This is a genomic window from Pseudomonas sp. P179 (assembly GCF_000478485.2).
GTDB lineage: Bacteria > Pseudomonadota > Gammaproteobacteria > Pseudomonadales > Pseudomonadaceae > Pseudomonas > Pseudomonas aeruginosa.
Genome location: NZ_KI517355.1, coordinates 1 through 226184, shown reverse-complemented (window position 1 = coordinate 226184; position 226184 = coordinate 1). Strand labels below are relative to the sequence as shown.

Annotated in this window: 194 protein-coding genes and 3 pseudogenes (1 of these 197 running past the window's edge); 97 read left to right on the top strand and 100 right to left on the bottom strand. The window is 67.9% G+C overall.

The features are described from left to right. The 4 genes in view from HMPREF1224_RS41315 to HMPREF1224_RS41300 are tightly spaced (at most 22 nt apart) and all read right to left on the bottom strand, a layout consistent with a single transcriptional unit that may run on beyond the window. Positions 1–16, bottom strand: the start of a protein-coding gene (locus HMPREF1224_RS41315; protein WP_003113282.1) for a cysteine synthase family protein. 902 nt of this gene lie to the left of the window's left edge; the window shows 16 of its 918 coding nt (coding positions 1–16); its start codon is at positions 14–16; its stop codon lies off the left edge, out of view. Positions 17–34: 18 nt separating this feature from the next. Next, positions 35–1453: a molybdopterin-synthase adenylyltransferase MoeB gene (moeB, locus tag HMPREF1224_RS41310; protein ID WP_003106152.1), complete on the bottom strand. Its 1419-nt coding sequence runs from the start codon at positions 1451–1453 to the stop codon at positions 35–37. Positions 1454–1475: 22 nt separating this feature from the next. Continuing rightward, positions 1476–1934: a M67 family metallopeptidase gene (locus HMPREF1224_RS41305; RefSeq protein ID WP_003106151.1), complete on the bottom strand. Its 459-nt coding sequence runs from the start codon at positions 1932–1934 to the stop codon at positions 1476–1478. A 1-nt stretch (position 1935) separates the two neighbouring features. Further along, positions 1936–2826, bottom strand: a complete 891-nt coding sequence (locus HMPREF1224_RS41300; RefSeq protein WP_003120268.1) for a DMT family transporter — start codon at positions 2824–2826, stop codon at positions 1936–1938. Between the two features lie 132 nt (positions 2827–2958). Here HMPREF1224_RS41300 and mdrR2 point away from each other — a divergent pair, with 132 nt between their 5' ends. Beyond that, positions 2959–4392: an efflux pump transcriptional regulator MdrR2 gene (gene mdrR2, locus HMPREF1224_RS41295; RefSeq protein WP_003106149.1), complete on the top strand. Its 1434-nt coding sequence runs from the start codon at positions 2959–2961 to the stop codon at positions 4390–4392. Positions 4393–4612: 220 nt separating this feature from the next. On the opposite strand, the gene HMPREF1224_RS41290 is transcribed toward mdrR2, so the two are convergent. The 3 genes from HMPREF1224_RS41290 to HMPREF1224_RS41280 are packed head-to-tail and all read right to left on the bottom strand — an operon-like array spanning position 4613 to position 7768. Continuing rightward, positions 4613–5368: an SDR family oxidoreductase gene (locus HMPREF1224_RS41290; protein WP_003113283.1), complete on the bottom strand. Its 756-nt coding sequence runs from the start codon at positions 5366–5368 to the stop codon at positions 4613–4615. After that, positions 5353–6282 carry an alpha/beta hydrolase gene (locus HMPREF1224_RS41285; RefSeq protein WP_003142502.1) on the bottom strand — a complete coding sequence of 310 codons (930 nt, stop codon included), beginning with the start codon at positions 6280–6282 and terminating at the stop codon, positions 5353–5355. The genes HMPREF1224_RS41290 and HMPREF1224_RS41285 overlap by 16 nt, the downstream gene beginning before the upstream one ends. Before the next feature lie 10 nt (positions 6283–6292). Next, entirely contained in the window at positions 6293–7768 is a 1476-nt protein-coding gene (locus HMPREF1224_RS41280; RefSeq protein ID WP_010794131.1) for a flavin-containing monooxygenase, read from the bottom strand. A 146-nt stretch (positions 7769–7914) separates the two neighbouring features. On the opposite strand from HMPREF1224_RS41280, the gene HMPREF1224_RS41275 reads away from it, so the two are divergent. Together HMPREF1224_RS41275 and HMPREF1224_RS41270 are read left to right on the top strand one after the other, a co-directional pair. Further along, positions 7915–8949 (top strand): AraC family transcriptional regulator, encoded by a 1035-nt coding sequence (locus HMPREF1224_RS41275; protein ID WP_010794130.1) that lies wholly within the window; start codon positions 7915–7917, stop codon positions 8947–8949. Positions 8950–9097: 148 nt separating this feature from the next. After that, on the top strand, positions 9098–9943 hold the full coding sequence (locus HMPREF1224_RS41270; RefSeq protein ID WP_010794129.1) for a CmcJ/NvfI family oxidoreductase: 846 nt from the start codon (positions 9098–9100) through the stop codon (positions 9941–9943). Position 9944: 1 nt separating this feature from the next. Here HMPREF1224_RS41270 and HMPREF1224_RS41265 read toward each other — a convergent pair whose 3' ends face one another. From HMPREF1224_RS41265 to kynR, 13 genes are all read right to left on the bottom strand, one after another. Beyond that, positions 9945–10901 carry a FecR family protein gene (locus HMPREF1224_RS41265; protein ID WP_003114844.1) on the bottom strand — a complete coding sequence of 319 codons (957 nt, stop codon included), beginning with the start codon at positions 10899–10901 and terminating at the stop codon, positions 9945–9947. Then, entirely contained in the window at positions 10898–11407 is a 510-nt protein-coding gene (locus HMPREF1224_RS41260) for a sigma-70 family RNA polymerase sigma factor (RefSeq protein ID WP_003107976.1), read from the bottom strand. The genes HMPREF1224_RS41265 and HMPREF1224_RS41260 overlap by 4 nt, the downstream gene beginning before the upstream one ends. 102 nt (positions 11408–11509) lie before the next feature. Continuing rightward, positions 11510–12703 (bottom strand): MFS transporter, encoded by a 1194-nt coding sequence (locus HMPREF1224_RS41255; protein WP_010794128.1) that lies wholly within the window; start codon positions 12701–12703, stop codon positions 11510–11512. After that, a complete protein-coding gene (locus HMPREF1224_RS41250; protein ID WP_010794127.1) occupies positions 12690–13970 on the bottom strand; it encodes an MFS transporter in 1281 nt (426 codons plus the stop codon). Before HMPREF1224_RS41250 ends, HMPREF1224_RS41255 begins: the two co-directional genes overlap by 14 nt. Continuing rightward, on the bottom strand, positions 13967–15046 hold the full coding sequence (locus HMPREF1224_RS41245) for an LLM class flavin-dependent oxidoreductase (RefSeq protein ID WP_003120261.1): 1080 nt from the start codon (positions 15044–15046) through the stop codon (positions 13967–13969). The genes HMPREF1224_RS41250 and HMPREF1224_RS41245 overlap by 4 nt, the downstream gene beginning before the upstream one ends. Before the next feature lie 12 nt (positions 15047–15058). Next, positions 15059–17710: a TonB-dependent receptor gene (locus HMPREF1224_RS41240; protein WP_010794126.1), complete on the bottom strand. Its 2652-nt coding sequence runs from the start codon at positions 17708–17710 to the stop codon at positions 15059–15061. A gap of 91 nt (positions 17711–17801) precedes the next feature. Further along, a complete protein-coding gene (locus HMPREF1224_RS41235; protein WP_010794125.1) occupies positions 17802–18650 on the bottom strand; it encodes a class I SAM-dependent methyltransferase in 849 nt (282 codons plus the stop codon). Further along, the gene (locus HMPREF1224_RS41230) at positions 18634–19290 is read right to left on the bottom strand and encodes a hypothetical protein (RefSeq protein WP_003118518.1); all 657 of its coding nucleotides are present in this window, start codon (positions 19288–19290) and stop codon (positions 18634–18636) included. The genes HMPREF1224_RS41235 and HMPREF1224_RS41230 overlap by 17 nt, the downstream gene beginning before the upstream one ends. Further along, a complete protein-coding gene (locus HMPREF1224_RS41225; protein WP_010794124.1) occupies positions 19287–20189 on the bottom strand; it encodes an alpha/beta fold hydrolase in 903 nt (300 codons plus the stop codon). Before HMPREF1224_RS41225 ends, HMPREF1224_RS41230 begins: the two co-directional genes overlap by 4 nt. Positions 20190–20199: 10 nt before the next feature. Continuing rightward, positions 20200–20709 carry an aromatic-ring-hydroxylating dioxygenase subunit beta gene (locus HMPREF1224_RS41220; RefSeq protein WP_003088783.1) on the bottom strand — a complete coding sequence of 170 codons (510 nt, stop codon included), beginning with the start codon at positions 20707–20709 and terminating at the stop codon, positions 20200–20202. A gap of 27 nt (positions 20710–20736) precedes the next feature. After that, entirely contained in the window at positions 20737–22569 is a 1833-nt protein-coding gene (asnB, locus tag HMPREF1224_RS41215) for an asparagine synthase (glutamine-hydrolyzing) (RefSeq protein WP_010794123.1), read from the bottom strand. 87 nt (positions 22570–22656) lie between these two features. Beyond that, a complete protein-coding gene (locus HMPREF1224_RS41210) occupies positions 22657–23931 on the bottom strand; it encodes an aromatic ring-hydroxylating oxygenase subunit alpha (RefSeq protein ID WP_003142518.1) in 1275 nt (424 codons plus the stop codon). A gap of 201 nt (positions 23932–24132) precedes the next feature. Next, positions 24133–24609 carry a kynurenine pathway transcriptional regulator KynR gene (gene kynR / locus HMPREF1224_RS41205; RefSeq protein WP_003088777.1) on the bottom strand — a complete coding sequence of 159 codons (477 nt, stop codon included), beginning with the start codon at positions 24607–24609 and terminating at the stop codon, positions 24133–24135. A 132-nt stretch (positions 24610–24741) separates the two neighbouring features. On the opposite strand from kynR, the gene kynB reads away from it, so the two are divergent. The 5 genes from kynB (at position 24742) to HMPREF1224_RS41180 (ending at position 32303) form a co-directional block, all read left to right on the top strand. Further along, on the top strand, positions 24742–25383 hold the full coding sequence (kynB, locus tag HMPREF1224_RS41200; protein WP_010794122.1) for a kynurenine formamidase KynB: 642 nt from the start codon (positions 24742–24744) through the stop codon (positions 25381–25383). Positions 25384–25386: 3 nt separating this feature from the next. Next, entirely contained in the window at positions 25387–26637 is a 1251-nt protein-coding gene (gene kynU, locus HMPREF1224_RS41195) for a kynureninase (protein ID WP_003114854.1), read from the top strand. A gap of 155 nt (positions 26638–26792) precedes the next feature. Beyond that, positions 26793–28199, top strand: a complete 1407-nt coding sequence (locus HMPREF1224_RS41190; RefSeq protein ID WP_003114855.1) for an amino acid permease — start codon at positions 26793–26795, stop codon at positions 28197–28199. Between the two features lie 285 nt (positions 28200–28484). Continuing rightward, on the top strand, positions 28485–30359 hold the full coding sequence (locus HMPREF1224_RS41185) for a (7S,10S)-hydroperoxide diol synthase (RefSeq protein WP_010794121.1): 1875 nt from the start codon (positions 28485–28487) through the stop codon (positions 30357–30359). A gap of 39 nt (positions 30360–30398) precedes the next feature. Then, a complete protein-coding gene (locus HMPREF1224_RS41180) occupies positions 30399–32303 on the top strand; it encodes a 10S-dioxygenase (protein WP_010794120.1) in 1905 nt (634 codons plus the stop codon). Positions 32304–32339: 36 nt separating this feature from the next. Here HMPREF1224_RS41180 and HMPREF1224_RS41175 read toward each other — a convergent pair whose 3' ends face one another. Then, a complete protein-coding gene (locus HMPREF1224_RS41175) occupies positions 32340–33242 on the bottom strand; it encodes a LysR family transcriptional regulator (RefSeq protein WP_003139628.1) in 903 nt (300 codons plus the stop codon). A gap of 513 nt (positions 33243–33755) precedes the next feature. Between HMPREF1224_RS41175 and HMPREF1224_RS41170 the strand changes: the two genes are divergently transcribed. Continuing rightward, positions 33756–33965: a hypothetical protein gene (locus HMPREF1224_RS41170; protein ID WP_003088759.1), complete on the top strand. Its 210-nt coding sequence runs from the start codon at positions 33756–33758 to the stop codon at positions 33963–33965. 176 nt (positions 33966–34141) lie between these two features. Further along, on the top strand, positions 34142–35803 hold the full coding sequence (locus HMPREF1224_RS41165) for a hypothetical protein (RefSeq protein WP_003142545.1): 1662 nt from the start codon (positions 34142–34144) through the stop codon (positions 35801–35803). A gap of 28 nt (positions 35804–35831) precedes the next feature. Here the strand turns inward: HMPREF1224_RS41165 and HMPREF1224_RS45715 are convergent. From HMPREF1224_RS45715 to fusA, 3 genes and pseudogenes are all read right to left on the bottom strand, one after another. Beyond that, a pseudogene (locus tag HMPREF1224_RS45715) lies at positions 35832–36035 on the bottom strand (nitrilase-related carbon-nitrogen hydrolase); the annotation flags it as partial. Between the two features lie 160 nt (positions 36036–36195). Next, positions 36196–38790 (bottom strand): bifunctional diguanylate cyclase/phosphodiesterase, encoded by a 2595-nt coding sequence (locus HMPREF1224_RS41160; RefSeq protein WP_010794119.1) that lies wholly within the window; start codon positions 38788–38790, stop codon positions 36196–36198. A 171-nt stretch (positions 38791–38961) separates the two neighbouring features. Further along, the gene (gene fusA, locus HMPREF1224_RS41155) at positions 38962–41070 is read right to left on the bottom strand and encodes an elongation factor G (RefSeq protein WP_010794118.1); all 2109 of its coding nucleotides are present in this window, start codon (positions 41068–41070) and stop codon (positions 38962–38964) included. Between the two features lie 275 nt (positions 41071–41345). On the opposite strand from fusA, the gene HMPREF1224_RS41150 reads away from it, so the two are divergent. The 7 genes from HMPREF1224_RS41150 to HMPREF1224_RS41120 all read left to right on the top strand — a co-directional run bounded on the left by HMPREF1224_RS41150 (position 41346) and on the right by HMPREF1224_RS41120 (position 51449). Next, the gene (locus tag HMPREF1224_RS41150) at positions 41346–43988 is read left to right on the top strand and encodes a TonB-dependent receptor (RefSeq protein ID WP_010794117.1); all 2643 of its coding nucleotides are present in this window, start codon (positions 41346–41348) and stop codon (positions 43986–43988) included. A 179-nt stretch (positions 43989–44167) separates the two neighbouring features. Beyond that, complete coding sequence (locus HMPREF1224_RS41145) at positions 44168–45892, top strand: carbamoyltransferase family protein (RefSeq protein ID WP_010794116.1); 1725 nt, start codon at positions 44168–44170, stop codon at positions 45890–45892. Positions 45893–45935: 43 nt separating this feature from the next. Continuing rightward, complete coding sequence (locus tag HMPREF1224_RS41140; RefSeq protein ID WP_003114866.1) at positions 45936–47099, top strand: MFS transporter; 1164 nt, start codon at positions 45936–45938, stop codon at positions 47097–47099. A gap of 1 nt (position 47100) precedes the next feature. Continuing rightward, on the top strand, positions 47101–47769 hold the full coding sequence (locus HMPREF1224_RS41135) for an HAD family hydrolase (protein WP_010794115.1): 669 nt from the start codon (positions 47101–47103) through the stop codon (positions 47767–47769). Continuing rightward, positions 47766–48404, top strand: coding sequence for a YdcF family protein (locus HMPREF1224_RS41130; RefSeq protein ID WP_003088740.1), 639 nt, complete (start codon positions 47766–47768; stop codon positions 48402–48404). The genes HMPREF1224_RS41135 and HMPREF1224_RS41130 overlap by 4 nt, the downstream gene beginning before the upstream one ends. A gap of 148 nt (positions 48405–48552) precedes the next feature. Then, on the top strand, positions 48553–50397 hold the full coding sequence (locus HMPREF1224_RS41125; RefSeq protein ID WP_003160171.1) for a copper resistance system multicopper oxidase: 1845 nt from the start codon (positions 48553–48555) through the stop codon (positions 50395–50397). After that, a complete protein-coding gene (locus HMPREF1224_RS41120) occupies positions 50394–51449 on the top strand; it encodes a copper resistance protein B (protein ID WP_010794114.1) in 1056 nt (351 codons plus the stop codon). The genes HMPREF1224_RS41125 and HMPREF1224_RS41120 overlap by 4 nt, the downstream gene beginning before the upstream one ends. 19 nt (positions 51450–51468) lie before the next feature. Here HMPREF1224_RS41120 and HMPREF1224_RS41115 read toward each other — a convergent pair whose 3' ends face one another. The 8 genes from HMPREF1224_RS41115 to HMPREF1224_RS41080 form a co-directional block, all read right to left on the bottom strand. Beyond that, positions 51469–52692 carry a DUF2235 domain-containing protein gene (locus tag HMPREF1224_RS41115; RefSeq protein WP_003088736.1) on the bottom strand — a complete coding sequence of 408 codons (1224 nt, stop codon included), beginning with the start codon at positions 52690–52692 and terminating at the stop codon, positions 51469–51471. A 202-nt stretch (positions 52693–52894) separates the two neighbouring features. Then, positions 52895–54076, bottom strand: coding sequence for an aminotransferase class V-fold PLP-dependent enzyme (locus tag HMPREF1224_RS41110; RefSeq protein WP_010794113.1), 1182 nt, complete (start codon positions 54074–54076; stop codon positions 52895–52897). Between the two features lie 145 nt (positions 54077–54221). Then, a complete protein-coding gene (locus HMPREF1224_RS41105) occupies positions 54222–55832 on the bottom strand; it encodes an ABC transporter ATP-binding protein (RefSeq protein WP_003142557.1) in 1611 nt (536 codons plus the stop codon). 1 nt (position 55833) lies between these two features. Next, entirely contained in the window at positions 55834–56850 is a 1017-nt protein-coding gene (locus tag HMPREF1224_RS41100) for an ABC transporter permease (RefSeq protein WP_003103639.1), read from the bottom strand. A 1-nt stretch (position 56851) separates the two neighbouring features. Further along, on the bottom strand, positions 56852–57925 hold the full coding sequence (locus HMPREF1224_RS41095) for a microcin C ABC transporter permease YejB (protein WP_003103638.1): 1074 nt from the start codon (positions 57923–57925) through the stop codon (positions 56852–56854). Position 57926: 1 nt separating this feature from the next. Beyond that, positions 57927–59735, bottom strand: coding sequence for an extracellular solute-binding protein (locus tag HMPREF1224_RS41090; protein WP_003103635.1), 1809 nt, complete (start codon positions 59733–59735; stop codon positions 57927–57929). A 3-nt stretch (positions 59736–59738) separates the two neighbouring features. Further along, on the bottom strand, positions 59739–62696 hold the full coding sequence (locus tag HMPREF1224_RS41085) for a TonB-dependent receptor (protein WP_010794112.1): 2958 nt from the start codon (positions 62694–62696) through the stop codon (positions 59739–59741). 262 nt (positions 62697–62958) lie between these two features. Then, the gene (locus tag HMPREF1224_RS41080; RefSeq protein ID WP_010794111.1) at positions 62959–63861 is read right to left on the bottom strand and encodes a LysR family transcriptional regulator; all 903 of its coding nucleotides are present in this window, start codon (positions 63859–63861) and stop codon (positions 62959–62961) included. Between the two features lie 140 nt (positions 63862–64001). Here HMPREF1224_RS41080 and HMPREF1224_RS41075 point away from each other — a divergent pair, with 140 nt between their 5' ends. After that, complete coding sequence (locus HMPREF1224_RS41075) at positions 64002–65387, top strand: MFS transporter (RefSeq protein WP_044262507.1); 1386 nt, start codon at positions 64002–64004, stop codon at positions 65385–65387. Positions 65388–65393: 6 nt separating this feature from the next. Here HMPREF1224_RS41075 and cynR read toward each other — a convergent pair whose 3' ends face one another. Further along, the gene (gene cynR, locus HMPREF1224_RS41070; RefSeq protein WP_003088709.1) at positions 65394–66281 is read right to left on the bottom strand and encodes a transcriptional regulator CynR; all 888 of its coding nucleotides are present in this window, start codon (positions 66279–66281) and stop codon (positions 65394–65396) included. Between the two features lie 114 nt (positions 66282–66395). Between cynR and cynT the strand changes: the two genes are divergently transcribed. Further along, positions 66396–67058 (top strand): carbonic anhydrase CynT, encoded by a 663-nt coding sequence (gene cynT, locus HMPREF1224_RS41065; RefSeq protein WP_004359580.1) that lies wholly within the window; start codon positions 66396–66398, stop codon positions 67056–67058. Between the two features lie 39 nt (positions 67059–67097). After that, positions 67098–67568: a cyanase gene (gene cynS / locus HMPREF1224_RS41060; RefSeq protein ID WP_003088707.1), complete on the top strand. Its 471-nt coding sequence runs from the start codon at positions 67098–67100 to the stop codon at positions 67566–67568. Between the two features lie 37 nt (positions 67569–67605). Here the strand turns inward: cynS and HMPREF1224_RS41055 are convergent, their stop codons facing one another. Together HMPREF1224_RS41055 and HMPREF1224_RS41050 are read right to left on the bottom strand one after the other, a co-directional pair. Further along, positions 67606–68559 (bottom strand): FecR family protein, encoded by a 954-nt coding sequence (locus HMPREF1224_RS41055; RefSeq protein WP_003107078.1) that lies wholly within the window; start codon positions 68557–68559, stop codon positions 67606–67608. Next, entirely contained in the window at positions 68556–69062 is a 507-nt protein-coding gene (locus HMPREF1224_RS41050) for a sigma-70 family RNA polymerase sigma factor (RefSeq protein WP_003088700.1), read from the bottom strand. The genes HMPREF1224_RS41055 and HMPREF1224_RS41050 overlap by 4 nt, the downstream gene beginning before the upstream one ends. A gap of 327 nt (positions 69063–69389) precedes the next feature. Between HMPREF1224_RS41050 and HMPREF1224_RS41045 the strand changes: the two genes are divergently transcribed. Then, positions 69390–71390, top strand: a complete 2001-nt coding sequence (locus tag HMPREF1224_RS41045; RefSeq protein ID WP_010794109.1) for an alkaline phosphatase D family protein — start codon at positions 69390–69392, stop codon at positions 71388–71390. 57 nt (positions 71391–71447) lie between these two features. Here the strand turns inward: HMPREF1224_RS41045 and HMPREF1224_RS41040 are convergent, their stop codons facing one another. Next, positions 71448–71744, bottom strand: a complete 297-nt coding sequence (locus HMPREF1224_RS41040; protein WP_003088696.1) for an antibiotic biosynthesis monooxygenase family protein — start codon at positions 71742–71744, stop codon at positions 71448–71450. A gap of 587 nt (positions 71745–72331) precedes the next feature. On the opposite strand from HMPREF1224_RS41040, the gene cmrA reads away from it, so the two are divergent. The 4 genes from cmrA to HMPREF1224_RS41020 all read left to right on the top strand — a co-directional run bounded on the left by cmrA (position 72332) and on the right by HMPREF1224_RS41020 (position 77072). Beyond that, entirely contained in the window at positions 72332–73264 is a 933-nt protein-coding gene (cmrA, locus tag HMPREF1224_RS41035; protein ID WP_003118542.1) for an AraC family transcriptional regulator CmrA, read from the top strand. A gap of 87 nt (positions 73265–73351) precedes the next feature. After that, entirely contained in the window at positions 73352–74704 is a 1353-nt protein-coding gene (locus tag HMPREF1224_RS41030; protein WP_010794108.1) for a hypothetical protein, read from the top strand. A gap of 58 nt (positions 74705–74762) precedes the next feature. Next, on the top strand, positions 74763–75023 hold the full coding sequence (gene yidD, locus HMPREF1224_RS41025; protein WP_003106504.1) for a membrane protein insertion efficiency factor YidD: 261 nt from the start codon (positions 74763–74765) through the stop codon (positions 75021–75023). Between the two features lie 174 nt (positions 75024–75197). Then, positions 75198–77072 carry a DUF3857 domain-containing transglutaminase family protein gene (locus tag HMPREF1224_RS41020; protein ID WP_003114879.1) on the top strand — a complete coding sequence of 625 codons (1875 nt, stop codon included), beginning with the start codon at positions 75198–75200 and terminating at the stop codon, positions 77070–77072. Positions 77073–77230: 158 nt separating this feature from the next. Here HMPREF1224_RS41020 and HMPREF1224_RS41015 read toward each other — a convergent pair whose 3' ends face one another. From HMPREF1224_RS41015 to HMPREF1224_RS41000, 4 genes are all read right to left on the bottom strand, one after another. Further along, positions 77231–78133 (bottom strand): RluA family pseudouridine synthase, encoded by a 903-nt coding sequence (locus tag HMPREF1224_RS41015; RefSeq protein ID WP_003106501.1) that lies wholly within the window; start codon positions 78131–78133, stop codon positions 77231–77233. Positions 78134–78253: 120 nt separating this feature from the next. Continuing rightward, entirely contained in the window at positions 78254–79483 is a 1230-nt protein-coding gene (gene sstT / locus HMPREF1224_RS41010; RefSeq protein WP_003106499.1) for a serine/threonine transporter SstT, read from the bottom strand. Positions 79484–79970: 487 nt separating this feature from the next. Beyond that, a complete protein-coding gene (locus HMPREF1224_RS41005; protein WP_010794107.1) occupies positions 79971–81341 on the bottom strand; it encodes an APC family permease in 1371 nt (456 codons plus the stop codon). Positions 81342–81497: 156 nt separating this feature from the next. Further along, positions 81498–82874 (bottom strand): glutamine synthetase family protein, encoded by a 1377-nt coding sequence (locus HMPREF1224_RS41000; RefSeq protein ID WP_003118546.1) that lies wholly within the window; start codon positions 82872–82874, stop codon positions 81498–81500. Positions 82875–83427: 553 nt separating this feature from the next. On the opposite strand from HMPREF1224_RS41000, the gene HMPREF1224_RS40995 reads away from it, so the two are divergent. The 3 genes from HMPREF1224_RS40995 to HMPREF1224_RS40985 all read left to right on the top strand — a co-directional run bounded on the left by HMPREF1224_RS40995 (position 83428) and on the right by HMPREF1224_RS40985 (position 86335). Next, positions 83428–84138, top strand: coding sequence for an AzlC family ABC transporter permease (locus HMPREF1224_RS40995; RefSeq protein WP_003162262.1), 711 nt, complete (start codon positions 83428–83430; stop codon positions 84136–84138). Next, the gene (locus tag HMPREF1224_RS40990) at positions 84123–84434 is read left to right on the top strand and encodes an AzlD domain-containing protein (RefSeq protein WP_003121706.1); all 312 of its coding nucleotides are present in this window, start codon (positions 84123–84125) and stop codon (positions 84432–84434) included. The genes HMPREF1224_RS40995 and HMPREF1224_RS40990 overlap by 16 nt, the downstream gene beginning before the upstream one ends. A gap of 242 nt (positions 84435–84676) precedes the next feature. Then, the gene (locus HMPREF1224_RS40985) at positions 84677–86335 is read left to right on the top strand and encodes a thiamine pyrophosphate-binding protein (protein ID WP_010794106.1); all 1659 of its coding nucleotides are present in this window, start codon (positions 84677–84679) and stop codon (positions 86333–86335) included. A gap of 7 nt (positions 86336–86342) precedes the next feature. Here HMPREF1224_RS40985 and HMPREF1224_RS40980 read toward each other — a convergent pair whose 3' ends face one another. The 3 genes from HMPREF1224_RS40980 to HMPREF1224_RS40970 form a co-directional block, all read right to left on the bottom strand. Beyond that, on the bottom strand, positions 86343–87017 hold the full coding sequence (locus tag HMPREF1224_RS40980; RefSeq protein ID WP_003100350.1) for a class I SAM-dependent methyltransferase: 675 nt from the start codon (positions 87015–87017) through the stop codon (positions 86343–86345). Continuing rightward, positions 87017–87925 carry a siderophore-interacting protein gene (locus tag HMPREF1224_RS40975; RefSeq protein WP_003100352.1) on the bottom strand — a complete coding sequence of 303 codons (909 nt, stop codon included), beginning with the start codon at positions 87923–87925 and terminating at the stop codon, positions 87017–87019. Before HMPREF1224_RS40975 ends, HMPREF1224_RS40980 begins: the two co-directional genes overlap by 1 nt. A 134-nt stretch (positions 87926–88059) precedes the next feature. Further along, positions 88060–89484: an aminotransferase-like domain-containing protein gene (locus HMPREF1224_RS40970; RefSeq protein ID WP_003100354.1), complete on the bottom strand. Its 1425-nt coding sequence runs from the start codon at positions 89482–89484 to the stop codon at positions 88060–88062. Positions 89485–89663: 179 nt separating this feature from the next. Here HMPREF1224_RS40970 and HMPREF1224_RS40965 point away from each other — a divergent pair, with 179 nt between their 5' ends. After that, positions 89664–89918, top strand: a complete 255-nt coding sequence (locus tag HMPREF1224_RS40965; protein ID WP_003100355.1) for a DUF1127 domain-containing protein — start codon at positions 89664–89666, stop codon at positions 89916–89918. Next, positions 89915–90172 carry a hypothetical protein gene (locus tag HMPREF1224_RS40960; protein ID WP_003100357.1) on the top strand — a complete coding sequence of 86 codons (258 nt, stop codon included), beginning with the start codon at positions 89915–89917 and terminating at the stop codon, positions 90170–90172. Before HMPREF1224_RS40965 ends, HMPREF1224_RS40960 begins: the two co-directional genes overlap by 4 nt. Before the next feature lie 74 nt (positions 90173–90246). Here the strand turns inward: HMPREF1224_RS40960 and HMPREF1224_RS40955 are convergent, their stop codons facing one another. Next, positions 90247–90546 carry a winged helix-turn-helix domain-containing protein gene (locus tag HMPREF1224_RS40955; RefSeq protein ID WP_003118549.1) on the bottom strand — a complete coding sequence of 100 codons (300 nt, stop codon included), beginning with the start codon at positions 90544–90546 and terminating at the stop codon, positions 90247–90249. 23 nt (positions 90547–90569) lie between these two features. Then, a complete protein-coding gene (locus HMPREF1224_RS40950; protein ID WP_003100361.1) occupies positions 90570–91043 on the bottom strand; it encodes an Lrp/AsnC family transcriptional regulator in 474 nt (157 codons plus the stop codon). 132 nt (positions 91044–91175) lie between these two features. Here HMPREF1224_RS40950 and HMPREF1224_RS40945 point away from each other — a divergent pair, with 132 nt between their 5' ends. Further along, complete coding sequence (locus HMPREF1224_RS40945) at positions 91176–91568, top strand: hypothetical protein (RefSeq protein ID WP_003088646.1); 393 nt, start codon at positions 91176–91178, stop codon at positions 91566–91568. Between the two features lie 153 nt (positions 91569–91721). Then, positions 91722–92723 (top strand): bile acid:sodium symporter family protein, encoded by a 1002-nt coding sequence (locus HMPREF1224_RS40940; protein WP_010794105.1) that lies wholly within the window; start codon positions 91722–91724, stop codon positions 92721–92723. Positions 92724–92777: 54 nt separating this feature from the next. Here the strand turns inward: HMPREF1224_RS40940 and gorA are convergent, their stop codons facing one another. After that, positions 92778–94133 (bottom strand): glutathione-disulfide reductase, encoded by a 1356-nt coding sequence (gene gorA / locus HMPREF1224_RS40935; RefSeq protein WP_003100366.1) that lies wholly within the window; start codon positions 94131–94133, stop codon positions 92778–92780. A 144-nt stretch (positions 94134–94277) separates the two neighbouring features. On the opposite strand from gorA, the gene HMPREF1224_RS40930 reads away from it, so the two are divergent. Next, complete coding sequence (locus tag HMPREF1224_RS40930) at positions 94278–94700, top strand: VOC family protein (RefSeq protein ID WP_003100368.1); 423 nt, start codon at positions 94278–94280, stop codon at positions 94698–94700. A 180-nt stretch (positions 94701–94880) separates the two neighbouring features. Here HMPREF1224_RS40930 and galU read toward each other — a convergent pair whose 3' ends face one another. Next, complete coding sequence (galU, locus tag HMPREF1224_RS40925) at positions 94881–95720, bottom strand: UTP--glucose-1-phosphate uridylyltransferase GalU (RefSeq protein WP_003088639.1); 840 nt, start codon at positions 95718–95720, stop codon at positions 94881–94883. A 47-nt stretch (positions 95721–95767) separates the two neighbouring features. Further along, positions 95768–97129 (bottom strand): UDP-glucose 6-dehydrogenase, encoded by a 1362-nt coding sequence (locus tag HMPREF1224_RS40920; RefSeq protein WP_010794104.1) that lies wholly within the window; start codon positions 97127–97129, stop codon positions 95768–95770. A 153-nt stretch (positions 97130–97282) separates the two neighbouring features. Between HMPREF1224_RS40920 and HMPREF1224_RS40915 the strand changes: the two genes are divergently transcribed. Continuing rightward, entirely contained in the window at positions 97283–97507 is a 225-nt protein-coding gene (locus HMPREF1224_RS40915) for a DUF3203 family protein (RefSeq protein WP_003100372.1), read from the top strand. A gap of 5 nt (positions 97508–97512) precedes the next feature. Here HMPREF1224_RS40915 and amrR read toward each other — a convergent pair whose 3' ends face one another. Next, a complete protein-coding gene (gene amrR / locus HMPREF1224_RS40910) occupies positions 97513–98145 on the bottom strand; it encodes an efflux pump transcriptional repressor MexZ (protein WP_010794103.1) in 633 nt (210 codons plus the stop codon). A gap of 163 nt (positions 98146–98308) precedes the next feature. Between amrR and mexX the strand changes: the two genes are divergently transcribed. The 3 genes from mexX to HMPREF1224_RS40895 are packed head-to-tail and all read left to right on the top strand — an operon-like array spanning position 98309 to position 102870. Further along, positions 98309–99499, top strand: coding sequence for a multidrug efflux RND transporter periplasmic adaptor subunit MexX (gene mexX, locus HMPREF1224_RS40905; protein ID WP_003118551.1), 1191 nt, complete (start codon positions 98309–98311; stop codon positions 99497–99499). 15 nt (positions 99500–99514) lie between these two features. Then, a complete protein-coding gene (gene mexY / locus HMPREF1224_RS40900) occupies positions 99515–102652 on the top strand; it encodes a multidrug efflux RND transporter permease subunit MexY (protein ID WP_003144329.1) in 3138 nt (1045 codons plus the stop codon). Next, positions 102652–102870: a hypothetical protein gene (locus tag HMPREF1224_RS40895; protein WP_003113507.1), complete on the top strand. Its 219-nt coding sequence runs from the start codon at positions 102652–102654 to the stop codon at positions 102868–102870. The genes mexY and HMPREF1224_RS40895 overlap by 1 nt, the downstream gene beginning before the upstream one ends. Before the next feature lie 22 nt (positions 102871–102892). Here the strand turns inward: HMPREF1224_RS40895 and HMPREF1224_RS40890 are convergent, their stop codons facing one another. Beyond that, positions 102893–103822, bottom strand: a complete 930-nt coding sequence (locus HMPREF1224_RS40890) for an SdiA-regulated domain-containing protein (RefSeq protein WP_003088602.1) — start codon at positions 103820–103822, stop codon at positions 102893–102895. A 192-nt stretch (positions 103823–104014) separates the two neighbouring features. Between HMPREF1224_RS40890 and liuR the strand changes: the two genes are divergently transcribed. The 6 genes from liuR to liuE all read left to right on the top strand — a co-directional run bounded on the left by liuR (position 104015) and on the right by liuE (position 111059). After that, positions 104015–104419 (top strand): liu genes transcriptional regulator LiuR, encoded by a 405-nt coding sequence (gene liuR / locus HMPREF1224_RS40885; RefSeq protein ID WP_010794102.1) that lies wholly within the window; start codon positions 104015–104017, stop codon positions 104417–104419. 48 nt (positions 104420–104467) lie between these two features. Further along, positions 104468–105631, top strand: coding sequence for an isovaleryl-CoA dehydrogenase (liuA, locus tag HMPREF1224_RS40880; RefSeq protein ID WP_010794101.1), 1164 nt, complete (start codon positions 104468–104470; stop codon positions 105629–105631). 122 nt (positions 105632–105753) lie between these two features. Beyond that, the gene (gene liuB, locus HMPREF1224_RS40875) at positions 105754–107361 is read left to right on the top strand and encodes a methylcrotonyl-CoA carboxylase subunit beta (protein WP_010794100.1); all 1608 of its coding nucleotides are present in this window, start codon (positions 105754–105756) and stop codon (positions 107359–107361) included. Between the two features lie 13 nt (positions 107362–107374). Beyond that, positions 107375–108172, top strand: coding sequence for a gamma-carboxygeranoyl-CoA hydratase (locus HMPREF1224_RS40870; protein WP_003088598.1), 798 nt, complete (start codon positions 107375–107377; stop codon positions 108170–108172). Beyond that, complete coding sequence (liuD, locus tag HMPREF1224_RS40865) at positions 108169–110136, top strand: methylcrotonyl-CoA carboxylase subunit alpha (protein WP_010794099.1); 1968 nt, start codon at positions 108169–108171, stop codon at positions 110134–110136. Before HMPREF1224_RS40870 ends, liuD begins: the two co-directional genes overlap by 4 nt. A gap of 20 nt (positions 110137–110156) precedes the next feature. After that, the gene (gene liuE, locus HMPREF1224_RS40860) at positions 110157–111059 is read left to right on the top strand and encodes a bifunctional 3-hydroxy-3-isohexenylglutaryl-CoA lyase/hydroxymethylglutaryl-CoA lyase (RefSeq protein ID WP_010794098.1); all 903 of its coding nucleotides are present in this window, start codon (positions 110157–110159) and stop codon (positions 111057–111059) included. 67 nt (positions 111060–111126) lie between these two features. On the opposite strand, the gene HMPREF1224_RS40855 is transcribed toward liuE, so the two are convergent. Then, positions 111127–111930 (bottom strand): IclR family transcriptional regulator, encoded by an 804-nt coding sequence (locus HMPREF1224_RS40855; protein WP_003100395.1) that lies wholly within the window; start codon positions 111928–111930, stop codon positions 111127–111129. Positions 111931–112090: 160 nt separating this feature from the next. On the opposite strand from HMPREF1224_RS40855, the gene hmgA reads away from it, so the two are divergent. The 7 genes from hmgA (at position 112091) to bdhA (ending at position 120735) form a co-directional block, all read left to right on the top strand. Continuing rightward, positions 112091–113389, top strand: a complete 1299-nt coding sequence (hmgA, locus tag HMPREF1224_RS40850) for a homogentisate 1,2-dioxygenase (protein ID WP_010794097.1) — start codon at positions 112091–112093, stop codon at positions 113387–113389. Between the two features lie 4 nt (positions 113390–113393). After that, positions 113394–114692, top strand: a complete 1299-nt coding sequence (fahA, locus tag HMPREF1224_RS40845) for a fumarylacetoacetase (RefSeq protein ID WP_003100400.1) — start codon at positions 113394–113396, stop codon at positions 114690–114692. Further along, positions 114689–115327 carry a maleylacetoacetate isomerase gene (gene maiA / locus HMPREF1224_RS40840; RefSeq protein WP_010794096.1) on the top strand — a complete coding sequence of 213 codons (639 nt, stop codon included), beginning with the start codon at positions 114689–114691 and terminating at the stop codon, positions 115325–115327. The genes fahA and maiA overlap by 4 nt, the downstream gene beginning before the upstream one ends. Before the next feature lie 84 nt (positions 115328–115411). Continuing rightward, positions 115412–116764, top strand: coding sequence for an MFS transporter (locus tag HMPREF1224_RS40835; RefSeq protein ID WP_003113504.1), 1353 nt, complete (start codon positions 115412–115414; stop codon positions 116762–116764). A gap of 68 nt (positions 116765–116832) precedes the next feature. After that, positions 116833–118278 (top strand): sigma-54-dependent transcriptional regulator HbcR, encoded by a 1446-nt coding sequence (gene hbcR, locus HMPREF1224_RS40830; RefSeq protein WP_003100411.1) that lies wholly within the window; start codon positions 116833–116835, stop codon positions 118276–118278. Between the two features lie 261 nt (positions 118279–118539). Further along, positions 118540–119931, top strand: a complete 1392-nt coding sequence (locus tag HMPREF1224_RS40825) for a GntP family permease (protein WP_003088575.1) — start codon at positions 118540–118542, stop codon at positions 119929–119931. Between the two features lie 33 nt (positions 119932–119964). After that, positions 119965–120735 (top strand): 3-hydroxybutyrate dehydrogenase, encoded by a 771-nt coding sequence (bdhA, locus tag HMPREF1224_RS40820; RefSeq protein WP_003100413.1) that lies wholly within the window; start codon positions 119965–119967, stop codon positions 120733–120735. A gap of 200 nt (positions 120736–120935) precedes the next feature. On the opposite strand, the gene HMPREF1224_RS40815 is transcribed toward bdhA, so the two are convergent. From HMPREF1224_RS40815 to HMPREF1224_RS40800, 4 genes are all read right to left on the bottom strand, one after another. Beyond that, entirely contained in the window at positions 120936–122360 is a 1425-nt protein-coding gene (locus HMPREF1224_RS40815) for a short-chain fatty acid transporter (protein WP_003088572.1), read from the bottom strand. Positions 122361–122572: 212 nt separating this feature from the next. Continuing rightward, positions 122573–123754, bottom strand: coding sequence for an acetyl-CoA C-acetyltransferase (locus tag HMPREF1224_RS40810; protein WP_003121716.1), 1182 nt, complete (start codon positions 123752–123754; stop codon positions 122573–122575). 149 nt (positions 123755–123903) lie between these two features. Beyond that, positions 123904–124560, bottom strand: coding sequence for a CoA transferase subunit B (locus tag HMPREF1224_RS40805; RefSeq protein ID WP_003088567.1), 657 nt, complete (start codon positions 124558–124560; stop codon positions 123904–123906). Positions 124561–124594: 34 nt separating this feature from the next. Beyond that, complete coding sequence (locus tag HMPREF1224_RS40800) at positions 124595–125293, bottom strand: CoA transferase subunit A (protein ID WP_003088566.1); 699 nt, start codon at positions 125291–125293, stop codon at positions 124595–124597. A gap of 131 nt (positions 125294–125424) precedes the next feature. On the opposite strand from HMPREF1224_RS40800, the gene HMPREF1224_RS40795 reads away from it, so the two are divergent. From HMPREF1224_RS40795 to HMPREF1224_RS40770, 6 genes are all read left to right on the top strand, one after another. After that, on the top strand, positions 125425–126345 hold the full coding sequence (locus HMPREF1224_RS40795; RefSeq protein ID WP_010794095.1) for a LysR family transcriptional regulator: 921 nt from the start codon (positions 125425–125427) through the stop codon (positions 126343–126345). A 67-nt stretch (positions 126346–126412) separates the two neighbouring features. Next, positions 126413–128368, top strand: a complete 1956-nt coding sequence (locus tag HMPREF1224_RS40790; protein ID WP_003160139.1) for an acetoacetate--CoA ligase — start codon at positions 126413–126415, stop codon at positions 128366–128368. Between the two features lie 57 nt (positions 128369–128425). Continuing rightward, a complete protein-coding gene (locus HMPREF1224_RS40785) occupies positions 128426–128704 on the top strand; it encodes a peptidylprolyl isomerase (protein WP_003088559.1) in 279 nt (92 codons plus the stop codon). A gap of 18 nt (positions 128705–128722) precedes the next feature. Then, positions 128723–129079, top strand: coding sequence for an MmcQ/YjbR family DNA-binding protein (locus HMPREF1224_RS40780; protein WP_003100422.1), 357 nt, complete (start codon positions 128723–128725; stop codon positions 129077–129079). Beyond that, positions 129076–129639 (top strand): putative glycolipid-binding domain-containing protein, encoded by a 564-nt coding sequence (locus HMPREF1224_RS40775; RefSeq protein ID WP_003088555.1) that lies wholly within the window; start codon positions 129076–129078, stop codon positions 129637–129639. The genes HMPREF1224_RS40780 and HMPREF1224_RS40775 overlap by 4 nt, the downstream gene beginning before the upstream one ends. A 124-nt stretch (positions 129640–129763) precedes the next feature. Beyond that, positions 129764–130972, top strand: coding sequence for an MFS transporter (locus HMPREF1224_RS40770; RefSeq protein WP_003113497.1), 1209 nt, complete (start codon positions 129764–129766; stop codon positions 130970–130972). A gap of 32 nt (positions 130973–131004) precedes the next feature. Here the strand turns inward: HMPREF1224_RS40770 and HMPREF1224_RS40765 are convergent, their stop codons facing one another. The 10 genes from HMPREF1224_RS40765 to pedF form a co-directional block, all read right to left on the bottom strand. Next, entirely contained in the window at positions 131005–132699 is a 1695-nt protein-coding gene (locus HMPREF1224_RS40765; RefSeq protein ID WP_010794094.1) for a hybrid sensor histidine kinase/response regulator, read from the bottom strand. After that, on the bottom strand, positions 132683–133846 hold the full coding sequence (ercA, locus tag HMPREF1224_RS40760; RefSeq protein ID WP_003088548.1) for an alcohol dehydrogenase-like regulatory protein ErcA: 1164 nt from the start codon (positions 133844–133846) through the stop codon (positions 132683–132685). The genes HMPREF1224_RS40765 and ercA overlap by 17 nt, the downstream gene beginning before the upstream one ends. 85 nt (positions 133847–133931) lie before the next feature. Then, positions 133932–135758, bottom strand: a complete 1827-nt coding sequence (locus HMPREF1224_RS40755; RefSeq protein WP_003121719.1) for an alpha/beta hydrolase family protein — start codon at positions 135756–135758, stop codon at positions 133932–133934. A gap of 4 nt (positions 135759–135762) precedes the next feature. Next, the gene (gene pqqE / locus HMPREF1224_RS40750; protein ID WP_003119136.1) at positions 135763–136908 is read right to left on the bottom strand and encodes a pyrroloquinoline quinone biosynthesis protein PqqE; all 1146 of its coding nucleotides are present in this window, start codon (positions 136906–136908) and stop codon (positions 135763–135765) included. Continuing rightward, positions 136880–137158 carry a pyrroloquinoline quinone biosynthesis peptide chaperone PqqD gene (pqqD, locus tag HMPREF1224_RS40745; protein WP_003088542.1) on the bottom strand — a complete coding sequence of 93 codons (279 nt, stop codon included), beginning with the start codon at positions 137156–137158 and terminating at the stop codon, positions 136880–136882. The genes pqqE and pqqD overlap by 29 nt, the downstream gene beginning before the upstream one ends. Then, the gene (gene pqqC, locus HMPREF1224_RS40740) at positions 137155–137907 is read right to left on the bottom strand and encodes a pyrroloquinoline-quinone synthase PqqC (protein ID WP_003111679.1); all 753 of its coding nucleotides are present in this window, start codon (positions 137905–137907) and stop codon (positions 137155–137157) included. The genes pqqD and pqqC overlap by 4 nt, the downstream gene beginning before the upstream one ends. A gap of 9 nt (positions 137908–137916) precedes the next feature. Beyond that, positions 137917–138831, bottom strand: a complete 915-nt coding sequence (gene pqqB, locus HMPREF1224_RS40735; RefSeq protein ID WP_010794093.1) for a pyrroloquinoline quinone biosynthesis protein PqqB — start codon at positions 138829–138831, stop codon at positions 137917–137919. Between the two features lie 52 nt (positions 138832–138883). Continuing rightward, positions 138884–138955 carry a pyrroloquinoline quinone precursor peptide PqqA gene (pqqA, locus tag HMPREF1224_RS0112495; RefSeq protein ID WP_003106462.1) on the bottom strand — a complete coding sequence of 24 codons (72 nt, stop codon included), beginning with the start codon at positions 138953–138955 and terminating at the stop codon, positions 138884–138886. A gap of 357 nt (positions 138956–139312) precedes the next feature. Beyond that, entirely contained in the window at positions 139313–140833 is a 1521-nt protein-coding gene (locus tag HMPREF1224_RS40730; RefSeq protein ID WP_003117412.1) for an acetaldehyde dehydrogenase ExaC, read from the bottom strand. A gap of 86 nt (positions 140834–140919) precedes the next feature. Then, positions 140920–141357 (bottom strand): cytochrome c-550 PedF, encoded by a 438-nt coding sequence (gene pedF, locus HMPREF1224_RS40725; RefSeq protein ID WP_003107652.1) that lies wholly within the window; start codon positions 141355–141357, stop codon positions 140920–140922. Between the two features lie 312 nt (positions 141358–141669). Between pedF and exaA the strand changes: the two genes are divergently transcribed. Next, the gene (exaA, locus tag HMPREF1224_RS40720; RefSeq protein ID WP_003088524.1) at positions 141670–143541 is read left to right on the top strand and encodes a quinoprotein ethanol dehydrogenase; all 1872 of its coding nucleotides are present in this window, start codon (positions 141670–141672) and stop codon (positions 143539–143541) included. Between the two features lie 53 nt (positions 143542–143594). After that, positions 143595–144242, top strand: a complete 648-nt coding sequence (locus HMPREF1224_RS40715; protein WP_003088520.1) for a pentapeptide repeat-containing protein — start codon at positions 143595–143597, stop codon at positions 144240–144242. A 25-nt stretch (positions 144243–144267) separates the two neighbouring features. On the opposite strand, the gene HMPREF1224_RS40710 is transcribed toward HMPREF1224_RS40715, so the two are convergent. From HMPREF1224_RS40710 to HMPREF1224_RS45710, 3 genes are read right to left on the bottom strand one after another with little or no spacing between them, the layout of a single operon-like run. Further along, positions 144268–144945: a response regulator transcription factor gene (locus HMPREF1224_RS40710; protein WP_003124732.1), complete on the bottom strand. Its 678-nt coding sequence runs from the start codon at positions 144943–144945 to the stop codon at positions 144268–144270. Between the two features lie 12 nt (positions 144946–144957). Next, complete coding sequence (locus HMPREF1224_RS40705; RefSeq protein ID WP_003107757.1) at positions 144958–145608, bottom strand: sensor histidine kinase; 651 nt, start codon at positions 145606–145608, stop codon at positions 144958–144960. Positions 145609–145616: 8 nt separating this feature from the next. Then, entirely contained in the window at positions 145617–145757 is a 141-nt protein-coding gene (locus HMPREF1224_RS45710; protein WP_003088510.1) for a hypothetical protein, read from the bottom strand. A gap of 515 nt (positions 145758–146272) precedes the next feature. Here HMPREF1224_RS45710 and agmR point away from each other — a divergent pair. Next, complete coding sequence (gene agmR / locus HMPREF1224_RS40700; protein ID WP_003107754.1) at positions 146273–146938, top strand: response regulator AgmR; 666 nt, start codon at positions 146273–146275, stop codon at positions 146936–146938. 9 nt (positions 146939–146947) lie between these two features. Continuing rightward, complete coding sequence (locus tag HMPREF1224_RS40695; RefSeq protein ID WP_004343294.1) at positions 146948–147811, top strand: DMT family transporter; 864 nt, start codon at positions 146948–146950, stop codon at positions 147809–147811. A 1-nt stretch (position 147812) separates the two neighbouring features. On the opposite strand, the gene nahK is transcribed toward HMPREF1224_RS40695, so the two are convergent. From nahK to HMPREF1224_RS40670, 5 genes are all read right to left on the bottom strand, one after another. Continuing rightward, positions 147813–150458 carry a hybrid sensor histidine kinase/response regulator NahK/ErcS' gene (nahK, locus tag HMPREF1224_RS40690; protein ID WP_074198740.1) on the bottom strand — a complete coding sequence of 882 codons (2646 nt, stop codon included), beginning with the start codon at positions 150456–150458 and terminating at the stop codon, positions 147813–147815. Further along, the gene (gene nosP, locus HMPREF1224_RS40685; protein WP_010794091.1) at positions 150388–151551 is read right to left on the bottom strand and encodes a nitric oxide-sensing protein NosP; all 1164 of its coding nucleotides are present in this window, start codon (positions 151549–151551) and stop codon (positions 150388–150390) included. The genes nahK and nosP overlap by 71 nt, the downstream gene beginning before the upstream one ends. A 102-nt stretch (positions 151552–151653) precedes the next feature. Next, on the bottom strand, positions 151654–152853 hold the full coding sequence (locus tag HMPREF1224_RS40680; RefSeq protein ID WP_003107001.1) for a porin: 1200 nt from the start codon (positions 152851–152853) through the stop codon (positions 151654–151656). 266 nt (positions 152854–153119) lie between these two features. Continuing rightward, positions 153120–155447, bottom strand: coding sequence for a pyrroloquinoline quinone biosynthesis protein PqqF (pqqF, locus tag HMPREF1224_RS40675; protein ID WP_049875576.1), 2328 nt, complete (start codon positions 155445–155447; stop codon positions 153120–153122). Between the two features lie 76 nt (positions 155448–155523). Then, on the bottom strand, positions 155524–157227 hold the full coding sequence (locus tag HMPREF1224_RS40670) for a phosphoethanolamine transferase (protein ID WP_010794089.1): 1704 nt from the start codon (positions 157225–157227) through the stop codon (positions 155524–155526). 526 nt (positions 157228–157753) lie between these two features. Here HMPREF1224_RS40670 and brnQ point away from each other — a divergent pair. Both brnQ and HMPREF1224_RS40660 read left to right on the top strand, forming a co-directional pair. Continuing rightward, a complete protein-coding gene (gene brnQ / locus HMPREF1224_RS40665; RefSeq protein ID WP_003113469.1) occupies positions 157754–159067 on the top strand; it encodes a branched-chain amino acid transport system II carrier protein in 1314 nt (437 codons plus the stop codon). A 235-nt stretch (positions 159068–159302) separates the two neighbouring features. Then, positions 159303–159542 (top strand): hypothetical protein, encoded by a 240-nt coding sequence (locus HMPREF1224_RS40660; protein ID WP_003088496.1) that lies wholly within the window; start codon positions 159303–159305, stop codon positions 159540–159542. A 66-nt stretch (positions 159543–159608) separates the two neighbouring features. Here HMPREF1224_RS40660 and HMPREF1224_RS40655 read toward each other — a convergent pair whose 3' ends face one another. Next, positions 159609–159956 (bottom strand): I78 family peptidase inhibitor, encoded by a 348-nt coding sequence (locus HMPREF1224_RS40655; RefSeq protein ID WP_003113470.1) that lies wholly within the window; start codon positions 159954–159956, stop codon positions 159609–159611. Between the two features lie 91 nt (positions 159957–160047). Beyond that, entirely contained in the window at positions 160048–160281 is a 234-nt protein-coding gene (locus HMPREF1224_RS40650; protein ID WP_003111311.1) for a hypothetical protein, read from the bottom strand. A 184-nt stretch (positions 160282–160465) separates the two neighbouring features. Here HMPREF1224_RS40650 and HMPREF1224_RS40645 point away from each other — a divergent pair, with 184 nt between their 5' ends. Next, a complete protein-coding gene (locus tag HMPREF1224_RS40645) occupies positions 160466–160966 on the top strand; it encodes a hypothetical protein (protein WP_003119148.1) in 501 nt (166 codons plus the stop codon). Positions 160967–160986: 20 nt separating this feature from the next. Here the strand turns inward: HMPREF1224_RS40645 and HMPREF1224_RS40640 are convergent, their stop codons facing one another. Both HMPREF1224_RS40640 and HMPREF1224_RS40635 read right to left on the bottom strand, forming a co-directional pair. Then, on the bottom strand, positions 160987–161358 hold the full coding sequence (locus tag HMPREF1224_RS40640) for a 5-carboxymethyl-2-hydroxymuconate Delta-isomerase (RefSeq protein WP_003088488.1): 372 nt from the start codon (positions 161356–161358) through the stop codon (positions 160987–160989). A gap of 282 nt (positions 161359–161640) precedes the next feature. Further along, the gene (locus HMPREF1224_RS40635) at positions 161641–161976 is read right to left on the bottom strand and encodes a hypothetical protein (RefSeq protein WP_003121973.1); all 336 of its coding nucleotides are present in this window, start codon (positions 161974–161976) and stop codon (positions 161641–161643) included. Between the two features lie 304 nt (positions 161977–162280). Between HMPREF1224_RS40635 and HMPREF1224_RS40630 the strand changes: the two genes are divergently transcribed. Beyond that, complete coding sequence (locus tag HMPREF1224_RS40630; protein ID WP_003111315.1) at positions 162281–163870, top strand: ABC-F family ATPase; 1590 nt, start codon at positions 162281–162283, stop codon at positions 163868–163870. An 85-nt stretch (positions 163871–163955) separates the two neighbouring features. On the opposite strand, the gene HMPREF1224_RS40625 is transcribed toward HMPREF1224_RS40630, so the two are convergent. Together HMPREF1224_RS40625 and azoR2 are read right to left on the bottom strand one after the other, a co-directional pair. Next, the gene (locus tag HMPREF1224_RS40625) at positions 163956–164222 is read right to left on the bottom strand and encodes a hypothetical protein (protein WP_003088334.1); all 267 of its coding nucleotides are present in this window, start codon (positions 164220–164222) and stop codon (positions 163956–163958) included. 106 nt (positions 164223–164328) lie between these two features. Further along, the gene (gene azoR2, locus HMPREF1224_RS40620; protein ID WP_003088332.1) at positions 164329–164937 is read right to left on the bottom strand and encodes an FMN-dependent NADH-azoreductase AzoR2; all 609 of its coding nucleotides are present in this window, start codon (positions 164935–164937) and stop codon (positions 164329–164331) included. 148 nt (positions 164938–165085) lie between these two features. On the opposite strand from azoR2, the gene HMPREF1224_RS40615 reads away from it, so the two are divergent. Continuing rightward, positions 165086–166021, top strand: a complete 936-nt coding sequence (locus HMPREF1224_RS40615; protein ID WP_003119152.1) for a LysR substrate-binding domain-containing protein — start codon at positions 165086–165088, stop codon at positions 166019–166021. Positions 166022–166031: 10 nt separating this feature from the next. Here the strand turns inward: HMPREF1224_RS40615 and HMPREF1224_RS40610 are convergent, their stop codons facing one another. Together HMPREF1224_RS40610 and HMPREF1224_RS40605 are read right to left on the bottom strand one after the other, a co-directional pair. Next, complete coding sequence (locus HMPREF1224_RS40610) at positions 166032–166754, bottom strand: DUF1294 domain-containing protein (protein ID WP_010794088.1); 723 nt, start codon at positions 166752–166754, stop codon at positions 166032–166034. A gap of 70 nt (positions 166755–166824) precedes the next feature. Further along, positions 166825–167658 (bottom strand): undecaprenyl-diphosphate phosphatase, encoded by an 834-nt coding sequence (locus HMPREF1224_RS40605; protein ID WP_003113476.1) that lies wholly within the window; start codon positions 167656–167658, stop codon positions 166825–166827. A 283-nt stretch (positions 167659–167941) separates the two neighbouring features. On the opposite strand from HMPREF1224_RS40605, the gene pnuC reads away from it, so the two are divergent. The 8 genes from pnuC to HMPREF1224_RS40565 all read left to right on the top strand — a co-directional run bounded on the left by pnuC (position 167942) and on the right by HMPREF1224_RS40565 (position 174311). Next, positions 167942–168517 (top strand): nicotinamide riboside transporter PnuC, encoded by a 576-nt coding sequence (gene pnuC, locus HMPREF1224_RS40600; RefSeq protein ID WP_003088324.1) that lies wholly within the window; start codon positions 167942–167944, stop codon positions 168515–168517. Further along, positions 168514–169041 carry an AAA family ATPase gene (locus HMPREF1224_RS40595; RefSeq protein ID WP_003450281.1) on the top strand — a complete coding sequence of 176 codons (528 nt, stop codon included), beginning with the start codon at positions 168514–168516 and terminating at the stop codon, positions 169039–169041. The genes pnuC and HMPREF1224_RS40595 overlap by 4 nt, the downstream gene beginning before the upstream one ends. A gap of 302 nt (positions 169042–169343) precedes the next feature. Continuing rightward, on the top strand, positions 169344–169832 hold the full coding sequence (locus HMPREF1224_RS40590; RefSeq protein ID WP_003113478.1) for a hypothetical protein: 489 nt from the start codon (positions 169344–169346) through the stop codon (positions 169830–169832). Next, positions 169829–170398: a hypothetical protein gene (locus HMPREF1224_RS40585; protein ID WP_003111321.1), complete on the top strand. Its 570-nt coding sequence runs from the start codon at positions 169829–169831 to the stop codon at positions 170396–170398. The genes HMPREF1224_RS40590 and HMPREF1224_RS40585 overlap by 4 nt, the downstream gene beginning before the upstream one ends. 56 nt (positions 170399–170454) lie before the next feature. Continuing rightward, positions 170455–171477, top strand: coding sequence for a hypothetical protein (locus tag HMPREF1224_RS40580; protein WP_003121980.1), 1023 nt, complete (start codon positions 170455–170457; stop codon positions 171475–171477). Positions 171478–171538: 61 nt separating this feature from the next. Then, positions 171539–172219 (top strand): C39 family peptidase, encoded by a 681-nt coding sequence (locus HMPREF1224_RS40575; RefSeq protein ID WP_003117395.1) that lies wholly within the window; start codon positions 171539–171541, stop codon positions 172217–172219. Between the two features lie 13 nt (positions 172220–172232). Then, on the top strand, positions 172233–172985 hold the full coding sequence (locus HMPREF1224_RS40570; RefSeq protein WP_003121981.1) for a hypothetical protein: 753 nt from the start codon (positions 172233–172235) through the stop codon (positions 172983–172985). Between the two features lie 60 nt (positions 172986–173045). Continuing rightward, complete coding sequence (locus HMPREF1224_RS40565; protein WP_003088309.1) at positions 173046–174311, top strand: transporter; 1266 nt, start codon at positions 173046–173048, stop codon at positions 174309–174311. Between the two features lie 116 nt (positions 174312–174427). On the opposite strand, the gene rbsK is transcribed toward HMPREF1224_RS40565, so the two are convergent. The 7 genes from rbsK to HMPREF1224_RS40530 all read right to left on the bottom strand — a co-directional run bounded on the left by rbsK (position 174428) and on the right by HMPREF1224_RS40530 (position 183130). Beyond that, positions 174428–175354, bottom strand: coding sequence for a ribokinase (gene rbsK / locus HMPREF1224_RS40560; protein WP_010794087.1), 927 nt, complete (start codon positions 175352–175354; stop codon positions 174428–174430). Positions 175355–175407: 53 nt separating this feature from the next. Next, positions 175408–176421: a LacI family DNA-binding transcriptional regulator gene (locus tag HMPREF1224_RS40555; RefSeq protein WP_003119158.1), complete on the bottom strand. Its 1014-nt coding sequence runs from the start codon at positions 176419–176421 to the stop codon at positions 175408–175410. A gap of 3 nt (positions 176422–176424) precedes the next feature. Continuing rightward, positions 176425–177423 (bottom strand): ABC transporter permease, encoded by a 999-nt coding sequence (locus tag HMPREF1224_RS40550; RefSeq protein WP_003088303.1) that lies wholly within the window; start codon positions 177421–177423, stop codon positions 176425–176427. 23 nt (positions 177424–177446) lie between these two features. Beyond that, positions 177447–178979 carry a sugar ABC transporter ATP-binding protein gene (locus HMPREF1224_RS40545; protein WP_010794086.1) on the bottom strand — a complete coding sequence of 511 codons (1533 nt, stop codon included), beginning with the start codon at positions 178977–178979 and terminating at the stop codon, positions 177447–177449. 21 nt (positions 178980–179000) lie between these two features. After that, the gene (locus HMPREF1224_RS40540; protein ID WP_009315593.1) at positions 179001–179960 is read right to left on the bottom strand and encodes a sugar ABC transporter substrate-binding protein; all 960 of its coding nucleotides are present in this window, start codon (positions 179958–179960) and stop codon (positions 179001–179003) included. A gap of 218 nt (positions 179961–180178) precedes the next feature. Then, entirely contained in the window at positions 180179–181507 is a 1329-nt protein-coding gene (locus tag HMPREF1224_RS40535; RefSeq protein ID WP_003113486.1) for a sigma-54 dependent transcriptional regulator, read from the bottom strand. A 135-nt stretch (positions 181508–181642) separates the two neighbouring features. Beyond that, positions 181643–183130 (bottom strand): RimK family protein, encoded by a 1488-nt coding sequence (locus HMPREF1224_RS40530; RefSeq protein ID WP_003088294.1) that lies wholly within the window; start codon positions 183128–183130, stop codon positions 181643–181645. Positions 183131–183320: 190 nt separating this feature from the next. Here HMPREF1224_RS40530 and HMPREF1224_RS40525 point away from each other — a divergent pair, with 190 nt between their 5' ends. The 5 genes from HMPREF1224_RS40525 to HMPREF1224_RS45440 all read left to right on the top strand — a co-directional run bounded on the left by HMPREF1224_RS40525 (position 183321) and on the right by HMPREF1224_RS45440 (position 188860). Beyond that, positions 183321–184418 carry a GNAT family N-acetyltransferase/peptidase C39 family protein gene (locus tag HMPREF1224_RS40525; protein WP_003139794.1) on the top strand — a complete coding sequence of 366 codons (1098 nt, stop codon included), beginning with the start codon at positions 183321–183323 and terminating at the stop codon, positions 184416–184418. A gap of 157 nt (positions 184419–184575) precedes the next feature. After that, entirely contained in the window at positions 184576–184710 is a 135-nt protein-coding gene (locus tag HMPREF1224_RS46025) for a hypothetical protein (RefSeq protein ID WP_003088290.1), read from the top strand. Positions 184711–185020: 310 nt separating this feature from the next. After that, positions 185021–186916 carry a di-heme-cytochrome C peroxidase gene (locus HMPREF1224_RS40520; protein WP_010794085.1) on the top strand — a complete coding sequence of 632 codons (1896 nt, stop codon included), beginning with the start codon at positions 185021–185023 and terminating at the stop codon, positions 186914–186916. A gap of 178 nt (positions 186917–187094) precedes the next feature. After that, positions 187095–188234, top strand: a complete 1140-nt coding sequence (locus tag HMPREF1224_RS40515) for a catalase family protein (protein WP_003117388.1) — start codon at positions 187095–187097, stop codon at positions 188232–188234. Between the two features lie 251 nt (positions 188235–188485). After that, the gene (locus tag HMPREF1224_RS45440) at positions 188486–188860 is read left to right on the top strand and encodes a hypothetical protein (RefSeq protein ID WP_123822986.1); all 375 of its coding nucleotides are present in this window, start codon (positions 188486–188488) and stop codon (positions 188858–188860) included. 1515 nt (positions 188861–190375) lie between these two features. Here the strand turns inward: HMPREF1224_RS45440 and HMPREF1224_RS40510 are convergent. From HMPREF1224_RS40510 to HMPREF1224_RS46255, 6 genes and pseudogenes are all read right to left on the bottom strand, one after another. Continuing rightward, entirely contained in the window at positions 190376–190756 is a 381-nt protein-coding gene (locus tag HMPREF1224_RS40510) for a DUF4354 family protein (RefSeq protein ID WP_003102356.1), read from the bottom strand. Between the two features lie 493 nt (positions 190757–191249). Next, on the bottom strand, positions 191250–193454 hold the full coding sequence (locus HMPREF1224_RS40505; RefSeq protein ID WP_003102357.1) for a xanthine dehydrogenase family protein molybdopterin-binding subunit: 2205 nt from the start codon (positions 193452–193454) through the stop codon (positions 191250–191252). Then, a complete protein-coding gene (locus HMPREF1224_RS40500; protein ID WP_010794084.1) occupies positions 193451–194440 on the bottom strand; it encodes an FAD binding domain-containing protein in 990 nt (329 codons plus the stop codon). The genes HMPREF1224_RS40505 and HMPREF1224_RS40500 overlap by 4 nt, the downstream gene beginning before the upstream one ends. Then, positions 194437–194949, bottom strand: coding sequence for a (2Fe-2S)-binding protein (locus HMPREF1224_RS40495; protein ID WP_010794083.1), 513 nt, complete (start codon positions 194947–194949; stop codon positions 194437–194439). The genes HMPREF1224_RS40500 and HMPREF1224_RS40495 overlap by 4 nt, the downstream gene beginning before the upstream one ends. Before the next feature lie 169 nt (positions 194950–195118). Continuing rightward, positions 195119–195634: a methyl-accepting chemotaxis protein gene (locus tag HMPREF1224_RS46260; RefSeq protein ID WP_370691844.1), complete on the bottom strand. Its 516-nt coding sequence runs from the start codon at positions 195632–195634 to the stop codon at positions 195119–195121. A 12-nt stretch (positions 195635–195646) separates the two neighbouring features. Further along, positions 195647–196414 (bottom strand): annotated as a pseudogene (locus HMPREF1224_RS46255) (PAS domain-containing protein); the annotation flags it as partial. Positions 196415–196785: 371 nt separating this feature from the next. Between HMPREF1224_RS46255 and HMPREF1224_RS40485 the strand changes: the two are divergent. Together HMPREF1224_RS40485 and HMPREF1224_RS40480 are read left to right on the top strand one after the other, a co-directional pair. Beyond that, the gene (locus HMPREF1224_RS40485) at positions 196786–197082 is read left to right on the top strand and encodes a DUF7660 family protein (protein ID WP_010794081.1); all 297 of its coding nucleotides are present in this window, start codon (positions 196786–196788) and stop codon (positions 197080–197082) included. A 46-nt stretch (positions 197083–197128) separates the two neighbouring features. Beyond that, positions 197129–197698 (top strand): GNAT family N-acetyltransferase, encoded by a 570-nt coding sequence (locus HMPREF1224_RS40480; RefSeq protein WP_073647836.1) that lies wholly within the window; start codon positions 197129–197131, stop codon positions 197696–197698. 61 nt (positions 197699–197759) lie between these two features. On the opposite strand, the gene metE is transcribed toward HMPREF1224_RS40480, so the two are convergent. From metE to HMPREF1224_RS40450, 6 genes are all read right to left on the bottom strand, one after another. Then, the gene (gene metE / locus HMPREF1224_RS40475; RefSeq protein ID WP_003119172.1) at positions 197760–200060 is read right to left on the bottom strand and encodes a 5-methyltetrahydropteroyltriglutamate--homocysteine S-methyltransferase; all 2301 of its coding nucleotides are present in this window, start codon (positions 200058–200060) and stop codon (positions 197760–197762) included. Between the two features lie 132 nt (positions 200061–200192). Continuing rightward, positions 200193–202463, bottom strand: coding sequence for an OsmC domain/YcaO domain-containing protein (locus HMPREF1224_RS40470; protein ID WP_031627920.1), 2271 nt, complete (start codon positions 202461–202463; stop codon positions 200193–200195). 80 nt (positions 202464–202543) lie between these two features. Next, positions 202544–202870, bottom strand: a complete 327-nt coding sequence (locus HMPREF1224_RS40465; protein ID WP_003088238.1) for a DUF2149 domain-containing protein — start codon at positions 202868–202870, stop codon at positions 202544–202546. After that, positions 202870–203346, bottom strand: coding sequence for a MotA/TolQ/ExbB proton channel family protein (locus HMPREF1224_RS40460; protein ID WP_010794079.1), 477 nt, complete (start codon positions 203344–203346; stop codon positions 202870–202872). Before HMPREF1224_RS40460 ends, HMPREF1224_RS40465 begins: the two co-directional genes overlap by 1 nt. Further along, positions 203343–207188: a cobaltochelatase subunit CobN gene (gene cobN / locus HMPREF1224_RS40455; RefSeq protein ID WP_010794078.1), complete on the bottom strand. Its 3846-nt coding sequence runs from the start codon at positions 207186–207188 to the stop codon at positions 203343–203345. The genes HMPREF1224_RS40460 and cobN overlap by 4 nt, the downstream gene beginning before the upstream one ends. Beyond that, on the bottom strand, positions 207188–209149 hold the full coding sequence (locus HMPREF1224_RS40450; RefSeq protein WP_010794077.1) for a TonB-dependent receptor domain-containing protein: 1962 nt from the start codon (positions 209147–209149) through the stop codon (positions 207188–207190). The genes cobN and HMPREF1224_RS40450 overlap by 1 nt, the downstream gene beginning before the upstream one ends. A gap of 167 nt (positions 209150–209316) precedes the next feature. Here HMPREF1224_RS40450 and HMPREF1224_RS40445 point away from each other — a divergent pair, with 167 nt between their 5' ends. The 17 genes and pseudogenes from HMPREF1224_RS40445 to HMPREF1224_RS40365 all read left to right on the top strand — a co-directional run. After that, positions 209317–210126 carry a class I SAM-dependent methyltransferase gene (locus HMPREF1224_RS40445; RefSeq protein ID WP_003088221.1) on the top strand — a complete coding sequence of 270 codons (810 nt, stop codon included), beginning with the start codon at positions 209317–209319 and terminating at the stop codon, positions 210124–210126. Positions 210127–210283: 157 nt separating this feature from the next. Further along, positions 210284–212311 carry a ribonucleoside triphosphate reductase gene (locus tag HMPREF1224_RS40440; protein WP_003111559.1) on the top strand — a complete coding sequence of 676 codons (2028 nt, stop codon included), beginning with the start codon at positions 210284–210286 and terminating at the stop codon, positions 212309–212311. Between the two features lie 43 nt (positions 212312–212354). Continuing rightward, positions 212355–212501 (top strand): anaerobic ribonucleoside-triphosphate reductase, encoded by a 147-nt coding sequence (gene nrdD, locus HMPREF1224_RS40435; protein WP_003088212.1) that lies wholly within the window; start codon positions 212355–212357, stop codon positions 212499–212501. Further along, positions 212498–213196: an anaerobic ribonucleoside-triphosphate reductase activating protein gene (locus HMPREF1224_RS40430; protein ID WP_010794076.1), complete on the top strand. Its 699-nt coding sequence runs from the start codon at positions 212498–212500 to the stop codon at positions 213194–213196. The genes nrdD and HMPREF1224_RS40430 overlap by 4 nt, the downstream gene beginning before the upstream one ends. Positions 213197–213389: 193 nt before the next feature. After that, positions 213390–214790 (top strand): NAD(P)/FAD-dependent oxidoreductase, encoded by a 1401-nt coding sequence (locus tag HMPREF1224_RS40425; protein ID WP_010794075.1) that lies wholly within the window; start codon positions 213390–213392, stop codon positions 214788–214790. Between the two features lie 12 nt (positions 214791–214802). Then, on the top strand, positions 214803–215150 hold the full coding sequence (locus tag HMPREF1224_RS40420; RefSeq protein WP_003088200.1) for a cupin domain-containing protein: 348 nt from the start codon (positions 214803–214805) through the stop codon (positions 215148–215150). A gap of 44 nt (positions 215151–215194) precedes the next feature. Continuing rightward, positions 215195–216427, top strand: coding sequence for an aromatic amino acid transport family protein (locus HMPREF1224_RS40415; protein ID WP_003105845.1), 1233 nt, complete (start codon positions 215195–215197; stop codon positions 216425–216427). Positions 216428–216490: 63 nt separating this feature from the next. Next, positions 216491–218038 carry a PucR family transcriptional regulator gene (locus HMPREF1224_RS40410; protein ID WP_010794072.1) on the top strand — a complete coding sequence of 516 codons (1548 nt, stop codon included), beginning with the start codon at positions 216491–216493 and terminating at the stop codon, positions 218036–218038. Between the two features lie 158 nt (positions 218039–218196). After that, positions 218197–218397: pseudogene (locus HMPREF1224_RS40405) on the top strand (DUF2599 domain-containing protein); the annotation flags it as partial. Positions 218398–218503: 106 nt separating this feature from the next. Then, complete coding sequence (locus HMPREF1224_RS40400; RefSeq protein WP_009315577.1) at positions 218504–219184, top strand: hypothetical protein; 681 nt, start codon at positions 218504–218506, stop codon at positions 219182–219184. A 91-nt stretch (positions 219185–219275) separates the two neighbouring features. Continuing rightward, the gene (locus HMPREF1224_RS40395; RefSeq protein ID WP_003088185.1) at positions 219276–219782 is read left to right on the top strand and encodes a sigma-70 family RNA polymerase sigma factor; all 507 of its coding nucleotides are present in this window, start codon (positions 219276–219278) and stop codon (positions 219780–219782) included. After that, positions 219779–220729 carry a FecR domain-containing protein gene (locus HMPREF1224_RS40390; protein WP_010794071.1) on the top strand — a complete coding sequence of 317 codons (951 nt, stop codon included), beginning with the start codon at positions 219779–219781 and terminating at the stop codon, positions 220727–220729. Before HMPREF1224_RS40395 ends, HMPREF1224_RS40390 begins: the two co-directional genes overlap by 4 nt. A gap of 208 nt (positions 220730–220937) precedes the next feature. Beyond that, positions 220938–223349, top strand: a complete 2412-nt coding sequence (locus tag HMPREF1224_RS40385; RefSeq protein ID WP_010794070.1) for a TonB-dependent receptor — start codon at positions 220938–220940, stop codon at positions 223347–223349. A gap of 40 nt (positions 223350–223389) precedes the next feature. Continuing rightward, complete coding sequence (locus HMPREF1224_RS40380) at positions 223390–224541, top strand: PepSY-associated TM helix domain-containing protein (protein ID WP_003132702.1); 1152 nt, start codon at positions 223390–223392, stop codon at positions 224539–224541. Then, positions 224538–224726, top strand: coding sequence for a hypothetical protein (locus HMPREF1224_RS40375; RefSeq protein WP_003088166.1), 189 nt, complete (start codon positions 224538–224540; stop codon positions 224724–224726). Before HMPREF1224_RS40380 ends, HMPREF1224_RS40375 begins: the two co-directional genes overlap by 4 nt. 1 nt (position 224727) lies before the next feature. Further along, positions 224728–225939, top strand: a complete 1212-nt coding sequence (locus HMPREF1224_RS40370) for an MFS transporter (protein WP_010794069.1) — start codon at positions 224728–224730, stop codon at positions 225937–225939. Beyond that, on the top strand, positions 225936–226184 hold a 249-nt coding region (locus HMPREF1224_RS40365), incomplete at its 3' end, for a hypothetical protein (protein WP_010794074.1). The genes HMPREF1224_RS40370 and HMPREF1224_RS40365, both read left to right, overlap by 4 nt.

Sequence of the window (226184 nt, the reverse complement as noted above, 5' to 3'; positions counted from 1 at the left end):
GCGAATCGTAGATCATGCTTTCCCTGCCTATGGTTCAGTACATCGGCATGTGCTGCTCTATCTCTTTCGCCCATCGCTTCATGCCGCCATCGAGCACTTGGACGTTGGAGAACCCTGCCCCCATGAGCTGTATGGCCGCGCGTTCGGCACGAGTGCCGGCGTAGCACACGAGGATGTAGCGCTTACTGAAGTCGAGATTGGCGAAATGGCTGGCGAGTTCGTTCAAGGGAACGTGGACGATCCCCGGCAACTGGCACACTTCGAGCTCGCCCGCGTCGCGTACATCCAGAAGGGCATAGTTTTCGCTGTTGGATTTCATCAACTGCAACAGGCAGCCGGGATCGATATAGCGATCGTCGTCGAGTCGTTGCGACGGTGCCGCGCTTGCCTGGCAGAGCAATCCCTCCCTCCAGTGGCGGGGATTCTCTGCAGCGGTTTTGCCGCAGGCCGGACAATCGTCGCGCCGATTGAACTTCACTTCATTGAAGTGCATGAGCAGCGCGTCGAATCGAAGAAGTCTGCCTGATAGGGACTTGCCCAGGCCGACGAGGGCCTTCACCGCCTCGGTTGCCTGCAGCAGGCCAATCACTCCAGGCAGCACACCAATAACTCCCCCTGCGTTACAGCTTGGAGCCATCTCAGGCGGGGGATTGTTCGGGAAGAGACATTGGTAGCAGGGGCCTCCCTCCAGATTGAAGACGCTGACCTGACCTTCGAACCGATAGATCGCGCCAAAGACGAGTGGTTTTCCGAGCTTGGCGCAAACCGCGTTGACCAAGTAACGTGTGGCGAAGTTGTCGGTGCCATCCAATACCAGGTCATAGCTCTGAATCAGTGACTGCGCATTGTCCGCGTCGATGGCGTAACGGTGGGTTACGACTTCAATGTAGGGGTTCAGGTCCTGCATCCGGCGCTGGGCGGACTCAACCTTCGGCATACCGAGCGTGCTATAGCCATGGACGACCTGGCGCTGGAGATTGCTCGACTCCACCACGTCAAAGTCAACCAGCCCGATGGTGCCCACTCCTGCTGCGGCCAGATAAAGGCAAGCGGGCGAACCCAGGCCGCCCGTTCCGATTATCAGCACCCTGGCCTGCTTCAGGCGCTGCTGGCCTTCCCTGCCAACGCCTGGCAACGTGATGTGGCGAACGTAGCGTTGAACTTCTTCGTCGCTCAACGCTTCAACGCCAGAACCGCCAGATGTCGCGAGCATGACTTCGACTTCATCTCCATCGGAAAGCTCGCCATCCAGATTGACTAGCGAACCTTTGTGGGTCAGCAGGAAGTGTTCTTTCAATTGACCGTTTTCGTAATACAGGTGCCCGAGTAATGAAGGATGCTTCCTGGCAAGGCCTGCCAGCAGCTCGCCAACCGTCAAGCCCGCTCCCTCCAGGCGCCCGCCTTCCAGTTGGGCGGCCCGTACCAGTACTTCCGGAAAAATTACCGTCTTCACTTTTCAGCTCCTTGCCAGATGTCTACTCGTCCTGGCTCGATGGCCCGAACTCTCGTGTGCATTCAAAGCGTCCGTTGCGCCAGGCAAACAGTTTTGCGCCGCGAACGTTGCCGGCGGCCACATCAACAACCAGGTAGTCGACCGGCAGCATTGGCTCCCCGGCATACAATGCCTTGTCGATATCCTCCCGGCTGAAGTAGGCACCGACGTCCGGGTGGGAGTGGTAGATGACGGATACCGGGCTGCACGTCTTGAAGCTGCTGTTGAGGAATACGGTATCCGTCACGGAAAACGTGTACCCGTTGGCGGCCGTGCGTGGGTACCTCCGGGGGTCAGCCATGTGCAGTTCATCCTGGATGTTCGTACCCTCTTTCACTTTTGCATCGGCGAGAACGAATCCGCAGCATTCCCTTGGATAGGTCCTGCAGGCGTGTCTGTAGATCACGCTCAATGCATGCTCGGTCAACACGTTCGTATTCATGTCACCTCCTGCCGAGCAGCTTCTCGATGGGAAGCTTGGTGATGGCAAATCCAGCCAATAGGAGCACGGTGAAGCCAATCAACTCGCGAGAGATGGCAACCCCTTCGTACCAGGCGCCGATGATCACGGCGAACACCGGGAAAATGATGAAGACGAACGACAGCACAACGGGACTCAAACGCTTGAGCAGGAAGAAGTACACGATGAATCCCCCGACTGATGCCACCAGACCGAGATAGATCAGGGCAGCCCAAGATCGGCTTGTGACGGCAGACAGGTTCGGGTGTTCCATCACGAGTCCGGCCATGAACAGCCCCAAGCCGGCGATGCCAATGGGCAGCGTATTGAAGGTGATCACGCCGATGTCAGCACCTTGCCTTTTGGTGATGACGTAGCTGAGTGCGTGCATGATCGCCGCGAGCAGGATGGCAAGTACGCCTAACAACTCCGTGTAGTCCAGATGCAGCCCTTGAGACCTGATGATCATGAACAGGCTGCCGAAGCCAATCGCAATACCAAGGATCTGCGACAGGTAGATGCGCTCGCGCAGGAAGATCGCGGAGAAGATCAGGATGAACACGGGCATGCTGCTGAACAGCAGCGCGGTAAGACCTGAAGCGACGTATTGCTCGCCATAGTTCAGCAGGTAGTAGGGCACGCTGAAGTAGCCGAGCGTCACGAAGACGAAGAAGGCCAGGAGTCGCCGCGGGAAAAAGATCGTCTCGTGGCGCAGCCGCGCAAAGAGCAGGAAAAGCGGAAATGCGATCAGAAAGCGCAATCCGGCGGCAGTTAGCGGCGGCACGCTCTCCACGGCGATCTTGATGCCGAGCCAGGTAGTCCCCCAGCTGATACACACCACTAGAAATAGAACAGCGGTCACCAGGCTGGCCACACGTACCTGCCGCCTGTTGATAGTCAGAGCTTGAATTGACATAAGTTGCACGTCTTTCCCCCATGTTATTCTTTGATTGACGCCCTTTATTGCTTATCAAACCTCTTTATTTGAGGTTAATTCGGAGAAAATATGCCGGTCAAAGCAAATATTGACACCGATTCAATTTTCAGATTCTTCCTACCAGAAGGGCCCGGCCTGAAGTACAAACGGCTGGCCCAGGGCATCGAAGAATCTATTCGCAATGGGGTTCTCCGGCAGGGAGTCAAGCTGCCGCCACATCGCATCCTCGCGGACAAGCTCGGTGTGACCGCGGGCACGGTGAGCCGGGCCTATGGTGAGCTGGAGCGCATGGGGCTGGTTGAGGCTCGGGTCGGCGACGGTACGTTCGTCCGCAACCGCGGTCGAGAACGTGCTCGGGAGGCGGGCTTTCGCAATTTCGTAGACAGCACCGAGATGTGCAACGACATGAGCCGGAATATGCATATTCCGGGCAATGAGACCGAACTGCTTTCCCGCAGCCTTCAGCAATTGAGTGCGGCCCCTGAGCTCCTGCAGGAGTTAATGCTCTACACACCCGACACAGGACTGCTCCGACACCGGCAAGCGGGAGCAACATGGCTGTCTCACGGTGAGTTTCAAGCGGAGCACCAGCAGATTCTGTGCGTCAATGGCAGCCAACACGGTCTGCTCGTCGTGCTTATGGCCATGCTGCGCGCCGGCGACACCCTGGTAACGGAGCAGCTCTCCTATCCTGGGCTGATCAGTGCCGCGCAACTGTTGGGCATCAAGGTGCTCGGCTTGGAAATGGATGAAGAGGGGCTACTGCCCGACGCCCTCGAAGAGGCCTGCCGCACGAACAGGATCACCGCCCTGTACTGCACACCCACCATCCAGAACCCGACCACTGCAGTGATGTCAGGCGCCAGGCGGAAGGAAATCGCGAAGATCTGCCGCGAGCACGGCTTGATCGTCATCGAGGACGAAACCCATGCTGTATTGATGGCCGAACGCCCCACCCCTCTCTGCCATCTGCTGCCTGAGCGGGGCATCCTCATCGGTGGCATGAGCAAGGCGGTCGCTGCAGGATTGCGGGTTGGATACGTTCATGCTCCTGCATCCATGGTAAGTCGCATGGCAGCAGCGCTTCGCAATTCGTGCTGGATGGCGACACCACTGGTTCTCGAGATTGCGAGCCGATGGGTCGAGGACGGTACTGCAAGCGCACTGCTCGAATACCAGAGAGGGGAAATCGCGCGTCGCCAAGCGCTGGTTGTGGACCTGCTGCAGGGCCTGACCTATCGCAGCCATCTATGCTGTCCGCATTTCTGGGTAGAAGTGCCAGCCCCCTGGCGCGCCATCGAAATAGAGCAAGGCATGCGCGGACAGCAGCATCTTGTCACCACCGCAGAGGCCTTTAGTACGGGCCGCGGTACGCTTCCCCAGGCCATTCGAATCAGCGTCAGCAATTCCCCAGGAGGGGGGAATACGTTATCTGACGGCTTCGCAGTCCTGGCAGCGCTCCTACGCGAAGGCCCCCAAGAGATGCTGACGATGCGTGCTTGATACGGGAGGCAACGGTCCCACCCGAGGAGGACTCTTGGGCTCAACGGTAGCGATAAGCACCGGCGCCTGGCTAAGGCATACCTATGGTCCGAGATCTACCATGGATTTCACTCGCCTGGGACGGCGAAACAAGAAGTCGAGGCAGCCACGAAAAGCAGCTAGACCATCCAGCGTGAAACCCACCCAAGCTTTAATCCGTTCTATCCATCCTGCGCAGAGCCTAACCCCGCGACAACCACGCCATCACCGCTCGGTTCACCCACGGCGGAGACAACTGCCCAGCCCAGTACAGCGCCGTGAACAACCCGCCCACCGGCCGGTGTACCCGCCGGCTGTGCGCGTGCCGCCAGGCCGCCTCGGCGATATCCTCGGCGTCCAGTCTCAGCCCCAGGCGACGCAACACCGGCGGCTGGTAGGCCTGCCCGGCGACCATCGGCGTGCGAACGAACGGCGGCATCAGGTCGGCCACACGAATACCGTGGCGGCGCCATTCCAGCTCCAGCGCCTCGGTAAGCCCGCGCACGGCGAACTTCGAGGCCGAGTAGACGGCCATCTCCGGTACGCCATACAGCCCCGATGCCGAGCCCATGTTGAGCACCTGCGCCTGCGGCGTCGCGCGCAGGAACGGAAAGGCCGCGTGACAGCAGTTGAGGACGCCATGCAGGTTGATCGCCAGCAACCGCGCGTGGTCCTCCAGGGCGACCTCTTCGAAGCGGCCGAAACGCAGGACGCCGGCGCAGTTGAACAGCAGGCGCAGGCGGCCATCGGCACAGAACTGCGCAAGCGCCTCGCCGACCGCGTCGGGCTCGCTGACGTCCACGGCGCGGTGCCAGGCGCCCGGCAGTTGCGCGGCCAAGCCGCGCAACGCCTCGGCATCGATGTCCAGCAAACCGACCCGCCAGCCCCGGCGGTGGAACAGCCGCGCGCTGGCGGCGCCGATTCCGGAAGCGGCACCACTGATCAGGATGTTCTGCACCTGTCGCCCTCCGCGCTGCATTCGACGACGAACGCGGCCGCCTCGTCCAACGCCCGGTCGGCGCTGGCCAACACGCCGGCATGAGCCTGGAACACGTGCCAGCAACCGGCGTAGCGCTGCAATCGCACCGCGACGCCCTGCTCACCGGCCCGTTGCGCCAGGCGCAGGCTGTCGTCGCGCAGCAGTTCGTCCTCGCCGACCTGTACCAGCAGCGGCGGCAGCCCCGCCAGGTCGGCATGCAGCGGCGACAAGGCGGCCGAGCCTGGCTCCGCGTCGGCCGGCAGCAGCAGGCGCACCGCGCTTTCCAGCCAGGCCCGCGACAGCAGCGGGTCGCCGGCCGCCGGCGTGTGCAGGCGCTGGCAGCCGAGGTCGGTCCAGGGCGAGAACAGCAGCAACCCGGCCGGCAACGGCAAGCCGCGCGCCTTCAGCTCCAGGGCCAGGGACAGCGCCAGGTGGCCGCCCGCGGAGTCGCCGGCGAGCAGCAGCCGGCGCGGCGAATGGCCGGCCTCCAGCAATGCCAGGTAGACCGCCAGGGCGTCGTCGCGGGCGGCGGGGAACGGATGTTCCGGGGCGCGCCGGTAGTCCACCGCGCAGACCTCGGCGGCGCAACGCCGGGCCAGGTGCGTGGTGATCGCCCGGTGGGTCGCCGGCGAGCCGATCAGGTAGGCGCCGCCGTGCAGGTAGAGCACCCGGCGCCGCGCCTCCACCCCGCGCGGCCGCAACCACTCGCAGGGCACGCCGGCGAGGCTGCGGCGCTCACGGACGACGCCGCCGGCGCCCAGCGTCGCCAGGCTCAGCCCGCGCAACACGCCGCGTTGCAGCGCCACTGGCATGGGCGGACGGACCAGCCCGCGGAACAACAGGCGCAGGCAGCCGCGCAGGAGACCGGCGCGCAGGCGTTGCGGCGGCGACATCAGGGGCGCTTCAGCGGGCCAGGTCATAGTCGGCAAGCTCCGGCCGGCGCGTACGCCAGCGATAGACGAAGGTGTAGCCCGGCCAGTTGTTGGTGTTCTTGCCGGCGGCAGTCTTGTACCAGCTGTCGCAGCCACGCTCCCAGACGGTATGGCGCAACCCCTGTTGCACCTCCAGGTTGAAGCGCCGCTGGACCTCGGGCTTCACGTCGAGGTAGCGCAAGCCCTGCTCCTGGAGCTGGCGCAGGCAGCCGAGCACGTAGGGGAACTGGCTTTCCAGCATGTAGACGATGGAGTTGTGGCCGAGGTTGGTGTTCGGCCCGTAAAGGATGAACAGGTTGGGGAAGCCGCTGACGCTGATGCCCTTGTAGGCTTCCGCGCCATCCGCCCAGGCCTGCCGCAGGTCGCGTCCGTCGAGGCCGAGGATGCGCATCGGGGTGAGGAACTCGGTGGCGGCGAAGCCGGTACCGAAGATGATCGCGTCGACCTCGTGCCGGCGGCCGTCACGGCCGACCACGGCGTCTTCGGTGACTTCGCGAATGCCCGTGTCGACCAGTTCGACATTGCTCCTGGCCAGCGCCGGGTAATAGTCGTTGCTGATCAGGATGCGCTTGCAACCCAGCGGGTAGTCGGGAACCAGCCGCGCGCGCAGTTGCGGATCGGCGATCTGCCGGTGCAGGTGACGATGGAAGCTCAGCCGCATCACCTTCATCAGCGCCGGGAAGGTCGCGAAGGCGAGCATCCGCGATTCGTGGTGCAGGTACTTGAGCCCCCGATCCAGGCGTTGCAGCCACGGCCAGCGCGCCTTCAGGCGGCGTTCCCAGTCGGCGTAGGTGCGGTCCGGCTTGGCGATCACGTAAGGCGCGCTGCGCTGGAACAGCGACAGGCGTTGCACCTGCGGGGCGATCCGCGGGACGAACTGGATGGCGCTGGCTCCGGTGCCGATCACCGCGACCCGCTTGCCGGCCAGCTCGACCTCGGCGTCCCAGTTCGCCGAGTGGAACGCCGGACCCTGGAAGCGCTCCAGGCCGGGCAGGCGCGGCAGCAGCGGCCGGCTCAACTGGCCGGTGGCGCAGACCAGGGCCCGTGCGCGCAGCGTCTGGCCATCGGCGCAGCGCACCTGCCATTCGCCGCTGCCGGCGTCGAAACGGGCCTCCTCCACCTCGCAGTGGAAACGGATCTTCTCGCGCAGACGGTACTTGTCCGCGCAATGCCGCAGGTAGTCGAGGATTTCCGCCTGCGGGGCGAACTTGCGCGACCAGTCGGCCTTCGGCTCGAAGGAAAACGAATAGAGATGCGAGGGGACGTCGCAGGCGGCGCCCGGGTAGCGGTTTTCCCGCCAGCAACCGCCGACATCGGCGGCCTTTTCCAGGACCAGATAATCGTCGATGCCTGCCTGTCGCAGGCGGATCGCCAAGCCGAGACCGGCGAAGCCGGCGCCGACCACCAGCACCCGCAAGGGGGCTTCAGGGCGGGACTCGTTGTGCATTGTTGTGCTCCCGTTTGTTGCTTGCCACGCCGTCCGGCGCGATTCCGCCCAGCGGCGGATGGCAGCATCCTAGTTCGCCGGGGCGACTGGCGTTATGGCCGGGCCGGACATAAAGTTGTGATTTTCGGTCAACCTCGGACGCCACCATGCCCACTCCGCCCTGGTCTCCCCGCCGCAGCGCCATCAGCGCGCACCTGCTGATCCAGTTCGGCATCGACCGCGGCCTCGGCCTGGAGCAGTGCCTGGCAGGTAGCGGCCTGGATATCCGCCTGCTCGGCGATCCCTCCGGGGAAATCGACGCGGCCCAGGAACTGAGCGTAGTGCGCAACCTGGTCCGGCACCTGGGCGACGCCTGCGCGCCGGGCCTGGCGGCAGGCCTGCGCTATCACCTCAACGCCTACGGCATCTGGGGCTTCGCCCTGCTCAGCAGCCCGACCTTCCTCAGCGCCGCGCAACTGGGCCTGCGCTACCTCGACCTGACCTTCGCCTTCCATGGCATCCGCCTGGAGGTACACGACGATGAAGCGCACCTGGTGCTCGACGACGCCGGCATTCCCGAGGACCTGCGGATTTTCCTCCTCGAACGCGACGCCGGTGGCGTGCTGCGCATCCAGCGCGACCTCACCGGGCAGCGCCTGCCGATCCTCCGCGCCGGCTTCCGCCGCCCACCGCCCGCCGATCCCGCGCCCTACGTGCGCGAGCTGGGCCTGTGCCCGGCGTTCGGCCAGGCGGACAACCGGGTGGTCTTCGAACGGCGCTTCCTCGACCTCCCGCTGCCCGGCGCCAATCCAGAGGTGGCGCGCGCCTGCGAGGAGCAGTGCCGCGCCCTGCTCGCCCGCCGCCAGGTGCGCGGCGGTCTGGCCGGACGCATCCGCGACCGCTTGCTGAGGACGCCCGGCCACTTGCCGGACATGCAGACCCTGGCCATGGAACTGCACCTCACCGTGCGTACCCTGCGTCGCCGCCTGGACGACGAGGGCAGCAGCTACCGCCTGTTGCTCGACGAGGTGCGCCTGGCCCTCGCCGAAGAGCTGCTGGCCACCGGCGCGATTCGCCTGGAGGAGATCGCCGAGCGCCTCGGCTACGGCGAGGTGTCCAACTTCATCCATGCCTTCAGGCGCTGGAAAGGCATGACGCCGCGCCAGTATCGCCAGCGGCGACGACTCGACGCGATGTCCTGAGCCGCTCCGGGCTTATTCCACGAAGGCAGGACGCCAGCGCTCGATGTTCGTTTCGCCGCCGCCTGCCAGCGGCTAGATTGGCCGTTCACGCGCGGCATCCGGCGGCGCGGCAGCGGAGGCATCTCCGCTGGCAACGGGAGAACGACACATGGGTTGCCAGCAACACGCATGGCCGGCGCACGCGCCGGAGCAGGTCGAGGCCGAGGTCAACTATATCCGCGACAACGGCCAACGGCCGGTCGCCTACACCTATCCGGCCCCCGCCGGGACGCCGCAGCGCAGCGCGCTGTTGCAGCCGACCCGGGTGGCGATCCGCAATGCGCGTCTGCTGGCGCAACCGGCCAGCCTGGAGCGCGAGGGTTTCCAACTGGTGCGCGAGGCGAGCGCGGTGGGCGATTTCGAGGATGAAGCCCAGGTTCGTGAACGCTACTACCCGGAAAGCATCGCCCTGCTCCGCCGCCTGACCGGCGCCGCCGAGGCGGTGATCTTCGACCACACGCTGCGCGTCGACCAGGCCGGGCGCGAAGAACGCGGCCTGCGCGAACCGGTGCGCTACGTGCACAACGACCAGACCCTGCGCTCGGCGCCGCGCCGGGTCCGCGACCACCTGCCGGCGGAATGCGCCGAACGGCGCCTGGCCGGACGCTTCCAGATCGTCAACCTGTGGCGTCCGTTCGGCCATCCGGCGCAGCGCGCGCCGCTGGCGTTGCTGGACGCCCGCAGCCTGGCGTTCGACGACCTGGTGGCCAGTGACCTGGTGTACCGTGACAAGGTGGGCGAAACCTACTCGGTCAAGCCCAACCCGGAGCACCGCTGGTACTACTACCCGCACCTGCTGCCGGAGGAAGCGCTGCTGCTGAAGATCTACGATTCGCGGGAGGACGCGCAGGCCCGCCTCGGCGCGCACACCGCCTTCGACGATCCCTGCACCCCGGCCGATGCGCCGCCGCGGCAGAGTATCGAACTGCGTTGCCTGCTGTTCTTCGACGAATGAGTCAGGCGGGGCGCAGGCTGATCCAGTAGTCGCTGTAGCGCAGCACGCGGATCGGCAGGCTGCGTCCGAGCATGTCCAGGGACGTGTGCATGTCGTCCAGCGGGAACAGACCGCTGACGCGGTTGCCGGCGATCTCCGCGTCGAGCTGGAGGATGCCTGGCAGATAGGGCCGGAAGGCCTCCGCGACCCAGGCCAGGGAGCGGTCGTGGACCTCCAGCCAGCCGCTGGCCCAGGCATCCTCTCCGGCCTGCATCGGGCCCTGTTCGAGCAGGCCGCCGGCATCGAACAGCAGGCTACGTCGTGCCGCCACCGCCAGCTGGCGTCCCTCACCGGTGGTCAGCCGCGCGCTGCCGCGCAGGGTCACCAGGCGGATCGCCCCGCGCTCCTCGGCCAGCAGCAGGCTGCCGCTGGCGCAGTCCACCCGTCCGGCGGCGCAGTCGAGGGCGAAGGCGCCGCGCGGGTCCTCCTTCACTTCCAGGCGCATCGCGCCGCGCCGCAGCTCCAGGCGTCGCTGGGCGCCGTCGAGCAGCGGTCGCACCTTGCTCCGCGCGTTCAGGCGCAGGCGGCTGCCGTCGGCCAGCAACCAGTCGCGGCGCTCGCCGGTGCCTGTCGCCAGTTCGCCGGGCAGACCCATGCCGGCCTGGACCCAGCGCTCCAGGCCGGCGCCGCCGGCGAGCAGGACGAACAGCCCGAGGGCGCCGCCGACGAAGCGCCGGCGGCTCGACGGCTGCTCCAGGGCGCGCAGCACGGTAGCGCTCGGCTGGCCGCGCCAGGGCGAGTCCTGTAGCGGCGCGAGGCTGCCAAGCAGTTGCCGGAACACCTCGGCATGCTCGCTCGACAGCGCCTTCCAGCGTTCCAGGGCATCGCCCTCGGCGGCGCTGAAGTCGCCGGATTGCAGGCGCACCATCCATTCGATGGCCTCCTCGACGATGCGTTGCCGTTCCGGCTTCTCGCTCATTCCTGGAATCCCCGGTAGCAGCAGTGCAAGGCATCCTTCATCAACTGGTGGATGCGCCCCAGGGACAATCCGAGGCGTTCGCCGATCTGCACGTAGGTCAGGCCTTCCAGCTGGCTCATCAGGAACACTGCCCTGGCCTGCCCGGACAGGCCGTCGAGCAGGCGGTCGATGGCTTGCAGGCTCTCGATCAGCATCCACTGCTCGTGAGGCGACGGCTGCACCGCCTCCGGAGCCTCGGCGAGGATCTGCAGGTAGGCGCGCTCCAGGTCCTTGCGCCGCCAGCTCTCGTACATCAGGCGTTGCGCGATGGTCGCGAGGAACGCCCGCGGCGAGCGGATCGACGCCGGGTCGGGGAGCATCCAGACCTGCAGGAAGGCCTCGGCGGCGAGGTCTTCGGCGCTGTGGCTACAGCCGGTCTGGTAGGACAGCTTCTTGCACAGCCAGTCGTAGTTCTGCTGGAACAACTGGGCGATCAGGGTGTTCTTGATGGAGCCTTGGCTATCCATGGTAAGCGTTCGCTGCTGGCAGGCCACGCCACGGATAGCGGTAGTGAGCCTGGAGGTTGAGGAACGGCGCCCGGGGCTGTTCCCGTGGCGCGCGGTAGGGAATCAATCGAGGCGCTCCCGGCAGTCCGCCGTGCCCGCCGGCCGCTGCGCGGACAGCCAGCCGCAGGCGGCGGCGCCGAGGATCAGCGCGGCGCCCCACCAGGGGAGCGCGCGCACCGCCACCTGGTCCACCAGGATCGCGCCGATGAAGGCGCCCAGGGCCACGCCGAGCTGGATCGCGCTGGTGTTGAGGCTGATCTGGATCGCCGCGGTGTCCGGGCTGAGTTCCACCAGGTATTTCTGGATCGCCGGCCCCGGCGCCATGTTGAACACGCACCAGAACACCACCGCGCCCAGCAGCAGCGGCAGGCCGTCGGTGGCGAACGGCAGCAGGACCAGGGCCAGTGCGTGCAGGAGCAGGAAGGCGACGAAGGTGGCCGGCCCCGGCCAGCGGTCGGCGGCGCGTCCGCCGAGCAGCGCGCCGAGGATGCCGCCGCCCCCGTAGACCAGCAGGACCAGGCTGATGGTCGGTTTGTCGAGGGCCATGCTGCCGACCAGGAACGGCACGATGTAGGTGTAGACGGTGAACTGGCCGGTCATCTGCAACAGCGATGCCAGGTGGGCGAACGGCACCCGGCCCCGGGCCAGCGCCCGCAGTTGCTCCGCCGGGGCGATGCCGGGCGCGCCGGGGATGGCCGGCAGCAGGCGCAGGAGCAGCGGCAGGCCGAGCAACGCGACCCCGGCGAGCAGCAGGAACAGGCTACGCCAGCCCCAGAACTCGCCGATCAGGGTGCCCAGCGGTACGCCCAGCACCAGCGAGGCGACGATGCCGGCGAACACCAGACCGATCGCTCGGCCGCGCCGTTCCGGCGCGACAATGGCCACCGCCAGGGTGATCGCCACCACCACGATGACCGAGGCGCTGGCCGCCACCAGCAGCCGGCTCGCCAGCAACAGGGCGAAGCTCGGCGCGGCGGCGCTGGCCAGGTTGGCGCCGATGAACGCCAGCAGCGCGCCGGCCAGCAGGCGGCGGCGCTCGATACCGGCGCTGAGGTAGACCAGCAGCGGGCCGAGCAGCGCATAGACCAGCGCGTACAGGCTCATCAGCAACCCGGCCCGGCCCTGGCTGACGGCGAAACTGGCGGCCAGTTCGTCGAGCACCCCGGCCACCACCAGTTCCACCGTGCCGACCACGAAGGCCAGTCCGGCCAGCAGCCAGACGCCGACCTCCGCCCTGCTCCGTTCAGTCTCGCCCATGGCTGCGTGCCTCCCCGTCGATGGCGTAGCGATAGCGCCCGAGCATGACCAGCAGCCCTGCCGCCACGCCGAACGCGCCGAGCAGGACCAGCGTCGAGCCCGCGTAGGAGCCCGCGCGGTCGTAGAAGTAACCCAGCAGCCAGGCCCCCAGGCTGATGGCGATGGCGAAGGTGAAGGGCTGGATCGAGCCATAGATCACGCTGAAATGGCGCAGGCCGAAGTAGCGGCTGACGAAGTACTGGGTGGTGCCGGTCTCGCCGCCGGCGCCCAGGCCGATCAGGAACACCGCGCCCCAGAGCAGCGCCGGCGGTCCGCCAAGGAGCAGGAGCAGCAGCCCGAGCGCCGCCAGCAGGGCGAACGGCAAGGCGATGCGCGGGGTGTCGTAGCGGTCCAGCAGGTAGCCCAGCGCCGGTTGCGAAACGATCATGCCGACCCACAGCGCCGCCAGCACGTCGGTGGCGACTTCCCGCGACAGGCCGCGCTCCTGCAACAGCGGCACGCCATGCACCATCACGCCAGTGACGGCGAACACGCCGAGGATCAGGTTGCCGACGATCAGCCAGAAGTCCGCCGAGCGCCAGGCCTGGCCTGGCGTCGCTCCGGGCAGCGCGTCGGCTGGCGGGCGCAGCGCCTGCGGCAGGTCGCCGGGTCGCTCGCGGAACAACGCATAGAGCAGCGGCAGCGCCAGGAGGCCTTCGAGCAGGCCATAGACGAGGAAGGTGGCGCGCCAGCCGAAGGCGTCGATGCAGGCGCTGCCCAGGTACAGCGCCAGCGGCCCGCCGACGCCGAAGCCGAGTCCGAGGATGCCGTAGGCCGCGCCGCGACGACGCTCGAACCAGCCGCCGAGAATCCGCGCATAGGGAATGTTGCCCGGCGTCAGCAGGCCGAGCAGCGCGAACAGCAGGTATAGCTGCCAGCCGCTGCGCGCCAGCGCCAGGCTGGCCAGGCACAGGGCCAGCGCGGCGGTCAGCGGCAGGACCAGGGCGCGCGCGCCCCAGCGATCCACCAGCCAGCCCTTCAGCGGGCTGCTCAGGGCTACCGCCAGGCCCAGCAGGGTCACCGGCAGCGCCGACTGGCCGCGGTCCCAGTCCAGGTCGGCGGCGATCGGCTCGATGAACAGCGAGAAGCTGCTGATCACCAGCCCGGTGGGGCCGAAGATCACCCCCACTACCGAGGCCAGCAGCACCCCACAACTGGCCACGCCGAACTCGCCGACGGCAGGCGCCGGCGCGACGTCCTCCATGGCCTCGCGGGCGACGCCGCTCATGCGTCGCGCCTCAGGCGCTCGATCAGTTGGCGGCGCAAGCGGATGTCCTCGGCGTTCTCGGTGGTGGCCTCAAGCTGGACGATCTCGATGCCGGCGCGATGAAAGGCCAGGATCTGTTCCGCCACCTCGCCGACGCTGCCCACCAGCACCCCGGCGAAGCTGCGCTGCACGGTATTCGCCACCCATTCGCGCAAGGCCTCCGGCTCCAGCCGGGCGAGCCGGTCGCGCTCGCCGTCGCGGGCGACCTGCGGCGATGCCGCCAGTTCGTCGAGGGGCCGTGCCAGAAGCAGTTCGAAAGCGGCCTGGCGGTAGTGCTCGGCGATGTCCAGGGCCGCCGCCGGACTGTCGCCGAGGATCACCTGGAAGTGCTTCCAGAACTTCAGCCGCCGTCCCTGCTCCGCCGCCTCCTCGTTCAGCCTGCGCTTGAGCTCCGCGGTCTGCGTGGGGCTGGCGAAGTGGCCGGCGTAGACGTCGGCGAAGCGCACCGCCAGGCGTTGTGCCTGCGCCGAGGAGCCGCCAACGGATAGCGGCGGGCGCGGCCGCTGGATCGGCAGGAAGCCGCTGCCGGCGTCCTCCAGCCGGTAGAACTCGCCGTGGTAGTCGAAGGGTTCGCGGCTTTCCAGGGCGCGGGTGAAGACCTCCAGGTACTCCACGGCGCGCCGGTAGCGTTCGTCCTTGTCGGCGAAGTCGCCGTCGCGGCGCACGTCGGCGTCGCTGGAGCCGATCACCAGGTGTACGCCGGCGCGCCCGTTGGACAGGCCGTCGAGAGTGGCCAGGGCGCGCGCGGCAACGGTCGGCTGGGCGCTCCCCGGTCGGTGCGCGACGGTGGCGCGCAGGCGCGGCGCCGCGGCCAAAGCCCAGCCGGCGACCAGCCAGGGGTCGGGCCAGGCAGCGGAAACGGTGAACAGCGCGCCGTCGAGGCCGTCCGCCTCTTCCAGGCGGGCCTTCTGCTGGATGTCGAAGGCGCTCACCGCGCGACTGCGGGTGTCCGGCAGGAAACGCGCGGCCTGGCGGGCGAAGGCACTGTCGCCGATGACCGCGGAGGCGCGCACGCCGCCGCGCAGTTCGATGCTCATGGTTCGTCCTCCTTAGAAGGTGTAGGCCGCGCCGAGGTAGTAGAAGGCGCCGTTGAAGCTGATCTGCGAGGCATAGGTGTCGTACTGGTTGAAGCCGAGGTAGGCGCTCTCGGCCGGCAGCTTGTCGGGCTTCACGTCGAACAGATTGTTGGCCCCGGCGCTCAGGGTCAGGTTGCGGCTCGCCGCATAGCGCAGGGCAACGTCGGTGATGTACTTGGGCGAGTTCTCGAAGCGGTTGAAGACCGTGGTCGAATAGGCATGCTCGCCGGTGTAGTAGTCCAGTTCGGAAACCGTCTTGCTGTAGCGCGTTTCGCGCAGGGTCAGGCCCCAGCGCCGGTAGCTCCAGTCGGCCTGCAGGCTGACCTGGCTGCGCGGCGTGGAGCTGGTGATCCAGGCCTGCTGCTGGTCGTTGAGCAGCGGCTGGCCGTTGCGCCCGCGATGGTTCCTGACCAGCTTCGTGCGATTGACGTTGGCGCCCAGGCGCCAGTCGATCCGGCCCCACTCGCCGAGCCGGGTCAGGTAGCTGGCGGTGAGGTCGAGGCCGTGGGTACGGGTGTCGGCGCCGTTGGTCATGTAGTGGGTGCTGACCTGGGTCAGTCCGGCCGGGATGCTGATCCCGCCGGCGCGCAGCGCATCGATCGCCGGCTGTCCGGAATAGGTGGCACCGTCGACGATGCGGTCGCGGATCTCGATGCGATAGGCGTCGATGGCCAGGTTCAGGTCCGGCAAGGGATCGAGCACCAGGCCGAGGTTGTAGCTGATCGATTTTTCCGGCTCCAGGTCTTCGGCGCCGAGCAGCCTGGCCGCCGGCGAGTTGACCGCCAGCAGGCCGCTGGCGATGGTCGGCGAGACGCCCAGGCTTGTGTAGTTCTCCTGGGCCAGCGACGGCGCGCGGAAGCCGCTGCTGAGACTGGCCCGCGCCGATACCTCGGGGCTGAAGCGGTAGCGGCTGGCGAGCTTGCCGTTGGTGGTGCTGCCGAAGTCGCTGTAGTGCTCGTAGCGCGCCGCCGTCTCCAGTTGCCAGCGCTCGTCGAGGGCGATGGACAGGTCGAGATAGGCGCCGAGCACGTCGCGGCTCCACTGTCCGGCGGTGGCCGGCGCCTGCCCGGGGAGTGCCTTGGAACCGCCGTTGTAGTAGGACCAGGGATCGCCGGCCTCGACCTCGTAGAGCTCGCGGCGCTGCTCCAGGCCCCAGGAGAAATTCAGCGGCGCCGGCAGCCAGGCGAGGTCGAAGTCGCGGCGCAGGTCGAGATTGTTGGTCCACTGGGTGGCCTTGTAGCGCGCCAGGTCGAAGGAGCGCGGCGAATCGCCGGTCTCGCCGTAGAGGGCGAGGTTGATCGAATGGTCCATGCCGATCTCCGGGCGGTCGGCACCGTAGGTCGAACTGAGGTCCCAGTCCCAGGCGCCGAACAGCTCGCCGCCACGGGCGCCGAGGGTCAGTGAATAGTCGTCCTCGTCGCTGGTGATGCGCGGGGTGAAGCCGTTCGGATAGAGTCGCGGCGCCAGGGACGGCAACTGGTAGATCTGCGCCGAGGACACCGAGCGATGGGTATAGGTGGCGAAGCTGTACAGCTCGACGTTGTCGTCCAGCGCCACGCCGGCGTTGTAGGCCAGCGCCTGGCGGTGCAGCGAAGGGTCGCCGATGGACGGGTTGCCGTAGTGCCCGGTACGCTGGTCGATGCCGGCGCGGATGGTCCGCGCCTGTTCGCGGAACTGCGCGCTGAGGTTGAGGAACCCGCTCTCGCCGAAACGCAGGCCGCCATTCACCCCGCCGTTCTGGGTCAAGCCGTCGCCATCGCCGTAGCGACCGTTGTCGTAGGCGAGCCGGCCGCCGTGGTCGGCCGACTTGAGGATGACGTTGATCACCCCGGCGATGGCGTCCGAGCCGTACTGCGCCGAGGCGCCGTCGCGCAGCACCTCGATGCGCTCGATGGCGGCGAGCGGGATGGTATCCAGGTCGACCCCGGTGGAGCCGCTCTGCAGCCCGCCGCTGACATTGATGTTGGCGGTCTCGTGACGGCGCTTGCCGTTCACCAGCACCAGCACGTGGTTGGGACTCAGGCCGCGCAGCGACTGCGCGTTGGTCAGCGCCGAAGCGTTGTAGGCCTGGGCCTGGCGCGACAGCGAGGGCAGCAGGCGCACCAGGGCGTCGCGCAGGTCGCCGCTGCCACTGTCGCGCAATTGCTCGGCGCTGACCACATCGATCGGTGCCAGGCTCTCGCCGGCCTTGACATCGGCCTTGCGGGTGCCGGTGACCACCACCGTGGCCAGGGTCCCGGCGGGCTTCGCCGTCGGCAGCGCGGCATCCGGCGCCGTGGCGCGTTGCAGGCTGAGCACGCCGGCGGCGCTGCGGCTGTATTCCAGGCCGCTGCCCTGCAAGGCCCGCTGCAGCGCCTGCTCGACGCTGTAGGAGCCCTGGATCGCCGGTGCCGGCAGGCCCTCCACCAGGTGCTGGTCGAAGGCGATCGGGGTGCGACTCTGGCGGACTATGCTCAGCAGTACCTGGGCCAGTTCGCCGGCCGGGATGTCGAAGCGCTGAATCTCGGCGCGGCTGGTGGCGCGGACCTCCTCTGCCGCCGACTCGCCGGGCTGGCCAAGGCAGGCCAGGCCGACCGCGCAGAGCACGGGGACGAGTCGAAGACGTGGCGAACGCGGGTTGGGCATGGTCGGTTCATCCTTGATCGGTTGCGGATGCCACCGAGTGCAATTGCCCGTACCGATTTTCAGCCGCGCGGCAGACCGATTGCGCATAAGGTTATGCCTCGTCCTCCCGAGCCCGGCAGCGCCAGACACTGACCGGGATTTCGCTGACCTGTCCGTCGGCCTGCATGCGCCGCTCGGCGATCCGCCCGAGGCGGACGAAGAATTCCTCCAGGCGCGTCGCCGGCACCAGCGGTGCGAAATAGGTGCCGAAGGTGGCGGCGTGGAAACGCTGGTATTCGGCGGAGTCGGCGACACGCAGGACCGCCGGGCGGGAGACGATGGAGTCGACCCGGAAGTGTCGTTCGACGCGTTCGCGCAACGCCTCCCGGCCACGGGTGCGGGTGCCCATCGGCAGCAGCCCGGCTTCCGCGTAGAGCGCCGCCACCCGTTCCGGCGCAGCCAGGCCCATCTCGACCAGGGCCTGGGCGACCAGGTCGTCCTCGCCGCCGAGGCCATCCTCGGCGAACGGATGGTGCGAGGTGAACAGGAATACCCCCTGCGCCTCGAGGTGCCGCGCGACCCACCGGAACAGCCGCTCTTCATCGGGATACAGCCAGTGCAGCACGGCGGTCATGCTGATCAGCTCGAAGCGTTCCGCCAGCGGCGGCAGGTCGAGCAGGTCGCCCTCCAGCAGACGCGCCTCGACGCCAGCCCCGCGCAACTGCGCGCGCGCCTGCTCCAGGCGTAGCGGCGAACGCTCGATGCCCCACAACCGTTGCAGGCCGGGCCAGCGCCGGGCGCCGCCGAGCAGCAGCGAGCCGATGCCGCAGCCGAGATCGAGCAGGCTGCGCGGCTCGATGCCGGCGCGGTCGAGCACCCAGTCCTGGTCGCGACGTTGCAGCAGTTCGCTGGAATCCTGGTAGCCGTCCAGGCTGCGCGCCTGTTCAATGATCGCGTTCATGTACGCCTGCTCCTTGGTTGAGGCTGTCCGCCGTGATGGTCCATACGCAGCCGTGGCCTTGCGGCTCTTCGTAGAGCCGCCAGTCGGCGCGGCAATCGCTGGCGGCGACGAACGCCGACAGCAGCTTGGTGCAATAGGTGCAGGCCGACTCCAGGGTGATCGGCACGCCTCGGGCGCGGGCGCGCTCGCGGTAGTCCCAGATCGCGCAGTGACGGTTGTGGAATACCGCGCGCCCGTCAGCCTCGGCCTGCACCTCGAAACGCGAACCGTAGAGCGCGGCCTGGCGTGCCAGACGGTCGGCGGCGCTGGCCGGATCGCCCCGCCCCGCCGGTTCCAGCGCGCGATAGATCCGCGCGGTGGCGCGCGCCCAGTCGTCGAGCCGGTAATCCGCCGGGCGCGCGACGATGAACTGTTCGATCAGCGCCTGGGCGCGGAAGAACACCGCCTGCCAGGCTTCGGCGCGCAGGTCGTCGGTCGCCGGCAGATCGGCGAATATCCGCGCGCTGGTCGCCACCCAGTCCCCCAGGTCTTCACGCCGATGGCGCTCGGCGACGTAGGCGGACATCGCCGCGTGCACCTCGAACACCCGCTGTCGCCAGAGCGTCGCCTGCGCCGCCGGATCGCGTTCGACGGCGCTCATCGGAGCGCCTCCCGGTGGCTGGCGAGAAACCCCAGCAGGTGCTCCAGCACGGCGTCCGGCGCGTCCTCGGGAAGCATGTGGCTGGCGCCGATGGCGGCGCCCTCGACCTGCCCGGCCCAGATCTTCCAGATTTCCAGCGGATGCTGCCCGGCGGCGTAGGGGCGCTCCTGCCAGAGCACCTGGACCGGGCATTGCAGGCGCCGGCCGGCGTCGCGATCGGCCTGGTCGGCGTCGGCATCGACGCCCACCGCGGCCCGGTAGTCCTCGCACATCGCATGGCGCACGGCGGGGTCGCGGAACGCCCGGCGGTAACTTTCCAGCGCCTGCGGGTGGTAGATGTCGCGGCCCTGGGCCATGCGTCGCAGGGTGTAGTCGAGGAAGTGCTCCGGATCGGCGCCGATCAGGCGCTCCGGCAGGTCGTACGGCTGGGCGAGGAGGAACCAGTGATAGGCGTTGAGGGCGAAGGCCTTGTTCACCGCCGCCCAGTTGTCGAGGATCGGCACCACGGTCAGCGAGACGAAGGCCGCGACCGCTTGCGGATGGTCCAGCGCCAGGCGATAGCCGACCCGCGCGCCGCGGTCGTGGCCGATCACCGCGAAGCGTTCGAAGCCTAGCTGGCCCATCGTTTCCAGTTGGTCGCGGGCCAGCGCGGCCTTGGAATAGTCGGCGCCCTCCTCGTCCAGCGCCCGCGATTCGCCATAGCCGCGCAGGTCGGCGAGGACCACGCTGTAGTCCTCGGCCAGGCGCGGAGCGATGCGATGCCAGGCCAGGTGGGTCTGCGGATAGCCATGCAACAGCAGCAGCGGCGGGCCGCTGCCCTTCACGGCGACGCGGAGGCGCGCGGCGGAGGTGTGCAGGGTCAGGTAGTCGAAGCCGGGCAGCAACGGATCGGTGCTCATGGGCGGCGCCTCACAGGATGATGCTGATGCGCCGCTGGGCGCTGATGGTCTCGTGGTCCAGGCGGATCTCCCGCGAGACGATGCGCAAGCCCTCGGGACCGTCGCGCAGGACATGACTGGCTTCGCCGACGAAGTTCCAGGCCTCGCGGTTGCGGAACTGATGGACGACGAAGTTGCTGCGGCTGCTGACCAGTTCGCCCTCGACCCGCTTCAGCCGCACGTTGCCCACCAGGCGGCGGGTGCGCGAGCGCGGCTGCTCCATCCAGGTATGCCCGCCGAGGATGCTGTCGACCCGCTCGCGCAGGCGCACGTGGTCGTCGTCGATGATGTACAGGCTGTCCTCCGGCGCCTGGCCGGCCAGTTGCTCCTGCAAGGGCAGCACCCGGTAGCGTGCGGCGCGCTCGAACAGCGCGAACCAGGTATCCAGCAGGCGGTCGTCGAGCAGCTCGGCTTCGGCGACGAGGAAATCGCTGACCCGCGCCAGCAGGTCGCTGTCGGGACGGGACAAGGCAAGGCTCATGAGTATCCTCCGCTAAGAAAGTGCCGCTCAGAGGCTGATGTCGACCCCATGGCGGGTCAGCCAACGGTCCAGGTTCAGCAGGTAGGCCAGGCCGGCGGTCGGGCTCGCCGAGGCACGCGGGCTGGGCAGCGGCGTGCCCTGTTCGAGAGCCTGGCGGACCCGCCCGGCGTCCACCAGTTCGAACAGCGGCGAGCGGCCGTCGTCGAGCAGGCGGCCGACCCGCTCGCGCAGCAGCGCCAGGTAACGTGGGTCGGGGTTGGCCGGGAAACCGCTCTTGCGCCGCTCCAGGATCGCCTGCGGCAGGTGCCCGCGCAGGGCCCGGCGCAGCAGGCTCTTGCTTTCCCCGGCGACGCTCTTCAGCGCCCAGGGCAGGTTCCATACGTACTCCACCAGGCGGTGGTCGCAGAACGGCACGCGCACTTCCAGGCCGACCGCCATGCTCATCCGGTCCTTGCGTTCGAGCATCGCCGGCAGCCAGCGGCTCAGCGCCAGGTAGGCGACCTCGCGCTGGCGTCGCTGGGCGGCATCCTCGCCATCCAGCCGCGGCACTTCGGCGAGGGCCTCGCGGTAGCGCGCCCGGATGTATTCCGGCGCCGCCACCCGTTCGGCGACCTCCCGCCGCAGCAGTTGCCAGGGCCCGCTCTTGCCGGCCAGCCAGGGGAAGCCGTCGTGTGCGAGGGCGCTCGGGTCGTGGAAGAACGGGTAGCCGCCGAACACCTCGTCGGCCGACTCGCCCGACAGTGCCACCGTGGTGTGCTCGCGGACCTGGCGGAACAGCAGGTAGAGCGAGGCGTCCAGCTCGCCCCAGCCGGGCAGGTCGCGGGCCTGGAGCACCGCCTCGTCCTGTTCCAGCACCTCTTCCGGGGCGACCAGCACGGTACGGTGCGGCGTACCGAGGAAGTTCGCCGCCAGCTGCGCATAGGGTTCGTCCCAGCTGCTTTGCCAGGGCGTCGGGACGAAGCCGCGGCCTTCGCCGGGGAAGTCCACGGAGAAGGTCGGCAGGCGCCGCGCGTCGCCATCCAGCGCGGCCACCGCGAAGGCACTGATGGCGCTGGAGTCGAGCCCGCCGGAAAGCAGGCTGCCCAGCGGGACGTCGGCCACCAGTTGCTCGGCCACCGCCTCGCGGAGCAACTGGCCGGCGCGTTCGGCGCTGTCCTCGGCGCCCTCTTCGTGACGTTCCGCGCGCAGCGCCCAGTAGACCAACTCGCGCACACCATTGCGGTCGAAGCGCAGCGCCTGGCCCGGCCGGACCTGGCGCAGGCCCTTGTACAGGCCGTGGCCGGGAGTCGGCGCGGTGGTCAGGGCGAACAGCTCGGCGATGCCGCTGGCGTCGAGCACCGGGTCGGCCTCGGGGTTGGCGAAGATCGCCTTGGGTTCCGAGGCGAACAGCACGCCTCCGGCGGTCGGGTAGTAGTACAGCGGCTTGACCCCGAAGCGATCGCGCACCAGCCACAGGCTCTGCTCGCGCTCGTCCCACAGGGCGAAGCCGTAGATGCCGCGGAGCCGGGCGAAGGAAGCCTCACCCCATTGCAGATAGGCGCGCAGCACCACCTCGGTGTCCGAGCGGGTACGGAAGACCTGGCCCAGCGTCTCCAGCTCGGCGCGCAGCTCGCGGAAGTTGTAGACCTCGCCGCTGTAGGTCAGCGCCACCCGCCCGCCAGCCTCGGCAAGCATCGGCTGGGCGCCGTTCTCCAGGTCGATGATCGCCAGGCGCCGATGGCCGAGCAGCGCGTGCCGCGACAGCCACAGGCCTTCGGCGTCCGGCCCGCGCGGGGCCAGGGTACGGGTCATGCGTTCGAGGATGCTGCGCTGCTCGCCGAGGTCGCGGCTCCAGTCGGTCCAGCCGGTGATTCCACACATGGATGACGTTCCTTGCAGTGACCCTTTATTCCCCGCGTAGCCAGGGCGGCGCGCAGGGATCTGCAGGGAGCGATGGTTGAAGACGGCTCAGACGGCCACGGCGAGACGCCGCAGGGCGGCGGGCTGCTGCCCGAGCCGGCGGCTCCACTCGCGCCAGAAGCCGCGGTTCTGCTCCTCGTCGACGTGGCGGCGGGTTGCCGGTCCCATGCCGCGGGAAAAATCGCTGTAGCCGAGGGCGGCGTGGGCGTAGGCGCGCTGGCAGGATTCGAGGATCTCGACGTCGTCGGGGGTGCCGAAACCGCCCGGGCCGATGAACGAGATCAACCCATTGATCCGCGCCGCCCGCTCCTCGCGGGTCTCATCGGCGAAGCCGGCGCCCCATACGGTGACGCTGACCTCATCGGCGGCAGTCGGGAAGAACGAGCGGATGTTTAGGCCGAGGATGTCGTTGATCACCAGGTTGGGAAAGATGAACAGGCTTTTGTTGGTGTGGGCGATGTCCTCTGCCCGCGCCTGCCCGAAGCGTTCCACCAGGCGTTCGAACTTGGCGGCGATGGACGGCTTGAGCGCTTCCGGGAACAACGGGCTCCAGTAGGCGATCGGCCGTCCGGTGGACGGCGGGCCGCTGATGATCAGCGCGTGGCCGTTGCCCAGCGCCTCGCCGCGACCGTGGCGCTTGTGCGACTCCGGATCGGTGCCGAGGGTATTCAGGTATTCCAGGTAGCGCTTGTGGGCGAACGGCAGGTGGTAGGCGTCCACGCCGTTTTCCGCGAGCAGCTTCCAGTTGGCCTTGATCGAATGCTCGAAGCCGCCGGGGATGATCTCCAGTTCCGCCTCGGACTGGTCGCAGATCAGGTCGATATAGTCCTTCGCCTGGCCCAGGTAGGTTTCCAGGGACGGTTGCCGGGCGGCGTAGTGGATGAACAGGAAGTTGCGGTAGACCGCGTGTTTCACCCGTGTCAGGGACAGCTCCGGATGGCATTGCCCGGCATGCTGGTAGGCGGCCTTGTCCGGCAGGCCGATCAGGCTGCCGTGGCTGTCGTAGGTCCAGCCATGGTAGGGACAGGTGAAGCGCTGGCTGTTGCCCTGGCGCTCGGCGCAGACCTTGGCCCCACGGTGCGCGCAGGCGTTCAGGTAGACCGCCGGCTCGCCATCGGCGCGACGCTGGATGATCAGGTTGCGCCCGCCGACGTCGCGGGTGATGAAGTCGCCGGGCTCGCGCAGTTCGCTGAGGTGGGCGGCATACAGCCAGCTGTCGTCGAATATCTCGTGCAGTTCGCGCCGGTGCAGTTCCGCGGAAACATAGGCCTGGCGCCTGACCCGGAAGTAACTTGCGTCGTCGGTCTCGATATATTCACTCACCGCCTAACCTCCGTGTAACGTTGACAACCCGGCAACGGGGACGGAGGAAACCTAGCACGGGGAAAATCAATTCCGGCAGACTATTTATTCATTAGCTAATAACTCGTAACCCCATGAAAAAAGACAAAATAATTATTTCCCTCGACGACTGAAAATTCCTCCCGCTCATTGCACTCATGCTTTTATGAGGGGTCGCCCCGTTCAACTCTTCAGGTTCACCAGGTCGAGCAGGTCGGCACCGGCCTTGATCTCCTGCAGGACGATTTCCGAGCGGATATCGGTGACGCCGGCGGCGCGGTTCAGTTTGTTCACGATGAAGTCCGAATAGTGCTTGAGGTTGCGCGCCCGGACCCGTAGCACATAGTTGGTGGCGCCGGTCACCACATAGGCGGTGACCACCTCCGGCCAGTCCCGGACCCTGGCGATGAACGCCTCGTGCCAACCCTCGACGTCCTGGCGCAGCGACACATGGACGATGGCTTCCAGCTCCACGCCCAGTCGCTCGGCATCCAGTTCCACCGAGTAGCCGCGGATGATCCCCTCGCTTTCCAGCAGGCGCAGCCGGCGCAGGCAGGCGGATGGCGAGAGGGAGACCTTCTCCGCCAGGTCCTGGTTGCTCATCCGCCCGTCCTGCTGCAGGTGACGGAGAATGCGCAGATCGATGGCGTCCAGGGACATGTGCAGTTCCTATCAGAATGAATAGCTATCTTCGAATTTTGTGCGAATAGATTGCCATGCGACCTTGCATTTCGCACGAAAATTCTCCGAAATCTCGTTCATTATCATTCGCTGGATTTCCGGAGAAAAACAATGACTTCGCTCCGCTACTGGGACATCAGTCCCGCCCTCGACCCGAACACGCCGACCTGGCCCGGCGACACGCCGTTCCAGCAGGAATGGGCGGCGCGGCTGGACGAGCAGTGCCCGGTCAACGTCGGCCGGATCACCCTTTCGCCGCATACCGGCGCCCACGTCGACGGCCCCCTGCACTACCGCGCCGACGGCCTGCCCATCGGCCAGGTGCCGCTGGACGTCTACATGGGACCGTGCCGGGTGATCCACTGTATCGGCGCTAACCCGCTGGTGACCCCCGAACACCTCGCCGGCCAGCTCGACGACCTGCCCTCGCGGGTGCTGCTGCGGACCTTCGAACGGGTCCCGGCGAACTGGCCGGAAGGCTTCTGCGCTATCGCTCCGGCCACCATCGAGTGCCTCGCCGAGCACGGCGTCAGGTTGGTCGGCATCGACACCCCGTCGCTCGACCCCCAGCACTCCAAGACCCTCGACGCCCACCACGCGGTGGGCCGCCACGGCATGGCGATCCTCGAAGGCGTGGTCCTCGACGACGTGCCCGCCGGCGACTACGAACTGCTCGCCCTGCCGCTGAAATTCACCCACCTCGATGCCAGCCCGGTGCGTGCCGTGCTGCGCGCCCTGCCTACCGCGGAGTAACCGATGACCACTCGTGACGACTGCCTGGCGCTCGACGCCGGCGATCCCCTGGCCGACCTGCGCCAACTGTTCGCCCTGCCCGACGGCGTGATCTACCTCGACGGCAACTCCCTCGGCGCCCGCCCCCGGGCCGCCGTGGAGCGCGCCGCCGAAGTGGTCGCCGCGGAATGGGGCGAGGGGCTCATCCGCAGCTGGAACAGCGCCGACTGGCGCGGCCTGCCGGAGCGCCTCGGCGACAAGCTGGCGCCCCTGATCGGCGCGCGCGCCGGCGAAGTGGTGATCACCGACACCACATCGATCAACCTGTTCAAGGTGCTCAGCGCCGCCCTGCGGATCCAGGAGGAAGACGCGCCAGGGCGCAAGGTGATCGTTTCCGAATCGAGCAACTTCCCCACTGACCTGTACATCGCCGAGGGCCTTACCGACATGCTCCAGCGCGGCTACCGGCTACGCCTGGTAGATGACCCGGAGCAACTGCCGGCGGCGATCGACGCGGATACCGCGGTGGTGATGCTCAGCCATGTCAACTACAAGACCGGCTACCTGCACGACATGCGCGAGGTCACCCGCCTGGTCCACGAAAACGGCGCCCTGGCGATCTGGGACCTGGCCCACTCGGCCGGCGCGCTGCCGCTGGACCTGCACGCGGCCGACGCCGACTACGCCATCGGCTGCACCTACAAGTACCTCAACGGCGGCCCCGGCTCGCCGGCCTACGTGTGGGTCGCGCCGCGCCTGCGCGAGCGTGTCTGGCAACCGCTGTCCGGCTGGTTCGGTCATTCCCGCCAGTTCGCCATGGAGCCGCGCTACCAGCCCGGCGAAGGCATCACCCGGTTCCTCTGCGGCACCCAGCCGATCACCTCGCTGGCCCTGGTCGAATGCGGCCTGGATATCTTCGCCCGGACCGACATGCAGCGCCTGCGCGACAAGTCGCTGGCCCTCGCCGATCTGTTCATCGAATTGGTGGAAAGCCGTTGCGAACGCTTCGGCCTGACCCTGGTGACCCCGCGCGAGCATGCCCGGCGCGGCAGCCATGTCAGCTTCGAGCATGCCCAGGGCTACGCCATCGTCCAGGCCCTGATCGACCGGGGGGTAATCGGCGACTACCGCGAGCCGGGCATCCTGCGCTTCGGCTTCACCCCGCTTTACACCCGCTTCGTCGAGGTCTGGGATGCGGTGCAGGCGTTGCTGGAAATCCTCCAGAGCGAAGCCTGGAAAGAGCCGCGCTACCAGGTCCGGCACAAGGTGACCTGAGTCCCGCCCGCGCGGACCGCGCCGGTATTCCCGGGGCGGCCCGCGAGCACCCACCGCTCTCGCGCACAGGAGCCCGCGACCGGCACCCGCACATCGCCACCGACGTTCCCTCGGCAATTCATAAGAACCCCAATAAGATTCCAGAGGACATCCAGATGAACGACCCCCAGGGCTTCGAGGCCATCTCGCGCCGCGAACAGGGCCTGCAACGGCGGCTCTCGGCCGCGCAGATGAGCATGATCGCCATCGGCGGCGCCATCGGCACCGGCCTGTTCATGGGCAGCGCCTTCGCCATCGGTTTCGCAGGCCCCAGCGTCCTGCTCAGCTACGCCATCGGCGCGCTGATCACCCTGCTGCTGATGGGCTGCCTGGCGGAAATGACCGTGGCCCATGCCACCCCCGGCTCGTTCGGCGCCTTCGCCGAGCACTACGTCGGCCCGCTGGCCGGGTTCCTGGTGCGCTACGCCTACTGGGCGGCCATCGTCCTGGCGGTGGGCACCGAGGTCACGGCGGTGGCCATGTACATGAAGTACTGGTTCGCCGGTATCCCGGAATGGGTCTGGATCATCTCCTTCTCGACCCTGCTGATCGGCCTGAACGCCAGCAGCGTGAAAGCCTTCGGCAACTTCGAATACTGCTTCTCGACACTGAAGATCGCCGCCATCGTCGCCTTCATCCTGCTCGGCGCCTACCTGGTGTTCGGCTCCGCCAACCCGGCCTACGGCGTGCACAACTACAGCGCCCACGGCGGCTTCTTCCCGCACGGCCTGAAAGGCATGTGGATCGCCGTGGTGGTGTCGATCTTCAGTTATCTCAGCGTGGAGATGATCGCGGTCGCCGCCGCCGAGGCCGAACATCCGGAACAGGCGGTGAGGTCGGCGTTCCGCTCGACCATCGTGCGCCTGGTGGTGTTCTACCTGCTGACCCTGGCGCTGATGCTCGCCATCGTCCCCTGGGACCAGGCCGGGCAGAGCCAGAGCCCGTTCGTCACGGTGATGCAGGCGATCGGCCTGCCCGGCGCCACCGGGGTGATGAACTTCGTGGTGCTGGTGGCCGCGCTGTCGGCGATGAACAGCCAGCTCTACATCACCACCCGGATGATGTTCAGCCTGTCGCGCGCGGGGCACGCGCCGAAGGGCCTCGGCGAACTGAGCCGCCAGGGCGTGCCGCTGAACGCGCTGCTGCTGTCGAGCGTCGGTATCGCCCTGGCGACCCTGCTCAACCTGGTCTACCCCGAGCAGTCCTTCACCCTGATGATGGCGGTGTCGATGTTCGGCGCCCTCTTCACCTGGCTGATGATCTTCTTCACCCACCTCTGCTTCCGCCGCCACCGCGCCCGCCACGGCGGCGCGCCGCTGGCCTTCCGCATGCGCCTGGCGCCCTGGTCGACATTGCTCGGCCTGGCGCTGATGGCGGCGATCCTGGTCACCACCTTCTTCACCGAGGCGTTCCGCATGACCCTGGTCTTCGGCGTGCCGTTCCTCGCGCTGCTCAGCGCACTCTACCTGGTCTTCGTCCGCAAGCCCGGCAGGGATTGTCCGATAGAACGGGCAACGCCCTAGGCGCTCTCCGCCCTGCGAACCTGGCGCGCACGGCGAAGCCCGACCGGCGCGCCCTTTCCGGACCGGGCGGTTCCGTTTCCCATACCTTTTCCGTCGCACAAAAAGCATTACCCGCCGGCCGCCGCGACTCCGTAGCGTAGTGCCCAACCGGACGTTCCGGCCCGCGGCGCGCCGCGGCCGGCGCGCTCCCGTCAGGGACGAAGTGGCGGCACGCCCAGCCATCGAGCGCACTGCATCGCTCTGCCCTGTGGGGACGCAGACGTCGTCAGCCATGAGGGGAACACGATGCATCCGACCTTTTCGCGGGTCCTGCTGGCCGCCGCACTGGCCGCCGCCGGCAGCCCTGCCGTCGCCACCGAAATCCAGCTCGAGCAAGGCTGGAACGCCGAGCAACGCGCCTCCTGGTACGACGCCTCGCTCGGTTCACGGCTGCTGCCGCTGGCCTGGGCCCAGGCGCTGGAGCGTCCGGACAGCGAGGAGCGCCTGTTCTCCGAAGACAACGCCCGGCGCCTCGGCTTTCCCCTGCGCAACTGGCAAGGCGGCGAACTGCGCCTGCCGCGCGGCTTCGCCCTCGACCAGCAGGACGACAGCCAGTTCTCCGACACCCGCCTGCGCTGGAAAGCCCGCCAGTCGTCCAGCGAACCCTGGGTCGGGCTGAATTGCGCCGGCTGCCACTCCACCGACATCAGTTACCGCGGCAGCGAACTGACCGTCGACGCCGGCGCCACCCTGGCCAACGTCCAGGCGATCTTCGACGAAGTGCTCGCCGCGCTGCGCCGCACCAGCGACGACGGCGACAAGTTCGCGCGCTTCGCCGGCAACGTCCTCGGCAGCGAGGACAGCCCGGCCAACCGCGAGCTGCTGAAGGCCGCCCTGGTCAAACGCGCGGCGCTGATCGACACCCTGCTGAGCATGTCCGCGACCGACCTGCAACCCGGCCCGGGGCGCCTCGACGCCACCGGCCAGTCACTCAACCGCACGGCGATCAACTCCGGCGCCCGCCATCTGCAAGCGAACCCGACCGACGCGCCGACCAGCTTCCCGGCACTGTGGCACACGTTGCAGATGGACAAGCTGCAATCCAGCGGATTCGTGCCCAACGTCAAGGTCCTCGATCTCAACGGCCAGGTCTTCGACCTCGGCTACCTGGCCGGCGACATCGGTGTGGTCCAGGGCGACTACGGCGACGTGGTCAGCCATCCGCTGTCCGGCCTGGAGGGCTATATATCGAGCATCCGCGTGGACAACCTGACCCGTGTCGAGGGCCTGATCCACAAGCTCAAGGCGCCGGCCTGGCCGAGCCAGCTGTTCGGCGCCCCGGACAGCGCCAGGCTGGCCCAGGGCAAGCGCCTCTACGAGGAGAACTGCGCGGCCTGCCATGCGAGCATCGGCCGCGACGACCTGCAAACCCCGATCAAGGTCCGCCAGGTGCGCCTGAAGGCCCATGGCGACGACGCGCCGATCGGCACCGACCCGTGGATGGCCTGCAACACCTTCACCTTCAGCAGCCCCAGCGGCAACTACTTCGGCCTGTTCCGACCTTCCCTCGGCACCCCCAGCGGCGTCGGCATCGTCGGGCGGACTTCGAAGATCGCCGACATGCAGGTCCCCGAGGTGTTCCAGATCATGCTCGGCAAGAAAGGCCAGCTGGCCGACGGCATCGCCGAGATCATCCACGCCATCGTCACCGGGCAGCAGACCCTGCCCGGCTCCGACAGCCTGCAAGCGGTGCCCGCCGGACAATTGCTGCTGGCCGGCGCCGCCCCTGCCGACAGCCAGGCGCAGAGCGTCACCGCCGGCGAAGTCCCCACCGACAAGAGTGCGCGCAAGGACTACTGCCTGAATACCGAGCATCCATTCCTCGGCTACATCGCTCGCCCGCTGAACGGCATCTGGGCCACCGCACCCTACCTGCACAACGGTTCGGTGCCGTCGCTGTACGACCTGCTGCTGCCCCAGGAGCAACGGCCGGCCACCTTCTACACCGGCAGCCACGAGTTCGATCCGAGCCGGGTCGGCTACCTCACCGCGCCCGGCCCGGACAACGCCTTCCTTTTCGACACCCATCTGGAAGGCAACTCCAACGCCGGCCACGACTTCGCCCGCGAGTACGACGAAAGCCAGCGCCTGGCGCTGCTCGAATACCTCAAGACCCTGTGAGCCGGCCCCGCCCACATGCCCAATAGAGAGAACCGCCCGATGCCCCTATCGCGACTCAGCCTTGCCATCCTTTCCGTCCTCGCCGGTGCCCCGGCATTCGCCGACGACAGCGGCGTCGACCTCGACCAGGGCTGGAACCAGACCCAGAAGACCGCCTGGCTGGAAGCCGGCCAGGGCTCGCGGATGCTGCCGCTGGCCTGGCTGGTGGCGCTGGAGCAGCGCGCCAGCGAAGAACCGCTGATGTCCGATGCGCTGATCCGCCAGTACGGCTATGTCCCGCACACCCTCGGCGGTTCCAGCGTGAAGGTGGTGCAGGGCTACGCGGTCGACCGCAGCGACGACAGCGACCTGACCTTCACCAAGCTGCGCTGGAAAGCCCTGCAGGGCTCCAGGGAACCCTGGGTCGGACCGACCTGCAGCATGTGCCACACCTCGCACATCAGCTACCAGGGCACCCAGTTGACCGTCTACGGCGGGCAGACCATGGGCGACCTCGCCGGCTTCCAGCTGGAGATCCTCGGCGCCCTGCAGAGCACCCGCGCCGACACCGCCAAGTTCGAGCGCTTCGCCCGCAAGGTGCTCGGCGCCGACGGCCTGGTCAGCGGCTACAACGACGCCAACAAGGCGCGCCTGCAGGCAGCCCTGGACGCCACCATCGTGCGCCTGCGCGACGGCTCGCACTTCAACCTGCCGCACGATCCCGAGTTCGGCCCGGGCCGCCTGGACGCCATCGGTTCGATCTTCAACTCGGTGGGCTACGAACTGCACGCCGACGAGCAGATCTACGGCGCCGAGGACGCCCCCGTGAGCTATCCGTTCCTGTGGAACGTACCGCAGCTGGACCGCGTGCAGTGGACCGGCTTCAACCCGAACCACATCAACGTGGTCGAGATCGACAACCGCAAGTTCGACGTCGGCGCCCTGGCGCGCAACGCCGGCGAGGCGGTCGGGGTATTCGCCGACGTCAAGGTGCTCAGCCCGATCCAGTCGGCGCTGCACATCGGCTACCCGTCGAGCATCAACGTCGACAACCTGATCCGCATCGAAGACCAGCTCGGCCAACTGAAGCCGCCGGCCTGGCCGAACCAGCTGTTCGGCGCCCCGGAGCCGACCAGGGTCGCCGAGGGCCGCGAGCTGTACCGGCAACATTGCTCCAGCTGCCACACGCCGCTGGACCGCAACGACCTGCGGACCCCGGTGAAGACCGTGCTCACCCACCTGCAGGCGCGCGGCGAGGTCGCGCCGATCGGCACCGACCCGTGGACCGCCTGCAACAGCATCGCCCAACTGAAGACCGGCTACGTGCGCGGCAAGCCCTACCTGTCCTTCGTCGGCACCGGCCAGCGCGGTTTCTACGGCAAGCAGGCCTATGCGGTGGACGTGCTCCAGGAAGTGGTGGTCCAGGCCCTGGCCGCGCGCGGCCTGAGCGTCGCCCTGGGTGCCTTCCAGACCGCCGCCCTGGGCATCTTCGACGGGCAGTTGCCGCCGCTGATCAGTCCGGTGCCGGACAGCCCCGACGCCGACAGCGCCGAAGCGACCGCCGCGGACGCGCCAGGCGCCCTGCTCCTGGCCGAAAACGTCGCGGCCGGCAGCGACAAGGCCCGGCGCCTGGAGCAGTGCCTGGCGATGACCAGCGACCTGATGGCCTACAAGGCGCGCCCGCTGAACGGTATCTGGGCCAGCCCGCCCTACCTGCACAACGGCTCGGTGGCGACCCTCTACGACCTGCTGCTGCCGCCGGACCTGAGGCCGCGGACCTTCTATACCGGCAGCGTCGAGTTCGACCCGGTCAACGTCGGCTACATCACCGATGCCGGCGGCGCCAACCGCTTCCTCTTCGACAGCGGCAAGCCGGGCAACGCCAATGGCGGCCACGACTACGGCAACGCGCAGTTCAACGAGCAGCAGCGCCGCGCCCTGGTCGAGTACATGAAGACCCTCTGAAGCCCCTCGCGCGGCCGGCGCTCCCGGCCGCGTCCCTCAACCGGCGGCGACCCGCCGCGCGGTCTCGACGAAGCATTCGAACTGGGTGTCGCTGGCACGAAGCCGCGAAGTCGGCGACACCGCCAGCCCCACCGGCAGGCGGAAGCCTTCGTTGACCGCCGCCGGCAGAGCGGTGAAGGCCACCCCCGGATAGGCGAACTTGGTCAGCGACAACGGCAGGAAGGCGAAGCCGTCGCCGCTAGCGACCTGGGCCAGGAGAATGCTCAGGTCGTTCGGCCGCACGCTGCGCCGGGGCGCGAAGGCGGCGGCATCCATCGCATCGTTCATGAACTGGCTGTAGGCGGGAAACAGCGAGTCCTTCGGTACCAGCAGCGGCTCGCCAATCAGGTCGTTCAGCGACCAGTCGGGCGCCAGTCGCCGGTGCAGGGTTTCCGACAGGGCGATGACGTGCTCGTAGCTGCCGATCTCCATCAGCTCGTATTCGCGCACCACCTTCGGCGGCGCGCCGATGATCGCCGCGTCCAGGGACGACTCGCGGACCAGGCTGAGCAGGTCCAGCGATGGCGCCCAGGATGGCGAAACGGCGCTGCACACCCGCGCTTCCTTCAGTTGCCGGGCCAGCTCGCCGGACCAGCCGGGATCGAGGTAGCGGCTGAAACCGATGTGCAACTGGCGGTCGTCGCCGTCGCCGATGTCGCGGGTCAGCGCCTTGGCCTCGGCGATGATCTTCACCGCGCGGCAATGCACCACCCTGCCCACTTCGGTCAGGCTCACCCCGGCCGGACCGCGGACGAACAGCGCCTCGCCGATGTGCACTTCGAGCGCCTGGATCTGCCGCGACAGCGACGGCTGCGAAACGTGCAGCACCTCGGCGGCCTGGCCGATGCTGCCGTACTCGGCGACACAGGCGAAATACATCAGCTGGCGCAACGAAGGCATCGCCTTCGACCAGTTGATGATCGGGAAACTGGCATCGGTCACGGACATTGCGTACATACCCCTCGCTGGCAACACGGGTCGGATCGGCACGGACAGGGAAACCCCGGGACGGCGCGACGAGCGACCGCCGGCCGCCTTCATCCGAAAGCCGTTTCGCGGCAGAAGAACGAAAGATAGGTAGCGGAGATGACAGGACGCGCGACGTTCGGGTCCGGGACGCTCTTCATGGACGGCGTCTTGTTCCCGCGCCGCCAGTATAGCCAGGCGGCATGGGAAACTGGCCATGCGGCGCGCCACCACCGCGGGCCACCCTCGCCGTTCGGATAGGTCCCCTTGCCAGGTCGGTCCGAAGCTGCCGGGGGCTATCGAAAGCGCTGCGCCGTGGGCACCGGCCACGAACGCAGGCCACCCCGTCGGCAGCGGCTGAACCGCTTCGTCTTTTCGTGAACCGCTTCCGTGTCGGCGGAGCGCCAGGGGGGCTACGCTGAGTTTTTCAGGATCAGGAGTACCGCCATGCTGGATCACGACCTGACTGTCGCCCTGCTCTGCCGTCTCAACCAGAACCAGAGTGCCCTCGGCATGGCCCTGGAGGAGCTGGCGATCTGGGCGAAGCGCCATGAAGGCGGCGAAACCTACGATGTCGTCATGAACCACCTGCAGACCCTGGAGCGCAACGCCGATTTCGTCGCCGAGGCCATCGTCGTCCTGATGGCGGATCGCTGAAGCGCGCCGGCCCCGTACGAGCGGACGAGCCTGCGCGGTGCGCTGGGCACGGCACGCAGTAAAATCTTCAAGATTTTTCTTACAAGGCAATAGGACTCGTCCAAGTTACCTCGCCCATAGCTCCCGGTACCCTCGCCCGTTACACCTTTCAAGCACCAACGGGATCTCCAGGGCTTATGCTTCTTCGAACCATCAGTGTGGAAACTGCCGAGCAGACGGAACTGAATGCGGCCTTGTTGTGTGGTTTCGCCATTCCCGCCAGCGACCGCAACTTCATCGCCTACAGCCTCAACGAACAGGTCGACGAAAACGACTCGCGCGTCTACATCGCCTCCCTGTTCAAGACCGACGACGGCTTCCGCCTGGGCCGTCTCGACACCGACGAGGCCTGCGAGGCGGCCATCCAGGTGTTCCGCCAACTGGTCCGCGAAGCCACCACCGGCAACCGCCGGACCAGCGATCTGGCCTACCACCTCATCGACCTGCAGGACGCGGCCATCGCCCCCTCGCGGCGGGAAGAACACCGCTCCCTGGTGCTCGAACGCGAATGGGTGATGAAGCTCGTCACCTTCGAGTCCCCCCATGGCTACGGCCCCGCCCTGGATGGCGAGGAACCCTGCGCGGAAGTCCCGCCGCTCGTCCAGGAGGCCCTTTTCGAAGACGCCGCTCCCGATGTCCTCGCCGAAGACGATGCGGACGAGACCACGGACGGGCCGGCGGAGCCCATCGACGAGCCCGAGGCGGCGGAAGACGAAACCGTCACCGAGGCCGGATGCGTCGAGCCCGAGCCGCGGCCGGAGGCGGAAACGGCAGCGCCCGAGGGTGGGGCGCCAGCCGAGTTCGCGGCGAAAGCGGAGCAGTCCGCCAAGGTAGCGGATGCCGAGGCCATCGGCGCCTTCGTCGACAACGCCAGTCATCTTCGCGAGGAGCTTGCCGACCTGGCGCAGATGCTCCACCCCGCGCTGCACGCCGCCGACGCCACGGGCAGCGCCAACCTTCCGTCTCCAGACGCCGCCGAGGAATCCTCCATGCCCCCGAGCCCCTCCCCCCTCGCCGCACCCGCGCCGGAACCGGTATCGGCCAGGGTCCCCAGCCTGTCGCTGCGCCTCCGGGTGCCGCCCGCACGCCTGGCCGGCGCCGAGGGCGGGGCCAACGCCAGAGAGGCGCCCACCCAGGCCGCCGCCGTCATTCGCCAACCCGAGGATGAAGCCCACGTGGATACGGATACCGCGCTCGATATCGGCAACGATACCGAGCATCTGCTACAGGACGTGCAGGGCACCCTGGCCGACCTCGCCGGCATGGCCCAGCAACTGAGCCAGCAGAAGCAGGAAGCGCTCAAGCAGCAGGAGTCGCTGGAGTCGCTCCAGACGCAACTGCACGAGAAGGAGCGGCAATTGCAGGAAAAGGAAAAGCAGCTCCGGCAGTGGCACAAGCGCCTGCAGGACGACCGCCAGGCGCTGGAGCGGGAAACCGAGCAGAGCAACCGTCTCCTCGCCGAGCGCAGCGCGGCCCTGCAACAACTCGCGGAAAGCGTCGAAGCCCGCGAGCGCAGCAGCGCGCGGCGAGCCGAAGTACTGCAGATCGAGCAGGAACGCCTCGAAGAGTTGCGCAGCCAGCAGAACCTGCGCCAGGCCGAACTGGAAAAGCGCGAAGCCAGCGTCCAGCAGCGCAGCCTGGAACTCGGCGAGCGCTTCAAGAAGCTGGAAAGCGCCCGCGAGAAGCTGGCGCAGATCGTCAAGGGTTTCAACGAGACCGTACAGTTCAATACCGCTCTGCACGCCATCAGTCATACCGGGTTGAAGCGCCAGGAAGAGAGCGCAGCCGAACTGGAATAAGGTTCTCCTCCGGCAAAAGGGCGCGGCGCCGATACTGGCCCGCGCCCTTTTTCATTCGCCCAGCCGCGCCCGGCCGCTCGCCCTCGGGACGCGGTGCCGCCGGCCAGTTCACCGGTGCGCAGAGCAGTTGTGCGCCGGACAGCGCCGGCAGGCGCACCCATTCGGGAAACTCCAGGTCGTAGCAGACCATCACCGCGATTCGCCCGAAGCGGGTAGCGACCACCGCCGCTGGCCCTGGCACAAGGCCATGGGAAGGACGGAGTGTCGGCAAGCGAAGACGGGAAGGGAATCAGTCAGGTCAAATAATCAGTTCAGCATTTTCTGAACCATACGCAGGGCGATCGCTGAACCGAGGGCCGCCGAGGCACCGCGTGCGCCCTTCTGACTCCCTCTCAAGGCCGGCGCGCAGCATGGCCTTCGGCGGAAACCTGTGGCGCCTGGGTCTGCCCCGCCTCGCGCTCCAGCAGATCGCGCAGGCGCTGCGCATCCAGCGGCCGGCTGAGCAGGAACCCTTGCAGTTCGTGGCATTGCTCGTCGCGCAGGATATGCATCTGCCCTTCGGTCTCCACGCCCTCGGCGGTGACCCGCAGGTTCAGGGCGTTGCCGAGATTGATGATGGCCTGCACGATCGAACGGTCGCGCCCGGTCTTCTCCATGCTGGCGACGAAGCGCTTGTCGATCTTGATGCTGTCGAAGGGATAGGTGCGCAGGTAGCCGAGCGAGGAATAGCCGGTACCGAAGTCGTCCATGTTGAGGCGGACGCCCAATTCCTTGAGGGCCGTCATGGTCCGCAGCGCGCCGTCGACATCGTTGAGCATGACGTTCTCGGTCACCTCCAGCTCCAGCCGGCGGGCATCCAGGTGGGCCAGGCGCAGCGCCTCGCGCACCTGCCAGACGATATCGCCGGTCATGAACTGCGCCGGCGACACGTTCACCGAGACCATCACCTCGCCTGGCCAGCTGGCGGCGGTGGCGCAGGCCTCGCGCAGCACCCAGTTGCCGATCTGCACGATCAGGTCGCTTTCTTCCGCCAGGCCGATGAACTCGTCCGGGCCGATCAGCCCGCGGCGCGGATGGTTCCAGCGGATCAACGCCTCCGCCGAGGCGATCGTCTGTTCCTGCGCCAGGAAACGCGGCTGGTAGTACAACTCGAACTCGCCGTTCTGCAAGGCGGCGCGCAACTCGGTCTCGCGCAGCTTCTTCTCGGCGAGATGGGAGTCCATCGCTTCCAAGTAGAAACGCCAGGTATTGCGCCCCGCGGCCTTGGCCTCGTACATCGCCACGTCGGCGCAACGCAGCAGGCCCCGCGGATCGCCGCCGTGCTCCGGCGCCAGGGCCACGCCGATGCTGGCGCCGACATGGAAGCTGTGCCCTTCGTAGGCGACCTCGCGGTTGATCACGTCGATCAGCCGGCTACAGAACTTCTCGATTTCCAGCTTCGACGACACGTGGGTACTGACCACCACGAACTCGTCGCCGCCGAGCCGGGCAACCATGTCCTGGTCGCGGGTCGAGGCGCGCAGCCGTTCGGCGATGGCGTAGAGCACCGCATCGCCGGCGGGATGGCCGTGCTGGTCGTTGATCGGCTTGAAGCGGTCGAGGTCGAGCATCAGTACCGCTACCGGCGACTTGCCAGCCTTTTCCGCCAGCAGGCGTTCGAGGAACTGGAACAGCTTGTTGCGGTTCGGCAGGCCGGTCAGGGCATCGTGCAGGGACAGATGCTGGATCTTCGCATGGGCTTCGACCTCGTCGGTGATGTCGGCCGCCGTGCCGCGATAGCCGCTGGCGACGCCGTTGCGGATCGCGCTGGCGCTCAGCTTGCCGACCCGCGCCTGGCCCTGGCTGTCGCGGAAAGCGCAGACCAGGCTGGACGGCGCACCGGCATCGGGCAGCCCTTCCAGCCACTTGACGATGTTCACCGTATCGCTATCCAGCAACTCGTCCAGCCGCCGCCCGATCCAGGCCTCCGGCTGGTAGCCGGTGACGTCGCGGAAGCGCACGGAGAGATAGGTGAAGACGAAATGCCCGTCGACTTCCCAGATCCAGTCCGAGGCCGCCTCGGCTATCGACTTGAAACGTTCCTCGCTGGCCAGCAGGGCCTGGTTGCTGCGTTTCAGGACCTTCTGCTGGCGATCCACCGCGCGGGCGTTGAGCACGGCGCTGCGGCTCAGCCAGAACAGCAGCCCGGCGGCGAGCACGAAGATTCCCAGCAGCGGCAACGCGGTCTCCCGCAGCATGGCGCTACCCGGACGCGACGACACCCAGGCCAGGCGATGGGGAGTGCCCTCCAGGGCAAGGCTTTCCTTGTCGCCCGCCGCGCCGCCGGCCAGCAGGTGCAGGTTGGCGATGCCGTAGTCGCCGCCGAGCTTGGCCAGCTTCGCCGGGGTCAGCCGGTCGACGAAGACCATCACCGAGGCCTTGGCCAGGTCGATGGGCGCATGATCGCTGGTGGGCTTGATCGCCGAGGCAACCAGGATCGCCGGTGCGCCGTCGAAGTCGACGTAGCGGCTGATCGCCGCTTCGTCCACCGCGGCACGGCGTGCGGAGCGGAGGATGTCCCCGGTGTCGGCGTTCAGCGAGTCGGCCAGCGAGCGTTCGGAAAGCTCGCCCTCGAGCATGGCGTAGCGAGTGCCACGGTCGTCGATGACGAAGACGCCGTCGTAGCCATTGGTGGTGTAGAGCACCGAGCCGAGGTTGTTCTTGGTGAAGGCCCAGTCCACGTCGACCCGGTTTCCCAGATAGACGTAGGCGTCGGTCCAGAAGGAATAGGTGGTGGAGAACTGCTCGGAATTTTCCCGGCGATTCTGCAGCGCCTTTTCCACGTAGAAATGGCTCTGCTCGATGGCGATGTCGTCCTGGTGCCTGGCGATGTGCAGGATCGCCCAGCCGCATGCACCGAGGGCGAGGAAAAGGGCGGCCAGGAACATTAGGAGATGCTTGGAGACCTGGGAGACTGCGGTACCGCTGGCAATCGCTGAAGCAAGCATCGATTCGCCATCCTTGTGACCGTATAGGTGCGGGCCTTGGTCACTGTCTTATAGTTAAGCATCCAGGGGGCGTCAAAAACCCCGCTTGGCAAGCGCATCGGCGCCGAAGATGCGGCTGCCGCTCCCGCAAAGGCGCGCGCCGCCGCTGGCCTCGGCGGCGCGCGGCGGCTCTCAGCGGCCCTGCCTGGCGACGATCGCCTCGGCCACGCTGGCCGGTACCTCGGCATAGCGAACGAACTCCATCGAGTAGCTCGCGCGCCCCTGGGACATCGAGCGCACGTCGGTGGCATAGCCGAACATTTCGCCCAGCGGGACCTCGGCACGGATCACCTTGCCCGCCGGGGTATCCTCCATGCCCTGGATCAGGCCACGCCGGCGGTTGAGGTCGCCCATCACGTCGCCCATGTAGTCCTCCGGGGTCACCACCTCGACCTTCATCACCGGCTCCAGGAGCACCGCTCCGCCCTTCTGCGAGAGTTGCTTGGTGGCCATCGAGGCGGCGATCTTGAACGCCATCTCGCTGGAGTCGACGTCATGGTAGGAGCCGTCGTACACCGTCGCCTTCAGGCCGATCAGCGGGTAGCCGGCGAGCACGCCGTTCTGCATCTGGTCCTCGATGCCCTTCTGGATCGCCGGGATGAATTCGCGGGGAATCACCCCGCCGACCACCTCGTTGTGGAACTCCAGGCCTTCCTGCCCCTCGTCGGCCGGAGCGAAGCGGATCCAGCAATGGCCGAACTGGCCGCGGCCGCCGGACTGGCGGACGAACTTGCCCTCGATCTCGCAGGTGTTGCGGATGGTCTCGCGATAGGCCACCTGCGGCTTGCCGATATTGGCTTCGACGCCGAACTCGCGGCGCATGCGGTCGACGATGATGTCCAGGTGCAACTCGCCCATCCCGGAAATGATGGTTTGCGCGGTCTCCTCGTCGGTCTTCACGCGGAACGACGGGTCTTCCTGGGCCAGCTTGCTCAGGGCGATGCCCATCTTCTCCTGGTCGGCCTTGGTCTTCGGTTCCACCGCCACCGAGATCACCGGATCGGGGAAGTCCATGCGTTCGAGGATGATCGGCTTGTCGATGGCGCACAGGGTGTCGCCGGTGGTCACGTCCTTCATGCCGATCAGCGCGGCGATGTCGCCGGCGCGCACTTCCTTGATCTCGTCGCGCTGGTTGGCGTGCATCTGCACCATCCGCCCGACCCGCTCCTTCTTGCCTTTCACCGAGTTAAGCACCGCGTCGCCGGAAGTCAGCACCCCGGAATACACGCGGGCGAAGGTCAGGGTGCCGACGAAGGGGTCGGTGGCGATCTTGAACGCCAGCGCCGAGAAAGGCTCGTCGTCGTCCGCATGGCGCTCGTCGTGCTTCTCTTCGTCGTCCGGGTCGGTGCCCCTGATCGCCGGGATTTCCGACGGAGCCGGGAGATAGTCGATCACCGCGTCGAGCACCAGCGGCACGCCCTTGTTCTTGAACGAGGAGCCGAGCACCGCCGGTACGATCTGGTTGGCCAGGGTCCGCTGGCGCAGCCCGGCCTTGATCTCCTCGATGCTCAGTTCCTCGCCTTCCAGATACTTGTTCATCAGTTCGTCGTTGGCCTCGGCAGCGGCCTCGACCATGTGCGCCCGCCACTCCTCGGCCAGCGCCCGCAGCTCCGCCGGGATCTCCTCCTCGCGGTAGCTGGTGCCCTGGTCGGCATCGTTCCAGTAGATGGCCTTCATCTTCACCAGGTCGATCTGCCCGCTGAAGTTTTCCTCCGAGCCGATCGCCAGTTGGATCGGCACCGGGACATGGCCCAGGCGTTGCTTGATCTGCGCGACCACGCGGAGGAAATCGGCGCCCTGGCGATCCATTTTGTTGACGTAGGCCAGGCGCGGCACATGGTACTTGTTGGCCTGGCGCCAGACCGTCTCGGACTGCGGCTCGACTCCGTCGGCGCCGCTGAACACCACCACCGCGCCATCGAGCACGCGCAGCGAGCGCTCCACCTCGATGGTGAAGTCGACGTGGCCGGGGGTGTCGATGATGTTGAAGCGATAGCGGTGCGGGAACTGCTTGGTCGAGCCCTGCCAGAAGGCCGTGGTCGCCGCCGAGGTGATGGTGATGCCGCGCTCCTGCTCCTGGACCATCCAGTCCATGGTCGCCGCGCCGTCATGGACCTCGCCCATCTTGTGGTTGACGCCGGTGTAGAAGAGGATCCGCTCGGTCGTCGTGGTCTTGCCGGCGTCGACGTGGGCGACGATGCCGATGTTGCGATAAAGCTCGATGGGAGTGGTGCGAGCCATGATCTGCCCCTTGGGTGCTGCCCTGGATGATGGGAACGACTGCTGAAAGAAAAATGTAGCTGAAGAAAGGACGCCGCAGCACCGCCGCGACGCCTGCTTTTCGACCTCGGCAGAGGGGACTGGTTCTGCCGCTCCGGCCCGCCGACGAAAGGCGCGACGGCAGGGCTTGTTCCCAGCGGACATAAACTCATGGCGCAAAGGTCTAAGCCGTCCCTGGAAAATCCCCCGGCTCGACGGACATCCCTGGACACACCGGAACAAGGGATGCCCCGACCATGCACCGATCGCTCCACACCGACGCGCCGCTGGGCGCCGCCCTGCTGCTGGCCCTGCAGCTCGCTCCCGGCAGCGCCGCCGCGGCGGAGGAACAGGCGCCTGTCGACCCGCCCACGGTCCAGTTGCAACGAATCGAGGTGACCGGCAGCGCGATCCGCCGGGTCGATGCGGAAACCGCGGTGCCGATCAGCGTCCTGCGCGCCGAGGAGCTGCGCCAACAGGGCGTGACCAGCACCGAGGAACTGATCGGCCGGCTTTCCGGCAACCAGGGCGTATACAACTCCAGTCGCTCGGTCGGCAGCGCCACCGGCGGCGCCTCGTTCGCCGACCTGCGCGGAATCGGCGCGAACAAGACCCTGGTGCTGCTCAACGGCCGGCGCCTGGCGAACAATGCCATCGACGGCTCCGCGGTGGATCTCAACACCATTCCCTTCGCCGCCATCGACCGGGTCGAGGTGCTGCGCGACGGCGCCTCCGCGCTGTACGGCACCGATGCCATCGGCGGGGTGATCAACTTCATCACCCGCAAGAGCCTGAACGAAGGCCGCTTCGACAGCGGCTACGCCTCCCCCACCCACGACGGCGGCGGCAACCAGCGCAACGTCAGCGCTAGCTGGGGCTTCGGCGAGCTGGAGGAGGATCGCTTCAATGTCTTCGCGGTGGCCAACTACGACAAGCAGGAGCGCCTCGGCGCCAAGGACCGCGGCTACACCTACAACTACCAGCCGGGACGCGGCCTCGACTACAGCTCCGGCACCGCCTTCCCCGGCAACTGGAGCCAGGGCGCCAACGCCAGCAATCCGCTGGCCGCCGGCGGTTGCAAGGGCGCCGACCTGATTCCGCGCAACGGCATCTGCCGGCAGAGCCTGTGGCGCTACCTCGACCTGGTGCCGGAAACCGAGAAGACCTCGGTGTTCAGCCGCGCCACCGGCAAGCTGGCCGACGAGCACAACGTCAGCCTGGAGTACTTCTGGTCGCGCAGCGACAACGCTACCCAGGTCGGCCCAGGGACCCTCACCGGCCTGCAGATCGATCCCGGCACCGCCTTCTATCCCGGCAACGGCATCACTCCCGGACCCGGCGGCTTCGTCCTCGACCCGAGCCGGCCGGTGGAGGTCAACTGGCGACAGAGCGTGCTCGGGCCGCGCCTGCAATCCTCGCAGAACACCGGCCAGCGCCTGCTGCTCGGCTTCGACGGCCGGTTCGCCGACTGGGACTACGATATCGGCGCCTCGTACAACCAGAACAAGGTGGTCGACCATATCCACAGCGGCTACGTCGATGATCGCGCCGCCGCCCTCGGCATCGCCAACGGGACGCTGAACCCGTTCGGGCCGCAGACCGACGCCGGCCTCGCCTACCTCGGCAGCCATGCACTGAGCGGCGACTTCCGTACCTCGGTCGGCCGCGTCAAGGGCCTGGACGCCCGCGCCAGCCGGGAGATCGGCGACTGGTTCGGCGCCGGGCCGGCGGCCCTGGCGCTGGGCGGCGAGTTCCGCAAGGAAGCGCTCCACCAGGACATCCAGGACTTCGCCGGCAACGTGCAGAGCCTCGGCGTCGATCCCGCCGCCACGGTCAGCGGCGAGCGCAACCTGAAGGCGCAGTACGCCGAACTCAACGTGCCGGTGCTGGACAGCCTGGAACTCAGCGCGGCGATCCGCCACGACAAGTACAGCGACTTCGGCAGCACCAGCAACCCGAAATATTCGTTCCGCTTCCAGCCGTTCCGCCAGTTGGTCCTGCGCGGCGCCTACAGCGAAGGTTTCCGTGCGCCGTCGCTGTACGAACTGTACAATCCGACCTTCACCACCTATACCAGCGCCAACTACGACGACCCGCGCCTGTGCGCCGGCGGCCAGCCGAGCCAGGGCGGCATCGCCAACCGCGACTGCGCCCAGCAGTTCTACAACGCCACCGGCGGCAATACCGACCTGCGACCGGAAACCGCGCGCAACGTTACCCTGGGCCTGGTCTACCAGCCGCTGCGCGACCTTTCCGTCGGCCTGGACTTCTGGTGGATCAGGATCGCCAACCAGATCGCCGAGTTTCCCGAAGCGGCGATCTTCGCCGACCCGCAGGCCTACGCCGGACGCATCGTGCGCAAGGCCGACGGCTCGATCGATCACGTCGTCACCGGACTGGCCAACCTCGGCAAGGTAAAGACCAGCGGCGTCGACCTGAGCCTCGATTATCGTTTCCCGGCCAGCCGCTACGGGCAGTTCGGGCTCGACCTGCAAGGCACCTACGTGTCCCGCTACGACTTCCAGCAGCAGATCGGCGGCCAGTACCTGGACAACGTCGGCGACTTCCAGGGCGTCGGCGTGATCGCCCGCTGGAAGCACGTCGCCAACGCCACCTGGAGCCGCGACGCCTGGCAGGCCACCCTGAGCAACCGCTACACCAGCGGCTACAACGACTACGACCGCGCCAGCCACGGCAAGGTCGGCTCGTGGAACCTCTGGGACCTGGCCGGCAGCTACCGCCTCAGCCACGCGCTGGGGCTGACCCTCGGGGTGAAGAACCTGTTCGACCGCGAACCGCCGTTCAGCAACCAGACCTACACCTTCCAGAGCGGCTACGACCCGCGCTACACCGATCCCTACGGGCGCATCCTGTTCGGCCGCCTCAGCTACAGCTTCTGATGCCGGCGCGGGCGCCCGGCCGGTATGGCCGGCAAGCCCGTCGACGGCTGTCCAGCTACCAGATCCGGTAGCCCTGCCAGATTTCGCAGGCGACCAGATCTGGCAGGTTGTTGGGCTCCCGGTGCCATGCAACCTATTACGCCTCTCGCCCCCCACCCGTTCGCGCAAGAGGACACCGCATGATCATTCTCGGGATCACCAACAACGACCTGGCCGGCGCCTGCCTGGTGCGCGACGGCGGGATCGTCGCCGCCGCCAGCGAGGAGCGCTTCACCCGCCAGAAGGACCACAAGGCCTGGCCGAGCCGCTCCATCGACTATGTGCTCGGCGAGGCCGGCATCGACCTGGCCGACATCGACCGCATCGCCTACGGCTGGAACGCCGGGTTCGACGCCGGGCGGCACCTCGACCTCTATCTGGACCGGGTCCTCGAGGAAGCCCGCGAGCGTCCCGAGGGCCTGCCGCACCTGCGCAAGCGGATCGCCGACGAAATGGCCAACGACAAGGCCAAGCGCGGCGAATTCGATGCCTTCGTCCACGCCAACGGCCTGCGCGGCAAGGTCGAGTACATCGACCATCACGAATGCCACGCCCTCGGCGCGTTCGTCTGCTCGCCGTTCGACGAGGCGCTGACCCTCACCTGCGACGGCCGCGGCGACTTCCAGTCGCTCACCGTCACCCACTACCGCGCCGACGGCGGCGAGGCGGTCCTGCAACGCGAGACCAGCGTCGACAGCCTGGGCTACTTCTACGGGCGCATCACCCGCCTGCTCGGCTTCAAGCCGAACCGCCACGAAGGCAAGATCACCGGCCTGGCGGCGTTCGGCGACGCGGAAAAGCTGCTGCCGCTGATGAACGACATGATCCGCCTGGAGAACGGCCGCCTGCGCGCCCGCTGCGGCGAACTGTACCTGCCCTCCTACGACGGCTACAGCGATCCGCTGCTGCAACGCTGCGCGGCGGAACGCCCGGCGGATGTCGCCGCCGCCGCGCAACGGCACTCCGAAGACCTGCTGGTGGCCATCGCCCGGGAGCACGTGGCGCGCACCGGCTGCGCCAACCTGTGCCTGGCCGGCGGGGTGTTCGGCAACGTCAAGCTGAACCAGCGCCTGCGCGAGATCCCCGGGGTCCGCGATGTCTACGTGCTGCCCTGCATGGGCGACGGCGGCCTGGCCCTGGCCGCGGCGGTGGCGGTGGCCTATCGCGAGAACGGTACGCGCTTCCCGGCGCCGAGCATGGCCCTCGGGCCGGACGCGCGCAGCGCCGCGCAGAATGCCGAGCTGATCGCCAGCCAGTACCCGCAGCTGGCCTACAGCCGGCCGGCCAACCTGATCGAGACGCTGGTCGAAGCGCTGCGGGAAAACCAGGTGCTGGGCATGTTCAAGGGCCGCATGGAGTTCGGCCCGCGCGCCTTGTGCAACCGCAGCATCGTCTACCATCCCGGCGATGCCAGCGCCAACGACTGGCTCAATCAGCGCATGGAACGCACCGAGTTCATGCCATTCGCCCCGGTCACCGCGGTAGAACACGCCGAGGCTTGCTACGTTGGCTGGCGTGAAGACCAGGTGGCGGCCGACTACATGACCATGACCTACGACTGCCATGCGGATTTCCGCGCGCGCTGCCCGGCGGTGGTGCATGTCGACGGCACCGCGCGGCCGCAGATCATCCGGCCGCAGGCCGATCCGTTCATGCACGCCCTGCTGCATGCCTGGCATGCCCGCAGCGGCCAGCCGGCGCTGATCAACACCTCCTTCAACCGCCACGAGGAACCGATCGTCTGCGCCCCGCAGGACGCCCTCGGCGCGCTGGAGGACGGGATGGTCGACCTGGTGGTGCTGGGCGAGTCCCTGCTGGTCTGGCGCAAGGGCGAGAACGCCTTCGCCAGGGCGCGCTTCGAGTGAGGCGCAAACCGCAGCGAACCGGCACGGCGACGCGGGAACCGGCATGTACCTGATCTTTTCCGGCTACTTCGCCGCCGAGGGGCTGATCTATCCGTTCTGGCCGACCTGGCTGGCCAGCCTGGGCTTCGGCGCCAGCCAGATCGGCCTGTTGATCGCCGCGGCCTACTGGCCGCAGGTGATCGCCGGGGTGGCGCTGACCTACGTGGCCGACTGGCGCATCGACCAGTTGCGCCTGGCGACCCTGCTGGCGGCCCTGGCCGGCGCCTGCGCCCTGCTGTTCCAGCTGGCCGAGGGCCTGCCCCTGTTCATCGCCCTGAGCGTGCTCTACGGCGCGTTCTGGACCAGCGTGCTGCCGCTCACCGAATCCTACCTGCTCAAGCGCGACAAGGCCGCCCTGCAGAACTACGGGCGGGTACGCGCAGTCGGTTCGCTGGCCTTCATCCTCACCGCGACCCTGGGCGGCCTGCTGCTCGGTCGGTTCGGCCAGCAACTGGTGCCCGCCCTGGTCGGCCTGACGATGCTGCTCACCGCGCTGGCCTGCCTGTTCCTCCGTCGCCGCAGCCTGCGCCGTCCGGACTCGCCGCTGCCGGGCGCCAGGCGCCGTCCCGACCTGCGCGGGATCCTCCGGCAACGCCCCCTGCTGCTGGCCATCGCCGCGGCGGGAATGATCCAACTGAGCCACTCGCTGTACTTCACCACCGCCTCGCTGGGCTGGCAGACGCTGGGCTACTCGTCGTTCTCGGTCGGCGCCTTCTGGGGCCTGGCGGTGATCGCCGAGATCAGCTTCTTCGCCGTCTCCAACCGCATCCTGGACCGCCACCCGGCGCTCCAGGTGATGCTCTTCTCCAGCCTTTGCGCGGCGCTGCGCTGGGGCCTGCTGGCCGGCAGCGAACACCTCGCCGCGATCCTCCTCGGCCAGTGCCTGCACGCCCTCAGCTTCGCCGCCTACCACGCCGCGGTGATGCGTTACATCCGCGACCACGCGCCGGAAAGCGCGCGGGTACTGACCCAGGGGATCTACTACTCTCTGGCGGTAGCGCTGCCCATGGGCCTCGCCAGTCCGGCCGCCGGCTGGCTGTACGAAGGCCTGCCGCAGTGGTCCTATCTGATCATGGCGCTGTTCGCCCTCGGCGGCGCGGTCCTGGTCTGGCTTGCCCTACAGAGTGCCCGAGATGCATCGACTAGCGTTTTCAGCCGTTCTGTTTGACATGGACGGCGTCCTGATCAGCTCCCGCGAAGCCATCGCCGCGGCCTGGAGCCGGGTCGCCGGCGAACAGGGCGTGGCGCTCGGCCCGGACTGCCTGCGCGACCACGTGCACGGTCGCCCGGGCGGCTACACCCTGGACTATCTGTTCGGCCACCTGCCGATGGAGCGCCGGCGGATCCTCAAGCAACGGGTCGATGCGCTGGAGGAAGGCGCCGACTGTCCCCTGCTGCCCGGCGTCGCCGCGGTGATCCGCCAGCTGCGTTGGCTGGACGTGCCCTTGGCGCTGGTCACCAGCAGTTGGCCGGCACGCATCGACCACGTGCTGCGCCAGCACGACCTGCAGGCGGCGTTCCGCACCCTGGTCAGCCGCGACGACGTGGTCCACGGCAAGCCGGCTCCGGATGGCTATCGCCTGGCCGCGGCCAGGCTCGGCGTGGCACCGTCGCGCTGCCTGGTGTTCGAAGACTCCCTCAGCGGCGTGCAGGCCGCCTGTGCCGCCGGCGCGACCTGCGTGGCGATCGGCGAGGAGAGCGGCCTGCTCGCCGCCGGCGCGCGCTGGTCGGTCCGGGATTTCCGCGAGCTACGGATCTTCCGCGAAGACGACCGGCTGTACTGCCAGCATCGGCACCCCGCCACGACCGGCAGCGAGAGGAGCGTTGGCGTCCCATGAGCCCGACCCTGCAAGATGCCCGGCTGCTCTGGGACTTCCTCGGCCAGGGCCGCTGCCATGTGCCCTGCGAACTGCTGGTGGTATGCGGCTCCTACGACCTGCGGGTCTGCGACCACGCCTGCGAACTGCTCGAACGCGGCCTCGCCGAACGCCTGCTGTTCACCGGCAACACCGGGCACTGGACGCGCCATCTCTGGGTCGAGCCGGAAGCCGAGCTGTTCGCCCGCCACGCCAGGGCGCGCGGGGTAAGCGACAGCCTCATCGTGATCGAGCCGCGGGCGACCAACTTCGCCGAGAACATCGCCTTCGCCCGCGAGCTGTTCCCCGACCTGCGCCGCGCGACCTTCGTCACCAAGCCCAACTCGATCCGCCGCGTGGCGCTGACCCTGCCGGTCCGCTGGCCGGGTCTGGAGGGACACGTGGATGCGCCCGACTACGCATTTCCCGACGGCATCTCGAACCTGGTCGGCGTACTCGGGGTGATCGACGAGATGGTCGGCGACCTTGACCGCATCATGCGTTACCCGGCGCTGGGCTTCCAGGTCGCCTGCCCGATCCCGGCGCAGGTCATGGACGCCTGGGAACGCCTGGTGGCGCGCGGTTTCGACCGCCACCTGGTGAACCCGCCGCGCTGAGCTGACAGCACTGTAATCTTCCCCACAGCTTGCCGACAGGCTCGCGCCGCTAGGGTGTCCGCATCGCCGCACCGCCCTGGCGGGGCCGCGACCTCCCGGCTGCGCAGGCTCGCGCAGTCCGTCCTGCCACCTGCGTGGAAACCAGCGGATGCACAGAACTTCGCGACGCACCTTCGTCAAAGGCCTCGCCGCCACCGGTCTGCTCGGCGGACTGGGTCTCTGGCGCGCCCCGGCCTGGGCCCTGGCCGGGCCGGGCCAGCAGAACCTGCTCGCCGGCGACAGTTTCGACCTGTTCATCGGCGAGACCCCGGTGAACCTCAGCGGCTCGCCGGCCACCGCCATGACCATCAACGGTTCGCTGCCCGGCCCGACCCTGCGCTGGCGCGAAGGCGACAACGTGACCCTGCGGGTGCGCAACCGCCTCGCCGAGGACACCTCGATCCACTGGCACGGCATCATCCTGCCGGCCAACATGGATGGCGTGCCGGGCCTCAGCTTCGAGGGCATCGCTCCCGGCGGTCTCTACGAATACCGCTTCAAGGTCCGGCAGAACGGCACCTACTGGTACCACAGCCACTCGGGGCTACAGGAGCAGGCCGGGGTCTACGGCGCCCTGGTGATCGACGCCCGCGAGCCGGAACCGTTCAGCTACGACCGCGACTACGTGGTGCTGCTCAGCGACTGGTCGGACGAGAAGCCGCAGCGCATCCTCGCCAAGCTGAAGAAGCAGTCCGACTACTACAACTTCCACAAGCGCACCGTCGGCGACTTCATCGACGACGTCAGCGCCAACGGCTGGGCCGCGACCCTGGCCGACCGCAAGATGTGGGCCGAGATGAAGATGAGTCCCACCGATCTCGCCGACGTCAGCGGCTACACCTATACCTACCTGCTCAACGGACAGCCGCCGGACGGCAACTGGACCGGCCTGTTCCGCCCCGGCGAAAAGCTCCGCCTGCGCTTCGTCAACGCCTCGGCGATGAGCTATTTCGACGTCCGCATTCCCGGCCTGAAGATGACCGTGGTGGCCGCCGACGGACAGCACGTCGAGCCGGTCAGCGTCGACGAGTTGCGCATCGCCGTGGCCGAGACCTACGACGTGATCGTCGAACCGGGCGGCGAGCGCGCCTATACCCTCTTCGCCCAGTCCATGGACCGCAGCGGCTACGCCCGCGGCACCCTGGCGCTGGCCGAAGGGCTTAGCGCGCCGGTGCCGACGCCCGATCCGCGCCCGCTGATCGGCATGGACGACATGGGCATGGGCGGCATGGACCACGGCGCCATGGGGCATGGCGCGGCGACGAGGCCCGCCAGCGAGATGGACCATTCGAAGATGTCGGGCATGGACATGAATGGCATGGACCATTCGAAGATGGCCGGCATGGACATGAACGGCATGGACCACTCCAAGATGGCCGGCATGGACCACTCCAGGATGGGCATGGACGCCATGCCGATGCAGTCTCATCCGGCTTCGGAGGACGGCAACCCGCTGGTCGACATGCAGACCATGACGCCGACACCGAAGCTCGCCGACCCCGGCCTCGGGCTGCGCGACAACGGGCGGCGGGTGCTGACCTACGCCGACCTGCGCAGCCGCTTCGCCGACCCGGACGGCCGCGAACCGGGGCGCACCATCGAGCTGCACCTGACCGGGCACATGGAGAAGTTCGCCTGGTCCTTCGACGGCATCAAGTTCTCCGACGCCGAGCCGCTACGCCTGACCTACGGCGAGCGCCTGCGGATCGTCCTGGTCAACGACACCATGATGACCCACCCGATCCACCTGCACGGCATGTGGAGCGACCTGGAGGACGAGCAAGGCAATTTCCTGGTGCGCAAGCACACCATCGACATGCCGCCGGGCACCCGCCGCAGCTACCGGGTCACCGCCGACGCCCTGGGACGCTGGGCCTATCACTGCCACCTGCTGTTCCACATGGAGATGGGCATGTTCCGCGAAGTGCGGGTAGACGAAGGAGACAACGCATGAGCCGCCAGCCGAAACCCGCCCGCCTGGCCGGCGGTGCCCTCGCCCTGGGTCTGCTGCTGGGCCTGCCGAATCCCGTCGAGGCCGCGCAGGACAATGGCATGGACCACTCGGCCATGGACCACGGCGCGATGCCTGGCATGGACCACGGCCAGAGGACCTCCGCCCCGGCGAAACTCATGGACCACCAGGGGATGGGGCATGGCCGGATGCCGGGGATGGACCACGGCACCGCATCGCCCGCCCCGGCACAGCCCATGGAGCACCAGGGAATGGACCATGGCCGGATGCCGGGGATGAGCCGCGCTGCGCGGCAACCTCCGGCGCAGGCCGCGCCCAGCCAGAGCCGTACGCCGATCCCGGTGCCGACCGAGGCCGACCGCCGTGCCGCCTTTCCGCCGCTGGAGGGGCACAAGGTGCACGACAGCGCGCTGAACAGCTTCTTCCTGCTCGACCAGTTGGAATACCAGGACGCCGACGACGGCAGCGCGCTGGCCTGGGACGCCAGCGGCTGGATCGGCGGCGACATCAACCGCCTGTGGCTGCGCAGCGAAGGCGAACGGCTCGACGGCAAGACCGAGGACGCCGAGGTCCAGGCGCTGTTCGGGCACGCCATCGGTCCCTGGTGGGACCTGGTCGCCGGCGTGCGCCAGGATTTCAAGCCCGGCTCGCCGCAGACCTGGGCGGCGTTCGGCGTGCAGGGCCTGGCGCTCTACGACTTCGAGGCGGAAGTCACCGCCTTCCTCGGCGAGAACGGCCAGAGCGCGCTGCGCCTGGAGGGCGAGTACGACATCCTGTTGACCAACCGGCTGATCCTCCAGCCCAGCGCCGAGGTCAACCTGTACGGCAGGAACGATCCCGCCCGCGGCCTCGGTTCGGGCCTTGCCGATAGCGAGCTGGGCCTGCGCCTGCGCTATGAGATCCGTCGCGAGTTCGCGCCCTACATCGGGGTGACCTGGAACCGCTCCTACGGCAACAGCGCCGACCTGGCCCGCGCCGAGGGCGAGGACGACGACGAGGCGCGCTTCGTCGCCGGTATCCGCATGTGGTTCTGAACGCGATCGCGGCCAGCCGCTAGCGGTAGCCGTCGAGCAACGGCGAATCGTCGATGAGGTCGCAGCGTTCCAGCGCTGGCAGGTTGCACGGCCGGTAGTCGGGGCATTCGTCCAGCCGCCGCTGCACCGAACGGTGCAGCTTGACCCGGGTTTCCTGCCCGACCGGTTCCAGCGGCCGCGAGCGCGGCCGGCCACGCGACCAGCGCCAGGCGCGGTTGCCGCTGCGGCGGTCCCAGACCAGCAGCGGCAGCCACTCGGCCAGGCGCCAGGGCCGGGTCATCACCGGCAGGATCGGCGCGGTCGGGTCCGGGCCCTGCTTCGAACGTGCGCGCAACTGGTCGCGGCTGCGCGCCGGGTCGACATGCAGGCCGGCCTCCAGCGCCTCGCCGAGCATCCAGGTAAAGGCCACCAGAGCCAGCCGCGAGTCCTTCGGCGCATAGCCACCGCCGACATCGGAGTGCATGCCGGGGAACCACACCTGCAACACGTCGGACTTGCGGTCCTTCTCGCCGAACCAGAGGTTCTGCCGGAAGAAGCAGCGGCATTCGTCGATGGCCAGGGCCTGGCGGACCACGTCGACCATTTCGTTGTTCGAGGAATACGGCACGGTCAGCGGGTCGTAGACCCAGCCCACCGAGGTCACGGTGTCGAACAGGCCGAGGAAGTGCACCTTCACCTGCCGGCCGAAGACCTTGCGGAAGCGTCCCAGCAGGCCGAAGTCCGGTCCGCGGCGACGCGTGCCGGCCCGCTTGTCTTCGTCGCGGGGCGGCATGCGGGTGGTGAGCAGGGTCCAGGCGTAGTCGAAGAGGTGCGGCTGGTGCGCATCGATCAGGCCCACCGCGCGCAGCATCGCGGCCAGCACCCGCACCGCGTAGGCCCCGCGGGAAAAGCCGAAGAGGAATATCTGGTCGCCGGGCCGGTAGTGCTCGGCGAGGAAGCGATAGGCGCCCTCGACGTTGCGCTTGAGCCCCCAGCCGAAGGCCAGGCCGGCGATCCGCGAGGGAAACTTCTGCCACTCGAACAGGGTTTCCTTCAGGCCGAAGGTGCCGACGCCCTGGTCGTAGTAGGCCAGCACCCTGCGCGGATCGCGCGACAGCGAGCGGTACAGGCGCACCACGTTGGTCGGCTGGTCGCCGAAGCGGTTCGAGGTTCCGTCGATGCAGACCACCAACTGGCGCGGCGCGTCGTTGTCCTGGGCGCTGCCGGCAGGCGGCAAGGCGGAATCGGGGGAGAGATCGTCCATTGGGCTCACGCAGGCAAAGCCTGACTTCCGTCGGCGGTGGATGGGAATGGCGACGCATGATACCCAACCTGGATGATCCGCCAAGCGCACATTGCCGGGAAATGGCGGCAAAGACGAAAAGCCCCTGGAGCCGCAGGGCGAATAACCGCTTCGCGGTTATCCGCAGCCCCTGGCTTCGGCGAGGGCGGGTCGAGCCGGCCGCTCAGCCTGCCCTGGATACCCCGAGGAACGGCTGCCACGCCGGCGCGCCACTATCCGCCGCGGCCTTGAGGGCGGCCACCGCCGCGTCGACGTCGGCCTCGCGGGTGTAGCGACCGAGGCTCAGGCGCACGCTGCGGCCAGCGCTGGCGGCATCGTGGCCGAGGGCGAGAAGCACGTGGGACGGCGCCGGCCGCGCCGAGTTGCAGGCCGAGGTGCTGGACACCGCCAGGCTGGACTCCAGTGCCTGGGGGACAAAGGCCGGGTTGTCGAAGGTCAGGTTCAGGGTATGCGCGATGCGTGCGTCGGCGCTGCCGTTCAGGCGCCAGCCGTCGATCTGCGCCAGCCCCTCCAGCAGACGCCGCTGGAGTCCGGCGATGCGCCTGCCCTCCTCCTCGAAAAGCTCGCCGGCGAGGGCGAAGGCCTCGCCCATACCGACGATCTGGTGGGTCGCCAGGGTCCCGGAACGCAGGCCCTGCTCGTGTCCGCCGCCGTGGATCTGCGCCTTCAGCCGCCGCTCGGCGCGCGGCCCGACGTACAACGCGCCGATGCCCTTGGGCCCGTAGGTCTTGTGTGCGGAGAACGACATCAGGTCCACCGCCAGGCGGCCCAGGTCGATCGCCACCTTGCCGCTGGCCTGCGCCGCGTCGACGTGGAACAGCGCGCCGCGCTCGCGCACCCGTTCGCCGATGGCGGCGATGTCGGTCAGGGTGCCGAGTTCGTTGTTGACCCGCATCAGCGACACCAGGCGGGTATCGGCGCGCCAGGCCGCCTCCACCTGTTCCGGCCGGATCAGGCCATCGATGCCGGGCGCCAGCCAGGTCACGCTCCAGCCGTCCTCGGCGAGTTGCTGCACGGTGTCCAGCACCGCCTTGTGCTCCAGGCGACTGGTGATCAGGTGGCCGGGTGCGTCCAGCGCCTGGGCCACGCCCTTGAGGGCCAGGTTGTTGGATTCGGTGGCGCCGGAAGTCCAGACGATCTGCCCGGCGCTGGCGCCGACCAGCGCGGCCACCTGCTCCCTGGCCCGCTCCACTGCCCGCCGCGCCTGGCGGCCGTAGGCATGGGAATTCGACGCGGGATTGCCAAAACACGCCTGGTAACCGAGACACTCCACCATGGCCCGGATCACGCGCTCGTCCACGGGCGTGGTGGCGGCGTAATCGAAGTACAACGGTAACGAACTCATCGCATTCCCCCAATCGATCGGACGGACCCGGAAGCCGACATGGCTCCTTGTCCCTGACGGGCCCGCAGGCCGATCTTAAGAAAAGCGCCGGGGCGTCTGGAAAGAACCTTTCGGAACATCCTTAGAGTCAGCATGGTTTCCCGCCTCAGATTCCCAGCCCGGCCACCCGCAGATGCTCTTCCAGGCGCAGCGCGGGTATCGCTCCGAGCAACTCGCGGGTATAGGGGTGGCGCGGCTGGCTGAACAGCGCAGCGGCGCTGCCCTGCTCCACCACCCGGCCGTCCTTGAGCACCAGGATGTCGTGGGCCAGGGCGCGTACCACGGCCAGGTCGTGGCTGATGAACAGGTAGCTCAGCCCGTGGCGACGCTGCAACCGACGCAGCAGCTCGACCACCTGGCACTGCACGCTGCGGTCGAGCGCCGAGGTCGGTTCGTCGAGCAGGATCAGCGCCGGCTTCAGCACCAGCGCGCGGGCGATGGCGATGCGCTGGCGCTGGCCGCCGGAAAACTCGTGGGGATAGCGTTCCAGGCAAGGCTCGTCGAGACCAACCTCGCGCAGTGCCTCCAGCACCCGCGCGCGGCGTTCGCCGGCAGCGCCGATGCCATGGATACGCAGGCCTTCGCCGACGATCTGTTCCACGCTAAGGCGCGGGTTGAGGCTGCCGTAGGGGTCCTGGAACACCGCCTGGAACTGCCGGCGCAATGGCAACAGGCGCTTGCCGTGCAGCCGGTCGAGGCGCTCGCCCTGGAACAGGATCTGCCCTTCGGCCGGCAACAGGCGCAGCAGCGCCTGGCCGAGGGAGGACTTGCCCGAACCGCTTTCGCCGACGATCCCCAGGGTGCTGCCACGGCGCAGCCGCAGGCTGACCTCGTGCACCGCGCGCAGTCCCGCGCGCCGGCGCAGCCAGCCGCCGGGCGCGGGGTAGTCGAGGCTCAGCGCGCGCACCTCCAGGCAGGTCTCGCGGCACGCCACCGGCTCCGCCAGCCCACCCGGCTCGGCCTCGATCAGCAGGCGCGTGTAGGGATGCCGGGGCGAGCGGAACAGCGTCTCGCAGGCGTTCTCCTCGACGATCTGGCCATCGCGCATCACGCAGACCCGATCGGCGACCCGGCGCACCAGGTTGAGGTCGTGGCTGATCAGCAGGATCGCCATGCCCAGCCGTCGCTGCAAGCTTTGCAGCAGCTCCAGGAGGCGTTTCTGCACGGTGACGTCGAGAGCCGTGGTCGGTTCGTCGGCGATCAGCAGTTGCGGCTCGCAAGCCAGCGCCATGGCCAGCATCACTCGCTGTCGCTGGCCGCCGGAGAGCTGGTGCGGATAGGCCTCGAGCAGGCGTCGCGGCTGCTCGAGGCCGGCCAGTTCGAGCAGTTCCAGTACCCGCCCGCGCAGCGCGGCGCCACGCAGGCGGCGATGCAGGCGCAGGCCCTCGCCGACCTGGCGGCCGATGCGCTGCAATGGATTGAGCGAGGTCATCGGCTCCTGGAACACCATGCCGATGCGCTGCCCACGAATCGCCAGCAATGCCTGCGGCGACAGGGCGAGCAGTTCCTCGCCGTCCAGGCGCACGCTGCCGCCCAGGCGCGCCGCGCCCGGCAGCAGGCGCAGCAGGGCGTGGGCGGTCTGCGACTTGCCGGAGCCGGACTCGCCGACCAGGGCCAGGGTCTCGCCGGCGCGCAGGCTGAAGTCGATCCCCTTCACGACCTGCGTGTCGCCATAGGCGACGCTCAGGTTTTCCACTCGCAACAGTTCCCGGTTCATCTCATGTCCTCGGATCGAAGGCGTCGCGCACCGCTTCGCCGATGAACACCAGCAGGCTGAGCAAGGTCGCCAGGACCACGAACACGGTCAGCCCGAGCCAGGGCGCCTGGAGGTTGTCACGGCCCTGCCCGACCAGTTCGCCAAGGCTCGGCGAGCCGGGCGGCAGGCCGAAACCGAGGAAGTCCAGGGCGGTCAGGGTGGTCACCGCGCCACAGAGCAGGAACGGCAGGAAGGTCAGGGTCGCGACCATGGCGTTGGGCAGGATGTGCCGGAACATCACCCCGGCGTCGCCGAGGCCGAGGGTTCGCGCCGCCTTGACGTACTCCAGGTGACGACCACGCAGGAACTCGGCGCGAACCACGTCGACCAGGCTGGTCCAGGAGAACAGCAGCATGATCGCCAGCAGCCAGCCGACCCCGGGCTGCACCAGGCTGGCGAGGATGATCAGCAGGTAAAGCATCGGCAGACCCGACCAGACCTCGATGAAGCGCTGGCCGAACAGGTCGATCCAGCCGCCGTAGTAGCCCTGCACCGCGCCTGCGCAGATTCCCAGCAACGACGAGGCCAGGGTCAGGCCGAGGGCGAAGAGAATCGACAGGCGCAGGCCGTAGATCACCCGCGCGAGCACATCGCGGCCCTGGTCGTCGGTACCCAGCCAGTTCTCCGCCGAGGGCGGCGCCGGCGCCGGGCGCGCGTAGTTGATGCTGCGGGCGTCGAAGCGGATCGGCGGCCACAGCGCCCAGCCGTCGCGGGCGATGCGTTCGCTCATGAAGCGACCGCGGTAGTCCGGCGGGAACGGCAGCTCGCCGCCGAAGGCGGTTTCCGGATAGTCCCGCAGCACCGGCAGGAACCACTGGCCACGGTATTCCAGCAGCAGCGGGCGGTCGTTGGCGATCAGCTCGGCGAACAGGCAGGTGACGAACAGCGCGAGGAACAGCCGTAGCGCCAGGCGCCCGCGGCGGTTGGCGCGGAACGCGGCGAGGCGGCGGCGGTGCAGCGGGGAAAGGACGATGGCCATCTCACTGTTTCCTCGCGGCGAAGTCGATGCGCGGGTCGACCAGGCTGTAGGCCAGGTCGCCGGCCAGCTTCACCAGCAACCCGAGCAGGGTGAAGATGAACAGGCTGCCGAACACCACCGGGTAGTCGCGGCCGAGCGCCGCTTCGTAGCCCATCAGGCCGAGGCCGTCGAGGGAGAACAGCACCTCGATCAGCAGCGACCCGGTGAAGAACACCGAGACCAGCGCCGCCGGCAGCCCGGCCACCACCAGCAACATGGCGTTGCGGAACACATGGCCGTAGAGCACCCGGCGCTCGCTGAGCCCTTTGGCGCGAGCGGTGGCGACGTACTGCCTGGATATCTCGTCGAGGAAGCTGTTCTTGGTCAGCAGGGTCAGGCTGGCGAAACCGCCGACCACCAGCGAACCCACCGGCAGCGCCAGGTGCCAGAGGTAATCGGCGAAGCGCGCCAGCGGGCCGAGGCGCTCGGCGCCCTCGGAAGCCAGGCCGCGCAGGGGGAACCAGTCCAGGTAGCTGCCGCCGGCGAACAGCACGATCAGGACGATGGCGAAGAGGAAGCCGGGCACCGCATAGCCGATCACCACCAGCGCGCTGCTCCACAGGTCGAAGGCGCTGCCGTGGCGCACCGCCTTGGCCACCCCCAGGGGAATCGACACCAGGTAGGTGATCAGTGTCGCCCACAAGCCCAGGGACAGCGAGACCGGCAGCTTCTCGGCGATCAGGTCGATGACCCGCGCGTCGCGGTAGAAGCTCTCGCCGAAATCCAGCCGGGCGTAGCTCGACAGCATCAGCCAGAGCCGTTGCAGCGGCGGCTTGTCGAAGCCGTACTGGCGCTCCAGGGCGGCCACCAGCTGCGGATCGATGCCGGTCTCGCCGTGGCGCTGCGGTTCCAGAGCGCCATGCCCACCCTCCCCGCCACGCCCCAGCGGGCCGCCGCCGTCGACGCCCTGCAGGCGCGCGATGGCCTGATCCACCGGCCCGCCGGGTGCGGCCTGGACGATGGCGAAGTTGATCAGCAGGATGCCCAGCAGGGTCGGCAGGATCAGCGCCAGGCGGCGCAACAGGTAGCCGCCCATGTCACTGCGCCTCCCGGCTCGGCGCGGCCCGCTCGCGGACTTCCCACCAGGTGTTCAGCCCCAGGCTGTAGCGCGGCGCCTGCGGCGGTCGGCCGAAGCGATTCCAACTGGCGATCCAGACCTCGTCGGAATACCAGGTCGGGATCAGGTAGTAGCCCCATTGCAGCACCCGGTCGAGGGCGCGCACGGCGGTTTCCAGGGCGGCCCGCGAGTCGGCCTCGACCACCGCCTGGACCAGCCGGTCGATGGCCGGGTCCTTCAGGCCGATGCGGTTGTAGCCGCCGGGATCGGCGTAGCTGGAGGAATGCCAGAAGCTGTACTGCTCGTTGCCCGGCGAATTGGACTGGGAGAAGCTCGAAACGATCATGTCGTAGTCCCGCGCACGTATGCGCTCGATGTATTGCGAAGCGTCCACCTGGCGCAGGCGCATATCGATGCCGATCCGCGCCAGGTTGCGCTGGAACGGCAGCAGCGCGCGCTCCAGGCTCTTGCCCTGGAGCAGGAGGTCGAAGCGCAGCGGCCGTCCGGCGGTATCCAGCAGGCGCCCGTCGACGGCATGCCAGCCGGCCTCGCCGAGCAGGCGGTAGGCCTGCACCAGGCGCTCGTGGATATCGCCGCTGCCGTCGTTCACCGGCGGAGCGTAGGCCTGGCCGAAGACCTCCTCGGGGATCTGCCCGCGCAGCGGCTCCAGCAAGGCCAGTTCGTCGGCGCCGGGCAGGCCGCGAGCGGCCATCTCCGAGTTGTCGAAATAGCTGCGCAGGCGCTTGTAGCGACCGCCGAAGAGCTGCCGGTTGGTCCATTCGAAGTCGAACAACAGGCTCAGCGCCTGGCGTACCCGGCGGTCCTCGAACAGCGGCCGGCGCAGGTTGAACACCAGGCCCTGGAGGCTGGCCGGGTACGGGTAGGGAAAGCTCTCCTGGCGCAACCGGCCATCGCGCAGGGCCGGCGAGTCGTAGCCGCTGCTCCAGGCCTTGACGCTGGTCTCGACATTGATGTCGGCCTGCCCGGCCTTGAACGCCTGCAAGGCCACGCCGCTGTCGCGGTAGTAGTCGAAACGGATCCGCTCGAAGTTGTACAGGCCACGCCCGACCGGCAGGTCGCGAGCCCACCAGTCGGGGTTGCGCCGGTAGCTCACCGAACGCCCCGCCTCGGCCTTCTCCAGCCGGTAAGGTCCGCTGCCCAGCGGCGGCTGCATGCTGCTGCGGTTGAAGTCGCGTCCCTGCCACCAATGCCTGGGCAGCACGTAGAGCTGGGCCAGCACCAGCGGCAGCTCGCGGTTGCCGGCATGACGGAAATCGAAGCGGATGCGCAGGCGATCCTCCACCACCGGCTCGCGGACCTCCTTGTAGTAGGCGCGCCAGAACGGGCTGCCCTGCTCGACCAGGCTATCGAAGGAAAACTTCACGTCCTCGGCGGTGACCGCCACGCCGTCGCTGAAGCGCGCCCGCGGATCGATATGGAAACGCACCCAGCTGTTGTCCGGGGCTTTCTCGATGTAGCGCGCCAGGTAGCCGTATTCGGTGAACGGCTCGTCCAGTGACTGGAAGCCGAGGGTTTCGTAGATCAGCGCGGCCTGGGTCATGCTGATCGGCGTGCCGCGGTTGGCGAAGGGGTTCAGCGTGTCGAAGCTGCCGCTTTCCATCCGCCGCAGGCTGCCGCCCTTGGGCGCCTGCGGGTCGACGAAGTCGAAGTGCTGGAAACCCGGCGGATATTTCGCCGGCTCGTCGTAGAGCGTGATGGCATGGCGCGGCTCGCTGCGGGCCAGGCTGGCGAGCAGGCAGCAGGCGAAGACCAGGATGCGTCCGGGCATGGCTCAACCACCGAAGTGATAGCTGAAGTCCAGCCACCATTGGCGGCCCATGGCGTCGTAGTTGCCGGTGGGATAGTACGGCCAGCCATCGGAGTCGTCCTCCTTGATCTGGTCGAGCAGGTTGTTCACCGTCAGGCCGACGCTGGCGCGTTCGTTGAGCCGGTAGCGGGCGCTGGCGTTGAACACCGTCCACGGGCTCAGGCGCCCGCTGCCAGCGGCGTTGGTAACGCTGCCGTAGCGCACCGCGAAGAGCGTCGAGGTGAACTGTGCGTAGTCCCAGGTCAGGCTGGCGTTGAGTTTGCTGCGCCAGTCGTGGGAGTCGAGGCTGTCGCGCTGGTTCTCGCTGGGGTAGTCGTCGGACTGCTTGTAGTCGTGGGACAACACCAGGGTGTAGCCGAGGGTCGAGGAGAAGGCGCCGTAGTCGCCGGCGCCCCAGCGGATGTTGCTGCGCAGGTCGATGCCGCTGGTGCGCTCCTTGGCCGCGTTGATGGCATTGACGTAGACCTTGTTCAGGCGATTCGGGTCGACGCTGGCGTCGCCGGCGTTGCGCTCGACCCGCGCCAGGGTGTCGCGGCACTGCGCCGAGTCCGGATCGAGCCCGCCGCTGCGGCAGGCCGCCTCGTCGCGCAGCAGTTTGTCCGGATCGAGGGTGGTCAGCAGGTCATCGATCTGGATGTGGTAGTAGTCGGCGGAAAAGTCGAACCTGCTCGCCGGCGACCAGACGAAGCCGTAGCTCCAGTAGCGCCCGCGCTCGGACTTCAGGTCGGGCGTGCCGCTCTGCACGTAGTCGACCCGGCCGTTCTTGCAGGCGCCGTCGACGCCTTTCTCGCAACCGTAGTAGTCCTTCTGCGCCGGGTAGTAGCCGTTGGCGTCGGCCTGGTAGATGTAGTTCAGGTCCGGCGCGCGGAAGCTGGTGCCGTAGCTGCCGCGTAGCAGCAGGCTGGTCAGCGGGCGCCACTCCAGCCCCAGGTTGTAGGTGGTCTGCTCCTCGGTGCGACCGCTGAACCTGTACTGGTCCCAGCGGCCGGCGGCGGACGCCAGCAGCGTGTCGTGCAGCGGGATGCTGAATTCGCCGCCGGCGGCGTAACGGTCGCGCGAGCCGCCGGAGCTGCTGGCCTTGGAGACGTTGTAGAGAGAGCCGTCGTTGTATTGCGAGTCGGGACGGATCCTGTAGCCCTGCTTGCCCACCTCCAGCACGCCGGCGAAGGCCACCGGGCCGGCCGGCAGGTCGAACAGCTCGCCGTTGCCGGTGAAGCTGTAGGTCTGCGAGTAGGACTCGCTGTGCTGGGTCACGTTGCGCCGCAGGCTGCGCCACTCTTCCTCGCTCAGCGGACGTCCGAGGCGCGCCGGATCGGGATCGTAGACCGGGTAGCCGTCGCGTTCGCCGAGCTTGCGGCCCAGGTACAGGTCGAGGATCCCGGCCGCCGGGGTGTAGCGGGTAGTGCGGTCGCTGCGGTACTCGGAGCGGGTCGCGGCCAGTTCGTATTCCCAGGAAGTATTGGCGACGTGGTCGCTGTAGCCGAGGGTGCCGGTCCAGGACACCTCGCGCCACTTGCTGTTGTTGCTGCTCTTGCCGCCGATCTCCTCGGGCGAGAACAGCCGGTACCAGCGCTCCAGGTCGCCGCTGGAGGCATTGATGAAGTCCGGCGAGGTGAAGGACGGCCCGCGGGTATTGTTCTGCAGGTGGTCGAAGCCGAACAGCAGGTCGGCGAACAGCTTGCCGCTGTCGCTCAGGTGCCAGGTGCCGCCGGCGTAGCCGTCGTAGTTTTCCTTCTTGGTCTGCAGGGTCCAGTAGTTGTTGTAGTACTGGTCGGTCATGCAGCGATAGCCACCCCTGGCGCCCGGCACCGGCGCCACGTTGCCGCCGAACAGGCCGCCGAGGCCGGCGCAAGAGGCGTCGCCGAGGTAGCGTCCGCTCTGCGGGTTCAGCCGGTAGCCGACGTTGTTGCCGTCCGGGTAGCTGTCCATGAAACCGCGCTGGTTGGCCCAGACCGGCTGGCGCTGCTCGACCTGCAGGCCGAACAGGCCTTCGAAGTCGCCCGTCGCGCCGCCGCCGACCAGTTGCAGGCGCTGGTTGTCGCCGCCGCCGCGCTCGGTGGTGCCGGCGCGCAGGTTGACGTCGACGCCATCGAATTTCTTCTTCAGGACGATATTGACCACCCCGGCGATGGCATCCGAGCCGTAGATCGCCGAGGCGCCGCCGCTGAGGATCTCGATGCGGTCGATCATGACCGCCGGGATGTTCGCCAGGTTGGTGAAGTTCACCGAGCCGCCATAGGCGGTCGGGTAGTCGGCGACGCGCCGGCCGTTGATCAGCACCAGCGTGTGGTTGGGGCCGAGATCGCGCAGGTTGAGGGCGTTGGCCGCCGGTTGCCAGGTGTTGCCGTAGTCCTCGCCCTGGGTCATGCCGGTGTTCTGGGTCTGCGTCTGCAAGGCCTCGAAGACGTTGCGGTAGCCACGGTTCTGGATTTCCTCGCTGCTGATCACCGTGACCGGCGACGGCCCTTCCTGCTGGGCGCGGGGAATCCGCGAGCCGGTCACCACCACCCGCTCCAGGGTCTGCTCCGCTTTCGCCGCCAGCGGCTGCACCTTCGCCGCCGGTACGGCCGCGCGCAGCGGCGCGGCGGAAATCACCGCGCCGCGCTCGGAACGGCGGAACTGCAGGCCGCTACCGCGCAGGGCCTGTTCCAGGGCCTGGTCGACACTCAGCGGACCGCGCACCGCCGGCGCCTGCCGGCCGCGCACCAGCGACTGCTCGAAGGAGATCAGCAAGCCGCTCTGTCGCGAGATGCCCAGCAGCACCTGGTCCAGCGGGCCGGCGGCGACGTCGAAGGTGAGCGCCTTGGCGGCGGGCGCGGGCGTCTCCGCACGTGCCTCCGGCGGCGCGGCCAGGGCCGCCGCGAGCAGCGCGGCCAGGGCCAGGCTGGAAGGCAGGCGTGTGGATGGAGCATGGTGCGGCATCGTTCGGTTCCCCCCGAAAACATGGTTTCCAGGGGATGAGCGATGAGCGCGGGAGATTTGCAGGGCAGGCTTGGAACGCTTTGTTCTGAGCTTATAAGCGCGGGCGAATAGGCATGGCGGCGGATAACGCCTCCGGCGTCATTCGCCCCACCCGACTATCTTCCCCCAGCTCCGCTACCAGCCTTACCCCGCGTAGGGCGAATAGCCGCTTGCGGCTATCCGCCGGTCCGAACACGGCGTTATCCGCCCTGCCGCCCTCGGGTCAGTACGTCAGCGCCCCGCACCAGTGCGCGCTCTTCAGTTCCTCGTAGAGCGCGCCGATCTTCAGCGAGCACTGCCGCGACGGCGGGTAGATCAGCGACACCGGGCACAGCGGCGGTTCGAACGGCTGGAGGATGCGTACCAGTCGACACCGGCGGATCGCTTCCTCGGCCATGAAGCCCATCACCTGGACGATGCCCTGGCCGACCAGCGCCGCGTCGACCAGCGCGTCGGCCACGTCCAGCACTAGGTCGCCGCGCACCGCCAGGCTCAGCGGCTGGCCGTCGCGCTGGAACTGCCATTCCAGCAGCTTGCCGGTATGCAGGTCGCGCACCGTCGGGCAGTTGTGCCCGGCGAGTTGCTCCAGGCGCTCCGGCGTGCCGTGGCTACGCAGGTATTCCGGCGACGCCACCGTGACCCAGCGCAACGCCGCTAATGGCCGGGCGATCAGGCGCACGTCGCCGACCCGACCGAGACGCACGGCGGCGTCGAAGCCTTCCTCGGTGAGGTCGACCAGGCGATCGGTCATCGCCGCCTCGATCTGCAATTGCGGGTAGCGCCGCGTCAGTTCGCGCAGCACCGGCATGATCACGATCCGCCCGAGCGCCTGCGGGGTGGTGATCTTCAGCGGACCGCTCGGCGCGCACTGGCGGTCCACCAGCAACTTCTCGACTTCCTCCAGTTCCGCCAGCAAGGGTGCGCAGCGCTCGTAGAACAGCTGGCCGTCCGGGGTCAGGCTGACGCTGCGGGTGGTGCGGTGCAGCAGACGCACGCCGAGTTCGGCTTCCAGCCGGCCGATGGCGCGCGACAGGCCGGACTGGGTCAGACCGAGAGAAACGGCGGCCTGGGTGAAGCTACGGGTCTCGGCCACGCGGGCGAGCAACTTGACGGCATTCAGGTCCATGGCGATCTCATCGATGATTATTTTCATCAGTGAAAGGACGGAGAGGCTATTTATCACGATTCCAGCATGAGAAACACTGGCCGCGCCCAACCCAGACCAGGAGTCCCACCGTGACGGACCGTGCCGCCCCTTCCAACTGGATGCTCTCCCTGCTCGCCTGCGCGCAACTGATCATCGCCCTCGACGCCACCATCGTGTTCGTCGCTCTGCCGGAAATCAGCCGGGCGCTGGATTTTTCGGCGCAACGCCTGCAATGGGTGGTGAGCGCCTATACGGTGGCCTTCGGCGGCTTCCTCCTGCTCGGCGGGCGCGCCACCGACCTGCTCGGCCGGCGCCGCATGTACGTCCTCGGGCAAAGCCTGTACGCCCTCGCCTCCCTCGCGGGCGGGCTGGCCCAGAGCGAGTTGCCGTTGATCCTCGCCCGCGCCGTGCAGGGCCTGGGTGGCGCGCTGCTGTTCCCGGCGACCCTGGCGCTGATCGGCAATCACTTCGCCGAGGGCCCGGCGCGCAATCGTGCCCTGGCGATCTGGAGCATCGCCTCGGCGTTCGGCCTGGCCCTCGGCTCGGCGCTCGGCGGCGCGCTCACCGAGCTGTTCGGCTGGGCCTCGATCTTCCTGGTCAACGTGCCGCTGGCCGGCGCCGCGGCGCTGCTCGCCCTGCGCCTGATCCCGGCCGACGCCCGGCGCCAGCGCGGTCGGCGCTTCGACCTGGCCGGCGCGCTGACGGTCACCGCCGGCGCCACCCTGCTGGTCTTCGCCCTGGTCCAGGGCCCCGAGTCGGGCTGGGATGCGCCCTCGGTACGTTTCGGACTTTACCTTTCCGTCCCGCTGCTACTGGCGTTCCTCGCCATCGAACACTACAGCCGCGACCCGCTGATGCCGCTGCGCCTGCTGGGCAACCGCAACCTGCAGGTGGCGATGCTGCTGACCGCGATCTTCATGAGCAGCTACGGCGTGCAGTACTACTTCCTGGCCATCTACTTCCAGTCGGTGTACGGCTACAGCGTGTTGCAGACCGGCCTGGCGTTCCTCCCGGCGACTCTGCTCTGCACCCTCGGTATCCGCGTCGCCGAGCGCCTGCTGGCCCGCCACGGGGCACGCGCGACGCTGGTCGCCGGCCTGCTGCTGGGCGCACTCGGGCTCGGCCTGCTGGCAGCGTGCCTGCCGCTGGGGCGCGGCTTCCTGGCGCTGCTGCCGGCCATCGTGATCCTCAGCGTCGGCCAGGGCATGACCTGGACCGCCATGTGGGTGAGCGCCGCCAGCGGCGTCGATCCCGCCGAACAGGGCGTCGCCTCGGGGATGGCCTCGATGACCCAGCAGATCGGCGGCGCGCTCGGCCTGGCCCTGCTGGTGGCGCTGGCCAACGCCCAGGTGCGCGGCGCCGATGCCGCCAGCCTGCTGGCCAGCCAGGCGCGCGGCATCGAATGGGTGACCGCGCTCAGCGCCCTGCTCGCCCTGTTCGGCGCCGCCCTGGCCTTGCGCCTGCGCCGTGAGGAACCCGCGGCGTGGCAGCCGAGTCGCGGCTGATCCCGCTCAGGCGTCGCCCAGCTCGGCGCCGAGTTCCAGCGCCAGGGCCTGGAAGGCCAGGCGCGCGGCACCGGGGTGGCTGCCCTGGCGCCAGAACAGCGCTACCTGGCGGGTCGGCAGCGCCGGCCGCAGCGCCACGCAGCGCAACCCGGCCTGCTGGCGCGCCACAGCCTCCGGCAGGATGCTGGCCAGTCTTCCGCGGCGAACCACATCGACGATGGCGCTGATCGAGTTCGCCTCCAGCGCAACCCGCGCCGTCACCCCTTGCTGGCGCAGGTAAGCGTCGATGTGCCGGCGCGTGGCGAAGTCGTCGCGCAACAACGCCAACGGCAACTCCGCCAGCGCTGCGGCGGCCAGCGGCGCGTTCGCCGCCGGGTGTTCCGCCCCCAGCACCAGGCCCAGGCGCTCCAGGTAGAGCGGCTGGCTGTCGATCTCCACCGAACCCGGCTCGCTGAAGGCCACGCCAAGGTCCAGGCGATCGTCGATCAGCGCCGCCTCCAGGGCGTCCTGGGGCAACTCCTCGAGGCTCAACTCGATGCCCGGATAGCGCTGATTGAACGGATCCACCAGGGCGCCCACCAGATAGCAGGTGAAGGTCGGCGTCATGCCCAGGCGCAGGCGGCCGCGACTGAGGTCGCGCACCTCGTGGATCGCTCGTTGCGCCGCTTCCAGCTCGCGCAAGGCACGCCGCGCATGAAGCAGGTACAGCTCGCCGGCATCGGTGGGACGCACGCTCCTGCCGGAGCGGTCGAGCAATTGCACGCGCAGTTGCTCTTCCAGTTGCCGCACCTGCTGCGACAGGGTCGGCTGCGAAACGTGCAGCGCCTCGGCGGCGCGGGTGAAGTTGCGATGCTCGGCGACAGCGAGCAGGTAGCGCAGGTGGCGAAGCAGCATGGAAACATCCAACTATAGGTCAGACCAATGATTGGAATAATAAACCGGTCTTGGACCCTATGGCTCAATCCGCGCATCCTGGCCCCACCATTCGACGGCCAGGAGCCCAGCGCCATGCGTGACATCATCGACGGCTTTCTCCGCTTCCAGCGCGACGCCTACCCGGCGCGCTCGCAACTGTTCAAGACCCTGGCCACCCGGCAAGCCCCCAAGGCGCTGTTCATCGCCTGCTCGGACAGCCGGGTGGTCCCCGAGCTGCTGACCCAGCGCGAGCCCGGCGAACTCTTCGTGATCCGTAATGCCGGCAACATCGTCCCCGGCTACGGGCCGCAGCCCGGCGGGGTCAGCGCCTCGGTGGAATACGCGGTGGCGGTGCTCGGGGTCGGCGACATCGTGGTCTGCGGCCACTCGGACTGCGGCGCGATGGGCGCCATCGCATCCTGCGCCTGTCTCGACCAGTTGCCGGCGGTGGCCGGCTGGTTGCACCACGCCGAGGCCGCACGGGCGATGAACAGCGCCCACGAACACGCCTCCGAGGCGGCGCGGCTGGACGCCCTGGTGCGGCACAACGTGATCGCCCAACTGGCCAACCTGCGCACCCACCCCTGCGTCGCCCGCGCCCTGGAACAGGGTCGGCTGAACCTGCACGGCTGGGTCTACGACATCGAAAGCGGCCGCATCGACGCCCTCGACGGCGCCAGCCGGCGCTTCGTCTCCCTCGCCGAGCATCCCGAAGTGCGCGCGGTAGGCGGCGAACCCGGGCAGGCGGTCGCCTGAATCCCTTCCCTCACAACCACCCGCAAGGAGAGTCATCTCATGCAACACAGCCAAGTGTCCCCCAACGCGCGCCAGCAACTGGCCGAGACCGTGGTCCTGAACAAGGCCCGCCTGGGCCTGTCCTGGCAGGACCTGGCCGACGGCACCGGTCTCGCCCTGACCTTCGTCACCGCCGCCCTGCTCGGCCAGCATGCCCTGCCAGAGGCGGCGGCGCGCAAGGTCGCCGCCCAACTCGGCCTGGACGACGACGCGGTGCTCCTGCTGCAAAGCATCCCGCTGCGCGGCAGCATTCCCGGCGGCATTCCCAGCGACCCGACCATCTATCGCTTCTACGAGATGCTGCAAGTCTACGGCAGCACCCTGAAGGCGCTGGTCCACGAACAGTTCGGCGACGGCATCATCAGCGCGATCAACTTCAAGCTGGACATCAAGAAGGTCGAGGACCCGGAAGGCGGCTCGCGGGCGGTGATCACCCTCGACGGCAAGTACCTGCCGACCAAGCCGTTCTGAAGCGTCGCGCCGCCCGGCTCGCCGCCGGGCGCGCGCCTCAGCGGCTGGCGATGCTGACCCAGTAGGGCCCGTGGTAGTCGAGCCGGATCGGTAGGCTCTGCTCCAGCAATGCCAGCGCCGCGCCGCTGTCGTCCAGCGGGTAGATGCCACTGACGCGCAGCGCCGCCGCGTCGTCGGCGACGCTGATGATGCCGCGGCGATAGGCGCGCAACGCTTCCAGCACCTCCCCCAGCGGGCGGTCGCGGACCTCCAGCCGGCCATCCAGCCAGGCGCTCTCGCCGCCTTCGGCAGGACCTCGGGCGAGAATCGCCGAGGCGTCGAAACGGGCGCTCTGGCCGCGCTCCAACAGGCATTGCCGTCCGTCGGCAGTGGTGATCCGCACCCGCGACTCGAGCACCACCACTCGCGAGCTGGCGCCGTCATCGCTGACCTGGAAGCGGGTTCCCTGCGCCTCGACCTGGCCACGCCCGGTGTCGACGACGAAAGGCCGCGCCGGATCCCGTGCCACGTCAACCAGCAGGCGGCCCTCGCGTAAGCGCAGGCGACGCCGGTAGCCATCGAATTCGGGGCGTACCCGGCTGCGCGCGTCCAGCACCAGTTGGCTGCCATCCTCCAGGCGGAAGCTCTGGCGTTGTCCGGTGCCGGTGTACAGGTCGCCGGGCCAGGGGAAGCCGACGATGCCGATCCGCCCCAGCGCCAGCGTCGCCACGCCGAACGCCGCCAGGGCGAGGCTGCGCTGGAGAAACCGGCGACGGGCGGACGGCGCCTCGAGGGCTCCGATCAATTGCTCGGCGCGCAAGCCGTGCAGGGGCTCGTCGCGAAACGACTGCAAGCCCAGGCTGAGCCGGTCGAACACCGCACCGTGCTCGGCATCGGCCTGGCGCCACTGCTGGAACGCCAGGCGCTCCTCGGCGCCGGCATGGCCGGATTGCAGCAGCGCCATCCACTGCGCCGCTTCGTCGAGGATGCGTTCTCGCCTTCCCTGGCTCATTCGGCAAGCACCTGGTAGCACTGCTTGAAGCCCTCGACCATGTACTGGTGGATGCGGCTGACGGAAACCTCCAGCAAGCCGGCGATCTCCACGTAGGTCAGTCCGCCGATCTGGCTATGGATGAAGGCGGCGCGGGCCTTCGGCGAGAGCCCGGCGAGCATGCGCTCCAGGCGCAGCAGGGTTTCCACCACCTGGGCCTGCTCCTCGGCGGACGGCGCGAGGGCCTCCGGAAGCCCGGCCAGGCTTTCCAGGTAGGCGCGTTCCAGGTCCTGGCGCCGCCAGCCGTCGTACATCAGCCGGCGAGCGATGGTGGTGAGCAGCGCGCGCGGCTCGCGGATGCTTGCCGGGTCCGGCAGGGCAAGGACCTTGAGGAAGGTTTCCGAGGCGATGTCCTCGGCGCTGTGGGGGCAGCCGAGGTAGCGCCGCAGGCGCCCGCTCAGCCAGGAATAGTCGTTCTGGAACATCAGGCCGACGAGGCGATTGCGTGTCTGATCCATGCCCATTCCGCACTCTCGTGCTACGGGCCTGCGCCACCGGGCGTCGGGGTGGCAGGCGAAACCTTGATCGGCGGGAGGCGGCGCCGACGTCGGATTGCACGTGTCCCTCCCGCAAACAGCGATGGCAGGCCGCCGGGCCTGCGCGGAAGGCAATATGCCGCAGAAGCTCGAACGCAAAAAAGAATATTAATTAAGGTGTACTTAACTTTTTGGCATTAGAAGATCGCCATCCCGCGACGACTGTCGTCATTCCTTACGAAATGGCAACGCCGCGATCCGCCGAAAGCGGCATACTCGTCAGCTTGTTTCGCCGCGTCGACAACGCCCGTACCAATGTCCGCCTCGCTCCCCAACGACACCCCGCCTGACGAAGCCCTGCCCCTGCCCCTGGTCCTGGCCGGTCCCCTGCTGCGCCGCGCAGAGCCCGGACGCCTGGTGTTCTGGCTGGCCACGTCATGCCCGACGACCATCGAACTGATCCTCGCCAGCGAAGGCGAGGCGGAGCGTCGGGTCCGCCTCGCGGAAGGAACCCACTCGGCCATCCGCATCGGCACCCATGCCTGGCTGCACCTGCTGGATGTCGCGCTCGACCCGCCGTTGCCCTGCGCCCGCCTGGTCGACTACGACCTGCGCCTCGCCGCCGACGGCCGGGAGCCTGCGGGAATCGCCGAATGGGCGCCGCATCTGCTCTACCCCGGTCGCCAGCGCGCCAGCCTGGTGCTCAAGCCACGTCTCGACCAGTTGCTCCACGGCTCCTGCCGCAAGCCGCATCACCCAGCGGCCGATGGCCTGCTGCAGGTCGACCGGCTGCTGGAGGAAAACCTGCTGCAGGCCGAAAGCCGCCCGGCGTTGCTGATGATGAGCGGCGACCAGGTCTACGCCGACGACGTCGCCGGGCCGATGCTGGTGGCCATCCATGGGTTGATCCACCGCCTCGGCCTGTACGGCGAACACCTGGAAGGCGCACTGGTGAACGACAGCGAGGCACTCTACGCGCACCCGGCCACCTACTACCGGCGCGAGGACCTGCTGCCCGCCTTCGAGTCCAACGAAGCCCTGCGCGAGCGCTTCTTCGGCGGGGTGAAGAAGCCGATCTTCACCTCGGCCAACGCCCACAACCATCTGGTCGGCCTGGCCGAGGTGCTGGCGATGTACCTGCTGGTCTGGTCGCCGGCGCCCTGGCGCCTGGTCAGGCTGGAACCGCCGCCGGGGCTGGATGCGCGGCACGCGCAGCGCTTCGCCGGCGAGCGCCGGCACATCGAAGCCTTCCGCGATGGCCTGCCCCGCGTGGCGCGGGCGCTGGCGCATATCTCGTCGCTGATGATCTTCGACGATCACGACATCACCGACGACTGGAACCTTTCAGCACGCTGGGAGCTGACCGCCTACGGCCATCCGTTCTCCCGGCGGATCATCGGCAACGCCCTGCTCGCCTACCTGCTCTGCCAGGGCTGGGGCAACGACCCGCAGCATTGCGGCGAATGGCTGGCGCCGGTCGCGGCCCTGATGGAGGGTGCCGCGGCAGACGGCCGGCTGCCCTGCGCCGAGCAGGACCGCCTGCTCGATGCCCTGCTCGACTTCCAGCACTGGCACTACCGGTTGCCTGGCAGCCCGACCCTGATCGTCCTCGACACGCGCACCCGCCGCTGGCGCAGCGAGCGCAACCTGGGCCGGCCCTCCGGGCTGATGGACTGGGAGGCGCTGAGTGAACTCCAGCAGGACCTGCTCGGCGAAAAGGCGGCGATCATCGTGTCGCCGGCGCCGATGTTCGGGGTCAAGCTGATCGAGGGCGTGCAGAAGCTCTTCAGCTGGATCGGCCAGCCGCTGCTGGTCGATGCGGAAAACTGGATGGCCCATCGCGGCGCGGCCTCGGTGATGATGAACATCTTCCGCCACTCGCGCACGCCGGGTAACTACCTGATCCTTTCCGGCGACGTGCATTACTCCTTCGTCTACGACATCCGGATTCGCCACCGCGAGCGCGGGCCCCGGCTCTGGCAGATCACCAGCAGCGGGATCAAGAACGAATTCCCGCGACGCCTGCTGGACTGGTTCGACCGCCTCAACCGCTGGCTCTATGCGCCCTGGTCGCCGCTGAACTGGCTGACCCAGCGGCGCAGTCTGGAAATCCGCCCGCGCGTTCCGCAGCACAGCCAGGCCGGCGAGCGCCTGTGGAACAGCGCCGGGATCGGCCAGGTATTCATTGGCGAGGACGGCCGTCCGCGCGCGGTGTTGCAGGTCAATGCCGATGGCTCGCCGGCGACCGCCTTCGAGCGACATCGCGACGTCGAAGACGAACGAGCGGACCAGTCGCCGGTCGCGCCGGGTCGCTGAGACGCCAGAACAAGGGGGACGGGCGGACGCCGCGCCGCGTCATCCGCCCGCCCGGTTTCAGAACGGCCGCTCCTGCACGTCCAGGGTCGCCGCCAGCGCTTGCCAGAGCACCTCGGCGAAGACCCGCTGGGCGTCGCCGGACAGGTACGCCTGCATGGCCGCTTCATCGCTCCACTCGCTGTGCAACAGCCACAGGTCGGCGTCCCCGTCCGCCTGGCGCAGTTCGTAGCGCAGGCAACCGGGTGCAGCCTGGCCCGCCTGCGCCAGCTCTTGCAGGCGCAGGCCGAGGCGGTGCGACTGGCCGCTGCGGGCGCGAATGCTGACCAGGTGACTGGCCCGATTGAACGCTGGCATGCTCTCTGCCTCCTCGACATGGATTCGCCGCTGCGCAAGCGGCACCAGGAGTGGAAGGACCGGCGGCGCCGAGACGCCGGCCGGCCGCTGTGGGGTGTAAGGGTGACGCATGTGCCCTGCCTCCGATTACCAGTTGCCGGGATGGGTCCGCCGCGCCAGCGTGCCGCCCGCGGCGGGGCCGGAAGGCGAACGGGAAGGCGCCTCGGGGACCAGCGCGCCGTCGCGCACCGGCCGCGAACGGAAGGCACCCGGCGCGCGCTCCGGCGACATGCCGCCCGATGACAGTCTGGCCTGTTGATTTGACATAGGTGTGTCCCCCTGCATGTGTTTCCCATCGGCATGACGGAGATTCCGCCATGCCAGCCAGATTAGGGGGATGGCGCGGGGAATCGGTAGACGGATACTGTCGGGTTCTTGCCTGAAACTGCCGCGTTCCGGTTTTTTCTCATCCGCTTGCGCCCCGTGCGACGAGCTGGCTTGCCTGTTCCTGGCGAATGCTTGCCTGATCCTGCCAACGCGCATCGCGATGAGTGCCTGCCGCCGCGGCGCGCGCTAGTCTTGGGAAGGTTTCCCCCGCGAGTCCCCGCATGAGCGAAAACACCCCGCTTCTTTCCGTCGATCTCCCCGCCGAACTGCGCCAGCGCCAGAGCGAACTGGCGCAGTTGCTGCTCAAGCACTGTCCCAGCGACGGTGTCTACGGCACCGCCGTCGACCCCCTCGCCCTGATTCGCGCCGACGGCCCCACCCTGCCGGCGCGCGGCATGCACAAACCTGCCCTGTGCATCATCGCCCAGGGCCGCAAGGAGGTGCAGTTGGCCGAGGAACGCTATATCTACGATCCGCTGCACTACCTGGTGGTCTCGGTCACCCTGCCGCTGGCTGGCCAGGTGATCGACGCCTCGCCGGACGCGCCCTACCTCTGCGTCCGGCTGGATATCGACCCTGCGGAAATCACCCAGCTGATCTCCGACGCCGGGCCCATGGAAGTGGCCAGCCGGCGCGGCGACCGTGGCCTCTACGTCGACCGTATCGACGCCAGCCTGCTGGATGCGGTGCTGCGCCTGATCCATCTGCTGGACAGCCCGCGCGACATCCCGATGCTGGCGCCGCTGATCCTCCGCGAGATTTTCTACCGGCTGCTGCGCAGCGGCCAGGGCCAGCGCCTGCACGAGATCGCCATCGCCGACAGCCAGGCCCACCGCATCACCCGCGCCATCGACTGGATCAACCAGAACTACGGCAAGCCGCTGCGCATCGAGCAACTGGCCCAGGTGGTCAACCTCAGCCCCTCGACCCTGCACCACCGCTTCAAGGCCGTGACCGCGATGAGCCCGTTGCAGTACCAGAAGCAGCTGCGCTTGCAGGAAGCGCGCCGGCTGATCTTCAGCGAGGGCCTGGAAGTGGCCGCCGCCGGCTACCGGGTCGGCTACGAAAGCCCATCGCAGTTCAGTCGCGAGTACAGCCGGCTGTTCGGCGCCCCGCCGCTGCGCGACCTGGCGCGGGCGCGCAACACCGCCTAGGGGAACGCGGCAGCGGCCGCGACGGTCAATCGGGAAGCGGCGGCATACCTTCGTCGCCCCGACCGACCTTGCGCAACCGTACCCGCCATGACCCGAGCCCTGCCCCTGCTCCTGCTTGCCCTGTCCCTTCCCGCCGCGGCGACGGACAGCGAGTCGTTCGCCCGCCGCTACCTGGCCTATGTCCATGCCGTCGGCCAGCACAGCGAACGACTCTGGCCCGGCTGGCGGATGGCCGACAAGGCCTTCCTCTACAGCGATGGCCGCAGTACCTGGGTCGCCGATGCCGAAGGCCGCGCGCAGCGCACCACGGCGGCGGGCGACAGCGACCCGGATCTCGATCTGAGCTATGCCTTTCCGCGTTACCGGGGCCGTCCGGCGGTGCTGCTGCAGATCAGCGCCGCGCACCTGCGGAGCAATACCGGCAATAGCGAGACGCTGGCCGCCATCGGCCCGCACGAAGCCTTCCATCGCTACGCCCAGGAAGACTGGCCGGGCCTGCGCAAGCCCGGTGGCTATCGCGGCGACCTGGCCACGCTCGACCCGCGCCCGCGGGAATACCGCTATGCCCTGTTCCAGTCGCTGCTCCAGGCCCTGCGCACGCCCGGGCAGCGCGACAGCTACCTGAGCGACGCCCAGGGCTGGCTGCGCCGCTGGCGCGAAGCGGCTCCCGAGGAAAGCCGGCTGGCGGCGCAGGTCGATCTCAGCGAAGGCACCGCGCGCTACATCGAGATGGCCGCCGCCGCGCGCTACCGCACCGATTTCGCCGAGGATCCGCAACGCTATCGGCAGGCGCTGCGGGAGTACGCCCTGGCCTTCTACGATGCCAACGAGATCGGCGTCGGCGTCGACAGCGAAGCCTACGAGATCGGCGCGCTGGCCGGAGTGCTGCTGGACCTGCGCGACGATGGGGACTGGAAGGAAGCCGCGATGGCCGGCACCTGGCCGCTGGACTACCTGCTGCGCGACCAGCCTCCGGCCTGGAGCGAACTCCCCGACGACGCGCGGGCGCGCGGCGAGCGCTACCGGCGCGAGATGGGCGCCACCCGCCAGCGCCTGGTCGAGTTGCAGGAGGCCTTCGCCGACCCACGGCGACCGCTGCTGGTGATCCCGCAACCGCGACGCACCATCGGCTTCGCCACGGCGGCCAGCGAGGTGCGCGGGGGCTTCTACGTCCTTGCCGACGGGCCGTTCCGCCAGGCCTACCTCGGCGCGCGCTGGAATGTCGGCGAGCTGACCCTGGACGGCGTCGACTACCTGGAGGGCGACGCCGAGGCGTACTGCCCGGGCTACGGCCGTTCGGCGCTGATTCCGTTGCGCGGAGGCGATTGGCGCGAAGGCACGCTGGCGCCGGAAGAAACCGGCCTGCGCGGCCGCCTGGCGACTGCTCGCAGCCTCGTCGACGGGCGGACCCTTTATTGCGCGGCGGAGAATGCTCCTTGAGGACCGACAACGGCGCTACAATGCCCGCTCGCCGCCGCAACCCCGCCGAGGGCTCGCCATGAAGTTCCTGCTGATCGGGCTGATCCGCTTCTACCAGTACGCAATCAGCCCGCTGATCGGTCCCCGCTGCCGCTTCTACCCCAGTTGCTCGCACTACACCCTGGAAGCCATCCGCGTGCATGGCGCGCTGCGAGGCGGCTACCTCGGCGCGCGCCGGCTGCTGCGCTGCCACCCCTGGCACCCGGGCGGCTACGACCCGGTTCCGGAGCGCCAGGAACAGGCGTGCGCCTGCCACAGAACGGCAAAGCCCGGCAAATGAAGCCGGCGAAAAGATCGCAACGGCGACATCCCGCACATAACCGGACCCGCCGGTCGACATGCGGAATTGATAAAACCTATCATTCAGGGTCCATCTCCCCGGCTATCGCCCGGCGTCCCCATGCGCCAGGCGACGCCTGGGAGCTCCGCTCAAACGTTTCATCCTGAGGCACCGATGCCCCGTCATCCCTTCTCCCCTTCCTTCCTCGCCGCCAGCGTCTTCTGCGCCGCCACCCCGGCCCTCGCCGCACTGCAACCGATCGCCGAGGCGCCGCTGGCCGGCGAAACCGAGTTCCGCTGCCAGTTCAACGCCGACAACAGCACCGATTGCGTGAGCACCTACAGCTTCACCATCCTCAAGCCGAGCGGCCGCGAGATGCTCTCGCGCATCGATCGCAGCTACGCGGAGACCGACAGCCTGATCGTGGAGAAGGCCGAGCTGACCCAGCCCGGCGGCAAGCCGGTGCCGCTGGACCAGTCGCAGATCGATACGCGCACCGCGCCGAACCCGGACCAGGGCTTCCTGCGCGAACGCCAGACCTCCCTGGCGTTCCCCAACCTGCGCGTCGGCACCCGCATCAGCTACACCCTGCGCGAGCACTTCACCGCCAAGCCGCTGAGCACCCAGTTCCACTACATTCTCAGCCGCCCACCGATGCCGGTGCGCGACGACCGCTTCGTCGCCGAGTTCAAGGCCGAGCGGCCGATCTTCGTGCGCAGCGAGCTGATGGACGCCTATCGCATCGAACAGAGCGCCGACAAGAAGACCCTCAAGGTCAGCCTGAAAAAGCCGCAATACACCAACTACATCAACGAAGCCGGCAACGCCTACCTGCGCCATACCCCGCGCCTGGAGCTGGGCAGTTCGCTGGACCTGCAGGACAACTTCGGCCCGTTCGCCGCGCGCTACAACGAGATCCTCGCCGCGGAGCTGCCCAAGGGCGCCGCGGCGGCCGTCGCCGCGGTGAAGGGCAAGCCGGCTCGCGAGCAGGTCGCCGGCCTGATGCAGTACATCAACGACACCTACCGCTACCTGGGCGACTGGCGCGCCAGCGAGCGCGGCTACGTGCCCTTCTCCCTGGCGGAGATCGAGCGCAATGGCTACGGCGACTGCAAGGACCTGGCGATCCTCCTCGCCGCCATGCTCAAGGCCGCCGGGATCAAGGCCGAACCGACCCTGGTCAGCCGCGGCGACGTGGTCTGGGACCTGCTGGTGCCCGGCATGTACGCGCCGAACCATGCCATCGTCCGCGCCGAGGTGGACGGCAAGACCTGGTGGCTGGACCCGACCAACCCGGTGTTCGCTCCCGGCCGCATCATGCCCGACATCCAGCAGCGCTGGGCGCTGGTGCTGGGCGCCGACGGCAAGGTGCGGCGCGACGAGATACCCCTGGAAGCGCCCGGCGACACCCTGCGCGTGACCCGCAGCGAGCATTACACCCATGACGGCGAAGCCCGGGTCGAGTCGCGCGTGGAGCTTTCCAATGCGCCGCTGATGCAGCTCAGCGTCGCCGACCGCCAACGCGGCCGCACCAGCACCGACCAGGACCTGTGCCGCAACTTCGCCAAGGAAGGCAGCGACTGCGTGCTGGAGCGCGACGACAGCCAGTTCGTGCTGCCGCCCAGCTATACGATCAGTGCCAGGCTTACCGACCGCCGCGCCCTCGACCGGCTCGGCGGAGAGTATTTCTACAACCGCCAGGACCTGGCCAGCCAGTGGGATGCCTTCGCCAAGTACCGTAGCGAAGGCCAGTTGGCCGAGCTGTACCTGGGCGAACCGCAGATCACGTCCTACGACATCAGCCTGTCCGGCGGCAAGACTGACGAGCCGGCGCACAGTTGCGAGATCCGCAGTCCCTGGTTCGACATCGACCTGCAGGCCGAACCGGCCAAGGATGGCGGCTACCACTATCGTTATCGGGAAGTGCAGAAGACCAGTTGGCTCAACCACGACGAGATCAACAGCGCCGAGTTCGGCAAGCTGATCGAGCAGAGCCGCGGTTGCGTCGAGCAACTGCGCCTGGTGGTCAAGCTGGACAAGCGTCCCTGAGCGACCCGCGCCCGCTCCGGCGGGCGCGTCCAGCCGCACCAGCGGGCGATCCTTCTACTCGCCCGCGCAGCCCTCCAGGCCGAGCGCCTGTTCATAGAAACGCGCCATGCGCTCCGGGTCGGCGACGTACGCCAGCATTCCGCTGGCGAGCCTGTCGCCTACACCTGCCAATCGAGCCGCAGCCCGGATTCGAACGTACGCCTCTCCCCGCTCAGCGGGTCGTCGAAGCGCAGCCCCCTGGCCAGCAGCTTGAGCGGCCGCAGGTAGTCGTCGGGGCTGCCCTCGGCGTCCAGCAGCTCGGGATAGAACCCATCGTTCTGGATACCCGCGCCGAGTGCCGCAAGGTGCACGCGCAGCTGGTGCTTCTTGCCGGTCACCGGATACAGCCGGTAGCGCCACCAGCGGCCGTTGCGCTCGACGACCTCGATGCGCGTCTCGCTGTTCGGCTCGCCCTCGCCTTCGCGCATGCGGAAGAACGGCTCGCCGGGCACCAGGCGGGTCCTGCGCAGCAACGGGAAGTCCAGTTGCGGCAAGGCCGGAGCGATCGCTTCGTAGCACTTGTCGATGCGCCGCTCGCGGAACAGCGCCTGGTAGCGCCCGCGGCTGCCGGGATTGGTCGAGAACAGCACCAGCCCGGCGGTATGCCGGTCGATCCGGTGCAGCGGCACCAGGTCGCGATTGCCGGTGCTGCGGGCCAGCCGCGCCAGGAGCGTCTGCTCGACGTAGCCGCCGGCCGGCATCACCGGCAGGAAGTGCGGCTTGTCCGCCACCAGCAGATGCTCGTCGCGGTACAGGATGCGCGCCTCGAAAGGAATCGGTGCCTCCACCGGCAACTCGCGGAAGTAGTGTACACGCAGGCCTTCGCGATATGCCGCCTGCGGGCCCAGCGCACGCCCCTCGGCGTCCAGCACCCGGCCCCGCTGCATGCGCGCCAGCCAGGTGTCGCGGTCGATGGCCGGGAAACGCGCGCAGAGACAGTCGAGCACGGTGCTCCAGGGACCGGCCGGCAGATGCAGGGTGCTGGCGCGGAGACTGGCATCGGGCAAGGAAGGAGACGACATGCGGCAACTCGGGAAGGACGGGCGACCATTAGGCCGCAGCGCGGCGCATAGGTCAAAGCACGCCGGGGCGAAACGAAGAAACCGCCCGAAGGCGGTTTCTTCCGTGACCCAGGGATCGAATCAGGCGGCGCTCGCCTTGCGCTCTTCCGCCTCGCAGGCGGCTGCGGTGAACAGCACGTCGGTCGAGGAGTTCAGCGCGGTCTCCGCGGAGTCCTGGAGGATCGCGATGATGAAGCCTACCGCCACCACCTGCATCGCCACCTCGCTGGGAATCCCGAACAGGCTGCAGGCCAGCGGGATCAGCAGCAGCGAACCGCCGGCCACGCCGGACGCGCCGCAGGCGCAGATCGACGCCACCACGCTGAGCAGGATCGCGGTCGGTACGTCCACGGCGATGCCCAGGGTATGCACCGCTGCCAGGGTCAGCACGGTGATGGTGATCGCCGCGCCAGCCATGTTGATGGTCGCGCCCAGCGGGATCGATACCGAATAGGTGTCTTCGTGCAGGCCAAGGCGCTCGCAGAGCTGCAGGTTGACCGGGATATTGGCTGCCGAGCTGCGGGTGAAGAACGCGGTCATGCCGCTTTCGCGCAGGCAGGTCAGCACCAGCGGATAGGGATTGCGGCGGATCTTCAGGAACACGATCAGCGGGTTGACCACGAAGGCCACGAACAGCATGCAGCCGAGCAACACCACCAGCAGGTGGGCATAGCCTTTCAGGGCCTCGACGCCGGACTCGGCGAAGGTCGAGGCGACCAGGCCGAAGATGCCCAGCGGGGCGAAGCGAATCACCACCTTGACGATCAGCGAGACGCCGTTGGACAGCTCGGAGAGCAGGTTGCGGGTGGTATCGCTGGCGTGGCGGAAGGCGATGCCGAGGCCGATGGCCCAGGCCAGGATGCCGATGAAGTTGGCCGAGATCAGGGCGTTGACCGGGTTGTCCACCACGCTCAGCAGCAGGGACTGGAGCACCTCGGCGATGCCGCCCGGAGGCGACATCTCGCCCGGATGGCTGGCCAGCACCAGGCTCGAGGGGAAGGCGAAGCTGGCGATCACCGCCACCACCGCGGCGCTGAAGGTGCCGACCAGGTACAGCAGCAGGATCGGCCGGATATGGGTCTGCTGGCCTTGCCTGTGGTTGGCGATGGATGCCATCACCAGGACGAACACCAGTACCGGCGCGACGGCCTTCAGCGCGGAAACGAAGACCTTGCCGATGAAGCCGACCTTGAGCGCGGCGGCCGGGAAGAAGCTGGCGAGCAGCAGGCCGGCGATCAGGCCGACGATGATCTGGCCCACCAGGCTGGTACGCGTCAGCAGATGAAGCAGGGGACGTTCAGGGTATGTCATGCAGATTTCTACTCTTATAGGTGTGTCGAAGGCCGGCCCAGGCAGCTTCCATGCCGAACGACCCTGTGCCGTTCCGCCCCCGCGAAGGGATGGTTCGAGCGAGCCGGGTAGTCTAGGGAAGGACGCGCAGCACCACAGGAAACACCGACCAGCGGATACCGGGCTCCCCCGCCACGGCCATCGAACCGGATCGGGACGGCGTGGATTCTAGCCGTGTCTGCGCTTTTTGGGGGCGTCCAATTCTGTCTGGATTCGGACATGTCGTCGCAGGCGCATTGCCAGCCGGGAGGCCGGAAATCCCTGTGAAAAGGAGGGAAAACGCGAAATTCGCTGTCTGCAGATAGCCAAAGCCCGCCATGAGGCGGGCTTCAGATGGGGGGCTAGTCCGTTAGCCATGGGTCCATGATTGACCCGTCACCGTGAAAATTTCGTGAAGATTACCAATCTTTTTCCTTCACATTTCCGCTGAATCCATTCACCGCTCGCCTCACTGGGTCGGGCTCAGCTCGCTCTCCTGGAAGCGCGGCGGCGGACGGCTGAAGCTGCGAGTCAGGTAGAACAGGTAGCCGAAGCCCAGTCCGGCCCAGATCAGCCCCATCACCAGCGAGGTGCTTTCCAGGTTGAGCCAGAGCACCGCGACGATGGCCGCGCCGAGCAATGGCAGGACCAGGTAGTGGAAATGCTCCTTGAGGCTGCGGTTGCGCCCGCCGCGCACATAGAAATGCACGATCACCGAGAGATTGACGAAGGTGAAGGCCACCAGGGCGCCGAAATTGATCAGCGCGGTCGCCGTCACCAGGTCGAAGGAGATCGCCGAGAGCGCCACCATGCCCACGATGAGCACGTTGATCGACGGCGTACGCCATTTCGGATGGACGAAGCCGAAGATCCGCTCCGGCAGCACGTTGTCCCGCCCCATCACGTACAGCAGGCGCGACACGCTGGCCTGAGAGGCCAGGCCCGACGCCAGGGTATTGATGAAGGTGGCGCAGAGGAAGACCGACTGGAACAGCTTGCCGCCGACGTACAGGGCGATTTCCGGTAGCGCCGCGTCGGGTTCCTTGAAGCGTACGTTGGTCGGGAAATAGGACTGCAGGAAATACGACACGGTGATGAAGATCACCCCGCCGTACAGCGCGGTGAGGAAGATCGCCCGCGGGATCACCCTGCCGGCGTCGCGGGTTTCCTCGGACAGCGTAGTCACCGCGTCGAAACCGAGGAAGGAAAAGCAGAGGATCGTCGCCCCCGCCACCATCGCCGAGAGATGCGCGTGCTCGGAGAAGAACGGCTGGGTACTGAGCACCGTGGCGGTCCCCTCCCCGTTGTTCAGGCCGTGAATCACCAGGCCGATGAAGACCACGATGATCGCCAGCTGGACCAGCACGAAGACGGTGTTGAAATTGGCGACCAGGTTCACGCTCTTGATGTTGATGAGGGTCATGATCAGCACGAACATCACCACCCAGATCCACGGGGCGACCTCGGGGAACAATGCGGTCAGGTAGATCTTCGCCAGCAGTGCGTTGATCATCGGCAGGAACAGGTAGTCCAGCAGCGACGACCAGCCGACCATGAAGCCGACATGGGGATTGATCGCTCGTTGCGCGTAGGTATAGGCCGAGCCTGCGGTGGGGAACTGGCGGACCAGCTTGCCGTAGCTGATCGCGGTGAACAGCACGCCGGCGAGGGCCAGCAGGTAGGCGGTGGGCACGTGTCCCTGGGAAATCCCGGATACGATGCCGAAGGTGTCGAAGACGGTCATCGGGGTCAGGTAGGCCAACCCGATCATGACGATCTGCCACAGCTTGAGGGACTTGCGAAGCTGGGTTCGTTCTGCGGTGGGGGGAGGATTCGACATGGGTATGCTTGCCTCGATTTCTTCTTTTTCTAATGCACAGCAAAGGAAGGCGGACGGGCGGAAACCGCAGGCTTGCCGCCGTCTACCTTCAGCAAGGGTGGGAACCTCGACGGAAGAACGGGCGGGCGGCGCCGGACCGGAGCCGCCCGCCCATGCTCACACGGTGTGCAGGTACCAGTTGTACTCGAGGTCGGAGATCGAGTACTCGAACTCCTCCAGCTCGCTTTCCTTGCAGGCGACGAAGATGTCGATGTACTTCGGATCGATGTACTTCGCCAGGATCTCGCTGTCGTCCAGTTCGCGCAGGGCGTCGCGCAGGTTGTTCGGCAGGCTCGGCTCCAACTGCTCGTAGGAGTTGCCTTCGATCGGCGCGCCCGGCTCGACCTTGTTGGTCAGCCCGTGGTGCACCCCGGCAAGCACCGAGGCCAGCAGCAGGTAGGGGTTGGCGTCGGCGCCGGCGACGCGATGTTCCAGGCGTACCGCGTCCGGGCTGCCGGTGGGCACGCGCAGGGCCACGGTGCGGTTGTCCAGGCCCCAGCTCGGCGCGTTCGGCACGTAGAACTGCGAACCGAAGCGGCGGTAGGAGTTGACGTTCGGGCAGAGGAAGGCCATAGAGGCCGGCAGGGTCTCGAGCACGCCGCCGATCGCATGGCGCAATGCGGCGTTCTGCTCGGGATCTTCGCTGGTGAAGATGTTGTTGCCGTGCTTGTCGAGCAGCGAGATGTGTACGTGCAGTCCGTTCCCGGCCTGGCCCGGATAGGGCTTGGCCATGAAGGTGGTGTCCATCTCATGGTCGTAGGCGATGTTCTTGATCAGGCGCTTGAGCAGCACCGCATAGTCGCAGGCCTTCATCGGGTCGGCGACGTGATGCAGGTTGACCTCGAACTGCGCCGGTGCGGATTCGGCGACGATGGCGTCGGCCGGGATGCCCTGGGCGCGGGCGCCGTCGATGATGTCCTGGAGGCACTCGACGTATTCGTCGAGGTCGTCGATGGAGTACACCTGCACCGACTGCGGACGCTTGCCGGAGATCGGCGAGCGCGGCGGCTGCGGCCGGCCGTTCACGTTCTCCTGGTCGATCAGGTAGAACTCCAGCTCGAAGGCGGCGACGATGGTCAGTTCCATCTCGGTGAACCTGGCCACCACCTGGCGCAGGACTTCGCGGGGGTCGGCGAAGAAGGGATCACCTTCCAGCTCATGCATGGTCATCAGCAGTTGCGCGGTCGGGCGCTTCTGCCAGGGTTCCATGGAGAGGGTGCCGGGGATCGGGTAGCAGATCCGGTCGGCGTCGCCGATGTCGAGACCCAGGCCGGTACTCTCTACGGTGGAGCCGGTGATATCGAGGGCGAACAGGGAAGCGGGAAGGTTGATACCTTTTTCGAAGACTTTGGGCAGACTGTTGCGTTCGATTCGCTTGCCGCGAACCACGCCATTCATGTCTGAAATCAGAAGGTCGACGAACTGGACCTCGGGATGTTCCTGAAGGAACAGGCTCGGCTCAGTGAGCTGAACGGCACGCAGGGGTACCGACATGATGCAACACCTTTTTTGTTAAAAATTTCAATCATGCGGGGGCTGGAGCCAGAGTCAATCGGAAAGCCAATTTGTTGTCAATAGCCCTCTCGTCGCCCTCGCGGACGGCGAAATGGCCGTAGACAGGGCCTTCCAGAGCATCAAGAAAGCGGCCAAAGCCAGGCCAGGCAAGGTGTTCAACCTGGTGCAGCAGATATTTTACAGGCTCCGTTGTACGAAAAATTGAACAAGGCTAAGCTGTGCCAACCCTACAACAGCAATAAACCGGGTGTTCCATGTCCTACCAGCCGTCCCTCGGCGCCAAGTTCCGCGGCCACAAGATCGGTCAGCATCCGCGTTAGCTCCGCTCCGGTTCTTTTCTCCCTCGATTCTTCGCAGCGCCCTCGAGCGGCCCTCGCTCGTCCGCCGCCTGCCCTGCCCGTCCTCCTTATATAAGGAAGGACACCGGCCGCTTTCGCCTGCGTGGATAACGGATACGAAGAGCAAGATCGTTCAAGCCAGCCCGATGCGCCTGCTGGCATGCTGGACCGACGTTCACCACCGCCATGCCCCCATGACTGCCCACGACCTGCCCCGCCAAGCCTTTCTCCGCGGCGCCGTCGCCATCCTCCCATTGTCCCTGGCCGTCGCGCCCTGGGGGCTGCTGGCGGGATCGATGGCCATCGAAGCCAACCTCACCCCGGCCGAGGGCCAGGGCCTGTCCGCCATCGTCTTCGCCGGCGCCGCCCAGTTGGTGGCGATCGGCATGCTCAAGGGCGGTGCCGGGTTCTTTTCGATCATCTTCACCACCCTCCTCCTGACCTCGCAGCACCTGCTCTACGGCATGAGCTTGCGGCCGGTCCTGTCGCCTCTGCCGGGACGCTGGCGGATCGGCCTGGGCTTCCTGCTCACCGACGAGTTCTTCGCCCTCGCCAGCCAGCACGACCGGCGCAACTTCAACCGCTGGTACGCCCTCGGCGTCGGCCTGACCTTCTATATCGCCTGGAACCTGTTCACCCTCGCCGGCATCCTGCTTGGCCGCAGCATTCCCGGTCTCGAACACCTGGGCCTGGATTTCTCCATCGCCGCCACCTTCATCGCGCTGGTCGCGCCGCTGGTGCGCAACGTACCGACGCTGGTCTGCGTGGCCACCTCGCTGTTCTGCTCGGTGCTGTTCAGCCACTGGCAATGGAGTTCGGCGCTGGTCCTCGCCGGTCTCGCCGGGATGGCCGCCGGTTTCATCTGCAACAAGCTGTATCGGGAGGCGCCATGGTCTGGGCAGTGATCTTCGGGATGGGCGCGATCGTCTTCCTCAACCGCTACCTGTTCCTCGAACCGCGCCTGCCGATCCGCCTCGGCAGCAACCTGCGGCAGTTCCTCGGTTTCGCCGTGCCGGGAATGCTCACGGCGATCTGCGGCCCCATCGTGTTCATGCCCGAGGGCCGCATCGACCTCGGCTACGACAATCCCTACCTGGTCAGCGGCGCAGTCACCGTGGCGCTGGTGCTCTATACCCGCAATACCCTGGCGAGCATGCTGCTGGGCATGGCGTTCTTCTTCCTGTTCAAGTGGTTGGTCTGAGTGGACTCCATAGCAGCCACGTGGATGGTCGGGAGGAATCCATATAGAAGTCCGCAGCGACGAGTGCGGTAGACGAAAGCTCCCGACGCCTCGCCTGGCTGCCGAACTTCCTGTATGCCTTCGCAACAGAGGAATGCCAGGTTCATGCGCCACGGGAATGAACTCGCGAAGAAAGGTCGCTTGGCGCTGGCGCGCTTTGGGCCGAATATCGGGGCAACCACAACGTGCGCAGCGAGGCCCTCATGTCCGACTCCCTTCCCCAGCGCAACGGCGGGCAGATCCTGGTAGAGGCATTGCGGCGCAATGCCGTCGATACCGTCTACTGCATCCCCGGGGAAAGCTACCTGCCGGTGCTCGATGCGCTGCACGACGCCAACGGCATCCGCACCATCGTCACCCGCCACGAGGGTGCCGCCTCGAACATGGCCGATGCCTACGGCAAGCTGACCGGCCGACCAGGCATCTGCTTCGTCACCCGCGGCCCCGGTGCCACCCATGCGGCGAATGGCGTGCACACGGCGCAGCAGGACTCGACGCCGATGATCCTGTTCGTCGGCCAGGTGGAAAGCGCCTTCAAGGGCCGCGAGGCGTTCCAGGAAGTCGACTACGTGCAGATGTTCTCGGGCCTGGCCAAGTGGGCCGTGGAAATCGACCGTATCGAACGCATCCCGGAGATCGTCGGCCGCGCCTTCAGCGTCGCCACCTCGGGCCGACCGGGCCCGGTCGTGGTCGCCCTGCCCGAGGAAATCCTCTTCGGTTTCGCGCAGGTCGCCGATGCGCCGGAGCCAAGGGTGCTTCCGGGGCGGCCGGGCGCCACGGCGATGGCGGAACTGCGCGAACTGCTGGCGAACGCCAGGCGCCCCCTGCTGGTACTTGGCGGCAGCGGCTGGGACAGTGCCGCCAGGAAACGGCTAGGCGCCTTCGTCGAGGCCAATGGCCTGCCGGTGGCCACCTCGTTCCGTCGCCAGGACCTGTTCGACAACCGTGACCCGCACTACGCCGGACAACTGGGCTTCGGCGCGGCGCCGGCGCTATTGGAGCGGCTGCGCCAGGCCGACCTGCTGCTGGTGGTCGGGGCGCGCCTGGGCGAAACGCCGAGCGCCGGCTACAGCCTGGTGCGTAGTCCGGCCCCCGCGCAGACGCTGATCCACGTGCATCCGGACAGCGCGGAACTGAACCGCGTCTACCTGGCGCGATTGCCGATCCAGGCCACCCCGTGTGCCTTCGCCGAGGCCCTGGCCGACCTCGCGCCGTTGCCCTCGAGCACCTGGCAGGAGTGGCGCGAAGCCGCCCATGCCGATTACCTGGCCTACTCGACCCCGGCCGCGAGCGACCCCGCCGTCCAGGGCGTCGACCTGGCGTCCGTGGTCGCGTACCTCAGCGAAAACCTGCCGGACGACGCGGTGATCGCCAACGGTGCCGGCAACTATGCCGTCTGGGTGCATCGCTTCTACCGCTATCGCCAGGCCCGCACGCAGTTGGCGCCGACCAACGGCGCCATGGGCTACGGCCTGCCCGCCGCGATCGCCGCCAGCCTGCGCGATCCGCAGCGCAGCGTGGTGTGCTTCGCCGGCGACGGCTGTTTCATGATGTATCCGCAGGAGCTGGCGACCGCCGCGCAGTTCGGCGCGACGCCGGTGGTGATCGTGGTCAACAACGGCATGCTCGGCACCATCCGCATGCATCAGGAGCGCGAATATCCCGGGCGGGTATCCGCCACCCGCCTGGACAACCCCGACTTCGTCGCCCTGGCGCGAGCCTTCGGCGCCCACGCCGAACGAGTGGAATGCAGCGCCGACTTCCCCGCCGCATTCCGCCGCGCCCGCGAAAGCGGACGCCCGGCGCTGCTGGAGCTGCTGACCGACCCACGCCAGATAACGCCGCAGGCGCGCCTCGCCTGAGGCATCCTCAGCCGGCGCGGAAGGCGATCCAGGCCTGGTAGCCCACGGCCTGGAAATAGCGGCTGGGCAGGACGAAGCCGGTGTCTTCCAGCAGTTCGCCGAGGCGCTGCTCGGACAACGGATCGAAATCCTCGCGCAAGCGTTGCAGCATGCCGTCGCTGTCCTCCGGGGAAAGCCCGGCCAAGCGGCAGGCCTCGGCCTGCACCGGACGTTCGAAGGCGTCCCGGGCTTCCATCAGGTTGGCCAGCAGCAACGGCGCCGCTGGCGCCAGACGCTCGGCGACCGCCTCGAGAAAGCGCCGCTTGGCCTGGTCGCCGCGCAGGAAATGCAGCACCAGCAGGACCAGCGCCGCATCGCAAGGCGGCGCAGGCGGTAGCCCGGCGACGTCGCCGCAGTGCAGCTCGATCCGCTCCAGCAGGCCGAGCCTGGCGCAGCGCTGGCGGGCCAGGGCGAGCATGTCGGCCGACAGGTCCGCCGCGACGAAACGCCAGCCTGGACGCAACCCGGCCAGCTCCGCCAGTTCGCCGCCGGCGCCGCAGCCGACGCTGAGCAGGCGCGCCCGTTCCGGCAGACGGGCCAGCAACTGCGCGCGACTGAGCAGGTGCAGCAACTCGTAGCCCGGCAACAGGCGGCCGATCCGCGTCTCGTAGCCGTCCGCCTGTTTCCCGACGAAGCGGCCCATCAGTCGAACACCTTGCCCAGGCGCCAATAGCCCATCAGGGTCAGATGACGCTTGTCGATACCGCGCTCCTGCACCAGGTAGCGCCGGATCGCCATCACCGCCGCCGACTCGCCGGCGACCCAGGCGTAGAAACTGCCGCTCTCGGGGCTCGCCAGTTCCCAGAGGATCTCCTCGTCGATATCGATGTCCTCCAGTTCCTGGGCCGCACCACCCGCCACCTCGCGTTCCGGCAGCCGCGCCTGGCGCGCCGCCTCGATCATCCGCTCGCCGTTGCGCGAATGGATACCGGCCTGGTGGCGCGGCAGCCAGTGCAGGCGCGCAGCGGGAATCGCCGGCAGGTCGAGGATGTCGGCTTCTCCCGGCACTTCGAGAAAGGCCTCGACCACCGGCGGCTCGGTTTCGCCGGCCAGCTCCTCGAGAATTCCCGCCACCGCGGGCAAGGCGGTTTCGTCGGCGATCAGCAGGATATGGCGGACGCCAGCCGGCGGTTTCCATTCGTAGCCGCCGGGGTCATCGCCGTATTGCCGGTTGGGCGCGGCCAGTTGCAGGCGGTCGCCGATCCGCGCGTGGGTCGCCCAGGCCGAGGCCGGGCCGTTCTCGCCGTGGAGGACGAACTCCACGTCGACCTCTTCCTGCTCGGCGCGCAGCGCACGGATGGTGTAGGTACGCATCGGCGGCCGGCGGGCCGGCTCGACGCTGCGATAGGCCTGGTACCACTCGCTGCCGCCGGGCAGGCTGGGCGGCTGGCCGCTGGCATCGGGGAAGAAGATCTTGATCCGCTGGTCGGCGGCAAGGGTCTTCATCTCGGCGACCTCCGGACCGCCGAAGACGAAGCGGGTCAGCGCCGGGCTGAGTTGCTCACGGCGCTTGAGTTCGACATTGAACAGACGATAGGCGGGTTGCGACATGACGATGGTCTCCTGGTGACCGGCGCCCAGTGGAGCCGGCGGATGCATGCGTCAGACAACTCTAGCAAACAATGCGAATGATTAGCATTTGCTATTTGCGCAATCGTCGACTGCGTCGAAAGCACGACTGTCGCTCAGGCCTCGCAAGGCTCCAGCAGCTCGCAAGCGCTCTCCCCTACTCGCCTGACCGCCTGCTCGATGGCCGGGGTCGGCAACGCCGCGTAGTTCATCCGCAGGCAGTTCCGATACTTGCCGGAAGCGGAAAAGATGCAGCCCACCGCGACTTGTACGCCGCGGTTGCGCAAGGCCTTGTCCAGGCGCAGGGTGTCGAACGCCTCGTCCAGTTCGACCCAGAGCAGGAAACCGCCCTGGGGCCGGCTGGCGCGGGTGCCCTCCGGGAAATAGCGCGCCACCCAGTCGATCATCAGGTCGCGTCCGCGCTGGTACTGGGCGCGCATGCGCCGCAAGTGCGGCTCGTAGTGGCCGTTGCCGATGAATTCGGCGATCGCCAGTTGCGGCTGCAGGGCGCTGGCGCCGGTACTGATGTACTTCATGTGCAGCACGCGGTCGGCGTAGCGCCCGGGTACCATCCAGCCGATCCGCAGGCCCGGCGCCAGGACCTTGGAGAACGACCCGCAGAGCAGCACCCGGCCATCGTCGTCGTACGACTTGATGGTGCGCGGGCGCGGATAGGTGTAGGCCAGGTCGCCATAGACATCGTCCTCGATGATCGCCACGTCGTAGCGCTGGGCCAGGGCCAGCAGCGCCCGCTTGCGCGACTCGGGCATGATGTAGCCGAGCGGGTTGTTGCAGTTCGGGGTCACCTGGATGGCCTTGATCGGCCACTGTTCCAGCGCCAGTTCGAGGGCTTCCAGGCTGATGCCGTTGACCGGATCGGTGGGGATCTCCAGGGCCTTCATGCCGAGGCCTTTCAGCGATTGCATGGCGCCATGGAAGCTCGGCGACTCCACCGCGACGATGTCGCCCGGTTCGCACACCGCGCGGATGCTCACCGACAGGGCCTCGTGGCAGCCGGTGGTGATCACCACGTCGCTGGCGGTGGCCCGACAGCCGGAGTCCACCAACAGGCGGGCGACTTCCTCGCGCAGCAACGGCGAGCCGTGGATCCCGTCGTAGGCCAGCGCACGGGCGTCGGCGTGGCGGTTGAGCCGGGCCAGGCTGCGGGTCAGCGGTTTCAGCGAAGGGCTGGAGATGTCCGGCATGCCGCGGCCGAGCTGGACCACGTCCGGCCGCGGTACCGTGCTGACCAGGGCCAGCACCTGCTCCCATTGCGAGATTTCCACCGGCCGCTGGGCCAGGCGGGCGATCGCCGGCAGCGGCGGCATCTGTCGCGCGACCGGTACGAAATAGCCGGACTTCGGCCGCGGCTCGGCCAGCCCGCGATCTTCCAGCAGCCTGTATGCCTGTTGCACGGTGCTCAGGCTGACGCCGTGCTCGATGCTCATGGCCCGCACCGAGGGCAGCCGGTCGCCCGGACGGTAGAGGCCCTGTTCGATGCGCGAACCGAGGGTCTCGGCGAGTTGCAGATAAAGGGTCATGAGCGGGACTCCAGGGTGAGCGAAAGCGGGACCGGTACAGATGGTGGCGAAATCCACCATTCAGGCCGGGGAGCGCTTGATCTGTATGCAGTCAACCCACCTTTTCTGGACCTGTACGGAACAGCGCGCGATGGCCATTCTATCTCCGTCGTCCAGCCGATCAATATGGAGTACGCAGCATGACGCGACTCAGTGCGAAATCCGAGCGCCGCCAACGCCTCGATGGCCCCTTCCCACTCGCCGCGATGGACAACCTGGCGCAGGCCCTGCGTCGCGGCTATCGCCTGGCCCGGCAACGCCAGCTGACCCGGCGCGCGCTGCTGGACCTGGAAGCGGCGGAACTGAAGGATATCGGCCTGAGCGCCGAGCAGGCCCGCGAGGAAGCCTCGCTGGCGTTCTGGCAGGCAGGAAAATCCGGCGGGAGGAAGGCATGATCCGCTGTCGCAACTGTGGCGAACGCCCAGCCAGCGAAGGGCATATCTGTATGGTCTGCAAGCGCCGATCCGACATCGACCCATACAAGGCGCTGATCGCCATGGCCCTGCTGGTCTACTGCGGCGTCAGCCTGGCGGCCTACCTCAAGCCGCATATGCCGGCACCGCCGCCTACCGCCGGCAGCAGCGTCCAGCCCGCCGAGGAGCTGGCCCAGCGCGCGCGCCAGGCCACCCTGGAACAGCGCGGCATCTGAAGAACGCATGCTCGGGAGGGGAGGCAGTTTGAGCCCCTCCTTCTTTTATATGCCTGTGGCCGCCAGCGCGTGGCTCATTCCGCCGGATACTCCAGCGCCGCCGCGATTCGCCGATGCTGCTCGACCACCCACTCCCGCCGTACCGCCCCCCAGTCGCGGATGACATAGCCGCCCTGGTGGTTGCGCGCACCCTCCCGCTGCTCGAACTCGCAGACGATGTCCAGTTCCTCCAGCGCGGCGATGGTGTCCTGTGCGGTACGCCGGGGCATGCCGGTGGCGGCCATGATCTCCGGCACGCTGGCGGTGCCGCTGTCGATCAGGTAGGCGACGTAGAGGCGGCGGTAGAAGCTGGACTTGGTCTTGCTGATGGTCATGGGCAGGCGTTCTCCGGGAAGGCTCAGGGAGCGAGCAGGGGCAAGGTAGTGGTGGATTTGATTTCCGACAAGGCGACGATGGAGTTCACTTCCTGGATGCCCGGCACCGCCGACAGTTTCTCGAAGAAAAAGCGTTCGTAGGATTCGATATCGCGGGTGACGATACGCAGCATGAAGTCCACCGCGCCCATCAGTACGTGGCACTCCAGCACCTCGGGAAACTGGTGCATCGCCTCGGCGAAATCGGTGAGGTTCTTGCGCCCATGGGCGTTGAGCTTGATCTGGGCGAATACCTGGGTATTCAGGCCGATCTTCTTGCGGTCGAGCAGGGTCACCTGCTTGCGGATCACCCCCTCCTCCTTCAGGCGCTGGATGCGCCGCCAGCAGGGCGACTGGGAAAGTCCGATGCGCTCGGCGATCTCGGCGGTGGAAAGCGAGGATTCCTCCTGCAGCAACGCAAGAATACGCTGATCGTAGATATCCAATGGAATGGACATAAATATTCCCTACAAAGAAAAATATAGGAATCAAGTATGCACATATAGCGCAAAATCACGCAAAAACAGGAGAAAAAATCCGGCACGCCTCTGGGAGAATTTCTCTCGTCGAAACACTGCCTGGAGCGTCACATGTCAACCCTCGCCCCCCTTTTCCTGGCCAAACACCCTGACGGCGAAGAACGCCAGGTGATCCGCCCGAACGTCTGGGAAACCTCCTGCGCAGATACCGAGACCCTGTCGATCTTCCATATCGAGGGCATGGCCGACCCGGACCTGCTGTGCCGGGTGCTCAACCTGTTCGCCGTGCAATCCTTCACCCCGGAGCGGGTTCGCGCCGACCGCGAGGACCACAAGATCCGCCTGCTGCTGACCTTCCCCGGCCTCAGCCAGCACCGCGCCAGCGTGATCGCGGAGAAGCTGCGCTCGCTGGTCACCGTGCTCGCCGTCCGCCTGGAGTTCTCTCCCCATGCCGGCAAGGTCCGTCCCAGCGTCAGCGAGCCGCTGCTGGCCAGCGTCGTCTGAGCCCCTCGGGGCGGCGCGGCGGCCGCCCTGTCCATTCGGCGTCATCGGCTGGCCTTCTGGCGTTAGCCGGTCGCCCAGCCCATGGCTACAGTGCAGGTTCGCCAGGCAGCCAGAAGACTGCCATGTGTTCCCCCGATCCTGCAGAGCGTGCCCATGTCCCGACCGCGTTTCCTTCCGGATAACTTCACCCTGGCGCTGATCGCCACCGTCCTTCTCGCCACTTTCCTGCCCTGCAGCGGCCAGACCGCCGTGGTCTTCGAATGGGTGACCAACATCGGCATCGGCCTGCTGTTCTTCCTCCACGGCGCCAAGCTGTCGCGCCAGGCGATCATCGCCGGCATGACCCACTGGCGCCTGCACCTGCTGGTGTTCGCCTGCACCTTCGTGATGTTCCCGCTGCTCGGCCTGGCGCTGAAACCGGCACTGTCGCCGATGGTCACCCCGGAGCTGTACCTCGGCATCCTGTTCCTCTGCGCCCTGCCGGCCACGGTGCAATCCTCCATCGCCTTCACCTCGCTGGCGCGCGGCAACGTGCCGGCAGCGGTATGCAGCGCTTCCGTGTCGAGCCTGCTCGGCGTATTCCTTACCCCGCTGCTGGTCAAGCTGCTGCTCGGCGCCGAAGGCGAGACCGGCAACGCGCTGGACGCCATCGGCAAGATCACCCTGCAACTGCTGGTACCCTTCATCGCTGGCCAGGTCCTGCGGCGCTGGATCGGCACCTGGGTGGAGCGCAACAAGCCGGTGCTGCGCTATGTCGACCAGGGCTCGATCCTGCTGGTGGTCTACACCGCCTTCAGCGCCGCGGTGATCCAGGGCCTGTGGCACGAAGTACCCTGGCTGGCGCTGCTCGGCCTGACCGTCGCCTGCTGCGTGATCCTCGCCCTGGCCCTGGTGCTGACCACGGTGCTGGCGCGACGCCTGGGCTTCAGCAAGGAAGACGAGATCACCATCGTCTTCTGCGGTTCGAAGAAGAGCCTGGCCACCGGCGTGCCCATGGCCAAGGTGCTGTTCGCCACCAGTGCGGTGGGACCGATGGTGTTGCCGCTGATGCTGTTCCACCAGATCCAGCTGATGGTCTGCGCGGTACTCGCGCAACGCTACGCCAGGCGCCGCGATGACACAGCGGCGGCGCTGGCCGAGGCCCCCTCGCGCTGAGCGCGAAAATGAAAGAAGCCGGCCCAGGGGCCGGCTTCTTCGTTCAGACGCGGCTCAGCGCGTCGGCGTGCGCAGGGTGACGAACTCTTCCGCCGCGGTCGGGTGGATGCCGATGGTCTCGTCGAACGCCTGCTTGGTCGCCCCGGCCTTCATCGCCACCGCAATACCCTGGAGGATCTCGCCGGCCTCGGCGCCGACCATGTGGCAACCCAGCACCCTGTCGTCGTGGGCATCCACGACCAGCTTCATCAGGGTCTTTTCCTGGTCGTCGGTAAGGGTCAGCTTCATCGGCCGGAAGCGGCTCTCGAAGATCTTCACCTTGTGCCCGGCGCTCAGCGCCTCCTCCTCGGTCAGGCCGACGGTGCCGATGTTGGGCAGGCTGAACACCGCGGTGGGAATCAACTTGTAGTCCACCGGGCGATACTCCTCCGGCTTGAACAATCGCCGCGCCACCGCCATGCCCTCGGCCAGCGCCACGGGGGTCAACTGGACGCGACCGATCACGTCGCCGAGGGCGAGGATCGACGGCTCGCTGGTCTGGTAGTGCTCGTCGACCGCGATGAAGCCCTTGTCGGTCAGCTTCACAGCTGTGTTTTCCAGGCCCAGGTCGTCCAGCATCGGCCGCCGCCCGGTGGCGTAGAACACGCAGTCCGCCTCCAGCACCCGGCCGTCCTTGAGGGTCGCGGCCAGGCTGCCATCGGCCTGTTTGTCGATACGGGCGATGTCGCTGTTGAACTGCAGGTCCAGGCCCTTCTTGCCCAATTCGTCGCGCAGATGCTCGCGGACGCTGCGGTCGAAGCCGCGCAGGAACAGGTCGCGACGGTAGAGCAAGGTGGTCTCGGCGCCGAGCCCGTTGAAGATCGAGGCGAACTCGACGGCGATGTAGCCGCCGCCGACCACCAGCACGCGGCGCGGCAGGCGCTCGAGGAAGAACGCTTCGTTGGAGGTGATCGCGTGTTCCTTGCCGGGAATGTCCGGCACCTGCGGCCAGCCACCGGTGGCGACGAGAATGTGCTTGGCGCTGAAGCGCTGGCCGTCCACCTCGACGCTGTGCGCATCGAGCAGACGGGCGTGACCTTCGAGCAAGGTCACCCCGCTGTTCACCAGCAGGTTGCGGTAGATCCCGTTGAGCCGCTGGATCTCGCGGTTCTTGTTGCCGATCAGGGTCGCCCAGTCGAACTGCGCCTCGCCGGCGCTCCAGCCATAGGCCCGGGCCTGCTCGAAGTCCTCGCTGAAATGCGCGCCATAGACCAGCAGCTTCTTCGGCACGCAGCCGACGTTGACGCAGGTGCCACCCAGGTAGCGACTCTCCGCCACCGCGACACGGGCACCGAAGCCGGCGGCGAAGCGGGCGGCGCGTACGCCCCCTGAGCCGGCGCCGATGACGAACAGATCGAAATCGAAAGACATGTTCCTACTCCTGGATCAGATGCGCTCCAGCATAACCCATTCACCAGCGTCGGCTCCCGCCGGATCGACGCAGAAACCTGTCGAAACGGCTCAGCGCAGGGCCTGGCAGGCGATGGGCTATGCTTGTCCGTGGAGGTAAGCGCGATGTCCCCCACCCTCACCCACCTGGCGCTGCACGTCCCCGACCTCGACGCCTGCATCGCCTTCTACGAAACCTTCTGCGGCATGCGGGTGATCCACCGGCGCCCCGGCAAAGGCTCGCAAATCGTCTGGATGGCCGAACCCGGCCAGGAACAACGCTTCATCTTCGTCATCATGCCCGGCGGCCAGCCGCGCAACCTGGCCAGCGACGATTACAGTCATTTCGGCTTCGCCCTCTCCAGCCGCGCCGCGGTAGACGACCTGGCGCGCCGCGCCGAGGCCGCCGGCTGCCTGGTCTGGGCGCCGCGCGACGAGCCCTATCCGGTCGGCTACTACTGCGGCCTGCGCGATCCCGCGGGCAACTATGTGGAGTTCAGCTACGGCCAGCCGCTGGGCCCGGGTTCCGAGGCGCTGCCGATTCCCTGACCGGGCGCGGAGGCGCCGCGTGGCCCAGGCCAGGCTGGCGGGGTTATTCGCCCGACGCCAACAACGCCACGCCCGCCGACAGCTCAGGTAGGGCGGATACCCCCCATGGCCGTTCGCCTCATACGAAAAACGCCGCGCCCCCATCGGGGACGCGGCGTTCTTCATCGAGAACGGCGAGGCTCAGTGAGCCTTGCCGGTCTTGTAGAGGTTTTCGTAGCAGAAGTTGGTCGCCTCGATGTAACCCTCGGCGCTGCCGCAGTCGAAACGCTTGCCCTTGAACTTGTAGGCCAGCACGCAGCCGTCCTGGGCCTGCTTCATCAGGGCATCGGTGATCTGGATCTCGCCGCCCTTGCCCGGTTCAGTCTGCTCGATCAGGTCGAAGATGTCCGGGGTCAGGATGTAGCGGCCGATGATCGCCAGGTTCGACGGCGCCTCTTCCGGCTTCGGCTTCTCGACCATGGTGTTCACCCGGAAGATATCGTCGCGGATCATCTCGCCGGCGATCACGCCGTACTTGTTGGTCTCTTCCGGCGGCACTTCCTGGATCGCCACGATGGAGCAGCGGAACTGGTTGTACAGCTTGACCATCTGCTTCAGCACGCTGTCGCCTTCGAGGTTCAGGCACAGGTCGTCGGCCAGGACCACGGCGAACGGCTCGTCGCCGATCAGCGGACGACCGGTGAGGATGGCGTGGCCGAGGCCCTTCATCTCCACCTGGCGGGTGTAGGCGAAGGTGCACTCGTCGATCAGCCGACGGATGCCGACCAGGTACTTTTCCTTGTCGGTGTTGCGGATCTGGTGTTCCAGCTCGTAGCTGATGTCGAAGTGGTCTTCCAGCGAACGCTTGCCGCGGCCGGTGACGATGCCGATCTCGGAAAGGCCGGCTTCCAGCGCCTCCTCCACCGCGTACTGGATCAGCGGCTTGTTCACCACCGGCAGCATTTCCTTGGGCATGGCCTTGGTGGCCGGGAGGAAACGAGTGCCGTAACCGGCGGCCGGGAAAAGACATTTCTTGATCATAAGAATCCTTCGACATGGACGAAGTATGCGGATGGCGCGCAGTCTAATCAGGCTGCGCTCGCCTTACAATGCCCGGCCCTTGGACGTCCTATGCCCTGGTAGATGAAGCCCAGTTCCGCCATCCGCGCCGGTGCGTAGAGATTCCGACCGTCGACCAACAGGGGAGTTCGCATGGATCCACGGATTTTCTGGAAGTCCGGCTGGCGGAACTGTTTCCACTCGGTCACCAGCACCAGGGCATCGGCGCCCTCGACGGCCGCGTAGGGCGAGTCGTGGAGCGTCAACTGGGCGCACGCCAGCGCGTCCGGATAGCGTGCCGCGACCCCGGCGTTGGCCACCGGGTCATGGGCCCTGACCCGCACCCCGTGGCGCAGCAGCGCCTCCAGCAGGACCAGGCTCGGCGCCTCGCGCAGGTCGTCGGTACCCGGCTTGAAGGCCAGCCCCCAGAGCGCCACCGTGCGCCCTTGCCAGCGTCCCTGGAACAGTTCGCCGAGGGTCTCGAAGAGCAGCTCCTTCTGCCGCGCGTTGCGCGCTTCCACCGCGCGCAGTATCTGGCTGTCGTAGCCCTGCTGCTCGGCGCTGCGGATCAGCGCGCGGACGTCCTTGGGAAAGCACGAGCCGCCGTAGCCGCAGCCGGCGTAGATGAAATGGGTACCGATGCGCTTGTCGCTACCCATGCCGCGGCGCACGTCCTCGATGTCGACGCCGGTGAGGGCGCACAGCCCGGCCATCTCGTTCATGAAGGAAATCTTGGTGGCGAGGAAGGCATTGGCCGCGTACTTGCTGAACTCGGCCTCGCGGCGCCCCATCAGCAGGACCCGCTCGTGATTGCGCAGGAACGGCGCGTAGAGCTGGCGCAGGGTTTCCCCGGCCTGCGTCTCGGCGCTGCCGATGATGACCCGGTCCGGGCGCCTGAAGTCGTCCACCGCCGAACCTTCCTTGAGGAACTCCGGATTGCTCGCCACCGCCACCCGGAAGCGCTTGCGCCGGCGCGCCAGGCCCAGGCGGATGATCTCTTCGACCCGTTCGGCGGTGCCCACCGGCACGGTCGACTTGTTGACCACGATGCAGGCCTGGCGCAGTTGCGCGCCAAGTTGCTCGGCGACCGCCATCACGTGGCTGAGGTCGGCCGAGCCGTCCTCGCCGCACGGCGTGCCGACGGCGATGAACACCACTTCGGCGTCGGCCAGGCCTTCCGCCAGGCTGGCGGTGAAGGTCAGGCGGGCGGCGTCCAGCTGATCGCGCAGGATGCTTTCCAGGCCCGGTTCGTAGATCGGCATCTCGCCGCGTCTCAGCCGCGCGACCCGCTCGCGGTCACGCTCCACGCAACGCACCTGGTTGCCCATCTCGGCGAAACAGGCCGCCGTCACCAGTCCCACATAGCCCGCACCAATCACGCATAGCCGCATGGCGTCGTCCTCCGCTGGCCTCGCCCTCTCTCTGCGGACGATTGCAGCCAAGCGCGGTGGCAGGCGCGTGACGCTGGCGTGAAGCTACCGTGACAGAACCCGCGCGGATGCCCGGGGTCCACCCAAGGTAGGCGGAAAAAACAGGAGGCTCCCATGTCCATCGAAATCGATTCGGAACAAGGCGTCTGCAGCGTGGAGATCGAGGGCAGCCGGCATCGCGCGCCGGTCGACAGCCTGCGCATCGGTACCGACGCCGAGGCGCGCCTGTCGGTGCTCTACATCGACGGCAAGCGCCTGCACATCAGCGAGGAAGACGCCCAGCGGCTGGTGGTCGCCGGCGCCGAGGACCAGCGCAGGCACCTGATGGCGGACGATTGACGCCCTCAGGCGTCCGCCAGCAACAGGTAGGGAGAACTGCGCAGGCTGTCGAGGCCGGCGCGGAACATGCGTTCGGCGCGGTTCCAGGGATCGTCGCGCAGGCGCTCGGTCCAGGCCAGGGTGCCGCAGATGCCGTCCCAGAGCGATTGCAGATAGATGCTGGCCAGCTCGACGTCCAGCCGCGCCGGCAGTTCGCCGCGCTCCACCGCCCGGCGGATCTGCCAGAGGCCGAAGCGTTGCCCCTGCTTCTCGAGCAACTCGCGGCGGCGCAACAGCGGCTCGTTCTCGTCGCTGCGTTCGCACTTGAGGTAGAGGATCTCCAGCACCCGCTGCACCGAACCGGGCTCGCAGCACTGGCGGAGAAAGCCCATGCCGGCGCGCAGGAGGATATCCAGCGCCGGCACCCTGGCGTTTTCGTCGGGTACCTCGATCTGGCCGAAGGCGCGGTCGCACATCGCCAGGCAGACCTCGATCTTGTTCTTGTAGTGGCCGTAGACCGCACCGCGAGAAACCCCGGCGGCGTCCGCCAGGTCGGCCATGGCAGTAGTGCCCACGCCCTTTTCCAGGAAAACCCGTTCGGCGGCATCGAGTATGCCGTCGCGGGTTTTCTGGGATTCCTCTTTGGTTTTCCTGGCCACTGAACGTCCTCACAAGGGAAAGGCGCCGCAGATCATAAGGATATGTTACAGAAACGCCAATTAATTAATCACTCATGATTGATTATATGCTACTGTCGCGCCGCTCGTGAGTTGCGGTGCCCTTTCCCGGGCAAGCTCGCGAGTTCACGAATCGAGGGACACCATGCACATCCAATGGACCGGCTCGCTGCGCGGGCTGCTGGCGGCCCTGGTCGCCCTATTCCTGCTGGGCTGCGAAGAAGCAGCGGACGCCGGGAAGACTGCGGAGGCCCCCGCCGAGGTCGGCGTGATCGTCGCCAGGCCGGCGCCTATCGGCATCACCAGCGAGCTGCCCGGACGCCTGGAAGCGTACCGCCAGGCTGAAGTGCGGGCGCGCGTCGCCGGCATCGTCACCCGTCGCCTGTACGAGGAAGGCCAGGACGTCCGCGCCGGCACCGTGCTGTTCCAGATCGACCCTGCGCCCTTGAAGGCGGCCCTGGACATCAGCCGCGGCGCCCTGGCCCGGGCCGAGGCCAGCCACGCGGCGGCGGCCGACAAGCTCAAGCGCTACGCCGACCTGATCAAGGACCGCGCCATCAGCGAACGCGAGTACACCGAAGCGCAGACCGACGCGCGCCAGGCCCTGGCGCAGATCGCCTCGGCCAAGGCCGAACTGGAGCAGGCCCGCCTGCGCCTGGGCTACGCCACGGTCACCGCGCCGATCGACGGCCGCGCGCGGCGCGCGCTGGTCACCGAAGGCGCGCTGGTCGGCGAGGACTCGCCGACACCGCTGACCCGCGTCGAGCAGATCGATCCGATCTACGTGAACTTCTCCCAGCCGGCCGGCGAAGTCGCCGCCATGCAGCGGGCGATCCGCGAAGGCCAGGTGAAGGGTGTCGCCGACAAGGACATCGCCGTGCGCCTGGTCCTGGCCGACGGCAGCGAGTACCCGCTGGCCGGCGAGCTGCTGTTCTCCGACCTGGCGGTCGACCCCGGCACCGACACCATCGCCATGCGTGCCCTGTTCCGCAATCCGCATCGCGAATTGCTGCCCGGCGGCTACGTGCAGGTGCGCCTACAGCGCGCGGTGAACCCGCAGGCGATCACCGTCCCGCGCGACGCGCTGATCCGTACCGCCCAGTCCGCCGTGGTCAAGGTGGTCAACCCACAGGGCGTGGTGGAAGACGTGGAGGTCCGCGCCGACACCCTGCAGGGCCGCGACTGGATCATCAGCCGCGGGCTCAAGGGCGGCGAGCGGGTGATCGTCGAGAACGCCGCCCAGCATGCCGCCGGCTCCAGCGTCCAGGCGGTGGTCCGCCAGCCGGCCAGCGCCGACGCCCCCTCACCGCTGGCCGCCTCGCCGGCGGGCCAGTGACGGAGAACGCTACGAATGGCTCGTTTCTTCATTGACCGGCCGGTCTTCGCCTGGGTGATCTCCCTGCTGATCGTGCTCGCCGGGGTCCTGGCGATCCGCTTCCTGCCGGTCGCCCAGTACCCGGACATCGCGCCGCCGGTGGTCAACGTCAGCGCCAGCTATCCCGGCGCCTCGGCCAAGGTGGTCGAGGAAGCGGTGACCGCGATCATCGAGCGCGAGATGAACGGCGCGCCCGGCCTGCTCTACACCAAGGCCACCAGCAGCACCGGCCAGGCCTCGCTGACCCTGACCTTCCGCCAGGGCGTGAACGCCGACCTCGCCGCGGTGGAAGTGCAGAACCGCCTGAAGATCGTCGAGTCGCGCCTGCCCGAATCGGTGCGGCGCGACGGCATCTACGTGGAGAAGGCGGCGGACAGCATCCAGCTGATCGTTACCCTTACATCCTCCAGCGGCCGCTACGACGCCATGGAGCTGGGCGAGATCGCCTCGTCCAACGTGTTGCAGGCGCTGCGCCGGGTGGAGGGCGTGGGCAAGGTCGAGACCTGGGGCGCCGAGTACGCCATGCGCATCTGGCCCGACCCGGCCAAGCTGACCTCGATGAACCTCAGCGCCAGCGACCTGGTCAACGCCGTGCGCCGGCACAACGCCCGCCTCACCGTGGGCGACATCGGCAACCTCGGGGTCCCCGACTCGGCGCCGATCAGCGCCACGGTGAAGGTCGACGACACCCTGGTGACGCCCGAGCAGTTCGGCGAAATTCCGCTGCGCATCCGCGCCGACGGCGGCGCGATCCGCCTGCGCGACGTGGCCCGCGTCGAGTTCGGCCAGAGCGAGTACGGCTTCGTCTCGCGGGTCAACCAAATGACCGCCACCGGCCTGGCGGTGAAGATGGCGCCCGGCTCCAACGCGGTGGCCACCGCCAAGCGCATCCGCGCCACCCTCGACGAGCTGTCGCGCTACTTCCCGGAGGGCGTGAGCTACAACATCCCCTATGACACCTCGGCGTTCGTCGAGATCTCGATCAGGAAGGTGGTCAGCACCCTGCTCGAGGCGATGCTGCTGGTGTTCGCCGTGATGTACCTGTTCATGCAGAACTTCCGCGCCACCCTGATCCCGACACTGGTGGTGCCGGTGGCCCTGCTGGGCACCTTCACGGTGATGCTCGGCCTGGGCTTCTCGATCAACGTGCTGACCATGTTCGGCATGGTCCTGGCGATCGGCATCCTGGTGGACGACGCGATCATCGTGGTGGAGAACGTCGAGCGGCTGATGGCCGAGGAAGGCCTGTCGCCGCACGACGCCACGGTCAAGGCGATGCGCCAGATCAGCGGGGCCATCGTCGGCATCACCGTGGTGCTGGTCTCGGTGTTCGTGCCGATGGCGTTCTTCAGCGGCGCGGTGGGCAACATCTACCGCCAGTTCGCGGTGACCCTGGCGGTCTCCATCGGCTTCTCGGCGTTCCTCGCGCTGTCGCTGACCCCGGCCCTGTGCGCCACCCTGCTGCGCCCGATCGACGCCGACCACCATGAGAAGCGCGGCTTCTTCGGCTGGTTCAACCGCGCCTTCCTGCGCCTGACCGGACGCTACCGCAACGCGGTGGCCGGCATCCTCGCCCGGCCGATCCGCTGGATGCTGGTCTACGCCCTGGTCATCGGCGTGGTCGCCCTGCTCTTCGTGCGCCTGCCGCAGGCGTTCCTGCCGGAAGAGGACCAGGGCGACTTCATGATCATGGTGATGCAGCCCGAAGGCACGCCGATGGCGGAGACCATGGCCAACGTCGGCGACGTCGAGCGCTACCTGGCGGAGCACGAACCGGTGGCCTACGCCTATGCGGTCGGCGGCTTCAGCCTGTACGGCGACGGCACCAGCTCGGCGATGATCTTCGCCACCCTGAAGGACTGGTCGGAACGCCGGGAGGCCAGCCAGCACGTCGGCGCCATCGTCGAGCGCATCAACCAGCGCTTCGCCGGCCTGCCCAACCGTACGGTGTATGCGATGAACTCGCCGCCGCTGCCGGACCTGGGTTCCACCAGCGGCTTCGACTTCCGCCTGCAGGACCGTGGCGGGGTTGGCTACGAGGCCCTGGTCAAGGCCCGCGACCAGTTGCTGGCGCGCGCCGCCGAGGACCCGCGTCTGGCCAACGTGATGTTCGCCGGCCAGGGCGAGGCGCCGCAGATCCGCCTGGACATCGACCGGCGCAAGGCGGAGACCCTCGGCGTGAGCATGGACGAGATCAACACCACCCTGGCGGTGATGTTCGGCTCGGACTACATCGGCGACTTCATGCACGGCAGCCAGGTGCGCAAGGTGGTGGTCCAGGCCGACGGCGCCAAGCGCCTGGGCATCGACGACATCGGCCGGCTTCACGTGCGCAACGAGCAGGGCGAGATGGTGCCGCTGGCGACGTTCGCCAAGGCCGCCTGGACCCTCGGCCCGCCGCAACTGACCCGCTACAACGGCTATCCCTCGTTCAACCTCGAGGGCCAGGCCGCGCCGGGCTACAGCAGCGGCGAAGCCATGCAGGCGATGGAGGAATTGATGCAGGGCCTGCCCGAGGGCATCGCCCACGAGTGGTCCGGCCAGTCCTTCGAAGAACGCCTGTCCGGCGCCCAGGCGCCGGCGTTGTTCGCCCTCTCGGTGTTGATCGTGTTCCTCGCCCTGGCCGCCCTCTACGAAAGCTGGTCGATCCCGCTGGCGGTGATCCTGGTGGTGCCGCTGGGCGTACTCGGCGCACTGCTCGGGGTGAGCCTGCGCGGTCTGCCCAACGACATCTACTTCAAGGTCGGCCTGATCACCATCATCGGCCTCTCGGCGAAGAACGCCATCCTCATCATCGAGGTGGCCAAGGACCATTACCAGGAAGGCATGAGCCTGCTGCAGGCGACCCTGGAGGCCGCGCGCCTGCGCCTGCGACCGATCGTCATGACCTCGCTGGCGTTCGGTTTCGGCGTGGTCCCGCTGGCGCTCTCCAGCGGCGCCGGTTCCGGCGCCCAGGTCGCCATCGGCACCGGGGTGCTCGGCGGGATCGTCACCGCCACGGTACTCGCGGTGTTCCTGGTACCGCTGTTCTTCCTGGTGGTCGGGCGCCTGTTCCGGTTGCGCAAGGCGCCGCGCACCGGCAACTCGCCCCAGATCCCCACGGAGCAAGCCTGATGCCCCTAGCGAAACTCTCGCTCCCCACCCTGGCACTGTGCGTCGGGCTGCTCGGCGCCTGCCCGCCGACGCCTCGCCAGCCGCGCGCGGCCCCCATCGTTCCGGCCAGCGGCCCCGACCTTCGGGGCAAGCTGGACGACTGGCAACAGCAGTTCACCGACCCGCTGCTGCGACAGATGATCGGCTACGCGCCGGCGCTATCCGGCGCGCAAGCCTGAATTCCGCCGTCCTTTTCCCACCCTAGTCGGCCGCTGGCAGCGCTCGGCTGAAGCGGTAGAACAGGTTCGGCTCGCTGACCACGTACAGGCTGCCCCGGTCGTCCATCGCCAACCCTTCGGCCTGCGGCACGTCGTCCGTCAGGCCATGGTTGCCGCCACGCAGGGTCAGGCTGCCGAGCGGATCCCCGGCGCGATCCAGTTCGATGACCACCCGCGACTCGTCGGAAAGCACCAGCAGGTGATCGCTGGCCTTGTCGTAGTAGAGGCTCGACAGATCGGTGAGGAACAACCCGCGATCGCGCTGCGGGTCGCCGCCGACGCTCAGGTCGAGCGCCTCGCCGCGGTCGTTGAAGAAGCCGTTTACCTCGATGATGCCCACCGGCGCCTTTTCCCGGGCCACGAACAGGCGCTCGCGCAGCGGGTCGTAGGCCAACCCCTCGAAGCCCTTGTTGCGCTTGTTTGCACTGCCCAGGGAGAACTTCCGGGCGTTGCGCGGATCGTCGATGTCGATCACCCGGGTGTCGGCGTCGACATGGATCTCCACCAGGCGTTGGCGACGCTCCTCGGCGACCACGTAGACGCCGGGCCGGATGTACTCGATAGCCTCCGGATCCTGGAAACCGCGCAGGGGGATGCGTCGCAGCAATTCGCCGTCCAGCGACAGCTCGAGGAAATGCGGGTCCTGGTTGGTCACGCTGACCAGGCTGCGCCGGCTGGGGTCGAAGGACAGCGCCGACACGTTGGACTCCGCGCCCAGCACGCGGGCTTCGATATCGACCCGATAGTCGGCCAGGCGCAGGGCGTTCTCGCGCGCAACATCGCCGCCGTAGCGCTGCTCCAGCTTGAACCAGATTCGCTCGAACGCGCGCTGCTGCTGGCCCGCCACCAGCAGCGCAAGCAACGCGGCGAGCAGGCAAGCCAGCAGCGTCCTGTAGGTCATCAGCCGACTCATCGTTACGACTCCTCCGAGAAACACAGTGTTCGGCGAAGCAGAACAGAGCCATCCGCGCCCTTTCATGAGGCGCCGATTAAATCTTTCTGACAAGCATCTTTCACGGCTGTCATTTTTCCCCCGTTCCAGGCGTTGACAGGATTTCGGCGCAGCTTTACGTTAACGTAAAGGTAAACAAGCAGGTGCCAGCGCATGTCCATCACCTACACCATCTCCGATCTCGCCCGCGAACTGGACATCACCACCCGCGCCATCCGCTTCTACGAGGAGCAAGGCCTGCTCTCCCCCGAGCGACGCGGCCAGGAACGCATCTATTCGCCGCGCGACAAGGTCAGCCTGAAGCTGATCCTGCGCGGCAAGCGCATCGGTTTTTCCCTCGCCGAATGCCGCGAACTGATCGAGCTCTACGACCCGGACCCGAGCAGCGGCAACCAGAAGCAGTTGAACACCATGCTGGAGAAGATCGCCGAGCGCCGCGCCCAGCTGGAACAACAGTTGCTGGACATCGAACAGATGCAGCTGGAACTGGATTCTGCCGAGGAGCGCTGTCGAGCGGCGCTTATCAAAAGCTATAACAAACAGACAGTTGAAACATAAACCTCATTCAAAGCTTTAAACCGGACAAGCACAATTACAGGTGAAAGCATGACCTATCCCAGCCTCAACTTCGCCCTCGGCGAAACCATCGACATGCTCCGCGACCAGGTGCGCGGCTTCGTCGCCGCCGAACTGCAGCCGCGCGCCGCGCAGATCGACCAGGACAACCAGTTCCCCATGGACATGTGGCGCAAGTTCGGCGAGATGGGCCTGCTCGGCATCACCGTCGACGAGGAGTACGGCGGTTCGGCGCTGGGCTACCTGGCCCACGCCGTGGTCATGGAAGAGATCAGCCGGGCCTCGGCCTCGGTGGCGCTCTCCTATGGCGCGCATTCCAACCTCTGCGTCAACCAGATCAAGCGCAACGGCAACGCCGAACAGAAGGCCCGCTACCTGCCGGCCCTGGTATCCGGCGAACACATCGGTGCGCTGGCGATGAGCGAACCCAACGCCGGCTCCGACGTGGTCTCGATGAAGCTGCGCGCGGACCGGGTCGGCGACCGCTTCGTTCTCAACGGCAGCAAGATGTGGATCACCAACGGTCCCGATGCCCATACCTATGTGATCTACGCCAAGACCGACCCGGACAAGGGCGCGCACGGGATCACCGCGTTCATCGTCGAGCGCGACTGGAAAGGCTTCAGTCGCGGGCCGAAGCTGGACAAGCTGGGCATGCGCGGCTCGAACACCTGCGAACTGATCTTCCAGGACGTCGAGGTACCCGAGGAGAACGTCCTCGGCGCGGTCAACGGCGGGGTCAAGGTACTGATGAGCGGCCTCGACTACGAGCGCGTGGTGCTTTCCGGCGGCCCGGTGGGAATCATGCAGGCGTGCATGGACGTGGTGGTGCCGTACATCCATGACCGCCGCCAGTTCGGCCAGAGCATCGGCGAATTCCAGCTGGTCCAGGGCAAGGTGGCCGACATGTACACCGCCCTCAACGCCAGCCGCGCCTACCTGTACGCCGTGGCCGCCGCCTGCGACCGCGGCGAGACGACCCGCAAGGACGCCGCCGGGGTGATCCTCTACAGCGCCGAGCGCGCCACCCAGATGGCCCTGGACGCGATCCAGATCCTCGGCGGCAACGGCTACATCAACGAGTTTCCCACCGGCCGCCTGTTGCGCGACGCCAAGCTCTACGAGATCGGCGCCGGCACCAGCGAGATCCGCCGCATGCTGATCGGCCGCGAGCTGTTCAACGAAACCCGCTGAAGCCTCGCTCTTCCCGGCCCTTTGCCGCCAGGGAGAGGGCATTCCATTGCATCGACAGGCGCATCGCCAGGTCGGGAGCGGGCGCCAACCGCTTCCGCCCACCTCGACACGGAGCCACCGCCATGGCCATCCTGCACACCCAGATCAATCCACGCTCCGCCGAGTTCGCGGCCAACGCCGCGACCATGCTGGAACAGGTCAACGCCCTGCGCACCCTCCTCGGCCGCATCCACGAAGGCGGCGGTAGCGCCGCCCAGGCCCGGCACAGCGCGCGCGGCAAGCTGCTGGTGCGCGAACGCATCAACCGCCTGCTCGACCCCGGCTCGCCGTTCCTCGAGCTTTCCGCCCTCGCCGCCCACGAAGTCTACGGCGAAGAGGTCGCCGCCGCCGGCATCGTCGCCGGGATCGGCCGGGTCGAAGGGGTGGAATGCATGATCGTCGGCAACGATGCCACGGTGAAGGGCGGCACCTACTATCCGCTGACCGTGAAGAAGCACCTGCGGGCCCAAGCCATCGCCCTGGAGAACCGCCTGCCATGCATCTACCTGGTGGACTCCGGCGGCGCCAACCTGCCGCGCCAGGACGAGGTCTTCCCCGACCGCGAGCACTTCGGCCGGATCTTCTTCAACCAGGCCAACATGAGTGCCCGCGGCATCCCGCAGATCGCCGTGGTCATGGGCTCCTGCACCGCCGGCGGGGCCTACGTGCCGGCGATGTCCGACGAAACCGTGATGGTGCGCGAACAGGCCACCATCTTCCTCGCCGGGCCGCCGCTGGTGAAGGCCGCTACCGGCGAGGTGGTCAGCGCCGAGGAACTTGGCGGCGCCGACGTGCACTGCAAGGTCTCAGGGGTCGCCGACCACTATGCCGAGGACGATGACCATGCCCTGGCCATCGCCCGCCGCTGCGTCGCCAACCTCAACTGGCGCAAGCAGGGCCAGCTGCAATGCCGTGCACCGCGCGCGCCGCTGTACCCCGCCGAGGAGCTGTACGGGGTGATTCCCGCCGACAGCAAGCAGCCCTACGACGTGCGCGAAGTGATCGCACGGCTGGTGGACGGCTCCGAGTTCGACGAATTCAAGGCGCTGTTCGGCACCACCCTGGTCTGCGGCTTCGCCCACCTGCACGGCTATCCGATCGCCATCCTGGCCAACAACGGGATCCTCTTCGCCGAGGCCGCGCAGAAAGGCGCGCACTTCATCGAGTTGGCCTGCCAGCGTGGCATCCCGCTGCTGTTCCTGCAGAACATCACCGGTTTCATGGTCGGCCAGAAGTACGAGGCTGGCGGCATCGCCAAGCACGGCGCCAAGCTGGTGACCGCGGTGGCCTGCGCGCGGGTGCCGAAGTTCACCGTGCTGATCGGCGGCAGCTTCGGCGCCGGCAACTACGGCATGTGCGGACGCGCCTACGACCCGCGCTTCCTGTGGATGTGGCCGAACGCGAGGATCGGCGTGATGGGCGGCGAACAGGCCGCCGGGGTGCTCGCCCAGGTCAAGCGCGAGCAGGCCGAGCGCGCCGGCCAGCAGCTCGGCGTCGAAGAGGAGGCGAAGATCAAGGCGCCGATCCTCGAGCAGTACGAGCACCAGGGCCATCCCTACTACTCCAGCGCGCGACTGTGGGACGACGGCGTGATCGATCCGGCGCAGACCCGCGAGGTGCTCGCCCTGGCGCTTTCCGCCGCCCTCAGCGCCCCCATCGAGCCGACCGCCTTCGGCGTGTTCCGCATGTGACGAGCAGACCAGCATGAGCGAATTCCAGACCATCCAGCTTGAGATCGACCCGCGCGGCGTAGCCACCCTGTGGCTGGACCGGGCGGAAAAGAACAACGCCTTCAATGCCGTCGTGATCGACGAACTGTTGCAGGCCATCGATCGCGTCGGCAGCGACCCGCAGGTCCGCCTGCTGGTGCTGCGCGGCCGTGGCCGGCACTTCTGCGGCGGTGCCGACCTGGCCTGGATGCAGCAGTCGGTGGACCTCGACTACCAGGGCAACCTGGCCGACGCCCAGCGCATCGCCGAACTCATGACCCATCTCTACAACCTGCCCAAGCCGACCCTGGCGGTGGTCCAGGGCGCGGTGTTCGGCGGCGGGGTCGGCCTGGTCAGTTGCTGCGATATGGCCATCGGCAGCGACGACGCGACCTTCTGCCTGTCCGAGGTACGCATCGGCCTGATCCCGGCGACCATCGCCCCGTTCGTGGTCAAGGCCATCGGCCAGCGCGCCGCGCGGCGCTATTCGCTGACCGCCGAGCGCTTCGACGGACGCCGCGCCAGCGAACTGGGCCTGCTCAGCGAAAGCTGTCCCGCCGCCGAACTGGAAAGCCAGGCCGAGGCCTGGATCGCCAACCTGCTGCAAAACAGCCCGCGCGCCCTGGTCGCCTGCAAGGCGCTCTACCATGAGGTCGAGGCCGCCGAGCTGAGCCCGGCGCTGCGCCGCTACACCGAGGCGGCCATCGCCCGCATCCGCATCAGCCCGGAAGGCCAGGAAGGCCTGCGCGCCTTCCTGGAGAAACGCACGCCCGCCTGGAGAAACGACGCATGAACCCGGACTACCGCAGCATCCAGCGCCTCCTGGTCGCCAACCGCGGCGAGATCGCCTGCCGGGTGATGCGCAGCGCGCGCGCCCTCGGCATCGGCAGCGTCGCCGTGCACAGCGACATCGACCGCCACGCCCGCCACGTCGCCGAAGCCGACATCGCCGTCGACCTGGGCGGCGCCAAGCCCGTCGACAGCTACCTGCGCGGCGACAGGATCATCGCCGCCGCCCTCGCCAGCGGCGCCCAGGCGATCCACCCCGGCTACGGCTTCCTCTCGGAGAACGCCGACTTCGCCCGCGCCTGCGAGGAAGCCGGCCTGCTCTTCCTCGGACCGCCGGCGGCGGCCATCGACGCCATGGGCAGCAAGTCGGCCGCCAAGGCGCTGATGGAAGAAGCCGGCGTGCCGCTGGTGCCCGGCTATCACGGCGAAGCCCAGGACCTCGAGACTTTCCGCCGGGAAGCCGGGCGCATCGGCTACCCGGTGCTGCTCAAGGCCTCCGCTGGCGGCGGCGGCAAGGGCATGAAGGTGGTGGAGCACGAGGCCGAGCTGGCCGAGGCCCTTTCCTCCGCCCAGCGCGAGGCCAAGGCCGCCTTCGGCGACGCGCGGATGCTGGTGGAGAAATACCTGCTGAAGCCGCGCCACGTGGAGATCCAGGTATTCGCCGACAGCCATGGCCACTGCCTGTACCTCAACGAACGCGACTGTTCGATCCAGCGCCGCCACCAGAAGGTCGTCGAGGAAGCCCCCGCCCCCGGTCTCGGCGCGGAACTGCGCCGGGCCATGGGCGAGGCCGCGGTACGCGCGGCGCAGGCGATCGGCTACGTCGGCGCCGGTACCGTCGAATTCCTCCTCGACGAACGCGGCCAGTTCTTCTTCATGGAAATGAACACCCGCCTGCAGGTGGAACACCCGGTCACCGAGGCCATCACCGGCCTCGACCTGGTCGCCTGGCAGATCCGCGTCGCTCGCGGCGAGGCGCTGCCGCTGACACAGGAACAGGTGCCGCTGAACGGCCACGCCATCGAAGTGCGGCTCTACGCGGAAGACCCCGAGGGCGGCTTCCTCCCCGCCAGCGGCCGCCTGGCGCTGTACCGCGAAGCGCCCGCCGGCCCCGGCCGGCGGGTCGACAGCGGGGTACGCGAAGGCGACGAGGTCTCGCCGTTCTACGACCCGATGCTGGCCAAGCTGATCGCCTGGGGCGAAACCCGCGAGGAAGCGCGCCAACGCCTGCTGGCGATGCTGGCGGAAACCTCGGTCGGCGGCCTGCGCACCAACCTGGCGTTCCTCCGCCGCATCCTCGGCCATCCGGCGTTCGCCGCCGCCGAACTGGACACCGGTTTCATCGCGCGCCACCAAGACGACCTGCTGCCGGCGCCGCAAGCGCTGCCGGAGCATTTCTGGCAAGCCGCCGCCGAAGCCTGGCTGCAGAGCGAACCGGGCCACCGTCGCGACGACGACCCGCATTCGCCGTGGAGCCGCAACGACGGCTGGCGCAGCGCCCTGGCGCGGGAGTCCGACCTGATGCTGCGCTGCCGCGACGAACGCCGCTGCGTCCGCCTGCGCCACGCCAGCCCCAGCCAGTATCGCCTGGACGGCGACGACCTGATCAGCCGGGTGGACGGTGTCACCCGTCGCTCGGCGGCGTTGCGCCGCGGACGCCAGTTGTTCCTCGAATGGGAGGGCGAACTGCTGGCCATCGAAGCCGTCGACCCGATCGCCGAGGCCGAGGCCGCCCATGCCCACCAGGGTGGTTTGAGCGCGCCAATGAACGGCAGTATCGTGCGGGTCCTGGTCGAGCCCGGCCAGACGGTCGAAGCCGGCGCCACCCTGGTGGTGCTGGAGGCGATGAAGATGGAACACAGCATCCGCGCGCCCCACGCCGGGGTAGTGAAGGCGCTGTATTGCAGCGAGGGCGAACTGGTCGAGGAAGGCACGCCGCTGGTGGAGCTGGACGAGAACCAGGCCTGACAGCCAAGACGAGGAACAGCATGAACCTGCCGAAGAAGGTCCGCCTGGTGGAAGTCGGTCCGCGCGACGGACTACAGAACGAGAAACAGCCGATCGAGGTGGCCGACAAGATCCGCCTGGTCGATGACCTGAGCGCCGCCGGCCTGGACTACATCGAAGTGGGCAGCTTCGTCTCGCCCAAGTGGGTGCCGCAGATGGCCGGCTCGGCCGAGGTGTTCGCCGGCATCCGCCAGCGTCCCGGCGTGACCTACGCGGCGCTGGCGCCGAACCTGAAAGGCTTCGAGGCGGCGCTGGAGTCGGGGGTGAAGGAAGTGGCGGTGTTCGCCGCCGCGTCGGAAGCCTTCTCCCAGCGCAACATCAACTGCTCGATCAAGGACAGCCTGGAGCGCTTCGTACCGGTGCTGGAGGCGGCGCGCCAGCACCAGGTGCGGGTGCGCGGCTACATTTCCTGCGTGCTCGGCTGTCCCTACGACGGCGATGTCGATCCGCGCCAGGTCGCCTGGGTCGCCCGCGAACTCCAGCAGATGGGCTGCTACGAAGTGTCCCTGGGCGACACCATCGGCGTCGGCACCGCCGGTGCCACCCGCCGGCTGATCGAGGCGGTGGCCAACGAGGTTCCCCGCGAGCGCCTCGCCGGGCACTTCCACGACACCTACGGGCAGGCCCTGGCGAACATCTACGCCAGCCTGCTGGAAGGCGTCGCGGTATTCGACAGCTCGGTGGCCGGCCTCGGCGGTTGTCCCTACGCCAAGGGCGCCACCGGCAACGTCGCCAGCGAAGACGTCCTCTACCTGCTGAACGGCCTGGAGATCCATACCGGGGTCGACATGCACGCCCTGGTCGACGCCGGCCAGCGCATCTGCGCGGTGCTCGGCAAGAGCAACGGATCGCGAGCGGCGAAGGCGTTGCTGGCCAAGGCCTGAGAAGCGGCGGATAACCGCGGGCGGTTATCCGCCCTACCTGACATCACCCTCAGGCTCGGAGACTGCATCATCCACCCTGGGTGCCGTCATACCCCATCCGCCAACTGATAGCCCGAGTCGTCGCAAGCAGCCGTTCCGCCGCCGGCCCCTGCTCCTCGGCCTGGAAGATGCTCGCCGGGCCGACCACCGTGAGCACCGCCGCCACCCGCCCGCGGGCGTCGAACACCGGTGCCGAGAGCGCCTCCACCCCAGGCATCAGCAGCCCATGGATCGCATGCAGGCCGCGCGCGCGGATGCCCTCCAGCAGCACCGCGTAGGCCGCCGGGTCGGCCAGCGGATGGTCGGCGCGCCCGGCCAACTCTTCCTCGCGCAGCTCGGCCACCTCGCGTTCCGGCAGGAACGCGGCGAACACCAGGCCGGTGGACGAACCGAGCAGCGGCAGCACCGAGCCGACCTGGGTGACCACCGTCACCGCGCGCACCGCCTGTTCCACCTGTACCACGGTGGCGCCACGGTTGCCCCAGACGGCGAGGAAGCAGGTCTCGTTGAGCTCGTCGCGCAACTCGGCCAGCGGCGCGGCGGCGCTCTTCAGCACGTCCATGCTGTCCAGCGCCGCCAGGCCCACGCGCAGGGCCTCGCGCCCCAGCGAGTAATGATTGGTGGAGGCGTCCTGGACCGCGAAGCCGCTGGCGATCAATGCCTGCAGATAGCGATGGACCTTGCTCGCCGGCATCCCCACATGCTCCGCCAGGCGCGACAGCGAGGTCGCCGGGGAGAGTTCGGCGAGGGCCTTGAGGATATCGGTACCGACTTCGGCGGAGCGGACCTTCTGCTTGCCGGAGGTTTCGGCGGGACTGCTGTTCTTTTCCATGGACGCGGGTTCCTGCGGGCGGGGCCGACGTTATAGCTTGACGCTGCCTTCCACTCAAATTACGTTATGCGTAATTGAATTACGATAAAAATAACGCAGCCAGCGTGCCAGGTCCCCGGCGGATCGGCGGCAAGCTGCCCCCACTCCCCGGAGGCCTCAGATGAACCTCGACTCCACTGCCCTCGCCTATCAATCGGGCTTCGGCAACGAATTCAGCAGCGAAGCGCTCCCCGGCGCCCTGCCGGTCGGCCAGAACTCCCCGCAGAAAGCGCCCTACGGCCTGTACGCCGAACTGCTCTCCGGCACCGCCTTCACCATGGCTCGCAGCGAGGCCCGGCGCACCTGGCTGTACCGCATCACGCCGTCGGCCAAGCATCCGCCGTTCCGCCGCCTGGAACGACAGATCGCCGGTGCCGAACTGGATGCGCCGACTCCCAACCGCCTGCGCTGGGACCCGCTGGCACTGCCCGAGCAGCCCACCGACTTCCTCGACGGCCTGCTGCGCATGGCCGCCAACGCGCCCGGCGACAAGCCCGCCGGCGTGAGCATCTACCAGTACCTGGCCAACCGCTCGATGGAGCGTTGCTTCTACGACGCCGACGGCGAACTGCTGCTGGTCCCGCAATTGGGCCGTCTGCGCCTGTGCACCGAACTCGGCGCGCTGCAGGTCGAACCGCTGGAGATCGCGGTGATCCCGCGCGGGATGAAGTTCCGCGTCGAGCTGCTCGACGGCGAGGCACGCGGCTATATCGCCGAGAACCACGGCGCGCCGTTGCGCCTGCCCGACCTCGGCCCGATCGGCAGCAATGGCCTGGCCAATCCGCGCGACTTCCTGGCCCCGGTGGCGCGCTACGAGGACAGCCGCCAGCCGCTGCAACTGGTGCAGAAATACCTCGGCGAGCTGTGGGGCTGCGAGCTTGACCACTCGCCGCTGGACGTGGTCGCCTGGCACGGCAACAACGTGCCCTACAAGTACGACCTGCGCCGCTTCAACACCATCGGCACGGTCAGCTTCGACCACCCGGACCCGTCGATCTTCACCGTGCTGACCTCCCCCACCAGCGTCCCCGGCCTGGCCAACATCGACTTCGTGATCTTCCCGCCGCGCTGGATGGTGGCCGAGAACACCTTCCGTCCGCCATGGTTCCACCGCAACCTGATGAACGAATTCATGGGCCTGATCCAGGGCGCCTATGACGCCAAGGCCGGCGGCTTCGTGCCCGGCGGCGCCTCGCTGCACAGTTGCATGAGCGCCCACGGCCCGGACGCGGAAAGCTGCGACAAGGCCATCGCCGCCGACCTCAAGCCGCACAGGATCGACCAGACCATGGCCTTCATGTTCGAGACCAGCCAGGTCCTCCGGCCGAGCCGTGCCGCCCTCGAGACGCCGGCCCTGCAGAATGACTACGATGCCTGCTGGGCGTCGCTCGTATCCACCTTCAACCCGCAACGGAGATAACCCCATGAACCAGCCAACCCCCACTCGTAGCTGGGTCGCCTCCGCCAATGGGCATGCCGACTTTCCCCTGCAGAACCTGCCGCTGGGCATCTTCAGCCGTGCCGGCCTGAGCCCGCGTTGCGGCGTGGCCATCGGCGACTCGATCCTCGACCTGGACGCGGCGCTGGCCGCCGGGCTGTTCGAGGGTGCCGCCGGCGAAGCCGCCGAAGCCACCCGCGGCGGCGCGCTGAACGCCTTCTTCGCCCTCGGCAAGCCGGCCCGCGTGGCGCTGCGCCAGCGCCTGCTGGAGCTGCTCGGCGAAGGCGCCGCGGAGCGCCCGGAACTGCTCCATCCGGCCGCCGAGTGCCAAATGCACCTACCGGCCAGGATCGGCGACTACACCGACTTCTACGTCGGCATCCGCCATGCCGAGAACGTCGGCAAGCTGTTCCGCCCGGACAACCCACTGCTGCCCAACTACAAGCACGTGCCCATCGGCTACCACGGCCGCGCCTCGACCGTGCGCGTCTCCGGCAGCGAAGTGCGCCGGCCCAACGGCCAGACCCTGCCGGCCGGCGCCAGCGAGCCGGTGTTCGGCCCCTGCGCGCGCCTGGACTACGAACTGGAGCTGGGCATCTGGATCGGCCAGGGCAACGCCCTCGGCGAAGCCATCCCGGTTTCCCGCGCCGCCGAGCACATCGCCGGCTTCTGCCTGCTCAACGACTGGTCGGCGCGCGACATCCAGGCCTGGGAATACCAACCGCTCGGCCCGTTCCTGTCGAAGAGCTTCATCACCAGCGTCTCGCCCTGGGTGGTCACCGCCGAAGCCCTGGAGCCGTTCCGCCGCGCCCAGCCAGCGCGCCCCGAAGGCGACCCGCGGCCGCTGCCGTATCTCTACGACGACAACGACCAGGCCCACGGCGCCTTCGACATCGAGCTGGAGGTCCTGCTGCTCACCGAGGGCCTGCGCGAGAAAGGCCTGCCGCCGCAGCGCCTGACCCTGAGCAACAGCCTGAGCATGTACTGGACGGTGGCGCAGATGGTCGCCCACCACAGCGTCAATGGCTGCCAGTTGCAGCCCGGCGACCTGTTCGGCTCCGGCACCCTGTCCGGCGCCGAGCCCGGCCAGTTCGGCTCGCTGCTGGAGATCACCGCTGGCGGCAAGCAGCCGGTGCAACTGGCCTCCGGCGAGACCCGGCGCTTCCTCGAGGACGGCGACGAGGTCATCCTCCGCGCCCGCTGCAAGCGCGAGGGACATGTCTCGATCGGTTTCGGCGAATGTCGCGGCAAGGTACTCGCGGCCCTTCCGGGGGCGCGCGGATGAAGCTCTATACCTACTACCGTTCCACCTCCTCCTACCGGGTGCGCATCGCCCTGGCGCTGAAGGGGCTGGAATACCAGTCGCTGCCGGTCAACCTGGTCCGCGACGGCGGCGAACACCGCCAACCCGCCTACCTGGCGCTCAACCCGCAGGGCCGCGTACCGGCCCTGCAGGTCGACGAGGGCGAGCTGCTGATCCAGTCGCCGGCGATCATCGAGTACCTCGAGGAGCGCTACCCGCAACCCGCCCTGCTCTCCAGCGATCCGCTGCGCCGCGCCCGCGAGCGCGGAGTCGCGGCGCTGGTCGGCTGCGACATCCATCCGTTGCACAACGCCAGCGTGCTCAACCTGCTGCGTCAGTGGGGCCACGACGAAGAGCAGGTCCGGCAGTGGATCGGCCACTGGGTCGGCCAGGGTCTCGCCGCCGTCGAGCAACTGATCGGCGACCAGGGCTGGTGCTTCGGCGACCGGCCGGGCCTGGCCGACGTCTACCTGGTCCCGCAGCTCTACGCCGCCGAGCGCTTCGGCGTGGCGCTGGACGCCTGGCCACGGATCCGCCGGGTCGCCGACCTGGCCGCCGCCCATCCGGCGTTCCGCCAGGCCCATCCGGCCAACCAGCCGGACACCCCGGCCGCCTGAGGGACCGCAGAGTCCCGCTCCTGAAGATAAAGGGGGGCGTCCGCCGGACGCCCCATCACCAATAAGAACCTCAGGTACCTTGCGATGCACAACCAGATCGCCAGCTTTCGCGCGGCGCTCGACGCGCGCCCCGTGTCCCGCTACCAGTGGCTGTTGCTGCTGCTCCTCGCCCTGTTGCTGGTCACCGATGGCTACGATGCCCAGGTGCTCGGCTACGTGGTGCCGACCCTGGCCCAGGAATGGGGCCTGGACAAGGCCGCATTCGGCCCGGTGTTCAGCGCCAACCTGTTCGGCCTGACCGTCGGTTCGCTGCTGGTGACGCCGCTGGCTGACCGCTTCGGCATCCGCCGGGTGCTGCTCTGCTGCGTGCTGATCTACGCCAGCCTGACCGTCCTGATGGTCTTCGCCGGTTCCCTGGAAAGCCTGATGCTGGCGCGCTTCGTCTGCGGCATCGGAATGGGCGGGGCGATGCCCAGCGCCATGGCGCTGATGGCCGAGTATTCGCCACCGCGCCTGCGTACCCTGATGGTCACCCTGGCGGCCTGCGGTTTCTCCTTCGGCGGCGCCGCCGGCGGTTTCGTCGCCGCCGCCTTCATGGACGGCTTCGGCTGGCAGGCGGTGTTCCTCGCCGGCGGCGTCACCCCGTTGCTGCTGTTCCCCTTCCTCCTCCTGTTCCTCCCGGAGTCGCTGCCGCGCCTGCTCCGCGACGCACCGCCCTATGCCCGCCTGCGCCAGCTCAGCGAGCGTATGGCGCCGGGCTGGCAGCCGCCGCCGGCAGAGGCCGACGCCGAGCCGGCGGCAAGCCTGACCGTGCTGGAGCTGTTCCGCCACGGTTACGCGCGGCCGACCCTGCTGCTCTGGGCGACCTTCTTCGTCAGCCTGATCCTGCTCTACTTCATGGTCAGCTGGCTGCCCTCGCTGCTCCAGGAAAGCGGCCTGACACGCAATGCGGCGAACCTGGCGACCTCGATGTTCCTCTTCGCCGGCACCCTCGGCGCGATGCTCCTGGCCTGGCTCGCCGACCGCCTGCGCAGCAAGGTCCGCCTGCTGGCGGCGATTCTCGCCGGCGCCGCGCTGTTCACCCTGCTCCTCGGCCTCAACCACGACCAGCCGCGCTGGCTGCTGGCGTTCGTCTTCGCCGCCGGCTTCTGCATCATCGGCGGGCAGTTGACCCTGAACGCCTTCGCCAGCAACTTCTACCCGGCCCAGGTACGCGCCACCGGCACCGGCTGGGCGCTGGGCGTGGGCCGCTTCGGTTCGATCCTCGGCCCACTGTTCGGCAGCCTGCTGCTGGGCATGCACATATCCGTGGAGAACATCTTCATGCTTGCGGCGATTCCCGCCGGGCTCGCCGCGCTACTGATCCTCCAGGTCCGCTCGCCCGCCGCCCAGGCGCAGCGGGAAAGCGCCGCCGCGCTGGCCGTCGAGGAATCCTGAGCCTTCACCGCGAGCGGCTTCCCGGCTACAGTGGCGGGCCGTTTCGCCGTCCGCCGCAGGAGCCGCCGATGAACGACGCCGACAGCCTCCAGGATTACCAACGCGTGCGCCAGCAGGCGATCCGTTCGCTGTTCGAGATCGTCGAAGGCTCCAGCGAAGGCACGGTGATCGTCGACCGCGAGGCCCGCATCGTCTGGATCAACCAGCGCTACGCCCAGCGTTTCGGCCTCGCCGACCCGGCGCAGGCCATCGGCCGGCCCTGCGAAAGCGTGATCCCCGGTAGCCTGCTGCGCGAAGTGGTAGGCAGCGGCAAGCCGATCCTGCTGGACATGATGGACAGCGCGAAGGACCCGCTGGTGGTGATGCGCCTGCCGATCCACGACGACGCCGGCGAAGTGATCGGCGCCATCGGCTTCGCCCTGCTCGACGAACTGCGTTCGCTGTCGCCGCTGGTGACCCGCTACCTGAGCATGCAGCGCGAACTGGCCTCGACCCGCTCGCAATTGCAGGCGCGCCAGGCCAAGTACAGCTTCAGCCACTTCGTCGGCACCAGTCCGGCCAGCCTGGAAGTCAAGCGCCGCGCCCGTCGTGGCGCGGCCAGCGAAGCGCCGGTGCTGTTGCTCGGCGAGACCGGCACCGGCAAGGAACTGCTCGCCCACGCCATCCACAGCGCTTCGCCGCGGGCGCACAAGGCCTTCGTCAGCGTGAACGCCGCGGCGATCCCGGAAAGCCTGCTGGAGGCCGAATTCTTCGGTACCGCCCCGGGGGCCTTCACCGGTGCCGAGCGCAAGGGCCGGCCAGGCAAGTTGCAGGTGGCCCAGGGCGGCACGTTGTTCCTCGACGAGATCGGCGACATGCCGCTGGCCTTGCAAGGCAAGCTGTTGCGCGTGCTACAGGAGAAAGAGTTCGAAGCGGTGGGTTCCAACGAAGTGATCCGCAGCGACATCCGCCTGGTCGCCGCCACTTCCATCGACCTGCAGCAGGCGATGCGCGAAGGCCGTTTCCGCGCTGACCTCTACTACCGGCTGAACGTCCTGCCGATCGAGATCCCGCCGTTGCGCCAGCGCCTGGACGACCTCCCGGCGCTCTGCGAGTCGATCCTCGACAGCCTCGACCACGGCCGTCTCCACGAACTCGGCGGCGACGCCCTGGCGCTGCTCGCCCGGCATGCCTGGCCGGGCAACGTCCGCGAACTGCGCAACGTGCTGGAACGCGCGCTGCTGCTGGCCGACCAACGGTTGCTGGACGCCGCCGCCCTCGGCGCGGCGCTGGGGCCCCTGCAACCGCTGCCGGAGCTGCCTCGAGCGGCGGACGACAGGCCGGTCGGGGATTTCCAACAGGCCCGCGAAGCCTTCGAGCGCGACCTGATCGGACGGGCCCTGGCGCAGAGTGCCGGCAATGTGGTGGAAGCGGCGAAACGCCTGGGCCTGGGTCGCTCGACCCTGTACAAGAAGATCGTGGCGCTGGGCATGCGTCTCGATAGCGGGACTCGTCTCGAAATAGAGACGAACTGAGACCTGCATAGCCACGGAACTTTCGCTCGATTACGTCTCCATTTTGAGACAACGCTATTCCCCACGCTCCCCTTCGTCTCGCCGCAGCCCACGAAAACCGCGATTCTGGGGCCTGGCACGGTTATCGCAACGTGCCTTTCCGACGGCCCTGCCCCGTTCCAGGCCGTCACGCCGGTGCCCGCATCGTTCGACAACAAGAAACAGGCCCGGAGCGCCTTCCCCATGCGAAGCGCGCCCCGCAGCGCCGTGGAGATATGCCCGATGAGCGTGATCATCGCCCTTGCCGCCCTGGGCCTGCTGATGCTGGCCGCCTACCGGGGCTACAGCGTCATCCTGTTCGCCCCCCTCGCCGCCCTCGGCGCCGTCCTGCTCACCGATCCCAGCGCGGTCGCGCCGACCTTCACCGGGGTGTTCATGGAGAAGATGGTCGGTTTCATCAAGCTTTACTTCCCGGTATTCCTGCTTGGGGCGGTGTTCGGCAAGCTGATCGAGCTGGCCGGCTTCTCCCGCTCCATCGTCGCGGCGGCGATCCGCCTGCTCGGCACCCGCCAGGCGATGCTGGTGATCGTACTGGTCTGCGCGCTGCTCACCTACGGCGGCGTCTCGCTGTTCGTGGTGGTGTTCGCGGTCTACCCGTTCGCCGCGGAGATGTTCCGCCAGAGCGACATCCCCAAGCGGTTGATTCCGGCGACCATCGCCCTCGGCGCGTTTTCCTTCACCATGGACGCGCTGCCCGGCACCCCGCAGATCCAGAACATCATCCCCTCGACCTTCTTCGGCACCCACGCCTGGGCCGCGCCCTGGCTCGGCACCCTCGGCGCGCTGTTCGTCTTCGCCGTGGGCATGCTCTACCTGCGACGCCAGGCGAACAAGGCGCGGCGCAACGGCGAAGGCTACGGCAGCGACCTGCGCAACGAGCCGGAGACCGCCGATGACCTGCGCCTGCCGAATCCCTGGCTGGCGCTCTCGCCGCTGGTGCTGGTCGGGGTCGCCAACCTGCTGTTCACCCACTGGATCCCCCAATGGTACGGCCAGGTCCATACCCTGCAACTGGCCGGCATGGCCACGCCGTTGCAAACCGAGGTCGGCAAGCTCACCGCGATCTGGGCAGTGCAGGCGGCCCTGCTGCTGGGCATCCTGCTGGTGCTGGCGAGCGGCTTCGCGGCGATCCGCAGCCGCCTCGCCGAAGGCACCCGCAGCGCGGTGGCCGGCTCGCTGCTGGCGGCGATGAACACCGCCTCGGAATACGGCTTCGGTGCGGTGATCGCCTCGCTGCCGGGCTTCCTGGTGCTGGCCGACGCGCTCAAGAGCATTCCCAATCCGCTGGTCAACGAAGCGATCACCGTCACCCTGCTGGCCGGCATCACCGGTTCCGCGTCGGGCGGCATGAGCATCGCCCTGGCGGCGATGTCCGATACCTTCATCGCCGCCGCCAACGCCGCGCAGATCCCCCTGGAAGTCCTCCACCGGGTCGCCGCCATGGCCAGCGGCGGGATGGATACCCTGCCGCACAACGGCGCGGTGATCACCCTTCTGGCGGTCACCGGCCTGACCCATCGGGAGGCGTACAAGGACATTTTCGGTATTACCCTGATCAAGACCCTGGCGGTGTTCTTCGTCATCGGGCTGTTCTACGCCACCGGCCTGGTCTGATCCGCCCTTTTTTCATCCAGCGGGAGAAACAGCATGACCCTGAAAGGCAAGACCGCCCTGGTCACCGGTTCCACCAGCGGCATCGGCCTGGGCATCGCCCTGAGCCTGGCCGAGGCCGGCGCCGACCTGCTCCTCAACGGCTTCGGCGAGGTCGACGCGGCACTGGCGCAGGTCCGCGCCCGCGGCGTGCGCGCAGAGCACCACCCGGCCGACCTCTCCAGCCCGGAGCAGATCGGCGAACTGATGGCCTTCGCCGAGCGGACCTTCGGCGGCGTCGACATCCTCGTCAACAACGCCGGCATCCAGTACGTGGCGCCGGTGCAGGAATTCCCCACGGAACGCTGGGACGCGATCATCGCGATCAACCTGTCCTCGGTGTTCCATACCACCCGCCTGGCCCTGCCGGGCATGCTCGCGCGCGGCTGGGGGCGGATCGTCAACATCGCCTCGACCCACGGCCTGGTCGCCTCGGCCGGGAAGAGCGCCTACGTCGCCGCCAAGCATGGCGTGCTCGGCCTGACCAAGAGTGTGGCGCTGGAAACGGCGCGCACGCCGGTGACCTGCAACGCCATCTGCCCCGGCTGGGTGCTGACCCCGCTGGTGCAGAAGCAGATCGACGCGCGCATCGCCGAGGGCGTCTCGCCCGAACAGGCGGAACATGACCTGCTGGCGGAAAAGCAACCCTCGCTGGCCTTCGTCACCCCCGAGCAACTCGGCGGACTGACGCTGTTCCTTTGCAGCGAAGCCGCCGACCAGGTGCGCGGCGCGGCCTGGAACATGGATGGCGGCTGGGTGGCGCAGTAGCCGGGGCGGCCAGCCTCTCCCCAGACCCTCTCCCTGAAGGGAGAGGGAACCATCCGGAGTTCGCCCGCCCCATTGCGTAGGGCGGATAACGCCACAGGCGTTATCCGCCGATACCTCGTTTCCCGGCGCGGCTACCCTCTCCCCAACCTTCTCCCTTCAGGGAGAGGAAGTTATCGGGGCCAGGTCGGTCCGCCGATGCGCTACGGCATCACCGGTGGGATGTACGCCAGGGTGCTGCCCAGGGCCCAGAGCAGCACCAGCACCAGCGGGATGTGCACCAGCAACTGGACGAACGAGAAGCCGATCAGGTCGCGCGCCTTCAGCCCCAGCACGCCGAGCAACGGCAGCATGTAGAACGGGTTGATCAGGTTCGGCAGCGCCTCGGCGGCGTTGTAGATCTGCACCGCCCAGCCGAGGTGGTATTGCAGCTCGTTGGCCACCTGCATCACGTACGGCGCCTCGATGATCCACTTGCCGCCGCCGGAGGGAATGAAGAAGCCCAGCACCGCCGAGTACACGCCCATCAGCAGCGCGTAGGTGTCGTGGGAGGCGATCTGTACGAAGAAGGTCGAGATATGGTGGGCCAGGGTCTCGCCGTCGCTGCCGTTGACCGTGGTCATGATCGCCGCGATCGAGCCGTACAGCGGGAACTGGATCAGCACCCCGGTGGTGGTCGGCACCGCGCGCGCCACCGCGTCGAGGAAGCTGCGCGGGCGCCAGTGCAGCAACGCGCCGAGCATCAGGAACAGCAGGTTATAGGTGTTCAACCCGGAGATCGCCAGGATCGCCGGCTTGGTCGAGAACTCGTGTACCAGCCAGCCGCCGGCCAGCAGTACCAGCAGGATGATCAGCAACGGGCTGTGCTCCAGCCACTCGCCGGGCCGGGTCGGCGCCAGCCTGGCCGGAGCGGTGAAGCTCACGTCGACCCCGCAATCCTTGGCGTCGCGGGCGCTGGCGGCGCTCGGCGCGGTCATGTAGGCGATTACCAGCGAGACCAGGATCAGCGCCAGCAGCATGACCCCGGACTGCCAGAGGAAGATGGTCTCGGTGAACGGGATCACCCCGGTGATCGCCAGGATCGACGGTGGCAGGCTGGCCGGGTTGGCCTGCAACTGCGCGGCCGACGACGACAGGCCCAGCGCCCACACCGCGCCCAGCCCGAGGTAGGCCGCGGCGCCGGCGGCGCGGTAGTCCATGCGCAGGTCGCTGCGGCGCGCCAGGGCGCGTACCAGCAGGCCGCCGAAGACCAGGCTGAGGCCCCAGTTGAGCAGCGAGGCGAGCATCGACACCAGCGCCACCCAGCAGACCGCCGAGCGGCCATTCTTCGGCACCCGCGCGAGCAGGTCGATGAGACGCGAGGCGGGGCCTGAACTGGCCACCACATAGCCGCCGATGACCACGAAGGCCATCTGCATGGTGAACGGGATCAGGCTCCAGAAACCGTCGCCGAAGGCTTTCGCCGTGGCGGTCGGTCCGGCGCCCATGGCCAGCGCGGCCAGGCTGACGATGAGGATGGCCAGGGCGGCGAACACCCAGGAGTCGGGAAACCAGCGCTCGGCCCAGTTCGAGCAACGCATGGCGAAGCGCGCGGAGCGGCTTTCTTGGATGGGAAGGATAGCGGTCATCGCGGATTCTCTCGGTTTTATTGTTATTCGGCGACTACGGGGCCGCCTGTGTGTGCTACGGCTCCCTGGGCACCCGGCCGTCCCGAGGGGCGGAACGGTACGGGGCCGGTCGGACGGTCAAGGCCGTCCGCCGCTCGTTCCCTGGACACGAGCGCGCCATGCCCCCGCGAAAGGACATGGCGCGATCACGCCGCGAGCGGCAGGTCGATGGATCAGTCGCGGGCCAGGGTCAGGGCGACGCCCTGCCCGCCGCCGATGCACAGGGTGGCGAGGCCCTTCTTCGCGTCGCGACGGATCATCTCGTGCAGCAGGGTCACCAGCACCCGGCAGCCGGACGCGCCGATCGGGTGGCCAAGGGCGATGGCGCCGCCGTTGACGTTGACCCTGGCGGCATCCCAGCCCAGTTCCCGACCCACCGCCAGGGACTGCGCGGCGAAGGCCTCGTTGGCCTCGATCAGGTCCAGTTGCTCCAGGCTCCAGCCGGCCTTGTCGAGCGCGCGACGGGTGGCGGAGACCGGGCCGATGCCCATGATCGCCGGGTCGACCCCGGCGCTGGCGTAGCTGGCGATCCGCGCCAGCACCGGCAGGCCCAGGGCCTTGGCCTTGGCTGCGCTCATCAGCAATACCGCGGCGGCGCCGTCGTTGAGGCTGGAGGCGTTGCCGGCGGTGACGCTGCCGTCCTTCCTGAAGGCCGGCTTGAGCTTGGCCAGGGCCTCGACGGTGGTGCCGGCGCGCGGCTGCTCGTCGGTATCGAAGCTCAGCGGCTCGCCCTTGCGCTGCGGGACCTGGATCGGCGTGATCTCGTCGCGGAAGCGCCCGCCCTCGATGGCGGCGATGGCCTTCTGCTGCGAAGCGGCGGCGAAGGCGTCCTGCTCCTCGCGGGTCAGGCCGTACTTCTCCGCCAGGTTCTCGGCGGTGATGCCCATGTGGTAGTCGTTGAAGGCGTCCCACAGGCCGTCCTCGATCATGCTGTCGACCAGCTTCGCATGGCCCATGCGCAGGCCGGTGCGGGCGCCGGGCATGACGTAGGGCGCCAGGCTCATGTTCTCCTGGCCGCCGGCGACGATCACCTCGGCGTCGCCGCAGCGGATCGCCTGGGCGCCCAGGTGCAGGGCCTTGAGGCCGGAGCCGCAGACCTTGTTCAGGGTCATGGCCGGCACGCCGACCGGCAGGCCGGCCTTGATCGCCGCCTGGCGCGCCGGGTTCTGCCCGGAACCGGCGGTGAGCACCTGGCCGAGGATCACTTCGTCGACCTGGCCGGCATCGAGACCGGTCTGTTCGAGCAGGCGGCGGATCACCGCGGCGCCCAGCTCGGGGGCGGGAATGCCGGCCAGCGAGCCCTGGAAGCTGCCGACGGCGGTACGGGTAGCGGCGACGATGACGACGTCTTGCATGGATGGTTCTCCTGGATTCGCCCGTGGCCGGGCCGAATCGCTGCGGGTGGACGTAGGCGGTGCGACAGGCTCCTATCCTACGCCCTCTGGAAAGGACGGTCCGCGCGGCCGGCGCCTTGCGTGGAGGCGCCGGCCGCGCGGGCCGCGATTCAGAAACTCATTTCCGGCACGTGCTCGGGGACGATCAGCTTGCCGGCGGTCTTCGCCACGATCTCCTCGACGCTGACCCCGGGGGCGCGCTCGCGGAGGATGAAGGCGCCGTCCTCGATCTCCAGGTAGGCCAGGTCGGTGAGCACCTTGCGAATGCAGCCGCAACCGGTCAGCGGCAGGGTGCAGTACGGCAGCAGCTTGGACTCGCCGTCCTTGGAGGCGTGGGTCATGGTGACGATGATGTTCTCGGCGCCGGCCACCAGGTCCATGGCGCCGCCCATGCCCTTGACCAGCTTGCCGGGGATCATCCAGGAGGCGATGTTGCCGCGCACGTCCACCTCGAAGGCACCGAGCACGGTGAGGTCGACGTGGCCGCCACGGATCATGGCGAAGGACTGCGCCGAGTCGAAGATCGACGCGCCGACGCGGGCGGTCACGGTCTGCTTGCCGGCGTTGATCATGTCGGCGTCGACTTCCGCCTCGCTGGGGAACGCGCCCATGCCGAGCAGGCCGTTCTCCGACTGGAGCATGACGTCGATGCCCTCCGGTACGTAGTTGGCCACCAGGGTCGGGATGCCAATGCCGAGGTTGACGTAGTAGCCGTCCTTCAATTCGCGCGCCACGCGCTGCGCCATCTGTTCGCGGGTAAGTGCCATCTGGGGAAACCTCTTGTCGTTGTAGCGGCCGCCGTCAGGCGCGCAGCGTGCGTTTCTCGATGCGTTTCTCGAAGCGACCCTGGATGATCCGGTCGACGTAGATGCCGGGGGTGTGGATCTGCGTCGGGTCCAGTTCGCCGGGCTCGACGATCTCCTCCACCTCGACCACCGTGATGCGCCCGGCGGTGGCGACCAGCGGGTTGAAGTTCTGCGCGGTGTGGCGATAGACGACGTTGCCGAAATGGTCGGCCTTCCAGCCCTTGACGATGGCGAAGTCGCCGGTGATGGCCGGTTCGAGGATGTAGTGGCGGCCATTGAACTCGCGCGCCTCCTTGCCCTCGGCGACCGGGGTGCCGTAGCCGGTGGCGGTGAAGAAGGCCGGGATGCCGGCGCCGCCGGCGCGGATCTTCTCGGCCAGCGAGCCTTGCGGGGTCAGTTCGACTTCCAGCTCGCCACTGAGCAGTTGTTGCTCGAACAGGGCGTTCTCGCCGACGTAGGAGGCGATCATCTTGCGGATCTGCCGGTCTTCCAGCAGCACGCCGAGGCCGAAACCGTCGACGCCGCAGTTGTTCGAGACCACCGTGAGGTCCCTGACCCCGCGCCGGCGGATTTCCGCGATCAGGTTCTCGGGAATCCCGCAGAGGCCGAAGCCCCCGGCGAGGACGGTCATGCCGTCGGTCAGGCCTTCGAGGGCCTCTTCGTAACTGCCTACTCGCTTGTCGAGTCCGCTCATGCTGCTGTGCCTCTTCCGGCTCTTGTGATTGTGCGTGCGGCAGTCTGACTGCCGGGTCGCACAGAGCTTCTCCGCTGCGGACTGATTTGTTAAGTTTTTTTTTCCAATCCATTGATGAGAAAAACAAATAAATGACCGTCAAGCAGTTGCGCGCCTTCCTCGCCGTGGCGCAGAGCCTCAGCTTCGCCCAGGCCGGCGAACGCCTGCACCTCTCCCAGCCGGCCCTGAGCCTGGCGATCAAGAGCCTGGAGGAAAGCCTCGGCGGTCCGCTGCTGGAACGTACCACCCGCAGCGTCAGCCTCACCCCCGAGGGCGAGACCCTGCTGCCGCTGGCGCTGCGCCTGCTGGCCGACTGGGACAATACCGAGGAATTGCTGCGCCAGCACTTCACCCTGCAACTGGGCAAGGTCTCCATCGCCGCCATGCCCTCCTTCGCCGGCAACCTGCTGCCGCTGGTCTTGAAGACCTTTCGCGAACGCCACCCGCGGGTCAACGTGGCGGTGCACGACGTGATCAACGAGCAGGTGCTGGAGATGGTCCGCAACCGACGCGTCGAGCTGGGCATCGCCTTCGAGCCGGAGTCCCTGGAAAACCTCGAGTTCACCCCGTTCTACAGCGACCGCTTCGTCGCCGTGGTGCCGACCGGCTCGCCGCTGTCCGGGCAGGAGCGGATCAGATGGCGCGAACTGCTCGGCGAGCCCTTCATCACCCTGCAACGCCCCTCGGCGGTGCGCCTGCTCCTGGAAGAAAGCGTGGCCGCCGAGCACGGTCGCTTGCCGGTGGCGTTCGAGAGCCACCAACTGGTCACGGTCGGGCGGATGGTCGCCCAGGGACTCGGTGTCAGCGCCGTGCCGACCCTGTGCATCCAGCAGATGCAGGAACTCGGCGCGCGCTGCCTGCCGCTCTACGCGCCGCAGGTGCAGCGACGGGTCGGCCTGCTGCGGCTGAGCGAGCACAAGCTGTCCACCGCCGCCCAGGCCCTCAGCGACGTGCTGCTGCATGGCACCGACTGGCGCTCGCTGGCGCTGCCGCAGGACCAGTCCACGGAGTGAGGCAGGCAGCGGCGGGTCCGGTTATGCTTCCTGCATGTCCCGGAACAACAACAAGGACGGACACGCCATGCCCGCACCGCTCTGGAGCCCTTCCGCCGAACGCATCGCCGCCAGTCGCATGGAGGCCTTCCGACGCTTCGTCAACCAGCGGCACGCCCTCGGCCTGGTCGACTACCCGGCGCTGCATGCCTGGAGCGTGCAGCGGCGCGAGGCGTTCTGGCAGGCCATCGTCGACTTCTTCGAGGTGCGCTTCCAGCAACCGCCGCGTGCGGTCCTCGAGGAAGGCGCGCAGATGCCCTCGGCGCGCTGGTTCCCCGGCGCCACGCTGAATTTCGCCGAACACCTGCTGCGCCGCCGCGATGATGCCCCGGCGCTGATCGCGGTGAGCGAAGACGGTCGCCGCGAGGTGCTCAGCCACGCCGAACTGGCCCGTCACGTGGCGGGCCTGCAGAAGCGCCTCGCCGCCCTGGGCATAGGCCCCGGCGACCGGGTCGCCGCGCTGATGCCGAACACCTGGCAGACCGTGGTCGGCATGCTCGCCACCGCCAGCCTCGGCGCGACCTGGTCGAGCTGCTCGCCGGACTTCGGTACCCAGGGTGTGATCGACCGCTTCGGCCAGATCGAACCGCGCGTGCTGATCGCCTGCGCCGGCTACCGCTACGCCGGCAAGTCGCTGGACCTGACCGCCAAGCTCAACGAGGTGCTCGCCGGCCTGCCCGGCCTGGAGCAACTGCTGGTGGTGCCCTACGACCGTCCGCAGGCGCAGCCGCAGGACTACCGCTGCCAGGCGCAGGTCGCGCTGTGGGACGGGTTCTACCAGGCCGAGGGCGAGCCGGTCTTCACCCCGGTGCCCTTCGAGCAGCCGCTGTACATCCTCTATTCGTCGGGCACCACCGGAGTCCCCAAGTGCATCGTCCATGCCACCGGCGGCGTGCTCCTGCAACATCTCAAGGAGCACGGCCTGCACACCGACCTGGGCGACGGCGACCGGCTGTTCTACTACACCACCTGCGGCTGGATGATGTGGAACTGGCTGGCCTCCGGTCTGGCGGTGGGCGCCAGCCTGGTGCTCTACGACGGCTCGCCGTTCCACCCCGGCCCCGAGCGCCTGCTGGACCTCATCGACGCCGAGGACATCGCCGTGTTCGGCGCCAGCGCCAAGTACCTGGCGGCGCTCGAGAAGGCCGGCGTGCGCCCGCGCCACAGCCACCGCCTGGACAGCCTGAGGACACTGCTCTCCACCGGTTCGCCGCTGGCCCACGAAAGCTTCGACTACGTCTACCGCGAGCTGAAGAGCGACCTCTGCCTGTCGTCGATCTCCGGCGGCACCGACATCGTTTCCTGCTTCGCCATCGGCAACCCGGTGCTGCCGGTGTGGCGCGGCGAACTGCAATGCAAGGCGCTGGGCATGGCCGTGGAAATCTGGGACGACGACGGCCGCCGCCTCGCCAGCGGCAAGGGCGAGCTGGTCTGCACCCGGCATTTCCCGTCGATCCCGCTGGGCTTCTGGAACGACCCGGATGGCACCAGGTTCCACGACGCCTACTTCGCCAGCTTTCCCGGCGTCTGGGCCCATGGCGACTACGCCGAGGAAACCGTCCACGGCGGGCTGGTCATCCACGGCCGCTCCGACGCGGTGCTCAATCCCGGCGGCGTGCGCATCGGCACCGCGGAAATCTACCGCCAGGTGGAAAAGGTCGAGGAAGTCCTCGAGTCCATCGCCATCGGCCAGGACTGGCAGGGCGATGTGCGTGTGCTGCTGTTCGTCCGCCTGCGCGACGGCGTGCGACTCGACGAGCCGCTGCGCGTACGCATCCGCCAGACCATCCGCGCCAACGCCACGCCGCGCCACGTACCGGCGAAGATCATCCAGGTCGCCGATATCCCGCGCACCCTGAGCGGCAAGATCGTCGAGCTTGCGGTGCGCAACGTGATCCACGGCCGCCCGGTGAAGAACACCGACGCCCTGGCCAACCCGCAGGCGCTGGAGCTTTATCGCGACCTCGCCGAACTGCGCGACTGAAGCCGCGGCGAGCCTGGGCTAGAATGCGCGTTCCGTCCTACCGCAAAAGGTAATTCCATGCCCGTCGCCATGGCCCGCCACATCCTGGTCAAGACCGAAGCCGAGGCCGCGCAACTGAAGCAGCGCCTGGCCAAGGGCGAGGACTTCGCCACGCTGGCGAAGAAGCATTCGACCTGCCCGTCCGGCAAGCGCGGCGGCGACCTCGGCGAGGTGCGCCCGGGGCAGATGGTCAGGTCCATCGACAATGCCATCTTCAGGAAACCCGTGGGCGTGCTCCAGGGTCCGCTGAAGAGCCAGTTCGGCTACCATCTCCTGGAAGTGTATTTCCGCGACTGAACCGCCACCGGAGCGTCCATGACCGCCGACCAGATCGCCGCCTTCTGCCTGCAACTGCCCGGCGCCCGGGAAGACCTCAAGTGGGGTTCGAACCGGGTGTTCTCGGTGGCCGGCAACAAGATGTTCGCCATCCTCGACTTCGTCGACAAGGACGGCGGCCTGGCCTTCAAGGTCGGCAGCGAGCTGTTCCTCGGCTATGTCGACCGCCCCGGCATCCGTCCGGCGCCCTACCTGGCGCGCGCGCACTGGATCGTCATGGCCCGCCCCTACCCGATGAAGGCGGCGGAGTTGCGCGAGGCCCTGGTCCGTTCCCATCAGTTGGTGGTGGCGCGCCTGCCCAGGCGCCAGCGCCTCGGCCTGGTACTCGACGCATGAGTCGCGACCGTCTGTACACCTGGGCCGGCCTGTGGCGCTCGCCGTCGTCCAGCTGGGAGGCCCTGCGCCTGGAGGACGACCAGGCGGAAAGCCAGTTGCGCGCGCCGGACGAACGCAGCGGCCTGCCCTACCAATTGGACTACCGGCTGCGCTGGGACGCCGACTGGCATCTGCGTGAGGCGGTGTTCCACGTCGAAAGCGAAACCGGGGTGCGCAAGCTGCACCTGCTCGCCGATGGCCGCGGCCACTGGCAGGACGGCGACGGCGAAGCGCTACCGGCATTCGACGGTTGCCTGGACATCGATATTTGGCCAAGCCCCTTCACCAACACCTTCCCGATCCGCCGCCTGGGCCTGGCCGATGGCCAGCGCGCGGAAATCCGCGCGCTCTACATCGAGGCCCCGGCCCTGGAGCCGCGTAGCATGCGCCAGGCATACACCCGCCTGGACGCCAGCCACTACCTCTACGAGAACCTCGAAGGCAGCGCGTTCAAAGCGGTACTGCTGGTGGACGAACAGGGCCTGGTGATCGATTACCCGGGTCTCTTCCAGCGTCTCTGAACGCGCTAGCGCCGGGCACCGCGCGTCGCCGATAGCCCGGCGAATCCGTTAGCCTGCTTTCATTCGTCATCTGCAACGGTCATCATGGCGGACCGCGACAACCCACTGCGACCGCGTTTCCCACATGTCCGTCGATATCCGCCCCACCCCGCCGGCGCAGGACAGCGCCCGGCAGAACGTCACCCTGCAGATCGTCTCGGTGGTGATGTTCACCTTCATCGGCTACCTGACCATCGGCATCCCGCTGGCGGTGCTGCCCGGCTACGTGCACGACGACCTCGGCTACGGCTCGGTGCTGGCCGGCCTGGTGATCAGCCTGCAGTACCTCGCCACCCTGCTCGCCCGGCCCTACGCCGGGCGCGTCATCGACGGCCTCGGGCCGAAGCGCGCGGTGCTCTACGGCATGGCCGGCAGCGCCGCGAGCGGGCTGTTCATGCTGCTCTCGGTGGCGATCCAGGGCTGGCCGGCGCTGAGCCTGGCCAGCCTGCTGGTCGGCCGCCTGGTACTCGGCGCGGCGGAAAGCCTGGTCGGCTCGGCGGCGATCGGCTGGGGCATCGGCCGGGTCGGCGCGCCGCACACCGCCAAGGTGATTTCCTGGAACGGCATCGCCAGCTACGGCGCCATCGCCCTCGGGGCGCCGCTAGGGGTGCTGCTGGTGCAGTGGCTGGGGCTGTGGAGCATGGGCGCGTCCATCGTCCTGCTCGGGGCGCTCGGCTTCGCCCTGGCCTGGCCGAAGTTGCCGGCGCCGCTGGTGCACGGCGAGCGACTGCCGTTCCACCATGTGCTCGGCCGGGTCACCCCGCACGGTATGGGCCTGGCGCTGGGGGCGATCGGCTTCGGCACCATCGCCACCTTCATCACCCTTTACTACGCCAGCCGTGGCTGGGCCAACGCAGTGCTCTGCCTGAGTGCCTTCGGCGGTTGCTTCATCGGCGCCCGGCTGTTGTTCGCCAATAGCATCAACCGGCTCGGCGGCTTCCGCGTGGCGATCATCTGCCTCGGCGTCGAAAGCCTCGGCCTGCTGCTGCTGTGGAGCGCGCCGAATCCCTGGGTCGGCCTGGCCGGCGCGGCCCTCACCGGCTTCGGCTTCTCCCTGGTGTTCCCGGCGTTCGGCGTGGAAGCGGTGAACCTGGTACCGGCTTCCAACCGTGGCGCGGCGCTGGGCGCCTACTCGCTGTTCGTCGACCTGTCGCTGGGCATCACCGGGCCGCTGGTGGGCTTCGTCGCCAACCTGTTCGGCTTCCGCTCGATGTTCCTCTTCGCCTGCCTGGCCTCGCTCGGCGGGCTGGCCCTGGCCGTCGCACTGCACCGGCGCAGCCGCCGGCCTGGCTAGGGCGTGCACCGTCCCAGGCGGCGGTACGCGTTCTAGAGCTCGCCGAGCAAGGCGCTCAGGGCCGCGCGCAGCTTGCCGGGCTTCAGCGGCTTGTTGAGCAGCGGCACGCCCAGGCGGGCCAGCGCGCGGCGGCAATCGTCGCTGCGGTCGGCGGTGATCATCACCGCGGCGATCTCCGCGCCGTAGTCCTCGCGCAAGGCGCCCAGCAACTGGCAACCGGTAGCGCCGTGGTCCAGGTGGTAGTCGACCAGGATCGCATCCGGCGCGCGGCCATCGAGCGCCTTGCGCGCGCCTTCCAGGTCGGTGGCGGTAAGCACCTCGCAGCCCCACTGGCCGAGCAGCGCGGACATGCTGAAGAGAATCTCGGTCTCGTTGTCCACCACCAGCAGCCGCCGTCCCGGCAGCGGATCACCAGCCGAAACCCGCGCAATCGCCTCGCCGGGTGCTGGCCGCGCCGGCTTGCGGACCAGCGGCACCTCGATGGCGAACAGCGAGCCTCGGCCTGGAGTCGAATGCACCTCGATGCGGTAGCCGAGGATGCCGGCGATACGGTCGACGATGGCCAGCCCGAGTCCGACGCCACGGCGCTCGGAAGCGCGCCCGGCGTCCAGTTGGTTGAACTCGAGGAAGATCGCCTGCAACTGGTCGGCGGGGATGCCCCGGCCAGTGTCCCACACCTCCAGGCGTACCTTGCCGCCACGCCGGCGCGCCCCCAGCAGCACGCTGCCGCGCTCGGTGTAGCGGCAGGCGTTGCTGAGCAAGTTGCGCAGGATCCGCGACAGCAGGCGCGCGTCGGTGCGCACTGCCAGTCGCGGGATCCGCGCACGCAGGGCCAGGCCGGCGGCACGCGCGACTTCCTCGAACTCCGAGGCCAGCGGAGCGAGCAGTTCGTCGAGGGAATAGTCGTCCAGGTCCGGACGGATCGCGCTCTGGTCGAGCCGGGCGATTTCCAGCAGGTCGGTGAGCAAGGTCTCGGCGCCTTCCAGGGCCAGGTGGGTGCGCTCCACCAGTTGCAGTTCGGCGGCCGGCAGGCCCCGCTCACGCAGGGTATCGACCAGCAGCCGCGCCGCGTTGAGCGGTTGCAGCAGGTCGTGGCTGGCGGCGGCGAGGTACTTGTCCTTGCTGTGGTTGGCGGCTTCGGCGGCGTCGCGCGCCTGGCGCAACTGGCGGTTGAGCTCTTCCAGCTCGTGGGTGCGCTCGGCTACCCGCCGCTCCAGCTCCTCGTTCATGGTCTGCAGGCGCTGCTGGGCCTGGACCCGCTCGGTGATGTCGGCGACGAAACCTTCGACCAATTCTTCCTCGTCGTGCCTGAGCAGCAGGTTCATCAATACCTCGATGTAACTGCCGTCCCTGCGCCAGAGGCGCGTCTCGTAGCCGAACAGGCCGCCGCGCTCGCGCAGCAGCGCGCGGATCCGTCGCATCTCGGCCTCGCCGCCGACGAACAGTTGCCCGGCCATGTCCTCCAGCGACCAGAGCACCTGTTGCGGATCGTCGTAGCCGAGCATCTGCGCCAGCGCCGGATTGGCGGCGCGCAGCCCCTGGCCGAGGCTGGCCTGGAAGATGCCGTGCACCGCGTGCTCGAACAGCCATTTGTAGCGGTTGCGCTCGGCCTCCAGCTCCTCCAGGCGCGCCAGCAGCTCCGGGTAGTGGCTCTTGCGCGCGGAGTGGCTGCCCAGGCCGAGTAACCCGGCCAGGGCCTCCTGCTGCTGCTCAGAGGGCCTCGCCATAGACCACCTCGACATCGCGCTGGCTCGACTCGCGCGGGTTGGTAAGGATGCACGGGTCCTGCATCGCGTGGCGCGAGAGGAAAGGAATGTCGGAGCTGCCGACCCCGTGCAGGGCGAGGCTCTCGTGGAAACCCACGGCGTGCTTGAAGGCGATCAGGTGGTCCACCAGGCGCTGGCGGACCTGCCCCTGGGTCAGACCGCGGCAATCGATGCCGAAGGTCTCGGCGATCACCTTGAAGCGTTCCGGCGCGGCGCTGTAGTTGAACGCCACCACGTGTTCGACCAGCGCCGCGTTGCACAGGCCGTGGGGCAGGTCGAGATAGCCGCCGAGGCTGTGCGACATGGCATGCACCGCGCCGAGGATGGCGTTGGAGAAGGCCAGCCCGGCCTGCATGCTCCCGAGCATGATCTTCTCGCGCAGGGCGATGTCGCCGGGATTGGCGATCATCTGTACCAGATTGCCATCGATCAGGCGCATCGCTTCCAGCGCGTGGGGATCGGTCAGCGGCCCGTGGCCGGTGGAGACGAACGCCTCGATGGCGTGTACCAGTGCATCGATGCCGGTACAGGCCGAAAGGAAGGGATCCATGGTCAACGTGGTTTCCGGGTCGATCAGCGAGACGTCAGGCACAACCGCCTTGCTCACCACGGAGAACTTCATGCGCTCGTCCTGGTTGGAAATGATCACGAACTGCGAGACGTCCGCCGAAGTCCCGGCGGTGGTCGGGATCAGGATCAGCGGCGGACTCGGCACCCGCAGCCGGTCGACGCCTTCGAACTCGAGGATGCTGCGGCCATGGGCGGCGACGATGCCGATGCCCTTGGCGCAATCCATCGGGCTGCCGCCGCCCACCGCGACGATCACATTGCAGCCCTCGCTGCGATAGAACTCGGCGCCGAGCATCACCTCGTCGACCCGGGGGTTGGGCGAAACGTCGGTATACAGGCAGTAGTCGATGCCCTGCCCCTCCAGGCTTGCCTGGATGTCGGCGACCCAGCCGGCGGCGAGCACGCCGGGGTCGGAGACCAGCAGGACCTTGCGCGCACCGAAGGTCTTCACGTAGTTGGCGACGCTGTGCCGGCAGCCGGCGCCGAAGATGATCTCGGGCGAGACGAATTTACGCAGTTGGCTGAGGTCGTGGCTCATCTGACAGACCATTCTTATTGTTATCGGACATTGCCGGCAGCCTACTGCATTCGTCGGTTATTGCAATGCGACCTTGGCGGCCCTTTCAATCCTCCAGCAGGCCCAGGTAGAAGCGCCATTCCGCCAGCAGCGCATGGGCGCGATTGGCCGGCTGGCGGAAACCGTGGCGCTCCTGCGGATAGCGGTGGCACTCCACGCGCACGCCGCTGCGCCGCAGGCCGGCGACCATCGCCTCGGTCTGCTCCGGCACCACCACCGCGTCGAGCCCGCCCTGGAAGAACACTACCGGCGCGCGGATACGCCCGACCTGAAGCACCGGGCTGCGCACCAGGTAGCGACGGCGCTGGCGCAGCGGGTCGCCAATCAGCCAGTCGAGGTAGTCACCCTCGAACTTGTGGGTGCAACGCGCCAGTGCCAACGGATCGCTGACCCCATAGAGACTGGCGCCGCCGCGCAGGCCATCGAGGCAAGCCAGGGCGCGCAACGCGCTGTAGCCTCCGGCGCTGGCGCCACGGACGAAGACCCGGGCGCGGTCGATCCGTCCCTCCGCGTCCAGCTGCGCCAGCGCGGCCTCGATATCGCGCAACTCCAGGCGCCCCCACTGGCCGCGCAAGCGCTGCCGATAGGCGCGGCCGTAGCCGCTGCTGCCCCGGTAGTTCAGCGCCGCCACGGCGAAACCGCGCTGGGTCCAGAACTGCAGGCCGGCATCGAACGCCGGCGAATGCATCGAGGTCGGTCCGCCATGCAGCCACACCAGCAGCGGCGGTGGTCGTCGGGGATCGACGCGGCGGCGGGCATTGCGCGGCGGATAGAAGAAACCGTGGCCGTTTTCGCCGTTGCCCAGCCCATAGACGAAGGCCTGCGGATGCGACAGGTCGTCCTCCGCCAGCGGTCGCTCGCCGCCACGCAGCACCTCGACACGCAGCTCGTCGCGATGGATCGCCAGCAGCGCCGGCAGGCGCCCGGCCGCCGCCGCGATGCAGTAGAACGCCCGGGCATCCGCGGCCAGTCCGGCGAACCGGTTCCAGTCCGCGGCCAGGCGCCGCTCGCTGCCGTCCGCTTCGCGCAGGAACAGTTGCCCGCCGCCGGCCTCGACGCGACTGAGCAGCAGCCTTCCCTCTCCCAGCGGCAGGTAGCTGCAAGCGCCCAATTGCCAGGGCGCGCCAGCGTGGTCGGCATCGGCGAAGCGGCCGGCCAACGCTACCTCGGCGCAGGGACGCCACCAGCCGTCGCGGTCGCTCAGCCAGTGAAGGCGGCCGGCGGGATCGAAGCGTGGTTGCTGGATCGACTCGCCGCCTCCGGCTCCGGCCAGGCAGCGCGTACGCCCATTCTCCGCCAGGCCCAGGCGGGTCTCGGTCCAGGGCTGGTGCGGACGGTCCCATTCGATCCAGGCCAGCCGCCGCCCCTGGCCGGCGGCACGCGGCGCGGCGTAGAAATCGGCGCCCTCGACCAGCACCCGGCGCGCGCCATCGGCGTCCAGGCGCACGATGCGATGCACGACCCCGGTCGGCCCATGGCTCTCTTCCACCGCCAGCAGGGCATCCCAGGCATCGACGTAGGCCAGGTCGCCGTAGCGACACTGCGCCCCGCCGCCCAGCACTTGGGCTGCGCGGCCCGCTCGCCAGCGGCGTACCTGCTGGTCGGTTTCGTCGACCCAGGCCAGCCCGTCGAGCGTCACGCAGCAGGCGCCGCCGCCGTACTCGTAGACCCGGCTGCGCACCGAGCCGTCCGGCGCGGTGGGCTCCTCCAGCACGCCGTCGCGCCACAGGTACAGGCGCGAGCGCGCGCTGGCCGGATCGAATTCCACCCAGGCCAGCCCGCCATGGGCCGCCTTCAGCTCGCTGAAATCGCGCCCGGCGGCTACCGCGCGCTCGGCGCTCCAGTCGCTCGGCCAGTCGCCGTAGTCGACCATTGCCTCAGGCCTTGCAGATCAGGCGTGACGCGCGCTGGTTGCGCCAGGTCAGCGCGTCCAGGCCAAGCGGCGCCTCCTCGGCCTGGCGACGGGCCGCGAGGATCAGGTCGTGCCGTGCCGACTTGGCGCAGACCGGGTCGGTGGCGTCGGCATCGCCGGTGAGGAGGAACGCCTGGCAGCGGCAGCCGCCGTGGTCCCTCTCCTTCTCCTCGCAGGAACGGCACGGCTCGGGCATCCAGGCGTCGCCGCGGTAGCGGTTGAAGCCGAACGATTCGTACCAGATGTGGCGCAGGCTGTGCTCGCGCACGTTGGGAAACTGCACCGGCAATTGCCGCGCGCTGTGACACGGCAGCGCGGTGCCGTCGGGGGTGATGTCGAGGAATACGCTGGCCCAGCCGCCCATGCAGGCCTTCGGCCGTTCCTCGTAGTAGTCGGGGGTGACGAAGATCAGCTTGCACGGATTGCCTTCGGCGGCCAGCCGTTGGCGGTATTCGGCGGTGATCCGCTCGGCGCGCTCCAGTTGGGCGCGGGTCGGCAGCAGCCCGGCACGATTCAGCGCGGCCCAGCCGTAGAACTGGCAAGTGGCGAGTTCGACGTAATCGGCTTCCAGCTCGATGCACAGCTGGATGATCCGCTCGATGTTGTCGATGTTGTGCCGGTGGGTGACGAAGTTGAGCACCATCGGATAGCCGTGCGCCTTCACCGCGCGGGCCATCGCCAGTTTCTGGGCGAAGGCCTTGCGTGAGCCGGCGAGCAGGTTGTTCACTTCTTCGTCGGCGGCCTGGAAGCTGATCTGCACGTGGTCCAGCCCGGCCTCGGCGAAGCGCGCCAGGCGTGCCTCGTCGAGGCCGATGCCGGAGGTGATCAGGTTGGTGTAGAAGCCCAGGCCGCGCCCTGCCTCGATCAGTTCGGCGAGGTCCTGGCGCAGCAGCGGCTCGCCGCCGGAGAAACCGAGCTGTGCGGCGCCCAGCTCGCGAGCCTGGCGGAACACCTCGATCCATTCCGCGGTACTCAGCTCGGCGCCCTCGCGGGCGAATTCCAGCGGGTTCGAGCAGTACGGGCACTGCAACGGACAGCGATAGGTCAGCTCGGCCAGCAGCCAGAGCGGCGGCCCCACGCTTTCACTGCAGCTCGATCCAGAATTGCGCATGGGCCACCTCGAGGAACGCCAGGATGTCTTCGTCTATGCCGGGGACTTCGGGGAAACGCTCGCGCAGCGCCGCGACGATGGCCGCCACGTCGCGGCGGCCATCGACCAGCTTGAGGATTTCCCCGGCGCTGTCGTTGAGCTTGACCATGCCTTCGGGGTAGAGCAGCACATGGCAGTCCTGGGCCGGTTCGAACTGGAAGCGGAAGCCCCGGCGCAGCATCGGCACGCTGTCGAGCGACGGCAGGCTCATGATGCCAGCCCCCGATGCCAGACCCGCTCGCGGGTCACCGTGTGGTACGGCGGGCGTTCGAGTTCGTAGGCCATGCTCATCGCGTCGAGCATGCTCCACAACACGTCCAGCTTGAATTGCAGGATATCCAGCATGCGTTCCTGTGCCTCGCGGGTCCGATAGTGCTCCAGGGTGATCCGCAGGCCGTGCTCGACGTCGCGCCGGGCCTGGGCCAGGCGACTGCGGAAATACTCGTAGCCGGCCGCCTCGATCCACGGATAGTGGCGCGGCCAGCTGTCCAGCCGCGACTGGTGGATCTGCGGGGCGAAGAGTTCGGTCAGCGAACTGCTCGCCGCCTCCTGCCAACTGGCGCGACGGGCGAAGTTGACGTAGGCGTCGACGGCGAAGCGCACGCCGGGCAGCACCCGCTCCTCGGACAGCACCTGCTCGCGCTCCAGGCCCACCGCTTCCGCCAGACGCAGCCAGGCCTCGATGCCGCCCGCCTCGCCGGGGGCGCCGTCGTGGTCGAGGATGCGCTGGATCCACTCGCGGCGGACCTCGCGGTCGGGACAGTTGGCCAGGATCGCCGCGTCCTTCAGCGGGATGTTGACCTGGTAGTAGAAACGGTTCGCCACCCAGCCCTGGATCTGTTCGCGACTGGCACGGCCCTCGTACATCGCGACATGGAACGGATGGTGGATATGGTAGTAGCGTCCCTTGTCGCGCAGCGCCCGTTCGAATTCGGCGCGATCCATGGCGGCACGGCTCATGTTGGCCCCCTACAGCTGGATGTGCATGCCATCCCAGGCCACTTCGATGCCACTGGCATCCAGTTCGGCGCGTTCTGCCGAAGCGGTGTCGAGGATGGGATTGGTGTTGTTGATGTGGATGAGCACCTTGCGCGCGGCCGGCACCTTCGCCAGCACCTCGAGCATGCCGCCCGGCCCGCTCTGCGCCAGGTGCCCCATCTGCCGGCCGAGCTTGTCGCCGACCTCGCAGACCAGCATCTCGTCATCGCGCCAGAGCGTACCGTCCACCAGCAGGCAGTCGGCGCGGCGCATCCATTCGAGCAGCGCCTCGTCCACCTCGCCGAGGCCCGGCGCATAGAACAGCGTACCGGCGCTATCGAGGTCCTCGACGAACAGGCCGATGTTGTCGCCCGGATGGGGGTCGCCGCGATGCGGGGAATACGGCGGCGCGCTGCTGCGCAGGGGGATCGCGGTGAAGCGCAGGCGCGGACAGGCCGGAATGGCGAAAGGCTCGCCATCGAGGGCGATCGGCCGATGGCGCAGGCCGCCGTTCCAGTGGGAAAGCATGGGGAACAGCGGGAAGCCTTCGCTGAGGTCCTGGTGGACCATCTGCGTGCACCAGACTTCGTGCGGGCAGCCTTCGCGCAGGCTGAGCAGGCCGGTGGTGTGGTCGATCTGGCTGTCGAGCAGGACGATCGCGCCGATCGCCGTATCGCGCGGCCGACGCGCCGGCTGGAGGGCCGGGAAGGCGGCGATCTGGACACGGATGTCGGGCGAGGCGTTGCAGAGGATCCAGCGCTCGCCGTCGTCGGACAGGGCGATGGAGGATTGCGTGCGTGGCTGGGCCGCTACGCTGCCGTCGCGGACTCCGCGACAGTTGCGGCAGTTGCAGTTCCACTGGGGGAAGCCGCCGCCGGCGGCCGAACCGAGAATACGGATGTGCATGGGTCTGCCCCGCGGGCTGGAGGGAGGCCCCGGAAGACCGGGGCCGAACGGATCAGCGGTTGGCGAAGTAGAGGGTCACTTCGAAACCGAGACGCAGGTCGGTGAAGCTGGGCTTGGTCCACATGGGGTCGATCCTCTCTGGTGGGGCCGGGCGATTCCGGCAGGTCGAGTTAAACATCAGCGGGGCTCGCTCCGAATGAGACTTTCGAAGGAGTTTTCCCCCTGATTTGGTAGGGACTGCCTGTCCCGCCCAAGGTTCGCCGGGAGAACGCCGTTGCGCCCCCCTGGTTCGCCCTGGTGCAGGGCAGAAGCCTAGTCCATGCAGGGGCGGCGGCGAGGCGAAAAAAAAGACGCGGCCAGGGCCGCGTCGCGCCAGAACCCGCCATGGGGAAAGCCGCGTCGGGACGCGGGACGAGCGCACCCGCAGGTGCCTTGGCGGAAAGGCCGCGGGTCGGAGCGATCCGCGGCGGCTGAGGACCGCTCAGAAGAAGCCCAGCGGGTTGATGTCGTAGCTCACCAGCAGGTTCTTGGTCTGCTGGTAGTGGTCGAGCATCATCTTGTGCGTCTCGCGACCGACGCCGGACTTCTTGTAGCCGCCGAACGCGGCGTGGGCCGGGTACAGGTGGTAGCAGTTGGTCCACACGCGACCGGCCTTGATCCCGCGACCCATGCGGTAGGCGCGGTTGATGTCACGGGTCCAGAGGCCGGCGCCGAGGCCGTACTCGGTGTCGTTGGCGATGGCCAGGGCCTCGGCTTCGTCCTTGAAGGTGGTGACGCCGACCACCGGGCCGAAGATTTCCTCCTGGAACACGCGCATGCCGTTGTGCCCCTTGAGCAGGGTCGGCTGGATGTAGTAGCCGCTGGCCAGGTTGCCTTCGAGCTTCTCGACGCTGCCGCCGGCGAGCAGCTCGGCGCCTTCCTGCTGGGCGATGTCGAGGTAGGAGAGGATCTTCTCGTACTGCTGCTGGGAAGCCTGGGCGCCGACCATGGTCTCGGTGTCCAGCGGGTCGCCGCGCTTGATCGCCCTGACCTTTTTCAGCACCTCTTCCATGAACGCCGGGTAGATCGACTCCTGGACCAGCGCGCGGGACGGGCAGGTGCACACCTCGCCCTGGTTGAAGAAGGCCAGCACCAGGCCCTCGGCGGCCTTCTCGATGAACGCCGGCTCGGCCTGCATGATGTCTTCGAAATAGATGTTCGGGCTCTTGCCGCCCAGCTCGACGGTGGAGGGAATGATGTTCTCCGCCGCGCACTTGAGGATGTGCGAGCCGACCGGGGTGGAACCGGTGAAGGCGATCTTGGCGATGCGCTTGCTGGTGGCCAGGGCCTCGCCGGCCTCCCTGCCGAAGCCCTGGACGACATTGAGCACGCCCGGCGGCAGCAGGTCGCCGATGAGTTCCAGCAGCACGCAGATGCCCAGCGGGGTCTGCTCGGCCGGCTTGAGCACCACGCAGTTGCCGGCAGCCAGCGCCGGAGCCAGCTTCCAGGCAGCCATCAGCAGCGGGAAGTTCCACGGGATGATCTGCCCGACTACGCCCAAGGGCTCGTGGATGTGGTAGGCCACGGTGCTGTCGTTGATCTCGGCGGCGGAGCCTTCCTGGGCGCGGATGCAGCCGGCGAAGTAGCGGAAGTGGTCGGCGGCCAGGGGGATGTCGGCGTTGAGGGTCTCGCGCACGGCCTTGCCGTTGTCCCAGGTCTCGGTGACGGCGAGCAGTTCCAGGTTCTGCTCGATGCGGTCGGCGATCTTCAGCAGGATGTTCGAACGCTCCTGCACCGAGGTACGGCCCCAGGCGTCGGCGGCGGCGTGGGCGGCATCGAGGGCCTTGTCGATGTCCTCGGCGGTGGAACGGGGGAACTCGGCGATCGGCTGGCCGTTCACCGGCGAGGTGTTGGTGAAGTACTGGCCCTTGACCGGAGGCACGAACTCGCCGCCGATGTAGTTGCCGTAGCGAGGCTTGAAGGTGACGACGGCACCGGGGGTTCCGGGCGCTGCGTAGATCATGGCGAAGCTCTCCTGTGTGGTCGTTCCGCCGTGGCGCGGCGGACTCGTGCAAGGGCGCCGCGGTCGGCGGCGAAGGGTCGGGCGCGTCACTCGTCGACGTGCACGCTTTCCAGATAGCTGCGGATCGCCCAGAGGCCTTCCTGGCTGATGAAGTCGGCCATCTTCGGCATGTACACCGCGCCATCGCGCACCGCGCCGTTGATGACCCGCTCTTTGAACCATTCGTCGCCCTCGGCGCCGGTCTCCAGCAGGCGCAGGTCCGGGGCGATGCCGCCGGACTTGGCTTCCAGGCCGTGGCAGCGCGCGCAGTTCTGGTTGTAGGCGGAGGCGCCGATCTCGACGGCGAGGTCGTGCTTGGCGTAGGGCTTGCGGTAGGGGTTGGTGTCGCGCCATTCCTTGCCCAGCGGCTCGAGTCCCTTGGTGTCCACTGCCTGGGGGGTCACATCGCCGTGGGCCAGCGCCAGGCTCGAGAGGCTGAGACCGGCCAGCACCAGCAGGCCGCGCAAGGCGTTGTTCTTGTTCATCACTTCATTCCTCCGGGGAGACAGGACAAGGCACGGGCGCCAAACGGCGCTCATCGCCATCCTAGGAAGCTCCGCCGCGCGCCCGAATCCTGCTTTGGGCGTCCTCGCCTACTCCCTTCGGAGTAGAGCCTCGGAAGGCCTTACGCGGGGCTTTGGCAGCAAGTCCAAGTCATGCCCCGTCCGGGAAGTCTTCCCGGACGAATCGGGCGATCTTCCGTTCCCGTCGGCGCGCCCCGCTTCCACCATGAAGCCGCCGCGGCCCGAGCAGCGGCCTGCCGTTTCTCGACCCTCACTCCAAACGGGAACCCGATCATGACAACAAGAACCTCACCCGCCCCTGCCGGCCTCCTGCGCCCGAGCCTGCACTGCCTCGCCTTCGCCGTCGCCCTGGGCAGCGCTGGCGCCGCGCTGGCCAAGGATGTGACCTGGGAGGACATCGCCAACGACGACAAGACCACCGGCGACGTGCTGCAGTACGGCATGGGCACCCACGCCCAGCGCTGGAGCCCGCTCAAGCAGGTCAACGCCGACAACGTGTTCAAGCTGACCCCGGCCTGGTCGTACTCCTTCGGCGACGAGAAACAGCGCGGCCAGGAGTCCCAGGCCATCGTCAGCGACGGCGTGATCTACGTGACCGCCTCCTACTCGCGGCTGTTCGCCCTCGATGCGAAGACCGGCAAGCGCCTGTGGACCTACAACCACCGCCTGCCCGACGACATCCGCCCGTGCTGCGACGTGGTCAACCGCGGCGCCGCGATCTATGGCGACAAGGTGTTCTTCGGCACCCTCGACGCCTCGGTGGTGGCGCTGAACAAGAACACCGGCAAGGTGGTGTGGAAGAAGAAGTTCGCCGATCACGGCGCCGGCTACACCATGACTGGCGCGCCGACCATCGTGAAGGACGGCAAGACCGGCAAGGTCCTGCTGATCCACGGCAGTTCGGGCGACGAGTTCGGCGTGGTCGGCCGCCTGTTCGCCCGCGATCCGGATACCGGCGAGGAAATCTGGATGCGTCCCTTCGTCGAAGGCCACATGGGCCGCCTGAACGGCAAGGACAGCACGGTGACCGGCGACGTCAAGGCGCCCTCCTGGCCGGACGATCGCAACTCGCCGACCGGCAAGGTCGAGTCGTGGAGCCACGGCGGCGGCGCTCCCTGGCAGAGCGCCAGCTTCGACGCCGAGACCAACACCATCATCGTCGGCGCCGGCAACCCCGGCCCGTGGAACACCTGGGCGCGCACCGCCAAGGGCGGCAACCCGCACGACTACGACAGCCTCTACACCTCCGGCCAGGTCGGGGTGGACCCGAGCAGCGGCGAGGTGAAGTGGTTCTACCAGCACACCCCCAACGACGCCTGGGACTTCTCCGGCAACAACGAACTGGTGCTGTTCGACTACAAGGCCAAGGACGGCAAGATCGTCAAGGCCACCGCCCACGCCGACCGCAACGGCTTCTTCTATGTGGTCGACCGCAGCAACGGCAAGTTGCAGAACGCCTTCCCCTTCGTCGACAACATCACCTGGGCCAGCCACATCGACCTGAAGACCGGCCGCCCGGTGGAGCGCGAGGGCCAGCGCCCGCCGCTGCCGGAACCGGGGCAGAAGCATGGCAAGGCGGTGGAAGTATCGCCGCCGTTCCTCGGCGGCAAGAACTGGAACCCGATGGCCTACAGCCAGGACACCGGCCTGTTCTACGTGCCGGCCAACCACTGGAAGGAAGACTACTGGACCGAGGAGGTCAGCTATACGAAGGGCAGCGCCTACCTTGGCATGGGCTTCCGGATCAAGCGCATGTACGACGACCACGTCGGCAGCCTGCGCGCCATGGACCCGGTCAGCGGCAAGGTGGTCTGGGAACACAAGGAACACCTGCCGCTCTGGGCCGGGGTGCTGGCCACCGCCGGCAACCTGGTGTTCACCGGCACCGGCGACGGCTACTTCAAGGCCTTCGACGCGAAGAGCGGCAAGGAGCTGTGGAAATTCCAGACCGGCAGCGGCATCGTCTCGCCACCGATCACCTGGGAACAGGACGGCGAGCAGTACCTCGGCGTGACCGTCGGCTACGGCGGCGCCGTGCCGCTGTGGGGCGGCGACATGGCCGACCTGACCCGGCCGGTGGCCCAGGGCGGTTCCTTCTGGGTATTCAAGCTGCCCAGCTGGGACAACCGCACCGCCAGCCGCTGATCCCCGCGCCGCGCCCTGCGAGGCGCGGCTTTCCCCGCCTGCGGAGTATCCCGATGAAGACCTTCCTCCTCTGCGCCGCCTTGCTCGGCGCCGGCCTGGCCCAGGCCGCCGACGACATCGACGACGTCCGCGTCATCGCCGGCTGCCGCCTGGAGCCCGGCGCGCGCTGCGCCAAGGCCGACCTGCGCGGCGCCGACCTGCGCAACCTCGACCTCGGCCGCATCGACCTGGCCGGCGCCGATCTCTCCGGCGCCGACCTGCGTCACGCCAGGCTCGACCTGGCCAACCTGGAAAAAGCCAACCTGCGTGGCGCCGACCTCACCCGCGCCAGCCTGCAGCAAGCCAACCTGCGCGGCGCCGACCTCTCCGGCGCCAGGGCGGTGGCGATCCAGGCCTGGGGCCTGTTCGCCCAGGGCGCCCAGTGGCAAGGCGCCGACCTCACCGCCGCCTACCTGGAGTTCGCCCGTCTCAGCGGCGGCCGCCTGCACCAGGCCACGCTGCGCGCCGCCGACCTGGAGATGACCTGGCTGTCCCGCGCCGATCTCAAGGGCGCCGACCTGCGCGACGCCAACCTGCAGGAAGTCAAGCTGGCCGAGGCCAACCTGGAAGATGCCGACCTGCGCGGCAGCAAGGTGCGCTTCGGCAACTTCCAGGGCAGCAACATGCAGGGTTGCAAGGATTGCCCCGCGGGCTGGCAGTGAAGCGCCGGACAGCAGCGACGGCCCCCTAGCCGAGGCTGCCGCGAGCCTCCTCGGCGAGCGGCAGCGGCAGGCCCAGCCGCAGCACGCCGCTGTCGATGGCCCGGTGCACCAGTTCCGCCTGGGTACTCACCTGCAACTTCTGCTTGAGCAGGCTGACATGGTTGGACACGGTCTTGGCGCTTACCCCCAGGTGCTCGGCCACCTCGCGCAGGGCCAGGCCACGCGCGAGCAGGCGGAAGATCTCGAACTCGCGACGGGTCAGCCCGCGCAACGCTGCCCCGCCCTGCTCTTCCCACGACTGGCAGGCCAGGCGCGTGGCCAGGGGCTGCTCCAGATAGAGCTGGCCGGCGAGCACTCGCCGTATCGCCTCCAGCAGCACCGTCGGCGCCGCTCGCTTGGTCACGTAGCCGCGGGCACCGGCATCCAGCGCCTGGCGCACCAGGGCCAGTTCGTCGTGGAGGCTGAAGAACAGCACACGCAACTGCGGCAGGCGCTGGCGCAGCCGGCGAGTCAGTTCCAGGCCGCTGATGCCCGGCAGGCCGAGATCGACGATGACCAGCGAAGGAATTTCCCGCTGCACCGCCTGCAAGGCTTCTTCGCCGTCGCCGGCCTCGTTCACCTCCACGTCGGGGAGCAGCCCGCGCAACAGCGCGGCCAGCCCTTCGCGGACCACGAAATGATCGTCCACCAGCAGGATCTTCATCGTCCTCTCCTCTCAGTCGTCGCGTTCCAGCGGCATCCGCAGGCGCAACGCCAGGCCCTGTCCGGGACGGCTGCGCAGGCTCAGTTCAGCGCCCAGGCAGCGCGCGCGCTGGCGCATCGAGTCCAGGCCGAAGCCGGGTGCCGGGTCCGCCGCGCAGCCGCGACCGTCGTCGCGTACGCTCAGGTAGAGAAAGCCGCCACGGCATTGCAGGCGGATCCGCACGCGGCTGGCGCCGGCATGCCGGGCGACGTTGTTCAGCGCCTCCTGCAACAGGCGGTAGAGATGGGTCCCGGCCGCCGCATCCAGGGGCGGCAGCGGACCGCCCAGGCGCAGCTCGCAGGCGATGCCCTGGCCTTCCTGCCAGTCCGCCACGCAGGCGCGCAGCGCCTCGTCCAGCGACTGGCGTTGCAGGGCCGGCGGCGGTAGACCGCGCAGCAGCGCGCGGAAGCTGTCGTCCAGCCCCTGGCAGTAGCGCTCCAGGCGTGCCAGCGCCGGCTGCCCGTCGCCTGCCGTGCAGCGCAGCAACAACAGTTGGGTGCGGATGCCCGTCAGGTACTGGCCGATATCGTCATGCACCGCCTGGGCCAGCAAGCGCCGCTCGCGCTCCTGCACGGCGAGCAGCCAGCGGTACTCCGCCGGGCCGGCGGGTCGCAGGTCATCCATGGCGTGGCTCAGGGGGCGATCCGACAGGCCTGTCCGACGGCGCAGGCGGCAGGTCTTTCCTGGCCGAGGTGGCGGGAATAGAGGAAATCGAACCCGAGCAGGCTGAGGATCAGCAGGATGGGCAACACCAGGGTGACGGCGATGCGCATGGCGGCGACTCCTGTCCATTGTCGTTGTCGAGACATGCTAGGACGCGCGGAGCCACGGCGTGCTACTACCTTGGTACTGCCGGGCCGCTACTTTTGCGCGGCCACCCGCCTCCAGCCGCCCTTGCGGGCGCCGCCAATGCAGCAGGAGCGCTGCGCAAGCGCCTGGTCCTGCTACTTTGGTACTGGTTCACCCCTCCGGACGTCGAATTTCCAAAGCAGCGCGCCTGCCCTGTAATGACGCATACAAGAAGAACCGACGAGAAGCCGCCATGCCCCGCCTTGCCTTGCCCCGCGTAGCGCCCGACTACCCTGCGGTGGTCCCGCCGCAGTACCGAGTTCGCCTTCTCCGCCTACCCGGCTGCCGACCGTCCGCGACGCGTCCCCGGCAGCGCGCGGCGGAACGCCCACCCGCTGGGCTATCGCGCCCACGACTGCTACCGTGAGCGCATTCGCATCCGCCCGCGTGCCCCGAGCCGCCACCAGCCGCCCATAACGACAATAACGAGGTGCAGGCCATGTACAAGATCCTGATCGCCGACGACCACCCGCTGTTCCGCGAGGCCATCCACAATGTCATCGCCGACGGATTCCCCGGCAGCGAAGTGATGGAAACCGCCGACCTCGACAGCGCCCTGGGCCTGACCCAGGAACACGACGACCTCGACCTGATCCTGCTCGACCTGAACATGCCCGGCATGCACGGCCTCAACGGCCTGATGAACCTGCGCAACGAGGCCCCGACCATTCCCGTGGTTATCGTCTCCGCCGAGCAGGACAAGCAGGTGGTGCTACAGGCCATCACCTACGGCGCGGTGGGCTTCATCACCAAGTCCTCGCCACGCGCGCAGATGACCGAAGCCATCGAGCAGATCCTCAACGGCAACGTCTACCTGCCCTCGGACGTGATCCGCACCCAGAAGAGTTCGCCGCGACGCAGCGGCCACGAAGAACACGGCATCTCCCCGGAACTGCTCCAGGCCCTGACCCGCAAGCAGCTGCTGGTGCTGGAGCGGATGACCAAGGGCGAGTCGAACAAGCAGATCGCCTACAACCTGGACATCGCCGAGACCACGGTGAAGGCGCACGTCTCGGCGATCCTGCGCAAGCTCAAGGTACACAACCGGGTCCAGGCGATCCTCAGCGCCGGCGACATCGACTTCGCCGCCTACCTGCGCCGCTGAGACCCGCCGATGCCCGACCGCCGTACCCTGCTGCTCACTGTCCTGGCGATGCTGGCCTTCGCCGGCAATTCGCTGCTCTGCCGCGCGGCGCTGAAGGACACCGCCATCGACGCGGTCAGTTTCACCGCCCTGCGTCTCTTCTCCGGCGCCCTCATGCTCGCCGTCCTGCTGCATCTGCGCCGGCGCCCGGCCACGCCCGCGCGCGGCGGCTGGCGCGGGGCGGCGGCGCTGTTCGTCTACGCGGCCGCGTTCTCCTACGCCTACGTGCAGCTGGACGCCGGCACCGGCGCGCTGCTGCTATTCGGCGCGGTACAGGTCACCCTGCTGCTGGCCGGCCTGCTGCGCGGCGAACGGCTGGGCGGACAGGCGCTGCTCGGTTTCCTGCTGGCCCTGGGCGGCCTGCTGTTCCTGTTGCTCCCCGGAGCCAGCGCGCCGCCGCTGGGCGGTGCCCTGCTGATGCTCCTGTCCGGCCTCGCCTGGGGCCTCTATACCCTGCTCGGCCGCGGCGGCGGCGAGCCGCTGGCGGTCAGCGCGGGCAACTTCCTGCGTGCCCTTGCCTTCGCCGCCCTGCTGCTCCTGGCATTCCACGGGCAGTTGCGGCTGGACGGCGCCGGGCTGGCCTATGCCCTGCTTTCCGGCGCCCTCGCCTCCGGCCTCGGCTACGCCGTCTGGTACAGCGCACTGCCGGGGCTGACGGCGATCCAGGGCGCCTCGGTGCAGCTCAGCGTGCCGGTGCTCGCCGCCCTCTGCGGCGCCCTGCTGCTCGGCGAGCCGCTCGCCCCGCGATTGCCGCCGGCGACCCTGGCGGTGCTCGGCGGGATCGCCCTGATCCTCGCCCCGCGCCTGGGCCGCGCGGCGCGCGAAGGCGCCTGAATCAGACCGAGGCTTCGCGCTCCAGCAAGTGGCAGAGCGCGGTCTTCAGCTTCATCGGCCGCACCGGCTTGTGCATCAGGGTATGGCCAAGCTCGCGGACCTGCTGCTTGAGCTCGTTGCTGTAGTTGGCGGTGATCATCAGCGCCGGCAGCGGCGAGCCGCGCCGGGCGTTGATCGCGGCGACCGCGTCGACGCCGTTGCGCTGGTCGTCGAGGTGATAGTCGACGATCAGCAGGTCGGCCTCGGCATGGTAGTTGTCGACCTGTCGCGCCAGGTCTTCCTCCGACAGCGCCGTCACTACCCGGCAGCCCCAGGCTTCGAGCAACGTGCGCATGCCTGCGCAGATCGCCGCATCGTTGTCCAGCACCCACACCCGCGAACCACGCAGGCGCTCGCGCAGGTCGTCCGCGCTGGCCAGCGGCTCGGCGCGACTGCGCGCGGCATGGCGGGCCAGCGGTACCTCGATGGAGAAACATGAGCCCTTGCCCGGCAGCGAGCCGACCCGGACCCGGTGGCCGAGCATGCGGGCGATCTTGTCGACGATCGCCAATCCCAGGCCGAGCCCGCGGTCCTGGTGACAACGCTGTGACTCGCCGCGCTTGAATTCCTGGAAAATCTCGCCGAGCTTGTCGGCGGCGATGCCCACCCCGGTGTCCCAGACCTCGATCGACAGGCGCTGCCGATGCCGGCGGCAACCCAGCAGCACGCGCCCTCGCGGGGTGTAGCGGATGGCGTTGGAAAGCAGGTTGCGGAGGATTCGCGCGAGCAGTTGCTGGTCGCTGCGGACCAGTGCCCCGCAGGCCACGAAGTCCAGGCGTAGCCCTTCGCTGGCGGCTACCTGGCGGTACTCCGCGGCCAGGTTGCCGAGCAGTTCGCCAAGCTCGAACGGGGCGATGTCCGGGGTGATCACGCCGGCGTCCAGCTTGGAAATGTCCACCAGGGTGCCGAGCAGGTTCTCCACGTCCTCCAGCGAATGGCTGATGTTGTTCACCAGCGCCTCGTTGTCCCGCGCCGCGCTGCCGCGCTCCTGCAAGGCGCTGGTGAACAGCCGCGCGGCGTTCAGCGGTTGCAGCAGGTCGTGGCTGACCGCCGCGAGGAACTTGGTCTTCGACAGGTTGGCCTGTTCCGCCTCGCGCTTGGCCTCGCGCAGGCGCGCCTCGACCTGGCTGCGCTCGTGGATCTCGCGCTTGAACTGGTCGTTGAGGGTGGTCAGCTCGGCGGTCCGCTCGCGCACCCGCTGTTCGAGGTTCTGGTAGGCCTGGTGCAGCGCCTCGGCGGTCCGCCGGCGCTCGGTGATATCCCGAATCAGCACGAACAGCCCGGCGACCCGGCCGTCGGCCTGGCGGTTCGGCACGTAGGAGCGCTGCATGTAGCGCTCCTCGCCGGACAACGCGGTCTCGGCGATCTCGAAGGTCACGCTTTCGCCGGCCAGGGCCCGCTCGAAGTACGGTTCCAGGCGCCGGCAGTGCTCGGCGCCATGCACGTCGCGCAGGCAGCGGCCGAGCATCGAGCCGCTGGGCCAGCGGTACCACTCCTCGTAGACCTTGTTGGTGAATTCGTAGACCAGTTCGTCGCTGAGATAGGCGATCAGCGCCGGCACCTGGTCGGTGATCAGGCGGATCCAGCGCTCGCTGGCACGCAACGCCTCGGCGTGGCGATAGCGTTCGGTGATGTCGGTGAAGGTGTTGACGAAGCCGCCGGTGGGCAGCGCATGGGTACGGATCTCCAGCACCCGGCCATCGAACAGGCGCTGCTCGCGGGCGCTCAGCGGACTCCCCTGGGGGTCCTGGCTGCGCGGCGTGAGCAACGGCAATTCGCTCTCCGCCATGACTTCGGCGAAGGCCCGGTGCCCGGCGATCGGGGCCAGCCCGCAGAGCTCCAGGAAGCGCCGGTTCCACAACTCCAGCACGCCGTCGGCACCGACCATCGCCACGCCCTGGGAGAGATTGTCCACCGCCCGCTGCAACAGGTGCGACTTCTGCGCCAGCGCCTGCTCGCGGCGCGCGGTCTCGCTGAGCTTGATCTCGGTGACGTCGCTGTAGAGCACCGCCAGCCCGCCGTCGCGGGTCGGTCGCTCGCTCATCCGCAGCCAGCGCTCGTCGCGCAGGCGGTACAGGGTCTGCTGGTCGCCGCCACGCTGCTCCTCGACGATCAGCCCGCCGCTACGCGCCAGCCGGTGCAGTTCGGCGCGACGCATGCCAGGACCGATCCGCGCCCGGCTGTCGATCCACAGCGCGCGGAAGCGCTCGTTGAACAACACGATGCGTTGCTGCGGATCGAACAGGACGAAGGCGTCGGAGATGCTTTCGATAGCGTCGAGCAGATGCTGGTGGGCGGTCTCGGCACGCAGGCGAGCGTCGCTGAGCAACTGGTTGCTGGCCTTCAGTTCGAGCATCGTCTGGCTCAGCGCGTCGGTGCGCTCGCGGACCTGCTCGGCCAGCACCACGGAGTACTGGAAGGCGCCGTAGGCCTCGTCGCTCTGCGCGGCGCTCGACTCGATGCGTCCGATCAGCGCCTGGTTGATCCGCTGCAACTTGTGCCGCTCTTCTTCGAGGGCGACGACCCGCGCCTGCAGCTCAGCGACGGACACCTCCGCGGGGTCGGCCAATGGCGACCCCGGTGAAGGTCTGGTTGATATGCATGCCATTGAATTGCTCTCCGTAGGTGTTGAAGCCGATCACCTGCTGGCTGCGGAGAAACGCGGCGGTAGCTTGCGTGTCACCGCCGACCTCCAGCTCCAGGCGCCGCAGGAAGCAGTCGCAACCGATGGTCAGCAACGGCGGTCCGAGGCGCTCGTGGAGGCGGCGGAACTGCGCCTCCAGGTTGGGCAACAGCGGACCGGTGCTCATCGCGGTGAGAACGATGCCGTTCTCCACCGCACAGTAGAACGTCAGGCTCAGGTCCTCGTTGGCCTGCTGGATCGAGCGCACGTAATAGCGTTCGTCGACCCGCACCGCCAGCGGATGCGCAGAGAACAGGGCGAAATCCAGCGCCTGCGGTGGCACCCCGACCAGCCGGGCGTATTCCAGCGCCGCCGGCTCGGCGTTGAGTTCGTGGACCCGCCGGCTGCCGCTGTCGGCGCGGGTCACCACCAACTTTTCGGCGCGCGGCACCACGTGATGGGTGGTGAAGACCTCGAAGTCCAGCCAGGTGTTGACCAGCACCACCACTGCCGCCCCGGTATGGAACTGGCCCTGGTGGTAGACATGGGTGTGGGTCAGGTGCCGGTCGTCGCCGGCCGAGCCACCGAAGTGCGGGATCGCGCCGAGCGCCGCGCCAAGCGCGGCGAGCACCACCTCTTCGCGGCTGGACAGGCCGTCGAGCAAGGTCAGGGCGAAGCTGTGGTCCTTGATCGGCGCCAGGCCGCCGCGGCGACAGCCGGCCACCAGGGTCTCGACCATCTGCTGCGCGTCCAGCAGGCTGAAGCGCTCCATTTCGTCGATCAGCGCGCTGCTGATGGCGAAGCTGCGCACGTCGAAGCCCACCGCGCTGACGCAGCCGCGTCCGTAGCCCGCCGGAGTGATCTCGCCGGCTGTGGTGCAGCCGACCAGGTCGATGCCGCCGAAGTAGCGTTCGAGCATCTCGGCAAGGGCCGGCAGGTCGTATTCCGCGGAACAGAAGAACAGCACGAAGCCCAGGTGCGGATGGATAAGCTGGCGCGCCAGGTCCTGGGCCACCACTTCGACGTCGCGCGCGCTGGACATGCCCCTGCAGACCCCTTCCCCCTGCCCTTCGTACATGCCCGCTCCCCCGTCGTTCCGCCTCGCCAGCATTCTACGAAGGGCGCCGCCGCGGCCCCTATCCTACTTGGGTCGCGGCGGGGTCCTTCGAAAGTAGCGGTATCACCAGTTCAGTACGGCGCCGAGGGCCACGGTGTCGGTGTCCTCGTCGAGCGCGGCACCGTCGCGCCCGTCGATCCGGTAGCGGTTCAGCTCGGCGACCAGCTTGAGGTTGTCGTTGATCGTGCGGAAATAGGCGATGCCGCGACTCTCGTAGTCGGCCGCGGAACCCAGGCCGTTGCCGTCGTCGACGGTCTTGCCGTAGGACAGCGCCAGGCGGTTCTTGCCCCATGAATACGAGCCCTGCAGCAATGCGCCGCGGCTGTCCACCTCGCGCAGCGCGGCTTCGCCGGCGTTGTTGGTGAAGAAGGGATTGATGCCCTTGGCGGTGAACCCCGAACCGGTCACGGAGAAGCCGCCCATCTTCACCTGCAAGCCATAGCCGACCCCCTTGGAAGTCACGCTGTCGACGCTGTCGCTGGTGTTCTTCGAAGTCTGGTAGCCGCCGTTGATCCAGCTGTAGACCTGCGCCCCGGCCAGGTCGAACTGGTAGCTGACCTCGCTCTCGTAGCGCGGGTTGTCCTGGTAGGCCTTGTCGTCGAGGCCGTCGCTGGCATCTTTGTCGATCTGGTTGGAGTCGATCGGGTCGAGGATGCCCACGGCGATGCGCAGGCCGGGCAGCAGGTTGTTGTTGCGGTAGGTGATCTGCGAGGTGGGGAACGGATACGGATAGCCGGTGCCGATGTTGCCGAAGGAGACGCCCTTGCCGTCCACCAGGCCGAGGGTGTCGCTGGGGTTGCCGAAACCGGCCAGCAGTTCGTCGAGGAAGATGTTCGAGCGCGAGAACAGGCCGAAGTCCTTGCCGATCAGCACCTCGCCCCAGTCGCCGGCGACCGTGCCATAGAACTGACGGACGTCGATGGCGGTATCGGTGCCGTCGGTCTCGCTGTCGTTGATGGTCACCCAGAAGGAAGCGCGACCACCGAGGCTCAGCTCGTCGACCTTCCTGCCGAAGTTGAAGCCGATGTAGTTCGGCAGGAATCCCATCTTCACCCGCGACTGGCGGCGATCGTAGGTCTCGCCCTGGCGGTCGACGTCGCTGTTGACGTAGAAGGCATTGAAGTAGCCGTCGGTGGAAAATGTGGTCTCGTCCTTGTCGTACAGCAGGATATCGGCGGCGGCCGGTTGCAGGCCGCCCAGGGCACCCAGCGAGGCCAGGGTCAGCGGCAGGATTCGGCGAACGGCGGTGTTGTTCTTGTTCATGGCGCACTCCGCGAGGTGAAACGACCGGGCCGGTCGTGGCGGAGCCGATTATCGAAACCGGGAAAGCCCTGCCATACGCTTCCTTGGGCCTGCTTCGACGCTTCTTCATGGTGGGCGTGGGTGCCGCTGCGCAAGGCGCGGGCAGCGCTCCTCCGGCGGTAGCGCAACCTTGGTCGCGGCGGGAGCGCCACCGAAGCAGCGCGGCTTTCGACCTAACGCCGCAGTGACGCCGGCAAGGCTGTCGTCGAGTTACCGCGTGGCTCGCTTCAGCGCCGGCTGGAAAGCACCCACCAGCCGCCACGCGCCTCCAGCAACCGGGCCTGGGCCGCGAGCAGGTCGTCGCCGCTCAGGCCGAGGGCGGCCTCGGCGAGCAGCCGGGAGCGACCGGCACCACCGCCAAGGTGCTCCGCCCAGGCGCGCCGTGCTCGCTCGGCGAAGCTACCCGGTGCTCGGCGCAGGTCGTCGGCGAGGGCTTCGCGCAGGCCGGCCAGGCGTCGCGCCGGCAGTTGCGCGAGCGCCTCGGCGGAGCGCTGGAGGAAGGTCTCCATATGCTCCAGCAGGCGTTCCGGGCAGGCACGCGGAGATTGCGCGGCGAACAGCAGGCCGCGCCGGGCGCCGACCTCGCGGAAGCCGCAGAACAACGCGTAGCCCAGTTGCAGCTCGTCGCGCAGGCGCCGCTGGAAGGCCGGTTCGTGCAGGCGCGCCAGCAAGCGCCAGGCCGCCTCCATCGGCACCTCCGGCGAGGGCAGCGGACAGAACAGCAGCAACGCCGACTCGCCGTCCACGGCCAGTTCGCGGCGATGCCGTCCGGGCCTCGGCGGCAGAGGCTCCAGGCGCTCGCCGGCAGCCTGGCCGGGCATCCATCGGGGATCTGGCATCGCGGCCTGCATGACCAAGGCGTCCCAGCGCGTCCGCCGCCAGTCGTCGACCTCCGCCAGCGGCTCGCCGAATACGCCGGGCAAGGCGTCCAGCAATTGCCGGATCGGCAGGCCAGTGGCGCTGCGGCGCCGCTCGGCGGAGGACAGACGCTCGCCGCTCGCGCGCCAGTCGGGCGGCGCCGCGAGGAGCCGGGCCAGGGCCGGGCGCACGGCGGCCTCGAGGCGATCGCGCGGACCGAGCAGGCTCAGCGACCAGTCCTCGCCGAGCGCCTCCAGGCCCATCTCCACACCCCCCAGGCGTGCCTGGCCGCACAGCGGACGCAACGCCTGGCGCAGCGCCAGAAAGCGTGACCGTACGGGCACGCCGGGAAAGCGCCAGCGCAGGAACAGCGCGCCCTCGGCGGCGGCACTGGGCGGCAACGGCAGTTCGAAGCGCCAGGTATGCCGCTGCGCGGTCAGCGGCGGCGCTGCGGCAACCGGCGCCACACTCAGGCGGAAGCCCGCCGACCAGCGCGCTTCGGCGCCGTCGAGTTCGCTGTCCAGGTGCAGCCGCAGGCAACGGTCGGCGCGCAGCGCGTCCAGGCAGGCCGGGCGAATCTCCGCTGGCAGGCCAAGAACGCGCTGGCGTAGTCGCTCCAGCGGTGCAGTGGGCTCCGCCAGCAACGGCCGGCGCGCCGCCAGCAGGCTGGCGGCATCGTCGCGCAGGGCGCCCAGCCAGTCGAAAAAGGCCGCCTCCAGCGCCGCCGCCGCGCTGCCGTCGAACAGTTCGAAGGTCAACGCCAGGAGCGCCTGCCGCGCATCCCGGTGAACCACCCGCAGCGCCGCCGATTCGCCCAGGCCCTGTTCGCCGAGTGCCGCCAGCAACCCGCCCGGCGAGCGATCGCCGAGCAATTCGGCGAACGCCTGCAGGGTCTGTTCGTCGGCCTCCCGCAAAGCGTCGAGGGCAAAGCCCAGCACCAGCCGCGGCGGTCCCGGCAGGCGCAGCGCCAGCGCTTCGCCGGCGAAGGGCAGCAACGGCGGCGGCGGCGGACTCGCGCCTGGCGCGCGCCCCGGCAGGTCGGCGCAGGCACGCTGCGCCAGCCTCTCCAGCTCGTCCAGTGCCTGCGGCCCTTGCAGCCATAGCTGGCAATTGCCGGCGTGATAGTGGGCGGCATGGAATTCGCGCAGGGCCCGCTGGAACGCATCGTTCTCCAGGGCCAGGCTGTCGCGGCGCCCGGCAGCGAAACGCCGCAGGGGGTGTCCGGCGGGCAGGCCGAGGGCCAGCGCCGCGTCGATCAGGGTCTGCTCGTCGGCCGAGCGCGCCAGGTATTCGGCCTCGAGTACTTCGCGCTCGCGCCGTTGCGCATCGATGTCCAGCAAGGGGCGGGCGAGCATGTCGATCAGCCGTGCCAGACCGGCGCCAAGGTGCTCCGCCGTCACCTCGAAGAAATAGTCGGTGGTCCTGCCCCGGGTGCTGGCGTTGACCTGGCCGCCGCGCACCTGCAACCACGGCATCAGGCGCTCGTCGCCGGGAAACGCCGCGCCACCGAGAAACGACAGGTGCTCGAGGAAGTGGGCCAGGCCGGGATGCGCGCTCGGCTCGTCGTGGCTGCCCGCCGCCACCCGCAGCCAGGCAGCGGCGCGCGATGCCGCCGGATCATGCGCCAGGTGCAGGCGCAGGCCGTTGGGCAGCACGCAGGCGCGGCTCCTGGGGTGGTGTTGGGCGTGGCGATCCATGGGCGTCCTCGCGGGTTCCGAGGCTGAACCTTACCCTTCCGCGAGGCGAAGGAAATAGTCCTTTCGCCGAGTCGTATCAGGAAGCCGGCGGCTCCTGGCCAGACGCTTCCTCGGAGTACAGCGCCCGTCCGCCGTCGGCCTTGAGCGCCTGCAGGACCTCCGGCGCACGGCACGGGGCGAACAGGTCGAGGCCGGGATCGTAGGCGCCGGTGCGCACTTCCAGCAGGCCGAGCATCGAGTGGAACAGGTTGTCCTGGGACAGCTCCTCGTTGCTGCGCTGGCGCAGGCAGCCACTGTCGAGGCCGAAGGCGCTCTGGTAGCCGGGCGAGAACCAGGCCAGCATGCCGACGTGCTTCTGCTGGTCCGGCGCCAGCAGGTAAGGCGTGCCATGCAGGTAGAGGTTGTACTCGCCGAGCGACTCGCCATGGTCGGAGAGGTAGAGCATGCCGGTATCGATGCGCTCTTCGTTCTTGCGCAGCAGGTCGATCAGGCTGGCCAGCACGTGGTCGGTGTACAGCAGGGTGTTGTCGTAGCCGTTGATGATGCTGTCCCGCGAGCAGGCGCTGAAGTCGTTGCTGGCGCAGACCGGGGTGAACTTCTCGTACTCCCTGGGATAGCGCTTGAAGTAGGCCGGGCCGTGGCTGCCCATCTGGTGCAGGACCAGCACGGTGTCCTGTTGCAGCCCGTCGATGAAGGCCTGCAAGTCGCGCAGGAGGATCTCGTCATGGCACTCGCCGCCGTCGCACAGGGCCGGATCCTTGCTCTCGCTCAGGTCCTGGAAGGCGACGCGGTCGCAGGTGCCCTTGCAGCCGGACTGGTTGTCCCGCCACAGGACCCGCAGGCCTGCGCGCTGCAACACATCGAGAAGGCCTTCCTGGGTGCGCGCGCGAGCGTCGCTGTAGTCCGCGCGGCCCAGGTTGGAGAACATGCAGGGCACCGACACCGCGGTCTCGGTACCGCAGGAGTGCACGTTGGAGAAGTTGATCAGGCCCTCCTCGGCCTTCAGCCGCGGGTTGGTCTCGCGAGCGTAGCCGTTGAGGCCGAAGTTCTGTGCCCGAGCGCTCTCGCCCACCACCAGCACGGTCAGCGACTTGCGCGCATGGCCCTGCCACAGGTCGGCGCGCCGGGCATCGACGGCGATCGGCCGGAGTGGCTGGCTGGCGGCCTGGGCCTGGCCCTTGGCGTAGCCGATGGCGGCGCCGACCAGGTTGCTCGGGGTGACCTGCAGGCGCAGTTCCTTGTTGTTGCGGAACAGCGAGGACAGCCCCTGGTAATTGGCCAGCGCCACCCCGGCAAGCAGGGCCAGGCAGGCGAGCGCCACCAGCAGCTTGCTCAGCAGCTCGCGTGGCCACGGCCGGTAGCGCACCGGGGTGCGCCACAGCAGCCAGACCGGCAGCGCACCAAGCAACACCAGGTAGACGGCGAGCTTCGGCGAAAGCAGGTCGGCGACCTCGGCCGGGTTGGTCTGCATGACGTTGCGCAGCATGCCGACGTCCATCAGCACGCCGTACTGGGTCATGAAGTAGGTGGTACCGGCGGCCGCCAGGATCAGCAGGGTCAGCGCCGGCTTGAGCAGCCAGCGGAACGCCAGCAGGGTCAGCGCCAGGTTGAAGATCGCGGCGATCATCAGGCCGACCGCCAGCATCATGCCGAGGCCCTGCCAGCCCCCCGGGGTGATCGCCAGCAGGCGTTGCCACAGCGGCAGGTTGTAGAACAGCAGGAAGGCGAGGCTGACCAGCAGGGTCAGCAGTTCGGGACGGACGGCGCGGGCTTTCGACATGGGCACGGATCTTCACTGACTTCCGGGTTGCCGTGCGCAGCGTTGCCCCTGGCAGCACTCGACGACGGCGGCAGTCTGCTCGGCGATCCGTCAATCTTTCGTGAAGAATACCTACAGAAAACGTAACCCTTCGGAAGCGCCGCAGCCCTTGTATTCCGGGGCTTTCAGCCTGATTTCAAAAAGTTCGCGGGAAGCTTTCCGGGCGTTTTCCGGGTTCGCCGGCATACCCCCCGCATGGCGCCGCCGACGCAGGCGGAAGACAGCAAGCGGCAAGGAACGCGGAGCGCTCCGGCGCCGGTGCCTACGGACTGTTCTGATTGCGACGTCGTTTTTCAACAAAAGGACAGCCAGACCAATGTCTATCCCGCGACCCCGGCATTTTCGTTAGCATGCCAAGCTTACGGCCCGGTTCCCACAAGGACGGCGGCCGCCTCCCCTGCTCGTCCCATCCAGATGAGTGCCGTTTCCCCTACCCCCCGGGAAACCCTTCTGTGAATTTCCTCGAGCAGCGCGGTACCTCTCCAGCATGAACGCTTTGAAAGGCCGGGACATCCTGGCGCTTGGTTTTATGACCTTTGCCCTGTTCGTCGGGGCCGGCAACATCATCTTCCCGCCCATCGTCGGCTTGCAGTCCGGCCCCCATGTGTGGCTGGCGGCGCTGGGCTTCCTGATCACCGCGGTGGGGCTGCCGGTGATCACCGTGATCGCCCTGGCCAAGGTCGGCGGTTCGGTCGACGCCCTCAGCCATCCGATCGGCAGGTATGCCGGCGGCCTGCTGGCGGCGGTCTGCTACCTGGCGGTCGGCCCGCTGTTCGCCATTCCGCGCACCGCCACGGTGTCCTTCGAGGTCGGCGTGGTGCCGCTGCTCGGCGAGAGCGGCACGGCGCTGTTCGTCTACAGCCTGGCGTACTTCCTTCTGGCCCTGGCCATCTCCCTCTACCCCGGTCGCCTGCTGGACACCGTCGGACGCTTCCTCGCCCCGCTGAAGATCCTCGCCCTGGCGATTCTCGGCGTCGCTGCCTTCCTCTGGCCCGCCGGCCCGATCGGCACGGCCCAGCCGGAGTACACCCAGGCCGCGTTCTCCCAGGGTTTCGTCAACGGCTACCTGACCATGGACACCCTCGCCGCGCTGGTCTTCGGCATCGTCATCGTCAACGCCATCCGTTCCCGCGGCGTGCAGTCGCCGCGGCTGATCACCCGCTATGCCATCGTCGCCGGGCTGATCGCCGGTGTCGGCCTAGTGCTGGTCTACGTCAGCCTGTTCCGGCTCGGCGCCGGCAGCCATGCCATCGCCGCCGACGCCAGCAACGGCGCGGCGGTCCTGCATGCCTACGTGCAACATACCTTCGGCAGCCTCGGCAGCTCGTTCCTGGCGGGACTTATCGCGCTGGCCTGCCTGGTCACCGCGGTCGGCCTGACCTGCGCCTGCGCCGAGTACTTCTGCCAGCGCCTGCCGCTGTCCTACCGCAGCCTGGTGATCATCCTGGCAGGGTTCTCCTTCATCGTTTCCAACCTCGGCCTGACCAAGCTGATCCAGGTCTCGATCCCGGTGCTCACCGCGATCTATCCGCCGTGCATCGTGCTGGTGGCGCTGAGCTTCTGCATCGGCCTCTGGCATTCGGCGACGCGCATCCTCGCCCCGGTGATGCTGGTTTCCCTGGCGTTCGGCGTGCTCGATGCCCTGAAGGCGGCGGGCCTGGGCCAGGACTTCCCGCAATGGCTGCTGCACCTGCCGCTGGCCGAACAGGGCCTGGCCTGGTTGATCCCCTCGGTCGCCACTCTCGCCGCCTGCAGCCTGGTCGACCGCCTGCTGGGCAAGCCTGCGCAAGTCGCCGCCTGAGCAGGCCCCAGCGGCCTGCCGCTTGTTCTCCCGGCCGAGCGCGGGACATGCCGGCGGGCGGCGCCAATCGCGTCGTCCACCCCACGGCCCGGCTGGCGCCTGCCGCCGCCGGCAGCGCTTCTTCCCGCGTTCAGCCGAACGAATAAGCACTATCGAGCAGGATGATTTCTAGCGCAGCGGCGCGGTTGTTAGCCTTTCGACCATTCCCCCAGGAAAGCGAATCCAGGAGCCGGTCATGGCCAAGGCACTCATCAGCGTACTGTTGTTCTCCCTCGCCCTCGCCGGCTGCGCCAGCGACTACAACCCCTCTCGCCCGTACAGCAGCGACGAGGTCAGGCAACTGGCGCTGGAGGACCTGGCCCGGCGCAGCCTGTCGTTCGAGGAATACCAGGCCAAGCGTCAGGCAATTCTCGAGGAAAAACCGCAAACCGCCGTCAGCCAGTCCAACGCCGCCCTACGCAGTACCGCCATCTGAGGCCTCGTCGAACGGCCAAGAGAAAGCCCCGCGATGCGGGGCTTCTTCGTATTCGGGGCTGGGCGGTCAGCCGCAGGACAGGCGCTTGATCACCAGCGTGTCGTCGACATCGATGTTCAGCCGGCGCGGGTTGTAGTCCATGGTCACCGCATCGTGCGGGCGCAGCGCCCGGGCGACTTCCGCTCCGGCGGCGCGGCGGGCCTCCTCGACGATGGCCGCGGAAGCCTGCTTGCCGACATAGGCCTGCACCGCATTGGCGTCGCAACGGCCGTCCGCTGCCGGGGTGGCCGCGGGCGCGCTGGCGCTGCCGGTGGCTACGCTGGCGCCTTCGGTGGACGGGCCGTCGCCGTTGCTGCTGCAACCGGCGAGCAGGGCCGCGAGAACGAGTGCACTGGAAAACTGCTTCAAAGGCATACCGCCTCCTCTGATCTTCTGGGATGGCCACCTTACCAGTGGCATGGGTTTCCTGGCGAAACTGCAATCCGCGCTGACAAATTCGCCAGCTTCAGTCGCCGCTCAGGCGCTGCAGTTCGCGACGCACCATGGCCGCGTATTCCGGCGGACGCAGGAGGTAGAGCTGGCCCGCGACCCAGTCCAGCCAGCGGCCGCCCTGTTCGGCGCGGGCGTCGAGCAGGCGCCGCGCCTCTTCCTCCGCCCGTTGCCGGTGCTGCCGATGGAATGCCTGGCGCTTCGACAGACCGGAGGCATCTCCGGTTCGATCGTCGGGAGTGTCGGTCATGGCTCTCTTCGCAACCTGCTGCACAAGTCGGACATTCTAACCGCGGAACGCCGTTGCCGTTCGCGGCAAGCGCTTGCCTCCGCCCCGCCCTGCGCCATGCGCCGAGCCCTCTGGCGCGGGGTTCGGCGACCTGGCACGGCCCTTGCGACGGAGCGGCGGTCATTCATTTCCATGGAAGCAGGTCATGAACAGCATAGGTCCCGCCAGCCTTTCCGGCTGGTCTGCGCGTTACCTGAACAACCAGCGGCAAGCCAACACCGAGATCGGCAACGGCGATCTGCTGAAACCGCGCCCCGCCCTTGGCACGCCATTGCGCAACGAGGCCGTCGATCCCGCCGCGGAGTCCGCCCGCCAGGCCATGGACGAGGGTTTTGCGAAGCTGAACCTGACACTGAAGCAGAACCAGGCGAATGCCCCTGCCGGCGCCAGCGAAGGCAAGTCGGCCTATGACGAGTTCAAGGAGTACATGCAGAAATCGCCTGCCGAGCGGATGCGCGAGCAGGTCCTGAAGAGCCTCGGCCTGACCGAGGAGGAACTGGACGCGATGCCGCCGGAGAAACGCGAACAGGTGGAGAAAGGCATCGGCGAACGCATGCGCGAGATGATCGCCATGCAGAACGGCCAGGCGCCGGGACGGCAAGAGGACCCGACGCAGGCCCGCGCGACGCTGAACGCCTGGATCTGAGCCAGGCGCGCGCCAGTCTCTCAGCGCTGCCGGGCGACGACGCGCTTGGCGTAGCTGGCGCGCTCCATCTCGCGCACTTCGACGCTGACCTGCACGCCCTCCTCGCCGCCGCCCGCCACCGCTCCGGCGAGCACCTCGCAGAGCGACTCGCCCAGCGCCTGGCGGGTCGCCGCGTCGCGCCCGTCGAGGATCGACAGGCAGGCATGCAGGTAGGCGCGCTCGACCGCCGCGGTTCCCTGCCGGTAGGCCTCCAGGGTGACGAAGCGCGACTTGATGTCCGCCTCGCCGAATTGCCCGGAAGCGAACAGCGCGGCATTGGCCTGCTCCAGCAGTTCGCCGGGGGACGTTTCGAGGCGGAGGTTGGCAGTGGCTTCGATGACGAGATGCGGCATGCTGGCGGGCCTTGCGGGGAATGGGGAGCGGGATTCTAGCGGCTCGACGAGCGATGCGACAGCCGGCCTGCGCCTGCGTGGCTCAGATCAACCCGGCGGCCGCGAAAACCCGCGCGTAGATGGCGCGGATCAGCGGCTCCTTGCGCCGGTTGTAGTCCGCCACCCGTTGCTCGCCGCGCTTGGCGGCTGGCCGTCGACCCAGGGATTTTCCAGCGGGTCGCTGTCGTGATGACGGACAATATCGGCGGCACCGGGCATGGGCATTCCCTCCGGCGGGATCGTTCAGCGCGTCTCGCAGGCCTGCCGCTGGCCTTTGGCCGGCGTGTACAGGTAGCCGGGCGTGTCGCCCGCCTGGCGGTACAGGACCGAACCGTCGCTATAGGAAATCGCGCTCAGCGCCTGGCCATCGGCGAGGCTGCGGACATCGCCGCCCAGCGACTGGACGCTGCTGCCGTCGGGCAGCTTGAGACTGGCGAAACCGTCGATCACTTCGAGTTTGCCGAAGTCTCCGCAGCGCAGGGCCAGCGACCCGGAAGCCGCCTTCCGGTCCGACGACGAATCCCCGCAACCACCCAGCAGCGACAGAACCAACAACGCGGGGAGAACAGCGGGCTTCATCGGGGAGTCCTTTGCGGATGAGCGGAAGACGGGACTCTACCACCTGCCGGGCGGCGGGAAAAACCGCTTCGGCGTACGCTGTCATGCAACGGCAGGCGCACCTGTGAGACAATTCGCCGAATGCCAGGCATCACACCCCGCCTTCATCGCGCTACAGCCACGTCATGACGCTGGCTGCGGCACTCCACGAATGCCCGCAGGATCGACCCATGCTCCAGATGGAGCGCAGCGGAAAGCCGAGAACCGGTAGCAGACCGGTATCGCCACGGTCCAGGCGTGCGTAAGTCCTCTATAGGTAAAGAAGTTGATCTCCACCGCGAATATCACCATGCAGTTCGGCGCCAAGCCGCTGTTCGAGAACGTTTCCGTCAAGTTCGGCAACGGCAACCGCTACGGCCTGATCGGCGCCAACGGTTGCGGCAAGTCGACCTTCATGAAGATCCTCGGCAACGACCTGGAGCCGAGCGCCGGCCAGGTCATGCTGGAACCCAACGTGCGCCTGGGCAAGCTGCGCCAGGACCAGTTCGCCTACGAGGACTTCAGCGTCATCGATACGGTGATCATGGGCCACGAGGAACTCTGGGCGGTGAAGGCCGAGCGCGACCGCATCTACTCGCTGCCGGAAATGAGCGAGGCAGATGGCATGGCGGTGGCCGAGCTGGAAGTCCAGTTCGCCGAGTTCGACGGCTACACCGCCGAGTCCCGCGCCGGCGAGCTGCTGCTCGGCCTGGGCATCCCGCTGGAGCAGCACTTCGGCCCGATGAGCGCCGTCGCCCCCGGCTGGAAGCTGCGCGTGCTGCTGGCCCAGGCGCTGTTCTCGGACCCGGACGTGCTGCTGCTCGACGAACCGACCAACCACCTGGACATCAACACCATCCGCTGGCTGGAAGGCGTGCTCACCGCGCGCAACAGCACCATGATCATCATTTCCCACGATCGCCACTTCCTGAACAGCGTCTGCACCCACATGGCCGACCTGGACTACGGCGAGCTGCGCCTGTTCCCGGGCAACTACGACGAGTACATGACCGCCGCCGAACAGGCCCGCGAGCGCCTGCTGTCGGACAACGCCAAGAAGAAGGCGCAGATCGCCGAGCTGCAATCCTTCGTCAGCCGCTTCTCGGCCAACGCCTCCAAGGCCAAGCAGGCCACCAGCCGCGCCCGGCAGATCGACAAGATCCAGCTGGAAGAGGTCAAGCCGTCCAGCCGGGTCAGCCCGTTCATCCGCTTCGAGCAATACAAGAAGCTGCACCGCCAGGCGGTGACCGTGGAAAACATCAGCAAGGGCTATGACGGCAAGCCGCTGTTCAAGGGCCTGAGCCTGCAGGTCGAGGCCGGCGAGCGCGTCGCCATCATCGGCCCCAACGGCATCGGCAAGACCACCCTGTTGCGCTGCCTGGTCGGCGACCTGCCGGTGGACGGCGGCGAGGTGAAATGGACCGACAGCGCCGACGTCGGCTATTTCGCCCAGGACCATGCCGACGACTTCGCCGACGACATGAGCCTGTTCGACTGGATGGCCCAGTGGACCCAGGGCGGCGAACAACTGGTGCGCGGCACCCTCGGCCGCATGCTGTTCTCCAACGACGAGATCAAGAAGTCGGTGAAAGTGATCTCCGGCGGCGAGCAGGGCCGCATGCTGTTCGGCCGGCTGATCCTCAAGCGCCCCAACGTGCTGGTGATGGACGAGCCGACCAACCACCTGGACATGGAGTCCATCGAGGCGCTGAACCTGGCGCTGGACAACTATCCGGGCACGCTGATCTTCGTCAGCCACGACCGCGAATTCGTTTCCTCGCTGGCTACCCGCATCATCGAGCTGGGCGAGAACGGCGTGACCGACTTCAGCGGCAGCTATGACGACTACCTGCGCAGCCAGGGCGTGATCGTCTGAGCCCCCGTCGCGCAACGCAAAAGCCCCGCATCCGCGGGGCTTTTTCATTCCGGCATGGACGCGCAGGGCCTATGGGGAGCGCGACTCAGTCGACGTAGCCGGCCATCATCGCCGCGCGGGTCGCCAGGCGCTGGCCCTCGGCGATCTTCTCGCGCTGTTCGGCGGTCAGCTCGCGGGGCGGGTGGTCCTTGATGTAGGCAGCCACGTTCACCCCGATGTAGACGATCAGGGCGGCGGCGATCAGGACGTTCTTCGGATTGATGTCCGAGCGCCGCTTGCAGGCTTCGCAGATGCCGTTCTCGACGAGACGGGTCGCTCGGGCGCCGCAGTTGCGGCAGTAACACGCGCTCACAGGCCGGTTCCTTGTGCTTGTAATTGTCCGGCCAATCTACACGCAGCGCGCCGCTGCGCACAACGCGAAAACCCCGCCGAAGCGGGGTTTTCCGATGACGCGGGGATCAGGCCGCGGCGAACTGCCCGGCGATCTGCCGGCGGGCGGCGGCGATGGCCTGGGCGCGGGGCTCCTCGCCATAGGCCAGGCCTTCGGCGCGAACCACTTCGATATCGGTGATGCCGAAGAAACCCAGCACGGTGCGCAGGTAGCCTTCGTGGGCCGCGCCGGTCGGCTGGCCGGCATGCACGCCACCGGCGGTGGAGACGATCACCACTTTCTTGTCGCCGGCCAGGCCAACCGGGCCGTTCTCGGTGTAGCGGAAGGTCTTGCCGGCGACCGCGATGCGATCGATCCAGGCCTTGAGCTGGCTGGAGATGGTGAAGTTGTACATCGGCGCGCCGATTACCACGACGTCGGCGGCGAGGAACTCTTCCAGCACTTCTTCACCCACCGCGACTTCATGCTTCAGCGCGGCATCGCGCAGCTCCGCCGGGGTGCTGCCGGCGGCCAGGGTCAGGGCGGAGAAATGCGCCACCGCGTCGGCGGCCAGGTCGCGGTAGGTGACGTCAAGCCCGTCTTCGTTCTGCCGCCAGGCCTGGACCAGCTCGGCGCTCAGTTGGCGGGAAGCGGAGGCGTCGCCGAGGATGCTGGAATCGATATGCAAAAGTTTCATGTCTCGCTCCTGAAAGTGGGGGATCGCAGTGTGGCGATCGAGTGGTTTGCATCCTACCGGCAAGGCCAATCGACGATTAGTCGGTAGAAACATGACTATTCGTCCCACACATAGGACAATCTGTTTTTCCCCCCAGCGGAGCGCCTGCATGCCCCACGACCTCAACGACCTCTACTACTTCGCCAAGGTGGTGGAATGCGGCGGCTTCGCCGCGGCCGGACGCGAGACGGGGATTCCCAAGTCGCGCCTGTCGCGGCGCATCGCCGAGCTGGAGGAGCGCCTTCAGGTGCGCCTGCTGCACCGCACGACACGCAAGCTGGCGCTCACGGAGGTCGGCGAACGCTACCTGCAGCACTGCCGCAACCTGCTGCTGGAAGCGGAGATGGCCGAACAGGTGATCGCCGAGCTGAGCGTCGAGCCGCGTGGCCGGCTGCGCCTTTCCGCACCGGTGGCCATGGCTTCGAGCAACCTGGCCGACCTGTTGCCGCGGTTTCTCGAACGACACCCGCAGGTCCAGCTGGAAATCCTCCTGACCAACCGCCGGGTCGACCTGCTCAACGAGGGGGTGGACGTGGCACTGCGCGTGCGCGAACTCGGCGACGAGGACCCTGCGCTGGTCTGCCGGCGCCTGGCTCCGGCGACCACGCAGATCCTCGCCGCCCCGTCGCTGATCGCCGGGCGTCGCCTGGAACATCCGGAAGACCTCGAAGACCTGCCCTTCCTCGGCGCTATTCATAACGACCGCAAGGTCCACGCGACCCTGATCGGGCCGGATGGCAGCCGCTACCAGTTGGAACGCGAACCGCGCCTGGGCGTCGACGACTTCGTCCTGCGCAAGAAAGCCGCCGTGGCCGGCCTCGGCGTCACCCTGCTGCCCGAAGGCTACTGCGACAGGGAACTGGCCGATGGCAGCCTGGTGCGCATCCTGCCGCAGTGGACCTTGCCGAAAAGCACCATGCAGGCCGCCTACCTGCCGCGCAGCAGCCAGATTCCGGCTATCCGTGCCTTGATCGACTTTCTCGTGGAAGCCCTGCAACGCCCCTCGGGCGAGACCGGCCCGGCCTACCGCCGCGCCCGCGAGTGAGCCGCGCCGTTCAGCCGATCCGCTGCAACAGCGCGGCGGACAGGCGCCCGCCGAGCAGGCTGTCGAGCCAGAACGACTGGTGCAGCAGGACGATGCCCCAGAACACCAGTTGGAACGAGAGCTTGCGGGTCTTGTGGCGGAATACCTGCTGCGCGACCAGCGCGCCAGGCCAGCCGCCGAGCAGCTCGAACAGGTGCAGGCGGACCTCCGGGGTACGCCAGTCGCCGCGTGCGGCGCTGCGCTTGTCCCGCCAGTAGAGGGCGAATGCGAGCAGGCTGGCCAGCGGATAGGCCAGCAGCGGCCAGAGGGCCTGTCCGTCCAGGTACATCCGCCAGGCGCCAGCGGCCGGCAGCACGCAGAGGATCAGCAGGACCAGCAGCTCCGCCAACGGGCGCTGCAACGCGCTCGGCGGAGTCGGCGCCGGCCGCGCCTGGGCCCGCGTCACCGGCGCCTGGGCGCCACGGCGGACAGTTGGCGGATCGATGGTCAGCGCGTCCAGCCGCGCCCTCTCGGCGCGCAGGCGGCCCTGGGCATCCTGGCTGGCGAGAAACCACACCTGGTCGCCCTGGCGGGGACGGCGGTCGCCGCGGAACGCGGAGATATGCAGGAAGACTTCTTCCCCGCCGCTCTTCGGCAGGATGAAGCCGAAGCCCTTGTCGTCATACCAGCGGCTGATCATGCCCGGCTTTTCCATATCCACATCCACTCGCTCGCTACCCGTTTCGCGCTGCATTCTAGCCACCCGCGGCGGCCAGACGAAAAAAGGCGCGGCTCGCGCCGCGCCTCTTGCCTGTTCCCGGGCCTCACACCTCGCCGGCGGTGCTCCAGTCGATCAGGTGGAATTGCCAGGTCGCCAGGATCAGCAGGCCGAAGGCGATCCGATACCAGGCGAAAGCCGCGTAGCTGTGGTTGCCGATGAACTTCAGCAAGGCACGCACCGCCAGCATGGCGAAGACGAACGAGGTGACGAAGCCGACGGCGAACACCGGCAGGTCCTCGGGGCGGAACAGGTCGCGGTACACGTATCCGGAATAGACCGCCGCGCCGACCATGGTCGGCATCGCCAGGAAGAACGAGAACTCGGTGGCCGCCTTGCGCGAAAGGCCGAACAGCAGGCCGCCGATGATGGTCGCGCCGGACCGCGAGGTGCCGGGGATCATCGCCAGGCACTGGGCACAGCCGATCTTCAGGGCGTCCTTCCAGGTCATGTCGTCGACGTGTTCGGCGCGGATCACATGCTTCCGGCGCTCGGCCCAGAGCATGACCACCCCGCCCACCACCAGCGCCAGGGCGACGGTGATCGGATTGAACAGCCACTCGTGGATCAGGTCGGCGAACAGGACGCCGAGGACTACCGCCGGGAAGAACGCGATCAGCAGGTTGGCGGTGAAACGCTGGGCCTGGCGCTGGCTCGGCAGGTCACGGACGACTTGAAAGATCTTTCCCCGAAATTCCCAGACGACAGCGAGGATCGCCGCCAGCTGGATGATGATGTTGAACGCCTTGGCGCGTTCGCCGCCGAAGCCGATGAGGTCGGCGACGATGATCTGGTGCCCGGTGCTGGAAATCGGCAGGAACTCGGTCAGCCCCTCCACGACGCCCAGGATGAACGCCTGGAAAGCAGTCCACCACTCCATGTTTCTCCCCCTTCTACTACTGTCCCGAACGAGCTTTCGTTGTTCTCGGCGATACACTCGCCGTCTTTTATGAAGGCCTTACGACTCCGAAGAACCCGACCAGTTCCCCCACTGCCGAAGTCGAAACCGGCGGGCATGCTACCAGAGCGGCCGGCCAGGAATCTTGGAATTCTTGCCAGCCGGCGTCTGAACAAATCTGTCCGCGCCCGTCCCCTCCGCCCTGGTCTTCGCGAAGCGCCGGATACATTCGCTACAATGCGTCCTCGTCGCATGAGGGCCTTCCGTGTCACCCCTTGAACTCTTCGCCGCTTCGCTCGGCGCCATCGCCGTCTACCTGACCGTCCGCCAGAATCCCTGGTGCTGGCCTATCGGCCTGGTGATGGTGGCGCTCTACGCCTGGATATTCTTCGAGGTGAAGCTTTATTCGGACATGCTCCTGCAAATGGTCTACGCGGCGCTACAGCTCTATGGCTGGTGGCAGTGGACCCGCGGCGGGCAGGACCACGACGGCCGCTCGGTGAGCCGCCTGAACGCCGCGCAGCGCCTCTACGGGCTCGGTGCGGGCCTGGTCGGCAGCGTCGCGCTCGGTTACCTGATGGCCAACCACACCGATGCCGCCAGTCCCTGGTGGGACGCCGGATTGACCGCCTTCAGCCTGGTGGCGCAATGCTGGATGGCGCAGAAGCGCCTGGAATGCTGGGCCCTGTGGATCGCCGTAGACGTGCTGTTCGTGGCGCTCTTCGCCAGCAAGGCGCTGTACCTGACCGCCGCCCTCTACGCCCTCTTCACCCTGCTGGCGATCCACGGCTGGCGGACCTGGCGCCGCGACCCGGCATTGCGCGAGGGCGTCGCCGCATGAAGGTGCTGGTACTCACCGGGCCCGAATCCAGCGGCAAGAGCTGGCTTGCGGAGCAGCTCCAGGCCCGCTTCGGCGGCCGGGTGGTCGGCGAGTACGTCCGCCACTTCATCGACGAACAGCGCCGCGACACCTGCTACGCCGACATCCCCGCCATCGCCCGCGGGCAACTGGCCTGGGAGGAGGCCGCTCGCGCGGAACGGCCGGCGCTGCTGATCCTCGATACCCACCTGCTGAGCAACATCCTCTGGAGCCGGATTCTCTTCGGCGACTGTCCGGACTGGCTCGAACCCGCCCTGCTGCGGCGGCGCTACGACCTGCACCTGCTGCTCTCGCCGGAAGGCGTGGCCTGGAGCGCCGACGGCCAGCGCTGCCAGCCGGAACTGGCGCAGCGCCAGGCCTTCCACCGCGAATGCCAAGCCTGGCTGGAGCGGCATCGGCAGCCCTACCGCGCCATCGCCGGCGACTGGGCCGAGCGCCGGCGCCAGGCTTTCGCCGCAGTGCAAGGACTGCTCCAGGACGGCTGAAGGGCCGGCCCTGTCACGCCAGCGATACACCGCCAGCACAGTCCGGCCCTTGGCGCAGAGCGTTTCGCGACGGCGCCGCGGAAAGCTGTCTCGGCGCTGAAACAGCTCCGGGCGCTTCCCCGGCAGGCTTGACCCCATGGTCGGCGGGCCTGCTGTTGCACGGATGCAACACTGTCCGCCAGGTTCCCCCGGCGCTCACCTCCAAGCCCTTGATTGACAAGGAAAACGCAAAACCGGCACGCCCCATGCTCGCTCCCTGCCAACGCTGATTAGGGCTCAGCGCCAACGAAGGAAGCGCCATCATGTCGGGGAGTTCGCTACGCATCGTCGTTCCAGCGCTGCTGGTCATCGTCGGCTCCGTGCCGGTGAGCCTCCCCGCGCATGCGGCGGACGGTACGATCGTCGTCCAGCGCCAGGTCCAGCCACGGGTCGCCTACCGTCCGAGCATGGTGCCCGACCCACATCCCACCGTCGTCGACACCAACGTCTCCGCCGAGGTCAACGCCCTCGCCAACGGGGCGGCCAGCGGCAATACCGTGAGCCGCGAACTGGGCGATGCCGACTTCGCCATCGTGACCAGCGGTTCCGGGATTCGCAGCATGATTCTCACCGGAAGCGCCCTGCCGGGTTTCGCCAGCCAGCCGGCGAACCCGGCGACGGTCCAGGCCGTCGGCAACCTCGGCACCACCCACGGCGCGGGAGGCGGCGCCGGCGCAGGCCTCGCCGGGCAGATCAACGGCAGCCTCAAGCAGGGCCTGGCACCGCTGCAGATGCTCGGGGGTGGTCAATGAAGCGCCTGTCCGCCCTCCTCCTCGCCTTCGCCTGTATCGCGTCGCTCCAGGCCGACCCGCTGGCCTCACGCAATCGCGCCAGCATCGATGCCAGCGGCACCTACCGCGGCAACTTCGCCCTCAACCAGGCCGCCGGCGACGCCCAGCAACAGAGCAACGTTCGTGTCGTCGCGGTCGGCTCCGCGGCCCTCGTCGGCAGCGACCAGCGCCAGCATCTGCAACTCGACGCCAGCCAGCCGATCGCGGCCAGCGCCAGCATCTCGGGGGCGGCGCTACGCGGCAGCGGCATCCTCGGCGTCAACCAGGGCGCCGGCCTCGGCAACCAACAGATCAACGCCTTCCGGCTGAGCGTCAGCAACGGCCCGGAAAGCCTGGATGACAGCGTTCTCGCGCAAAGCGTGGCGCTGACCAAAGTCTCCGGTTCGGCCACTCCGGTCCCGGGAGGACGCAGCGTCTCGACGGACGATCGCGCCTTCGCCGGGAGCAGCGGCGTGGTGCAGGTGAACCAGAGCGCTGGGGTGGGCAATCAGTCGATGAACACCCTCAGCGTCAGGGTCATGGAATGACTCTGCCAAGCCAACACAAGCCCAACACTAAGCACAGAAATGCAAGGAGAAACGCCATGAAAGCGACTATGGTCCTGACCCCGCTGGCCCTGGCAATGGCTGCAGTGCTGTCGGTATCGGCCTACGCCGGAAACGAAGGTGGCTGGCACCCGCCGAAACCCAACCCGCAGTCGAACAACAAGGGCGGAGCCACGGCCCTGGTGGTGGATACGCAGCAGAACTACAACAACAAGGTCAGCAACTTCGGCACGGTGAACAATGCCTCGGTGAGCGGCTCGATCAAGGATGCCTCGGGCAACGTCGGGGTCAACGTCGCCGCCGGCGACAACAACCAGCAGGCCAACGCCGCCGCGCTGGCCAGCGCCGACGCCAGCTTCGTGTTCGGCACCGCGACCGCCAGCACCAGCGTGCTGCAGAGCGGCTACGGCAATACGCTGAACAACTACTCCAACCCCAACACCGCATCGCTGAGCAACTCGGCCAACAACGTCTCGGGCAACCTGGGCGTGAACGTCGCCGCCGGCAACTTCAACCAGCAGAAGAACGACCTGGCCGCCGCCGTCTCCAACGGCCAGTACAGCACTGCCGGTAGCGCCGCGTCGCAGACCTCCACCGGCAACACCACCGTCAACAGCGCCAACTACGCCTATGGCGGCACCTACGTGTCGCTGAAGCTGAACGCCGACGGCAGCTACAAGGGCACCTCCGACCAGATCGGCGATGTCTACCTCGACACCTGGGAAGGCCAGACCCATCCGGGCGGCAGCAATACCGGCCACATCGACGTGGACAGCCAGGCCCAGGGCGCCAAGGACCTGAACCACGACGGCGGCGCGTTCGCCTTCAAGGAAAAGGGCGACGTCGACCTGAAAGGCACGGTGTCCGGCTTCATCCCGGCGATCGTCGGCTTCAAGACCCCGGTCACCAACAACGCCAGCCTGAGCAACTCGTTGCAGAACGTCTCGGGCAACGTCGGGGTGAACATCGCCGCCGGTGGCGGCAACCAGCAGAGCAACTCCCTGTCCATCGCCGCCGGTTGCAGCAGCTGCCCGGCCGGTGGCGAGAGCCTTGGCTTCTGATCCTGGCCCAGGGGTTCCGGCGCCAGCCGGAACCCTTTTCCATCCGACACAGGAACCGGCCATGCGCACGCTCATCCTTTCCCTGCTGCTGCTCGTCGACCTCACCGCCCAGGCGGCGACCCTCGGCTTTCCCGCCCTGCCCGGCGGCGGCCTGGTCTACAAGCAGGTGCAGAGCATCCGCGAGCGGCGCTTCGCCGACCTGGTCGAGCAGAAGACCGATTTCAGCTGCGGCGCCGCGGCCCTCGCGACCATCCTGGAGAAGGCCTACGGCGCCCCGCTCGACGAGCAGGCGGTGATCCAGGGCATGCTCGCCCACGCCGACCCGGAGATCGTCCGCACCCAGGGCTTCTCCATGCTCGACATGAAGCGCTACGTCGAATCCATGGGCATGCGCGCGCGCGGCTACCGCATCGAGGCGGCGCAACTGGAACAACTGAAGATACCCGCCATCGTGCTGATGGAAATCCGCGGCTACAAGCACTTCGTCGTCCTGCAACGCACCCAGGGCGAGTACGTGTACGTGGGTGACCCGGCGCTGGGGCACAAACGCTACGCGCTGACAGAGTTCGCCAAGGGCTGGAACGGCATCGTCTTCGCCGTGATCGGCCAGGGATACGACCGCGGCAATCCGCTGCTGACGCCGCCCGAGCCGCTGACCGCGCGCAATCGCCTGGACCGCTTCAAACCGGTCAGGGACGCCGAACTGATGGAATTCGGCTTCATCCAGAGCGATTTCTTCTGATCGCAGGAGCCGGATGCTCCGGGAGCACGCCATGTACACGCACCACTGCTTCGTCCTCGCCTGCTGCCTGGGCGCTGCGCTGCCCGCCCCCGCCAGCGACCTCTTCGCCCCCGCCGAACTGAGCGACCAGGAGCTTTCCCAGTTGCGCGGGCGCTACGTGCTGCCGGGGCGGATCGTCAGCTTCGGGGTGACCATGAGCAGCACCTGGCAGAACGCCAGCGGCCAGGTCCTCGGCGCACGCGTCGACCTGCAGGTGCGGCAGAACCTGGCGCGCCCGGTCCTCAACGTCACCCTGGTCGATCGGCCAGGCGACGCCCCGCCACCCGTCGCCGGCAACGGCCAGGTCCTCGGCGGCGCCGGACTGGCGCAGACCCAGGGGGTCAGCCAGAGCATCCGCACCGCCGGCGACCACAACAGCGCCAGCAATGGCGTCAGCATCGAGGTCCGCCACGGCGAGGCGCCGCCGCCACTGCCGGGCGGCACGCCGCTGGAAGGTGCGCTGGCCCTCAGCGGCGAGGCCGGCACGGTCAAGGTCACGCCGAACGGCGGCGCCCTGCAACTGGCGATCCAGGCCAGCGGCCAGGGCGCCAGCCTGCAAAGCCTCGGCGCCGGCGGCCTGGTGCAGAGCGTGGCGCTCAGCGGAAACCGCAACCTGGTGCAGAACCTGGCGGCGCTCGAGGTGATGCTCAAGGACCGGCCGGGCGCCGATCCGGCACTGAATTGCGCCTGGGAGCAATTGCGCGCGCTGCGCCCCAGCGGCTACTGAAAGTTGATCTAGTCTGAAATCACTGTGCTATCGGAAGGCCATAAAAACGGAACGGCAAACATGACCCAGACACTCTCGCTGCGAGCTGTCCTCTGCGCCACCACCCTGGTTTCCCCGTTCCTGGCGCAGGCCGCGACGGAGTCCGAGGTCGAGGCGCTGAAGAAGGAACTCCTGGAGCTGCGCCAACGCTACGAGGCCCAGCAGAACGCCCTGATGGTCCTCGAACAGCGCGTGCGCCAGGTCGAGGCGCAACCCCAGGCGCCGCAGCCGCAACGCCTGGTCAAGTCGATCCAGCCGCCGGCGCAGGCGCGCAACGACGCCAACGCGGTCGCCGGCACCTACGGCGCCAGCCTCAAGGACGATGGCGCGCCCGCGCCCAGCGTGGAAAACATCTACCAGGACGCCAGCGGCTTCTTCGGCGGCGGCACCTTCAGCCTGGAGACCGGCCTCACCTACAGCCACTACGACACCCGCCAGTTGTTCCTCAACGGCTTCCTGGCGCTGGACTCGATCTTCCTCGGCAACATCGGCGTGGACCAGATCGATGCCGACATCTGGACCCTCGACCTGACCGGCCGCTACAACTGGAACCAGCGCTGGCAGGTGGATATCAACGCCCCGGTGGTCTATCGCGAATCGACCTACCAGTCCGCCGGCGCCGGCGGCTCGACCTCGCAGATCACCGAGAAATCGGTGACCGGCGACCCACGCCTGGGCGACGTCAGCTTCGGCGTCGCCTACAAGTTCCTCGACGAAAGCGAGAGCACCCCGGACGCGGTGGTCAGCCTGCGGGTCAAGGCGCCCACCGGCAAGGATCCCTACGGCATCAAGCTGAAGCAGGTACCGGGCAACAACAACCTCAACGTGCCCGACGACCTGCCCACCGGCAACGGCGTCTGGTCGATCACCCCGGGCATCTCGCTGGTGAAGACGGTGGACCCGGCGGTGCTGTTCGGCAGCCTGTCGTATACCTACAACTTCGAAGAGTCGTTCGACGACATCAACCCGCAGCAAGGCGTGAAGACCGGCGGCAAGGTCAAGCTCGGCAACTGGTTCCAACTCGGCGTCGGCGTGGCCTTCGCGCTGAACGAGAAGATGAGCATGTCGTTCTCCTTCTCAGAGCTGATCAGCCAGAAGAGCAAGGTCAAGCAGGACGGCCAGAGCTGGCAGACCGTCAGCGGCAGCGACGCCAACGCCGGCTACTTCGGCCTGGGCATGACCTATGCGGTGAGCAACAGGTTCAGCATCGTGCCCAGCCTGTCCATCGGCATCACTCCGGACGCGCCGGACTTTACCTTCGGCGTGAAATTCCCCTACTACTTCTGAGGGGCCACCGTTCGAGCCTGGGCATGCCCTACCCCTCGAAGGGATGCGTGAGCCTGGGAGCGATCCTCGCCTAGCTGCGCAGGCGTTATCCGCCGGTAGCAACGGCACCGTCCCTCTCAAGCCTCGCCAGCGAGCGCCCGCTCGACTTCCTCGCGCGAGGGGATCGAGGTCTGCGCGCCGAGGCGGGTCACCGAGATCGCCGCGGCGGCCTGGCCGAAACGGATCGCCGCCGCCTCGTCGAGGCCGCGCGCAAGGGCCGCGGCGAAGCCACCGACGAAGGTGTCGCCGGCCGCCGTGGTATCCAGCGCCTTGACCCGCGCCACCGGGAAATGCTCGACCCGCCCCTCGCCCACCAGCAGGGCGCCCTGGGCGCCGAGGGTGATGATCACCCTGCCGGCGCCCATTTCGCGCAGGCGCTCGGCGGCACGCCCGGCGCTCTCCAGGGAGTCCACCGGCAGGCGGCAGAGCAGTTCGCTTTCGGTCTCGTTGGGGACCAGGTAGTCCACCAGCGGCAGCCAGTCCGCCGGCACGTCGCGGGTGGCCGGCGCCGGGTTGAGGATCACCGTCTTGCCCAGCGCATGGGCCCGGCGCAGCACATGGCCAACCGTCTCCAGCGGGCTTTCCAGCTGGCAGACCACCACCTGCGCCTGCTCCAGCAAGTGTTCGTGGCGCACCAGCACGGCCGGCGACAGGTGGCCGTTGCCGCCGGCGACGATGACGATGGCGTTCTGGCTGCTGTCGTCGACCACGATCAGCGCCACCCCGCTGGACTCCCCGGCCACCCGCTCGACGCCCTGGCAGTCGATGCCCTCGGCCTGCAGCGCGCGGTACAGCTGGTCGCCGTAGGCATCGTCGCCAAGGCAGCCGATCATCGCCACCCCAGCGCCGAGACGCGCCGCGGCGACCGCCTGGTTGGCGCCCTTGCCGCCGGGAATGGTGGTGAAGGACTGCCCGGCGAGGGTCTCGCCGCCCCGTGGCAGGCGCGGCGCGCGCACTACCAGGTCCATGTTCAGGCTGCCCACCACCAGTACTTTCGCTTGCATCGTTGCGTCCTTGTTCCAGCCTCTCTCTAGCGAGGGCGCCCCCGGCGCCCGGTTCAGACCCGCACCAGCGGCGGCGCGGTGGATTCGCGCAGGACCAGCGCCGGCGCCACCACCCGCCGCTGCATCGGCTCCTCGCGCTCGGCGATGCGTTGCAGCAGCAGTTGCGCGGCGATCTCGCCGAGCAGGCGGATCGACTGGCCCACGGTGGTCAAGGCGGGAAACACGAAGCGGCTCAGCTCGATATCGTCGAAGCCGATCACCGACAGTTCGTGCGGCACCCTGATATTCAGCTCGGCCGCGGCGCGCAGCACGCCGATGCCGATCATGTCGTTGCCGGCGACGATCGCCGTCGGTCGCTCGCCCTCGCCGCCCAGCAGGCCGAGCGCCGCGTGGTAGCCGCCGGGGCTGCTGAACTCGCTTTCCAGCAGCCACTGCGGGCGCACCTCCAGGCCGGCCTTGGCCATCGCCCGCCGGTAGCCCTCGACCCGCAGCGTCGAAACCTTGGTCGACAGCGGCCCGCCGATGCAGGCGATGTCGCGATGGCCCAGTTCGAGCAGGTGGCGGGTCGCCAGATAGGCGCCCATCTCATGGTCGATCTGCACCCGGTCAGCTTCCACGCCTTCCACCTCGCGGTCGACGATCACGGTCGGCGTGCGCATGTTCGCCAGTCCCTTGGCCAGCGCGCCGTCGCCGCCGGCGGACGCCAGGACCAGGCCGTCGATACGTTTCTCCTGGAGCACGCGCAGGTAGTTGGCCTGCTTCTGCGGGTTGTCGTCGGAGTTGCAGAGGATCACGCAGTAACCGTTGCGCTCGCAGCAATCCTCGATGCCGCGCGACAGCTCGGCGAAATACGGGTTGGTACTGTTCGGCACCAGCAGGCCGATGATCGAGGTGGTGCGCACCTTCAGCGAGCGCGCCACCGCGCTGGGCACGTAGTGCAGCTGCGCGATGGCGTCCTCGACCTTCTTGCGCACCGCGTCGCTGACCGGCCGCGTCCTGTTCACCACATGCGATACGGTGGTGAAGGAAACCCCCGCCATCGCCGCCACGTCCTTCATTGTCGCCATCGTTCAGCCCTGTCTGCGGGCGCGATGGCTGCGGTAGGTATCCAGCACCACCGCTACCACGATCACCGCCCCGGTAATGATTCGTTTGGTCGGCTCCGACGCACCGATCTGCGCCAGCCCCGCCGCCAATACGGAAATGATCAGCACGCCGAAGAAGGTGCTGACCACCGAACCTCGCCCGCCCATCAGGCTGGTGCCGCCGATCACCACCGCGGCGATGACCTGGAGTTCCAGGCCGACCCCGGCGTTGGGATCGGCCGCTTCCAGACGCGAGATCTGGAACAGCGCGGCCAACCCGGCGAGCAGCCCCATCAGGGCGAATACTGCAATCTTATAGGGTTTCGGGTTCACACCGGCCAATCGCACCGCTTCTTCGTTGGTACCGATGCCGATCAGGTAGCGGCCGAACACCGTGCGGGTGAGCACCGCCTGGGCGGCGAACATCACCAGCAGGGCGATCACGAAGGCCGGCGAGATGCCGAACGCCAGCGGATTGGACAGCCAGGCATAGGCGTCGCCGATATAGGCCGTGCGCGAGTCGGTCATCTGGTAGGCCAGCCCACGGGCCATCTCCAGCACCCCGAGGGACACGATGAACGAGGGAATCCGCCAGGCCACCGTGATCGAACCGGTGACGCAGCCGGCCAGGGTCGCGCAGGCCATCCCGAGCATCGCCGCCGGCAGCACGCCCCAGCCCCAGCCGAGCGTCGCCAGGCTTACCGCCGAGGCCGCCAGGGCCAGCACCGAACCTACCGAGAGATCGATGCCGCCGACGATCAGGATGAAGGTCATGCCCACCGCCAGCACCACCAGGTCGGGGATCTGGTTGGCGATGGCGAGGAAGGTGCCATAGCTGAGGAAGTGGCTGCTCAGCGCCGAGAACAGCGCGATCATCGCCAGCAGCGCGCCGGCCAGGCCGAGGTAGGTGCCCAGGCCGAAATAGTTGCCGCGTCGCAGGGTTGGCGCTGCGGCGGCGGTAGCGGAAGACGTCGGGTCGCTCATTTCTGGTTCCTTGCGTTGCGTATTCACGACGTCGCCAGCAGCGCGTCGCGTTTCTTGTAACCGGCGAAGGCCGCCGCCAGCAGCGCGTCCTGGGTCCAGGCATCGCGCTCGAAGGTGTCCACCATACGTCCCGCCGAGAGCACGCCGATGCGATCGCAGATCAGCATCAGCTCGCGCAGGTCGCTGGACACCACCACCAGCGCCTTGCCCCGGCGGGTCAGTTCGGCGAGCAAGGCATAGATGTCGAACTTGGCGCCGACGTCGATGCCCCGGGTCGGCTCGTCGAACAGCAGCACCTGGCAGTCGCGTTCCAGCCAGCGGCCGATCACCACCTTCTGCTGGTTGCCGCCGGACAGTTCGCCCACCGCCTGCGCGGTGTCCGCGCAGCGCACCCGCAGCGCCTCCACCTGGCGCCGCGCCAGGGCTTCCTCGCGGCGCCGGTCGATCACCCCGTGGCGCGCCAGCGCCGGCAGGTTGCCCAGGGCGAGGTTGGCGCTGATCGACTGGTCCAGCAGCAGGCCCTCGCCCTTGCGGTCCTCGGTGATCAGCGCCACCCCCTGGCGCACCGAGTCGGCCGGCGAACGCAGGCTCAGGCGCTGCGGCGGATCGCCAAGCAGGACCTGCCCACCGTCGGCACGGTCGGCGCCGTAGATCAGGCGCAACAATTCGGTGCGCCCGGAGCCGATCAGTCCGGAAATGCCGAAGATCTCCCCCGCGCGCACCTCGAACGACACCTCATGCACCTTGCCCCGCCGGCTCAGCCGCTCCACCCGCAGCAGCGGCGCACCGGTCTGCCGTGGGCCCAGGTCGAAGCGCTCACCCAGGTCGCGGCCGACCATCAGGGTCACCAGTTGGTCGGCGTCGTAGCGCTCGATCGGCTCGACGCAGACCAGGCGGCCATCGCGCAACACCGCGATGCGCTGCGAAATCCGCGCCAGTTCCTCCAGTCGATGGGAGATGTAGACGATCGCCACGCCGCGTTCGCGCAGCCGCTCGACCTGCTCGAAGAGCATGTCCACTTCGCGCGCGGTAAGCATCGCCGTGGGTTCGTCGAGGATCAGCAAGCGGCAGTCGCCGATCAGGTTGCGGGCGATCTCGACCATCTGCTGGTGGCCGATACCGAGGTCGCCGACCAGCGTGTCGGGATCGATCGCCTCCAGGCCGACCTGGGCCATCGCCTCGCGGGCCGCCGCGCGCAGGCGCCGACGGTCGATCCAGCCGGCGCGCCGGGGCAGGTCGTGGAGGAACAGGTTCTCCGCCACCGACAGGGTCGGCAGCAGGTTCAGTTCCTGCATCACCATGCGCACGCCCAGCCCCTCGGCCTCGCGGCGGCTAGCGGGGGCGTAAGGCCGGCCGAGGAGCTCCAGGCTGCCGGCGCCGGGACGTTCCAGGCCGCCGACGATCTTCGACAGGGTGCTCTTGCCGGCGCCGTTCTCGCCGGTCAGGGCCAGCACCTCGCCGCCGAACAGTTGCAGGTCGATCTCCGCCAGCACCGGCTGCGCGTAGGTCTTGCCGACCCCGCGGATGCTCAGCAGCGGCAATGCGTCGCTAGACATGGGAAGGCTCCATCGGACGGATCAGGGCGCGGTCACCAACTCGACAGGCGTCTCGACCACGCCGTCCTTCTCATGTTCCGGGGCTTGCCCAGCAAGCAGCTTGAGCGCGGTCTGGATACCGAACACCGCCTGCTTCGCGGCGAACTGGTCGGCAGTAGCCAGCACCCGGCCATCCTTGAGCATCGGCTTGATCGCCTGGATATTGTCGTAGCCGACCACCTTCACCTGCCCGGCGCGGCCCGCCGCGCGCACCGCCGATACCGCGCCGAGGGCCATGCTGTCGTTGCCGGCGAGCAGCGCCTTGAGGTCAGGATGCTCGTTGAGCATCGCCGAGGCCACCGCGTTGCCCTTCTCGATTTCCCAGTTGCCCGACTGCAAGGAGACGATCTTCATCCCCGCCGCGTCCATCGCATCCCTGAAGCCGGCGGTGCGCTGCTGGGCATTGGTGGTCGTGGAGACCCCTTCGATGATGCCGACCTCGTCGCCGGCCTTCAGTCGCTTCGCCAGGTACTCGCCGACCAGCCGCGCGCCCTTGCGGTTGTCGGGACCGACGAAGGGCACGCCGATCTTCTTCGCCTGCAGCACCTGCGGGTCGAAGCGGTTGTCGATGTTGACCACCACGATGCCGGCGTCCAGCGCTTTCTTCACCACCGGCACCAGCGCCTTGGAATCGGCCGGCGCGATCACCAGTGCGTCGACCCCGGAAACGATCATCTGCTCGACGATGCGGATCTGGCTGGAGGTATCGGTCTCGTCCTTGATGCCGTTGGAAACCAGTTCGAACCGGTCGGCATGCTCCTTCTGGTAGGCCTTGGCGCCGTCCTCCATGGTCAGGAAGAACTCGTTCGCCAGCGACTTCATCACCAGCGCGATCCTGGGCTTCTCGGGAGTTTCCGCGTGGACGGCGGACAGGGGCAGGAACGAGGAACAGGCAGTCAGCACAACGGCAGCCAATAGGCGCCGGGAAGCGACCCGCTTCATGGTGTATCCTCCAGCTTTTCTTATCGTTGTATTGAGGCTTTTCTAGGAGATTATCCAGACGCAAACGTTTGCGTTAGGTGAATATGCGTCGATCTGACAGATTCTGTCAATCGCCACGAGCAACTGTCGCGAACCGGTCGGGATCGGTTGGATTCTAGTTCGCTACGGCTGGGAAACGCAGGATATTTTGCCTGGCCGGCAGATCTCCCGCCGCCCACTCAGCGCAACCGGTGCTTGTGCAACAGGCGGTAGAAGGTCGGCCGCGACACCCCGAGCATCCGCGCGGCCACGCTGAGGTTGTCGCCGTAGCGGGCCAGCGCGTCGCACATCGCCTGGCGCTCGGCGCAGAGCTTGTAGACCTCCAGGCTGGACAACGGCGGGCCGTCGCCGCGCGCGCATTCCAGGCCGAGGTCCTGGGCCTCGATCTGCCGCCCCTCCGCCAGGACCAACCCGCGACGCACCCGGTTGGCCAGTTCGCGGACGTTGCCCGGCCAGGCGTGCATCGCCATCGCCGCCAGCGCGTCCTCGCTGAAGCGGCGCGGGCGGCGGCCGGTCTCCAGGCTGTAGAGCCGGGAGAAATGATTGGCCAGCAGCGGCAGGTCCTCGCTCCGTTCGCGCAACGGCGCGGTGCCGACCTGCAGGACATTGAGCCGGTAGTAGAGGTCCTCGCGGAAGGTCCCGGCGTCGATCGCCGCCTCCAGGTCGACATGGGTCGCCGCCAGCACCCGCACGTCCACCTCGACCGGCCGGTTACCGCCGACCCGCTCGATCTGCTGTTCCTGGAGAAAGCGCAACAGGTTGGCCTGCAACTCCAGCGGCAGGTCGCCGATCTCATCGAGGAACAGAGTGCCGCCGTCGGCCGCCTCGATCCGTCCGACCTTGCGCTGGTGCGCGCCGGTGAAGGCGCCCTTCTCGTGGCCGAACAGCTCGGACTGGATCAGGTGCTCGGGAATCGCCCCGCAGTTGATCGCGACGAATGGCTTGTCCACGCGCCGCGACTGCCGGTGCAGGGTACGCGCGACCAGTTCCTTGCCGGTGCCGCTCTCGCCCCGGATCAGTACCGGCGAGTCGGTCGGTGCCAGCTTCGCCAGCAGCCGGCGCAGGTCGCGTACGGCCAGGCTCTCGCCGAGCAGCTCGTGCTCGCCCTCAGCATCGCCGGGCACCGTGCCGCGCCCGCGCAGGCGGGCCATGCCGAAGGCGCGGCCGAGGGTCACCTGCACCCGCGCCATGTCGAACGGCAAGGTATGGAAGTCGAAGAACCATTCGCAGACGAAATCGCCGACGCCATTCAGCGGCAAGGTGTCCGGGCTGAGCACGGCGATCCACTCGGTGCCGCTGCGGCTGATCAGGTCCTTCACCGTCTCCGGCCGCTCCAGGTGGAACGGCCGCAGGCGCAGCAGGCCGACGTCGCAGGCGCGTTCGCGCGCCGTTTCCAGCGCGCAGCTGTCCACTGCCCAACCCGCCTCGCGAAGTCCCGGCAACAGGCGCCGGCAATCGTCGCACGGGTCCACCACCAGCAGACGGCGGAGGTTCGATGCATCTGGCATGTGTGCTCCTTTGCGGCGCCAATTCTTTGAACCGTCATAAAAACGGCATGTTGGCGCTCTGAAAGGAAAATCTAGCAATTTTTTGACGCGCGAAAGTGAATCTTTGTTTATATCGCCAATGCCGAAATCGTCTTATCAATCGTAGCCGCGACGCTTGACTTCCAGGCGCCGGACGAACTCCTCCAGGACCAGCTTGTAGAGGTCGTCGCCGAGGTAGACATCTTCCACCCCGCAGTCGATGTTCGGGTTGTCGTTCACCTCGATCACCACCACCTTGTCGCCGGCCTGCTTCAGGTCCACCCCGTAGAGGCCGTCGCCGATCAGATTGGCGGTCTTCACCGCCAGCTCCACCACCTTGCGCGGCGCCTCGTGCACGGGCATGGTGCGGAAATCGCCGCTGACCTCCTCGGCGTCCGGGCTGTGGTCGTAGATCTGCCAGTGGCCCTTGGACATGAAGTACTGGCAGGCGAAGATCGGCTTGCGGTTGAGCACGCCGATACGCCAGTCGTACTCGGTATAGAAGAACTCCTGGGCAAGGATCAGCACCGAGCGCTCGAACAGCTCGGCGCTGGCCGCCAGCAACTGCTCCTGGTCCTCCACCTTGATCACCCCGCGCGAGAAGCTGCCGTCGGGAATCTTCAGCACCAGCGGGAAGCCCAGGCGCTCGCCGACCTTCTCCAGTTCCTGCGGGTTCTCCTTGTAGAGAATCTCGGTGGCCGGCATGCCCAGCTTGTGGCTGCGCAGCAGGTCGGCCAGGTACACCTTGTTGGTGCAGCGCAGGATCGACACCGGGTCGTCCATCACCACCAACCCTTCGCTCTCGGCCTTCTTGGCGAAACGGTAGGTGTGATCGGCGACATTGGTGGTCTCGCGGATGAACAGCGCGTCGTACTCGGCGATCCGCGAATAGTCCTTGCGCTCGATCAGGTCGACGTCGATGCCGAGGCTGCGGCCGACCCGCACGAAGTTCTTCAGCGCCTTGGCGTCGGAGGGCGGGAACGCCTCGCCGGGGTCGTGGAGGATCGCCAGGTCGTAGCGGAACGGCTTGCGCGAACGCGGCTTGCGCCAGATCTGCCGACTGAAGCTGTCCAGGGCGTTGGCGAAGAGGTCTTCCTGGTCCTCGCGCAGCTTGTGGATGGCGCCGGGCTTGATGCCCTCGATGTGCCAGGTGCGGTTGCGCTTGAACTCCACCAGCAGCAACGGGCAGGGAAACGCCTCGAACAGCTGTCGCGCCAGGTCCTGCAGCGGCTCGATATCGGTACGGCCGAAATACAGGGTCAGGGTGAAACCATCGGTGCTGCCGTAGGGGTGCGCGGCCAGGGCCTTGTCCAGGGTGCGATCCAGATCTTCCAGGACCAGGCTGTACAGCGACTTCCTGGCCAGCTCGCTGATGGTCCGCACCGAGGGGATCACCTTGTGCCCGCGCGCCTCGGCGAGCAGCGAGCAGTAGTAGCCATGGCGCAGGTACTTGTAGTGCCGGCACAGGTTGATCACCTGGACCCGCTTGCCAGTGTCGTCGTCGATGGGCAGTTCCAGGTATTCCTGGGCGGTGACCACATCCTCGCTGGGGTAATAGGACGTCCAGTCTTCCTTGCGTTCCACGATGATGAACAGCTTGCTCACGACACCTCCCGGGGTGACAGCGAAACCACGGCGCATTCGGAACCGGCTTGCCGGCGCACGCATCCCGGCCAATACTCGGCGGGAATCCCTTGCGAAACCGCTCTATGGCGCCTGCCAGCAAACCGAAGCGTACAGCACCCATTACAGCACGCCCGCGCGGAAGTTCCCGCCCGCGGCCGTGGAGACCGCTATGAACCTGACCCTCCGCCCGGCCGGCACGGACGACCTGTCCGCCCTGGTCGAGCTGGAAAACCGCTGCTTCGACTACGATCGCCTGTCCCGCCGCAACTTCCAGTGGATGCTCACCCGCGCCCACGCCAGCCTGACGGTAGCCGAGGGCGACGGCGGCGTGCTCGGCTACGCCCTGGTGCTGTTCCACGAAGGCACCTCGCTGGCCCGCCTCTACTCCATCGCCATCGACCCGCGCGCCCGCGGCATCGGCCTCGGCCAGAAGCTGCTGGAAGCCGCCGAGCAGGCCGCGCGGGACAACGACCGCGCCTACATGCGCCTGGAAGTGCGCCCGGACAACCGTGGCGCCATCGCCCTCTACGAGCGCAACGGCTACCGTCCCTTCGCCACCGTGCGCGACTACTACGAGGACCACAGCGAAGCGCTGCGCTTCGAGAAACGCATCCGCAACCCCGGCCACGACCAGCGCCGCCACGTGCCCTTCTACCGGCAGACCACCGATTTCACCTGCGGCCCGGCCTGCCTGCTGATGGCCATGGGCGCGCTGCAACCGGAGCGCCAGTTGACCCGCCGCGAGGAACTGCGCCTGTGGCGCGAGGCGACCACCATCTACATGACCGCCGGGCACGGCGGCTGTAGCCCCCAGGGCCTGGCGCTGGCCGCCTGGCGGCGCGGCTTCCGGGTCAAGCTGGTGCTGTCCGCCAGCGGCCCGCTGTTCCTCGACGGCGTACGCAACGAAGACAAGAAGGCGGTGATGCGCCTGGTCCACGAGGACTTCTGCGAGGAACTGGACGCCTCGGGCGTCGAGCAGAAGCGCTCGGCCAGGCTCGACATCCCGCGCCAGCTGGCCAGGGGCGGCCAGCCGCTGGTGCTGATCAGCAGCTACCGCCTGACCCGCTCCAAGGCCCCGCACTGGGTGCTGGTCACCCACTACGACGAGGACTTCGTCTACCTCCACGATCCCGACGTCGACCACAGCCAGCACCGCCAGCCGCTGGACTGCCAGCACATCCCGGTAAGCCACGCCGAGTTCGACAAGATGAGCCGCTTCGGCCGCAGCAAGCTGCGCGCGGCGGTGATCCTGTTCAACCCGGAATGATCCGCATCGCCCCGCCCTGCGGCGGGGAGATGTTCTCGCCTATCAATCAATTCCATCGATAGTGGCTAGTGAGACTATCCATTTTTCATTCGCCAATGCCGATGTTTACATAGTCGCCAGATCCCCGAATAACCAGAACGGAACTGGAGACGACACCATGAGCTACTCCGCCAAATCCTTCTCGGCCCTGATCAATGCCATGCGCGCCGACGGCATCACCCGCCTGGAACAACTGGCCCGCCAGCCCTTCCGCAACGCCCAGGGCTTCTGGAGCGCGGAGGCGAAGAAATGAAAGCCCTGCTCGACCGCCGTACCGATCCCACCTGGATGCTCTACGCCGCAATCATCGCCTGGCTGGCCTTCTCCGGTCTCTGACCGGCAGGCCACCGGCGCCTCGCCCTGCCGTTCCACGACGCTCCGGCGTCCACCTTTCTCCGGTGAAATACCGAGCTTTCGTCGCCAACATCGCCAGGCGAGGCCTGCGCAAACGTTTCACCCGTTCGCTGTCAAGAAAACCTTGTCAAAAAAGCTGATAGCAGCTTGCCAATATGCCAACGCCTTGGCATAACGGTGCCCAAAAAAGGCCTACAAGGACGTTCCTGATGCGCACCGTGAAAAAGGCTCTGCTGGTTGTCGGCATGATCGTGCTGGCGGTCGTCGGGGTGGTGGTCTACTACGTCGCCAATCCCAACCTGCCCCACTACCAGGCGCCGAGCGAGGTACGCTACCTGCCGCAATGGCAGGACGAGGCCCGCCAGCGCTTCTACTACACGCCCCAGGGCACCCTGGTGAAGGGCCTGCACTACGACTGGTTCAGCGCCCTCGAACTGCCCTTCTCCGAAGAACCCTTCGCCGCCCCCGAATACCTCGCCCGCTTCGGCTTCCTCGTCGATCCGCAGCAGAAGGCCAGCGACCTCAACCCCGGCAACCTGCCGGTGGGCTTCAGCCAGCACCGCGACGAGAAGACCGGCACCCGCTACTTGGACATCACCTGCGCCGCCTGCCACACCGGCGAACTGCGCTACCAGGGCAAGTCGCTGCGCATCGACGGCGGCGCCGCCATGCACTCCATCGCCGCCACCGTGCCGACCCTGCGCGGCGGCGCCTTCGGCCAGGCGCTCGGCGCGAGCATGGTCGCCACCTACTACAACCCGTTCAAGTTCAACCGCTTCGCCAGGAAAGTCCTCGGCGAACGCTACGAACAGGACAAGTCGCAACTGCGCGCCGACTTCAAGGCCGTGCTCGACACCCTGCTGCGCACCGCCTGGAACGACACCCGCCGCCACCTCTACCCCACCGAGGAAGGCCCCGGCCGCACCGACGCCTTCGGGCGCATCGCCAACAGCGTCTTCGGCGATGCCATCGACCCGAGCAACTACCGCGTCGCCAACGCCCCGGTGAGCTATCCGCAGGTCTGGGACATCTGGAAATTCGACTGGGTGCAATGGAACGGCTCGGCCATGCAGCCGATGGCGCGCAATATCGGCGAGGCCCTCGGCGTCGGCGCGCGCCTGCAGATCTTCGACGAGCACGGCCAGCCGCTGCAGGGCGAGCAGCGCTACGCCTCCAGCGTACGCCTGCACGACCTGCACGCCCTGGAAGAAACCCTGCAACAGCTGAAACCGCCGACCTGGCCGGAAGACCTCTTCGGCCGCATCGACCTGCAACGCGCCTCCCAGGGCCGCGCCCTGTTCGAAGCCAACTGCGCCTTCTGCCATGCGCCCAAGGTGCAACCGGCGGAATACGCCGCCCCCGGACGCAATCCCGAGTGGCGCATGCACATGGTGCCGACCGAGGTGATCGGCACCGATCCGACCACCGCCGACAACATCGCCGACCACCGCTACGACCTGCGCAAGCTCGGCTGGAGCGTCGACGAACTGGCGCGGATGAACGTCCAGCTGATCGGCGCCGATCCGCAGCAACTCGACCTCTCGCAACTGTCCTCGGCCAAGGGCCTGGCCTACATCACCGCCTTCGTCGAGCAGCGCGCCTACCGGGACGCCGGCATCCCGCCGGAACAGCAGAAGACCATGAACGGCTTCGACCTGCCGATCGGCGTACAGGAACTGCGCGCCTACAAGGCCCGCCCGCTGGACGGCGTCTGGGCGACCCCGCCGTTCCTGCACAACGGCTCGGTGCCCAACCTGTTCCAACTGCTCTCCCCGGCCGCCGAACGCTCGCCGCAGTTCTACGTCGGCACCTTCGAATTCGATCCGAAATTCGTTGGATTCCGCACCGAGAAATTCCCCGGCGGCTTCCTCCTCGACACCCGCCTCACCGGCAACCGCAACAGCGGCCACGAATTCCGCGACGGCTGCCGGCAGAACGGCGTGATCGGCCGCGCCCTCAGCCCGGAAGAACGCTGGGCGCTGGTGGAATACCTGAAGGTGCTCGGCAACCCCGAATTCGAGCGCCGCCTGGTCCCGGCCCAGACCCCACCCTGGACGCCCGGCCCGAAATGCCCGGCGCCGGAGCAACGGACCGCGCAACGCTGAACCTGGGAAATGGAGAAGCGCGAGGCATGGCGCCGCCGCCCCTCTCCACCCCTAGCAGCCCCTCTCCCTTCAGGGGGGACGCCTAGCCAGAGGACGGGGAGAAGCAATCGTGGCGCACTCCCCGCCCAAGAAGAATAAAAGCCCACAGCCAACGCACACCACCAAGGACACCCACTCCATGCGCGCACTCCTCACCCACGCCTGGCTGTTCCTCGGCAAATGGCTCGGCCGCCTGCTCCTCCTGCTGCTGGCCGTCGGCCTCGGCGGCTGGGCCATCGGCAGCCTCTACTACGCCTGGAAATTCTCCGGCCCGGTGTCCGCGGAAGAGCAGATCGCCCCGGACGAAGCCCGCATCACCCAGGCGATCATCCAGGACGCCATCCGCGTAGTCGAACAGCACCGCGACAACACCCGCGTCCTGCGCGATGCCCACGCCAAGGCCCACGGCTGCGTGAAGGCCGAATTCAAGGTACGCGCCGACCTCGACCCGACCCTGCGTCGCGGCGTGTTCGCCGAAGCGGGCAAGAGCTGGAACGCCTGGGTGCGCTTCTCCAACGGCAACGCCTACCCGCAGTTCGACAGCAAGAACGACGCGCGCGGCATGGCCATCAAGCTGCTCGACGTGCCCGGCGAAAAACTCCTGCCCGGCCGCGGCCATGACGGCGAGCAGGACTTCGTCATGTTCAACCAGCCGGTGTTCTTCATCCGCGACATCGCCGAATACCGGCAGAACTTCGCCGCCCAGGCCGACGGCAAGAAAGCCCTGGCCTTCTTCCCCAACTGGAACCCCGCCAGCTGGGAACTGCGCCACCTGCTGATCGCCCTGCGCACCCTCGCCCCCGCCCCGGACAGCCCGCTGCACGCCGGCTACAACGGCATCTCGCCGTACAAGCTGGGCGAACACAACATCAAGTTCCGCGTCGTCCCCGCCCCGGAGAAGTGCCCGGCCTACGAGCTGCCGAAGCAGAACCAGGACCTGCCCAACTTCCTCCGCGCCGCCCTGTACCAGCAACTCTCCATCGACCGCGCCCCCGCCTGCTACGCCTTCCAGGTGCAGCGCCAGGACCCGGCCAAGTACATGCCCATCGAAGACACCAGCGTCGAATGGAAGGAGTCGGACGCGCCCTTCGCTACCATAGCCGACATCATTGTGCCAGCTCAGGATTTTGATAGCCGGGAACAGAACCTGTTCTGTGACAACCTTTCGTTCAACCCCTGGCACGCGCTGCCGGAGCATCGGCCGATCGGCGGGATCAACCGGTTGCGGAAGGCGGTTTACGAGGCGGTCAGTGGGTATAGGTTGGGGAGGAATGGGTGAGGGTTTAGGGGGAGGAGTGCTTGGTGTTACGTTGATCGGGAATGGCCGGAATCGGCCAGTTGCGGCCCTTCACCTTGCTGGCTTTTTAACCAAGAAGAGCAGTCCAATAGTTTAAGGAGTTCATGGGCGACCGGATTGTATTTGGCATGCGACAGAACAAAAAATGCAACGACTGCCCAAGGGATAGACAGCATGATGGCTTTTCACCCATATTCGGTCATATATATGCCGAAAAATAAGGATCAGCATATATGCTCGACCAACAAACCGCACAGGAAGTTGCACTAAAAATGGCAAGCGACGCACAGTTCTGGGCGGCACTTATTGGCTTTATTGGCGTAATAATTGGCTCTATCCTGTCAATAGCGGGAAACCTTCTATTCTATTGGTATCAAAATCGCAGAACTAACTCCCTGGACAATCTAAGAAAAAACCTGCTAAGACAAATGCTTGATAATTCCAAGTTCCCAGAAGGACGCTCACTTGAGACTCTCTCTAGAGTCACAGGTGCCGAGCCTGAAGAATGTAGGCGTCTATTAATCGAGATTGGGGCTCGAGGCTTCACACTCGCACGTGGGGGCGAGGGTTGGACATACGTTAAAAAACGCCAATGGTCAGAACAATAGACTAAGTTTCGTAAACGGGCCCGATCGTCTGCAAAGGGTCGGTAGCAGCCTCTCGTTACAGGCAGAAATCGGCCGACTACAGCCATTCACTCTCATCAGGAAATCAGTGGGAGGGCGTACGCGGCTGCCGGGTCGAAAATTCGGCACTAGGCTGTTAATCAACCATGACGCAAGGAGGCAGTTTTGACGGACTATGAGTTTGCCCAAGCCGCTCATCCGCACAGCTGGCTGCTAGTTGCGGACAACCTCTACGAGCAGTCGAAAGGACTTCTACGTCAGTTCCCAACTGGCAAAACTATGCAATGGGATGGCAATGGCACCCTCCTGTGTGAGTGGCCAAGCAGTAGCCGGTCAACCTTTCTACTTGCAGGTTTTGCGCTTGAGAACGCTATAAAAGCCTTTCTCGTGTACGAGAATCCACAGTGGGTTTCCAATGGGATATTGGCTCGTCCGCTTCGGTCTCATAGGTTAGTAGCGCTTTCGCAGCAATCTACTCTTATTCCTTGGCAAAAACGTGGTCCAATAATCCTATCTAGCTTCGAGCGTGGGTTGGAATCTTGGGCCCGTTATCCTTGCGCAATAAGTGCTGCAGAAACTGAGGTTGAGCAGAACCTTTCCCCTGCGTTATGGAAAAATTACTTGAGGCTCATGCGTGCTTACGGAAAATCGCTCATGGCGCTCCTACAGCAAGACTGGAAAGGCCCTCACGGAGTTGAGGGCCGTTTCGAGTTCAGTGGTAGTTACCTCGGGGCGCAATCCATCAAATGACTCCACGTTCGGGCTCGATGGCAAGTATGGTCGTAGTGACCACAATCGGCCGATTTCTGCCGCGGGCTAGGGGCAGCTACCGAGCCCTAGCCGCTTCTCGTGGAGGACAGCTAACGCTGGCTCATCACGCCCCCCACGAGAGCACGCTGCAATACACCGCTTGCACTGACATAAAGTCCAAGGGCGATGGCCATCATGATTGAGTGAGCAAGATCAATTCAGCGGTCTTCGATCATTCCACTTCCTTACTGACTCCCCGCTGGGCATGTCAATCTAAACGAAAAGGTAAGTCTGCTCTTGGCCGAATACAGCCCTTCCCTCCCTAAGCCATAGCCTCTCCCATACCTGAACGGCACACCTATTGCCACCCGCAGAACCACAACCTCCCCCCACTGCTAACCGCAATAGTTGCGGCTTGAGTGGTGCGGATTCGAATTTTGGAATCTGGTGTTGGCGGGTATTGTGCTGCTGGCCCTTACCCCAACCCTCTCCCCCACGCGGGAGAGGGGGCCGGGCGTGCCTTGTGGGTCGAGCGCCTCGCTCGGGCGCAGCCTGGAGCGATGTCTACCCTCCCCTAGCCCAGGGCATCTGGAAACTGGAATGCGGCCCCCAGCCCAGGCAACCAGAAGCGCCGGAAACGCGCCCTGAATGATTTCAGATTCGCGCCGAAACCTTCGAAAGCCGTTTCCTCGCACCCGAAAGCCGCCGAGGCTGCCCTGCGGCTTTCGCTGCGCAACGGCTAGTCGCCTACTTGCACCGGTCGCTCAGCCTGACCAGCGATGCGCCGTACACCGCGTCGTCTTCGGAGGCGAAGATCGCGTCGCCTTCGACGGAGGCGCCCGGCTTGAGGGTCTCGGCGGTGAGTTCCTCGTCCACGGTATCCAGCCTGAAGGACTGGCCGGCGGCGGACAGCGCCACCAGGCAGCTGTTCTTCAGGCTGATCTCGCTCTTCGCCGCATTCACCAGGCGGACCTTGAAGGCTTGGGTGCGGAAATGCTTGTCGCCGACGGATACGCTGCCCTTGTCGCCCTGGCGGGCGAAGACCATCACTGCATCCGGCGCGGCGGCGAAGCCGAGGGAAGGAGCGGCCAGCAGGCCGGCCAGGGTCAGGGCCATTGCGTTCTTCATACTGATTTCCTTTGGCAAAGACTGAACGACCCGGTGATTTTCCGTGGGTCTTTTCGCCGCGATCAAGCGCAGTGCCAAGGAATGCGGGCTGCCTCGTGTTCTGCAAGTCGGAGGGTTTCCAGCGGAACTTTTCCCGCAACCGTGCTTCCAGGCGAAAACCGCTCGCTACGCGGAACGCCGGTCTTCCAACCCACACGGTCCTCGCGCCCGCCAGGTTGCCCTCGAACGCTTGCAACCACAGGCCGGACGCTCGGCCCAGGCGATGGCCCAATGGGCGCCGGGCAGGTCCGCTTCGGCGTGGCCGCGATGCAACAAGTGCGCCTGGACCGGCATCGCGGTAGCGCTCGGCGAGGGCGCCACCGAGGCTGTCGGCGGCATGTCGTGTTCGACTCCGTTGCGGGTGGCGAGCGGGGCCTGCGATCTTCCCTTGGGGGAGAGTCCAGCCCGGCGACCCGGCAGGTGGCCGCCAAGCCGCTTGCGCAGGCTGCCGGGCTCAGCCGAGCAACTTGTCGACGGTCAGCGGGAAGTCGCGCAGGCGGCGGCCGGTGGCGTGGTACACGGCATTCGCCACTGCGGCGGCGACGCCGACGATGCCTATTTCGCCGACGCCCTTGGAGCCCAGTTCGTTAACGATATCGTCGGGTTCGTCGACGAAGATCACCTCGATATCGCCAATATCGGCGTTAACCGGGATGTGGTACTCGGCGAGGTTGTGGTTCATGCAGCGGCCCAGCGCATGGTCGACCTGGGTTTCCTCCTGCAAGGCCATGCCCAGGCCCCAGACCACCCCGCCGAGTATCTGGCTGCGAGCGGTCTTCGGGTTGATCACCCGCCCCGCCGCGACCGCGCTGACCACCCGGCTCACACGCAGGGTACCGAGGGCTTCGTCGATCCGCACCTCGACGAATACCGCCGAATGGGTCGCGGTGGCGTAGCCTTTGCGCCGCGCCGAGGGTTCAGCTTCCACCTCCACCTGCAACGCGTCTTCCGGCAGCCCTTGCAGCAGGTCGGCCAGGGCGTATCGCGTATCGCCCGCTTCCAGATGGCCACGGCATATGCGGAAGCGTTCTTCGGCGGTGCCGGCCAGCTCCGGATGGCGGGCCCTGGCATGGGCGACCAGGGCCTGGCGCAGGCGCAGGCAGGCCAGGCGGACGGCGGAACCGACCGACGAGACGGTGAACGAGCCGCCCTGCAATGGAGCCTTGGGCAACGCACTGTCGCCAAGCTGGAAGCGCACCTCTTCCGGCGCCATGCCAGCGGCGTCGGCGGCGATCTGGGTCATCACCGTGTAGGTGCCGGTGCCGATATCCGTGGTCGCGCTGGCCACCCGCAGCAGGCCGTCCGCCTCCAGCCGCGCCCTCGCGCTGGCCTTGCTCTGCATGGCCTCCCAGACGCCGCCGGCCATGCCCCAGCCGAGCAACTGGCGCCCTTCGCTCATGCTCCGTGGCCGTGGGTCGCGGGCCTGCCAACCGAAGCGCCGGGCGCCCTCCTCGTAGCAGGCCAGCAGCGCCTTGCTGGAGTACGGCTTGTCCTCGTTGCCGTTGCGCTCGGCGAAGTTGAACCGGCGCAGCGCGATGGGGTCCATGCCGAGCCGCACCGCCAGTTCGTCCATCGCGCATTCCAGCCCGATCAGCCCCAGCGCCGCGCCGGGGGCGCGCATGTCCAGCGGGGTATAGACGTCCAGCGGCACCAGACGGTAGGCCAGGGAAAGGTTCTCGCAGCGATAGAGCATGCCGCTCCACTCCACCACGTGCTCGGTGAAGTCTTCGAAGCGCGAGGTCTGCGCTGTCGCCTGGTGGCCCAGCGCAAGGAGGCGCCCCTCGGCATCGGCGCCCAGTTGCAGGCGCTGCAGGGTGCGCGGCCGGTAGCCGAAGGTGAACATCTGCTGGCGGGTCAGCACTACGCGCACCGACCGCCGCAGTTGCAGCGCCGCCATCACCGCCAGGGCCAACTGGTATTGCGGACGCAGGCCGGAGCCGAAGGCGCCGCCGACGTAGGCGGCACAGACCCTTACCTTGTCGGCGGGCAGGCCGAAGACCTTTTGCAGGTAGGCCTGGCTGTTCTGCGTCCCCTGGGTCTTGTCGTGCACCAGCAGGCTGCCGTCGGGCTGGACGATGACCGTGGACGCGTGCGGTTCCATGGGATTGTGGTGCTCGATCGGCGTGCTGTAGCTGGCCTCGACCCGAATCGGCGCGGCGCGGTAGGCGGTGTAGAAATCGCCGCGCTCGGCGGGCAGTTCGGCGGGAGCCTCATGGGCCTGGTCGAGGGCGGCCAGCAGGTCGGTCTGGTGCGGCTCGGGCTCGATATCGATGCGCAGCAGCGAGCCCGCGTAGCGGGCCAGTTCCAGGCTCCGTGCCAGGACCAGGGCAAGGGGCTGGCCGCTGTACAGGACGCGGTCGTCGAACAGCGGGCGGAAGGGTTCGCCTTCGGCGGCATCGGCGTCCTTGTAGGGCTCGTCGTCGCCCGCCATCGGCGGCCGGTTCAGGTGATGCAGTACCGCGACCACCCCGGGTACCGCCAGGGCCGCCGCACAGTCGATGCCGCGCACCCGGCCGCGGGCGACGTCGCTGCTGACCACGCTGCCGTGGAGCAGGTCGGCGGCAGGATATTCGGCGGCGTAGCGAGCCTGGCCGGTGACCTTGGCTGGCCCGTCGACGCGATCCAGGGCTTGCCCGGTGCTGTGTGGCAGGCTGCTCATTGGCCGATCCCTCCCGAGTGGGCTTCTTCCAGTGCGCGAACGATGGTGTTGCGCGCCAATCCGATCTTGAAGGCGTTGTGGGCCAGCGGCCTGGCGTCACGCAGCAGCGCTTCGGCGAAGCGGACATAGCTGTCCCGGTTCGCCGGGTGGCCCCTGAAACGTTCCTCCAGCTCTGCGACGCGCCATGGCTTGTGGGCCACGCCGCCGAGCGCCAGGCGCAGTTCGCCAATGCGCTCGCCGTCCGGTTCCAGGGCCGCCGCCACCGAGACCAGGGCGAAGGCGTAGGAGGCCCGGTCGCGCACCTTCAGGTAGTGGCAATGCCGGGCGAAGCGCGGCGCTGGCAGCTCGATGGCGGTGACCAGTTCGTCGACGGCCAGGCAGTTGTCGCGCTCGGGCGTGTCCGCCGGCAGGCGATGGAAGTCGGCGAAAGCGACCCGCCGCTCGCCAGCGCGGCCGCGCACCAGTACCTGAGCCTCCAGCGCCGCCAGCGCCACGCACAGGTCGGATGGATGTACCGCCACGCAGTGTTCGCTGGCGCCGAGGATCGCATGGTTGCGGTTCAGCCCGCTGCGCGCGGGGCATCCGCTGCCCGGCTCGCGCTTGTTGCATGGCGTGCCGGTGTCGTAGAAATACTGGCAGCGGGTACGCTGCAACAGGTTGCCGCCGGTGCTGGCCATGTTGCGCAACTGCGGCGAGGCGCCGGCGAGGATCGCCTGGGCTAGCAAGGGATAGTCCGCCTCCACAGCGGGATTCCAGGCCAGTTCGGCGTTGCTGACCAGGGCTCCGACCAGCAGGCCGCCGGTGGGCGTCCGGCGGATGTCGCGCAGCGGGAGGCCGGTGATGTCGATGAGTCGCCGGGGCCTGGCAACGTTTTCCTTCATCAGGTCGAGCAGGTTGGTGCCACCGGCGATGTAGCGCGACTCCGGACCGGCGAGGCCCAGCGCCTGCTCGATGTCGGCCGGCTTGGCATAGGCGAAGGGCGTCATGCGCGCTGCCCTCCCTGCCCGTCGCGATCGAGCAGCGGCAAGGCGTCTTCCACGGCGTCGAGGATATTGCCGTAGGCGCCGCAGCGGCACAGGTTGCCGCTCATGCCCTCGCGGATCTCTGCCCGCGAGCGCGCCCGCCCCTCGCTCGCCAGGCCAAGGGCCGAACAGATCTGTCCGGGCGTGCAGTAGCCGCACTGGAAGGCATCATGGCGGATGAACGCCTGTTGCAGGGGATGCAGGCGATCACCCTCGGCCAGACCTTCGATGGTAGTCAGTGCATCGCCGTCGCACATCACCGCCAGCGTCAGGCAGGCGTTGATCCGGCGACCGTTGCACAACACCGTGCAAGCGCCGCATTGGCCGTGGTCGCAGCCCTTCTTGCTGCCCACCAGGTCGAGCCGCTCGCGCAGCAGGTCGAGCAGCGTCAGCCACGGGGGTACTCTCAGCTCTCGGCGCTGGCCATTGATCAGCAGGCTGATCGGCAGGTCCGCCGGCTCCGGATTGGTCATGGTACAAGCCTCACGGTCGGTGCATCGGCGCGGCGGATGCCGCTTTTTCAGGTCCGACCGAACGGCTCGAAGATACGTTCAAAGTAAATGACGGCCATGGCCATGCCACAAAGGCGGGCGGATGCTCGACGCCTGCGCCGCTATCGGCCGCCGGAGGCCTGCGCCGAGGTCACTTGAACAGGCTCGACACCACCCGCGCCACGTGCTCGGCGCCCTTGCTGATCTCCTGCATGATGCCGGCCACGGTGGTGATCTGGTTGTTGTTCTCCTGGGCGCTGGACTCGATGGTCTGCATGTTGTGGTTGATCTGCTGGGTCAGCTTGACGTTCTCGGTGACCACGTTCTTGATCTCCACCGTGGCGCCGCTGGTGCGCGCCGCCAGTTGCCGCACCTCGTCGGCGACCACCGCGAAGCCGCGCCCCATGTCGCCGGCGCGAGCCGCCTCGATGGCGGCGTTGAGGGCCAGCAGGTTGGTCTGTTCGGCGACGCTCTGGATGGTGGTGACGATGTTCTCGATGTCCTTGGTCTGGTGGGTGAGCTGGGAAATCAGGCCGACGGCGGTGTTGACCATCGACAGGGTCTTGGCCGACAGGGCGACGGACTGGTCGAGGGAGTCGATGCCGCGGGTGGAAATCTGCGCGGTCTCTTCCGCGGTGGAGAACGACAGCTCGGCGGCGCGCCGCACTTCCTCGTTGCGATTGACCTGTTCGGTAACGTCGATGGCGAACTTGATGACCTTGATTATCCGCCCCGAACTGTCCTTGACCGGGTTGTAGGTGGCTTCGATATGTACCCGCTCGCCGGCGGCGGTGCGGCGCTCGAAATGCCCGCGGGAGAATTCGCCGTGCCGCAGCCGAGCCCAGAAATCCGGGTTCTCCCGATAGAACTCGTCGAAGCAGAGCATGCGGTGGTGCTGGCCCTTGAGCGACTTGAGGCTGTAGCCGAAGAGACGCAGGAAGTTCTCGTTGGCATCGAGTATCTCGCCGTCCGGGGTGAACTCGATGACCGCCATGGACTGGCGTATGGCGTCGTTGATCGCGTTGAGCAGGAGCAGTTCGGAATGGTTGCGGGTCACGTCGGCGGCGATCTTCAGCACTTCGAAGACCGCCCCTTCGGCATTCTTCACCGGGAAATAGGTGGCCTCCAGCCAGACCGGCGTACCATCGCGCCGCAGGCGCTTGAACACGCCGCGCTGGGGCGTGCCGCTGGCCAGTTCCTTCCAGAAGCGCACGTAGGCGGCGGAGGCCTGGAAGTCCTCTTCGCAGAAGATCCGATGGTGCTTGCCGACCAGCTCGTCCGCCGAGTAGCCGACCACCGCGAGGAACAGCGGGTTTGCGGACAGTATCTGGCCATCGGGAGTGAAACGGATGGTGGCGACGTTCTGCCCGATGGCCTCGAGTCGCCACGCCAGGTCTTCATCCTTGGCGGCGCTTTCCACCGCCCTGCTTTTTCTGCCGAAGAGCATCGCGCACGACTCCTTGATGGCGCCTGTCCATCGCGAGGGAGTGGAGAACCGGAGATAGCCGTCCTACCGCTAAACGCCAGTGTAGATCGGGCTCCGGCAACTTTCCTCGGTGCCCGCATCGCCGTCCGTCCCCTAGCGGGCGGGGCCCAGCGGGGCGCGCGATGCCAGGATCGCCAGGCCGGCCAGCCCGACTACCGAGACGCTCTGGTTGAGGCAGGCATTGGTACGCCCAGACAATCGCCCCGCGCCCGCGCATCAGCCAGGCTGCGAGCCATGCCAGCGCCGGTCCGCGCTATGATCGCTGCGCCCAGACTGACCGCGCTCCGACCTCGCGCCGTCGTATCCCGAAACCCACTTCCAGGAGGAAGCACATGGCAACCGATCTCTACGCGCTGGCCGAACAGGTCGAGGACGAAGCGGGTTTCCTGCACTTCCTCGCCGCGCTGGCGGCGGACTGGGAGGAAGACCGCCGCCTCGCCGCCGCCAACCCGCCGAAACCATTCGGCCCCAGCCCGCTGGGTTGGGAGAACAGCAGCATCGGTGGCTTCCTCGATGCCGCCGCGACCTGGGGCGAGGACTCCCGCGACGGCCTGGCGGGCTATTCCAGGCCGGAGAATGCCTGGCGGCGCGCGGCGCAGCTGATGCTGGCGGGCAAGTTCTATGAATGACTTCAAGTCTGCCCTGGCGCCCTTCCCGCCCGGCTACCCGAGGGTCTTGCCGGACAACCGGCGGCAGGTGCCGATATTGCATCGCGACGCGGACTTCCTCCTGCGCGCGCTGCAACCCGACGATTTCGTCCGGACCAGCCGCTACGAGAACGCCAACCGCGAGCACCTGGCGCCATGGGAGCCGCTGCGCGACCCGGGGTATTTTTCCGTGGACAACGCCCGCGCCCGCACCCTGCTACAGGTGGCGAGCATGGACGAAGGCGAGGCGCTTCTCCTGCTGTTGCTCGATCCCGACGACGGCGAGGTGCTGGGGCGCTGCAGCTACACCAATATCGTCCGCGGGGTATTCCAGGCCTGCCACCTGGGCTTTTCCCTGGCCGCTGCGGCGCAGGGCCGCGGCCTGATGGCACGAGCCCTGCGGGTAGCCAACCGGTATTGCTTCGAGCAGCTCGGCCTGCACCGGATCATGGCCAGCCACCTGCCGCGCAACGCACGCAGCGAGCGCCTGCTGGAAAGCCTCGGCTTCGAGAAGGAAGGCTACGCCCGCGCCTACCTGAAGATCGCCGGGGTCTGGGAAGACCATGTGCTACGGGCGCTGGTGGACGCTCCGCGCTGAACCGACGTGCAAATGCGCAACGGGACGCCAGGCGTCCCGTTCCGCTCACCAGGCCCGCCGGTCAACCGCGGGCGAGGTCGCCACGCAGTTCGCGGGCGGCGGCGACCATGTTCACCAGCGCCGCCTCGGTTTCCGGCCAGGCGCGGGTCTTCAGGCCGCAGTCCGGGTTGACCCAGAGCCGCTCGGCGGGTATCCGCCGGGCCGCCTTGCGCAGCAGCGCGACGATCTCTTCCCGGCTCGGCACGCGCGGCGAATGGATGTCGTAGACGCCCGGACCGATCTCGTTCGGGTAGTCGAACTGCTCGAAGGCCTCCAGCAGCTCCATGTCCGAACGCGAGGTCTCGATGGTGATCACGTCGGCGTCCATGGCGGCGATGGACTCGATCACATCGTTGAACTCGCTGTAGCACATGTGCGTATGGATCTGGGTTTCGTCGCGGACTCCGGAGGCGCACAGGCGGAAGGCCTCGGTGGCCCACTCCAGATAGTGCGGCCAGGCGTTGCGGCGCAGCGGCAGGCCTTCGCGGAAAGCCGCCTCGTCGATCTGCACGATCCTGATGCCGGCGGCCTCCAGGTCGACCACTTCGTCGCGGATCGCCAGGGCCAACTGGCGCGCCTGCACCTCGCGAGACACGTCCTCGCGCGGGAAGGACCACATCAGCATGGTCACCGGGCCGGTCAGCATGCCCTTCATCACCTTGTCGGTAAGGCTCTGGGCGTACCTGATCCACTCCACGGTCATGGCCCGCGGACGGCTCAGGTCGCCATAGATCACCGCCGGCTTCACGCAGCGCGAGCCGTAGCTCTGCACCCAGCCGAAGCGGGTGAAGACGTAGCCGTCCAGTTGCTCGGCGAAGTACTCGACCATGTCGTTGCGCTCGGCTTCGCCGTGTACCAGCACGTCCAGCCCCAGTTGTTCCTGGATCTGCACCGCATGGCGGATCTCGCTGTGCATCGCCTCGATGTACTCGGCCTCGCTCAGCTTGCCCTGCTTGAACGACTGGCGGGCCAGGCGGATCGACGAGGTCTGCGGGAAAGAGCCGATGGTAGTGGTCGGGAACGCCGGCAGGTCGAGCCCGGCACGCTGCCTGGCGATGCGTTCGGCGAACGGCGAGCGACGCTGGGCGTCGCTGGCCTTGATCGCGGCCAGGCGCGCCTGCACGGCCGGCTTGTGGATTCGCGGCGAGGAAGCGCGGCTGGCCTGGACCGCACGGCTCTCTTCCAGGGCGGCAAGCACCTCGGCGGCTTCCGGCTCAGTGGCGGCACGGGCCAGCACCGCGACTTCGCGGCACTTCTGCACGGCGAAGGCCAGCCAGCTCTTCAGCTCGGCGTCCAGCCCGTCTTCGCGTTCCAGGTCCACCGGGCTGTGCAGCAGCGAGCAGGACGGCGCGACCCACAGCCGCTCGCCCAGGCGCTCCCGGGCATGGCGCACCACCTCCAGGGCTTTCTCCAGGTCGCAGCGCCAGACGTTGCGCCCGTTGACCAGGCCCAGCGAGACGACCTTGTAGGCCGGCAGGCGGTCGAGGATGCTCGGATACTGTTCCGGCGCTCGCACCAGGTCGATGTGCAGGCCGTCCACCGGGAGGTTGGCGGCCAGGCCCAGGTTGTCTTCCAGGCCGCCGAAGTAGGTGGCGACCAGCTTCTTCAGCGGTTCGCTCTGTAGCAGGTTGTAGGCGCGCTCGAAGGCGTTCTTCCATGCCTGCGGCAGGTCGAGGACCAGGATCGGCTCGTCGATCTGCACCCACTCCACGCCCTGGCCGGCGAGGCGGCGCAAGATCTGGCCGTAGAGCGGCAGCAGGCGGTCCAGCAGATCGAGCCTGTCGAACTCGGCGCCCTTGCCCTTGCCCAGCCACAGGTAGGTCAGCGGACCGATCAGCACCGGCTTCACCTGGTGGCCGAGGGCCCTGGCCTCGTCGACCTCCTCGAACAGTTGTTCCCAGCTCAGCTGGAACTGCTGATCGGCGCTGAACTCGGGGACCAGGTAGTGATAGTTGGTGTCGAACCACTTGGTCATTTCCTGGGCATGGGCACCGCCGCAACAACTGTCGTCGCTGACGCCACGGGCCATGCCGAACAGGGTATGCAGGGTCGGCCCGGCCTCGCCGTGCGCCCGGAAGCGCTCGGGGATCACGCCGAAGGTCAGCGAATGGGTCAGCACCTGGTCATACCAGGCGAAATCGCCGACCGGCAGCAACTGGATGCCGGCATCCTTCTGTACCTGCCAGTGGGCAGCGCGCAGCTGCCGACCGACGGCCCGCAGGCCGGCCTCGTCCAGCTCGCCCTTCCAGAACGCTTCCTGGGCTTTTTTCAGTTCGCGATCGCGTCCGATGCGTGGGAAGCCGAGAGTGTGGGCCAGGGCCATGGGTGTTCCTCCAGTCGAAAGGTCGATGGAGGAATTCTCGTGAGGCTCATGCCATGAGACAAACTCAATTTCTTCGTGATGAAATCAAGTTTCCCTCATGATCATCCTCGCGCCCTGACCTCGGCGCCCTCCTCACTTGCGCTTGCGGATCGCCATGCGCCGAGGCTTGAGACCGCCAGCCGCGGCAGCGCCGGCCTCGCCGTCGACCACGGGCTGCATCCTGGCTCGCGCCGCGTGCAGCTTCTTGTAGCTGTCGATCAGCCGCAGGTGCCGGTCGAGCCCTTCCAGCTTCATGCTGGTCGGCGTCAGGCCGAAGAAGCGCACGCTGCCGTCCACCGAGCCCAGCGCGGCGTCCATCCGCGCGTCGCCGAACATGCGGCGGAAATTGGCCTCGTAGTCGGCGATCTCCAGCTCGTCGTCGAGGACGACCTCCAGCACCACGTTCAGCGCCTGGTAGAACAGGCCGCGCTCGACGCTGTTGTCGTTGTACTGGAGGAACGCCTCCACGCCTTCCTTGGCGTCTTCGAAGCGCTTCAGGGCGAGGCCGATGAGCACTTTCAGCTCGAGGATGGTCAGTTGGCCCCAGACCGTGTTGTCGTCGAACTCGACGCCGATCAGCGTGGTGATGTCGGTGTAATCGTCCACCTCGCAGTCTTCCAGGCGCTCCAGCAACGCCCCGAGCGCAGCATCGTCGAGGCGGTGCAGGTTGAGGATGTCCTCGCGGAACGCCAGGGCCTTGTTGGTGTTGTCCCAGATCAGGTCTTCCACCGGATAGATTTCCGAGTAGCCCGGCACCAGGATCCGGCAGGCCGTAGCGCCGAGGTGCTCGTACACCGCCATGTAGACCTGCTTGCCCATGGCTTCGAGGATGCCGAACAGGGTCGCGGCTTCCTCGGCGTTGGCAGCCTCGCCCTGCCGGGTGAAGTCCCACTCGACGAACGGGAAATCGGCCTTGGCGCTGAAGAAGCGCCAGGACACCACGCCGCTGGAATCGATGAAATGCTCGACGAAGTTGTTCGGCTCGGTCAGCGCATGGCTTTCGAAGGTCGGCTGGGGCAGGTCGTTCAGGCCTTCGAAGCTGCGCCCCTGGAGCAGTTCGGTCAGGCTGCGCTCCAGGGCCACCTCGAAGCTCGGGTGGGCGCCGAAGGAAGCGAACACGCCGCCGGTGCGCGGATTCATCAGGGTCACGCACATCACCGGGAATTCGCCGCCCAGCGAGGCGTCCTTGACCAGTACCGGGAAGCCCTGCTCTTCCAGGCCGCGGATCCCGGCGAGGATGCCCGGGTACTTGGCCAGCACCTCCGGCGGCACGTCCGGCAGCGCCAGCTCGCCTTCGAGGATTTGCCGCTTGACCGCACGCTCGAAGATCTCCGACAGGCACTGCACCTGCGCTTCGGCCAGGGTATTGCCGGCGCTCATGCCGTTGCTGAGGTAGAGGTTCTCGATCAGGTTGGAGGGGAAATACACCACCTGGCCGTCGGACTGGCGCACGAAGGGCAAGGCGCAGATACCGCGCTGCACGTTGCCCGAGTTGGTGTCGTACAGGTGCGAGCCGCGCAGCTCGCCGTCGGGGTCGTAGATCGCCAGGCAATGGCCGTCGAGCAGTCCCAGCGGCAGCGCATCGTCGCGGCCGGGCTTGAACCAGCGTTCGTCCGGGTAATGGACGAACGCCGCATTGGCGATCTCTTCTCCCCAGTACTGGTCGTTGTAGAAGAAGTTGCAGTTCAGCCGCTCGATGAATTCGCCCAGCGCCGAGGCCAGCGCGCTTTCCTTGCTCGCGCCCTTGCCGTTGGTGAAGCACATCGGCGACTGCGCATCGCGGATGTGCAGCGACCAGACGTTGGGCACGATGTTGCGCCAGGAGGCGATCTCGATCTTCATGCCGAGGCCGGCGAGGATGGCCGACAGGTTGGCGATGGTCTGCTCCAGCGGCAGGTCCTTGCCCGGGATGCGCGTGCAGCCGGCGGCATCGGTGCCGGGCATCAGCAGCGCCTGGGCGTCGGCATCGAGGTTGTCGACCTCCTCGATGACGAACTCGGGCCCGGTCTGCACCACCTTCTTCACCGTGCAGCGGTCGATGGAGCGGAGGATGCCCTGGCGGTCCTTCTCCGAGATGTCGGCCGGCAGTTCCACCTGGATCTTGAAGATCTGCCGGTAGCGGTTCTCCGGGTCGACGATGTTGTTCTGCGACAGGCGTATGTTGTCGGTGGGGATGTTGCGCGTCTGGCAGTACAGCTTGACGAAGTAGGCGGCACACAGCGCCGACGACGCCAGGAAGTAGTCGAACGGCCCCGGCGCGGAGCCGTCGCCCTTGTAGCGAATCGGCTGGTCGGCGATCACCGTGAAATCATCGAACCTGGCTTCCAGTCGAAGGTTATCGAGAAAATTGACCTTTACTTCCACGGCGAGCACCAAGAGAAACGGAAACCGGCCATTATCCGGGAACTCCGGGCAAAAGTCCCAGCTCTCCGCCGTACGCGTCGCTACTTGCCGGCCTCCCCTCCGCTCTCCGGCACGTAGATCATCCGTCCGTCGGCCAAGCGGTAGGTCACCCCGGCGCGGCTGCCCTGCCCTTCGCCGATCTCGCCGCTGGCCTGGTAGCGCTTCAGCTCCTTGCCGTCCTTGACCAGCATGCGCATGTCCGCCTCGCCGGGATTCTCGACCACCACCACCTTGTCCTGGCTGAACGGGTTGAGCGGGTTCTGCACGATGACGATCAGGAGGATGCCGATCACCACCAGGAACAGGTCGATCAGGTTGACCATCGAGAGGATCGGGTCGTCCGCCTCGTCGTGTTCGAGGAAGCGCATCAGCCGGCCTCCCGCGCACGTTCGACGGCGCGCAGTTCCTGGAGCAGCCAGCGGCGACGCACGGTGAGGATAAAGAAGGTGATGCTGGCGGCGACCAGGGCCAGGATCACCGCGGAAAACGCCACCACCAGGTTCTCGCCGATCCCCTGGGCGTCGTTGCGGGTCAGCGCCAGCAGCGCCGGCCCCATGGGGATCATGGTCGCCACCAGGCCGAGCATCGGCGCGCTGCGCGAGGTGACCCGCAGCCATTCCAGGCGCTGCATGATCCACAGTTCGAGGTCGTCGCTGTTGCCGCCATGCAGCGCCTGCCAGGCCGCCAGGCGCGAGCGGTAGCGCCCGCGACGGCGCTGCCAGGCTTCCATGGCGAAGCCGCCGAGGGCGACGAAGGCGTAGGCCAGCGCGGCGAGGATCAACAGCAGCACCGGCAGCAGGAACAGGCGGGTAAGTTCGTAGAGGCTGGTTTCCAGACCATTCATGAGCGATTTTCCATCGGACGACGATTGACTACGGATTGCCGGACGGCGCCGGCGGCGAACAGCGCGAGCAGCACGGCGGCGGCCAGCCGGAGCCAGGGCTGCGGCTCGCCGGACGGCGGCGGCGCGACTTCTTCGAGGACGCGGCCGCTGACCGTTTCGCCGGCACCGGACGCGGCCGCGCCCTCTGCCTGCGCCGCGGCCTCGCCGAAACCGCCGGCCATCCGTTCGATGAATTCACGGGTGGTCGCCGCGCCGACCTCGCCGGCGCCGGCGGCCGCCAGTTGCCGCCAGCGCTCGGCCAGTTCGCGGCGGGTCTGCTCGCTGGCGTCCCAGTAGCCCTTGCGGATGGCCTCGGCCATGCGCGCGATGATCTGCGCCTGGGCGGTCGGATTGTGCGTTTCGAACCACTCGGCGAGACCCAGCTCGCGGCGGTCCATGACGAAGGTGTCGTGCAACGCCTGCCACTGGTCGGCGCGGACCATGGTGCGATCCGCCGCCTGCCAGCCCCACAGGTTGTTGGCCAGGTCGAGCATTTCCAGGCTGCCGGCGTAGCCCTCGCGCTGCATCGCGGCGATCCACTGCGGGCTGAGGTAGCGCCCGCGCAGCTCGCTGGCGAGGAACTGCGCGGCGGCCGTGGTGCGCGGCTGGCGCTGGCGCAGGTCGGCGATGTACAGCGCCGGGCTGGCGCCGTCGAGGTGGCGTACCGCCAGCGACAGGCCGCCGAGGTACTCGAACGGGTGGTCGGTGGAGAGCACGCCGTTGAGCGTCGAGGAGCGCGAGAGGATCGCCGCCTGTACACCCTTCAACTGTTCGGCGAACAGGTTGCCCCCATCCAGCTTCACGCCCCAGTCGCGACTGCCATAGGCGTATTGCAAGCGCCCGAGGAACTGCTCGGCGAGCGCCGAGTCGTCGTCCCAGCGGGTGGAGTCGAGGGTCAGTTGCGTGACCCCGGTGCCGTAGTCGCCCGGCGCATTGCCGAACAGCCGCAGGCGCGACAGGCGCTGCGCCAGTGGCGCTTCGACGCCGCGTTCGCGCAGGCGCCGCTCCAGCGCCTGGCTGTTGCGCGCCAGCGGGTTGCCCGGCTCGTCCAGCGCGGCGAGGCGCTCGATGGCCTCGGCGAGCAGGCGCATGAAGCCGTCGAACTGGTCGCGGTAGACACTGGTCACCTGTAGCACCACGTCCACCCGTGGACGCCCCAGTTCCGCCGCCGGCACGATGTCCAGCGCCAGCAGGCGGCCACCGGCGTCCCAGCGCGGGCGCAGGCCGAGGGCGTGCAGCGCCTGGCTTTCGACGATGCCCAGGTGGCGCATGGTTTCCGACGACCAGAGGCTGAAGGCGAGCTTTTCCGGCGCCCTGCCCTGGTGCTCGGCGCGGTAGCTTTCCAGCAGTTGGCCGAAGGCCTCGGCGCCGGCTTCGTAGGCGGCGCGGGTCGGTACCTTGTCGGCCTCGAAGGCGAACAGGTTGCGCCCGCTGGGTACCTGCGGATTGCGGATCGGATCGCCGCCCGGCCCGGGCGCGACGAAGCGCCCGGCGAGGCCGGCGAGCAGCGCCTCCAGTTCGCCGGTGTCGGCGAGCTGGCGGTCCAGTTCGCGGGCGCGCAGCAACTGCTCGCGCAGGCGCGGATCGGCCACCTTGGCGATCTCGCCACCGTCGCGCAGGTAGCGTTGCAGCGTGCGGTAGGCACGACCTTCCCGCAGCGCCCTGAAATCGGCGGCGAACAGTTCGTCGGGGTCGAGACCGAGCGCGCGGTAGTAGGGCTCGCCGAGCTGCTGCATGACGGTGCCCAGGCGCAGCTCCGGCGAGGCGGCGACACCGAAGGTGTGCAGCCCCAGCGGCATCGCCGAGCCGGCCAGTCGGTGCAGGTGGTCGTGGAGCACGCCGAGGAACGCCGGGAAATCCTCGCGCATCGCTGCCTCGCTCCAGCCCAGGTCGTCGTTCATGTGCGCCGCCCGCACCGCCGCGCGGATCTGCTCGGCGCTGCGTTCGCGCACCGCGCCCTCGTCCAGTTGCTGGTATTCGTGGATCAGCTGGTGCAGGTCGCGCAGTTCGTCGTACAGCCCGGCCGGGGCGAACGACGGCGTCTGGTGGCTGACGGTGACCGCGCGCCCGCGCCGGCGCGCCTGGATCGCCTCGCCAACGTTGTCCTGGATGTACGGGTAGAACACCGGCAGGTCGCCGAGCGCCCGCAGCGGGTAGTCGCCCACCGCCAGCCCGCGGTCCTTGCCGGGTAGCCATTCCTGGGTGCCATGGGTGCCGAAATGGATCAGCGCGTCGGCGCCGAAACCCTCGCGGACGAACTGGTAGACCGCCAGGTAGAGATGGTCCGGCGGCACCGCGCTGTCGTGGTAGGCCTCGCCCGGACGGCCGGCACGCGGCGGCTGCGGCAACAGCAGCAGATTACCCAGGCGCGCCGCCGGGAACACGAAGCGTCGCTGGCCGTCGATATCGCGCAAGGCCCAATGTCGACGCGGGTCGCCCCAGCGCGCGCGCATCTCCTCGCGCAGATCCGCCGGCAGCGCCTCGAACCAGTGCAGGTAGGCGTCCAGCGGCAGGCTCGCGGCGAGGCCGTCGCGATACAGCGCGTCCAGGGTCTGCGGCCGGTAGTAGCCGCCGAGCAGGCGCTGGGCGGTATCGATCAGCGCGCTTTCGTCGCTCGTCGCAACCCGGTAGCCGGCCGCCCGCAGCGCTTCGCCGAGACGGGCCAGGCTGGCCGGTACATTGAGATGCGAGGCGGCGACGTTCTTCTCGCCCTCCGGGTGGTTCCAGAACATCAGCGCCAGGTGCTTGTCCGCCGCCGGCAGGCGACGCAGGCGCAGCAGCCGGTCGAGCTTGTCCAGCAGGGCCTCGGCCTGCCCGGCCATCAGCTTCGGCTCGCCGTTCTCCAGGGCGCTGATCACCAGCGGATCGCTCATTCCCCAGGTTTCCGGCATGCCGAGGAAGGCCGCCGCGGTACGCGACGCCACCCCGCTGGCGGCGGCCAGCCAGTCGGCCTCGTTGCCGTCGCGGTAGCCGAGGGTCTGCAATACCGGCACGTCCAGCGCGAGGAACTCGGCACGGCGCGCCGGGCCGTTCTGCAGGTGCTGCAGGTTGACCAGCGCCTGGACATCGGCGCCAGCGAAGGACTTCCTCAACGCCTCCGGATCGCTGTCGTCGAACCACACCGCCAGCGGCGCCTGACCGTGCCGCTCGCTACGCCGCAACAGTTCGTCGATGGCGCCGGTCTGGGCGTCGGCGATGGCGCCGCGCGGGATCAGGAAGGCGATGCGCGGGGCATCGCTGGCCCAGCGCGAGGCGCCCCAGGCCAGGTAGTCGGCGAGGCCGGCGAACGGCGCCGGTGCGTCGGGATGATAGAAGCCGGCCTGCGCCAGGGGCTGCGGCGCCGGCAACGCGTCGACGGGCAGGCCGGCATGCCAGCGTCGGACCGCCTCGAACAGCCGGCGCAGGTTGGCTTCGCCGCCGTTCGCGTAGTAGCCGACCAGGCGCCCGCCCAGCGCCGCCGGCAGGTTGCCGAAACCCGGCGGACCGCCGCCGACGCGGATCCAGGGTTGCGTCCCGCCTTGCAAGCGCTCGCCCAGCGCCTCCTCGACCTGGGCGCGATCGGTCGGCCGCGGCGTGTCGAGGATCAGCAGGTTGCCGCCGTCCAGCCACTCGCCGGGTGGCGCCTCGCCGATGCCGAGGCGCAGGCCGCGCAACTCGACACCGGCCTCGCGCGCCCAACCGGCTAGGCGCTGGTGCTTGCCCGGGAGGACGAAATCGCTGCTGAGCAGACGCACCTGGGCCGGCTCCGCCCAGGCACAGAGACTGGCCAGCAGCGCGCCGCAGAAGAGTAGCGAACGGCGCATCAGAAGCTCGCCACCAGGCCGAGATGGAAGGTCCGCCCAGGTTCGGCATAGGTGAAGTGCGTGTCGTCGTCGGCCAGGCGCTGGTCGCCAAGGTTCTCGATGCCGCCGCGCAGCGTCAGGTTCTCGCTGAGTTTCTGGCTCAGCTCCAGGTGCCACAGGCTGTAGGCCGGCAAGGCGTAGCCGACGTTGCTGCTGTAGGCCACCTGGCTGCCGACGTATTCGGTGCGCAACTGGGCGCTGAAGCGGGCATTGGGGCTCCAGCGCAATTGGCTGTTGGCGAGGTGCCGGGAGCGATCGCCGAGGCGCTGGCCGGCGGTGCGGTTGCGCGCGTCGAGGTAGGTGTAGTTGAGTTCCCAGCGCAGGTCCGCCGGCAGGTCCACGCCGCCGCCCAGCTCGAGGCCGCGGATCCGTGCCCTGTCGACGTTCTCGTAGTTGCGTATCTCGCCGCCGCGCACCCCGCAGCGCGCTACGCAGACGGTCTGGATCAGGTCGCGGACATCGTTCTCGAACACCGTGCCCTTCAGCGACCAGCCATCGCCCTGGTAGTCGGCGCCCAGTTCGTAGGACGTATTGGTCTCCGGCTTCAGGTCGGGATTGCCGTAGATGGTGAAGCGCCCGCCGCCACCGACCGCCGCATACTCCGGCGATAGCTGCTTCAGGCTCGGCGCCTTGTAGCCGCGGCCGACGCCGGCGCGCAGGGTCAGCGCATCGGAAAGGTGGTGCAGCAGGTACAGGCGCGGACTGCTTTCCCAGCCGAACGCCTCGTGCTTGTCGAAGCGGCTGCCGAGGGTCAGCGACCAGTCCGGGCCGAAGGCGATCTCGTCCTGCAGGAACAGCGCCTTGTGTCGCGCGCTGGCGTCGCCGGCGGTATTCACCGAGCGATCCTCCAGTTCTTCCTTGCGCCATTCGCCGCCGAGGGTGAAGAGATGTCGCTCGAAGGCCGGCACGCTGAGGTGGCCGTCGACCACGCTGTCGGTAAGCCGCTGCGGGTTGCTCGGCGGTTGTCCGTCGGAACGCGCGTTGTGCCGCTCCAGGCGGTTGCGGTAGGTGCGCAGCTGGCTGCTGCCCCAGTCCCACTGGCCATTGTAGGCGAGCGACCAGCGCTCGCGTTCGATCACGTCGCGCGACTCGTAGTAGCGCGAGCGCGACCCTCCGGTCTCGCTGTTGCGCCAGCGTCGTTCGCGCCCGCGCTGGTGGCCGAGGTCGATGCGCTGGGCGTCGTCCGGGGTCCAGCTGAGGTTCAGCCCACCGCTGTCGGCGTTGCCGCCTTCCAGCTCGGAGAGTCGGCGCTCATCGGCGTCCGGGGTTTCCTGCTGGCGGCGGCTCTCGCCGTTCAGGGCGAGGCCCAGCTTGCCGGGCACCAGCGGCCCGGCGAGATAGGCGCCGAGCTGGTGGCTCTGCCCGCCGAGGCCGTCCTCGCGCACGCCGCCATCGAGCAGACCGCTGCCCGTCCAGGTATCGGTGGCGCGCCGGGTGATCACGTTCACCACCCCGCCGAGGGCTTCCGAACCGTAGAGCGAGGACATCGGTCCGCGTACCACCTCGATACGCTCGATGCTCTCCACCGGCACCCAGCCGAGGTCGAAGTCGGAATGGGCGATGGCCCCGGACGAGGTGGAGATCCGCTGGCCGTCCACCAGCACCAGGGTGTGCTCGCTGGACATGCCGCGAACGCTGATGCCCCGCCGGGACATGCCGACGCCGTTGAACTGCAGGCTTTCCGAACCGCGCAGGGCTTCCTGCAGGTCGCGCACCGGGCGCCGCCGCAGGTCCTCGGCGGCGATCAGCGAAACGCTGGCCGGGGCGTCGCGCAGCTTGCGCTCGGTAGTGGTGGCGCTGACCACGGTCGGCTCCAGGTCGACCGGCGCGGCCAGCGCCAGGCAGGGAAGCAGGTAGAGGAACGGCACGGCGCGGGCCAGCCGCAGCGGAGGAAGACGGTGCGGGGAGGAATGGGGGGTCATGGTCGGCAGGTATGAATTATGAATACTTATAAGTTATAACATAACATTTCTTCGAATGAAGAATGCCCGCCGTTTCTTCTTCATCGAGGCGAGGGAACGTCTCGCTCGCCGTATCCCTCGAAGCACAGGACCCCACTCTCAACCGGGCATGCCCCCCAGGAGGAAAGATGACCGCAACCGAGCAGATCATGGCGCTCCTCGAACGCTGGGACCGCCAGCAGGAGGGCTACATCCGCCAGCGCGAGGAGCGCTACGAGGCGATGTTCCAGTTGCTCGAAGACCTCTTCGGCCGCGACGGGCGCTTCACCGCCATCGACGCCGCCTGCGGCCCGGGCTCCCTCGGCCGGCGCCTGCTCGAACGCTTCCCGGCGGCGCGGGTGGTGGCGCTGGACGCCGACGTCATGCTGCTGGAGATCGCGCGTACGGCGCTGGCCGGTTTCGCCGAGCGGGTCCGCGTGGTGGAGTGCGACCTCACCGATCCAGGCTGGACCGAACGGGTCGCCGAAGCGCGCGAGTCCCTCGCCGGCGAACGGCCCGCGGCGCTGCTCTCTTCCACCGCGTTGCACTGGCTGTCGCCCGCCGAACTCGCCGGGTTCTACGCCCAGGCCGGCGAGCTGCTCGCCCCCGGCGGCGTGCTGCTGAACGCCGACCACATGCGCTACGACCGACGCTGGCCGGGACTCGCGGAATTGTCCCGGAAGCACCGCGAGCGGGTCCTCCAGGCGTCCGTGGCCAGCGGCGCGGACAGTTGGGAAGACTGGTGGCAACGCGCCGCGCAGATCCCCCGGCTGGCCCCGCTGAAGGCGCAGCGCGACGCCCATTTCGCGCGGCGCCCGCTCAGGCGCGCCAGCGAAGACGAAGACTGCTCGCTCGATTTCCATCTCGCCGCCCTGCGCCAGGCGGGTTTCGCCGAGGCCGCCACGGTCTGGCAGCAGTTGGACAACTACGTCGTCTTCGCCCGCCTCGCCCAGGCCTGATACGCCGTCACCCGGGCACGGGGAATACCTCCAATGGAACCCGGGCAATCCGCCGGACGTTGACGCAGATCAACGCCGGCTCGGCGTCGCCCGCCAGAATCCACAACATATTGTTGTTTTGCAAAATCAAAACACATCATGTTGTGGAGAAGTTGAAATGACCCAGCCCCGGAAGGCTACCTGGCCGGCCACCCTGCTCAAGCGCAACGGACGTGAAGTCCCTTTCGATCCCGGCAAGATCGAACGCGCCATCGCCGCCGCCGGCCAAGCCACCGGCGAGTTCGACCCGCAGCAGGCGCAGGCGCTCGCCGAACGCGTGGTGGAACGCCTGCCGGAACGCGCCTGCCTGGATATCGAACGGGTCCAGGACCTGGTCGAACGGGTGCTGATGGAGGCCGGCCACTACCCAACGGCGCGCGCCTACGTGGTCTACCGCGAACGCCACGGCCGGCTGCGCCGCGAGCGCAAGACCCTGGTGGACGTCGCCGCGTCGATGAACGAATACCTGTCCCGCGAGGATTGGCGGGTGCGCGCCAACGCCAACCAGGGCTATTCCCTCGGCGGGCTGATCCTCAACGTATCCGGCAAGGTCACCGCGAACTACTGGCTGGATGAGGTCTACGATGCCGACATTGCCGCCGCCCACCGCGACGCCGACCTGCATATCCACGACCTCGACATGCTCGCCGGCTATTGCGCCGGCTGGTCGCTGCGCACCTTGCTGAACGAAGGCCTGAACGGCGTGCCGGGGCGGGTCGAGGCCGGTCCGCCGAAGCACCTGGGCAGCGCCCTGGGGCAGATGGTCAACTTCCTCGGCACCCTGCAGAACGAGTGGGCCGGGGCCCAGGCCTTCAGCTCCTTCGATACCTACCTGGCGCCCTACGTGCGCAAGGACCGCCTCGACTACGCCAGCGTGCGCCAGGCCCTCCAGGAGTTCATCTACAACCTCAACGTGCCGTCGCGCTGGGGCACCCAGACACCTTTCACCAACCTGACCTTCGACTGGGTCTGCCCGGACGACCTGCGCGACCAGGTGCCGCGCATCGGCGGCGAGGAGATGCCCTTCGCCTACGGCGAGCTGCAGGCCGAGATGGACCTGATCAACCGCGCCTACATCGAGGTGATGCAGGCCGGCGATGCCCACGGCCGGGTATTCACCTTCCCGATCCCGACCTACAACATCACCCACGACTTCCCCTGGGACAGCGACAACGCCACGCGCCTGTTCGAGATGACCGCGCGCTACGGCCTGCCCTACTTCCAGAACTTCCTCAACTCGGACATGCAGCCCAACCAGGTGCGCTCGATGTGCTGCCGCCTGCAACTGGATGTGCGCGAACTGCTCAAGCGTGGCAACGGCCTGTTCGGCTCGGCGGAGCAGACCGGCTCGCTGGGCGTGGTGACGATCAACTGCGCGCGCCTGGGCTATCGCCACCGTGGCGACGCCGCCGGCCTCTACCGCCAGCTCGACCACCTGCTCGAACTCGCCTTCGCCAGCCTGGAGCTGAAGCGCAAGGTGATCCAGCAGCACATGGATGCCGGCCTCTATCCCTACACCCGACGCTACCTGGGTACCCTGCGCAACCATTTCTCCACCATCGGCGTGAACGGCCTGCACGAGATGGTGCGCAACTTCAGCGACGACCGCGAGGGACTGCACAGCGAAGCCGGGCGCGAGATGGCCCTGGCCCTGCTCGATCACGTGCGCGCGCGGCTGGTGGGTTTCCAGGAGGACAGCGGGCACCTCTACAACCTGGAAGCCACGCCCGCCGAGGGCACCACCTATCGCTTCGCCCGCGAGGACCGCAAGCGCTATCCGCGCATCCTCCAGGCCGGCACGCCGGAGGCGCCCTACTACACCAACTCCTCGCAACTGCCGGTGGGCTTCACCGACGACCCGTTCGAGGCGCTGGAGCTGCAGGACGCCCTGCAATGCAAGTACACCGGCGGCACCGTGCTGCATCTCTACATGGCCGAGCGGATTTCCTCCGCCGAAGCCTGCAAGACCCTGGTGCGCACCGCCCTCGGTCGCTTCCGCCTGCCGTACCTGACCGTCACCCCCACCTTCTCGATCTGCCCGCGGCACGGCTACCTGGCCGGCGAGCACGAGTTCTGCCCGAAGTGCGACGAGGAGCTGCTGCAACGCTCCACACCCAAGAGCTGTTGCGGCGGCTGCGGCGGTTGAGTCGCCTGTCGTTCCTTTCATCCACCAGCAAGGAGTACCACCGATGAACCCCAACCAGTTGCCCGAAGGCCAGCGCCAGCGCTGCGAAGTCTGGACCCGCGTGATGGGCTACCACCGTCCCGTGGCAGCGTTCAATGCCGGCAAGCAGTCCGAGCATCGCGAACGCCGCCATTTCCGCGAGACGCGATGAGCGCCACGCTCAGGGTCAGGGGCCTGGTGCCCCTGACCACCCTCGACTACCCCGGCCTGCTCGCCTGCGTGCTGTTCTGCCAGGGCTGCGCCTGGCGCTGCCGCTACTGCCACAACCCGGAACTGATCGCGCCGCGCGGCGCGGAGGAAATCCCCTGGCCACGCCTGCTCGACTTCCTCCGCCGACGCCAGGGCCTGTTGCAGGCGGTGGTCTTCAGCGGCGGCGAGGCGACCCTGCAGGCGGCCCTCGGCGACGCCATGCGCACGGTCCGCGAACTGGGCTTCCGCGTCGGCCTGCACAGCGCCGGCATCAACCCCCGCGCCTTCGCCCGGGTGCTGGCGCAGAGCGACTGGGTGGGCTTCGACGTCAAGGCGCCGGCCGAGGACGTCGCCGCCATTACCGGCGTGGACGGCAGCGGCGCGGCCAACTGGCGCAGCCTGGAATACCTGCTGGACAGCGGCGTGGCCTACGAATGCCGGACCACGGTGCACTGGGGCTTGTTCGATAGCGAACGCCTCTGGCGCCTGGCGACGCGCCTGCGCGCGATGGGCGTGGAGCGCTTCGCCGTACAACTGGCGCGCCCGGCCCGCCAGCTCGATCCGCAGCTTCTCGCGAAGCCCGCGCCGCAGGGCGCTGCGCAGCTATGGCGAGAACTGGAAGAGCTGTTTCCCGCCTTCGAACTGCGCGACGCCTGAGCCTCCGGTTCAGCGGCGCCGCTCGGGCCTGCCAGCTCGCTCGGACAGGGCGGGCAGTCCCGACCAGGCCTGCCCTTCACAAGACTCATACGATCGTACGAGAGCACCTTCTCGATTCCTAGTTGCGTCCAATTGTCGCGGACGGCGCCGCTCGCCACCCTTGCTCCAGATTCAGCGACCCCGGACCTGCGCCATGAAACTCACGCTCACCCCTCCCCTGACCCCCAGCCACTGGATGCGCTCGACCGACCTGGCCGACGCCGCCTGCGCGCCCCTCGTCGGCACCCACTCGGCGGACGTGGCGATAGTCGGCGGCGGTTTCGTCGGGCTCTGGACCGCCATCACCCTCAAGCAACTGGAGCCGGACGCACGGGTCCTGCTGCTGGAGCAGGACGTCTGCGGTGGCGGCGCTTCCGGCAGGAACGGTGGTTTCGTGATGTCCTGGTGGCCGAAGATCGGCACCTTGCTGGGCTTCTGCAACGAGGCACAGGCGCGCTTCCTTGGCGAAAGCGCGGAGCGGGCGATCCAGGAACTCGGGGAGTTCTGTGCGCGGCATGACATCGATGCGCACTTCCAGCAGAAGGGCTGGCTGTGGACCGCCACCACGGCGCACCACCTCGACGCCTGGAACGATACCCTCGCCGCCTGCGAACGGCTCGGCGTCAGTCCCTTCGAACGCCTCGACGCCAGCGAAGTGGCACGCCGGACCGGTTCGCCGGTGCATCTCGCCGGGGTCTTCGAGCGCAGCAATGCCACCGTGCAACCAGCCTTGCTGGTGCAAGGCATGCGCCGCGTGGCGCTGGCCCTCGGCGTGGAAATCCACGAGCGTTGTGGCGTCAGCCAGATCGTTCCCGGCCAGCCGGCACAGCTGCTGAGCGCCGGGGCCCGGGTTCAGGCCAAGGCGGTGGTTCTCGCGACCAACGCCTGGTCGGCCGCCCTGCCCAGGCTCTCCAGGCTGATCGTGCCGGTGAACAGTTCCATCGCGGTTACCGAGGCGATACCGCAACGGCTGGAGCGAATCGGCTGGACCGGCGGGGAAGCCATCACCGATTCCCAACTGATGGTGGACTACTACCGCACCACCCGCGACGGGCGCATCGCCTTCGGCAAGGGCACCGGCGCCATCAGCTACGGTTCGCGCATCGACCGGGTATTCGACGTCGACCGGGAGAGCCTGGCCCTGACCGAGGCCGACTTCCGCCGCACCTATCCCTCGCTAGGCGACATCCCGCTGGTCGACGGCTGGTCCGGCCCCATCGACCGTACCTACGACAGCCTGCCGGTCTTCGGCCACCTGCACGAGAACATCCACTACGGCATCGGCTGGAGCGGCAACGGCGTGGGACCGAGCCGCCTGGGCGGGCGGATCCTCGCCAGCCTCGCCCTCGGCCGCGACGACCCGTGGAGCCGTTGTCCGCTGGTAGAACGCCGCTGCCGGAGCTTCCCCCCCGAGCCGCTGCGCTACCTGGGTGGCTCCCTGGTGCGCAACGCCGTCCTGCGCAAGGAACGCGCGGAACTCGCCGGTACCGCGCCCTCGGCCACCGACCGCTTTCTCGCGCGCTTCGCCCCCGCCGGCCTTGAAGACAAATCCTGAGGAGCCCATGGCATGAACCCTTCGCTCATCCGTCTCGACGACGAAAGTCCTTTCACCTCGCCCACGCCCGTCGGCCAGCCGCTGGGCGAACCGGTAGCCCTGACCCGTACCGCGGCCCACCGCCCGCTCGCCGACGGCAACGGCGTGACCGGCATCTGGGAATGCACCCCGGGGCGCTTCCGCCGACAGGTCGAGCAGGCCGAGTACAGCTACATCGTCAGCGGTGAAGGTCGCTTCACCCCGGACGAAGGCCAGGCCGTGGAGTTTCGCGCCGGCGACGCGCTCTATTTCGCCGCTGCCACCCAGGGCACCTGGGACATCCGCCAGACCGTGCGCAAGACCTACCTGATCTTCGACTGACCCCGAAGAACCGAACTCCACCGCCCTGACAGAGGAAACAAGAAATGGGTATGCGAGAAGCGAACGACAACGCATCGGGCCTCAAGGCCCATCCCCTGGGCTCGCTCGAGACGATCGCGATCATCATCGGCACCAACATCGGCGCCGGCGTGCTGAGCATGGCCTACGCCGCCCGCAAGGTCGGCTACGTGCCGTTGCTGGTATGCCTGGCCCTGACCTGCCTCTTCTGCATCGTCACCATGCTCTACGTGACCGAAGCCTGCCTGAGAACCCGCGGCAACAACCAGCTCAGCGGCCTCTCCCGGCGTTACCTGGGCCCGCTCGGCGGCTGGCTGATCTTCATCGCGGTGGCGGCCAACAGCTACGGGGCCCTGGTCGCCTACATGACCGGCAGCGGCAACATCATGCTCGAGTTCTTCGGCCAGTACGGCCTCACGCGCCAGGTCGGCAGCCTGATCTTCTTCGTCCCCTCGGCGCTGGTGCTCTACCTGGGCCTGAAGGCGCTCGGCGTGGGCGAGAAGCTGATCAGCGCCGGCATGGTGGCCATCGTCTGCATCCTCATCGGCGCTACCCTGATGCACGACGACGCCCGTCTCGCCCACCTTTGGCAGAGCCAGTGGCAATACGTGGTTCCAGTGTTCAACCTGGCGGTCTTCGTGTTCGGCGCGCAGTTCCTGGTTCCGGAGCTGGTGCGCGGCAACCTGGCAACCCCCGGGCGCGTGCCGCGCCTGATCGTGGTCGGCATGCTGCTGACCTTCCTGCTGGTGGCGGCCATTCCTGCCTCGGTCATCGCCCTGGTCGGCCCCGACAACCTCAGCGAGGTGGCGACCTTGAGCTGGGGACGCTCCCTCGGCCAATGGGCCTACTACGTGGCGAACACCTTCGCCTTGCTGGCGATGCTGACCTCCTACTGGGGACTCGGCGGGTGCCTGTTCACCAATATCTTCGACCACTTCCGCCTGGGCAGCGAAACCAACCGGCGCAAACGCCTGGCGGTGCTCGCCGCGGTCTCGGTCCCGCCGTTCCTGCTGGCCTATGCGGGGCTCGGCGGCTTCGTGAACGCGCTGTACTTCGCCGGTACCTTCGGCGGCGTACTGATGGGCATCATCCCCATCCTCCTGCTCAACGCGGCGCGGCGCCACGGCGACCAACTGCCGGCATTCAGCTGCGGCTGGTATGCCCATCCGCTGATACAGGGGCTGATCGTCCTGGTGTTCGCCTCCAGCGGGGTCTACGCGATCGCCTCGGCACTGGGGATGCTGCCCGCCAGTTGGTGACAGGGCGCGCTGCCTGCGCCCGGGGCGATTACACTGAAGGCCCATGCCTGGAGTTTCCTGGACATGCCGCAGAGCATCCGCCACCTGATCGCCCTCCCCGAACTCCGTTCGCGCCTGCTGAGCGGAGCCGGCGGCCTCGACCGCCCGGTTCGCTGGGCGCATGTCTGCGAACTCGACGACCCCACCGAATGGCTCGGCGAGGGTGACCTGCTGATGACCACCGGGCTGGGCATACCGAGCGACGCCGAGCGGCAACGGCGTTACGTCCGAAGACTGGCCGAGGCCGGCCTGGCAGGCATGATGATCGGCGAGAACATGGAAGCCCCGAGCGACCTCGATGCCCTACGCGAGACGGCCGAGGCCCTGGGCTTCCCGTTGATTCTCACCCACTACGGCGTCCCTTTCGCCGCCGTGACCCGGGCCATCGTCGATGCGGGACAGAAAGACGAATACGAGCGCCGCAACGCCCTGGCCCGGATATACGAAAGCGCCCGGTTGAGCATGCAGGGACTGGGCCTGCCGGCGCTGCTGCAACGCCTCGGCAAGGACGTGCGAAGCAGCCTCTACCTCATCGTTCCCGACACCCTGGCGGCCTGGCAGCCAGGCCTGCCAGGGCTGCCCGTGGAGTTGGCCGACGCGCTGCGCAACCGCCGTCGCGAGCAGGCGGAGCCGCAGCCAATGGTCCTTCGCCATCCGCTCGCGGAAGGCGAAGCGCTCAGCATCGGCATTCCTTCCGACCGGAACTGCCTGCTGATAGCCCTGGGCGAGCGGCTGCCGGACTACAGTCTCCTGCACCACCTGACGGCAGTGCTCGGCATAGAGATCGAACGGCTGCGCGTCGAAAGCGAACGCCACCTGCGCCTGGGTTCGGAATTGCTCGACGACCTGCTGCAACGACGGCTATACCGGGAACAAGCCGAGGAGCGGCTGGAGGAACTGCTGCCCGGGCTCGATCTCGACGATGCAGTCGTTTCCGTGGCAAGTTCCGAGGGGCTCGCGACCGACCCTATCGGTCTTTTCCGGGGCCACGACTCACGCCTGCTGGTTCGCGCGCAAGGCCAGGAAATCATTCTGCTGCACCAGGCCGGCCTCGCCTCGACACTGCAGGAAGCCCTGGACAGCTCGCTGGGCGTGAGCGCCCCGCTCCGTCGTGCCGAACGTTGCGCCGAGGCCTTGCGCGAAGCGCGTCTGGCCCTGGCCCACAGCCATTCCCGGCGACCGTTGTGTCGCTACGCGGAACTGGACGACGAGGCGCCCTGGCTACCCAGAAGCCTCGCCGAGGCCGAGCGGGCGTTCCGTCTGGTCCTCGGCACCCTCCACGACTATGACGCGGCCAATGGCTCCGCACTGCTACACACGCTGCAGGTCTTTCTCGAGGAAAACAGGTCCTGGTTGAACGCCGCGCAGCGGCTACACATACACAAGCAGAGCCTGGTCTACCGGATACGCCGCATCGAGGAAATCAGCGGTCGCTCGCTGGACAGCACCGCCGATGTGGCGACCCTCTGGTTCGCCTTGCAGGCAACCCGGCTGTCGCCGGAAGCGAGGGGCAGGACGGCTAAGGGCAGCCTCCTGGAGCAGTCCGCGCACCATGGCGGCGACATGGACTGACGGCGGAGCCCGATACCTGGCGCTTGCAGGGCGACGCCGCCGCCAACAGGCGCGGCCAGGAACGGTTGCCTGGCAGCGGCGTGGCCTGTGGATGCCGGACCACGGTGCATCGCAGCGCCCGGTTGCAGACTGGCGCCGCCACGTCCCGCTGACGTCCTAACGAGCTGGTGGTCGACCACTACCTGGACAGCGAATGGAAGGACAACCCGGACAACCGCGACAGCAATATCGGCAGCATGCGCCGACAACTGGTCTGCCACTTCAACGTCGCCCGCAACAAGCCCGAGTGGAACCTGGAACCCTCGCGGCCGTACACCTCCAACGAGGACTCCATCGCCAAGGGCTGCAATAACACCTGAGGCCGCTCCGCGGGGGCGCTAAGGCGTCCCCTGCGAACAGCGATATGGCCTTTTGATATCACACGCTCTACCATGCCGTCTTTCCAAGCTGCCAGGGAACGAACGCATGGCTTTCGATGCCGCCCGCTATGTCCACCGCTACTACGCCAGCCTGGCGCCCGCCCCGGGCAACGAATACCCGCGCCTGAGGGCCTGGGAGTACCTCTGGGAGTATGTCTGGGACCCCAGTCGCAGCTGGGACGACCTGACCGCCCCCGAACAGCTCGACACCACCGCCCTGCACCTGGGTTTCTACCTGGCCAACTGGGGCATGTTCCGTGGCTCCTCGGGACTGCTGCAGAACAGCAACCTGGACCTGATGAAAGCGCTGGCCCGGCAGCTCTTCAGCGGTGCCGGAGCGGAACTCTTCGAGCTGTCCCTGGTGGATTTCGCCGGCAACGGCGCGCGCCTGGCGCACAACCGCAAGCTGCTGGAAACGGTACTCGGGTCGATGGACGCCCTCAGCAGCCGGGTGAGCTGGACCGACACCCTGAAGAGCAAGATCCTGCTCGGCGTCTGGGGCGAGTTTCCCGCCCTCGACCGCCACTACGTGGCCGCCTGTCGCGCGCTGTATCCACGCCGGGGCCTGACGAGCGTCAACGGCGGGACCCTCACCGCGCTGCACCGCCTGATCGGCGAAGAAAGGCTGTCGTTCCCGCGCCTGGAGACCGCCCGCAAGGGGCTCCTCTACCCCACCGGGCGCCTGGCCGACATGGCTTTCTTCCAGTACGGCCTGGAAAACGCTTGAGGCGCTGCGCCGCCGATCCGGGGGACTTGTAGGCATGCCCTCGCTGTAAGTAGTATGAGACTCATTCTCAATTACAACAGCGATCCCCTCCATGCCGCCGGCCGACGCCTCCCTGCACGACGCTGTGAGCCATCTCTACCAGGACCACCATGGCTGGCTGCAAGGCTGGTTGCGGCGACGCCTGGGCTGCGCGGAAAACGCCGCCGACCTGGCCCAGGACACCTTCGCCCGCCTGCTCGCCTCGCGCCGGGTACTGGATGCGCGCGAACCGCGCGCCTACCTGACCACCGTCGCCAAGGGGCTGATGATCAACTGGTTCCAGCGCCAGTCGCTGGAGCGCGCCTACCTCGATGCCCTGGCCAACCTCCCGGAAGACCTCGCGCCGCCGCCGGAACAGCGGTTGATGGTGCTGGAAACCCTGCATGAAGTAGACGCCCTGCTCGGCAGCCTGCCGGACAGGGTCCGCCAGGCGTTTCTCCTGGCGCAGATCGAAGGCCTGAAGTACGAAGCCATCGCCGAGCGCCTGGGCGTGTCTCTGGGCTCGGTCAAGCGCTACATGCAGCAGGCCTTCCGCCAGTGCCTGGAGCTGATGGAATGAACGCCGCGGGCGAAGGCCGGATTCCCTCGCCGATCCTCGACGAGGCCGCCGAGTGGCTGGTGCGCCTGCAGGACAGCGGCTGCACCGACGACACGCGCCAGGCGTGCGCCCAGTGGCGGCAGCGCAGCCCACAGCACGCCCATGCCTGGGAGCGCGCCGAGCGCCTGCTGCAATGCCTCGGCCGACTGCCGCCGGCGCTGGCCCTGCCGACCCTCGGCCGCGAGCGCGGGCTGGACCGGCGGCGCGCGATCAAGCACCTCGCCCTGGTCCTCGGCGGCGCCTCGCTGGGGCTCGCCACCTGGCAGGCCGAACCGTTGCGCGACTGGCTGGCCGACCAGCGCACCGGCGTCGGCGAACAGCGCCGCCTGACCCTGCCCGACGGCAGCCTGCTGACCCTGAACACCGACAGCGCCGTGGACCTGGCCTTCGACGCCAGCCAGCGGCTGGTACGCCTGCTGCGCGGCGAGATCTTCGTCGATAGCCGCGCCGACCCGCGTCCGTTCCGCGTCGCCACCGCCGAAGCGCGGCTGCATGCCGGTGCCGCCCGCTTCAACGTACGCCAGGAGATGGCCGCGACCCGGGTCGCGGTACTCGCCGGGCGGGTCGAACTGAGCCCGCTCCACGGACGCGGGCGCTGGCTGGAAAGCGGCGAGTCGGTGCGCCTGGGCGCCGACGGCGAAGCGCGCCGGCTGGCCTTCGACGGCCTGCCGGACGCCTGGACCCGCGGCATGCTGATGGCCGACCGGATGCCGCTGGCCGAGGTGCTCGCCGAACTCGCCCGCTACCGTCGCGGCTTACTGCGCTGCGACCCGCAACTGGCCAGGCTGGCGGTGTCGGGCGCCTATCCGCTGCTGGACCTGCGGCGCACGCTGGGCATGCTGCAGGCCACCTATCCGCTGAAGGTGCGCGGGGTGACCGACTACTGGATCAGCCTGGTGCCGGCGTGACGGCGCGGCCGCCATCCCCGTGGCAACCGCCCCCTCGCGTCCACCCCGGCAGGCCGTCCGCCGTTGCGCCGGAACAGGCGTTGCCATCGACATACCGTGCTCCGCAGAAAAATAACCGCCTCGACCTGAGACCTTTTTCCTTCTCGGCTGGCAAGTAGAGGAATCCGCCCCGACCCAAGGTCCGCAGAGACCACGAGGAACCCTGTACATGCCCGTACGCACGCTTCGCCCCCGTTCGCTGTCCCTGGCCATCCACGCCGCCATGACCCTCGCCCTCGCCGGCGCGGCCCCCGCCCTGCTTGCCGCCGAGGCGCCCGCCGCCAGCTCGGCGCGCAGCTATGACATCGCCCCCGGCCCGCTCGGCCGTACCCTGTCGGCCTTCGCCAGCGACAACGGGGTATCCCTGGCGTTCGACCCGGCGCTCACCGAGGGTCGCCGCAGCGCCGCCCTGCGCGGCCGCTACGCGCCGGTCGAGGCGCTGCACCGCCTGCTGCTGGGCAGCGGCCTGGAGTTGCAGCAGCGCAGCGATGGCAGCTACACCCTGGTGCCGGCAGCCACCGATGGCGCGCTGGAACTGCAATCCTCGCTGATCACCGCCCAGGCCGCCGGTGCCGAGACCCTGCCCGCCGAGTACGCCGGCGGCCAGGTGGCCCGTGGCGCGCGCCTGGGCATGCTGGGCAACGCCGACGTGATGGATGCGCCATTCAGCATCACCAGCTACACCGCCAGGACCATCGAGCAGCAGCAGGCGCGCAGCGTCGCCGACCTGCTACAGGCCAACGATCCGTCGGTGCGGGTGGTCGGCGGGCGCGGCGACCTGGTGGACAGCTACACGATTCGCGGCTTCAGCGTGCAGAACGCCGACGTCGCCTTCAACGGCCTCTATGGCCTGCTGCCGTTCTGGCGGGTACCGATCGAATTCGCCGAGCGCGTGGAAGTGCTCAAGGGACCGAACGCCCTGCTCGGCGGGATTTCCCCCGGCGGCAGCGTCGGCGGCACCATCAACCTGGTGCCCAAGCGCGCCGACGACCAGCCGCTGACCCGCGTCAGCGTCGACTGGACCCAGCGCGGCCAGCTCGGCACTCACCTCGACATCGGCCGGCGCTTCGGCGAGAACAACGCCTTCGGCGTGCGCTTCAACGGCGTCTACCGCAACGGCGATACCGCCGTCGACCATCAGAGCCGCGAGTTTCCCATGCTCTCCCTGGGCCTGGACTTCCGTGGCGAGCGCCTGCGCCTGTCCAGCGACCTGCTGTACCAGAAGGAAAGCCTGGAAGGCGTGGTGCGCCCGCTGCTGACCGGCCCGGGAACCACCCACATCCCCCACGCCCCGGACTCGAAGACACGCTTCGGCCTGCGCGATTCCTACCTGGACCAGGAGGATTACTCCATGGTCAACCGCGGCGAGTACGACCTCGCCGACAACCTGACGGCGTTCGCCAGCATCGGCGGCCGCCAGAGCAACTACGAAACCATCGCCGCCAACAGCATCCTCGTCGGCAACCAGGGCGATATCGTCAACAGCCTGGCACGCCAGCGCGGCGACCGCCGCACCTATTCCGCCGAGGTCGGCCTGCGCGGCAACTTCGACACCGGCCCGCTCCGCCACGACTGGACGCTCAGCGCCAACCGCCTGCACGAACGGCTGGGCATGGTCTATGCCTTCACCGGGATGCAGCCGGGCAACCTCTACCAGACCTCGCCGCATACGCCGCTGCCGGACTTCTCCAGCCTCGACGGGAGCATTCCGAAGACCAATGAAACCGACCTCGGCGGCGTGGCGCTGGCCGACAGGCTGTCGTTCCTCGAGGATCGCGTGCAGGTCACCCTGGGCGTGCGCCGCCAGCAGATCGAGTCGCGCAACTACGACCAGACCAGCGGCGCGCGCACCAGCCACGACAAGCGGCACGTGTGGACGCCGATGGCCAGCGTGCTGGTCAAGCCGCTGCAGGACCTGTCGCTGTACGCCAACTACATCCAGGGCCTCAGCCAGGGCGAGGCGGCGCCGATGACCGCGGCCAACGCCGGCCAGGTGCTGGCACCATACAAGGCCGAGCAATACGAGATCGGCGCCAAGTACGACCTGGGCGGCTTCACCACCACCCTGGCGCTGTTCGAGATCAGGAAACCGAACGCCTATACCGACGCCAGCAACGTCTTCCGCGCCGACGGCGAGCAACGCAACCGCGGCGTGGAGCTGAGCCTCTATGGCGAACCGCTGGACGGCGTGCGGGTGATGGCCGGCGCCACCTACATCAAGCCCGAGCAGAACAAGACCGGCGACCCTGCCAGCGAAGGCAAGGACGCGCCCGGCGTGGCCCGTCGCCAGGCCAACCTGGGGGTCAGCTGGGACACCCCGTTCGTCGACGGACTGACCCTCGACAGCCGCTGGATCTACACCGGCTCGGCCTATGTGGACAGCGCCAACGCCCTCTCCGTGCCGCACTGGAACCGCGTCGACCTCGGCGCCGCCTACGCCTTCCAGGTCGCCGGCAAGCCGCTGGTGGCGCGCGCCAACCTGGAGAACGCGCTGGGCAAGGACTACTGGACCGCAGCCAACGGCTACCTGTCGATCAGCTCGCCGCGCACCCTTTCCCTTTCCCTCACGGCGGACTTCTGAGTCCGCCCCACCATAACCAGAAACCGCCGATGACCAGCCTATGACCGCGAAAACCCTGCGCACCTGGTACCTGGTGCACAAATGGACCAGCCTGATCTCCACGATCTTCCTGCTGATGCTTTGCCTCACCGGGTTGCCGCTGATCTTCCACGAGGAGATCGAGCACTACTTCGAGCCGCATCCGCAGCTCGAGCCGCTCACCGCCGAGTCGCCGCGCATCGACTACGACGACGTGATCGCCCGCGCCCTGGCCGCCCGGCCGGGCGAAGTGGTGCGCTTCCTGGTATTCGAAAAGGACGACCCGCTGGGCCTGGTGATCAGCGCGCCGAGCCTGGTACCGCCGCCGGAGAACGGCCACATGCAGCCGTTCGACGCGCGTACCGGGGAATTCTTCGACGCGCTGCCGCCGCCGGGCGGCTTCATGTACCTGATGCTGAAGCTGCACACCGACCTGTTCCTCGGCCTGCCCGGCTACCTGTTCCTCGGCCTGATGGGCCTGCTGCTGGTGGCCTCGCTGGTGTCCGGGGTGGTGGTATACACGCCGTTCATGCGCAAGCTGGACTTCGCCACGGTACGCGCCGAACGCAGCCGTCGCCTGAAGTGGCTGGACCTGCACAACCTGCTGGGCATCGTCACCCTGTCCTGGGTACTGGTGGTCGGCGTGACCGGGGTGATCAACACCCTGGCCCTGCCGATCCTGATGCTCTGGCAAGGCGGGCAGTTGGCGGAAATGACCGCGCCCTACAAGGACGCGCCGCCGCTACAGCGCCTCGGCTCGCTCGACGCGGCCCTGGCCACGGCACGCCGGGCGGCGCCGGACATGGAGGTCAGCTTCGTCGGCTTCCCCGGCACCCAGTTCAGCAGCCAGCATCACTATGCGGTGTTCATGCGCGGCAACACACCGCTCACCGAGCGCCTGCTGAAGCCGGCACTGATCGACGCGCAGAGCGGCGAACTCACCGACATGCGCGAGATGCCGCTGTACGTGAAGACGCTCCTGCTGTCGCAGCCGCTGCACTTCGGCGACTACGGTGGCATGCCGCTGAAGATCGTCTGGGCGCTGCTCGACCTCGTCAGCATCGTCATCCTCGCCAGCGGTCTCTACCTCTGGCTCGGCCGACGCAAGACGCCATTGGAGAAGCGCCTGGCGGAACTGCCGGGCGGCAGCCTGGCGACGGAGGGCAAGGCATGAGGCGCGGTCTCTGGATGATCTTCCGCTGGCCCCTGCTGCTGGCCCTGCTCGGCCTCTTCGGGCTGCTCTCGGCGCTGCTCGGCGACGGCCTCTACGACCTGCTCTCCTGGCTCGCCCTGGGCACTCCGCTGGTGCTGGTCGGCTGGGTCTGGCTGCGCCTGCCGCGAACCCGAAGGAATCCCTGAGATGACCACCCCGCCGCCCTCCGCCAACACCCTGGACCTGCGTCCGCTGATGTTCGAGACCTTCGTCTGCACCCTCGCGGTGATGTCCTTCGTCGCCCTGGTCGGCCCGCTCGCCCGCAAGCTCGGCCTGGCGCCCTGGCAGGCCGGCGCCGCGGTGACCGTCGGCGGCATCGCCTGGATGCTAGCGGCGCGGCCCTGGGGCATCGCCAGCGACCGGCATGGGCGACGGAGGATACTGCTCGGCGGGCTGGCCGGCTTCGCCCTCTCCTACGCCTCGCTCTGCCTGTTCATCGTGCTCGCCTTGCACTGGACGTTGCCGACCCTGCTCGCCTTCGCCGGTATCGTTCTCCTGCGCGGCCTCGCCGGCGGTTTCTACGCCGCGGTGCCGGCCTGCACGGCGGCACTGGTGGCCGATCACGTCGAGGCGCAACGACGCGCCGCGGCGCTGGCCGGACTCGGCGCGGCCAGCGCGATAGGCATGGTGATCGGGCCGGGGCTGGCCGGACTGCTGGCGACTCACGGGCTGGTCCTGCCGTTGCTGGTCACCGGCGCGCTGCCCCTGGTCGCCCTGCTGGCGCTCTGGCGCTGGCTGCCGCGCGAGGAGCGTCGCCAGCCGAACCGCGGCGCCGCCCTGGCGATCGGCGACCGCCGCCTGCGGCGGCCGCTGGCGGTGGGCTTCGTGGCGATGTTCAGCGTCACCGTGGCGCAGATCACCGTGGGCTTCTTCGCCCTCGACCGGCTGCGCCTGGATTCCGCCGACGCCGCGCGGGTGGCCGGCATCGCCCTGACCGCCGTGGGCGTCGCGCTGATCCTGGCCCAGCTCCTGGTGCGCCGCCTGGACTGGCCACCGCCGCGACTGATCCGGGTCGGCGGGCTGGTCGCCGCCATCGGCTTCGCCGCCGTGTGCTTCGCCGACTCGCCGCCGCTGCTCTGGCTGGCCTTCTTCGTCGCCGCGGCGGGCATGGGTTGGGTGTTCCCGGCAGTCTCGGCGCTCAACGCCAATGCCGTGCGCGCCGAGGAACAGGGTGCCGCCGCCGGCACCCTGGTGGCCGTACATGGCTTCGGCCTGATCAGCGGGCCGCTGCTCGGCACGCTGCTCCACCAATTGGACAGCCGCGCCCCCTACGCGCTGGTCGGTCTGCTGCTGGCGCTGGCGGCGTTCTGGCCGAGCCAACCGACGCGCCCCGTGGAAACGAGGAGCGAAGCACCATGACCGCTGTCGACCTGCTGCTGGTCGCGACCCTGCTGGCGGCCCTGCTCGCCTGGTGGATACCCGCCCTGCCCGGCCGCCGTGGCCTGCTGGCGCTCGCCTCGACGCTGGCGCTCGGCGCCGGCCTGTACGCTGCATGGGACGACCGCTGGCAAGCCGGCGTCGGCGCCTTCGCCGGTTTCTCCCTGCTGCTCGGCGCCTGCCTGCGCCGGAAGCCCGTGCGCGGCCTGCCGTTCCGGACCGGTTCG

Coding starts and splice junctions, on each gene's coding strand:
- HMPREF1224_RS41305 (WP_003106151.1), bottom strand. CDS start 1,934: ATGAATACGAACGTGTTGACCGAGCATGCATTGAGCGTGATCTACAGA.
- mdrR2 (WP_003106149.1), top strand. CDS start 2,959: ATGCCGGTCAAAGCAAATATTGACACCGATTCAATTTTCAGATTCTTC.
- HMPREF1224_RS41285 (WP_003142502.1), bottom strand. CDS start 6,282: ATGTCGCCGCCGCAACGCCTGCGCGCCGGTCTCCTGCGCGGCTGCCTG.
- HMPREF1224_RS41280 (WP_010794131.1), bottom strand. CDS start 7,768: ATGCACAACGAGTCCCGCCCTGAAGCCCCCTTGCGGGTGCTGGTGGTC.
- HMPREF1224_RS41275 (WP_010794130.1), top strand. CDS start 7,915: ATGCCCACTCCGCCCTGGTCTCCCCGCCGCAGCGCCATCAGCGCGCAC.
- HMPREF1224_RS41270 (WP_010794129.1), top strand. CDS start 9,098: ATGGGTTGCCAGCAACACGCATGGCCGGCGCACGCGCCGGAGCAGGTC.
- HMPREF1224_RS41265 (WP_003114844.1), bottom strand. CDS start 10,901: ATGAGCGAGAAGCCGGAACGGCAACGCATCGTCGAGGAGGCCATCGAA.
- HMPREF1224_RS41260 (WP_003107976.1), bottom strand. CDS start 11,407: ATGGATAGCCAAGGCTCCATCAAGAACACCCTGATCGCCCAGTTGTTC.
- HMPREF1224_RS41255 (WP_010794128.1), bottom strand. CDS start 12,703: ATGGGCGAGACTGAACGGAGCAGGGCGGAGGTCGGCGTCTGGCTGCTG.
- HMPREF1224_RS41250 (WP_010794127.1), bottom strand. CDS start 13,970: ATGAGCGGCGTCGCCCGCGAGGCCATGGAGGACGTCGCGCCGGCGCCT.
- HMPREF1224_RS41245 (WP_003120261.1), bottom strand. CDS start 15,046: ATGAGCATCGAACTGCGCGGCGGCGTGCGCGCCTCCGCGGTCATCGGC.
- HMPREF1224_RS41240 (WP_010794126.1), bottom strand. CDS start 17,710: ATGCCCAACCCGCGTTCGCCACGTCTTCGACTCGTCCCCGTGCTCTGC.
- HMPREF1224_RS41235 (WP_010794125.1), bottom strand. CDS start 18,650: ATGAACGCGATCATTGAACAGGCGCGCAGCCTGGACGGCTACCAGGAT.
- HMPREF1224_RS41230 (WP_003118518.1), bottom strand. CDS start 19,290: ATGAGCGCCGTCGAACGCGATCCGGCGGCGCAGGCGACGCTCTGGCGA.
- HMPREF1224_RS41225 (WP_010794124.1), bottom strand. CDS start 20,189: ATGAGCACCGATCCGTTGCTGCCCGGCTTCGACTACCTGACCCTGCAC.
- HMPREF1224_RS41220 (WP_003088783.1), bottom strand. CDS start 20,709: ATGAGCCTTGCCTTGTCCCGTCCCGACAGCGACCTGCTGGCGCGGGTC.
- asnB (WP_010794123.1), bottom strand. CDS start 22,569: ATGTGTGGAATCACCGGCTGGACCGACTGGAGCCGCGACCTCGGCGAG.
- kynR (WP_003088777.1), bottom strand. CDS start 24,609: ATGTCCCTGGACGCCATCGATCTGCGCATTCTCCGTCACCTGCAGCAG.
- kynB (WP_010794122.1), top strand. CDS start 24,742: ATGACTTCGCTCCGCTACTGGGACATCAGTCCCGCCCTCGACCCGAAC.
- kynU (WP_003114854.1), top strand. CDS start 25,387: ATGACCACTCGTGACGACTGCCTGGCGCTCGACGCCGGCGATCCCCTG.
- HMPREF1224_RS41190 (WP_003114855.1), top strand. CDS start 26,793: ATGAACGACCCCCAGGGCTTCGAGGCCATCTCGCGCCGCGAACAGGGC.
- HMPREF1224_RS41185 (WP_010794121.1), top strand. CDS start 28,485: ATGCATCCGACCTTTTCGCGGGTCCTGCTGGCCGCCGCACTGGCCGCC.
- HMPREF1224_RS41180 (WP_010794120.1), top strand. CDS start 30,399: ATGCCCCTATCGCGACTCAGCCTTGCCATCCTTTCCGTCCTCGCCGGT.
- HMPREF1224_RS41175 (WP_003139628.1), bottom strand. CDS start 33,242: ATGCCTTCGTTGCGCCAGCTGATGTATTTCGCCTGTGTCGCCGAGTAC.
- HMPREF1224_RS41170 (WP_003088759.1), top strand. CDS start 33,756: ATGCTGGATCACGACCTGACTGTCGCCCTGCTCTGCCGTCTCAACCAG.
- HMPREF1224_RS41165 (WP_003142545.1), top strand. CDS start 34,142: ATGCTTCTTCGAACCATCAGTGTGGAAACTGCCGAGCAGACGGAACTG.
- HMPREF1224_RS41160 (WP_010794119.1), bottom strand. CDS start 38,790: ATGCTTGCTTCAGCGATTGCCAGCGGTACCGCAGTCTCCCAGGTCTCC.
- fusA (WP_010794118.1), bottom strand. CDS start 41,070: ATGGCTCGCACCACTCCCATCGAGCTTTATCGCAACATCGGCATCGTC.
- HMPREF1224_RS41150 (WP_010794117.1), top strand. CDS start 41,346: ATGCACCGATCGCTCCACACCGACGCGCCGCTGGGCGCCGCCCTGCTG.
- HMPREF1224_RS41145 (WP_010794116.1), top strand. CDS start 44,168: ATGATCATTCTCGGGATCACCAACAACGACCTGGCCGGCGCCTGCCTG.
- HMPREF1224_RS41140 (WP_003114866.1), top strand. CDS start 45,936: ATGTACCTGATCTTTTCCGGCTACTTCGCCGCCGAGGGGCTGATCTAT.
- HMPREF1224_RS41135 (WP_010794115.1), top strand. CDS start 47,101: ATGGACGGCGTCCTGATCAGCTCCCGCGAAGCCATCGCCGCGGCCTGG.
- HMPREF1224_RS41130 (WP_003088740.1), top strand. CDS start 47,766: ATGAGCCCGACCCTGCAAGATGCCCGGCTGCTCTGGGACTTCCTCGGC.
- HMPREF1224_RS41125 (WP_003160171.1), top strand. CDS start 48,553: ATGCACAGAACTTCGCGACGCACCTTCGTCAAAGGCCTCGCCGCCACC.
- HMPREF1224_RS41120 (WP_010794114.1), top strand. CDS start 50,394: ATGAGCCGCCAGCCGAAACCCGCCCGCCTGGCCGGCGGTGCCCTCGCC.
- HMPREF1224_RS41115 (WP_003088736.1), bottom strand. CDS start 52,692: ATGGACGATCTCTCCCCCGATTCCGCCTTGCCGCCTGCCGGCAGCGCC.
- HMPREF1224_RS41110 (WP_010794113.1), bottom strand. CDS start 54,076: ATGAGTTCGTTACCGTTGTACTTCGATTACGCCGCCACCACGCCCGTG.
- HMPREF1224_RS41105 (WP_003142557.1), bottom strand. CDS start 55,832: ATGAACCGGGAACTGTTGCGAGTGGAAAACCTGAGCGTCGCCTATGGC.
- HMPREF1224_RS41100 (WP_003103639.1), bottom strand. CDS start 56,850: ATGGCCATCGTCCTTTCCCCGCTGCACCGCCGCCGCCTCGCCGCGTTC.
- HMPREF1224_RS41095 (WP_003103638.1), bottom strand. CDS start 57,925: ATGGGCGGCTACCTGTTGCGCCGCCTGGCGCTGATCCTGCCGACCCTG.
- HMPREF1224_RS41090 (WP_003103635.1), bottom strand. CDS start 59,735: ATGCCCGGACGCATCCTGGTCTTCGCCTGCTGCCTGCTCGCCAGCCTG.
- HMPREF1224_RS41085 (WP_010794112.1), bottom strand. CDS start 62,696: ATGCCGCACCATGCTCCATCCACACGCCTGCCTTCCAGCCTGGCCCTG.
- HMPREF1224_RS41080 (WP_010794111.1), bottom strand. CDS start 63,861: ATGGACCTGAATGCCGTCAAGTTGCTCGCCCGCGTGGCCGAGACCCGT.
- HMPREF1224_RS41075 (WP_044262507.1), top strand. CDS start 64,002: ATGCTCTCCCTGCTCGCCTGCGCGCAACTGATCATCGCCCTCGACGCC.
- cynR (WP_003088709.1), bottom strand. CDS start 66,281: ATGCTGCTTCGCCACCTGCGCTACCTGCTCGCTGTCGCCGAGCATCGC.
- cynT (WP_004359580.1), top strand. CDS start 66,396: ATGCGTGACATCATCGACGGCTTTCTCCGCTTCCAGCGCGACGCCTAC.
- cynS (WP_003088707.1), top strand. CDS start 67,098: ATGCAACACAGCCAAGTGTCCCCCAACGCGCGCCAGCAACTGGCCGAG.
- HMPREF1224_RS41055 (WP_003107078.1), bottom strand. CDS start 68,559: ATGAGCCAGGGAAGGCGAGAACGCATCCTCGACGAAGCGGCGCAGTGG.
- HMPREF1224_RS41050 (WP_003088700.1), bottom strand. CDS start 69,062: ATGGGCATGGATCAGACACGCAATCGCCTCGTCGGCCTGATGTTCCAG.
- HMPREF1224_RS41045 (WP_010794109.1), top strand. CDS start 69,390: ATGTCCGCCTCGCTCCCCAACGACACCCCGCCTGACGAAGCCCTGCCC.
- HMPREF1224_RS41040 (WP_003088696.1), bottom strand. CDS start 71,744: ATGCCAGCGTTCAATCGGGCCAGTCACCTGGTCAGCATTCGCGCCCGC.
- cmrA (WP_003118542.1), top strand. CDS start 72,332: ATGAGCGAAAACACCCCGCTTCTTTCCGTCGATCTCCCCGCCGAACTG.
- HMPREF1224_RS41030 (WP_010794108.1), top strand. CDS start 73,352: ATGACCCGAGCCCTGCCCCTGCTCCTGCTTGCCCTGTCCCTTCCCGCC.
- yidD (WP_003106504.1), top strand. CDS start 74,763: ATGAAGTTCCTGCTGATCGGGCTGATCCGCTTCTACCAGTACGCAATC.
- HMPREF1224_RS41020 (WP_003114879.1), top strand. CDS start 75,198: ATGCCCCGTCATCCCTTCTCCCCTTCCTTCCTCGCCGCCAGCGTCTTC.
- HMPREF1224_RS41015 (WP_003106501.1), bottom strand. CDS start 78,133: ATGTCGTCTCCTTCCTTGCCCGATGCCAGTCTCCGCGCCAGCACCCTG.
- sstT (WP_003106499.1), bottom strand. CDS start 79,483: ATGACATACCCTGAACGTCCCCTGCTTCATCTGCTGACGCGTACCAGC.
- HMPREF1224_RS41005 (WP_010794107.1), bottom strand. CDS start 81,341: ATGTCGAATCCTCCCCCCACCGCAGAACGAACCCAGCTTCGCAAGTCC.
- HMPREF1224_RS41000 (WP_003118546.1), bottom strand. CDS start 82,874: ATGTCGGTACCCCTGCGTGCCGTTCAGCTCACTGAGCCGAGCCTGTTC.
- HMPREF1224_RS40995 (WP_003162262.1), top strand. CDS start 83,428: ATGACTGCCCACGACCTGCCCCGCCAAGCCTTTCTCCGCGGCGCCGTC.
- HMPREF1224_RS40990 (WP_003121706.1), top strand. CDS start 84,123: ATGGTCTGGGCAGTGATCTTCGGGATGGGCGCGATCGTCTTCCTCAAC.
- HMPREF1224_RS40985 (WP_010794106.1), top strand. CDS start 84,677: ATGTCCGACTCCCTTCCCCAGCGCAACGGCGGGCAGATCCTGGTAGAG.
- HMPREF1224_RS40980 (WP_003100350.1), bottom strand. CDS start 87,017: ATGGGCCGCTTCGTCGGGAAACAGGCGGACGGCTACGAGACGCGGATC.
- HMPREF1224_RS40975 (WP_003100352.1), bottom strand. CDS start 87,925: ATGTCGCAACCCGCCTATCGTCTGTTCAATGTCGAACTCAAGCGCCGT.
- HMPREF1224_RS40970 (WP_003100354.1), bottom strand. CDS start 89,484: ATGACCCTTTATCTGCAACTCGCCGAGACCCTCGGTTCGCGCATCGAA.
- HMPREF1224_RS40965 (WP_003100355.1), top strand. CDS start 89,664: ATGACGCGACTCAGTGCGAAATCCGAGCGCCGCCAACGCCTCGATGGC.
- HMPREF1224_RS40960 (WP_003100357.1), top strand. CDS start 89,915: ATGATCCGCTGTCGCAACTGTGGCGAACGCCCAGCCAGCGAAGGGCAT.
- HMPREF1224_RS40955 (WP_003118549.1), bottom strand. CDS start 90,546: ATGACCATCAGCAAGACCAAGTCCAGCTTCTACCGCCGCCTCTACGTC.
- HMPREF1224_RS40950 (WP_003100361.1), bottom strand. CDS start 91,043: ATGTCCATTCCATTGGATATCTACGATCAGCGTATTCTTGCGTTGCTG.
- HMPREF1224_RS40945 (WP_003088646.1), top strand. CDS start 91,176: ATGTCAACCCTCGCCCCCCTTTTCCTGGCCAAACACCCTGACGGCGAA.
- HMPREF1224_RS40940 (WP_010794105.1), top strand. CDS start 91,722: ATGTCCCGACCGCGTTTCCTTCCGGATAACTTCACCCTGGCGCTGATC.
- gorA (WP_003100366.1), bottom strand. CDS start 94,133: ATGTCTTTCGATTTCGATCTGTTCGTCATCGGCGCCGGCTCAGGGGGC.
- HMPREF1224_RS40930 (WP_003100368.1), top strand. CDS start 94,278: ATGTCCCCCACCCTCACCCACCTGGCGCTGCACGTCCCCGACCTCGAC.
- galU (WP_003088639.1), bottom strand. CDS start 95,720: ATGATCAAGAAATGTCTTTTCCCGGCCGCCGGTTACGGCACTCGTTTC.
- HMPREF1224_RS40920 (WP_010794104.1), bottom strand. CDS start 97,129: ATGCGGCTATGCGTGATTGGTGCGGGCTATGTGGGACTGGTGACGGCG.
- HMPREF1224_RS40915 (WP_003100372.1), top strand. CDS start 97,283: ATGTCCATCGAAATCGATTCGGAACAAGGCGTCTGCAGCGTGGAGATC.
- mexX (WP_003118551.1), top strand. CDS start 98,309: ATGCACATCCAATGGACCGGCTCGCTGCGCGGGCTGCTGGCGGCCCTG.
- mexY (WP_003144329.1), top strand. CDS start 99,515: ATGGCTCGTTTCTTCATTGACCGGCCGGTCTTCGCCTGGGTGATCTCC.
- HMPREF1224_RS40895 (WP_003113507.1), top strand. CDS start 102,652: ATGCCCCTAGCGAAACTCTCGCTCCCCACCCTGGCACTGTGCGTCGGG.
- HMPREF1224_RS40890 (WP_003088602.1), bottom strand. CDS start 103,822: ATGAGTCGGCTGATGACCTACAGGACGCTGCTGGCTTGCCTGCTCGCC.
- liuR (WP_010794102.1), top strand. CDS start 104,015: ATGTCCATCACCTACACCATCTCCGATCTCGCCCGCGAACTGGACATC.
- liuA (WP_010794101.1), top strand. CDS start 104,468: ATGACCTATCCCAGCCTCAACTTCGCCCTCGGCGAAACCATCGACATG.
- liuB (WP_010794100.1), top strand. CDS start 105,754: ATGGCCATCCTGCACACCCAGATCAATCCACGCTCCGCCGAGTTCGCG.
- HMPREF1224_RS40870 (WP_003088598.1), top strand. CDS start 107,375: ATGAGCGAATTCCAGACCATCCAGCTTGAGATCGACCCGCGCGGCGTA.
- liuD (WP_010794099.1), top strand. CDS start 108,169: ATGAACCCGGACTACCGCAGCATCCAGCGCCTCCTGGTCGCCAACCGC.
- liuE (WP_010794098.1), top strand. CDS start 110,157: ATGAACCTGCCGAAGAAGGTCCGCCTGGTGGAAGTCGGTCCGCGCGAC.
- HMPREF1224_RS40855 (WP_003100395.1), bottom strand. CDS start 111,930: ATGGAAAAGAACAGCAGTCCCGCCGAAACCTCCGGCAAGCAGAAGGTC.
- hmgA (WP_010794097.1), top strand. CDS start 112,091: ATGAACCTCGACTCCACTGCCCTCGCCTATCAATCGGGCTTCGGCAAC.
- fahA (WP_003100400.1), top strand. CDS start 113,394: ATGAACCAGCCAACCCCCACTCGTAGCTGGGTCGCCTCCGCCAATGGG.
- maiA (WP_010794096.1), top strand. CDS start 114,689: ATGAAGCTCTATACCTACTACCGTTCCACCTCCTCCTACCGGGTGCGC.
- HMPREF1224_RS40835 (WP_003113504.1), top strand. CDS start 115,412: ATGCACAACCAGATCGCCAGCTTTCGCGCGGCGCTCGACGCGCGCCCC.
- hbcR (WP_003100411.1), top strand. CDS start 116,833: ATGAACGACGCCGACAGCCTCCAGGATTACCAACGCGTGCGCCAGCAG.
- HMPREF1224_RS40825 (WP_003088575.1), top strand. CDS start 118,540: ATGAGCGTGATCATCGCCCTTGCCGCCCTGGGCCTGCTGATGCTGGCC.
- bdhA (WP_003100413.1), top strand. CDS start 119,965: ATGACCCTGAAAGGCAAGACCGCCCTGGTCACCGGTTCCACCAGCGGC.
- HMPREF1224_RS40815 (WP_003088572.1), bottom strand. CDS start 122,360: ATGACCGCTATCCTTCCCATCCAAGAAAGCCGCTCCGCGCGCTTCGCC.
- HMPREF1224_RS40810 (WP_003121716.1), bottom strand. CDS start 123,754: ATGCAAGACGTCGTCATCGTCGCCGCTACCCGTACCGCCGTCGGCAGC.
- HMPREF1224_RS40805 (WP_003088567.1), bottom strand. CDS start 124,560: ATGGCACTTACCCGCGAACAGATGGCGCAGCGCGTGGCGCGCGAATTG.
- HMPREF1224_RS40800 (WP_003088566.1), bottom strand. CDS start 125,293: ATGAGCGGACTCGACAAGCGAGTAGGCAGTTACGAAGAGGCCCTCGAA.
- HMPREF1224_RS40795 (WP_010794095.1), top strand. CDS start 125,425: ATGACCGTCAAGCAGTTGCGCGCCTTCCTCGCCGTGGCGCAGAGCCTC.
- HMPREF1224_RS40790 (WP_003160139.1), top strand. CDS start 126,413: ATGCCCGCACCGCTCTGGAGCCCTTCCGCCGAACGCATCGCCGCCAGT.
- HMPREF1224_RS40785 (WP_003088559.1), top strand. CDS start 128,426: ATGCCCGTCGCCATGGCCCGCCACATCCTGGTCAAGACCGAAGCCGAG.
- HMPREF1224_RS40780 (WP_003100422.1), top strand. CDS start 128,723: ATGACCGCCGACCAGATCGCCGCCTTCTGCCTGCAACTGCCCGGCGCC.
- HMPREF1224_RS40775 (WP_003088555.1), top strand. CDS start 129,076: ATGAGTCGCGACCGTCTGTACACCTGGGCCGGCCTGTGGCGCTCGCCG.
- HMPREF1224_RS40770 (WP_003113497.1), top strand. CDS start 129,764: ATGTCCGTCGATATCCGCCCCACCCCGCCGGCGCAGGACAGCGCCCGG.
- HMPREF1224_RS40765 (WP_010794094.1), bottom strand. CDS start 132,699: ATGGCGAGGCCCTCTGAGCAGCAGCAGGAGGCCCTGGCCGGGTTACTC.
- ercA (WP_003088548.1), bottom strand. CDS start 133,846: ATGAGCCACGACCTCAGCCAACTGCGTAAATTCGTCTCGCCCGAGATC.
- HMPREF1224_RS40755 (WP_003121719.1), bottom strand. CDS start 135,758: ATGGTCGACTACGGCGACTGGCCGAGCGACTGGAGCGCCGAGCGCGCG.
- pqqE (WP_003119136.1), bottom strand. CDS start 136,908: ATGCGCAATTCTGGATCGAGCTGCAGTGAAAGCGTGGGGCCGCCGCTC.
- pqqD (WP_003088542.1), bottom strand. CDS start 137,158: ATGAGCCTGCCGTCGCTCGACAGCGTGCCGATGCTGCGCCGGGGCTTC.
- pqqC (WP_003111679.1), bottom strand. CDS start 137,907: ATGAGCCGTGCCGCCATGGATCGCGCCGAATTCGAACGGGCGCTGCGC.
- pqqB (WP_010794093.1), bottom strand. CDS start 138,831: ATGCACATCCGTATTCTCGGTTCGGCCGCCGGCGGCGGCTTCCCCCAG.
- HMPREF1224_RS40730 (WP_003117412.1), bottom strand. CDS start 140,833: ATGATCTACGCAGCGCCCGGAACCCCCGGTGCCGTCGTCACCTTCAAG.
- pedF (WP_003107652.1), bottom strand. CDS start 141,357: ATGAACAAGAACAACGCCTTGCGCGGCCTGCTGGTGCTGGCCGGTCTC.
- exaA (WP_003088524.1), top strand. CDS start 141,670: ATGACAACAAGAACCTCACCCGCCCCTGCCGGCCTCCTGCGCCCGAGC.
- HMPREF1224_RS40715 (WP_003088520.1), top strand. CDS start 143,595: ATGAAGACCTTCCTCCTCTGCGCCGCCTTGCTCGGCGCCGGCCTGGCC.
- HMPREF1224_RS40710 (WP_003124732.1), bottom strand. CDS start 144,945: ATGAAGATCCTGCTGGTGGACGATCATTTCGTGGTCCGCGAAGGGCTG.
- HMPREF1224_RS40705 (WP_003107757.1), bottom strand. CDS start 145,608: ATGGATGACCTGCGACCCGCCGGCCCGGCGGAGTACCGCTGGCTGCTC.
- HMPREF1224_RS45710 (WP_003088510.1), bottom strand. CDS start 145,757: ATGCGCATCGCCGTCACCCTGGTGTTGCCCATCCTGCTGATCCTCAGC.
- agmR (WP_003107754.1), top strand. CDS start 146,273: ATGTACAAGATCCTGATCGCCGACGACCACCCGCTGTTCCGCGAGGCC.
- HMPREF1224_RS40695 (WP_004343294.1), top strand. CDS start 146,948: ATGCCCGACCGCCGTACCCTGCTGCTCACTGTCCTGGCGATGCTGGCC.
- nahK (WP_074198740.1), bottom strand. CDS start 150,458: ATGGCATGCATATCAACCAGACCTTCACCGGGGTCGCCATTGGCCGAC.
- nosP (WP_010794091.1), bottom strand. CDS start 151,551: ATGTACGAAGGGCAGGGGGAAGGGGTCTGCAGGGGCATGTCCAGCGCG.
- HMPREF1224_RS40680 (WP_003107001.1), bottom strand. CDS start 152,853: ATGAACAAGAACAACACCGCCGTTCGCCGAATCCTGCCGCTGACCCTG.
- pqqF (WP_049875576.1), bottom strand. CDS start 155,447: ATGGATCGCCACGCCCAACACCACCCCAGGAGCCGCGCCTGCGTGCTG.
- HMPREF1224_RS40670 (WP_010794089.1), bottom strand. CDS start 157,227: ATGTCGAAAGCCCGCGCCGTCCGTCCCGAACTGCTGACCCTGCTGGTC.
- brnQ (WP_003113469.1), top strand. CDS start 157,754: ATGAACGCTTTGAAAGGCCGGGACATCCTGGCGCTTGGTTTTATGACC.
- HMPREF1224_RS40660 (WP_003088496.1), top strand. CDS start 159,303: ATGGCCAAGGCACTCATCAGCGTACTGTTGTTCTCCCTCGCCCTCGCC.
- HMPREF1224_RS40655 (WP_003113470.1), bottom strand. CDS start 159,956: ATGCCTTTGAAGCAGTTTTCCAGTGCACTCGTTCTCGCGGCCCTGCTC.
- HMPREF1224_RS40650 (WP_003111311.1), bottom strand. CDS start 160,281: ATGACCGACACTCCCGACGATCGAACCGGAGATGCCTCCGGTCTGTCG.
- HMPREF1224_RS40645 (WP_003119148.1), top strand. CDS start 160,466: ATGAACAGCATAGGTCCCGCCAGCCTTTCCGGCTGGTCTGCGCGTTAC.
- HMPREF1224_RS40640 (WP_003088488.1), bottom strand. CDS start 161,358: ATGCCGCATCTCGTCATCGAAGCCACTGCCAACCTCCGCCTCGAAACG.
- HMPREF1224_RS40635 (WP_003121973.1), bottom strand. CDS start 161,976: ATGAAGCCCGCTGTTCTCCCCGCGTTGTTGGTTCTGTCGCTGCTGGGT.
- azoR2 (WP_003088332.1), bottom strand. CDS start 164,937: ATGAAACTTTTGCATATCGATTCCAGCATCCTCGGCGACGCCTCCGCT.
- HMPREF1224_RS40615 (WP_003119152.1), top strand. CDS start 165,086: ATGCCCCACGACCTCAACGACCTCTACTACTTCGCCAAGGTGGTGGAA.
- HMPREF1224_RS40610 (WP_010794088.1), bottom strand. CDS start 166,754: ATGCAGCGCGAAACGGGTAGCGAGCGAGTGGATGTGGATATGGAAAAG.
- HMPREF1224_RS40605 (WP_003113476.1), bottom strand. CDS start 167,658: ATGGAGTGGTGGACTGCTTTCCAGGCGTTCATCCTGGGCGTCGTGGAG.
- HMPREF1224_RS40595 (WP_003450281.1), top strand. CDS start 168,514: ATGAAGGTGCTGGTACTCACCGGGCCCGAATCCAGCGGCAAGAGCTGG.
- HMPREF1224_RS40590 (WP_003113478.1), top strand. CDS start 169,344: ATGTCGGGGAGTTCGCTACGCATCGTCGTTCCAGCGCTGCTGGTCATC.
- HMPREF1224_RS40585 (WP_003111321.1), top strand. CDS start 169,829: ATGAAGCGCCTGTCCGCCCTCCTCCTCGCCTTCGCCTGTATCGCGTCG.
- HMPREF1224_RS40580 (WP_003121980.1), top strand. CDS start 170,455: ATGAAAGCGACTATGGTCCTGACCCCGCTGGCCCTGGCAATGGCTGCA.
- HMPREF1224_RS40575 (WP_003117395.1), top strand. CDS start 171,539: ATGCGCACGCTCATCCTTTCCCTGCTGCTGCTCGTCGACCTCACCGCC.
- HMPREF1224_RS40570 (WP_003121981.1), top strand. CDS start 172,233: ATGCTCCGGGAGCACGCCATGTACACGCACCACTGCTTCGTCCTCGCC.
- HMPREF1224_RS40565 (WP_003088309.1), top strand. CDS start 173,046: ATGACCCAGACACTCTCGCTGCGAGCTGTCCTCTGCGCCACCACCCTG.
- rbsK (WP_010794087.1), bottom strand. CDS start 175,354: ATGCAAGCGAAAGTACTGGTGGTGGGCAGCCTGAACATGGACCTGGTA.
- HMPREF1224_RS40555 (WP_003119158.1), bottom strand. CDS start 176,421: ATGGCGACAATGAAGGACGTGGCGGCGATGGCGGGGGTTTCCTTCACC.
- HMPREF1224_RS40550 (WP_003088303.1), bottom strand. CDS start 177,423: ATGAGCGACCCGACGTCTTCCGCTACCGCCGCCGCAGCGCCAACCCTG.
- HMPREF1224_RS40545 (WP_010794086.1), bottom strand. CDS start 178,979: ATGTCTAGCGACGCATTGCCGCTGCTGAGCATCCGCGGGGTCGGCAAG.
- HMPREF1224_RS40540 (WP_009315593.1), bottom strand. CDS start 179,960: ATGAAGCGGGTCGCTTCCCGGCGCCTATTGGCTGCCGTTGTGCTGACT.
- HMPREF1224_RS40535 (WP_003113486.1), bottom strand. CDS start 181,507: ATGCCAGATGCATCGAACCTCCGCCGTCTGCTGGTGGTGGACCCGTGC.
- HMPREF1224_RS40525 (WP_003139794.1), top strand. CDS start 183,321: ATGAACCTGACCCTCCGCCCGGCCGGCACGGACGACCTGTCCGCCCTG.
- HMPREF1224_RS46025 (WP_003088290.1), top strand. CDS start 184,576: ATGAGCTACTCCGCCAAATCCTTCTCGGCCCTGATCAATGCCATGCGC.
- HMPREF1224_RS40520 (WP_010794085.1), top strand. CDS start 185,021: ATGCGCACCGTGAAAAAGGCTCTGCTGGTTGTCGGCATGATCGTGCTG.
- HMPREF1224_RS40515 (WP_003117388.1), top strand. CDS start 187,095: ATGCGCGCACTCCTCACCCACGCCTGGCTGTTCCTCGGCAAATGGCTC.
- HMPREF1224_RS45440 (WP_123822986.1), top strand. CDS start 188,486: ATGCTCGACCAACAAACCGCACAGGAAGTTGCACTAAAAATGGCAAGC.
- HMPREF1224_RS40510 (WP_003102356.1), bottom strand. CDS start 190,756: ATGAAGAACGCAATGGCCCTGACCCTGGCCGGCCTGCTGGCCGCTCCT.
- HMPREF1224_RS40505 (WP_003102357.1), bottom strand. CDS start 193,454: ATGAGCAGCCTGCCACACAGCACCGGGCAAGCCCTGGATCGCGTCGAC.
- HMPREF1224_RS40500 (WP_010794084.1), bottom strand. CDS start 194,440: ATGACGCCCTTCGCCTATGCCAAGCCGGCCGACATCGAGCAGGCGCTG.
- HMPREF1224_RS40495 (WP_010794083.1), bottom strand. CDS start 194,949: ATGACCAATCCGGAGCCGGCGGACCTGCCGATCAGCCTGCTGATCAAT.
- HMPREF1224_RS40485 (WP_010794081.1), top strand. CDS start 196,786: ATGGCAACCGATCTCTACGCGCTGGCCGAACAGGTCGAGGACGAAGCG.
- metE (WP_003119172.1), bottom strand. CDS start 200,060: ATGGCCCTGGCCCACACTCTCGGCTTCCCACGCATCGGACGCGATCGC.
- HMPREF1224_RS40465 (WP_003088238.1), bottom strand. CDS start 202,870: ATGCGCTTCCTCGAACACGACGAGGCGGACGACCCGATCCTCTCGATG.
- HMPREF1224_RS40460 (WP_010794079.1), bottom strand. CDS start 203,346: ATGAATGGTCTGGAAACCAGCCTCTACGAACTTACCCGCCTGTTCCTG.
- cobN (WP_010794078.1), bottom strand. CDS start 207,188: ATGCGCCGTTCGCTACTCTTCTGCGGCGCGCTGCTGGCCAGTCTCTGT.
- HMPREF1224_RS40450 (WP_010794077.1), bottom strand. CDS start 209,149: ATGACCCCCCATTCCTCCCCGCACCGTCTTCCTCCGCTGCGGCTGGCC.
- HMPREF1224_RS40445 (WP_003088221.1), top strand. CDS start 209,317: ATGACCGCAACCGAGCAGATCATGGCGCTCCTCGAACGCTGGGACCGC.
- HMPREF1224_RS40440 (WP_003111559.1), top strand. CDS start 210,284: ATGACCCAGCCCCGGAAGGCTACCTGGCCGGCCACCCTGCTCAAGCGC.
- nrdD (WP_003088212.1), top strand. CDS start 212,355: ATGAACCCCAACCAGTTGCCCGAAGGCCAGCGCCAGCGCTGCGAAGTC.
- HMPREF1224_RS40430 (WP_010794076.1), top strand. CDS start 212,498: ATGAGCGCCACGCTCAGGGTCAGGGGCCTGGTGCCCCTGACCACCCTC.
- HMPREF1224_RS40425 (WP_010794075.1), top strand. CDS start 213,390: ATGAAACTCACGCTCACCCCTCCCCTGACCCCCAGCCACTGGATGCGC.
- HMPREF1224_RS40420 (WP_003088200.1), top strand. CDS start 214,803: ATGAACCCTTCGCTCATCCGTCTCGACGACGAAAGTCCTTTCACCTCG.
- HMPREF1224_RS40415 (WP_003105845.1), top strand. CDS start 215,195: ATGGGTATGCGAGAAGCGAACGACAACGCATCGGGCCTCAAGGCCCAT.
- HMPREF1224_RS40410 (WP_010794072.1), top strand. CDS start 216,491: ATGCCGCAGAGCATCCGCCACCTGATCGCCCTCCCCGAACTCCGTTCG.
- HMPREF1224_RS40400 (WP_009315577.1), top strand. CDS start 218,504: ATGGCTTTCGATGCCGCCCGCTATGTCCACCGCTACTACGCCAGCCTG.
- HMPREF1224_RS40395 (WP_003088185.1), top strand. CDS start 219,276: ATGCCGCCGGCCGACGCCTCCCTGCACGACGCTGTGAGCCATCTCTAC.
- HMPREF1224_RS40390 (WP_010794071.1), top strand. CDS start 219,779: ATGAACGCCGCGGGCGAAGGCCGGATTCCCTCGCCGATCCTCGACGAG.
- HMPREF1224_RS40385 (WP_010794070.1), top strand. CDS start 220,938: ATGCCCGTACGCACGCTTCGCCCCCGTTCGCTGTCCCTGGCCATCCAC.
- HMPREF1224_RS40380 (WP_003132702.1), top strand. CDS start 223,390: ATGACCGCGAAAACCCTGCGCACCTGGTACCTGGTGCACAAATGGACC.
- HMPREF1224_RS40375 (WP_003088166.1), top strand. CDS start 224,538: ATGAGGCGCGGTCTCTGGATGATCTTCCGCTGGCCCCTGCTGCTGGCC.
- HMPREF1224_RS40370 (WP_010794069.1), top strand. CDS start 224,728: ATGACCACCCCGCCGCCCTCCGCCAACACCCTGGACCTGCGTCCGCTG.